The sequence below is a fragment of the Stenotrophomonas maltophilia group sp. Smal17 genome (genome assembly GCF_030237045.1).
GTDB lineage: Bacteria > Pseudomonadota > Gammaproteobacteria > Xanthomonadales > Xanthomonadaceae > Stenotrophomonas > Stenotrophomonas forensis.
The window spans coordinates 24947-229636 of record NZ_JASJSU010000001.1 but is presented as its reverse complement, the minus strand read 5'-3'; the positions used below and the strand labels follow the sequence as shown (position 1 = coordinate 229636).

Here is a 204690-nt window from a genome sequence, read left to right as displayed (position 1 = left end):
GGGGGTGCCGACGGTTGGTCGCCACGCCTTACTCCGCCACCACGCGTGCGCGCAGCGAATTGGTCAGCGCCTCGGTGATCACCACGTCCACGAACTGGCCGATCAACCGCGCCGGCGCCGGGAAGTTCACCGAACGCATGTTCTCGGTCTTGCCGGTCAGCTCGTTCGGGTTCTTGCGCGAGGGGCCTTCCACCAGCACGGTCTGCACGGTGCCAACCATTTTCTCGGAGATGCCGGCGGCGTGCGCATTGATCCGCTCCTGCAGGCGCGACAGGCGCGCGTGCTTCTCCGCATCGCTGATCGTGTCCTCCAGGTCCGCGGCCGGCGTTCCCGGTCGGCGCGAATAGATGAAGGAGAAGCTGTGATCGAAGCCGATGTCCTCGATCAGCTTCATGGTCTTCTCGAAATCGGCATCGGTCTCGCCGGGGAAGCCGACGATGAAGTCCGAACTGATCGAGATGTCCGGGCGCACCGCGCGCAGCTTGCGGATCTTCGACTTGAATTCCAGCGCGGTGTAGCCGCGCTTCATCGCTGACAGCACGCGGTCACTGCCGGCCTGCACCGGCAGGTGCAGGAAGTTGGCCAGCTGCGGCACGTCGCGGAACGCGTCGATCAGCGAATCGTTGAACTCCAGCGGGTGCGAAGTGGTGAAGCGGATGCGGCCGACGCCGTCGATCTCGGCGATGGTGCGGATCAGCAGGCCGAGGTCGGCAAATTCGCCATCGCCATACGGCCCGCGGTACGCGTTGACGTTCTGCCCGAGCAGGTTGATCTCGCGCACGCCCTGCGCGGCCAGCTGGGCCACTTCCACCACCACATCCTCGAACGGACGGCTGACCTCGGTGCCGCGGGTGTAGGGCACCACGCAGAACGAGCAGTACTTGGAGCAACCTTCCATGATCGACACGAAGGCCGAGGCGCCCTCGGCGCGCGGCTCGGGCAGGCGGTCGAACTTCTCGATCTCGGGGAAGCTGATGTCCACCTGCGGGCGCTTCTGCTCGCGGCGGGCACGGATCAGTTCCGGCAGGCGGTGCAGGGTCTGCGGGCCGAACACCAGGTCCACGAACGGCGCGCGCTTGATGATCGCCTCGCCTTCCTGCGAGGCGACGCAGCCGCCCACGCCGATGATCACTTCACGGCCCTTGTTCTTCAGGCCCTTCCACACGCCCAGCTGGCTGAACACCTTCTCCTGCGCCTTCTCGCGGATGGAGCAGGTGTTGACCAGGATGACGTCGGCGTCATCGGGGCTGTCGGTCAGTTCCAGGCCATCGCTGGCGGCAAGCACGTCGGCCATCTTGGCCGAGTCGTACTCGTTCATCTGGCAACCGTGGGTCTTGATGTACAGCTTGCCTTTCACCTGGTCGGGCTTGCGCGGACCGGCGGGCAGGGCAACGAGCGGGGTACCGCCGGGGGCGGGCGGAAAGACGTCTGGCGTCCCGGTCATGGCGCTTAATCCATTCGGGTGGCGGGAAAGCCGGCAATTCTACCCGCATCCCGGCCCTCCCGCCGTCCGCCGGTGGCTGGTCGGCCCCGGCGGGGGCGCGACGCGATTACGCCGCCGCCAGCTCCGCGTCGATCTGCCGCGAGCGGTCGAACGCCGTCATCGCGCTGATCCGTTCGATGTAGGCGGCCGTTGCCGGTGCCGGCTGCACCAGGCCGAAGGCACTGGTCCAGGCCAGCGCATTGCCCCACAGCACGTCGGCGGCGCTCATCGTCTCGCCCAGCAGGTACGGTCCCTGCGCCAGCTGGGCCTCGATCACCTGCAGCACGGTCTCGGCGTCGTTGTACGGCGACATCAGGCGCGGCGGCGGCTCGCGGTGCATCGCCTTGTCGATCATCGCCGGCTCGAAGCAGGCACCGTAGAAGGCCATCCAGCGCAGGTAGGGCCCGCGCAGGGCGTCACCGATCGGCGGTGCCAGCCCCGCTTCCGGGTACAGGTCGGCCAGGTACAGGTAGATCGCCACCTGTTCGGTCACCAGCGCACCGTTGTGGACGATGGCCGGCACCTTGCCCATCGGGTTGATGGCCAGGTAGGCCGGGGCCAGGTTGGCGCCGGCCTTCAGGTCCAGCACCTGCATGCGGTAGTCGGCACCCAGCGCTTCGAGCAGGGCCACGGCGCCGCTCGAGCGTGAACGGGCGGCGTGGTACAGGGTGATCTGGCGTGAGGTCATGGCATTGCTCCTTGCGGTGGGTGGTGAACTGGAGGCCATCCTGGGGCACTATTGCGGACGACTTCTGTCCTCGATCCTTCATGCGCCATACCGCCCATCGATTGCTGCGCCTGATCGCCCTGTTGCAGGCCCGCCGCCAGTGGTCGGGGGCCGAGCTGGCCGAACGCATGGGCGTGGACCGGCGCAGCATCCGCCGCGACATCGAGCGCCTGCGCGAACTGGGCTACCCGGTGCAGGCCTCGGCCGGAGTCGGCGGCGGCTACCAGCTGGGGGCCGGTGCGCCGGTACTGCCGATGCTGCTGGACGAAGAGGAAGCAACCACCCTGGCCATCGCCCTGCGCGCGGCCTCGGCCACTGTCGCCGGCATCGACGACACCGCACGCGGCCTGTTGTCCAAGCTGGATCCGCTGGTGCCAACCCGTCGTCGCCAGCAGGCCGGCGAGGTGCATGCCGCCACCGCCACGCTGTCGGACCTGCCCGCCACCGATGCACGCCTGCTCGGACGGCTGGCCCAGCACTGCCGGCAGGCGTCGCGATTGGCCTTCGAGTACCGCAGTGCGCAGGACGCGGTCACCCAGCGTGAGGTCGAAGCCCAGCATCTGGTCAACTATGGCCGCCGCTGGTACCTGCTGGCCTGGGATCTGGGCCGCCAGGACTGGCGAACCCTGCGCGTGGACCGGATGGGCGCGGTGCGCGAATGCACCGAGCCGGGCCTGCATCGGCGCACCCCGGCGCCGCCGGATGTGATGGTGCGGCAGGCCGTCAGCCAGGCGCCGTTCGCGCTGCAGGCCATCCTGCGCCTGGCCGGCAGCCATTCCGAGCTGGAAGGCCGGATTCCGCCGTGGTGCGGGGTACTGGAGGCCGATGGCACCGACCATTGCCTGCTGCGGATGGGGGCCGAGAGCCGCGGCATGATGCTGGCGCAGATCCTCAGCCTGGACCGCGTGCCCGTGGCGCTGTGGACCACGCCCCCGGAGCTGCGCGACGAACTGGCGCAGCGCCTGGCGGGCCTGGGCCAGCTGCTGGCTGTGCCGTCGGTCACAGCCTGAGCCACGTCGCTTGGCAAGCCCCGGCGAAGCTGGGACACTCGCCGCCATGAAGGGGATACTGGGGACAACGGCGATCATCATCGCTGCGCTGACCGCTGCGCCGGCCAGCGCCGGAACCCTGTACAAGTGCCAGGGCGCCGACGGCGTCACCAGTTATGTGAGCAAGCGCGTGGCCGGCGCCGTCTGCAGCAGCATCAGCTACAGCCGCGATACCCGACCGGCGCCGCGCCCTGTGGTGGCCGCGCCGAAACCCGCGCCAGCCACCACCGTGGCCAGCATCGAGCGCAATCCGGTTGCCGTCGCGGCCAGTGCTGCGACGCCCGCAGTGGCTGCACCCGCACCCGCACCTGCACCCGCTTCCGTGGCCACGGCCGCAACCGCCTCGCGCGGTGGGCGGATGGTCAGCGGCCAGGTCTATTCCTTCATGAAGGATGGCGTGCGCCACTACACCAGTGCGCGGCCGACCCAGGTGGCCAACCTGGGCCCGGTGCGGACCATCCGCTACAGCTTCATGGAGCGCTGCTACGCCTGCGGGGTCAATCCGCGCGTGGACTTCGGCACGGTGCGCCTGAACACCACGGCGTTCCAGAGCGAGATCACCTCGGCCGCGCGCGAGTTCGGTGTTGAGGAGGCCGTAGTGCGCGCGATCATCCACGCCGAATCCGCCTACAACCCGACCGCGCTCAGCCGTGCCGGTGCGCAGGGCCTGATGCAGCTGATGCCACCGACTGCCGCCCGCTTCGGCGTCAGTGATTCCTACGACGCCGGGCAGAACATCCGCGGCGGCGTGCAGTATCTGGCATGGTTGCTGAAACGCTTCAATGGCAACCTGACCCTCGCGGCAGCCGGCTACAACGCGGGCGAGGGCGCGGTCGACCGCCACGGCGGCGTGCCACCCTACAGTGAAACCCAGTACTACGTGCGCCGGGTCGGGCAGCTGGCCGACCGCTACCGCAGTGCCTTGAGCCACCAGTAGGTGCCGACCGTGGGTCGGCACGCTCTAAATGGTAGGTGCCGACTGTCAGTCGGCACGCCTTCAAAAGATTGTTGCAGTGCGTTGTGTGGCGCGCGACGGTTCCGCTACACTCGTCCAAGATTCAATGCGGCTCTGGCCCCCACCGGATCCGCTGGCAGCCTTAAAGCTACCTAATCAATATCGGAGTGCCGGATGGCCAACGATGGGGTACACGATCCAGTCAACACCGGACGTCGGCGTTTTCTTTCTGCCACCACAGCCGTGGTGGGCGCCGTCGGCGTCGGATTCACCGCAGTTCCTTTCATCAAGTCCTGGAACCCCAGTGCCCGCGCCAAGCTTGCCGGCGCACCGGTGGTGGCCGACATCAGCGCCCTGCAGGAAGGCCAACGCCTGATCGTGGAATGGCGCGGCCAGCCGATCTGGATCGTCAAGCGGTCCAAGGCGATCCTCGATGCGCTGCACGGACTGGATGGCCGCCTCAAGGACCCCGAGTCCGGCGAGAAGGACCAGCAGCCGGACTACGTGCTGAAGCAGAATCCCGAGCTGCGCTCGATCAAGCCGGACATCTCCGTGCTGGTCGGCCTGTGCACGCACCTGGGCTGCTCGCCTGAAATGGTCGCCGAGATCCGGCCCGAGCCCTACGACCCGCAGTGGAAGGGCGGGTACTTCTGCCCCTGCCACAAGTCGCGCTTCGACATGTCCGGCCGCGTCTTCAAGGACGTGCCGGCGCCCATCAACCTGAAGGTGCCCGCGCACCACTACCAGGACGACAACACCATCATCATCGGTGTCGATCCGCAGGGGGCTGCCTGATGGCCAATATCCTCAGCCGTACCGCCAGCGGCGTCGCCGACTGGGTCAATGCCCGCGCGCCGGGCCTGATGCCGGTGTACCGCAAGCATGTCAGCGAGTACTACGCGCCGAAGAACTTCAACATCTGGTACTACTTCGGTTCGCTGGCGCTGCTGGTGCTGGTCAACCAGATCGTCACCGGCATCTTCCTGACGATGCACTACAAGACCAACGCCGCCGAGGCGTTCGGTTCCATCGAATACATCATGCGTGACGTGGAGTGGGGCTGGCTGATCCGCTACATGCACTCCACCGGGGCCTCGCTGTTCTTCATCGTGGTCTACCTGCACATGTTCCGCGGCCTGCTGTACGGCAGCTACCAGAAGCCGCGCGAGCTGGTGTGGATCCTCGGCATGCTGATCTACCTGGTGCTGATGGCCGAAGCCTTCATGGGCTACGTGCTGCCGTGGGGCCAGATGTCGTTCTGGGGCGCCAAGGTGATCATCTCGCTGTTCGGCGCGATACCGGTGATCGGCAACGGCCTGACCGAATGGATCATGGGCGACTACCTGCCCAGCGACGCCACGCTCAACCGCTTCTTCGCGCTGCACGTCATCGCACTGCCGCTGGTGCTGCTGCTGCTGGTGGTGCTGCACCTGGGCGCGCTGCACGAAGTGGGCTCGAACAACCCGGATGGCGTGGAGATCAAGAAGGGCCCGAAGGGCAACCGCTGGTCGCCGAATGCCCCGGCCGATGGCATTCCGTTCCACCCGTATTACACGCTCAAGGATGGCGTTGGCGCCGGCTTCCTGCTGATCATCGCGGCCTTCATCATCTTCTTCGCGCCCGGTTTCGGCGGCCTGTTCCTGGAGCACGACAACTTCACCGAGGCCAACCGCCTGGTCACCCCGGAACACATCAAGCCGGTCTGGTACTACACGCCGTACTACGCGATGTTGCGCGTGGTGCCGAACAAGCTGGGCGGCGTGCTGGTGATGTTCTCTGCCATCGCGATCCTGTTCCTGGTGCCGTGGCTGGACAAGGCGCGGGTGAAGTCGGTGCGCTACCGCGGCTGGATCTCGAAGGTGATGCTGGGCGTGCTGGCGGTGTGCTTCGTGTGGCTGGGCGTGATCGGTTCCGGCCCCGGCACCGACGTGCACGAGACCTACATCGGGCGGGTGCTGACCTTCCTGTACTTCGCGTTCTTCATCACCATGCCGCTATGGACAAGGTTGGACAAGACCAAGCCGGTACCGGAGAGGGTGACCACGCATGACTGAGCGCTGGATGGTCCGGCTGGCCCTGGCGGCCACCCTGATGCTGGGCAGTTTCCTGGCCTCCGCCGCCGAGGGCGGCACCAAGCTGCTGCAGGCCGGCAACGACCTCGGTGACCGCGCATCGCTGCAGCGCGGCGCGCAGCTGTACATGAACTACTGCTCCGGCTGCCACGCGCTGAAGTACCTGCGCTATTCGCGGATGGCGCAGGACCTGGGCCTGACCGAGGAAGAGGTGATGAACAACCTCAACTTCACCGGCTCGGCGATCGGCGACCCGATTCCGGTGGCGATGCCCAAGGAGAATGCAGAGAAATGGTTCGGCAAGATGCCGCCGGACCTCAGCCTGATCTCGCGTGTGCGGGGCAGTGACTGGGTCTACACCTACCTCAAGTCGTTCTACCTGGACAGCAGCCGGCCACTGGGCTGGAACAACGCGCTGTTTGCCAACGCGTCCATGCCCAACCCGCTGTGGGAGATGCAGGGCCTGCAGCATGCCGTGCACGGCAAGCCCGAGGCGCCGGGCATGGACCCGCCGGTGACCGGGCTCAAGATTGAAACACCGGGTTCGGTCGATGCCGGCCAGTACGACCAGGCCGTGCGGGACATCACCAACTTCCTCGAATACGCCGGCGAGCCGGCCGCGCTGAAGCGGCAGCAGCTGGGCGTGTGGGTGATCCTGTTCCTGGCCCTGCTGACCTTCCTGTTGTACCTGCTGAAGAAGGAATACTGGAAGGACGTTCACTGATTCTGCGGCCGGCCATCGCACGGGCCTATTGGCTTTTGTGATGGTCGGTTGCACACTCGGGGAGGAGTCGACCGCTGGCACGGTGCTGGCGGCGCCGATGCGGCAGGCGGTCTCCTGTCGTAGGAGAGCCTTTGATGGCGGCGAGCGTACGCATGCGCAATACACTGACGCTGTTTTCCTCGAACGACGATGTGCTGTGCCACCGTGTACGCCTGGTCCTGGCGGCCAAGGGGGTCACCTTCGACTTCGTTCCGGTCGATCCGCAGAACCCGCCTGAAGACCTGATCGACCTCAATCCGTACCACTCGGTGCCAACCCTGGTCGAGCGCGAACTGGTGCTGTATGCCGCGTCGGTGGTCAGCGAATACCTGGACGAGCGCTACCCGCATCCGCCGCTGATGCCGGTCGATCCGCTCTCGCGCGCGCGCATCCGCCTGGCCATGCTGCGCATCGAGCACGACTGGGTGCCGCAGGTGCAGGCCATCCAGCTGGGCAACAAGACCCAGGCCGAGGCCGGGCGCAAGCGCCTGAAGGAACTGCTGACCGCGTCGCTGCCGCTGTTCAAGGCCAGCAAGTTCTTCCTCAATCCGGAAATGAGCCTGGCCGACTGCGCGATGGCACCGATCATCTGGCGCCTGCAGTCACTGGACGTGCCGCTGCCCAAGGACGGCAAGGCGATCGAGGACTACGGCAACCGCATCTTCCGCCACCCGGGTTTCGTCCGCAGCCTGACCGAGCAGGAAAAGAAGCTGCGCGATCTGCCGGTCTGATCCGGCCATGCCTTACCCGTCTGCACGCCGATCGGTGTGCAGGCGATCCGCCCCGGCGGGGCGCCGGGCGCGTACACTTCACGCATGACCGAAGACTTCTTCCACATGACCAGCCACCGCCCGTACCTGCTGCGGGCGCTGGTGGAATGGATCAACGACAACCAGCTGACCCCGCACATCCTGGTCGACGCCGGCGTCCCCGGCGTGCAGGTCCCGCCTTCGGCGGTCAAGGATGGCCGGGTGGTGCTCAACATCGCCGAACGTGCCGTCGTGCGGTTGATGATCGACAACGAGATGGTGAGCTTCTCGGCGCGCTTCTCCGGCACCAGCTATCCGGTGCAGGTGCCTATCAGCGCCGTGCTGGCCGTCTACGCCCGCGAGACCGGGCAGGGCATGGCGCTGCCGGACGACATCCCGGGCAACGAGACCGCGCTGACCAGCGATGAACTGCTGCATGACGAAGGTACGCCGCCGGACGATACGCCGCCTGCCAGCCCGCCGCCCAAGGGTCGCCCGAACCTGCGCGTGGTCAAGTAACGATTCCGACGCCGCCCCGATGGGCGGCGTTTTTCATTTGCCGGTTCAGAGGTGGGTGCCGACCGTTGGTCGGCACGCCTTTAAACCTTACACATCCTCGGCATCGTCCACATCCGGCCGGATCTGGCTGATCCGTGCCGCGCCGGGCCCGGTAAACGAGATCAGCTGGTCGCCGCGCAGCACCATGCGGCCCACGTGGCGATCGATGCCGTCATAGGAATACTCGAACTTGAAGGTGCGCTCGAATCCGAGCCGGCCATCCTCGCCGCGCGACAGGCGCAGGCCGGTGGCGTGCACTGCCTGGTCCAGCCATTGCACATCGGCGGCGCGGCAGGCATTGCGGCCCAGCTCGACCGCGCGCTCGGCGGCCGAACGGGCGGCGTTCCAGAAGAAATAGATGATTCCGCCGGCAATCAGCAACAGCAGCAGGGTGGGCATGGCGTCAGCGGTCAGAGGTCGATCCGGCAAAGATGGCGGCGAACACGCGCTGGATCAAGCGCTGCAGTCACCGCCGCGGCTGCGGCTCGCTGGACACTGGCTGCGCGGGCACGATGGCCGGTTGCGGCGCCGGCGCGGTCTGCATCGGCGTCGCAGTGGGCGAGGGCATCACCAGGGGTGATGTGGCGGTCAGCTGCAGCAGTGCTGCCCAGTCCTGGCGGTTGAAGCTGCATTCGTCTTCGCGGCCCGGTGTGCAGCTGGGGTCGATGCCGGTGCTGCTGCGTTCGCGTGCCGGCGGCAGCTGGATCAGCCCGGTGCGGTCCAGCGGCAGCAGCCGCATTGCCACGGTATTCATCACATTGCCCCCCACCAGGTACAGGGTCTGGTCGCCGCCGAGGTTGGCCGCCACCACCACTTCGCAATGTGATTTCCAGTGGCCGACCGAACCATTGCCGAGCGCCTGTACCAGCCCGCTGTAGCTCAGCGTGGTGCTGCGGTCGCGCAGGAAGCACAGCAGATCGCCCGGCGCGGGCTTTGCGGTCGCGGGATCAACCAGCCGATAGGGCACACCGGAAGGGCCGCCCTGGTAGGCAGCACGGATGTAGTCGATGTGGCGCGGCGAGGTGTTGAAGCCGGGCACGCCGGCACGCACCATCACCCAGGAAATGAAGGCGGCCGACCACGGGTTGTCGACCAGGAACGCGCGGCAGTCGCTGTCGGTGTAGCGCGTGCCCAGCGGCGCCAGGCAGCTGCTGGCGCCGGCGATGCTGCCCATTGCGTTGAGCGTGCCGCTGTCACGCCAATAGCCGGCCACGCGCTGCCAGGCGATCAGGCCGTTGTCGGCAAGATGCTCGCTCTCGGCCTCGGTGACGCTGAGGCTTGCAGCGCGACCATCGCGATCGATGAAGGGCCGGAACCACAGCCGGTGTTCGTTGCAGGCGGTGTTGCGGATGGCCACTGCCAACGGGCTCAGGCCGTAGCGGGGCGGTACGTCACAGGCCTCCGCAGCCGCTGCGGAAAAGGGGGCGGTCGCGAGCAGAAGGCAGGCAGGCAAGAGCATCCGGCGCATGCGCGGCTCCTGTGGGGGATGGCCGCAGCGTCGCAGTGCCGTCGTGAACGCAGGGTGTGAGAACGGGAGTGCCGGCCGCTGGCCGGCACCATGCGACCGTCACCTCAAGCCGGCGGCGGGCCCAGCTTCAACGACAGATCGATGGCCTGCACGTGCTTGGTCAGGCCGCCGATGGAAATGCAGTCCACGCCATCCTCGGCGATCGAGCGCAGGCCACCCAGGCCGACGCTGCCGGAGACTTCCAGCGGGATACGGCCGGCGGTGATGCGCACGGCCTCGCGGCGCAGGTCGGGGCTGAAGTCATCCAGCAGGATGCGTTCGCATCCGGCCTCCAGGGCCTGGCGCAGCTGCGCCAGATCCTCCACCTCGACCACCAGTGGCAGCGCGGGCCACTGCCGGCGTGCGCCTGCCACGGCGGCGGCCAGCGAACCGGCGGCGCGGATGTGGTTTTCCTTCAGCATCACCGTGTCGTACAGGCCGAAGCGGTGGTTGTCGCCGCCGCCGCAGCGCACGGCGTACTTCTGCGCCAGGCGCAGGCCGGGCAGGGTCTTGCGGGTGTCGAGGATGCGCGTGCCGGTACCGGCCACGGCGGCCACATAGCGGGCAGTGGTGGTGGCGGTGCCGGACAGCGTCTGCAGGAAATTCAGCGAGGTGCGTTCGGCGCTGACCAGGCTGCGGCTGCGCCCGTACAGCAGGGCCAGCACGGTGCCTGCGGTGACCGCGTCGCCTTCGGAAACCTGCCATTCGATGCGCACGTCCGGGTCGAGCGCACGGTGGGTGGCGTCGAACCAGGGGCGGCCGGCAATCACCCCATCCTGCTTGCACAGCAGGTAGGCGCTGTCGGCCTGGTCGGGCAGCAGGGCGGCGGTGACGTCACCACTGCCCAGGTCCTCGGCCAGCGCACGCGCGACATCGGCGGCGACAACGGCCGCATCCGGCGTCGGCAGCGTGCTCATGCGGCCGGGAAGTCGGCGATCTGGGCGGTCGGGATGGCTTCCTCGGCCAGCAGCACCGGAATGCCGTCGTCGACGCGGAACACCTGCTTGCGGTCGCGGGTGACCAGCGCTTCGCGCAGCGGCTGCGCCAGCGGGTTGCCATCGGCCTTGTTCACCGCGCCGGCGGAAATGGCCTTGTTGAGGGCTTCCAGGCCCTTGCCATCCAGCAGGGACAGGGGCTGGCGGGTGTCCGGCGACACCAGCAGGTCGAGCAGCTTGCGATCCATGGTTCTTCGTCTTGCGTGGAAGACGGCTAGAATACGTCTTTAAGGCAGGTGACGGCCAATGACCCCCAACCCGATCGCGCCGCTTGTCGGCATCGTCATGGGTTCCCGTTCCGACTGGGAAACCATGCAGCACGCCGCCCAGAAGCTTGAAGCCCTGGGTGTTCCGTTCGAAGTGAAGGTGGTGTCCGCGCATCGGACGCCGGATGTGTTGTTCAGTTATGCCGAGCAGGCGGGCCCGCGTGGCCTGCGCGCGATCATCGCCGGTGCCGGCGGGGCCGCGCACCTGCCGGGCATGATCGCCGCCAAGACCGCCGTGCCGGTGCTGGGCGTGCCGGTGCAGTCCAAGGCCCTCAACGGCATGGATTCGCTGCTGTCGATCGTGCAGATGCCGGCCGGCATTCCGGTCGCCACCTTCGCCATCGGTAATGCCGGCGCCTCCAACGCTGCGCTGTTCGCTGCAGCAATGCTGGCCAGCGACCAGCCGGCGATCGGCCAGGCGCTCGACGCCTTCCGTGCGCGCCAGACCGAAGACGTGATGGCCCACGACGACCCGCGCCAATGAGCCTGACCGTCGGCATCCTGGGCGGCGGCCAGCTCGCCCGCATGATGGTCCTGGCCGGTGCGCCGCTGGGACTGCGCTTCGAACTGTACGATCCGGCGGCCGACGCCTGCAGTGGCCCGCTGGCGCCCCTGACGGTCGGCGCCTTCGATGACCGCCAGGCGCTGGCGGACTTCGCGGCGAAGGTGGATGTGGTCACCTTCGATTTCGAGAACGTACCCGCCGACAGCGCGCAGTTCCTGGCCGACCGCGTGCCGGTCTACCCGCCGCCGGCCGCGCTGGCCGTGGCCCAGGACCGGCTGAGCGAAAAGACCCTGTTCCAGCAGCTGGGCATCCCGCTGCCGGCCTTCGCCGACATCCGCAGCCGCGACGAGCTGGCTGAGAAGGCGGCCGCGTTCGGCCTGCCGTGCATTCTCAAGACCCGCCGCCTCGGCTATGACGGAAAGGGCCAGTTCCGCCTGCGCAGCGAGGCCGACATCGACGCCGCTTGGGATGCGCTGGGTGCGCAGGTCGAGCGCACGGGCCTGATCCTGGAGGGCTTCGTGGCCTTCCAGCGCGAGGTCAGCGTGGTCGCCGTGCGTGGCCGCGATGGCAGCTTCGAGGCGTGGCCGGTTACCGGCAACTGGCATGTCGACGGCGTGTTGTCGGCCAGCGTGGCGCCGGCCGTGCTGTCCGACGCCGAGCGGCAGGCTGCGATCGGCTATGCCCGTCGCGTTGCCGAGCACCTGCAGTACGTGGGCGTGTTCGCGCTGGAGCTGTTCTGCCGCGATGGCGAACTGCTGGCCAACGAGATGGCGCCGCGCGTGCACAACTCCGGGCACTGGACCATCGAAGGCAGCGAGACCTCGCAGTTCGAGAACCATCTGCGCGCCGTGCTTGGCCTGCCGCTGGGCAGCACCCGCATGCTCGGCCATGCCTGCATGCTGAACTGGCTGGGCGCGATGCCCGATCCTGCGCCGGTGCTGGCCCAGGCCAGCGGCCATTGGCACGACTACGGCAAGGAGCCACGCGAGGGCCGCAAGGTCGGTCATGCCACGCTGCGCGATGATGATGCTGCGGCACTGGCCGATGCGCTGGACCAGGTTGGGCTGGAGCTGGGCCGCCCGTCCCAGGTGGCGCCGGCCGCGCACGCCCTGCGCAATCGCTGAGCAGGAGGAATGCCGGCCAGCGGCCGGCATTCCCCGGTATTCCTGCAACGATGTGGCGCGCCGGTGCAGGCATCGGCGCAACGTTCCCGGTGGTAGCGTGGGGCTCCTTTCCCAGGAGTCACGACCATGCTTGACTGGAATGCCTACCGCAAGGAACTGAAGGGCCGCATCGGCGAGATCGGCAAGCTCTCGCCGGATACAGTGAAGGGGTATGCCACCCTGTCCAACGCCGGCGCGCAGACCAACCACCTTGATGCGAAGACCCGTGAGCTGATTGCGCTGGCGGTGGCGGTCACGACCCGCTGCGATGGCTGCATCACCGTGCACGTGGATGCCGCGTTGAAGCACGGCGCCAACCGCGAGGAGATTGCCGAAGCGTTGGGCGTGGCCGTGTCGCTCAATGCCGGCGCCGCGCTGGTCTATTCGGCGCGGGTGATGGACGCGGTGGCCGCACACGAGAGTGCGTGATGCCACGCTCTGCTTCCCGGTGGGTTGCCGGCCAGCGGCCGGCACTCCCCGCGGTCGAGCAGCCGGCTCAGCGCAGCTGGCTCTCGGCGAATTCCCAGTTGACCATCTGCCAGAACGCATCCAGGTAACGCCCACGGTCGTTCTGGTAGTCGGTGTAGTACGCGTGCTCCCAGACGTCGCAGCACAGCAGCGGGGTGCTGTCGCCGGTCAGCGGGGTGCCGGCATTGCGGGTGGCCTGGATGCCCAGCTGCCCGCCCGGGTGCTGCACCAGCCACACCCAGCCCGAGCCGAACAGGCCCAGCGCGGTGCGGTTGAATTCCTCGCGCAGGCGCTGCGCGTCGCCGAACTGGCGCTTGACCAGTTCGCCGAGCCGGCCCTGCGGCTCGCCGCCACCGCGAGGGCGCAGGCACTGCCAGTAGAAGCCGTGGTTCCAGGCCTGGGCGGCGGCATCGAACAGTTTGCCCTGGGCGTGGCGGACGATCTCTTCCAGTGACGCTTCTTCCCACTCGGTGCCCAGGATGCCGGCGTTGACCGCATCGACATAGGCGCGGTGGTGGCGGCCGTGGTGCAGTTCCAGGGTCTGTGCGGACAGGTGTGGCTGCAGGGAGCCGGAAAGGTAGGGCAGGGCGGGCAATTCGACGGGCATGGACAGGTTCGTGGCCAGAGGGGCGGCGGCAGCCGGTTCCATCCGCTTACAATGGCGGCTACCGTGGGCAGTCTAGCCGACCACCGCGGTCGGTTTGTCCGACGAAGCAAGGAGTGTGGTTGTGGCGGTGATGCAGCAAATCCAGGCCGAGGTCGATCGTTACCCGCTCGTGCTGTTCATGAAGGGCACCCCGCAGTACCCGATGTGCGGCTTCTCCAGCCGCGCCGTACAGGCATTGATGGCGGCCGGCGCCGTCGCCCTGCGCACCGTCAACGTGCTGGAAGAGCCCGAGATCCGCGCCAACCTTCCACGCTTCTCCAATCTGCCGACCTTCCCGCAGCTGTTCATCAATGGTGAGCTGATCGGCGGCTGCGACATCGTCCTGGAGCTGTTCGAGTCCGGCGAGCTCAAGCGCATCGTCGAAGAGGCGACCCAGGGATGAGTGCCTGGCCATCGACGTCACCGACCGACGGGGCGCTCGATGGCCGCCCGTTACAGGATCGCGTGGTGCTGGTTGCCGGTGCGGGCGGTGGCCTGGGCAGTGCCGCGGCGGTGGCTGCTGCAGCCGCCGGCGCCACGGTGGTGCTGCTGGGACGCAAGCCGCGCCGGCTGGATCGGGTCTACGCCCAGGTCCAGGCCGTCGGCGCGGAACCGCTGCTGTACCCGTTGGACCTTGAAGGGGCGGGCCCCGACGACTATGCCGAGCTGGCCCAGGCGCTCCAGCGCGAGCTGGGGCGGCTGGACGGGCTGCTGGTCTGCGCCGCGCATTTCCCCGGCCTGACCCCGTTCGAGCTGGCCGATCCGGCCAGTTTCGCCCGCGCGGTGCACGTCACCCTGACCGCCCCGGCGTGGTTGGCCCAGGCCTGCCTGCCGCTGCTGCGGCAACGTGAGGATGCCGCTCTGGTGTTCGCCGTCGACGCTCCGGAGCGGGTCGGGCAAGCCTACTGGGGCGGCTATGGTGTGGCCCAGCATGGCCTGCGTGGCCTGATCACCAGCCTGCACGACGAACTCGGCCGCAGCCCGGTTCGGGTCAGTGGCCTGTACCCGGGGCCGCTGCGTACGGCGCTGCGTGCCCGGGCCTACTCGGTTGACCAGGATCCGGCCGCGCAGGGCCCGGAAGCCGCGGCTGCCGCGGCGGTAACCCTGTTGTCCCGCGCCGGCCATGCCTGGCGGGGGCGGATTCTCGATGCCAGCGGAGCGTTTCCCGGCGAGTGAGTCCCGGGGAAAGACGGAGTGAAGAACCCGTCACGATTGCGTTGCGATCTGGTGCCGTTTGTCGCACAACCGTCACATTGATGGCGTAGCGTGTTAATCTAGTGTTAACCGTTATGGCTGCCTTCAGCCAAGCGGTAGGGAACCCCAGATAACTCTCCGACCAGCCACCCGCAGGGCTGTTTGGATGCGCTTTTTTTCCGCCATCGCCAACTCGCATCGAGGCTACCGAAAAATGACCCACCCACTCCGGATGTCCAAGCTTACCCTTGGTCTCGTGGCTGCACTCGCCGCCGCTCCCGCCTTCGCCCAGAGCACCTCCGCCGGTGTCGGCGGCCAGGTGATGTCCGCCGCAGGCCAGCCTGTCGCCGGTGCTGAAGTCACCATCACCCACACCGAGTCGGGCACCGTTTCGCGTGCCACCACCGATGCGTCGGGTCGATACAATGCGCGCGGCCTGCGCGTGGGTGGTCCGTACACCATCACCATCACCAAGCCGGGTGCTGGCACCAAGACCGAAGAAGGTGTCTACCTGAACCTGAACCAGGTCAACACCGTCAACGCCAACCTGGGCGGTGACCTGGCTGCCACCAACCTGGACGCGGTCAATGTTGTTGCCGCTGCCGTGGGCAGCGATCTGTTCAGCGCCTACAAGATGGGCACCGGCACCAACGTCAACCGCGAGACGCTGGAGTCGCTGCCGTCGGTGAACCGCAACATCCAGGACTACATCCGCCTGGATCCGCGCATCTCGCAGGTCAGCAAGGCTGACGGCGCGATCTCGGTCGGTGGCCAGAACACCCGTTACAACGCCATCCGCATCGACGGCATCGGCGCCGGCGACCCGTTCGGCCTGGAATCCAACAACCTGCCGACCGAGCGTCAGCCGGTGTCGATGGATGCGATCCAGGAAATCAACATCGATATCGCCAACTATGACACCACCATCGCCGGCGGTACCGGTGCGGTGATCAATGCGGTGACCAAGTCGGGTACCAACAACTTCGGCGGCACCGTGTACTACGCGTACCGCGACAAGGACATGGTCCGCAAGGAGCTGGACGGCGTCCGCTTCAACGGCTTCGATGACGAGAAGACCTACGGCATGACCTTCGGCGGCCCGATCGTCAAGGACAAGCTGTTCTTCTTCGCCAACTACGAGAAGATGGAGCGCTCGGCTCCGGGCGTCAGCCTGACCGATTCGCCGTACGGCAAGGGCACCATCACCGATGCCGACATCGCCCGTGCGCAGCAGATCGCCACCGGCTACGGCTTCGACGCAGGCTCGCTCAATCCCCCGGCCAACAAGACCGAGGTGGAAGAGTACGCGCTGAAGATCGACTGGAACATCAACGAGAACCACCGCGCCGCGGTGCGTTACAACAAGCTCGAGCAGAACGTCGTCCGCTTCCCGCAGATCAGCAACAGCGCGATCTCGCTGAGCACCTTCTGGTACCAGCAGCCGAAGACCTACGAATCCTGGATGGGCGAACTGTTCAGCGACTGGTCCGAGAACTTCTCGACCGAGTTCAAGATCTCGCACAAGGAATACACCTCGGTCCGTACCACCCCGTCCAGCCTGCCGCAGATCCAGGTCCGTGGTTTCGGTGCCAGCGGCAATGACTCGCTGTACTTCGGTACCGAGCAGAACTCGCATGTCAATGCGGTCGAGAGCAAGGAGCTGAGCGCCTTCGGTGCCGCCAACTGGTACATCGGCGACCACACCGTCAAGTTCGGTTTCGACTACTCCAAGAACGACCTGATGAACTACTACGGCCGCAACGTCAACGGCGCGTACGTGTTCAACAACCTGGCTGATTTCGCAGCGGGCCGCGTCAACCAGTACGTGGTGCGTGCCCCGCGCGCGGGTGGCAGCTACGACGACATCCCGGCCAATTACACCCTGAAGAACACCGGTCTGTTCATCCAGGACAGCTGGGCGGTCAACAGCAACCTGACCGTGCAGGGCGGCGTCCGCGTCGACATGCCGGACTTCAGCAACCAGCGCCTGTACAACCCGCGCATCATGGAGCTGTACGGCTACGACAACACCAAGCTGCCCGACAAGAAGCTGGTGCAGCCGCGCTTCGGCTTCAACTACACCTTCGACAGCGATCGTCCGACCCAGCTGCGTGGCGGCGTGGGCCTGTTCGGTGGCGCGGCCCCGAACGTGTGGCTGGCAGGTGCCTACCAGAACACCGGCCTGAACTACACCGAGTACACCGTTCGTAACCAGACCGGCATTTTCACCCCGAACACCAATCCGCCGTACATCCCGGCTGCAGGTGCCGGTGCTCGCCAGAACGTCGACATCGCCGCGCCGGACCTGAAACTGCCGTCGGTGTGGAAGTCGAACCTTGCCTTCGACCACGAACTGCCGTGGTACGGCATCGTCGCGTCGGCTGAGTTCCTGTACACCAAGGTCAAGAGCGGCATCTACTTCGAGCGCCTGGACCTGTACAAGAACGCTGGTGGCCCGTCGTACACCCGTATCGGCCAGGACGGTCGTGAGCTGTACTGGAACCCGCAGGGCTACGTGCCGTGCGCCGGCACCAACTGCTCGATCCGCGAAGGCGCGACCGCCGTCGGCGGTGGCACCGTGGGTGGCAAGGCCAACCGTCCGGATGACATCGGCGACGTGCTGCTGATGCGCAACACCGACAAGGGCAGCAGCCGCCAGTTCACCGTCGGCCTGAACAAGCCGCTGACCGAGAACTGGGGCTGGTCGCTGGCCTACACCTACACCGCCGCGAAGGAAGTCAGCCCGCTGACCAGCTCGCAGAACACCTCCAACTGGGGCAGCACCCTGATCGGCACCGCCAACGAGAACGTGGCCTATGATTCGCGCTACGCGATCAAGGACCGCGTGACCGGTTCGATCAACTGGAAGAAGGCGTTCTTCGGCAACTACAACACCACCGTGGGCCTGTTCTACGAAGGTCGTTCGGGTCGTCCGTTCAGCTACATCTACTACAACGACATGAACGGCGACGCCGCTGCCACCACCGGCGCCGGCTACTTCAACGACCTGTTCTACGTGCCGAACGGCCCGGGCGACGTCAAGTTCACCGGCGGCGCGACGATGGAGAAGGCCTTCTTCGACTGGCTGGCCGCCAACCCGCAGCTGGCGAAGTACCAGGGCCAGATCGCCCCGGCCAACGCCTTCCGCACCAAGTGGGTCAACAGCTTCGACCTGCACATCGCCCAGGAATTCCCGGGCTTCGTGAAGGAGCACAAGGGTGAGCTGGCGCTGGACATCATGAATGTCGGCAACCTGCTCAACAAGAAGTGGGGCCGCATCGAAGATTACGGCTTCAACTCGACCGCCCGCGTGGCCAGCTACGCAGGTATCGATCCGGCCACCGGCAAGTACATCTACAACTTCACCGGCAGCACCGATACCCCGACCATCCAGGAAAACAACAACGACAAGGGCAATACCGGCGTGTCGCGTTGGTCGATGCAGCTGACCCTGAAGTACAAGTTCTGATCCTTCAGAGCCTGATGATGTAAATGGAAACGGCCGGGGAAACCCGGCCGTTTTCCGTTCAGGCGAAAGTCCTTGCGGGCGGCTCTGCATGGGCGTAGCATCCGGAAATGTGCGCGGCGCCAATGCCGCCGAAGCGGTCCCAGGCAGGTGATCACGGGCAGCACATATCCAACGGTCGGGTTTCCCGGCCGTTTTGCTTTTTAAGGGGGCGGCAGTACAGTCGGAAACCTTGAAGGAAGCGAAAAATTGGATATGACCACGAACGAAAAAGCAGCCCGCGCGCTGCCGGTGCAGGACGCACGGATCTACCCGCGCGGTGGGCTGGATGTGCTGTCGCGGGCCGAAGTGGCGCGCCTGCGCGATGCCTCCGCCGGCGGCATGCACGAGCTGCTGCGCCGCTGCGCGCTGGCCGTGCTGACCAGCGGCAGTGCCTCTGACGATCCGCGTGCGGCGCGCGATCTGTATCCCGATTTCGACATCCAGGTGGCGCAGCAGGATCGCGGCGTGCGCATCGACCTGGTCAACGCGCCGGCGATGGCCTTCGTCGATGGCGAGATCATCCGCGGCGTTGCCGAACTGCTGTTCGCGGTGGTGCGTGACCTGGCCTACATGGCCATCGAGATGGGCCCGGCCTATGCGGCCGAGCTGGAGTCGTCCGAAGGCATCACCAATGCGGTGTTCGGCCTGCTGCGCAACGCCCGCATCCTCAACCCGGGTGATCCGAACCTGGTGGTGTGCTGGGGCGGCCACTCGATCTCGCGCGACGAATACCTGTACACCAAACAGGTGGGCTACGAGTTGGGCCTGCGCGGCCTGGACATCTGCACCGGCTGCGGCCCGGGCGCGATGAAGGGCCCGATGAAGGGCGCCACCATCGCCCACGCCAAGCAGCGCCGTACCGTGACGCGTTACATCGGCCTGACCGAGCCGGGCATCATCGCCGCCGAGTCGCCGAACCCGATCGTCAACCACCTGGTGATCATGCCGGACATCGAGAAGCGCCTGGAGGCCTTCGTCCGCATCGGCCACGGCATCATCGTGTTCGCCGGTGGCGTCGGTACCGCCGAGGAGATCCTGTACCTGCTCGGCATCCTGCTGCGCGAGGAAAACAAGGACCTGCCGTTCCCGCTGATCCTGACCGGCCCGACCGTGGCCGCGCCGTACTTCGAGCAGATCGACCGCTTCATCCGCCTGACCCTGGGCGATGAAGCCGCCGAGCGCTACGAGATCATCATCGGTGACCCGGTGGCGGTGGCGAAGAAGATGGCCAACGGCATCAAGCGCGTGCGCGAACACCGCCTGGCGCAGAAGGACTCGTTCTTCTTCAACTGGTCGATCGAGATTCCGTGGGAATACCAGCAGCCGTTCGTGCCGACCCACGAGGCGATGGCCGCGCTGGACCTGCACCACGGGCGTGCGCCACACGCGCTGGCGGCCGACCTGCGCCGGGCGTTCTCCGGCATCGTGGCCGGCAACGTGAAGGAAGACGGCATGCGCCGCATCGAGCAGTTCGGGCCGTTCCAGATCCACGGCGACACCGACATGATGCAGGCCCTGGACGCGCTGCTGCGCGCCTTCGTCGAACAGCGCCGGATGAAGATCTCCGGCGAATACCAGCCCTGCTACCAGGTGCTGGCCTGAGCCTGCGCCGGCGCGATGGGGCTCGCGCCGGGCCGGACAGGAGAGGGCGGGTCGTCAAGCCTTTGACGCCCGTCGTCCCGGATTGACCGTTCATCCTGCCGCCGCTTGCCGGTGGCAGGGCGATGGCCCATCGTGGCCATCAACACGCTGGGGAGCGTCCAATGTCTTTGCGCCGGGAAAGCGGCTTCACGTTGATCGAGCTGATGGTCACCATCGCCGTGGTGGCGATCCTGGCCGCGATCGCGTTTCCGAGCTTCCAGGGCACCCTGCGTTCCAGCCGGGTGACCTCGGGCAACAATGAAATCCTGGGCCTGCTCAGCCTGGCCCGCAGCGAGGCGATCCGCAGCAACCGCGGCGGCGGCGTGTGCGGCAGCAGCGATGGCGCCAGCTGCGACGGCAGCTGGTCTGGCGGCATGCTGGCCTTCGCCGATACCAACGGTGATGGCGAGATGTCGTCGGGCGAGACCGTCCTGCGCTTCGTCAATGGAAGCCCGAAGCTGACGGTCAGCGGGCCGTCGGAGGTGATCGCCTTCGATGGCCGTGGGCGCCGCAGGGCCAGCGCCGATCAGCAGATCCTGCTGGAGCCGGATGTCTGCAGCAAGGACGCGCTGCACAAGCGCACATTGACGGTGAACGCCTCCGGGCAGATCCGCAGCACCAAGGAAGCCTGCCCATGAAATCCCGTTCCGTCCGCGCGCGGCAGGCAGGGGGCTTCACCCTGCTGGAAGTGCTGATCGCCATCATCGTGCTGGCATTCGGCCTGCTGGGTTTCGCGCTGCTGCAGACCATGAACGTCCGCTTCGTGCAGAGCGCCAACTACCGTACCCAGGCCACCAATCTTGCCTATGACCTGACCGAGCAGATGCGCAGCAACCGCTATCAGGCGGCGTGGTATACCACCGCGTCGTTTGCCGCAGGCAGCAAGACCGCCGAGAAGGCGTGCAGTGCCGATACCGGCGACGTCGCCATTTCCGCCAAGGTCGCGCGCTGGCAGTGCCAGGTGGTGAAGGCGCTGGGTGATGACGCCGGCGCGGAAGTCACCTACAACGGCGGCAACGTGAGGGTGGCCGTCAGCTGGGGCGACCAGCGCTGGGATCCGGACGATCCGGACAAGGCCACCACCTTCGCCCTGGATACGGAGCTGTGAGCATGGCCATGAACCGTCGTGCCGCCATGACCGGCCTGTCGCTGGTTGAACTGATGGTCGCGCTGGTGATCAGCCTCGTGCTGATGCTGGGCGTGGTCCAGGTGTTCATCGCCTCGCAGACGGCCTCCCGCCTGTCCGAGGGCGCCTCCCGCGTGCAGGAGAACGCGCGTTTCGCGCTGGATTTCCTGGAGCGCGACATCCGCATGGCCGGACACATGGGCTGCGTCAACGACCAGGCCCATGTGGTGAAGAACCAGGGCGACCCGGTGTCACACCTGGGGGCAACCTCGGGCGACGGCAGTCCGCTGGATTTCAGCGTGTCCATCCAGGGCTTCGATGCGCCCGAGACGACGCCGGGCGGGAGCCTGACGCTGGGCGCGGACTGGTCGGCTCCGACCGGCCTGCCTACCGCGATCGAAGGGCTCATCCCGGCACCCGCCGGCGGCAGCGACGTGCTCGTCCTGCGCTTCTTCGCGCCGGAAGGCGTGCCGGTCACGGCCATTTCCACGGACGGCGGCAACGCGCTGCTGGACATGGACAGCACCCGCGTCGCCCGCCTGACTGGCGGTGGCGTGGGTGATCCGACCCTGTTCGGCATCGCCGACTGCGGCCACGCGGATGTGTTCGCGGGCACGTTGAGCGCCGCACGGGTCACCGCCGCCTCGCTCGACCTGTCGCGCTATGCCGCGCAGCCCACCGGGCAGACGATGCTGTATCGCGCCGAGTCGATGGTCTATTACGTGGGCATCAATCCGGAGACGAAGCAGCCGGGCCTGCGCCGCGCGCGTGCCGACAGTGATGGCGCCTACTCGATCAACGAAGAACTGGTGGAAGGCATCGAAAGCCTGCAGTTGATGTACGGCCTGGACAACACCGCCAACATCAGCCTGGACACGCCGCCGGCCGGCAACATCACGCAGTTCGCTGCGGCCGATGACGTCAGCACTGATGCCGATGCCGCGGGTGCCGCGCAATGGCTGCGCGTGGGGCAGGTGCAGGTGGGGCTGCTGGCACGCAGTCCGTCGCCGTCGTCCTCGACCCGCTCGGCCAATGCGCTGTCCGTGCTCGGCGTGGGCTTTGCCAACGGCGACAAGTCCGATGGTCATTACCGCTCCAGCTATGAAGTGTCGATTGCGCTGCGCAATCGCCTGTTCGGAAACTGACCATGACTCCTTTCCCGCGCTCCTTCCGGCCTGTCGTCGCTCCCGCCCAGCAGCGGGGTGCGGTGCTGTATGTGGCCCTGGTGATGCTCATCCTGCTGGCGCTGCTCGGAATTGCCGGCATGCAGGTGGCCGGCATGCAGGAAAAGATGGCGGCCAACTACCGGGCGGCCAACCGCGCTTTCCAGAATTCGGAAGGCGTGGTGCGGGCGGCCGAGCGTTCGGTGGAACAGATCACCAATCGCGAAAGCGTGAGCGAGGGCAGCCTGCTGCAGGCAGGGGATGTATCGCGTGTCTGCGATGACGGTTTCGATCCGGCCAGCTGGGCGGAGGACCGGCGCGACGAGACGTCGCCGGCCGTCAACGTGCGGCAGATCGACAGCTGCGTGGTCGGCGAATCGTCGCTGGACATGGGCCGACCGCTGGATGACACCACACCGATCTACCAGATCACCGGGTTCGCTACCGACGATGCCGATGCGAGCTCGTCGTCGGTGGTGATCGACACCGTATTCAAACTCTGAGGACGCAGGCCATGGCTTCGCGCAAATTCCGCTTCATGGCCGCAGGCGGCGCCGCACTGGCGCTGGGGGGAGGCTATTTCATCTACAGCCTGATGGCCGCCCAGGCCCAGGGCACGTTGGCGCAGGCGCCGCTGAACATCCAGGTGCAGACGCCGCCAGCGTTCCTGATGGCGCTGGACGATTCCGGTTCGATGCTGTGGGAAACGCTGAACAATACGCGCGACGGTGCTTATCGCTGGGATGGCAGCAGCTTCTACAACAAGGGAACAGCCAACGGATTCGATGGTTCGGGGCAGCGTTACCTGTATGTGTTTCCGAGTTATGGGCGGGATAGCAATGTGGCTATCCCGCCGTTGGATAACTTTGGATTCGCGCGTTCGCCAGATGTCAATTCATCCTATTACGATCCCCGTGAGAGCTACCCGGGCTGGAAGACGGGACTGTCTGCGCCGGCAACCTCCAATTACCTGGAGATCAAAGCGGCCAGTGCACCTCTCGATCCCCGGCCGGCCGGCGCGCCCGCCAAGATCGGTGGTGCGCTGAATCTGACGGCGGACTCGCTGTTGACCAGCATGCAGACTGGCGGCAGGGATTCGGGAAGCTGGCGATTCCGCTTCCGTTCCGGGATGAAACTGCCGGTAGGCACCCGTATCGAGCGCGGTCGGTGCAGCTTGAGCGGTGGAGCTGTGCAGGGGGAGGGAACGTTTGACAGAGTCACCCGTGAGACTTCCATCAACAGCTCAAGCTGCGACGCTGCTGTGGCTTTCTACCCGGCGACGTTCTTCCTTGAGAATCCCGCTACGCTTCCTGCGGATTACGGCTATACCGCCACACCGGTAGCTATTGCCAGTTCGCCGGGTGGCCGGCCGGGGACGCTGTACAAGTACGAGATCAAGCTTGCGAACTTCGGCAATAACCAAGCGAAGTACGACAATGCCATGCAGAGCTTCGCAAACTGGTTCAGCCTGTACCGGACTCGCCGCGAGGCGTTGATCGGCGCGGCCACCAATGCGCTGTATGACACCACCAATCTGCGAGTGGGCTGGTTCCGCATCAATGGTCGACGTCCAGTGACCATGTTCGACATGACGACCGAGTCGCAAAGGGCGAAGCTGCTCAGCGAAATCACCAGTGAAATGCGGGCCGACGACAGTACGCCCAATCGTTCTGCCGCCGACTACCTGGGCAAGCAGTTCCAGCGCACGGATGAAGGGGCTCCCGTGCTTCTGGCCTGCCAGAAGAATGCGGGCATGCTGTTCACCGATGGTTACATCAATGAAGATGGAAACACGACATTGATGAAGGACCTGGTGGCGCCCTACTACAAGGGCCCTCTGGTTCCTTCGCTTGATAACGGCTCGGTGCCAGTTCCTGCAGAGTGCAAGGGTTCCAGTCCGGACGCTTCACTGGACTGCAACAAGCAGCTGCACATGAATTTCTACGGCGTGACGCTGGGTACGCAGGGCAAGGAGTTCGGCGTCAAGTATCTGCCGGACCCGGAGCGGCCTTGGGTCCTGAGTCCCGACCCCTACGTGACAAAACCCAATTTCCCGACCACAACGCAGAACCTCAAGCCGGAGGCAGTCGACGAGCTGTGGAACGCGGTGTATGACAGCCACGGCGAAATGGTCAATGCCACGCGTCCAGGCGATATCACTGCTGCCATGCGCCGTATCATCAGCAACGTCGCCCAGGGCGCAACGCCGTCCGGTTCACGTTCGTTGACCGGTGCGCGCATTGGCGTGGGCTCGCTGTCGGTGGAGCCATTCTACGAGGCAACCAACAACGGCACGGACTGGTATGGAAAGCTGCATGCCTTCAAGCTGAAGGTTGATGCGACCACCCGCGCGATCGTTTCTGAAGAAGCGTGGGAAGCGGCCGCGCAGATGCCGGCGGCCGCATCGCGCCGCATTCGCTTCTGGCGCGATGGTGCGCTGGTGGACTTCTCCGGTGGCAATGTCAGTCTGGCCAATCTGTGCGACAAGTCGGGTGTGATGTCTCCGGGCATCCTGATCTGCAGCGCTTCGGAACTGGAAGGGCTGGCTACGGACTCGACAACGGCAGTGGCATACCTGCGCGGAGATGTCAGCCATGAGAAGCGCAACGGCGGCAAGCTGCGCGACCGCAGTACGGTGCTGGGCGACATCATCACCTCCACCCCGGCCCTGAGCTCGCCGCTGGATGACTACGGTTTCCGCCGCCTGCCAGGCTCGATGGGCACCAGTTATGCCGACTACATGGTCACCAAGCGCAATGACCACAGGTATATGGTCTATGCCGCTGCCAACGACGGCATGCTGCACGCCTTCGATGGCGGCATGGGGGCCGACGGGGAGATGGACGGTGAAGGTGGCAAGGAGCTGTTTGCGTACATTCCATCCACGTCGCTGGGCCACATGGGCAACCTGCTGCTGCCCAACGACCCCACCAACCAGAACGTCCAGCGCTTCCAGCATCGCTACTACGTCGATGGCCCGGTAACGGTCAGCGATACCTATGGCAGCAACGGCTGGACGACCTCGCTGGTAGGCACGGCCGGAGCTGGCGGGCGCAGTGTGTTCGCGCTGGATGTGTCCGATCCTGCCCAGTTCGGCGGTGCCGGCTCCCTGCTGTGGGAGATCAGCGACCTCAACGCCGCACTGGATGAAGAGGTGCGCGCCAACATCGGCCACGTGCTGGGCAAGCCGGTGATCGTGCCGATGAAGAACGCCGACGGTTCTGTGGGCTTCCGCGCGATATTTGGCAACGGCTATGAAAGCAGGAGTGGCAAGGCCGTGTTGTTCGTTGTCGACATGCTGGCCAGCAGCACGCCGACCATCCGCATGATCGAGGCGGTCGAGTCGGGTCAGAACCTGCCTGCCGGCAACAATGGCCTGGGCAATATCGTCGTGGTCGATCGCTGGGGTGGGACGAGCCAGAACGACCGGGTGCGCGACGGCCTGGCCGATACCGTCTACGCTGCTGACAAGCGGGGTGCGATCTGGAAATTCGACCTGCGCGACGATGCAGCACCGACGGCGCCGCTGTTCACCACCGATACCCACGTCGATCGCAGCGACCAGCGGACCTACCGCCAGCCGATTACCGGTGGCATGACGGTGACCACGGGGGCCTCCGGTGGTGTGATGCTGATCTTCGGCACCGGCAGCTTCTCCTACTACGGCGATGAGAACGACGCGGCGGTGCAGGCGCTGTATGGCATCAACGACACCGAAGTCGGGCAGCCCGGAACGACGCTGACCTCAGCCAACCTGCGTCCGTTCACGGCACAGTTCGACAATGGCATGCGCACCCTTTCGCCAGGGACTGTTCCGGCGCAGAGCCGTGGCTGGACTGTGACGCTGTCAGGCAAGGAGCGTGCGGTGGGTAATCCGCGCATTGTTTCGGGTGTGGTGTTCATGCCGACCTACATTCCATCAGAGTCCCAGGGCTGTTCGGTGGATGGTGCGAACTGGGTGTTCGGCCTGCAGGCCAGCAGTGGCGAGGCGGCGATGTCACAGGTGCGCTTTGGTGCTCCTGATGGCGCGTCGCCCGGCGCAGGCACGGCTGGCGTGCCCTTGAGTACGGGCGGCAACGCGCCGGTGCGGGATGTCACCACTTCGGTGGTGCCACGGCTGGCGCCGCCGGACCCGGGCAAGCCTGGAAGTCCGCCGCCGAAACCCCCGGGCGATGCCTGCATGATGCAGATTTCGGTGGCTGGCGCGGAGCCGATGTACCTGCCGTACCCCTGCGGTCGCCAGTCGTGGAGGCAGATCCAGTGATCGACGTTCCTTCTTTCCAGGCACCAGGAGCCACCGCAATGCGTACACTGTGGATGGCGGGCCGCGTGGCCCGCGGTTTCAGCCTGATCGAACTGATGATCGTGGTGGCGGTCGTGGCGATCCTTGCTGCGATCGCCTATCCGAACTACAGCGCGCATGTTCTCAAGTCGCGGCGCGCGCAGGCCAAGGCCGATCTGGTGGAGTACGCGCAGCTGGCCGAGCGCTACCACACCATCAACAACACCTATGTGGGCTTCACCTTCCCCGGCGGAGCTGAGTCCATCAACTCGCCACGCGAGGGCGGCACCGCGGCCTACACCCTGTCCATGGAGACCGGGCAGTCGACGTTCACGTTCACGGCAGCAGCGGCCAATGCGCAGACCAAGGACAAATGTGGCGACCTGACGCTCAATCAGGCCAACGTGAAGACGTCGCAGGCAACACTGTCCGACTGCTGGTGACGCGAGCGGGAAGCTGCCTGCAGGGCTGCGTGAAAGAGTGTTGCACTCTCGGTTCGAGGTGATTACAATGCGCCTCCCCGCCCGAATAGCTCAGCCGGTTAGAGCACTTGACTGTTAATCAGGGGGTCGTTGGTTCGAGTCCAACTTCGGGCGCCAAGCATTACGCATCAAAGGCTTGCGGTTATCCGCAGGCCTTTTTTGTTGTCAGCAGGGCGGGCCGTCCTGGCTGCGGGTCGAGCGGATTCTGCCGCTGTTGCTGACGATGACGCGGGCATGCTCCCGGTCGTCCGCGCAGATGCGCAGCGTCAGGTTCGCTCCGGGACTGCGGCCATCCGGCTGGAAGTAGATCTGTGGCCGGCCGCTGCTGCTGGCGGCGCTGATCCTGACGCTGGACAGGCCGGACTGGTGCAGCAGGATGGAGTCGACGGAGGAGGGGGGCTGTCGTCGCCCGTCGGTCCTGTACACGATCCAGCCCTGGCTCCAATCGTCGCCGCAGTGGTGCCCATCGGGGCTTGCGCACAGGCCGATCAGCGCACTGCGCATGATGGCCTGGTAGCGCGCGGTGGCCAGGCCGGACTGCAGGCCGAGGCGGGTGGATTCCGCACGTTGATGCAGCATCAGTTCCTGCAGGGCGGGCCAGCCGGCTGCCAGCAGGACGGCAAGGACCGCCACCACCACCAGTAGTTCGAGCAGATGCATGCCGTGCTGTGTGTCGGGGCTGGAAGCAGGAGGGAGGCGCATGCATCCAGCCTCGCTGCCTCGCAGGGACTGCACCATCAGGTAGCGCCGCGCTCGGCTGCCCGGAAACCCCTCAGCCGGCCGTCACTGCTGGCCCCGTATACTCACCTTTCCCGGGAACTGGCAACACCATGAGCGACCGTTTTGAACTCGTCTCGCCGTACTCGCCGGCGGGCGACCAGCCCGATGCCATCGCGAAGCTGACCAGCAACTTCGAAGCGGGCATCGCCAAGCAGACCCTGCTGGGCGTCACCGGCTCGGGCAAGACCTACACCATCGCCAACGTCATCCAGAACGTGCAGAAGCCGACGCTGATCATGGCGCCGAACAAGACGCTGGCGGCGCAGCTGTATGGCGAGTTCAAGGCGTTCTTCCCGCACAACGCGGTGGAGTACTTCGTCAGCTACTACGATTACTACCAGCCGGAAGCCTATGTGCCGTCGTCGGACACCTTCATCGAGAAGGACAGTTCGATCAACGAGCACATCGAGCAGATGCGCCTGGCCGCGACCAAGACCCTGCTGTCGCGCCCAGATGCGATCGTGGTGGCGACCGTATCGGCGATCTATGGCCTGGGTGCCCCCGAGGATTACCTGTCGCTGCGCCTGATCCTGTCCAAGGGCGAGCGCATCGACCAGCGCGACCTGATCAATCACCTGACCCAGCTGCAGTACACGCGCAACGAGTACGAACTGCAGCGCGGTACGTTCCGCGTGCGCGGCGAAGTGATCGATGTGTTCCCGGCCGAGTCGGACAGCGAGGCACTGCGCCTGGAGCTGTTCGATGGTGAGGTCGAGAAAATCACGTTGTTCGACCCGCTCACCGGCGAGACGCTGCGCAACATGCAGCGCTTCACCGTGTACCCGAAGACCCACTACGCGACCACCCGCGAGCGTGTGCTGGCGGCGGTGGACACCATCAAGGTCGAGTTGAAGGAGCGGCTGGAGCAGCTGTACGCGGAGAACAAGCTGGTCGAGGCGCAGCGCCTGGCCCAGCGCACCCAGTTCGACATCGAAATGATGGCCGAGGTCGGCTTCTGCAACGGCATCGAGAACTACTCGCGCCACCTCACCGGCAAGAATGCCGGCGAGCCGCCGCCGACCCTGTTCGACTACCTGCCGCCCGACGCGCTGCTGGTGATCGACGAATCGCACGTGACCATTCCGCAGATCGGCGCGATGTTCAAGGGCGATCGCTCGCGCAAGGAGACCCTGGTCGAATTCGGCTTCCGCCTGCCATCGGCGCTGGACAATCGTCCGCTGCGCTTCGAGGAGTGGGAGGAGCGCTGCCCACGTGCGATCTACGTGTCGGCTACGCCCGGCCCCTATGAATATCGTGAAGCGGGAGACGAGATCACCGAACTGGTGGTGCGCCCGACCGGCCTGATCGATCCGGTGGTGGAAATCCGTCCGGTCGGTACCCAGGTCGATGACCTGATGAGCGAGGCCAACGAGCGCATCAAGGCCGGCGACCGCGTGCTGGTCACCACGCTGACCAAGCGCATGGCGGAGAACCTCACCGAATACCTCACCGAGCATGGCATCCGCGTGCGCTACCTGCATTCGGACGTGGACACGGTCGAGCGCGTGGAGATCATCCGCGACCTGCGCCTGGGCAAGTTCGACGTGCTGGTCGGCATCAACCTGCTGCGCGAAGGCCTGGATATGCCCGAGGTGTCGCTGGTGGCGATCCTGGATGCCGACAAGGAGGGCTTCCTGCGCTCGACGGGTTCGTTGATCCAGACCATCGGCCGCGCGGCGCGCAATGTGCGCGGCAAGGCGATCCTCTATGCCGACAAGGTCACCCGGTCGATGCAGGCGGCAATCGACGAGACCGACCGCCGCCGCGCCAAGCAGGTCGAGTACAACGAGGAACACGGCATCGTGCCGCGCTCGGTGGCACGGCCGATCGTCGACGTGCTGGAAGGCGCCCGGTCCGATGCAGCGGAGAAAGAAGCCAAGAAGGGCAAGGGCAAGAGCCGGGCAGGCGTGGCAGAGGAAGGGGCCGACTACCGGTCGCTCAGCCCGGCCCAGCTGGCCACCCGGCTCAAGGCGCTGGAGCAGCAGATGTACCAGCATGCCAAGGACCTGGAGTTCGAGGATGCGGCACGCGTGCGCGACCAGATCCGGCAGCTGAAGGAAGCCAGCCTGGGCTGAACACGGCAGGCAGCCGCATCTTCACAAAAGTGTTGCGCTTCACGGCTGGCATCCGTAATATACGCGGCCTGCACCGACGCAATCGCGGAAATGCAGAAGCAAAACGGGCGGTTAGCTCAGCGGTAGAGCACTACCTTGACATGGTAGGGGTCACAGGTTCGAACCCTGTACCGCCCACCACGAAGTCCCTGCAAAGGGGCTGTCGTGAACTGCAAAGCCCGGCCCTGGCGCCGGGTTTTTACGTAGCAAGGCCAGCTTTCGGGCGGCAAGAACAAGATGGGCGGTTAGCTCAGCGGTAGAGCACTACCTTGACATGGTAGGGGTCACAGGTTCGAACCCTGTACCGCCCACCACCTGGCTCCTGGTATGACCGGTGCAGCGGTGGATCACGATGAAAGCCGGCCTTGGGCCGGCTTTTTTCGTTTGTGCTGGCAGCCTCGCCGCGCATCAGCGCTGCGCGACCCATTCGTCGATGCTGATCATGCGCTGCAGCTTCCAGTGGCCCTCGACGCGTTCCCAGACCTGCGCGTAGCGCGCCGGCCTGGACCGTTGCTGCTGGCCGTCTGCGGCCAGAGGCTGGTAGCCAACACGCAGTACGCGGTCCTGGCGCAGCCGGTACAGCTGCAGGGTGGCCGGATCCCGTGCCGCCGGAGCGCCCGCGTGCCCGGCATCGGCCTGCAGGATCTGGCGGCGCAGGGAGACATCCCCGGCATCGGCATCGCGGCCGAACAAGCCAGCGCACAACAGCAGCAGGGCAAGCATCGGCATGGCACGGTGCTCCGGAGAAGGGAGTCCAGCGTGGCACTGCCTCCTGTGCGGTGAAACCGGTATGCGACGAAAGCCGGTAAAGCGTGCGTCAAGCGGGTCCGTGGAGGATGAATCCGGGGTGGGGTGGCCAGTACCCCGTGGCCCTGCCACCGCCGCGGAGCCGGAACAGCGTCGCGGCGGTGACAGCGGGTCAGAGAGCCCGGGCTTCGGAACGGATGGGATTACAACGGATCACAGCACAGCACCTGGCCGGGCTTGCCGGAATTGCCGAACGGACAGCTCGGGTGCGGTTCGCAGCCCGGCGCGTAGCCGGCCTTGGGCGCGACGGCGAAGGCCTGGGCGGCGCCGAAGGCCATGGCCGCGACAACGACGATACCGGCGACGGACGAAAGGACTTTCTTTCCGATCATGTGTATCTCCTTGGTTGGCGTTGTGGTGTTGCAGTTGCCGAAGGCACGTGAGTGCCAGTGGTGGCGCGTGATGTAGTGATGAGGGGCTGGCGCGTGCCAGGTCAGGGCAGGGCGAGGTCCGGCGCCAACGACGTCATGGCGGCATGTACGACCTGCTCATCAAGCTGGCCGACATGCTTGTAGGCCACGCTGCCGTCGTTACCCAGCACGATCAGCATCGGCGTGACCGTTGCGCGATAGCGCTTCGATGCATCGCCTCCGCTGTCGATGGCGATCGGGAAGCGCAGATCGTGCCTGCCGGCGTAGCCGGCCAGTTCATCGTAGGGAGGAAGGCCCACGCCGATCAGTTCACTGGCGCCCCGTGCAGCGGCAATCTTCCGCACATGCGGCATCGAGGCCAGGCAGTAGCGGCAGGCCGTGGAGAAGAAATAGAGGATCTGCGGGCTGGCGCGTGGGCCACCAATCTGCACGCGGGCCTGCTGCGTGGTCGTCAGTGCAAGCGGGGCGGCGAGGCTGCCAAGTGCCAGGCCGTGCGCTTCAAGCCGCATCTCCTGCAGCTGCGAGGCCATCTGTTGGTTGATCTGCCGCAGTTGGCGGTTCTGCCATCCCAGCGCGACGATCAGCGCAGACAGCAACAGGGCCACAACAGGGAACAGGACGCGCTTGATCATCGATCATCCTTGAACGCAGCGTTGGGCCGAACATACCGGAACTGGCGCACAGGTTGTTAAGCCGATGTTCGCCACGTGCGCACGGGTGCCGCGCCTGTACTAGAGTGGCACCCGCGCAGGCATGCGCGCCTGCCTTCCCCTCATTACCAGAAGGATTTCCCGATGAGCGATCATGTCCCGGTGTCCCGGCCCAATCCAGTGCTTGAACTGCTGTTCGGCGGCAACATGCTGGAGGGCACGTTCAAGGCGGTGGTCTGGGTGGCCCTGCTGGCTGCAGTCCTGGCCTGGACGACCTTCCGCTGAGTCCTTGCGCGGCGCTGCAGCACCGGTTGCAGGCGCCGTTGCTACCCTGAGCTCAGGCGTTGAAGGCCTGGCGCAGGCTGCGCAGGGTCGCCTGGCGCTGTTCCTTCGCGATGGCCTCACCCATCTCCAGCTCCTGCAGGCGCAGCCCGACCAGGGTCATCGACAGCGCGTAGCCGCGCGCTGCATCGGCTACGCGCGAGAGTCCCAGGGCGCGCCGCGCCAACGCGTTGACGTGTTCCAGGTCGGGCATCAGGCCCAGATAGGCGCGCTCGGCGCTTTCCAGATCGGGAGCACGCAGGATCGCGTGCGCTTCAGCAGCAGGGGAGACGGAGGCCATGGGGGGTCCTTGTCCGTAGCAGGCGCTCGATCAGAACGAGCGCATCAGGGAAACGAAGGCCGACGTCTGTGTACCACGTCGTGCCATCGGGCTATCCTTCACCGCATCGCCGAACCACTGGTTGGCGACCACGCCTGTTGCACGCCACTTGGTGCCCAGCGGCGTGCTGACCGCGATCTCCAGGCTCGGCGATGTCGTGCTGCCCGGGCGGTAGGCTGCCAGGCCCGAGCGCAGTGCTTCCTCGTCGCTGATGCCGTAGTAGTAGTCCAGCAGGCGTGCGCTGGAGTGCACCACGCCCACCCGTGGCACCCAGGTGAAGCGGCCGGCCTGGATCGGATAGCTGTAATGCAGGCGCGATTCGAAGCCACCGCCATGCCCGGTGATCTCACGCATCACACCGGCCTCGACAATGCCCCAGTCGGCGCTGTATTCACCGTTGATTCCTGCCATGGCCGACATCTGCCGGCTGTGCAGGCGGCGCAGCTGCGGATCATTCACGTCGTCGGTCTTGAAGCGCAGCGTGTAGGGCGTGAGTGCCGCCGACAGCCGCAGGCCCTGGCCTTTGTACAGGTACATGCCCAGCGAGCCGGGGCTGGCGAAGAAGCGCTGGCCCTGCCAGGAAATCGCCGGTACGACCAGCGGCTTGACGTCGTAGTGCGCATACGCGCCGGACGTCGCACCTGCGGTGATGCCGGCCTGCACGCCGGGGCTGCGGTCGGCGGCATGCGTGATCAACGGCAGGCCGATGGCAGCGGAGAACAGCAGGGGGCGCAGCAGGGTCGGGGACAGCGACGGCATCGATCAGCCACTTTGCGGGGGATGGCTGTGCATGGTGCGGGCCCAACATTGTCAGAACATTGCGCCTGGGCAATCGGCATGCAATGACGCCCAAAGCAGGCGCCAGGCACTATGATCGGCACCGTTTCCGACAGCCGAGTCCCTGATGCGCATCCTTCTGGTCGAAGACGATCCTGATCTGTCCCGTGCCCTGCAATCGGGCCTGGAGCGGCAGGGCGTGGTGGCCGACGTGGTCGGCAGCCTGGCCGAGGCGGCCATCGCGCTGCGCGAACCGGTGCACCAGCTGATGTTGCTGGACCGCCAGCTTCCCGATGGCGACGGCACGGGTTTTGTCGCTACCGCGCGTGCACTGCGCCCGAACCTGGCGGTGATCATGCTGACGGCCAAGGGCACGTTGTCGGACAAGGTCGAAGGGCTGGACGTCGGTGCCGATGATTACCTGGTCAAGCCGGTGGCGATCGAGGAACTGATGGCGCGCATCCGCGCGGTGTCGCGGCGGCCTTCTGCGATGGTGACACCGAGCCTGCGGCTGGGACGGCTTGAGTTCGACTTCGAATCGCTGCAGGCACAGGTGGAAGGCCAGCCGTTGGCGCTGCCGCGCCGGCAGGTGCTGGTGCTGCAGGCGCTGGCGATGCGGCAGGGGCGCACGGTCACCCGCAGTGCGCTGGAAGCGGCGGTATACGGCTTTGACGATGAGATCCAGTCCAATGCGCTCGATGCGCACATTTCCAAGCTGCGCAAGGCGCTTCAGCAGGCCGGGGCGGGCGTGGAGATCCACGTGATCCGGGGCGTCGGCTACCTGCTGGCGGAGGCCTGAGATGGCGCGTCCGATCCGTTCCATCACGCTCGGCCTGGCCTGGCGCCTGTTCCTCGCGCAGGCATTCACCGTGCTGTTCGCGGTGGTCGCGCTGATCCTGACCTGGGGTGACAAGGACTCCTGGGGCATGGACATGTTCATGGCCGAGGCGGTGGCCAAGGCCGTGCACAGTGAGGGCGGCCGGTTGGTGCTGGATGAAGCGCGCTGGCGCAGGCTGGACGCGGATGCGGGAGGCAATCTCTGGTTCGCGGCGGTCGATGACAAGGGCATCTGGCTGGAACGCGGCACGATTCCGGCCATCCACGCGCCGTTGCTGGCGCGGTTGCCGGCGCTGGGTGCCACCGAACTCGGTTCGCTGGTGCCGCCCTACCTGGATGTGGCAAGGGTGATGATCCGCAACGAGGATGGCCGACGCATCACGGTGATGGTGGGGGGCGCACCGAAGGGCGGGCTGCTGGATGGCGCACTGATGGTGTTGCGCCTGATTGGCTTGTGGTTCTTCCTGCCGCTGATCGTGGTCACGCTGCTGGTGATGCCGACGGTGATCCACCGCGCGATGCGCGGTGTGCGGCGTTCCGCGCAGCAGGCCAAGGAGCTGGATATCGGCCAGCCGGGCGCGCGGCTGGATGCGCAGCTGGTGTCGACCGAGGTTGCGCCGCTGGTGGAAGCGTTCAACGATGCGATCGACAAGGTGCAGCAGGGCTACGCGGCGCGCGACAAGTTCCTCGCCGATGCCGCACACGAGCTGCGCGTGCCGATCGCGGTGGTGCAGGCGCGCCTGTCACAGCTGCCGCAGGGCGAACTCAAGTCGCAGCTGCTCACCGACGTCGCCCGCCTCGGCAACGTGGCCGAGCATCTGCTCGACCTGCAGCGGCTCGACCGCAATGTCGGTGCGCTGCAACGGCTGGACCTGGCGCTGCTGGTGCGCGAAGCCGCTGCCGAGCTGGCGCCGCTGGTGGTAGGGGCGGGCTATGGCTTCGAGGTGGATGCGCCGGACGCGCCGGTGTGGATCCACGGCGACAGCCTGGCGCTGGGGCGGGTGATCGCCAACCTGGTGCACAACGCCATCGTCCACGGTGGCGGGCGCGGCACCATCTGCGTGCGCCTGGATGAGCGCGGCCTGCTGGAAGTCAGCGACCAGGGCGCCGGCATTCCGGTCAATGATCGCGAGGCGATCTTCGAGCCGTTCCACCGGCTGCGCGCGGCCGGCAGTGGTAGTGGGCTGGGCCTGCATCTGGTGAAGGAGATCGTGCAGCACCACGGCGGCTCGGTCAGTGTCGGCGAAGCGGCCGGCGGCGGCGCCAGCTTCCGGGTCAATTTCCATCGCGGCACCGTTCGGCGCTGACAGCCGCGCGGGGCGTTGCCCGATAGGCAAGCCGTCGTGACCGATTGCAGGCTGCACGGATGGTTCCCGAACGATCCGCTCCACCCCTGTTCGGTGGGGGCAGTGCCACAGGGCTGGTGCTGGGCGCGCTGGCCTGCATGCAGCTGCCGGTGCTGCTGCCGCTGTGGCTGTGCGCGCCGTTGGCGGTCGCCGCTGGCGCCTGCTGGCTGGCGCGCTGGCGTGGCCGGGGCTGGGCGATGGCCGTGTTCGGGCTGGCATGGGCGACGCTGCACGGGCATTGGGCGCTGCACCGCCAGATGCCTCCCGCTGCACCGGCGCAGGATGTGCGGGTGCAGGGACGCGTGGTCGAGCTTCCACACAGCGGGCCCGGTTACACGCGTTTCGTACTGCGTGTGGACGAGGCCGGGGCGCTGCCGTCGCTGCGTGGTACGCGCCTGCAGGTGACCTGGAGCGATCCGTGGCGCGGGCCTGCAAGCGCTGGCAGCGGGGGCGGGCGCCATGCGGTTCGCGCCGGGGCGCACTGGGACCTGTCACTGCGCCTGCGGGCGCCGCGTTCACGGATCAATCCGGGCGGCTTCGATGCCGAGCGGCATGCCTTGCAGCGGGGCATTTCCGGCAATGGCACGGTCCGTGATCCGGCAAGCGCACGTGAGCGGCTGCCCGCACGGGGCCTGCAGGCCTGGCGTGAACGCAGCAGCGCCGCGATTGCCACGCAGGTGGCGCATCCGGCTGCACGGTTCGTGCAGGCGCTGGCACTGGGCGACACCCGTGGCGTGTCCGATGCCGATTGGGAGCACCTGCGCGCGCTGGGCCTGACCCATCTGGTCGCCATTTCCGGATTCCACGTGGGCGTGGTGGCTGGATTCGGTGCGCTGTTGTGCCGCGTGTCGTGGTGGTTGTGGCCAGCGCTGGGGCGGGTCCGGCCACGGCCGCAGGCCGCCGCGTGGGGCGCCGCACTGGCTGCGGCCGCCTATGCCGTTGCGGCCGGTGGCGCGCTGCCGACCGTGCGCGCGGCGCTGATGATCGGCCTGGTTGCGCTGGCCCGGGCCGGACGCCGCCCGGTTGCCGCAGGGCAGGGGCTGGCGCTGGCTGCGATGGTGATGGTGCTGCCGGCGCCGATGTCGGTCCTGTCAGCAGGGTTCTGGTTGAGCTTTGGCGGGGTGCTGTGGCTGTTGTGGTGCCTGCCGCGCACCGCGCCGGAGGGCGTTGGCGGTGGCCTGCGCGGTTTCCTGGCGGCGCAGGGAGTGGCGAGCGTGGGCCTGCTGCCCCTGTGCGTGGCCTTGTTCGGTGGCACCGCGCGGTTGGGGCCGCTGGTCAATCTGCCGATCATCCCGTGGTGGACGTTGCTGGTGGTGCCGATGTCGCTGTTGGGGACCGCTCTTCACGCCCTGCACGACGGCGCCGGAGGATGGGCATGGCGTGCCGCCGCCGGGTTGTTCGAGGTCAGCTGGCAGGCCCTGCAGCCGCTGGCGCTGCACCCGCGGGCGATGTGGTGGCTGGCCGAGGCGCCGGGCTGGGCGGTGCCGGCGGCGTTGCTGGGGGTGTTCTGGTGGCTGCTGCCGCGCGGGGCCGGCGGTGGCCTGGTGGCGCTGTTGCTGTGCCTGCCACTGCTGTGGCCGGCGCGCGGGGCACCCGCGCAGGGTGAGCTGGAACTGCTGGTGCACGATGTCGGCCAGGGCACGGCGGTGCTGGTGCGCACGGCGCGGCACGCGCTCTGGTATGACGTCGGGCCGCCGACCGGCGCCGACGGCAATGAACGGATCCTGATCCCGGCCCTGCGCGCGCTGGGCCAGGGGCCGCCCGAGCAGGTGATGCTCAGCCATGACCATCTGGACCACATCGGCAGCCTGCCCAGCCTGCGGCGTCAGCTGCCCGGGCTGCATGCGCTGGCACCGCCCGGCAGCGCGATTGCCGGGGCCAGGCCCTGCCGGCAGGGAATGCGCTGGCAGTGGGACGGTGTCGACTTCCAGGTATTGCACCCGGCGCCGGGCAGCCGGCAGGGCGGCAACGAAGACAGCTGCGTGCTGCGCATCGCCAGCCGCCACGGCGTTGTTCTGCTGCCCGGTGACATCGGCCGTTCGGCGGAGCGGGCGCTGCTGCAGGCTTGGCCGACCGCGTTGAAGGCCGACGTGGTGCTGGTGCCGCACCATGGCAGCGGCGGCAGCTCCAGCTCGGGATGGGTGGCGGCGGTGGCACCGCGGCTGGCGCTGGTTTCGGCCGGGCACCAGAACCGCTTCGGACACCCGCGCCGGGAAGTGGTCCAGCGCTGGCAGGCGCAGGGGGCCGAGGTGCTGGCGACCGCCGACGCCGGGGCGATCCGCGTATGGCTTGGTGCGCAAGGGCTGCAGCTGCGTGAACAGCGTGTCCACGCATCCCGTTGGTGGGATGCCGCTGGGCGGGCGCGGTCGGCTGCTATCCTATCGTCGATTGAACAAGCGGCCGTTGGGCCGGAGGGTTGAAACGTGTGGGAACTGGTCAAGGCCGGTGGCTGGCCGATGGTGCCGCTGCTGCTGTTGGGCGTACTGGCTTTGGCGATCATCCTGGAGCGTTTCTGGTCCCTGCGGCGGACGGAAGTGCTGCCGCCCGGCCTCGGCCAGGAAGTGCGCAACTGGGCCGCGCGCGGCAAGCTTGATCCGGCCCATCTGCAGACCCTGCGTGCCAACTCGCCGCTGGGCGCGCTGCTGGCCGCCGCGCTGGAAGCGCGCAATCGCCCGCGTGACCAGATCCGCGAGCGCATCGAGGACACCGGCCGCCACCTGGTGCACCGCATGGAACGTTTCCTCAACGCACTGGGCACCATCGCCTCGGCGGGCCCGTTGCTGGGCCTGCTCGGCACGGTGATCGGCATGATCCAGATGTTCCTGGGCATCCTCGACCACGGCGTGGGTGACGTGAACCAGCTGGCCGGTGGCATCGGCAAGGCCCTGGTCTGCACCGCCACCGGCATGATCGTGGCGATCCCGGCGCTGATGTTCCATCGCTACTTCAAGGGCCGCATCCACGGCTACGTGGTGGAGATGGAGCAGGAAGCCAGCGCATTGCTGGATACGCTCGACGGTCGCCCCGGAGTGATGAACCCGGCCGCGGCGGTGCGTTCGTCCAACGCTGCCACGGCGAAGGCCTGATCGATGCGTATCGGCAACGACCGGTCCCAGGATGAGCCGCATATCGACCTGGTGCCACTGATCGACGTCATCCTGGTGCTGATCATCTTCTTTGTGGTCACCACCACGTTCGATGCGCGTTCGACGCTGCAGGTGCAGCTGCCGACCGCCAGCCAGCAGCAGACCAACGAGCCGCCGCGCTCGCTCAGCGTGCTGATCAACGCCGAGGGCCGCTATTTCATCAATGACCAGGAAGTGCTGCGCAGCGACGTCGAGTCGGTCAAGCAGACCATTGCCGCCGTGGCGGGCAGTGATCGCGAGCAGACCGTGCTGCTGCGCGCCGATGCACGCACTCCCTACCAGGCCGTGGTGACCGCGCAGGATGCGCTGGGCCAGCTCGGCTTCCGCCGTATTGCCATTGCAACAGCACCCGAGGTGCGTCCATGAGTTCCAAACACGCGCCGGTGTGGCCGATCTACAAGCGTCTGCTGGGATATACCCGTGCCTACTGGGTCCTGATGGTCGCCGCTGTCATCGCCATGGCGGTGGAGTCGGTGGCCGGGTACTTCTTCACCAAGCTGATGGAGCCGCTGGTCAACCGCGGCTTCGTCAATCCCGAGCCAAGGATGGCGGTGATCCTGCCGTTGACCATCCTCGGCCTGTTCCTGATGCGCAGTGCCGCCACCTGGGTCAGCGACTACGCACTGGCCAAGACCGGCCGCAGCGTGGTGCGCGACCTGCGTGAGCAGGTACTGGCCAAGTACCTGCACCTGCCGTCCTCGCACTTCGATACCGAATCGACCCCGGTGATGGTCAGCCGCCTGAATTTCGACACCGAGCAGGTCACCCAGGCCAGCGCCGATGCGCTCAAGACCGTGGTCGCCGATACCCTGACCATCATCGCGATGCTGGCGGTGATGCTGCAGATGAGCGTCAAGGTCACCGTGGCGATGCTGGTGGTGGTGCCGATGATCGGCGTGATCGTGTCCTACGTCGGCAAGCGCTACCGGCGTATCAGCCGCGGCATCCAGGACGGCATGGGCACGATGGCGCAGACCGCCGAGCAGTCGCTGGCCGCGCAGCAGGAAGTGAAGGTGCACGGCACCCAGCAGCATGAGATGTCGCGTTACTCGCGCCTGGCCAACCGCATGCTGGCACTGAACATGAAGGTGGAAATCACCCGTGCCGGCGCGTCCAGCGTGGTCCAGTTCCTGGCCGCGCTGGCGCTGGCGGTGATCGTCTGGGTGTCGACCCGCGAAGCGCTCGCCGGCCGTCTGAACGCCGGCCAGTTCATGGGCCTGATGATCTCGATGACCGCGATCATTCCCTCGCTGCGCCGCCTGACCAGCGTGCAGTCCTCGATCTCGCGTGGCGTGTCCGCTGCCGAGCGCCTGTTCGGCATCCTCGACATGCCGGTCGAGCGCGACGAAGGCCGCAACACGGTGCAGCGCGTGCAGGGTGAACTGGCCTTCGAGCACGTCATGCTGCGCTACCGCGCCGACAGTGGCATCGCGCTGGATGACATCAGCTTCGTTGCCAAGCCGGGCACGGTGACCGCCATCGTTGGCCGATCCGGCAGCGGCAAGACCAGCCTGATCCGGCTGGTACCGCGCTTCTACGAACCCAGTGGTGGGCGCATCACCCTCGACGGCGTGGCCCTGGACGACTATCCGCTGGCCGATCTGCGCCGCCAGGTGGCGATGGTCGGGCAGAAGGTCATGCTGTTCGACGACACCATCGGCGCCAACATCGCCTATGGCATGGACGCGACCGATGATCAGATCCGCGCGGCCGCCGAAGCGGCCAATGCGTGGGAATTCATCGCACGCATGCCGCAGCAGCTGCAGACCCCGGTCGGCGAGAACGGCGCGCTGCTGTCCGGCGGCCAGCGCCAGCGCCTGGCGATCGCGCGCGCGATCCTGCGTGATGCCCCGATCCTGATCCTCGATGAAGCCACCGCCGCGCTCGACAACGAATCCGAGCGGCTGGTACAGGATGCACTGCAGCGCCTGATGCCCGAGCGCACCACGCTGGTGATCGCACACCGCCTGTCAACCATCGAGCATGCCGACCAGGTGCTGGTGATGGACCACGGTCGCATCGTTGAACGCGGCACCCACAAGGAGCTGCTGAGCATGGGTGGCCTGTACCAGCATCTGCACAGCATGCAGTTCCGCGAAAGGCAGGACTGATGGCTGGCAAGGGTACCCAGACCCCGCCGTACTGGTACGACGGCAGCCCGGTTCCCTGGGCGATGCGCCTGCTGGCGCCGCTGTACGCCGGTGTCACCGCGCTGCGCCGGCGTGCCTATCGGCGCGGCTGGCGCAAGCACTACACGTTGCCGGTGCCGGTCATCGTGGTCGGCAACATCACCGCAGGCGGCACCGGCAAGACGCCGTTGACCATCGCCCTGGTCGAGCGCCTTCGTGCCGCCGGCTGGAAGCCGGGCGTGGCCAGCCGCGGCTATGGCCGCGAGGATGCGGACAAGCCACTGTGGGTACAGGCCGACACGCCGACCGCCAAGGGCGGCGACGAGCCGGTGCTGATCGCGTGGAAGACCGGCGTGCCGGTGCGCGTGGATCGTGATCGCGTTGCCGCTGGCAAGGCGCTGATCGAGGCCGGCTGCAATGTGATCGTCTGCGACGATGGCCTGCAGCACTACCGGCTGGCACGCGACATCGAAATTGAAGTGGTCGATGCCCAGCGCCGCTACGGCAATGGCCGGATGATTCCGGCCGGACCGCTGCGTGAGCCGGTCAGCCGCGCTACCGAGTGCGACTTCCGGGTGGTCAACCTCGGCCAGGCCGATGAGGATGCCGCAGCCCAGGCCTGTGGATTCGGCCAGTGGCCGATGGCCCTGCACATCGACAGTGCGCAGCCGCTGGCCGGTGGCCGTGCGCGCCCGCTGTCGTATTTCAAGGGCCAGCGTGTGCACGCGGTGGCCGGCATCGCCCATCCGCAGCGCTTCTTCGACATGCTGCGCGCGCGTGGCATCGGCGTGGTGCCGCATGCCTTTGCCGACCATCAGGCGTATCAGCCGCAGGACCTGTCCTTCGGCAGCCAGCTGCCGGTGCTGATGACCGAGAAGGACGCGGTGAAGTGCCGTCAGTTCGGCAACGACTGGCACTACGCCGTCCCGCTGCGTGCCGAGCTGCCTGCTGCGTTCTGGGTGGCGCTGACCGATCGCCTGGACAAGCTGAGACCGAACTGAGTGGCGCGGCGGCGCTTGCATTCACCTGCCGCCGGCCGCATTCCTGTTGCAACGAGCCTGCCGAGTACCGCCCGCATGACCGAATTCGTCGTCGCCATCCCGGCCCGCTATGCCGCATCGAGGCTGCCGGGCAAGCCGCTGCGCCTGCTGGGCGGTGAGCCGCTGGTCCTGCACGTGGCGCGCCGCGCGCTGCAGGCGGGTGCTGGCGAGGTCTGGGTCGCCACCGACGACCAGCGCATCGCCGACACGCTGTCCGGGCTGGCCGAAGTGAAGGTGGCGATGACCGCAACATCGCACGCGTCCGGCACCGACCGTCTGGCCGAGTGCGCGCGCATTGCCGGCTGGGCCGATGACACCGTGGTGGTGAACCTGCAGGGCGATGAACCCTTCGCGCCTGCGGCTGGTATCCGCGCAGTGGCCGACGCGCTGGTCGGCGGCAATGCGCCGATGTCGACCCTGGCCACCACCGTCGAGGACGCGCACACCCTGTTCGACCCGAACGTGGTCAAGCTGGTGCGCAACGTGCGCAACGAGGCGATGTACTTCAGCCGTGCGCCGATCGCCTGGCACCGTGATGGCTTCGCGCGCAGTCGCAACACGCTGCCGGACGGCCATGCCTGGCTGCGCCATATCGGCATCTATGGCTATCGCGCCGGCTTCCTGCAGCAGTTCGCGGCGATGCCGCCGGGCCAGCTGGAGCAGGTCGAATCGCTGGAACAGCTGCGGGTGCTGGAGGCCGGCTATGCGATCAGCGTGGCGATCTCGCCGGAACCGTTCCCGCCGGGCATCGATACTCCCGAGGACCTCGAGCGCGCCGAAGCGCTGCTGCAGGCGATGGGCGCGCGATGAAACTGCTGGTCGTCTGCCTCGGCAACATCTGCCGTTCGCCGATGGCCGAAGGTGCGCTGCGCGCACGCCTGGAGGCCTCGCCGCTGGCCGGGCGGGTGCAGGTCGATTCGGCGGGTACCGGTGACTGGCACGTCGGTGAGCCACCGGACCGGCGCGCGATCGCCTGCGCGGCCGGGCACGGCGTGGACATTGGTGGCCTGCGTGCACGCCAGCTGCGGGCCGTGGATTTCGACCGCTTCGACTGGATCCTGTGCGCTGACGAAGCCAATCTGCGCGATGCCGGTCGCCTGGCTGCACCCGCCCAGCGCGAGCAGCTGGCGTTGTACCTGCCGTGGTCGGGCGGAGAAGGGCGGGTGGCGATCCCGGATCCCTACACCGGTGGCAACGATCACTTCGAGCAGGTCTGGACGCTGGTCGACACTGCTGCGGAACGTGTCGTGGCACGACTGTTGCATGACGCCGACTCCGGCATAATCGGGCCATGAACGTCCAGCCCGTCCCGGACCTGCCCGAGTTCGCCACCTGGCTCAATGCCACCCCCTGCACCCTGACCGAGCTGCGCGGTCGGCCGGTGGCGCTGTTGTTCGTCAACGCCGCCTCCGCCTGGAGCGCGCAGCGGCTGGCCGAGTTCGGCCAGTGGCTGTCACGCCACCCGGGCAAGCTGCAGCCGCTGGTGCTGCAGGTGCCGCGCTTTGATTTCGAGCGCGACCCGGGGGCTGCATTGAAGCTGCTGCGCCGGCAGGGCCTGACGATGCCGGTGCTGCTGGATGCCGACTGGGATGGCTGGCGTCGCTTTGGCATCAACGCCTGGCCAACGATGGTGCTGCTGGACGCGCAGGGCCGCGAGCAGCAACGGCTGGTCGGGCAGGGCGCGCCCGGTGAGCTTGAGCGTGCCTTGAACGCGCTGTGCCAGGGCGCCCCTTCGGCGCCGCCGCGGGGAGGCAGCGAACTGCATCCGGAGCCGCGCCAGGCCTTGCGTTTTCCGTTGGGGCTGGCCGTCAGCACCGAGCGCCTGTACATCGCCGACAGCGGCCATCACCGCATCCTCGAATGCAGCCATGGTGGCCGCATCCTGCGCCAGTTCGGGCTGGGTACCGCCGATTTCATGGATGGCAACCTTGCCGAGGCGGCGTTCCATCGACCGCAGGCGCTGGTCCTGGAACGCGACGCGCTGTACGTGGCTGATACCGGCAACCATGCGGTGCGACGCATCAACCTGCTCACCGGCATCGTCGACACGCTGTGCGGCAACGGCCGCCCCGGCGCGCCGGTGGAGGGCCCGGTTGCGCAGGCGCGGCAGGTATCGCTGGACCATCCGGTCGGCCTGGCCATCGCCGACAACCAGCTGCATATCGCCATGGCCGGCGACAACCGCATCTGGAGCTATCACCTGGGCCAGCGCAGCCTGCAGTGGCGCGCCGGCAGTGGTGCCATCGACGAGCGCGACGGCAGTGGCCACCTGGCCGCCTTCGCCCAGCCCAGCGCGCTGGCGGTGGTGCAGCAGGTGCTGTACGTGGCCGACGCGCTGGGGTCCTCGATCCGTGCGCTGCAGTTGCGCGGCGACCTGGTGCAGACGCTGGTCGGGCAGGGGCCCTGGCGCTTCGGCAATGAGGATGGCCCGCGCGCGCAGGCCCGCCTGCAGTTCCCGCAGGCGATTGCCTTGAGTCCGGACGCTCCGCTGCTGTGGATCGCCGACTCCGGCAATGGCCGTCTGCGCACGCTTCGCCTGGGCGGCGGCGAACTCACCGCCCAGCCGCTGCCGCGTCGCCTGCAGGGCCCGGCCGGGCTGGCGGTGGGCGCCGGCGCGGTGTGGATCGCCGAGACCGATGCCCACGCCGTGCTGCGCCTGGACCCTGAAAGTGGCGTGCTCAGCGAAGTACCGATCAGCGAATGACCGACGTTCCCGCCCCGGCCTTTGATGGCAAGGCCTTCGCGGCCCATCTCAGCACCGCACCCGGCGTGTACCGCATGTACGCGGCCGACGACACCTTGCTGTACGTGGGCAAGGCGCGTGCACTGCGCAACCGCGTCGGCAGCTATTTCAATGGCAGCCCGAAGAACGCGCGGATCATGTCGATGATCTCGCAGATCGCGCGCATGGACGTCACTGTCACGCGCTCGGAAGCCGAGGCGCTCCTGCTGGAAAACCAGCTGATCAAGTCGTTGTCGCCGCGCTACAACGTTTCCTTGCGCGACGACAAGACCTACCCGCATGTGCTGCTGACCCGCGAGGACTGGCCGCGCATCGCGCTGCATCGCGGCCCGCGTGCCATTCCCGGCCGCTATTTCGGGCCGTACCCGGGTGTCACTGCGGTACGCGAGACGCTCAACCTGATGCACAAGCTGTTCAAGCTGCGCAGCTGCGAAGACAGCGTGTTCCGCAATCGTTCGCGACCGTGCCTGCAGTACCAGATCGGTCGCTGCAGCGCACCCTGCGTGGAGTTGGTGGCGCCCAGCGAATATGCCGAGTCGGTGCGTCGTGCCGCGCTGTTCCTGGAAGGCAAGAGCGATGAGTTGACCCGCGAGCTGGGCGAGCAGATGCAGGTGGCCAGCGAGGCGTTGGAATTCGAACAGGCCGCACGCCTGCGCGACCTGATTTCCTCACTGCGCAGCATGCAGACCCGTCAGTACGTGGATGGCCGCGCCGCCGACCTGGACGTGCTGGCGGTGGCCATGCAGGGCTCGCAGGCCTGTGTGCTGCTGCTGGCGTTCCGTGATGGGCGCAACCTGGGCACCCGTCCGTTCTTCCCGCGCACCAATGGCGAGGAAAGCCCCGAGGAAGTGCTGGCCGCGTTCGTCTCGCAGTACTACATCGAATTCGAGCCGCCGCGCGAGATCCTGCTGGATCGCGAGATTCCCGATGCCGACCTGCTGGTCGCCGCGCTGTCGGCCTCGGCCGAACGCAAGGTGCAGCTGAAGTGGAACGTGCGTGGCGAGCGTGCCGGCTACGTCGAACTTGCCAGCCGCAACGCGCAGCTGACCCTGGCCACCGAACTCAACAGCCGCAACGCGCAGCACGCGCGCAGCGACGCGCTGCGCGACATGCTGGGCCTGGCCGAGCCGGTCAAGCGGGTCGAGTGCTTCGACATCAGTCATACCCTCGGCGAAGCCACCGTGGCCTCCTGCGTGGTGTTCGATGCTGCTGGCCCGGTGCGCGCGCAGTACCGCCGCTTCAACATCAGCGGTATCGAGCCGGGCGATGACTACGCCGCCATGCGCCAGGCCATCGACCGCCGCTTCCGCCGTGCCGTGGAAGAGCAGGGCGTGCTGCCGGACGTACTGCTGATCGACGGTGGCGCCGGCCAGTTGGCTCAGGCCCAGGCCGCGCTGGCCGACCTCGGCGTGGAAGGGGTGCTGCTGGTAGGCGTGGCCAAGGGCGTGGAACGCCGCGCCGGCCACGAAGCGCTGGTGATGCCAGATGGGCGCGAACTGCGGCCGGGTGCGGCCAATCCGGCGCTGCAGTTCATCCAGCAGGTGCGCGACGAGGCGCACCGCTTCGCCATCACCGGCCACCGCGGCCGCCGGCAGAAGGCGCGGATGACCAGCAAGCTGGAGGACATCCCCGGCATCGGGCCGCGCCGCCGTGCCAGCCTGCTCAAGCATTTCGGTGGCCTTGTCGGCCTGAAAGCCGCCGGCGAAGCGGAAATCGCCAAGGTGGAAGGCATCAATGACGCCCTCGCGGCGCGTATCTACGCTAACCTGCACGGGTTGGCCACGCCTGATGCGGCCGAGTAGAGAGAGAAGCACGCACGCCATGAAGTTGACCCTCCCCACCTGGCTGACGTTGTTGCGGATCGTGATGATCCCGGTGCTGGTGCTGGTGTTCTACCTGCCCTACACCTGGACCAACTTCGCTTCGGCGGCGATCTTCGGCCTGGCCGCGATCACCGACTGGCTCGATGGCTGGATTGCCCGCCGCTACCAGCTGGAATCGGCGTTCGGCGCGTTCCTCGACCCGGTCGCGGACAAGCTGATGGTGGCGGTGGCGCTGTTCCTGATCGTGCAGGGCCACCCGACGCCGTGGATGGCGTTCTGGGCGGCGGTGATCGTCGGCCGTGAGATCGCGGTGTCGGCGCTGCGCGAGTGGATGGCGGAGCTGGGCCAGCGTGCCAAGGTGCGCGTGGCGATGATCGGCAAGGTCAAGACCACCGCGCAGATGGTCGCGCTGCTGTGCCTGCTCTATTCGGTGGCACCGAACGTGCCAGTGGAAGACATCTGGATGGGCTGGCCGGTGTTCCACATCGGCGACTGGACCCTGGCGATTGCGGCGGTGCTGACGCTGTGGTCGGGCCTGCAGTACCTGCACGCCGCCTGGCCAAGCCTGCGCGAAGACGAACGCGCCGCACGCGAACGTTCGCGCCAGAAGAAGCTGGGCAACGGTTGATCGGGCGCGACATCCACGCATGGCGTGGATCTACTGGAAATGCTGCATCCACGCCAGGCGTGGATACGCACTGCCACGTGCCTCGCATACGCCAAAAAAACCGCTTGACGCCATTCCTGGAACAGGTAGAATTTCGCCTCCCAAGCGGGAATAGCTCAGTTGGTAGAGCGCAACCTTGCCAAGGTTGAGGTCGCGAGTTCGAGTCTCGTTTCCCGCTCCAGATTCAAGAAAAACGCTCCCGCAAGGGGGCGTTTTTCGTTTGCGTGCGCGCCACTGCGATCAATCATCGTCCTGTGCCGACGTGCGTGCGCGCATGCCGGTGATGCGCGCTTCTTCGCGTGCAATCTGGCGGTCGGCAAACCAGTCCTGCACATCGCCTGCAAAGCTCGCCGGGCGTCCCTTGCTCTGCACGCCCTCGGCAATCGACGCCAGGCTGGAACGCGCCAGTTCTTCGCGCATGGCCTTCTGCGCATTGATCATCACCGCGTGGATGCCGCACACGCCGCGGTTGGCCCAGCGCGGTGGGTTGCCATCGAACAGCGCGCAGCGCCCGCGGATCTCCTGGCAGTCGAACAGCGCCTTCTGTCCCTCAACGGCGTCGACCACATCCAGCACGCTGATGTCCTCGGGCGCACGCGCCAACTGGTAGCCGCCGCGGATGCCGCCGGTGGACTCGACGATGCCGGCTTTCTCCAGCTTCGGAAAGATCTTCGCCATGAAGGCTGCCGGCACGCCCTGCAGTTCGGCCAGGTCGCGGCTGCTGGGCCGCTGTTCCAGCGGCGGGACCAGCCAGAGCAGGCAGTGCAGGGCGTACTCGACGCCCGTTCCAATGTGGGCCATGGGACCGGTCCAGAAAAATGTAACGCGGACTATAGGGGCCTGAGTTACTGGCCGCAAGCGAGTGGTGCCCCATGCAGGGCATTGATTTCATTGGCGTTGTGGCTGGGGGAACGCGCACGGCAGGGGCGTGCTGGCCTGAACGGTCCGCCATCGACTGCTTGCGCCACATAACGCGGACTCATATGATCCGCGTTATGTGGCGTGCCGGCGCACCACATCACTCACGCCCCTGCCATCCACGCGCATGGGTGCCTGAATCTCATTTCCCAGAAGGACTTACCTCCGTGTCCAAACGCATTGTTGTCATCGGCGCCGGCTTTGCCGGCATGTGGAGCGCGCTGGCCGCCGCCCGTCTTCTCGATCAGGCCGCGCGCCATGATGTGCAGATCGTGCTGGTAGCGCCGTCCCCTGAGCTGCATGTGCGCCCACGCCTGTACGAAAAGGGGCCGGAGCGCATGAAGGCCCCGCTGCAGCCCATCTTCGATGCCGTCGGCGTGCACTACCTTGCCGGCCGCGTCGAGCACATCGATGTTGCCAACCAGCAGGTGCAGGTGGTGGGCCATGGTGCGGATGCCGCATCGCAGACGCTGCACTACGATCGCCTGGTGCTGGCCGCCGGCAGCCGCCTGAACTGCCCGCCGATTCCGGGCCTGCAGCAGCACGCCTTCAATGTCGATCAGATCGCCGACGCGGCGCGATTGCAGGTGCACCTGGAGCATCTTGCCGATCGCCCCGAAAACGCAGGACGCAACACGGTGGTGATCGCGGGTGCCGGCTTCACCGGTATCGAAACCGCAGCCGAAATGCCGGACCGCCTGCGCGACGTGCTCGGTGCCGATGCCGCAGTGAACGTCATCATGGTCGAGCGTGCCGAGGCCTTGGGTCCGGACCTCGGCGAAGGCCCACGGCCGGTCATCACCCAGGCCCTGACCGAGCTGGGCGTGTCGTGGCGGCTGGGTTCGGGCGTGGCCCACGTGGATGCCGAAGGCGTGACCCTCGAGAACGGTGAACGCATCGACGCCGCGACCGTCATCTGGACGGCCGGTGCACGTGCCAGCACCTTGGCCGCACAGATCCCCGGCCAGCACGACGCCGTGGGTCGCCTGCACGTCGATCGCACCCTCAAGGCGACGGGTGTCGACGCGGTATTCGCCACTGGCGACTGCGCGCACGCCGCCACGGACGACGATGGCAACGTAGCGATGATGTCCTGCCAGCACGCGATGAACCTGGGGCGCTCGGCCGGCCACAATGCGGCCGCCGACCTGATCGGGGAGGCGATGATTCCCTACGCGCAGCCCAAGTACGTGACCTGCCTGGACCTGGGGCCGTGGGGCGCCGTCTACACCGAGGGCTGGGACCGCCAGGTGGTGCTTTTCGGTGCGGAGGCCAAGGCGCTGAAGACCCGCATCAACACCGAATGGATCTATCCGCCCAGTGGTGAGCGTGCGGAGATCCTGGCGTTGGCCGACCCGCTTCGCATCGTGGTTGCCTGACAGCGCCAGGACGTTCAGCAAGCACCGCTCCCTGAAGGGAGTGGTGCTCCTCATGGCGCAGCACGTGCAAAGCACCGCTTCATCCCCACTTCACCGTCACCCCATCGCCCCGCCATGCTCTGGCTTGAAGCTGCATCCCTGATTTCCAGCAGGCCTTGCAGCAATGCCCCACATTCCCTCCGCTTACGACCAGGACGTGGTCATCGTCGGCGCCAGTTTTGCCGGTGCCGCCTGTGCGCTGGCTGCTGCCCAGTACGGCCTGCGCGTGTGCGTGCTGGAACGCAAGGCCGATCCCGGCGAGCGCCTGCACACCACCGGCATCGTGGTGAAGGAAGCGATGGAACAGACGTGGCTGGGGCGTATGCCGGAGCACCTGCTGCAACGCGTCGCGGATGTGCGCCTGTACGCGCCCAACCTGCGCAACGTGCTGCTGACTGCACCCGGCTACTACTTCCTCACCACCGATACGCCGAACCTGATGCGCTGGCTGGCCAGCGAACTGCGTGCGAACGGCGTGGACCTGCACCTGCAACAGTCCTTCACCGGTGCCCGCCGCAGTGGCGAAGGTTGGGATGTGGAAGGAGTGGGGCGCTGCGTCTATCTGGTCGGTGCCGATGGCGCGCGTTCGCGCGTGGCCCAGCGCACCGGCCTCGGTCGGGTGCGTGACAACCTTTACGGCGTCGAACGCGAGTTCGCTGGCCTGCAATTGCCGCAGGGCGATGCATTGCATTGCTTCGTCAGCAAGCGCTTCGCACCGGGCTATATCGGCTGGGTCGCACAGAATCCGACGGGCCTGCAGGTGGGCCTGGCACTGCGCCATGACCCGGCACAGGTGCGGCCGCCGGATATCGATGGCTTCCTTGAGCACGTGCGCGATGTGGTCGGCATTCCGCCCGCCGCGCGGCCTTCGGCCACCCGCGCCGGGTTGGTGCCGTGCGGCCGGCCGGACGGCCCGATCACCGGCCCTGGCGTGATCCTGACCGGCGACGCCGCGGGCATCGTCTCGCCGCTCTCGGCCGGCGGTATCCACTCCTCGTGGCGGCATGGCTGGGCCGTGGGCGATGCCATAGGCCGGCATCTGCGCGGCACCGGCCCACAGCCGGAGCATGTGGCGCGGCAGGTGGCGCCGGCGTTCCATGGCAAGCGCCTGCTGCGCTGGGCGATGGATCATCTGCAGGCCGATTGGCCCCTCAACGTACTGCTGCATACGGCAGCCACGCGGCGCGTCGCCGAGCAGATCTACTTCCACCGTCGCGGTCTTCGCACGTGAAGGGAGCAGGCCGGGGCGCCCAAGCCAGGCCGCTTACGCCAGGTGAAAATTCCTGTTGACGCCGTGCAGCAATATCGACACAATAGCGCTCCTTCGACGCAGGTCGAACGAAATCTGCGGGAATAGCTCAGTTGGTAGAGCGCAACCTTGCCAAGGTTGAGGTCGCGAGTTCGAGTCTCGTTTCCCGCTCCAATTTATGATCTACAGACTTCCACTGACGTCTGTAAGTCATTGAAAAGAGGAGCTTCGGCTCCTTTTTTCATTCCAGCGAAAGCCACGGAAGTCCACTGACAGCCACCATTTTTGAGGCCAAAAACAAGGCCAAAGAATGCGGGTCGTGCCGGTTCCGGGTTGTTGCTGGGGTTGGATCGGGATGACAAGCAGCATCGGGCCTAAGTCCAAGACTTAGGAGCTTGATGATGACACTCTCTGATCTGACCGTGCGGCAAGCCAAGGCCGCCGAGAAAACCTACAGCATCCCCGACACCGATGGCCTCGGCCTGGTGGTCGCCCGCACCGGCGGCAAGTCGTGGCATTTGCGCTATTACTGGCTCGGCAAGCAAAAGCGCATCTCCCTGGGGAACTACCCCGAGATCGGTTTGCGCGAAGCGCGCACCTTGCGCGACGAAGCCCGGGCGCTTCTGGCAAAGGGCGTCAACCCCCATACCGATCGGAAACAGAAGCGACACGCGGTCAAGCTTGCGGCCGACTACACCTTCAAGGCCGTCTTCGATGCGTGGGTCGAGCATCGCCGCAAGGAAATCAAGGAGGGCAGGAACAGCACGCTGTCGCAAATCCTGCGGATCTTCAACAAGGACGTGCTGCCTAGCCTCAAGCAGATGTCGATCTACGACATTCGCCGGCCCCAACTCCTGGGCGTCCTGGCGAGGATCGAGGAGCGCAAGGCGTTCACCACTGCCGAGAAGGTCCGCACCTGGCTGGGGCAGTTGTTCCGCTATGCCCTCGTCATCGTGGAGGGGCTGGAAGCCAATCCGGCCTCCGACCTGGACGTGGTGGCCGAGCCCAAGCCCCCGGTGAACCACAACCCCTACCTGCATCTTCCGGAGCTTCCCGAGTTCCTGCACAAGCTCAGGCTCTACAACCCTCGTGGTTGGCAGACCCAACTCGGCATCCGGCTGCTGTTCCTGACCGGCGTGCGTACCGGCGAGCTGCGGCTGGCGACCCCGGACCAGTTCGATCTCGACCGTGGCCTGTGGATCATCCCGCCGCAGATCGTCAAGCAACTCCAAGACGAGATGCGCAAGGCCGGCAAGCGCCCGCAGGACGTTCCGCCCTACATCGTGCCGTTGTCCGTGCAGGCCATCGAGATCGTGCGCTACCTGTTGGGTGTGATGAGGCCGGCCCAGGTCCATCTGCTCACGCACCGCAGCGAACTCAAGAAGCGCATCAGCGAGAACACCCTCAACGCGGCCTTGAAACGAATGGGCTACGAGGATCAACTGACCGGTCACGGCATCCGCGGAACCATCTCGACGGCGCTCAACGAGATCGGCTATCCCAAGATTTGGGTGGACGCGCAGCTTTCGCACTCGGACCCGAACAAGGTGAGTTCGGCCTACAACCACGCCAAGTATGTTGAGCCGCGCCGCCGGATGATGCAGGACTGGGCGGATCGTCTCGATCTGCTCGAACAGGGCCAAGTGGAAGCGGCCAGCGCGCACCTCACGATCCATATCGAGGGCGTGCCGGCCATGGCAGAGGAGGACAAGCCCAACACCATCGTCGCTGCTGCTTCTGCGGCATCCGTTCCGCCTGTGGTGGCCGAACCCATCGTCGTGACGCCAAACGACGGGGGAATCACATTCCAGCGACTGTCGCAGGTACCACCGCCCCCGACGCATGCGCCAGAGCCGGAGGTGTCTGTCATCCAGCGCGAGCGCGAGGAAATGCTGGTCATCTACGAATCGCCGAGCAGTCTGCCGGTCCCGCTGTTCGGCAAGTTGGCCGGGAAGTCCAAGGACCAGATCAACCGCGAGCTGAAGGCGGGCAAGCTGCTGTCCATCAGCTTGGGCAACCGCGGGCAACGCGTGCCCGACTGGCAGCTGGTACCCCTCAAGCACAAGCTGGCACAGGTGCTCATGAACCAGTGCCCGCATGCGGATCCGTGGGACCTGTACCGGATGCTGACCCGCCCACATCCGGACCTGGGTGATCGCGCAGCCATCGACATCGTGACACCAGGAAATTTGGGCATGGTCGTGCGGGTCATCGCGGGCACCCAGCAGCAGCCAAACAGGCCCGGACCTGACTCGTCTGTGCAAGGTATTCCAGAGGAGACTCGCCAGCGCATTCAACGGTTGCTAAATGATGCGGCAATGCTCGAAAGTGCCTGACGCTGTTGGCGCGCATCCAGAACTGACCCACTTTCGGCGGTGATGCGCGGGTAAAACTGACCCACCTGAAGCCCACATCCTGAGCATCTTTTGCTCGGGGGATTTCAGGAGTGATCACCATGGTCATGTTGGCCAAGATCCGGCGGATGCATTTCCGCGATGGCCTGCCGCTGCGCGAGATCGCCAAGCGCACGGGCCTATCCCGCAATACCATCCGGCGATGGCTGCGCAGCGGCCAGTCCGAGCCGGTCTATCCCAGGCGAGCCTCGCCCTCCCGGCTCGATCCCTACCGGTCCCAGTTGGAGACGTGGCTGCGTGCCGACAGCCATCGTCCCCGGCGGGAACAACGCACCGCCAAGGTGCTGTTCTCGCAGTTGCAGGCGATCGGCTATCCGGGCACCTACACCCGGGTGACGGCCTTCATCCGCCAGTGGAAGGCGGCCGGCGGCGCCAGCCGCCGCCCGGCCTTCGTGCCGTTGCACTTTCCTCCGGGTGAAGCCTTCCAGTTCGACTGGAGCCGCGAGTACGCCTTCGTCGGCAGCCACGCCAAGATGCCGCTGGATCTCGCCCACGTGAAGCTGGCCTGCAGCCGCGCCTTCTGGTTGGTGGCCTATCCCACCCAGAGCCACGAGATGCTGTTCGATGCTCATACCCAGGCGTTTACCGCCTTCGGTGGCGTGCCGCGCCGCGGCATCTACGACAACATGAAGACGGCGGTGGACGGGATCGGCCAGCACCGGGAACGGCGGGTCAACGCCCGCTTCCACGCCATGACCAGCCACTACCTGTTCGCCGCGGAGTTCTGCAACCGCGCCGCGGGTTGGGAGAAGGGGCGGGTCGAGAAGAACGTGCAGGACCGGCGCCGACAGATCTGGATCGAGGCCGGGGCCCGCCACTGGCCAGATCTGGACACCCTCAACGCCTGGCTCGCCAGCGAGTGCCGCGCCGCTTGGCCGATGCAGGCGCATCCGGATGCCTCCGACATCACCGTGGCCGAAGCTCTGGAGGACGAACAGCCCCACCTGATGCCGATGCCCGCGCCCTTCGACGGCTACATCGAGCGGCCGGTGCGGGTCAGTTCGACCGCGCTGGTCAGCTTCCAGCGCAACCGCTACAGCGTGCCGTGCGAACACGCCCACGCCGTCGCCAGCCTGCGCGTGTATCCCTTCGAACTGGCCGTGGTGGTCGGCGAGGCCGAGGTCGCCCGCCACCGGCGCAGCTTCGAGCGTGATCGGGTCCACTACGACTGGCAGCACTACATCGCCCTGGTCCAGCGCAAGCCGGGGGCACTGCGTGACGGCGCGCCGTTCCTGTCCATGCCCGATCCGCTGCGCAAGCTGCAGCAGGTGTTGCTGCGCCAGCCTCACGGCGACCGCGCCATGGCCCAGGTGCTGGCCGCCGTACCCGTGCACGGGCTCGAAGCGGTACTGGTGGCGGTGGAACTGGCACTCGAGTCCGGCCTGGTGCGCGCCGACCACGTGCTCAACGTGCTGGGGCGATTGCAGCATCCGGACCGCACGATCGAGACGGTCGCCTCGCGAGTGACGCTGCGTCATCCGCCGGTGTCCGATCCGGCCCGCTACGACGCCCTGCGGGAGGCAGATCATGTCGACGCCTGAGCTGCCGCTGCGCATGCAGCAGCTCAAGCTGCACGGCATGGCCAGCCAGTGGCCCGAACTGCTGGCCAAGATGCGCCTGCACACCATGGAGCCCGAACACTGGATGGCCGAACTGCTGCAGGCCGAGTCCGCCGAACGGCAGGTTCGTGCCCAGGCCAACCAGATGAAGGCCGCACGTTTCCCCGTCCATCGTGACCTGCTCGGGTTCGACTTCGCGGCCAGTCCCGTTGATCGCGCACTGGTCGAACGACTCCACCAGGGTGACTTCATCCACACCCCCGAGAACGTCGTCCTTGTCGGTGGACCGGGCACCGGCAAGACCCACCTGGCCACCGCCATCGGCATCCAGGCCGTGCGCCAGCATCGCCTGCGCGTGCGCTTCTTCTCCACCATCGAACTGGTCAATGCGCTGGAGAAGGAACAGGCCCAGGGCAAGGCCGGGCAGATCGCCCTGCGCCTGACCTATGCCGACCTGGTCATCCTCGATGAACTGGGCTACCTGCCGTTCACCCCCTCAGGCGGCGCGCTGCTGTTCCACCTGATCAGCAAGCTCTACGAGCGCACCAGCCTCGCCATCACCACCAACTTGGCCTTCTCCGAATGGGGTCAGGTGTTCGGCGACGCCAAGATGACCACCGCGCTGCTGGATCGCATCACCCACCACTGCCACATCCTGGAGACCGGCAACGACTCCTGGCGGCTGCGCAACAGCACCGCCGCCAACAAGACCAAAGCCAGAATCAGGGCAAAGGAGGCCACCACCCAGACCACCAACTGATACCCTCAGCCCCGTACACCGGGTGGGTCAAAGTTCAACGCGCAGCCTGGGTCAGTTTTAAGTGCGCGCCAACAGACGTTGGCAGCGGGGGAGCCGCTGAGGTGGCCGGCGCGCCATTGGGCGACGCCCCATCCAACGGCAATACCGGCAGCAACCAGCGTCAAGCCGGCAAGGATGTTTCTCGAAGAGGTATTCATGGCGAGGGTCTCCACTCAGTCCGCGATCAGGCTGTTCAGTCGGGCGACGAGGCTGTCGCGCTGCGCTCCAAGGTCGATCAGACGCATGCGCGTCTCCAGCACCTGGGCGCGTGCACTGAGCACAGCGCTCAGGTCCCCCTTGGCGGATCGGTAGTTGCTCAATGCAAGCGCCGCTCGGTTCCGTACCAGTTGCAAGCCGGCGGTCTGCAGGCGGTCGATCTGGCTGTTCAACGCTTGGAGTTCGGCGGCGCTGTCGTCCAGCTCCTGCAAATGCCGCCGCGCCACGTCTTCGCGTTCGGCGTCCAGACGTTCCAACTCGTGCCGTTTTGCCTCGATCATGGGCACTTGGCGTCGATCCTTCTGCCAAGGCAGATCGAATGTCACCTGAAATGACACCATGTCGCCCCATCGGCGATCACGCCGGCTATAGGCTATCTCCCAGGCCCAATCGCCGCGGGTCTCTGATTGGGCTTCGCGGGACTCGGCCCGGGCCATGCTTTGCATCGCCGGATAGAGTTCAAGCTCCGCGTGATTCGCCAGTTCTGTGCGCAGTTGCGCGACGGGGCGAGTGAGCGGGCCTGGATCGCCTTGCAGTGCTTCGTCGGCCCTGGAGCCCACCCAGCGCCGCAACGCGGCCCTGGCCTTGGCCCGGTCCCGCTGTAGATCGTCACGGCGGTCCGTGAGTGTCAGCGCCTCCTGTTCCGCGACCAACAGATCGCCAGCCTGGGCGGTGCCGCCGGCGACGCGAGCGGGGAGACTGTCTTGCAGGCGCTGGTTCTCCGCGAGCAGTTCCGTCAGCAGTATCTCCCGTTGCTCCACCGCCTGCGCGGCGATCCACGCCAGGCTGAGTTCCTGGCGGATCTGCAATCGCTGCAAAACCAGCGCCGCGCGTTCTCGATCCACACGCGCCTGCGCGCTGGCGACCTGGGCGTCGCGCTTGGCCCTGTTGGGCACTTCCTGCATGAGCGCCAAGCGCTGCATCGTCATGGATTCGCGCGTCATGCTCCAGCGATCCATGCCGCTGATGGGGTAGTTTTCGATGCCGAGCGAGAGCTTGGGGTCGGGCAGCGAGCCTGCTGCCTTCTGCACGGATTCGGCGACGTTAACCTGCAACTGCTGCGCGCTTATGCGTGGGCTCTGCTGCTCCGCGATAAGGCGTGCCTCAGCAAAATCGAGGGCGTAGGCTACAGGCGAGACAAGCGCACTGCCCGCCAACGCGATGCTGATAGCTTTCAGACGATGCACTCGCATCGAGGCCGGCGTTGTGCCTCGGCCGTACGCCGACGGGCGCCCCTCGGGGGCGCCAAAAAAGGGAGTAAACATGGTTGTCCTCGGAATTGGTATTCACGAAATCACGTGGTCTGCCGCATCGGTGCGCGGCGAGCACGGACACATAAATCAATTCCGCAGGACTTGGAACGTGAGGTAGATCGGCGGAAAGCCCGCGCGGGGATTGGGAGGAATGTAGGTAACGTGCCGCCTGAGAACGTGTTCAAAGTCTCGCCCTCTTGATGTGAGAAGCTCGCTGGGTGAGAAAAGGCTACCCCAGCGACATCAAGCGCGAGCAGTTCGAGGTGATCCGGCCATTGCTGGAGAGTGCGCGCAGAAAGACTGCCCCACGCAAAGTGGAGCTGTACGAGGTGTTCTGCGCCGTGCTGTACCTGCTGCGCACGGGCTGTCAGTGGCGGGCACTGCCCAGCGACTTTCCCAAATGGCGCACCGTGCACTCGTACTTTGCCATCTGGAGCGAGCCACGCGAGGGTGGCAGCCTGCTGGAGCAGGCATTAAAAAAATCAGGTTGGCGCGGCCCGCGAGAAACTGGGGCGCAACGCCTGCAGCACGCTCTTGATCGTGGACGCGCAGAGCGTGAAGAACACGGACACGGCGGGCTTGAAGGGCTATGACGCAGGCAAGAAGGTCTCGGGCATCAAGCGCCACATCGCGGTGGACACCCAGGGATTGCCGCATGCGATAGCGGTGACCACGGCCGAGGTGACGGACCGCAAAGGCGCACTGCAGGCGCTACAGCGCTGCAAGCCCCGGTTGAGCCGGCTACAAAGCCTGCTGTGCGATGCAGGCTACATCGGTCGGCCGTTCGCGCAAGGCGTGCAGCAGATTCTGGGAGGGCATGTGACGGTGCAGATCGCCAAGAGAAGCGAGCTTCACACTTTCAAAGTGATGCCCAAGCGCTGGGTCGTGGAACGCAGCTTTGCCTGGCTGGACAAGAACAGGAGGCTGTGGAAGAACTGCGAGCGATGGCTCAACACCAGCCTGCAGTTCGTCCACTTGGCATTCTTGGTGCTCTTGCTCAAAAGACTTTGAACACGCTCTGAGGGCTACCCGGTCGAGAACCAACCCGGGCAGCGAGTTGGCGAGCCACATCACGTGCGCCGCGAGAAACTGAATGTCCAGCCCCTGCCATGAAAGCGCCGACTCCCGATCGCCACTGCAATGAGCGTGGCACAACTGTGGCGCTTCGCTGTCCATGGAATCAGGCATGCCGGTGCAATCCGACATTGGCAACTTGTCAGCCTGCTGCATCGAGATCGTGGCACGCATTTGCGTGGTTTCCACAGATGCCCTCGGGTCTGGCTTGGGACAGACGTACATCGCCATCGCAACCTGCGAGAAAAGCAAGGTTACGACTAGGCCGCTGGTAATCCAGCGGCTCCATCTTGCGAGAAGGCGCCTTAAGCCGATCATGCGGACATACTATTGGAAGTTGTAGGGAGTTGAATTGATCAAGGTCAGTTTCCAGGATGAATTGATGCGTCTGGACGGCGCCTTGGCCCGAACCGGCACCCGCTGCAAATCCACCGGCAAGGGCGGGCACCGCACGTGGTTGTCATGCTTTACGCGCCTCGGCAACTCGCAAGGCTCTAAGCTCAAATCGATCAGCTACAAGATTCGTCTGTCCCGAGAGTCGCTGCAGGTGCGTAATGACCTCGTAGGGGCCATCGGCTATTGGGCGCGTGCAGATTCCGCACTGGCTAGCGGTTTCGATGCGTGATCGCGAGGAAATCCCTACGCCATATCCAGCTGCGACCCAGAGCAATAACATCTCAAAAGAACTGACATGCTGGACATTCGGCCTTTCCGTTGATGACATGGAGGACAGGTACTGGTCCAGCGAAGGAGAATATTCGGCCTTCCATCGAAACACGGAGTGCTCCTTAAGTTCGTCTATTCTGATTGACTGCTGCCGGAGCAGTGGGTATCGCAGCGGCGTGGCAAGAGCTGTCGCCTCGAACCAAATAGAAAGACTCTTCAGCGAAGAATCGCTCACCTGCTTCAGAGAAAGGCCGACGTCGAAGCGCCGTTTGTAGAGGCCCGTAATGAGATCGCTCGCCGTAACCTCATTAAATTCCATAGAAACTTCGGGCTCCTCCGCGCGCTGCAGGGCAAGCAATGCAGCTAGGTACGAAGAGGCCACACCAGGCGCTATGGCGAGCCTGAGCTGTGGGCGTGGGCTGGTGGCGTCGTGCATGAGAGGCCCCAAGAAGCGATAAGACAAGGATGGAAAGTCTTCATGATAGCTAGTTTGAGTTAAACTTAACGTGGTTAAATTGTTTGGACTGTTCGACGCTTCCAAGGATGGAGAAGCGAACTGTCCGACGAGGCCGTCCCCCAGGAACTACCACTTTCGACGCCGAGCCAGCGTTGGCATTCGGAGCGGCCGTTCGTGTCGCCCGCCTGACGCAAGGTGTTGCTCAGGAAGAACTGGCTGCGAAAGCAGGGATCGAGCGATCGCACATGGGCAAAATAGAGCGTGGGGAGCACATGCCCACTCTCGCTCTGATCTTAAGAATCGCCGCCGGACTCAAGCTCAGTGCTGCGGAACTCGTCAGCGCAGCCGAACGCAATCTTCGTGCCGCGGCGCACGATTCAGATAGGCATTGACGCTTTAGTCATCCGGAGGTCCTCGCAGACGTTCGATGAAGCGATCCAGCGAAACCGATGAGTTGCTGCTTTCTGGCCGAAGCAGATAGGTTGTGATTACCGCCGTGTCCTGCGCCAGAGGGCGAATCACCACGTCCGGCCTCTGGCTGATGGGAATCTTGGTCGCCGTCATGAAACCAATCCCATAGCCTGCGCCGACGAGCGTTAGCATCATGTCCAGCGACGACACTTCTTCGACAACGTTGAGTCTGTGTTCCAGAACCTGTAGCAGCCGATTTAGTTCTCGGCAGTAGCCTTCGCAGGCCAGTTTGTCGCACAGAACCAGTGGGTGACCCTGAAGTTCGTTCAGCGGAACTTGCTTGTGCGCAAGAAGCGAGTGCCGCGCTGGCACGGCGATCACAATCGGGTCTCGCCAGATCGGTTCAGCCACGATGCCTTCGCCAACATCCGCCGCGTGTGCAAATCCGATCGTGAAGTCGCCAGACCGTAGGCCCCGTATCTGCTCGGTCAGCGGTACCTCGGAGAGACGTATCTCGACCTCGGGCTCTTCCGCGCGGCAACGAGCTAGGAACGCCGATAGTCGTGGGTCCATCGCACCATCGGAAATTGCAATGCGCAGGCTGCCCCTCAGGCCCGCGGCAATGGCTCTGGCATTTTCACGCGCTTGCTCCAGGACAGTGAAGAGTCGGCGGGTGTCCTGCAAGAATGCCGCCCCCGCCACGGTCAGCCGTGTGCCCCTGCGGTCGCGGTCAAACAGCGTGACCCCAAGCTCATCTTCCAATTCCTTGATCGCGCGAGACAAGGGGGGTTGCTCTATATGCAGCCTCTCGGCCGCCCGCGTGAAATGCAACTCCTCTGCCAAGACGACAAAGCATCGTAGATGACGCAACTCCATAAATCGGGCTCCTCGCAAGTTCTCATTCGCGCCAGATGTCCCGTGGACGAATCACGGTGGACGGGGAGGCTGGATCCATTTCAGGGAAGTTGATGCGCTTGACATCGCAAAAACTGGCACCTTGAGCGCTCGTGGTTGCTCGTGACGCGTCCCAAGCGCGCGCGCCCAATCGGGGCGCGCGTCTCTGTCACACTGTGCAGAAGCTTTGAAAAGCACCGCACACCCGCGGCGTCATCCGCCGTGCTCTTTTTGTAGCAGCGACCCGAGGCGAGCGACTTCATTGCTGGTGATCGCGATGTTGCGCCCATCCTTCGTCGACACCGAAGCTCCGACATTGAGATAGACGGCGCGCCCGAAGCGGCTTTCCTGTGCCATCTTTCCGTCCTTGAAGATGTACAGCGTTCCCCCGTCAGCCAAGGGAACCATTTCCTTGGCTGCTTGGGCTGCTGCATGACCGGCGAAGGCTGGCACGGAGAGAGCGCTCAACAGGGCGGCAATGACAATTTGCGATTTCATGATCGACTCCTTTGTAAAAACGACGACAACTTGCGCCGCGTCGTTAAATGTAGAAGCAGGCGGTCTACAGAGCGCTTACCCGTGCATTACATTCAATTCATGTGCTGTCATCTGCCGCCCATGAAGGACTAGGTTCCAGTGGGAGACAAGATGCCAAGCCATGCAACGCTCGCCAGAACCAAAACGGCCAAGGTCGCCTCCGTGAACAGACTCTGTCTAAGCTTGATGACTGCCTGTGCGCGATTGCCTGCCTTCAAAGCAGCCTCCAGGCTCGGGCTCAACCGATACCGATTGGCAGCAGCCAACGCCAGCATGCCTGCGAAAAGCAAGAGCTTTACCATCAGCAGCCGGCCATACAGCGTCGAGATGAGCGGATCAAACGATGGTCCGGCGATCAACAGGTAATTGAGAATTCCACTCACGACGAGTGCAGCCACGATCGCTGTACCTATGCGAGCAAAGCCATTCGACGTCCGACTGAGGACCGCTACCGGGTCTTGCGCGACATCCTGCTTGTGGGATGCCAGCATCAAGAACGCCACCAATGCGCCCACCCAAGCGCCCGCTGCCCAGAGGTGCGTGATATCCGACGCAAGATGGATGTAGCCGCGAACGCCGTCGTCCATCGCGCCGTGGCCTGCCCACGCAAGGGTCGCCAGCGCCACGCCGGTGGAGAGCGCCATCACTGCAAATCGCAAGGTAGCGTTCAATTTCAACATTGCGACGAGCACACACACCAACAGCGCGAGGATGCGAATGCACCAGGCGATGCCCATGTGCGTGCCCGTAATGAGCATGTCGAAGACGTGCGTTGACAGCTCCGCGTAGCTCTGGGCACCGGACATGGCCTTGGCCATGACCGTCATGCCCCACATCGACAGGGCAATGCCGATGGCAGCGGATGCGCCAATGAGGACGCGATAGCGGCGCGAGATCGTCGAGGATCGCTCGTCGTTGCCCAAAGCATAGAGACCGAACATGGCGACGCCAAACGCCGCCGCCAGGTCCAGATACAGCGCCAGGCGCAGGACGATGGTCAACCAATCCCCGGCCATGGGCTTACTTCACCTTGAAGGTGACGTTACCCGTGATCGGATGCGTGTCCGAGGAGACGGCACGCCATTCGACGCGATAGTCACCGGGCTGGAGCGCCTGTGCCGGCGTGATGACCATGGTCTTGCCGTCGCCGGCAGCCGCGACGCTGGCGTTGATCTTCATCGGGCCATGGCTCGCCATTCCCGGCATGCCAGTCATGACAAGGCTCGCGGCGGAGAACTGCGGCACCAGCGTCTCGGAGAACTTCAGTTCGATGGTGGCTGGCGCAGAAACCTGCGACTTGTCGGCCGGCGTTGAAGACACCAGCGAAGGATGCGCGAATGCGGCGGTGGCGAACAGACCAGCAGCGATCGGCGCGACGAGCTTGGCGATGAAATGTGAACGGGTCATAGAAGTTTCTACCTGGATGTGTGAGGTGTGGTTTAAGAACGAAATGCCGAGATAAGGCTTGCACCTTTGCAACGGCGTGGAACGAAAGAAACGGTTTGCTGGGCGATAGCAGGCTCCTGTAGTTTCAGAAAGAAAATCCGGTCACAGTCGGCTCGCTCTCAGGCGCAAGGCGTTGCCAACGACCGACGCCGAACTCAGGCTCATCGCCAATGCTGCGATCAGCGGCGACAGCAGCCAGCCCGTGAGGGGATAGAGAACCCCGGCGGCGATGGGGATGCCCAGCGCGTTGTAGAGGAAGGCGAACATGAGGTTCTGCTTCATGTTGCGCACGGTACTCACCGAGAGCGTGCGAGCGACAGCGATGCCACGCAGGTCACCCTTGACCAGCGTGACCTGGGCGCTGTTCATCGCCACGTCGGTTCCCGTTCCCATGGCGATGCCCACGTCTGCCTTCGCCAAGGCCGGCGCGTCGTTGATGCCGTCTCCGGCCATGGCGACGATGCGTCCTTCTTTCTGCAGTCGCTCGATCAACATGAGCTTGTCCGCCGGCTTGACCTCACCATGCACCTCGTCGATGCCTAGGCGTGCACCGACGGCTTTGGCGGTGGTCTGCCCGTCCCCGGTGGCCATGATGACCCGCAGGCCCGCAGCCTTCAACGCGGCCAGGGCCTCGGGGGTGCTGCCCTTGACCGGATCGGACACGGCGAGCAAGCCCGCGAGCTGCCCGTCCACCGCCAGGTACATGACGCTGGCCCCTTCGCCGCGCAGAGCTTCGGCCTGGGGTACGAGCGGTTCCACCGATACGCCAGACTGTTCCATCAGCACTGTGTTGCCCAACGCCAGTTGCCGGTGCTCAACCTTTCCGCGCACGCCGATGCCGGTTCCCGATTCAAAGCTCTGAGGCTTCACGAGTTGGAGGCCCTGGGCACGCGCGGCCTGCACGATGGCGTCGGCCAGGGGGTGTTCACTGCCCTGGTCCAGGCTGGCCGCAAGACGCAGCACCTCATCGTTCGTAAAGCCGGGGGCTGCGACGACCTGATCGAAAGCAGGTCGGCCTTCGGTCAGGGTTCCTGTCTTGTCGATGACGAGGGTATCGACCTTGCGAAGATTCTCGATCGCCGCGGCATCGCGGAACAGCACGCCCTGCGTGGCGCCACGGCCCGTTGCGACCATGATCGACATCGGCGTGGCCAGACCCAGCGCGCACGGGCAGGCGATGATCAGGACGGCCACCGCATTGATCAGTCCATAGACCCAGGTGGGCTGTGGCCCGAAGAATCCCCATACAAGGAGCGTCGTTACCGCAATGGCGACGACGGCCATCACGAAGTAGCCGGCAACGACATCGGCCATGCGTTGCATCGGTGCCTTGGAACGCTGCGCCTGGGCGACCATCTGGACGATCTGCGATAGAACGGTGTCCGAGCCGATCCGCTCCGAACGCATGACCAGCGCGCCGCTGGTGTTGAGTGTGGCCCCGATGACCTTGTCGCCCACGCGCTTGCTGACGGGCAGCGGTTCGCCGGTCAGCATGGATTCGTCAATCGAGCTGCTGCCCTCGTGCACGATGCCATCCACCGGCACCTTCTCGCCGGGTCGGATGCGCAGCAGGTCGCCGACGTGCACATGGCTGAGTGGCACGTCTTCCTCGCTGCCGTCCGCATTGATGCGCCGCGCCGTCTTGGGTGCCAGCCCCAGCAGCGACTTGATGGCTGCCGAAGTCTGGGAGCGGGCCTTGAGTTCCAGCACCTGGCCGAGCAGTGTCAGCGAGATGATGACGGCGGCGGCCTCGAAATACACGCCGACCCGTCCCATGGACATGAAGGAAGCTGGAAACACTTCCGGCGCAACGGTTGCCACAACGCTGTAGATGAATGCCGCACCCGTTCCCAGGCCGATCAGTGTCCACATGTTCGGGCTGCGGTTGACCACGGACAGCCAGCCGCGGGAGAAGAAGGGCCAGCCGGCCCACAGCACGATCGGCAACGACAGCACCAACTCGACCCAGCTCTGTGTAGCCATGTCCATCAGGTGCAGCCGCTCGCCCAGCATCGCCAGCGCCAAGACCACGAGCGTCAGCGGCAAGGTCCACCAGAAGCGACGCGAGAAGTCACGCAACTCCGGGTTGTCGTCATCGAGGTCGGGCAGCAGAGGCTCCAGCGTCATCCCGCACTTGGGGCAGGTTCCCGGATGATCCTGGCGGATCTCCGGGTGCATCGGGCAGGTGTAGATGGTTCCGGGCGCGGTTGGCGATGCCGCCGGGGCCGGTGAAACTGCGGTGCTGGCATGGTGATGCGGTGCATGGCCGCTGCCTGTGCCTATGCCCGCGTCACCGCTGGCATATCGCGCCGGATCGGCGTCGAATTTGGCCTTGCATCCGGTGCTGCAAAACAAGTACGTGTTCCCCAAGTGCGTGGAACGGTGCTCCGACGCCGCCGTGACCGCCATGCCACACACCGGATCTCGCGTCGCGGCATCGGGCTGCGTGTGGCTTGAGGACCCGCCCGCGTCGTCACTTCCAGCATGGCTGGCGTGATGGTGGTGCGTATGCGGGCCGGACGTTGTGGCACCCGCCGCCATGCCTGCGTGCTCATGTCCTGAAGACTTGCTGGGTGAATTCATAGTGACAAGTGCCCTCCGCCGTTAACCTTTGGTGTCTGGTGATCGCAGCAGGCCGCAGGCGCGCAAGGAGACAAGCGCGGCGTCGCGTGCTCGCACGGTGCGAGTGCCTCGACTCATTGCTTCTGCTCCTTGGAGGCTGCGGCACCTTCCTTACCCTGACGCGCGGCATGATCGTGTCCGCCGTGGCCGTGACCACGGTGCATGAACAGGTGCATCAGCGGACAAGCCGCCAGCAGCAGGAAGGGGAGATAGCCGGCAACATGTGCCGTATGCTCCTTGAGCAGGAAATACGCGGCGACAGCGGCGATGATGAGGAACGCCACGCCGTAGCGCGATCGCCAGAACCGGGGGCGATCGCTGGGGGTCTGTGTGTGCTGATGCTGCATGGCATATCTCCACGGAGAAGGGTTGATGGATGGTCAGCGATGCGACTGATAGACCGTGCTGCTACCGTTTTTCCCAATCAGCAGCACGTCGTAGGCGTCCTTGCGTCCACCATAGGCCGGACCATCCATGCCGGGCGAACCGACCGGCATGCCGGGCGCCGCGAGGCCGATGGCCTGCGGGGCTTCGCGCAGCAAGCGTTGAATGTCCGAGGCAGGCACATGACCCTCGATGGCATAGCCGCCGATCTGCGCCGTGTGGCAAGAACCGTACTTCTGCGGGATGCCCAGCCGCGTGCGCGCTGCGGTGTTCCCGGTGTCGAGAACCTGCACATCGAAGCCTGCGCCTTGCAGGTGTGAGACCCAGTCCTTGCAGCATCCGCAGCTCGGGTCCTTCCAGACCTTGGCAATCGGTCGGCTCTGCGCCAGGCTCGGTCCTGCGAGTGCCATCACCAACAAGCCAGCGATCAATGCCTGGCGTCTCGGCACTTTGCCCTGGCTTCTGTCGTAGTGCATGTTCATGGATCGCCTCTCATCAGATGATCAAACCCGCTAGGTTCTAGAACCAGAATCGCACGCCAGCCACCCAGCGCGTCTGCTGCGCACGGCCGCCTTCGGCACGCACATAGTCCGCGGTGCGTCCGAAGCTGCCCGCCCGTTCCACGCCGATATAGGGGGCGAACTGGCGACTGAATTCATAGCGCAGGCGCAAGCCAGCAGACGCTTCGGCCAGGCCCTTGCCGATACCGCGTTCCGGGTCGTCCTTGCCATAAAACTGCAACTCGGCGCGAGGCTCCAGAATCAGTCGCTGGGTCAGCAGCAGCTCGTAGCTGCCTTCGACACGCAGCGCCGTACGTCCACCACTTCCCACGTAGCCCGTCGCCTCCAGCTCGAACCAGTAGGGGGCGAGGCCCTGGATGCCGAAAGCCAACCATTGACGGCTCGGGCCTTCCCCGTTATCCACCCGAACGCCGAGCTGGGTGTCCCAGTACGGTGCGACGGCGTGCCCCCAGAGAAGCTCGGTACGCGATTCTTCGAGCTTTCCTTTGGCGATATCGCCTTCGGCCTTCACGACGGCCTTGTTGTAGGTCGTCCCATACCACGCCTGGAGGTCGTAGGCCGTGGAGTCGTCTCCTTTGCGCGTGAAGCGGCGTTCCAGAGTTTCGCCGCGCAACGAAAAGAACCTGTGTTCGTCGGCCAGCATCAGCCGCGGCACACCGGGTACGGCGTAGTCGCCCGATCCCAATGTCAGGCCATTGGAGTAGCCATGCGGATCGCGGGCGTCAGGAGGCGCCGACCCGCCCTGCATCTGCATGTTGCCGTGATCCATGGCCGGGGCCGCGGTCGAGCCGCTCGCCGACGTCGCGTGACCCGCGTGCGGGTCGGCGGCAGGAGCCACGGTCTGAGTGGATGGCGCGGCCGTTTGAGCGTCGGCCTGGCCGTGCGCTGCATGGTCGTTCTGTGCTTGTGCCTGGGCGGCGACGCTTACCAGGGCCAGAAGCGTCGTGGCCAGTGCGCGAGTGGGGAGTGCTTTGGACATTCTTGGTCTTCCTTGTGCGCTGGGTTCAAGACACCACGACTTCGCGGAACATGCCGGCATCCATGTGGAACATCAGGTGGCAGTGCCACGCCCAGCGGCCGAGCGCGTCGGCTGTCACCAGGAAGCTGATGCGTTGTGCCGGCTGCACCGGCAGGGTGTGGCGGCGCGCAAGGAAGCGACCGTCGGGGCTTTCCAGCTCGCTCCACATGCCGTGCAGGTGCATGGGATGGGTCATCATGGTGTCGTTGTGCAGAATGACCCGCAGCCGCTCGCCGTGTTTGAAGTGCACCGGCGTGGACTTTCCGAACTCCAGCCCGTCCAGGGACCATGCGTAGCGTTCCATGTTGCCCGTGAGGTGCAGTTCGACCTCCCGGCCGGGGCCTCTCTTGTCCAGCGGCCCCGACGGGGTATGCAGATCCGCGAGGGTCAACACGCGCCGACCGTTGTTGCGCAGTCCGATGCCGGGGTCATCGAGGTTGGTGCGCGCCATGTCAACGCGCATGTCCGTGCTGGCACCATACTCGGTGCGAGCGTGGCGAGCAGTAGTGCTGGGCACGGCCAGTCCCCCCGCCGCCGCGGCGTGTTGGCTGTGATCCATCGCCATGCCACCGTGGTTCATGGCGCCGTGATTCATGCCTGCCATCGCCCCATGATCCATCCCGGACATCGAACCCGAGCCCATCCCGGTCATCCCGGTCATGCCCGTCATGCCCGTCATCCCGGTCATCTCCATGGCCTGGCCGGACCCGCCATGGTCCATGCCCCCCATCATGCCGCCCATCATGTCGTTCATGGTCAGCCATTCGACCGGATCGAGGGCAGGCACGGGAGCTTGAAGACCTTCACGCACGGCCAGCGTGGCACGCGCGTAGCCTGTCCGGTCCATCGCCTGGGCGAAGATCGTGTAAGCGTCATCCCGTGGCTGGACGATCACGTCGACGGTTTCGCCAGGACCGAATCGGAACTCATCGACGGTCACCGGCTCCACGTCAACACCATCGACGTGCACCACCGTGAGTTTCAGTCCTGGAATGCGTACGTCGTAGAAGGTGTTGCCCGCACCGTTGACCATGCGCAGCCGCACGCGCTCACCCGGTCGGAACAGCGCCGTCCAATTGCCGGCGGGGGTGACGCCGTTGGCCAGATAGGTCAGCGTGGCGGCAGACAGATCTGCGAGATCCGTCGGATTCATCCGCATCTCGTTCCACATCTTGCGCTTGTCGATCGCAGCGGCCGTGCCTTCGCGCGAGGCGTCCCGGAAGAAGTCGAAGACGGTAGGTTGGTTGTAGTTGTAATAGTCGCTTTGGGACTTGAGCTTGGTGAACACCCGCATCGGGTCTTCGTCGGTCCAATCCGAGAACAGCAGCACGTGGTCACGGTCGGCGTGGATGGTCTCGGCGCCAGCGGGGTCGATGATGATCGCCCCGTACATGCCCGTGAGTTCCTGGAAGCCGGAGTGCGAGTGGTACCAGTAGGAGCCGCTCTGCTGAACCTTGAAGCGGTACGTGAAGGTCTCGCCGGGAGCGATGCCATTGAAGCTGATGCCCGGCACGCCATCCATCTGATACGGCAGGATGATCCCGTGCCAGTGAATGGATGTGGCTTCACGCAGCTTGTTGGTTACACGGATTGTGACGGTGTCACCCTCGCGCCAACGCAATGTCGGTGCCGGCAGCGAGCCGTTGATGGTCGTAGCCACGCCTGGCTTGCCCGTGAAGTTCACGGGCGATTCGGCGATCACCAAGTCGAACTCGGTGCCCTTCAGCACAGGGGCGGCACCGCGCGTCGCGGAGCCTTGCTGGGCAAATGCCTTGAACGCCGGCGTGGACAGCCCAGCGAGAACGCCGCCGGCGGCTAACCCTTGGACGAAACGCCGACGAGAAAGGCCCTGTGTGGGCACGATAAAAAAGGGTGAACGAGGCGGCATGGCCTGAAATCCTCCATAGATGACTCGGAAGTCGTTCTAAACGCCACCGCATCCTGAGCGGCACAGTTCGACGCAATGCAGGTCATGCTATGGGTTGGGCACTTTCCATCGAATGACCCCTGAATTACATTCATGTAATGTTCGTGTCATGTTCGTGGAAGCTGGCAACCAGTAAATTGCTGATTGAAAGTGGATGAATGCGTACATCGTGAGCGGCTATTTTTCCGCGCCGTAGCGATTTCATGGGACATGCGATGAAACTGCTGGTCGTTGAAGACGAGAACAAGACGGCGGATTACGTCCGCCAAGGTCTCATGGAGGCGGGATTCGTCGTGGATCTGGCGCGCAACGGATTGGACGGACACCACCTGGCCATGGGCGAGACATACGATCTGGTGGTCTTGGATGTCATGCTGCCGGATGTCGATGGCTGGCGCATCGTGCGTGCCCTTCGAGATGCCGGTAAACAGGTCCCTGTGCTCTTTCTGACGGCGCGTGGCGGTGTAGACGACCGTGTCAAGGGATTGGAACTGGGAGCGGACGACTACCTCGTCAAGCCATTCGCGTTCTCTGAGTTGCTGGCGCGGGTGCGGACGCTGCTGCGACGCGGAAGCGCTCCGAGCCAGCCTGATCGCATCCAGGTTGCCGATTTGGTGCTGGACTTGGCGCGCCGGCGCGCAACGCGCGCTGGCCAACGCATCAATCTCACCAGCAAGGAGTTCGCGTTGCTTGAGCTCCTGGCCCGTCGCCAGGGGGAGGTCCTTCCACGGTCTCTGATCGCGTCGCAGGTATGGGACATGAATTTCGACAGCGACAGCAACGTCATCGATGTAGCCATCCGCCGTCTACGCGCGAAGATAGACGATGCGTTCAATCCGAAGCTCATCCACACCGTGCGTGGAATGGGATACACGCTCGATGCGCCCGATGATGCCCCTGCGCCATAAGCCGCGGCAAAGCCGTCCAGCGTCGCTTGCATTGAGGGTCACGGCCCTCGTTGGTATCGCCACGACCTTGGTGTTTCTTGTGTTCAATTGGGTCATTCTCCGGTCGTTGGAGCACCACTTTGCTCAACAGGATGCCCACGAACTGGAGGCAGTGACAACCGCTTTGGCTCAGCCCTTGCACCAGCTTGCAAGTGACATCGCAAGCGACGAACTGAAGCAACACTTGGCCAACGCAGTCGCAGGACATCATGGGATGACGTACGGCGTCTACGATGGGGCTGGCAATAGCATCTATGCCACGCCCGGTCCTGACCTGTCTAAACTTGCCAGTAGCAAAAAGTTGGTCAACCGCATCACCGCTGACGATTTGATCGTGTGGCAGGAGGATCAGAGGTCATATCGAGGTGTGGTGCTGCAACTGCCTGCTGACGATTCAGCGGCGCCCGGCTACCGCATCGTCGCTGCCATGGACATCGGCTTTCATCTCGACTTCCTGGCGGAGTTCAAGCGCATGCTCTGGTGGGCAACCGGCTTGGTCATGTGCCTGGCGCTCGGTGTGGCTTGGCTGGCGGTGCAGTGGGGCCACCTGCCGATTCGCAAGGTCAATGAAGAGATTCGGGCGATTCGCTCTTCAAAGCTGGATGTGAGGCTGGATCCTCGGGATGTGCCGATCGAACTGGCGGAACTGGTATTCGCCTTCAACGATATGTTGGCGAGAATCGAGGAAGGCTTCACCCGGCTATCACACTTTTCCGCAGACATCGCGCACGAGTTGCGCACGCCCGTCACCAACCTGGTCACGCAGACTCACGTGGCGCTTGGCCAGCCGCGCAGCAACGAGGAATACAGAGAAATCCTCTATTCAAATTTGGAAGAGTTTGATCGGATGGGACGCATGATTGGTGACATGCTGTTTCTTGCCCAAACGGAAAATGATCCCCGCAACTTGCGTCTGTCTACCATTGATCTGTCCGAATTGGTGCGGAGTCTGTTCGACTATTTCGAGGCGCTGGCAGAAGATAGCGGCATTACGCTTGGTGTTAAAGGGGCGATCGGCAGCATAGCGGCGGATCGGGAAATGCTCACCCGGGCGCTGAACAATCTTCTCTCGAATGCAATTCGACACACGCCTCGCGGCAAGAGCATCACGGTCTTGCTTTCGCAGGACGAGCAGTGGACAACGATCAGTGTGGTCAATCCCGGTGAGAGAATTCCTGAGCGCGATCTACCAAAGCTCTTCAACCGCTTCTACCGAGTTGATCCGGCACGGCAACGAAATACGGCGGGCGCCGGTCTTGGCCTTGCCATCGTGAAATCGATTGCGGAGGCACATGGTGGCTCCGTTGCCGTGACCTCCAGTGAGCTTGTCACCAGGTTTGACTTGGTATTGCCCCATCTGCGGCAGTAGTCCGAGGGCGCTGCGGTCCGTCCAGCCAACTGGCGTATCTCTTTGCCTGATTCTGGGATCTACCCGGCCGGCCACGTTGCTACGCGAGCGGGACATTTTTTCTCCGTGACTGCCACGTGCCCAGTCCTAGCGGCAGGCGCCGACATCATGCGCTTGTGTATCCCATCGCTACGTCCACACCGCGCGCGGGGGCCTTTGCTCGGTCGTGATCCGGTCACCGATCGTCGATAGCCTCAGCGGTCAGTGCCGAACGTCTGCCTGCTCGGCGCCTCGATCGCGCGCAGACCTGGCTGTGTGCGCTGAGCCCCTGAGGTGAGTTGGAAGTTGGTCTGCTGGTTCGTTGCGCGGGTATATGTACCCGTAGCTGGGTACAGAGAGTCTTATTGATCAAGATCAAGGTACTGCTATCAGGCGCCGGCTGCATATGAACGCAGCCAACCGCCAAAACTACCTATGCAGGTGTCCACTAAAACTTGACCACTGCACCCCGCCCGAAGGCTTCTCCGACTCGCCCGCTGACGCGGGCCAGGTCAACCCCACAACGACAGGCGAGAACGCCCCGCCATGCCTTGCAGCGCCGGTCTTGAGGCGTGGCGTGGAAGCTCCATAGCGATGCCGGGCGGGTTGTCCCTGAACCGCGTTGAGGACGGCACGCACCTGCACAACCTGCCGCAGCAAGCGCCAGCGTGTTCGCCAGCGTCCCGTCCATCGCGGCGGGGCGCTGGCCGGGCCGATCCGGCGCAGCCGGTTCGGCGGCATCGAGGGGCGCCAAGCATCGCGCGGCGGGGATAGCCCGCAGGGCTTTCCCCTGGAGGCAAGCGAAGCGCGCAGCGCCGCAGGCGCGAAGGCGTGAGCAACTGTCTTGAAAGTCAAGCCTCGCAAGCGCGCAGGCTCCATTCAATTGAAGCGTTTTGCCAATGATTCAATAAATGTTGTATTATCGAATCATGAACGAGACCCAAGCCATTTCCGCCCTCGGCGCCCTGGCCCATACCCAGCGGCTGCGCGTGTTCCGCGCCCTGGTGGTCGCCGGCCCCGAAGGGCTGACACCCAGCGTCCTCGCCGACCAGCTCGACGTGGCCCGCAACTCCCTGTCCTTCCACCTGAAAGAACTGGCCCATGCCGGCCTGGTCACCATCGAGCAGCAGGGCCGCAACCTGATCTACCGCGCCGACTTCACCCAGATGAATGGGCTGCTCGGCTATCTGACCGAGCACTGCTGCCAGGGCGGCGCGTGCGAGGTCACCGAATCCTCCTCTGCCTGTACTTCCTGCTGAAAGGATCACCCCCATGAAGCGCTTTCACGTCCACCTGCACGTCGATGACCTGAACCGCAGCATCGGCTTCTATTCCCAACTGTTCGCCGCGCAGCCCGCGCGCGTCGAAGGCGACTACGCCAAATGGATGCTCGAAGACCCGCCGGTCAACTTCGCCATCTCCACACGTGGCAACAAGCCGGGCATCGACCACCTGGGTATCCAGACCGACGATGCCGAGGAATTGGCGGTGCTGAAGGCCCGCGCCGAGGCGGCCGACATGACGCTGCTGGACGAGGGCACCACGACCTGCTGCTACGCGCGCAGCGAGAAGCACTGGATCACCGATCCGCAGGGCGTGGCCTGGGAGCACTTCCACACGCTGGGCAACATTCCGGTCTTTAACGAAGCGGCGCCTGCAGCGACTTCCGCCGCAGCGTGCTGTACCCCGGTGCGCGGCAAGCCGGTGGGCGTTGCGGTGAAGCCGGCTTCCTCCTGCTGCTGATGTGAGATACCCATGACCACCGACAAGACCTACAACGCCCTGTTCATCTGCACGGGTAACTCGGCCCGCTCCATCCTGGCCGAAGGCATCCTCAATGAATTGGGCCAGGGGCGCTTTCGCGCCTACTCGGCGGGCAGCCACCCCAAGGGCGAAGTCCACCCACTGGCGCTCGCCACGCTGGAGCGGCTGCACATGCCGACCGCCGGCTACCGCAGCAAGAACTGGGACGAGTTCGCGGCGCCCGGTGCGCCGGAGCTGGATTTCATCTTCACGGTCTGCGACAACGCCGCCGGCGAGGTCTGCCCCGTGTGGCCGGGGCGCCCGATGTCGGCGCATTGGGGTGTGCCTGATCCTGCAGCCGTTGAAGGCACCGACGAGCAGAAGCGCAAGGCGTTCACGGATGCGGCGCTGACGCTGCGCCGACGCATCGAATTGTTCCTGTCGCTGCCGATTCAGCGCCTGGATGCCATGTCGCTGCAGCACGAGCTGCGCAGCATTGGTACGAAGTGAGGTTGGCGCGATGAGTGTTGGAACCCAAACGGCCGGCCGCGTGCCGGCCGCCCCCACCATGAGCGTCTTCGAGCGCTACCTGAGCGTGTGGGTGCTGCTGTGCATCGTCGCCGGTATCGCGCTCGGCCAGTTCGCGCCGGGCGTGTTCCAGGCCATCGGCCGCACGGAAGTGGCTCAGGTCAACCTGCCCGTGGGCCTGCTGATCTGGGTGATGATCATTCCCATGCTGCTCAAGGTGGACTTCGGCGCTCTCGGCCAGGTCAAGCAGCACTGGCGCGGCATCGGCGTGACGCTGTTCATCAACTGGGCCGTCAAACCATTCTCGATGGCGTTGCTGGCGTGGATCTTCATCCGCCAGGTCTTCGCGCAGTGGCTCCCCGCCGACCAGCTCGACAGCTATGTCGCGGGCCTGATCTTGCTGGCCGCCGCACCTTGCACAGCCATGGTGTTCGTCTGGAGCCGGCTGACCGGGGGCGATCCTGTGTTCACGCTGTCGCAGGTCGCGCTGAACGACACCATCATGGTGTTCGCCTTCGCGCCCATCGTCGGCCTGCTGCTGGGCCTATCGTCCATCACGGTGCCGTGGGCCACGCTGCTGGTATCGGTCGGCCTGTACATCGTGATTCCCGTCATCCTGGCCCAGTTCTGGCGCCGCGCCCTGCTGAGCAAGGGCCAAGCCGCCTTCGACCGGGCGCTGGAGCGCATCGGGCCGCTGTCCATCGCGGCGCTGCTGCTCACGCTGGTGCTGCTGTTCGCCTTCCAGGGCGAGGCCATCATCCGCCAGCCACTGGTCATCGCCATGCTGGCCGTTCCGATCCTGATCCAGGTGTTCTTCAACTCCGGCCTGGCCTACTGGCTCAACCGCAAGGCGGGCGAGCAGCACAGCATCGCTTGTCCTTCGGCGCTGATCGGCGCCAGCAACTTCTTCGAGCTTGCCGTAGCCGCCGCCATCAGCCTGTTCGGCTTCCAGTCCGGCGCCGCGCTGGCCACCGTGGTCGGCGTGCTGATCGAGGTGCCAGTCATGCTACTGGTCGTTCGGATCGTCAACCAAAGCAAGGGCTGGTATGAGTGCGGCCCGAACCCTGCCCGCGGATAACCAAGACACGACTCATGAGCAACATCACCATTTACCACAACCCCACCTGCGGCACGTCGCGCAACGTGCTGGCTCTGATCCGCAACAGCGGCGAAGAGCCGAACGTTATCGAATACCTGAAGACACCGCCTGACCGCGAAACGCTGCAACGCCTGATCACGGACATGGGCGCGCCAATGCGCGCCGTGCTGCGTGAGAAGGGTACGCCCTATGCGGAATTGGGCCTCGATGACCCGAAGTGGGGTGACGAGCAGTTGATTGGCTTCATGCTCCAGCACCCCATCCTCATCAACCGGCCCATCGTGGTGACCCCGCTGGGCACGCGCCTGTGCCGGCCCTCAGAGGCCGTGCTGGACATCCTGCCGCAGCCGCAGCGCGGCGCGTTCCGCAAGGAAGACGGCGAAGCCGTGGTGGATGCGGAGGGTCGCAGGGTCTGAGACCTCCCGCACAAGCGGCAGGCAATCTGAAGTGAGGCTGGTATTATCGAATTTCGTTATCGATATTCGATATGAAAGAGAAACCTACTCCACGTGCCATGGAGCACCACGACCTGCTGTCGGGGCTGATCCGCCTGCATGTGCTGCACCACGCAGCCGAGCAGGAGATCTACGGGCAATGGATGATCGACGAGCTGGCCCACCACGGCTACCGCCTCTCCCCCGGAACGCTGTACCCGATGCTGCACAAGATGGAGCGCGACGGCTACCTCGTCTCCCGCCAGGAGCGTGAAGGGCGCACCGTGCGCAAGCTCTACACGATCACGCCCAAGGGCAAGGAAGGCTTGGCGCTGGCCAAGGACCGCATCCGGGAGTTCACCGGGGAGGCGATGCACAAATGACAGATTCCACCAACACCTTGCAGCATGAGGCCGCTGCCGCGCGCGGCTCACCCGTCGAAGTCTTCGGCGCCTTCCTCAAGCTGGGGCTGACCTCCTTCGGCGGGCCGATCGCGCATCTGGGCTATTTCCGCTCGGAGTTCGTCGAGCGTCGCCGCTGGCTGGATGACCGCAGCTACTCCGATCTGGTCGCCCTGTGCCAGTTCCTGCCGGGGCCGGCCAGCAGCCAGGTCGGTATGGCGCTGGGGTTGGGCCGCGCGGGCTGGCTGGGGCTGCTGGCGGCCTGGGCCGGATTCACCTTGCCATCGGCGATTGCGCTGATCCTGTTCGCCTTTGGCATCGCCGAGTACCAGGGGCTGGCCCAGTCCGGCTGGGTGCACGGGCTCAAGGTCGTCGCCGTGGCCATCGTGGCGCAAGCGGTCTGGGGGATGGCCAAGTCGTTGTGCCCGGACCGGCCGCGCGCCGCGCTGGCCATTCTGGCGGCGCTGCTGACCATGGTCCTGCCCTCGGCCGCGGGACAGCTTGCCGCCATCGCGGTGGCAGGGCTGCTGGGCTGGTGGACATTGAAGATCGCGCAACCCGGCGGCGGCCACGCCCACAGCTACCCCGTCTCGCGCAAGCTGGGCATCGTGGCGCTGCTGCTGTTTGCCGCACCGCTCGTCGGGCTGCCCCTGTGGGCGGCAGCCACGGACTCGTCCACGATAGCCCTGCTGGAAGGGGTGTACCGCTCCGGTGCACTGGTCTTCGGCGGTGGACACGTTGTGCTGCCGCTGCTGCAGGCCTCGGTGGTGCCCAGCGGCGTCGTGAGCAATGCCGACTTCCTGGCCGGCTACGGTGCGGCGCAGGCCGTGCCGGGGCCGCTGTTCACTTTCTCGGCCTACCTCGGCGCGGTCGCCCACGGACCGCTGCATGGCTGGATCGGCGGGCTGGCACTCCTGGGCACGATCTTCCTCCCCGCTTTTTTCATGCTGGTCGGTGCACTGCCGTTCTGGGAAGGGCTGCGCCACCGCGCGGGCATCCAGACGGCCATGGCCGGCATCAACGCCGGCGTGGTCGGTATTCTGGTGTCCGCCCTCTATGACCCGGTATGGACGAGTGCCATCCACAGCAAGGCGGATTTTGGGCTGGCGCTGCTCTCGTTCGGACTGCTGACGGTGGGGCGCGTGCCGCCGGCGCTCGTGGTGCTGTTAGCCGGGCTGGTGGGCTGGGTCATGGCGATGGGCGTCTGAATCTCATGTGGCACACCCTGACCATCCAGCTCCGACACGAAACCGCCGACGACATTGCCGCCATCGAAGCGGTCACGACCGCCGCCTTCGCTGATGCACCACACACCAGCCACACCGAGCAATTCATCGTGCGCGCCTTGCGTGCCGCCAACGAACTGACGCTTTCCATCGTGGCCGAAGAACATGGGCGCGTCGTCGGTCACGTCGCGCTGTCGCCAGTAACGATCACCCATGAGCACAGGCGAAAGACCGAGGGCTGGTATGGGTTGGGGCCGATCTCCGTCCTGCCGCCAAGGCAGGGGCGAGGCATCGGTTCGCGCCTGATGGAACAGGCGCTGTCTGAACTGCGGGCTATGCAGGCCGCAGGCTGCGTGCTGCTGGGAGATCCAACGTACTACACGCGCTTTGGCTTCCAGGCCCATGCGGGCTTGCAACTGCCGGGCGTGCCGCCCGGCTATTTCATGGCGCTGGCCCTGCATGGGACAGTGCCGGAAGGCATCGCGCACTACAGCGATGCCTTCAACGCCGCCGCCTGAGCCAGCGCGAAGGCGGCGGCGTTTTAATTCGGCTATTGGCCTTGAACACCGGGCGCGGCCACTGTCGCACCCGGATTTCGCGTCCACCGCGCCCAGGGCGGAACGGCCTGGGCGCGGTGCTGATCGCGGTTATTCCTTCGTCTCGATGCGCCACCACACAAAGCGAAGCGCCCCGGTCGAGGCCGGGGCGCTTGCCTTCGGCGCGGGTCAAGCGGCCAGTGCCTCGGCGGGTTCATCCGCCATTGCCTCGGTATCCTCCGGGGCGTCCTGCTCCGGGCCTTCTTCCTGCGCGGCCTCCTGCGGGCCTTCGGCCTTGAAGATGGCGGGCATCCAGCCGGTGCCATCGGCCAGCCGCTCGGCCTCGCTGGCAATGTCGGCCTTCTTGAGCTTCGTCAGCCGGGTGACGAATTCCGGTGCAAACGCGCCCACGGCATCCAGAATCACGGCCTTGGAAACGTGCTTGAAGTAGCCTTCTGCGGTCGGCTTCCACCATGCGGCCATGTCGAGGCCCACGGCCTGCGCCAGTTCTGCGCCGGGCTGGTGCGGCGTGGCACGGGGCGTCACCACGTCCACCGTGGAAGCCACGCACACGGCCAGCAGCCGCACCAGTTCGTCTTGCGACTTCGCCAGCAGCGCGGCGAACAGTTCGGCGCTGTCCTCCGGCAAGGCTTCCCCGGCTACCTGTTGCAGTTCGCGCAGCGCCACAGCGGCGGGCGACTCCGGCCAGTCCGGGGCCATGCCTTCCAGCCGGTCTTGCACTTTCAGGCTCACGCCCAGCGGCAGGTCGTGGCCGTGGTAGCTGTCCTGCAAAACCTTCTGCACCATGCCATGCACCAGCGCGGCCAGCGCGACGTGCGGATGCCGGGCCACTTCGATTTGCAGCGCCGCCGTGCGGTGGGCGCTCAACCGCTGCGCCAGCTGGTCGGACAGGCTCGCGGCCTTGGGCGGGTCGTCGGCGTCCTCGTGCTCCTCGTTGGCGGCTTCGCCTTCGGTGCTGCCGAAGCCGCGCCGCAGCTTTTCCAGCGTGCGCAGCGCCTTGGCCTCGGCTTCGCGCAGCAGGCCGCGATGAATAACAGCCTCGCCGTTGCGGTCGATGGTGACGATGGCACCGGCCACCTCGCGCACTTCGGGGGCGTAGCCTTGCAAGGCATTCTCCGCGTCTTGCAGTTCTCCGACCACCTGATCGCGCCGCTGTTCCAGCTTCTCGGCCTTGGCCTCGTCCTCGGCGTCGCAGGCTTCTTCCAGTTCGGCGTCGATCTTTTCGAGGCGGGTTTCCAGCGAGGCGATGCGGCGGGCCTCGCGGGTGGTCGGCTCGCGGCGGTGGCGCGGGGCGTTCTGGAACGCCTGCCGTTCCTCGTAGGCCAGATGCGGCACGGCCTCCACCCATGCCCAGCCCTCGGCGCGCACGTCCTCGGCCAGCGTTGCCAGCTTGTCGCGCACGAGCGTTTCCAGCACTGCGGTATCGGTGAGGTAGGTTCCGGCATCGCCTTCCGCGAACAGGTCGCGGCGGATGCCGCCGCCTGCCTGCCGGTAGGCGTCCAGCCCGACGAAGCGCACCAGCGCGTGCGCGGCGTCGATTTCGCGCTCGGTCAGGCGCTCGCGCAGCTTGGACGGGCTGCGCTGCCATTCCGGCGCACCATAGAACGTGGCTTCCTGCGCGGCGTGGTCGTCGGCGAAGGGACACAGCAAGACCGCCCCCTCACGCCACCCACGCACGCCGGTTTTCGGCAAGCGGAGCGCGCAGGCACGGATCAGCGAGCCGGGCCGGAGGCGCCAGCGATGGAAGCCCGACAGGGGCGAGACTCGCGCAGCGAGGCTCAATGCGCAGCACGACAGCGCGACGGCGGCACGCCGGGACGCCCGACTGCTTGGGACAGGACTACTCGTTGTCGGTCTTGCGCGGCTCGATGTGCAACTGTCCTTGACGTGCAGCCGGGCGTAGTTGCGAAGGTACAGCGTGTCGTACTGCTTATCGGGCGATGTCAGGTGCACCACCATCAGGAAGGCGGGGGACTGCTTTTGGACGGTGATGCCCTGGCGCACCACATCGCGGGCAGCCGGGCCTGAGCCTGGGCGACGCGGTTTTGTACCCGCACCGTCGCGTCATCGGCGTTGATGCCAGAACGGAAGGTGACCGTGGTCACCAGCACGCCGTCGGAGCCGGCGACAGACTTGATGTACATCATGCCTTCGACGCCGTTGATCTGCTCCTCCAGGGGTGTCGCCACGGTCTCGGCAATCACCTTGGGGTTGGCGCCCGGATACACGGCGCGCACCACGACCTTGGGATATTCGCTGATCGGCAGCGCCGGGATCGCGAGCAGGCCCGAGACGAAGATGACGATCGACAGCACAGCCGCGAAGATCGGCCTGTCCATGAAGAACTTGGAGAGGTCCATGGGCTAATACCTTGAAAGGAGTCCAGGGGGAAGCGCGCCGCGCCGCTCGTTGTGTGATACGTCCGATCGGTGGCGCGCTCCGGCGTGGTGCTTCATTTGGTGGCGGACGCGGGCGCCGCAGCAGCCACCATGGGCACCGCCGTGGCCTGCACAGGCATGCCCGGCAAGAACACCTTCTGCGCGCCGTTGACGATCACGCGGTCGCCCGCCGCCAGCCCCCCTCGCACGATGCGCAGCCAATGGGAACTGCCACCCAGTTTCACATCACGTCGCTGCGCCAGTCCATCCTTGTCTACGATGTAGACGTAGTTACGGTCGTGGTCGGTCAGCACCGCCTTGTCGTCGATCAACACGGCCGAGAATTCGCCGCTGCCGACCAGTCGCACGCGGGTATAGAGGCCCGGCGTGAAAACGCGATCCTTGTTGTCCAGCACCGCGCGCACGGCGATCGTGCCGCTGCCCCGGTCCACCTGGTTGTCGAGGAAGTCCACCGTGCCGGTGTGAGAGAAGTCCGCCTTGTCCGCCAGGGCGATCTGGACCGGCAGCTGGCCGCCTCGCTCGCTGGGGCGCTCTCCCTTGCGCGCCATGCGCGAGTAGCGCAGGAACGCCTTCTCATCGGCCTCAAAGTAGGTATAGACCCTGTCCTGGAACACGATGGTGGTTAGCACACTGGCTGCATCGCTGGCGGCCACCAGGTTGCCTGCGGTAAAGCGGGCACGGCTGGCGCGCCCGTTGATGGGCGAGCGCACTTGGGTCCTCTCCAGGTTCAACTGCGCCGTCTCCACCGCAGCCTGCGCGGCCTGCACCTCAGCCTGCGCGGACTCGTCAGCGGCGCGGCGCTGCTCCCAGGCCTCGGTGGAGACAGCCTGCTGCTCGACCAGCACCTTGGCACGTTGCGCCTCGCTTCTGCTGCGGCCGGCTTCGCTGCGCGCCCGGGTCAATTGCGCCTGGGCCCGGGCCAGTTCCGCGCGGTAGCTTCGGGCATCGATCATGAAGAGCACATCGCCCTTCTTGACCTCGTCTCCTTCGCGATAGGCGACCCGCTCGACGTAGCCAGACACCCGTGGGCGCAGCTCGACGCTCTCGATGGCTTCGATGCGTCCGTTGTATTCGTCCCATTACGTGATGGGCTTGATCTCGACCTGCGCGACGCTGACTTGCGGCGGCGGTGGATGGCCTCCGGCGCCAGCTCCGGCGTTCTCTTTACAACCTGCGAGCGCCATCGCGCTGAGGGAGATCAGTATCCAAAGCAGGCGCACGCCGCGAGGGTCGGAGCTGGAAGTCGTCATCTGAACAGGTTCCGTGGTCAGGTCGTAAAGCGAATGAAGCGAGCGCGATCGCGCTGCACGCTGTCCCCTGACGCTGCTTTCTTGGCAGCGCAAGACCATGAGCGACAGATGCGGCAGAGATCGAATCCCGTTGGTTGTCGGCTTCTCGTCTCGTCGCAGAACGCGCGCGCAAACCGACCTCGGCGGCATTACAAAGCCTCAAAACTTGAGGTCAAGCGATATCGACGTTCTGATTCGCGCCGTTGCGGATTGGTCCGCCGCGTCGCATTTTTGGACGGCTCTTGAGCCGCCGGTTACGCGAGAAGTGACAAGTAAGGATTGTTCGGTGGTGGCTCTGCGAACAGGAGCCGAACATCGTGCAATAGATAGCCATACAGGCGGCGGGACTTCCTGGGGCCTGTGACATCGCACGTCCAGATGTTCAGGCCCCTGGGCTTTTTGCGATGCAGTTGCAGGCGCTCGAAGCGCTTTTGTACCCATTGCCAATCCTGCTGGTTCTCCTGCTTGGCGAGAGTCCCGACCTGGGGGTGTTCTTGTGCGTAGCGTTGGAATACCCCGGGGCTGACCAGGTAGGCCGTGTCGCCCACCGTATGCACGAGCGCCTTCGCGTCGTTGATGACCAGCCGGCGGGTAGCGATACCTTGTTTCAGCCACGCCATGAAGTGCTCGCCCGATGGCTGCGCCGACGAGGACGTGGGCACCGGCGCTGATGACGGCACGGGCACCATCGAGGTTGGCGGTGGCGTTTGAGGGCCAGCGGCGGGTGCGTCGCCCGAGACGGCTTCCGCATCCTGTTGGGGAACAAGCAAATCGCCGATTCCTACCATCGCCAGCAGGTCCTCCATGACATCGGGTGCGGCTTGTGCGGCAGGCAAGTGAACCGGAGTCGCGGCGTCGACGCCCTCCCATGGAAGGGACTCTTGATCGTCGGTGGCTGGCTTTGCCGTCATTGCCGGCGAGGGCACCAAGGCATCGGCATTGTTGGGTGCCGGTGTCCCGTCGATTGCCACTGCCCCTGCGAAGGGCGCTGGCCGCTCTCCAGACTCCCAAATCAGCGCGGGAGCGAGACGCAGCAGGGTGAATGAGTGGGACCAGCCAGTCGTGCTGGTCACGGTCGCGCGCCAGACCGCCTTGCCGTCCGGCGTCGGTTGCAACATGCCGTGATCCTGCAGCACGTTGAAGACGGCGGTGTTGCTCGCGGGGATGCCGTCGACGCCTAGTGACAGCAGGTGCGCACGCAGCTTGTCCGAGACCGTCTTGCTTACCAGCCACAAGGCATCCTCGGTGATCCAGCCATCGGAGGCTTCCGGCTGGTTCAGCTTCAACTGTTCCTTGAGCAGGTAGCGCAGCCCGTCGAGCAACTTGCGCTGCAGCGCATGCTTGTGTGCAGCCATGGCGCGGGCCGGATCGCCGCCCAGTTCCTGGGCCACCGAAGCCCGGTCGGCCTGCACGACAAGTTCGCCCAGCACGCCGGCGCGCTCGTACTGGCCGGCCAGGACGTAGAGCAGCGGTCCCCACAGGTCGGGATAGCCACTGAGCCAGTCCAGGGCATCACGGTCGAGCAGTTGACGGTAGAGTAAACCTGTCGCGGCGCTGTGGAGCCGATATTCCCGATCGTCGCGGTAGCGGAAGCGGTATGGCTGGTGCAGCGGGCCGTGCCAGGGGTGCCACAGCGAGCCGTCGGACAGTTCGACGTGCAGATCGACGGCGATCTTGCCGATGTCGTGCAGCAGCGCGGCATAAGCGACTGCGGCAGTCCAGGCTTCAGACTGCGCCGCCTGGTCTTCGGGACTGCCGCCAATGGGCAGCAGATGGGACTGCCGCAGCTTGAGCGCATAGGCGACGATCTCCAACCCGTGATCCAGCATGCCGCCGGGGTAAGCGTGGTGATGGCTTTCCGATGCGGGGAATTGTTGGACCAACTCGGCGTAGTGCTCCAGCGGCGTGCGGTATAGGGTGGCGAACTGCCGCCGCGACAGCGACGTGCGCTGCCAGATGTGTTCCAGCAGCTTCTGCCGGCGCGGTGTTGCCAGCAGCGATGCGGCCGATTCGGGCCGCAGCAACCCTTTCGGGAGGTCGGTGGCGGGCGCTGGCGACGGGGCAGCGACCGGGGGCCGTTTTCGCTGGAACAGGGAGAGCATGCGGGTGTCCTCTGGGGGGCCGGCCGGGAGGCCTTTTCGCCTTTTCGAGGTAGGGCCTTTCCCCTTGCACCCCATTCCCTTGCCGTTTCGGCCCTTTGGCCTTTAACCGTTTCGGTATAGCCGGGCCTGGGTTGCGTCTCCAGCGTCAATGTGGAACCCGCACGAATGGATTGGACGGAGACCTGGCGCTGGCCCCTGCCTATGCTGCGGGGACGCTACCCCCGGCAGGTAGGCTCTCGCTCAGGCGACTAAGTTGACAAATGCGACAAGGGCAACTAGAGTGAATCCTGTCTCAAACCTGCTTGGGAGATGACCATGCCCACCGCCATTGAATTCATTGCCGATCGTCTGCCGCGCGTCACCGTGGAGGACGTGCGCCGTTTCGCGGATACCGTTGAAATCCGGGATGCGCCGGCTTTCGCGGCCGAGTTGCAGGCGTTCATTCACGAGCGCGTGGAGGCGGTAAAACTGCCAGCCAACCTCGAAGGCGAAACGGTGGAGCAGGCCCTGGCGCGCAAGGCGGCCGCGCTGCGCACCGAAACGCGCTGGACCCCGACTGAAACCGACGTCCAGCGAGGCCGCGCCGTGTTGCTGGAATCCTTCAACCAGCCGCACAACCTGCCGATCCCCGAGTACGCCAAGCTGGCGGACAAGTCGCGCCAGCAGATCTACAAGGACATCCTCGCGCGCCGGCTGCTGGCGCTGAATGTGGGGCCGCGCGGCCAGAAGCTGCCCGACTGGCAGCTCGACCCGCTGAAGCAGCAGTTGACCCAAACCGTGCTTCAAGAGGTCGAGGGCATCGACCACTGGACGATCTACCGCGCACTATCCGAACCGCTCGAAGGCTTGGGCGGACGCTCGCCGGTGGATGCGGTGACGCATGGCACAATCGATGACGTGGCCGAAGCGGTGTTCAACGTGCTGGGCGTCCAGGTGCATTGAGGCAAGACCGCCATGAGCCGCGAACTGCCCTTGTTCTTGATCGATGCGGGTGAACTGCTCCAGCATGTGAGCCGCGTCGTCTATCGGGGCAGCCCGCTGTACTATGGCCGCAGCGGCACCAATCGCTACGACGACCCGGCGCGGACCTACGGCGTGCTCTACCTGGGCCGCGACCTGTCCACGGCGCTGATGGAGTCGGTGTTTCACAAGCACCAGTGGCTGGCGGACGAGAAGCGCTCGATTGCGCTGAAGGAAGTCGAGAGCCGGCTCGTGCGGGCCGTGGGGGTCCTGGACGACGTGCGCTTGGCCGATCTCACGGCCGAGGGTGTCATGGCGGGTTACTTCGGCCTGAACCTGGAACAGTTGGCCAGCCGCGACTACACGCACACGCAGCAGGTGTCCGCCCAGGTGCATGCGATGCTCGGCGATGATGGCCAGCCGCTGTTCGACGGGGTGCTCTATCCGTCGCGCAACAACTATCCCGCCAAGAGCATCGCCCTGTTCGAGCGTGCGGCAGCAAGAGTCGGCGTTGTCGATGACATCGACCTGGTGGACCATGTGGACTGGCCGCGCTTCGTTGCCACGTATCGCGTCGGCGTGGAGCCTGATCCCGGGCCGGTGGAACCGGATGACGAAGCGTCCTGAAGCGGCAAGAGAGCACATTGAAGCCCCAAACAGAATGAAATGGACCAAACTGGAATAGGCATCCCTCTGTAGCAGGAGACGACCATGAACACCACGACCCGCATCAGCACCGCAGAACGCCTCGGCCGCACCTTTGGCCGCGGATGGCGCGCCTACGCGCGCGGCGAACGTCGGGCGTCGAACTGGTTGGTGTCCAAGGGGGTGCCGGCGGCCGTTGCCACCGCGCTCGTGTGGGTGGTCAAGCTGTCTGTGGTGGGATTGCTGCTCTACGTTGCTTTTTGGTTCGCACTCGTGTTGTTGGGCGTCGTGGCGGCGGCGTGGGCTGCTGCTGCCAATACCTCTGACGAGGACGAGTGGCCTTTCACCGATCTCACAGAACTGCGCAAGACACCGGGCTACGATCCCAATCTGTACAACGATACGTCGCACGAGTTGTACACCGACGACTGACGGACTCCGGGCTACTTCAGCTTGCCTCCCGTGAGTGCCCCAGCCCCCTTGCCCCCGGCTTGGCCGGCGCTCTTGCTGCCGTCCGACAACCCCTGAATGGCATGTCCCGCCCGAATTCCAACCCAGGTCAGGCTTGCCAGCCAGAATCCTGGCAGCACCAGGAACATCGTGCCCGCGACGAACATCAAGAGCATGTCGCCGAACGCATTGTTCAGCCCCACCAGCGGGTCGAAGTTCGTGTGTGGCCGGTTCCAGCCAAAGCCCCAGCCATAGAGCGCATCGAGGATAGTGCTGTCGATCCAGCGAGCGAGCTGGAACCAGAAATCCACGAAGAACAGCGCGAATTGCACGACGCTGACCGTGACGACCGTCTTCAGGTCATAGGTGCCCACGACCAGCACGAGCGGGATGCAGATGACCAGCGCCATCTTGAGCAAGGCGAGGACCATGGGTAGAGACTGTCTCACGACGTCCATGGCGGGAAACGCGGCAATCGCGCCGACGGCCATCCCAACGTCTCCCGTGGCCCGTGTCACGATGTTCGGCAAGGTCTTGTCGATCTGGCCTCCGTAGTCCGTATAGACGCTGCCCTGGTTCAACTTCTGCTGCCGCGGTGACGCGATGGCTCGGATCACCGAGTCGTCCACCTCGGCCCGGCTCAGGAACCCGGCCCAGCCCGCCAGGCGACTCAACAGGCTCGGGTCCACCTGACCCAGCAGGCGTGCCCGCAGGCCGTTACTTCCATCGCTCCACCACTGGCGGCAGGTCGGGTAGCCGCCACCGCTGGCCACCTGCGCAAGCCCTGCGTCGCGGGTGCTGTCATAGGGCCAGTCCTCGCGTGGGGTGCTGGAACGGTATGTGTCGTAGTAGCCGTTCGTGTCGGTGAAGAACCGCGATCCGATCCAGGTCACGTCGTGCATCTGCTGCTCATCGAGCTGAGGGCGCTGCATGAACAATTTGGCCCGTGCAGGCCCATAGCAATCCCGCGAGAAATCCGCTACTTCCTGAGCCAGCACCGGGTCATCGATGCGCGTAGCGTCGATCTCCATGCGCATCTGCCGCAGGTCCGTGCCGCACGGGATCGCTGCCACCGAAGCGCCCGTGACGGCGCGCGAGAGCGCGTGCATGAACGCCCACCACACCGGCACCTTCGCCGACTGGTTGTTGATGGTGCTGAAGGACTGCGACCAGCCGGTATCCCCGGGCTGCGCCACGCTGACCTGGCACTGGGCCGAGCGCGAGCTGTCGTACTGGATGGTGTTCAGGTCCACGTCGATGAACGGAATGCCGGCGAACATCACCACCACGATGGCGACGAAGACCCGGTTCTCGATGCGGGCGGCGCTCAGCACGCCTTTGTTGCCCTCGTCGGCGCCTTCCGCACGGGCCTTCAACCACTCCTGCACGATGATGGCGACGAAAGGCAGCGCGAATACCCCGCTGGATACGAGGACCGCCCAGATGCCGTTGTTGACGATCCAGGACACGAGGGTTAGGTAGTACTCCAGGTAGTCGGTCGTGAAAAGCGTCATGGCCTCGATCCCCTCAAGCGGCCTGCATCAACAGGCTGGCTTCCAGCGCCACGATGGCAACAATGCCGGCGACCTCAGCGCGAATCAGCCGGCGTCGGGCCAGCGTGCTGTCCTCGCGCGCCAGCAGCCGCCGCCGCATCCAGACCCAGCCGCAGGCCGTCGCCCCGTACAGGAACAACCGCCACACGAAGAAGTAGCCCGATGCGGCCGCGAGCCACCGCTCCCAGCCGGCCACGCTGCCAACGAGATAGATGCCGGCGATGTTGGCGCCCACCGCAGCGGCGACGATCACGGCCGCCCACAGCAGTGCTTTCGCCGCACGCCGGCTGATGAGCCAGCGCAAGGGGCGCCAGGCCATGCGCTCCGCGCTCATGGCCGGCCTCCCGGATTGCCCTTCTGCAACTGGTCGAGGCGGTCGGGCACCGGATCGCCCTCATAGATGCCGCGCGAGCCTGCCGCGCGCGTGCCATGGCGCTGGATGATGGCCATCGGCGAGTTGTTCGCCAGCTCGCGCCGCAGTTCAAGTTCGGTCTTGAGGTTGCGGATCTCCCGGTCGAGCGTGTCGCTCTCGTGGTTCACGGCCTCGACTGCCAACTCGTTGGCTGCCACGTTGGGCTCTTTCTTGCCGGTGAGCAGCGTGCGCTGGAGCAGCAGTGCCTTCTCCAGCACCGACGAAAGCGCCACCTCGGACGCGAGGCGCCGCGCCAGCAGGTCCTGGTCCGGCTCGTCGCGCAGCGCCTCGATGACGCCGCGCGTGATCGGCAGCGACGTGCTGCCGGCCTCGCGCAAGTTCTCGAAGGTGGTGTTGCGCACGCCGGAAACCAGTTCCTGCAAGACTTCCAGCTTGGCTTCGTACTCCTCCTGGATCAGCGGCGTCAGCCCGACGCCGGGCACCGTCTCGGTCTTGGTGCAGGAATCGCACGTGCGCTGCACCTGTTCCCCGAGGACCCGGGTGGCCCATTCGGTCGCCTGCTGCGGCGACGTCCAGGTCTGGCAGGACAGGCTCGCGCAACTGGTGGACGCGATGGAGGATGTGTCCGTCACGCCGCGCCCGTTGACCAGGTTGTAGCCCGCGCGGGTGACGTCGCCGACCACGCGGATGGCGGACTGGCCTGCGCCACCGGCATTGCTGCCGCCCACCCAGGGAAGGCCGTCGTTGCCGCGGCGCGTCTCGGCCTGCTCGACGGCCGACACGGCATCGTTGCTGCCAACCGCGTCACGCAAGGCCATGCCTTCGGCCATCTGGCTCCAGCCAAGCTGGCCACCCGCAGTCTCGGCCATCTTCTCCGCCATGGCGCGGCACGTCAGCTTGGAGCGGTCGAAGTCCAGCCGCGCCTGCAGCACGCCGTTGGTCAGCAGGTTGTACAGGCCCGGATCGGCGCGCTGAATGATCAGCGCCGGCAGCGATGCAACCGCGCTGGTCGCGCTCTGGATCACGTTGCTCATGATCTGCTGAAAGCCGTTCGTGATGCCGTTGAGCTGATTGCGCAGCGTGGTCTGGATGCTCATGTCGCCGCAGATCAGGTTGCTGTTCCACCCCACGCCGACCCCGATGGAGCGCATGCCGGCCGCGCGGCCCATGGACACCGCACTGCCACCGCCGATCGAGTACATGACGTCATCGCCGAGGACGGGGCCGCTGTTCTGGTATCCGACCTGCGCCCACGCCAGGCCGCAGACCAGAGCGAGCGGGCCGGCCAGCGCCTTCGGGCGCAGCAGGCGGCACGCCTTGGCGGAAAGGTTCATCGATTCAGGACGCTTCATCGTGGCACCTCAGAGGAAATCGACGCTGCCCAGGAACACCTGCCCGCGGCGTTCGCAGCACGCATAGGGACGCCACAGCGCCCAGGCGTAGTCGCCTTGTTGGGCCTGGGTCAGCGTGCCGCTGTGCGGGAACACCACGCAGGTGTTGGACAGGCGCGGCGTCAGCTCCTGCCACTTGCCCGTAGAGGCATCACCCTCCATCAGCGCGCCGGCCGGCCAGTAGCCGTCGCGGGCGTTGGCAAGCAGCGGCTGGTACACGTGGATCTGCCCGCGGCGCGTGACGACATCACCGGCGCGCTGGGCCACGACGGCCCCGGATTTGTAGTCATCGGTCTGATGCAGGAAGCCGCCGCGCGGATAGACATTGCCCCAGAGGTTCATCGTGGTGCGCGCACCGACCTCGCGCATGCCCGGAATCAACGCCTCCGGGTAGGCCATTTCAGGCACGTTGTAGCGCCAAGCCAGCGTGTCCAGGGTGCTGAGTAGATACGGCATGAAGGCCGTGCCCGCGCCTTGGCAGAAATAGCCCGACGACGATGCGAACTGGTTGAATACCTCGCCGCCAGGATGGCCGATGACATCGCTGTTCTTGATTTTGGCGAGGTTGTTTTCGTGGTCTTCGTTCGTGGTCCCATCCCCACCTGCCTGTGCGGATGGGTTGGGCGTGCTCATCGCCTGCACCTCGACCCAGGGGTTCTCTCCGGTGTTGCTGTAGCTGGAGACGACCGCATCGGGCACGTAGTGCCGGACCTTGGTGGATGTGCGCACCGTGCAGCCCGTCCAGGTGCAGTAGAGCCAGTAGCAGATGCCCACCACCCGGTACTCCAGGCAGTCCGGCGACATGACGGAGGACACGATGGTGGCGGTGTTCAAGGCGTAGCTGCCCGTGGCGCTGATCAGCAGCAGCGAGGCCACGGCGACGCGCAGGCGGCGCAGCAGGTCGAATGGGCGATGGGTCACGGCTGCGTCCTCCGGTGTTGCTCGATGCGCGCGACGGCCCGGGCCACGTCCGGCTCGCCATAGACCACAAAGCGTTGATCCACCACGACGGCCGGGATGGTCGTGACACCCAAACTCCATGCGTCGGTGACGCCCTGGTAGGCGGTGCCGATGCGGCGCTGAAGATCGGTGCCGCCTTGCTTCAGGCGTTGCCGGACGATGGCTGCTGCCCGCTCAGGGTCGGCTGGAAGATTCGCGGAAAGCTCGGCCTCGATCCGGGGCGTTTCGCCCAACTCGATCAGTCGCTCGCCGCCCATGGTCTTGACCGGGTGGCGGCTGTCGGTGACGACCACCACGTCGGCGGCGAAGGTGGCCGGGCTGAACACCGCCAGAGACGTCGGCAGCGCCACGGCCAGGCCAAGGGTTCGCCAGCCTGGTGCGAACCGGGTAAAAGCTGCTGGCATGTCATGTGCCCCGGAAGTTGATCAGGGCCATAGTCAAACGCCGAACCCCAGGCGGCCCCAACAAACAATGCGCATCGCGGCCACCCCGCATACCTGCTTGCGTCGCCGCAAAGAAAAAAGCGGAGGCCGAAGCCTCCGCGCTGATCAACGAAGCAGTGCAACCCTTACAGCAGGCCGGACTCCGCAAAGGAGAACGGGGCACCCTGGCCGACGATGATGTGGTCCAGTACCCGCACATCGATGAGCGCCAGCGCGGCCTGCAGTTGCTGGGTCAGCATGCGATCCGCGCTCGACGGCTCGGAAATGCCCGAGGGGTGCTGGTGCGCGAAGACCACCGCGGCGGCCTTCAACTCCAGCACACGCTGCACGACGACACGCGGATAGACCGAAGTCGAGTTGATCGTGCCCCTGAACAACGGCTCGTAGGCCAGCACCTGGTGCATGCTGTCCAGGAACACCGCGGCGAATATCTCATTGGGCTCGGCGACCAGCTTCACGCGCAGGTAGTCGCGCACGGCCGTGGGGTCGAGGAGTTTCGCACCCGCTTTGAAAACCCGCTTCTCCAGCAGTGCAATGGCTTGCTGGATGATCCAGTCCTCGTGTTGGGCAGCGATGGCGGAAAGCGACTCCAGGCAGGAGTCATTGACGACGAAAGACATGGCGAACCTCCAGACGGTGAGATCGGAGGGCGCGCGCCCTGGGAGGGCAAGCCCTCCTGGGGAACGAACAAGGTGCATCCATCACCGCGGCAGCGGTGATCGTTCGCGGCCAGGATGCGAGGCGAACGGGTTTCGGTCAGCGCAGTGGACTGCGCCGTAGCCTTGAAGACCGGGGCTACCTGGGCATGTCGCCGACGACGTCGGCAGGCATTTCCGATGTAGTAGGTGTGGCGGCGGGATCGCCGGCCGCGAGCATGTCCATGGCCGACAGCAAGGCATCGCCCTCGATCGGACCCTGCAGTAGGATCGCCTTGCCGGTTTCGCGATCGTGCAGCCGCAGCGACGGCGTGGCGGTCACGCCGCTGCTCGTGGCTTCCGCCGTCTGGGTGCGGATCGGCGCCTCGGGCCGTTCGCTCGCCAGACACTGCTCGATGGCTGGCGTAAGGTCGGGGTACCGCAGGTCCTCGGGCAAGCCCTGGCCGTCGCTGCGCGTGTGGGCATAGACCCACTCGACAGCCTGCCAGAAGGCGGCATGGCCGCCAGATTCGCCGGCGCACTCCGCCAGGCTCGCTTCGGCAGACGCGGCCGGCTCATGCGCGGCCAACGGGAGGTGGTGCCATTGCAAGGCCACGTCCGCGTTGCCGGCCACCCAACGCTTGAGCACTGGGAAATAGGATCGGCAGAACGGGCATTCGAGGTCCGCGTAGAGCGTCAGCGTGAAACGCCCTTCCGGATTTCCCATCTGCCACGGAGGCCCGGCCACCTGCGTCACGCTGACCGGCGTTGAAGTCTGGGGAGTGGACTTGCCAGAATAGCGGGACACGAGCCAGATCAGCAGCAGCGCTACCAGCACGGCGGCCAACACCCAGGGCCAGCTGAGCCTCCAGCGCCGACGGCGGAACGCCTGTACCTGCATCGGAATGGATGGGCGTTTCTGTTCCATGGCGTTCTCCGGTGTACGGCAGATTCAGGGCAGGTCCAGGGTCGGCGACTCGATGCCACGTGCCCGGTCGATCTTCTCAGCCACCTTGAAGGCGGCATCCAGCTCGCTGACGCCGTGCTGCTGCATGAGCTGGTAGCGTTCTGCCTTCTCCTCGGGCTCGGTTTGCGCGAGCGCGAGGTAGAGACTTGGCGGCACGGCGCGGAACAGCACTTCCATGCTCTTGGAGAGGATGACGCCCTCGGTGAACTTGCCCGCTTCCTTGCGTGCGGAGAGCATCAGCGCCTTCTGCGCCGGCGAGAGTTCGCGGAACCTGGCGATCTTCTCCACTTCGTCCGGCGGCATCGACAGGCACACCCACCACTCGATCATGTTGAGCATGGGCTCTGCGGCGCGCGGCAGATCGTCGATGTTTTGCGTCGCCAGCCAGAACCAGGCGCCCAACTTGCGCCACATTTTTGTAATTTTCACGACATAGGGCGCGAGCAGCGGGTTCTTGGTGATGATGTGACCTTCGTCGGTCACGTTGACGATCGGCCGGCCCAGGTACTGGTCGCGCTCGGCGATGTTGTTCACCGTGCTGATCAGGCTGATGTAGGCGATGGAGAGCTGCGCGTTGTAGCCCTCGCGGGCATAGGTCGCCAGATCGACCAGCGTGATGTCGGCCTCGGGCCACGGCGTGCCGTCACGGTCGAACATCTCGCCGTCCGTGCCTTGGCAGAACATGTCCATCGCGTCCGCCATCTCCAGCAGCCGCACGCGCCGCATCTCGGGCAGCGTCGGGTCCTGGCCACGGGCGCGCAGCGCGTTGCGCACGTCGCGCGTGAGCACGGTGCGCTTTTCGGCCACGCAATGTTCGGCGGCGTCGAGGATGCACTGGCGGATCAGCGAGCGGTCGGCCCGCGTCATCCGCGCTTCTTCCTTGTCTTCGCCGCCCGTGATCATCAGCCGCGCTGTGATCTCCAGTTCGCCCAGCACGTCGCGCTGCTCGTCCGCTTCCATGGCCGAGGCATCGGGGGGCAGGTCTTCGTCCAGCGCGTCGGCATCGAGCGTCTGTACGTCGCTGGGCGTTTCGATCAGCCGGCGTGCGTCGGCGAACGGCGCCAGGCTGATGCCCGATCCGGGGGCCAGCTTGACCCGGTTCACGGTCAGGCCCAGGCGCCTGGCGAAGTCGCTGAACAGGCCGAAGCTGTTGCCGGCTTCCACGATGAAAAGCCGCGGCCGGTAGATGGCCGTCACCTGGTTCAGCAGGTTGTTGAGCGTGGCGGACTTCCCCGAGCCGGTGGGGCCAAATAGAAACAGATGGGCATTCATCTGCCGATCCAACCTGTTCAAGGGGTCGAACGTAATCGGGCCGCCGCCGCGATTGAACATCGTGATGCCGGGATGCCCCGTGCCCTGGGCGCGGCCCCATACTGGCGACAGGTTCGCCGCGTGCTGGGCGAACATCAGTTGCGTGTACCACCGGCGCCGGTCCTTGCCGGGGTTGTAGCAGCACGGCAGCCAGCGCAGGTAGCTGTTGAGCGGCGCCACCTCGTCGTCCTCGCGCACCGGCTGCAGGCCGGCGTTGAGCATCACGTTCGCGAGGTCCAGGCCGCGCCGATCCAGTTCCGCCTCGTCGCGCCCGCGTAGGTAGAACGCCAGAGTGCCCCGGTAGAGCTTGTGCGCGCTGCCGATCAGGGAGCGGGCTTCATGCACGTCCTTGAGCGTCTGCTCCGACGCCAGCGTCTCGCCCACAGCTTTCTTCGCCAGATGGTTGAGGTCCGATTCGAGGACGTCCTGCGGCGTGGCCACCATGGTGAGACACATCAAGGTGTCCTCGGGCATCTGGTCGAACAGCGTGTTGATCGCGTCCCCCTTGCGGGTCTCGCCGGTCAGGTGCCCGGTGCCGGGCGGCATGCGCAGCCGGTCGGTGATCAGCACGCGGTGCGGCATGCCGTCGAAGTACCAGGCCCCTTGCGCCACGTCCGAGCGCGGCTGCCCAAAGAACAGCCGCTGGCTGAAATCCCGCCCGCTCGCCAGCTCGATCTCGCCGGCCTCGCTTTCCTCGGTACTGTCCGGATAGCGCGCCAACGCGTAGAAGCGCTCCCGGTCCTCCACCCCAGGCCCGAGCAGCGTGGGGCGCGGGTTGAACCACCGCAGCAGCCAGTCGTGGACGTCGGCCGCGACCATGCGCCGGGCCTGGATGCCGGCGTTCGCCAGGCCGCCGCACAGGCGGTCGCAGACGATGCCCAGCATCTGCTCGGGTGTCTGGCCGCGGCGGTTTGCCTGTCCCTGTCCGCTCGCGCGGCGGTACACCACCATGCGCACGCGCCGCGTCTGGCCGCGCCAGCGCAGCCGCGTGACCACCGTGTCCTCGAACAGGCCGCCGGGCTTGGCCACAGCGCGCAGGTGGTGGCCGAAGAAGCGCAGGTAGAACTCGGTGAACGCCGAGCCGCGCGCACGTGGCTGCACGTAATCGCGCAAGGTCTGCATGTACTGGTCGAAGCTCGGTTCGTCCTGGGCATAGAGCTGGAGCACCCACGGGTTCTCGTCCAGTTCATCGAAGCTGTCCTGAAGCGCGTTTTCCAGGGCGTCGCGGGCATGCGCGAGCCAGCCGGGTTCCCGGCCTTCGGTGCCCAGCGGCACCAGCTCGTAGAAGGCGGCCACCGATTGGCCGTCCTCCAGGAGCATCGATTTCGACTCGGGCAAGAACTCCACCCAGGGCAGCAGTTCCACGAAGGACGGTGCGACGTCGTACAGCGCCTGCTCGTCGGCCACGGTCGCCGGCTTGCGGCCCTGGACCGCGGCGCCGGGTTCGGGGATGCCGGCTTGCTGCAAGGCCTCGACGTGGCGCTGCCAGCCGTCCGGCTGCTCGTCGGCGGCGGTGTCTTCGGCGCTGACGGCAGCCAGCTTCGGCCATGGAAGTTTCCACCGCATCAGTAGTCCTCCGTCCTCTCGGCAGGCATCGCGTACTGCACGCGCTGGTACAAGGGGAAAACCGTCGTGTAGCCCGGCACGGGAACGGGGTCGGTGCCGGCCAGGTGCGGGTACACGTACATCACGAGATCGGGATTGGGCAGACGCTGGAACTGGCGGTGAACCTCATTGCGCGCGGTGCGCGTGTAGCGCATCTGCTCGACAGGTGCGGCCTGCACGTCGGCGTCGGTCAGGGGCCGACGCAGGCTCTGGCGCGCATCGAGCAACTGGCGGCCGGCGTTCCGTCCGGCTGCGCCACCGCCGTCGCCGGCCTCCTGCTGCCAGATGTCCATCATCGTGCGGTCACCGTGGGTCAACAGCTTTTCCTTGCTGGTGGCGCAGCCGGCGAGCACCGCGACGGCGAGGGCCAGTGCTAGGCCACGGGCCAGGTTAGTCAAGTTCAAGGGCATGGCTTTCTCCTGCGCGGTGATCGACCTTGCGGCCTTCGGGATCGAAGTCGATGGCGAGCGGCTTTTCGAGGTGGACGGCAACCTTGGCGCCGGGTTGGACATAGACGGCGGCGAAGGCTTGGCCGTAGAGCTTGTTGACCCAGGCCGACATGTCCCGGACACCGCCCGCGAGAATCTGGCCGACCGCTTCTTGGCCGGTGATGCCCACGGTGCCGATGGAGCCGTCCGAGCCGACATAGGACATGCGGCCGCTGCCACTCTCGATGAGCGAGGCCACACCGGCACCGGCCGCGGTGATTAGGGCCTGCGAGCCGAGGTATTGCTGGGCGTTGCTGCGCCGCTCGCCGCTGACGCAAGGAATGCCGTGGGGATCGCTGATCCAGCCCAAGCCGTCGCGCTGTTGGTTGTTCTGCTGGTTGCCCTCGCGGTCTTCGGGGATCGTGCGAATCGTGCCGTCGTTGAAGACGAACGTGATGCTGCGCACCTGACCTCGCACGCACGAGAGCGTCCAGTCGCCCGAGGCGGTGCCGCTGAACACGGCGCCGGCCACGTCGGGAATGTCGATGCCATTGGCGGTCAGGTTGTCCGGCCCGACCAGAACTTTGAACGGATAGGGATCGTTGACCGTGCCGTCGATCGGCACGCGGCCGATCAGGGCCGTCATCGCCACCGATCCCATTAGCGTCGAGTTGGTCGGCACGGTATAGACCGGCTTGGCATTCTTGACCCCGGCGGCGCGGGCGCCCGCGTTGGCCACGGTTTCAGCGGTGGTTTCGAGCGTGCTCTGCGCCGGGCCGAAGCTCGTGGGGAAGCTCATGCCGCCGCTCGCGCCACGCCCCCCGTTGCGCCCCTCGGCGGGCTTTGCGTCGTCCGGCTCGACCCACCGCACGCCGCCCTCCATGCCGGCCTCGTCGCCGCCCTGCAGCCCCAGGCCCACGGGCAGGTCCGCATGGCCGCCGCCGCGCCCGCCGATGCTGTCCAGGCGCCGCTGCAGGTCGGCGAGCAGCCCTTCGGTCTGCTGGCGCGCGCTGGCCGCCTGCTCTTGGTCGCGGCGCAGGTTGGACCGCTCGGATTCGAGCGCCGAGTTGATGCGCTGGTCGATGGAGTTCTCGCGCTGGCGCAGCCGCTGGTTCTCTTCACGCTGCGACTTGTTGTCCGAGAGCGCGGTCTGAAGCTCGGTGCGCAACTGCTTCACTTGGGCAACGAGCGTCGCCACGGTGTCGCGCGGGGTGTCGCCTTCGATGCCCAGCGCCTTCATTTCCTCGGGCGTGAGCTGGGCGCCGTTGTCCGCCGCGGGTGGCGCCGTGCCGCCTCCACCCGAGAACAGCCGGATACCGGCGAACAGCACCAGGATGGCGACAGGGATCATCAGCCACTTGAGCAGGCCGTTACTGCGCATGGCGGGCCTCCTTGGCGTTCTCGTCGCCGTCCGGCTGCGGCAGATGCACGGCAGGGTCGAAGCGGTGAATCGCCGGCAGCAGCGACTGCGCGAGGCCGCGGCCGCGCGTGACCAGGTACAGCACGGTCGTGTCCTCGGTCGTGCCGCGCGGGCCCAGCGCCTCGTGCTGGAAGGTGGCGGTGAGGAAATCGCCTTGCAGCACGCGCGGGTCGAGCGCGACCCAGTCGGCGCCGGTGTTGGTGAGGCGCACGGCAGTCACCCATTGGTCTTCCAGGCGCCACGACGCGAGCACGGCCGCGCGCACCGGCAGCGTTGGCATCAGTGTGTCCAGGTCGAGGTCGCGGGGAAGGTTGACCCGCATGACGCCCGGAAGCGGCTCGACGGTGCGCAGCGGTGCGTAGAGGTTCTGCGCGGCGAAGCGCGTCAGCACGACAGGGACCGGAGTTTCGCGCCGCGCGGTCCGCGCACCTGCCTGGCCCTGGGCGCGTGCCGGGGCCTCGGCACTGTCGGCCTGCTCGCCATAGCGTCCCGGTGCGCTGTCACCCTCGACGATGCGCACCGGCTCCAGCTCGGCTTCCCCGTCCTTGGGCGGTTCGGCTGCGATGTCCAGCAGGATCAGCGCGCCCGTGTCGGCGTCCTGCAGTTGCAACCGCGTGGGCTCGATCGGCTCGCTGGCACGCAGGTACACCGCGCCGCCCGCACTCTGCACGCGCAGGCGTTTGCCCACGCCTGCGGGCACGCCCACGCGCACGTTCCGGTCGATGAATACGATGCGTTCCTGACCGACCTTCAGCGGCACTGCCAGTGGCATGCGTTCCCAACGCAGGATCTCCACCGCCTGGGCGACGGGTGCCGCGGCCACGGCCAGTAGCCCCAGCAGCGCGAGTACAGGATGCTTCATGGGGTGTTTCCTCCTTGAGGCGCTTGCGGATTCAGGTCACTCGGCGCCGGGCGCGCCGGCTCCGGTGCACTGATGCGCTGGGGCGCGCCTTCGTAGCAGTCCAGCGCCAGGCCGAACGGGTTGCGGGCGGGATCGACGTCCACCCGCGTGACCTTGATCGGATAGCGCACCAGGGCGCGTTTGACCTGCTCGGCGCCGTAGTACTCGTCCGCCGTGATGTCCAGCGTCACCACCCAGTCGCGATCGGATACGGTGCGCACGCGCGCCGTGGGGTCGTCGCCATAGCCGCGGCCGGGAATCTCGTAGATGCCGCGCACGCGCTGACGCAGCTCGCCCGTGGAGCGGCGGTAGTCATAGTCCGCCCGCAGGAAGGCCTGGCAGGACGGGGTGAGGTACGGCGAGAGCGTATGGAGGTTGCGCGAGTAGTCTTCTTCGCCATTGGTCGGCCAGCGGTTCAGCGTCTGGAACACGTAGAACGTGAACGCATAGACCGATTCGGGCGGCACTTCCCACCACTTGCGGGTACTGCCAGAGCGCAGGTCGGGCGGGACGTGGATGGTCAGGTCGCGCGGCGCGCTCCACCAGCCGCCGCCCATGACCAGGGCGACAATGACCAGCGCGCCCGCGCCCAGGCGCAAGGTCTTGATGTGCGCCTGCAGGTGGGCGATCTCGTTCTTGAAGCGGCTCATCGCATGCTCCTGCGGGTGGACCAGAAGCCCGAGCGCGAGATCAGCACGTGGCCGCCCACCCAGCCGGCCATCAGCGGATGGCGCGTTGCGATGCGCCACTGCAACTGTCGATACAGCCAGGTGTCGGGGCGCCCACGCTTGAGGCGGCGCAGGATGCCGCCGCCGATGAACACGCCCAAGGCCACGCCCAGGACAACGAACGTCGGTGCGATGGCGATCGTGCGGAACACCCACGAAAGCGGCGCGCCGACAAGCAGGCCGGCCGCGCCGGACAGGCCGCAGCAGATCCACAGCTCGTCGGCGGTGAGGCCGCGCACGACCACGGGATGGCGGTTGAGCCGGTGCGGAAGGAACGTGACCGTCCCGTCCGCACGGACGTGCTGCTGCTCGGACATACCGGCCTCGCTTACAGGATGCCGGTGGCTTCGGTGAGCAGCCAGATGCCGATCACGAGCAGCACGGCGCCGATGGCGACCGTGAGGCCGAATTGGCCCCACGTCTTGCGGCCGGTGTGGATCTCCGCGTAGGTGCCGTAGGCGTGGTAGCAGACGCCGATGAACATCGACGCCACCACCAGCAGGGCCACGAGCATGATGATGTCGTAGCCGTAGTTGCGGATGGTCTCCATGATGCCGTTGCCGGTGCCGCGCGTCGGGTTCTCCAACTGCGGCAGACCTTGCGCGAACGACAGTGCGGGCAGCGCGGCGGCGCCCAGGGCCACGGCGGCGCGCTGGGCAAAACGGGAAGTGAGGTTGCGGTTGTGCATGGTCGGGCCTTTCATGTCAGGACAGGAGGAAGAAACTCAGGACGAGGTACATCGCGACGAAGCGGATGCAGACGCCGAGGAACTGGCGCTGGTTGAGGCGGCTCTCGGACCACCCCACATAGGCCGTTCGGATGGCCCAGACGCCCCACACGAGCAGGACCGCGAACACGACGCCGACCAGGACGGTCGCCATCGCGGAAGGCGCGATACCGCTGTTGGCTTGAAATGCCGAGACCTGGGCGCCGTTCATTGCTCGCCCTCCGCAGTCGTCTTCGGCGATGGCGAAGCGGCCCGCTCGGTGCGGTAGTCGCCGGCCAGTTCGGAGGGGTCGCGCGGCTGAGCGCGTGATGGCGTCAGGTGGAACTGGATGCCGGCGCGCACGCGCGCCAGGTCAGCCAGCAGCCGTGGGTAATCGAAGTGGTAGCGCTCGCCCGGCTGGATGGGGGCATGCGCGGCGCTGTCCGCGACGGTGCGTTCCAGCGCGTCGAGCTGGCGCAGCGCGGCGACCAACTCCTGGCGCTGCGCCGGGGACTCGGCCAATGCCATCGGGGACTGGCCCAGCACGAGGGCCGTCACGAAAAAAGTGGGCACGCCGCGATGCGCGGCGCGCAGCCAGATCGAAGCCACCATCGCGCCATTCCTGTGTGATCAGCAATGGGTTGATCGTGGAGATCAGGGCTGTTTCAGGCCGCAAACAATAGGAACTGGCGGACGACCGGATTGGGCATGCTGCGAGCGAACCTACAAAAGCACGGGTCGCGCTTCGATTATTGCGTTTTTCGAGTATTTCGAATATGATCGGCTCTGCAACCGTTTTCGCTTAGGAGCTACCCATGACCACCGCCACTGCCCAATCCAAGATGACCCTTCCCGCCGCGGGAGAGGTGAAGGCAGCCGTCCAGGGTCAACGTGCCTTGGCGGCTTACCTCGCAACCCAGTTCGAGACGCAGCACATCCAGATCTTTGATGACCACAAACAGGCTCATCAGGTGGAACTGCCTACCTCGGCTTTACGCCTGCTGGTCGACATCCTGGCCGAGTTGGCCGATGGCAATGCAGTAAAGGTGGTGCCCGTCCATGCAGAGCTGACGACCCAAGAGGCGGCGGACTTGCTCAACGTGTCCCGTCCCCATTTCGTCAAGCTGCTCGAAGATGGGGTGTTGGCATTTCATCGCACCGGCAAGCACCGCAGGGTGAGGTTCGCCGATCTGATGCAGTACAAGGAAGCGCGCGAGCGCGCCAGTGAGCAGGCGATGGCCGAACTCGCTCAGCAGTCGCAAGAGTTGGGAATGGGATACGAATGAGGCATTCCCCATTCACCGCCGTCTACGACGCGTGCGTTCTATATCCCGCGCCACTGCGGGATTTCCTGATGTGGCTCGGCCTGTCTGGCCGCTTCCGGGCGCGGTGGAGCCAAGCCATTCATGAGGAGTGGAAACGCAACCTGTTGATCAACCGCCCCGATCTCACCCGGGTTCAGGTCGACAGGACGTCGGATCTCATGGACCGGGCAATTCCGGACGGCTTGGTGGAGGGCTACGAAGCGCTCGTGGCAGGCCTGACATTGCCCGATCCGGACGACCGGCACGTCCTGGCTGCGGCGATTCGCTGCGGTGCGAGCGTGATTGTGACGTTCAACGAACGGGATTTCCCGAACGATCTGCTGGCTCCGTACGGCATCGAATCGCAGCACCCCGATGAGTTTGTGGACAACCTACTGGATCTGGACGCGGCCGCCGTGGTGTCGGCTGCGCAGCGCCAGCGTGCCCAACTCAAGCATCCGCCGATCGAGGTGGACCGCTATCTCGAAATCCTGCTGCGCCAGGGCCTTGTGCAAACGACCAAGGTGCTGGCGACCTATCGCACCATTCTCTGACCCGCCGAGAGCCACGGATGACCAAGAATCCTTCATCAGACGCCACTTTGCCGAAAGGCATCCATCGAAGCTGGAAGCTGCCGGACACGTCGCTGGGCGCCCTGTGGGATTCCATCGTCATGGACGAAGCTCTCAAGAAGCAGTTGCTGTCACAGGCGATCGTCAACTTCACGGTGCGCCCCAAGGTGGAGCGCACGGTACTCCCCCTGCACGGCGTGATCTTGTTGGTCGGCCCGCCGGGGACTGGGAAGACCTCCTTGGCACGGGGCTTGGCGCATCGTGTGGCCGAATCTTTTTCTTCTGCGAAGTTTCGATTGCTGGAAGTAGAGCCTCACACGCTGACGAGCTCTGCAATGGGAAAGACTCAACGCGCCGTGGCAGACCTGTTCTCGCAATCGATCGCAGAATCCGCAGCGGCGGGCCCGACGATCGTCCTTCTGGACGAGGTCGAAACGCTTGCGGCTGATCGAGCCAAGCTCAGCCTGGAAGCCAACCCGGTTGATGTGCACCGGGCCACCGACGCGGTGTTGGTGCAGTTGGACATGTTGGCCGAACGCAACCCGCATCTGCTGTTCGTGGCCACCAGCAACTTCCCACAGGCCGTCGACAGTGCCTTCCTATCTCGTTGCGACATGGTGATGGAGGTGCCACTGCCCGGCAAGGATGCCTGCAAGCAGATCCTGGTGGACTGCCTGAATGGCCTGGCAAAGACATTTCCGGGGATTGGCAAGCTTTCCTCGGCTCACCAGTTCGACGCGTGCGCTGGCGAGTGCGTCGGATTGGATGGTCGGGCCATTCGCAAGGTCGTAGCCAACGCCCTCGCGGCCGACCCGCAAGTGGCTATCGATCCGAACAAGCTTTCCGTAGAGCACCTGCGCAGTGCGATACGACAGGCAACGCAAATGCGCCTTCAAGGAGGGAAGCAAAAATGACCACCGTTGTCAGCCGGACGTTTCGCAGCTCGCCGCACCGCGATGCGTTGCAGACGTGGGATGCCATTGTCGAACTGCTCACTCAGGGCAAGGACGGCACGGCTCGCTCTGAACTCAGGGCCGTGGCGGGCGTGGCCGCCAGCTTGATCGCCGACCAGGCACCCAAGAGCGCGCCCATCGTTGCGACATGCGATGGACCACGGACCAGGATCTACTGCCTCTTCGACGAAGACGCGATCGATGGTGATGATGCCAACGAAGAAGTCTTGGGGTTCGAGCCGTTGAAGGGAGACTGGGGAGTCTCGCTGCCGTGTCCGAAGGAGCAGCTCGGCTGGGTGCAAACCGCGCTCAAAAAGCACAGTTCTCGCATCATTGCACGGGACTTGAGCCAAGGAATTGCCACGCAGGCGCAGGCCGATGCTGGACAAGCGCTGTCGCTCGACCTCGGAGGTTTCCTCAAGTCATGAGCACCGTCGCCACCTACTCGTACACGCACTCGGTTACCTATGTGACCGACAACATCCTCAAGAGCTTGAAAGACATCATCCTGCTCAGTGGGCTGGACCCCGAGCACTTCGCGGATCGCTGGGAGAGCAATACCCGAGCCATCAAGACGTGGCTCGGGACCGGTGATCTGCGCAAGGTGATTCTGGAGATCTACAACCCGGCAACCGACAAACTCGTGACCCGATGGGATATCGACATCGTGTATGGGTGGTCCGATGGCGACGGCAGCTTCTGGACAGATACCGAGCAGTTGAAGTACGCGATCAAGAAAGCTGGGCTGCTGCCATCGCAGGCCAAGTACAAGTTAATGCTCGATACAAAGCCAGGGCGGCCTGATGTGGAGGGGTGGAGCAAAGGAAGTTATCGCTCGACGGATGGAATGGTCAAGCAGAGCCTAGGCTCGACTGTCGAACACAGCGGCCTGGCGGGTCAGGCCGGATATTGGAGGCAACGCTGATGCTGTCGATCGATGAAGCTTTTCGCAAGTTCAAGTCGCGTCTGGAACTCAACGAACGCGAACAGAAGAATGCCTCGCAACGCCAGAACGAAGTGCGGGACTACCTGCAGACCAAGTTCGGCATTGCGCGCAGCTTCCTGACCGGGTCCTATGCTCGATACACGAAGACGAAGCCGCTCAAGGATATCGACATCTTCTTCGTGCTGAAGGACTCGGAGAAGCATTACCACGGCAAGGCCGCATCGGTAGTGCTGGATGATTTCCACTCTGCATTGGTGGAGAAATACGGTTCGGCGGCCGTGCGCAAACAGGCGCGCTCGATCAACGTGGATTTCGGTGTTCACATCGACGCGGAGGACAACACGGACTACCGGGTGGTCAGCGTGGATGCGGTGCCCGCATTCGACACCGGCGACCAGTATGAGATCCCCGATACGGCGTCCGGAAAGTGGATCAAGACGGACCCGGAGATCCATAAGGACAAGGCGACCGCAGCGCACCAAGCCTATGGCAATGAGTGGAAAGGTCTCGTGCGCATGGTGAAGTACTGGAACAACAATCCCAAGCACGGCGATCAGAAGCCGGTGAAGCCCTCGTTCCTGATCGAGGTAATGGCCCTTGAGTGTCTTTACGGCGGCTGGGGAGGATCGTTCGATCGCGAGATCCAGTCGTTCTTTGCCACGCTTGCCGATCGTGTTCATGACGAGTGGCCGGATCCCGCCGGACTTGGCCCGGCGATCAGCAACGATATGGATGCCGCGCGCAAGCAGCGCGCGCAGCAGCTGCTGTTCCAGGCGAGCCAGGACGCAAGCATCGCCATCGACCACGCGCGTCGTGGTCGCAATATCGAAGCGCTTCGCGCCTGGCGCGCACTGTTTGGCCCCAAGTTCCCACTGTCCTGATTCCATCGGCTTCCATACACGTCCCATCGAGGTACAGCATGTCCCAGTGGTCGCTTTCCCAGCTCCTGTCGTCCCTGCATGAAGACATCCAGCAGCGCTTGTCCGTAGTACGCAAGACCTTCGGTCACCCGGGTACGAAGGGGGATGCGAGCGAGAACGTCTGGATCGACATGCTGGATACCTATCTGCCCAAACGGTACCAGGCGGCGAAGGCGCATGTGGTGGACAGCCTGGGGAACTTCAGCCAGCAGATCGATGTGGTGGTGTTTGATCGGCAATATTCGCCTTTTATCTTCACCTACGAGAACGAGACGATCATTCCAGCCGAAAGCGTGTACGCCGTGTTCGAGGCCAAGCAGACGGCTGACGCGGGGCTTGTGGCCTATGCCCAGGAGAAGGTCGCCAGTGTGCGCAGGCTGCACCGCACGAGCCTGCCGATCCCGCACGCTGGCGGGACCTACCCAGCGAAGCCGTTGATTCCGATTCTGGGTGGCTTGCTCACCTTCGAGAGCGAATGGAGTCCTGCATTGGGCCCATCCATGGACAAGGCGCTGAACGCAAACCTCACCGAGGGGCGTCTGGACATCGGATGCGTTGCCGCCCACGGGCACTTTTTCTATGACCAAGCCAGCGGCGCGTACAGCTACACCAACGAAAACAAGCCGGCGACCGCGTTTCTTTTCAAGCTGATCGCGCAGCTTCAGTTCAGTGGAACGGTCCCCATGATCGATGTGGAGGCTTACGGTCAGTGGTTGACCAAGTGAGGGGTCGCTGTGGCAAGCATACGTTCGGAGTACCACCGGTTCCTGGCGCACTTGACGCAGCGGCACGTGCACGACGACGTGCGCCGGCTGGCGCACCTGGTGCTCGATCACCTGCAGCCACTGGCCGAGGTCGGTGCTGCACGCCGGGGGCGCTCCACGCGCTTGGCGCCGCTGGCCATCGCGCATCTGGCGCAGATGCCTGTCGCCTACGACGGGGACGCGCGCGGCCCCGAAAACGGGCCGGCGCTCGGGCGACTGCACCAGCTCGAAGTCGGGCCGTTTCGAGGATTCATGCGGCAGGAGACGTTCGACCTCAGCCATGACATCACCTTGGTCTACGGTGCCAACGGCACCGGCAAGAGCAGCTTCTGCGAAGCCTTGGAAGTGGCGATGCTCGGTTCGATCAGCGAAGCGCAGGCCAAGCGGGTCGACCAGCGGACGTACTGCAACAACGCTCGCCTGCGCCGCCACATCGCGCCAGTCCTGTCGTCTACGGCGGCGGGCGAGGCGCAGGCCGTCCAGCCCGACGAAGCTGAGTATCGCTTCTGCTTCATCGAGAAGAACCGCCTCGACGATTTCGCCCGAATCGCCGCGCGGACCCCGAGCGATCAGCGCCAGCTCATCGCCACCCTGTTCGGCGTGGACCAGTTCAGCGAGTTCGTGCGCGGCTTCAACCCCTCGCTCGATCAGGACCTGATGCTTGCCGGCGTGCAGGCGGCGCAGCTGGCGCAGCGTCGCCTGCAGTTGGCGAACTCCGAACAGACCATCGCCGCCTACCCGCAGAAGATCGCAGCGGTCGAGGGCCTGGAACAAGCTTTGGCGCAGCGCATGTCACCTGGCGCGACCTATCAAACCTGCGTGGACTGGCTGCTGGGTACGCCGCAGCAGCAAGGACGGCTACCGTATGTCCAGGCTCAGCTGGACGCCAACCCGCCTGCCATTCACGAGGTGACCCAGGCCCGCCTGCAAGCGTTGCTGGCAGAGGCCTACCGCGTCCAGGGACTGTGGCAAGCGTCTTCCGCGCAACTCGCGGCCCGCGCCGGCGAGGTGTCGTACGCGAAGCTCTACGAGGCCGTGCAAGCGTTGGCGGACGGGGCGACCGCGTGTCCGGCATGTGGAACCGAACTGGCCGCCGTGGCGCAGGACCCGTTCGCCAGGGCGCGAATGGGCCTGGAGCAGCTCGCGCAACTGGCCGTCCTGCAGCAGCAGGAGGCCGGGCATCGGACACAGTTGAGCGAGGCGGTCCGAGCGCTGTGTGACGAAATGCGCCGCGTGGTGGCGGCGGCTGGGGTCGCTTGTCCTGCCGAATCGCAGGCCGCGGGCCTGCCACTGCTGCCTCCCACGTCGGCGGGCAATTGGCTCGGCGGCGGGGTGAATGGGGACCAGCGCGCCTGGCAAGCCCTCTTACGGATCGCACAGATCATCGAAGGCTTCGACGCGCAGGCGCGCGACGTGAATGCCCAGCGCGGCGCGATGGCCCAGGAGCGGGACCGCCTGCAACAGCATCAGCTGGAGATCGAACGGCTGCGGACCATGCGCACGACTGCGGATCAGGAGCTGGCGGCCGCCCGCCAAACCGTGGCCCAATTCGACGACGCGAACCGCGGCCTGATCCAGGCGGCCACGGACGAAATGCCGGTGGTGGTGCACCATCAGCGGGTCAAGGCCGCCTACGACGGCTTCCTGCCCGAGATTCAGGCATACCTGACCGCTCTGCCGGGGGTTCTGCTACAGGGGCTGGGAGACCAAGCCCGCCATCTCTACAACGCATTCAACCGGGCCGATCCGCCCGGCGATCTGCTGCACGCGCTGTGGTTGCCCGTGGCCGAGAACGGCAAGATCGAGGTGGAGTTCGCCGGCGAGCCGGGCGCGCGCTACGACGCGTTGATCGTCTTCAGCGAAGGGCACATCAAATGCCTGGGCCTGGCGATTCTGCTTGCCAAGAACCTCGCGCAGGGCTGCCCCGTGGTCATATTCGATGACGTCGTCAACGCGATCGACGACGACCATCGCGATGGCATCTGGCGTACCTTCTTCGAGGACGGTTTGCTCCACGGCAAGCAGGTTATCCTCACCTCGCACGCAGAGGAGTTCCTGCACCGCATCCAGCAGGAGTTGGGCGTGCGCCGCGCCGCGGCCATTAAGCGCTACAAGTTTCTCCCGCATCAGGGAGAGCACGAACTGCGGGTCGACAGCGACCCGCCAGCGAAGAACTATGTTCTTCTGGCCCAGCAGGCGTTGGCGGCTGACGAGAAACGCGAGGCACTGCGTCAGGCCCGGCCGGCGCTGGAGAGTCTGACGGACCGCCTGTGGACGTGGCTGGGTCGGCGGGCGGACGGCCGGATCGACATCAAGCTGAGCGGGCCCCGCGCGCCTTGGGAGCTGAACAATAAATGCACCAAGTTGCGGTCGGCCGTCGAGCGTATCGCGGCGCAACATGCGGGTGCGCCGGATGCCGTAGGGGCGTTGGTCCGGCTGCTCAATGTCAGCGGTACGAGTATTGAATGGGGTTACCTCAATAGCGGTGTGCACGACGCTCAGCGCGATCATGAGTTTGATCGGGCGACGGTAAGAACGGTCGTCGAGGCGGTTACGGCGTTGGATGCTGCTCTTGATACCCTGCAGAACCGATGAACGGCACACGGCTTTGCAGAGCCGTGCCGCCCGTGTCACCTCATAAGTACTTCTTGAAGCTGCCTGCGGTCAGGCTGACTGCCATCCCCAGCAACGCCGCGCTGGGCAGCAGGATGACCAGAGGATGCACCGATATGGGCAGAGCGAGATAGGTGACCCAAGGCAGCACGGCCAACGGCATCAGGCTGGCCTTCGCGCGGTGGTAGATGAAGCCGGATTCGCGGCCCGCGCCGAACCGGCGCACATCCCGTCGCACCAGGCCGTCAATCAGGCCGACGAATGCCGCCGTGAGGATCAGCGGCAGCGTGAGCACCAGGACCAGCAGGCGCACCAGGAAGGTGAGCGTCGTGAAGGCCGCAGCGATCAGGTAGCTTTCGGCCCAGACATAGACTTGGCTGATGTAGTAGCGGAAGTTGCGGCTCTGCCCGTGGCTGGGCGCGCGGACGCGCTCGGCGGTCTGGCTCATGCGCTCCAGCAACCCCGAGCGCACGAACACCCACTCGTACCCGGTATCCACCAACTCGTGCGCCGTGCGCCCGGGCTCCTGTACCACCACGCTGCGCGTGAAGTGGTTGGACAGGTGCCCGAGTTCGTACCGCAGCATCTGCTGGGAGTGGCGCCAGCCCTGGTCCTTCCAGAACAGGTGCATGCCGGCGCACTCCACCACGATCGAGAACAGCAGCGAGCCAATGAGCACCCCGAGCAGCCGGAACGGTAAGGTGATGGTGCCGACGATCAAGCCTTGGCGATGGTTCTGCTCCCGCTGCGCGGTCGAGGCGGCATCCTTCATGGCACGGCCTCGTTGCCCGCGCCATCGTCGGCGCCGGTGGCCACCGCGCCGGGCTCGGCCGCAGCGGCATCGTCCAGCAGGTCGTCGGGCAAGGCCGCATCCTGCAAGGCCGACGAGCTGGTGAACTCCCACCACTGCGTGGCCTCGCTGTAGCTCTGGCGCATGTACCCGGCCAGTTGCTGCAGGTCCGCCGGCATCACTTCATCCGGGTCCGGCGCCGGCAGCGGCATACGCACCTTCCAGAGCTGGCCGCCCTGCAGCAGCGCGAAGCACTGGCCCTTGGGCAGGCCGACGACGTGTGACGGCTCGATCATCGGCACGCTGGCCATGCTGATGCGGTCCTGGGTGTTCGACGTGAAATCCGTCGCGCCGCGGATGTCTGAGCTGTCCGTCGCGCCCGAGACGATGGTGGTTGTATAGACCTCGACCTTCGGCAACTGCCTCGTCAGCAGTTCCGCGGTGGCCGTCTCGCGCACGCGCAACATGAATAAATTGTTGAAATTCCCGATCACTTGGCCGGCCTTCGCGCGATTTCCGATGCGGGCCTCGATGTCCGAGAGCGTCTGCGTGTACGCCGTGACTTGCAGGCCGGCACCGCCGCCCTTGTTGATGAGCGGGATGAATTCATCGCCCATCAGTTCATTGAATTCGTCCGCGTGCACGTTGATCGGCACGCGAGCGCCAGCCACTGCGCCGGGCAGGCCATCGTCGATTCCGTGCTTGTAGATGTGTCCGGCCACCGAAACCAGGTCAGAGAACATCGAATTGCCGACCGCTGCGGCGACCTCGGCGTCAGACAACGCATCCAGACCCACATAGACGATGGCCCGCTTTCGGATGACCTGCATCCAGTCGAAGATCGGGCGCGGGTCGGCCAGGTCGGAGTAGTTCGGCGCCAGGAGCTGGGCGATCTTGCCGCTCGTGAGCTTTTCCAGCAGCGGCAGCAGCGATGCAACGATCTTGTCGAAGTAGGTCTTGTCGTAGCGCACCGCCGAGCGCAGGCCATCGAGCACAGGGTCGTAGTTGCGCGCCTGGGAGAGGTATTGCTCCAGCGCCACCACACGCTTCTCGCGCCCGATCATGTTCCTTGGGATGTTCTTCTCGTTGAGCTTGGCCTCGATCTGGACGATCACCTCCCAGGCCTTGGGCTCCGTCTTGGCAAAGTAGTGCTGGGCGTACTCAATGAACAGCGCGTCGATGTTGATGACGTGGCGCTGGATCAGCATGTAGTCCGGGCGCTGCCCCAGTTCCACCAGGGCGCGGGCGATGATGTTCACGAAGCGCCATGCGAACTCGCGGAACGCCGCGCTGTTGCCTTCGCCGGAGAGCTGCCCCGCGATGCGTGTCGCCACTTCCGAGATCCGACCGAAGCGGCCCACGGCGTTGTAGCGGGCGCTGATTTCCGGCCAGCCCAAGTGGAAGATGTAGAACTCGCCTTCGCGGCCAGCGCGCTGGGCTTCGACGTACATCCGTTTCAAGAGATCGGCATCCCCCTTGGGGTCGATGACGATGACGACCTCATGCTCGCCGGCAGCATTCCTGCGGCGGATGTCCTGCGTGACGAACAACTCGGCCAGGCGCGTCTTGCCCACCCGCGTGGTGCCCAGCACCAGCGAGTGCCCGACGCGCTCGCCCAGCGGCAGGCTGACGTCCACTTCGTCGGGCTCGATGCCGTGCAGCCTTGGCAGGCCGCCGACAGGCGGCAACGGGCGCACGGGGTTGAAAGGCGCGTCCCAGCCGGTGAGCTTCGGCAGGCGCGAGAGCGGCAATGGCGCGAACTCCAGCCGTTCCTCCAGGCGCCTGGTCAGCCGGTAGGCCGGCGTCGGCTCGACGTAGCGGCGGAACTCGGGCCGGTACGTCTGCATCAGCCGATGCGTGTGCTTCTGCTCCCAGAGAAAGCCGCGCCCCACGAATAGGCGCTGCTGGCTGACCGGCACGTCCTTGCTGGTCATCACGTAACGCGGCAGACGGCGGATGTTGCGCCGGTAGCGCAGGATGATGCGGGCATCGCGGTAGCGGATCGCGCCGTAGGCGCCGAACGCCAAGGCGCTGCCGATGCCCATGGCCGGGCTCAGCGCGAGCGACCATGGGGCCACCAGGCACAGAAACGCGGCGCCTGCACACGCCGCGACGGTGTATAGCTCCACCGCTGGGCGTAGCAGAACCTCGACCGGCTGTTTGCCCGACATGGCTTCATTGCTCGATGCCGGTGGCCGTGATCAGCGCCGGGTAGTGCCGCAGGCCCAGGCGATCGGCCAGGTCGTCGCCGGCCACGGGCGCGAGCGGCACGCCCGGCACCAGGGCGCGCAGCCGCGCCAGGCCCTGCGCGGTCTCGACGTTGACGACCAGGCCGACCGCGCCACGTTCGCGCAAAGCGGCGGCGCGGCGCTGCAACCAGGCCCGGGAAGCCTCGTCGTCGCCGATGACCACGAACGGCCGCAGGCCGGGCGCTTCGATCACCCGTCGCGCGACGGTGCCGGGCGTGAGCTTGGCGCTGCGCACCGGCAGCATCGCGGCTTCGTCCGCCCGTGTGGCAGGAACCTGGGGCGTCGGGATGGACGGCCGCGCCGGTGCGTTGGCGCGCGGCTGGAGATTCAGGGCTTCGTAGTACGGCAATGCCGACGTGCCGCCACGGTCCTCGACAACGATCAGTGGCTCGCCGGCACGCGAGGCCAGCGGCAGGCCTGACAGCAGCATGAGTAGGCCCGTGAACGCGAGATGGGCGGGATGGGGTTTCGTCATGGTGAGGTCTCCTGGCGCGCCGCGAGGACCGCGGCGGCTGGTCGCGTGCCCTGCACGCGGGCAAGGTGGCGCGACACGCTGCGCCGATAGCGGGCGGCGGGCTCGCCGCCTGCGGGGCGGTGGTAGCGGCCGATCGCCAGCAGCCAGTCCTCGCCGGGGGTGTGCTGCTCCTTCAGGATCTCGGCGGCAACGGCCAGGTTGCGATACGGATCCAGCAGGTCGCACGCGCCGGTAAAGCGGTGCTTGTGGTAGCCGAGGTTGATCTGGCCCAGGCCCGCATCAATGCGCGTGTGCGGCGTGGCGCGCATCGCCTGCTGCAGGCCAGCGCAGGCGTCGGCGCGCGTGGCGAAGCGGCGCGACTGGCCGGCGACGTTGAGGGACCACGGCCACGGCACCAGGCGCCCGTTGCGCCGGATGCCGCTCTCCTGCAAGGCCACGGCGTAGAGCACGGTCGAGGGGATGCCTGCGCGCTGGGCGGCAAGCTGGTAAGCCGGTGGCGGAACCTCCTGGGCCAGGGCGGCAACGGCATACAGGCCGGCAGTGAGCACCAGTGCGCGCAGGGGCATGGCTACGGCTGGCGCTGCCATTGGCCGTTCACTTCGCGCACGGCGGCGGGCAGATCGCCGGGCAGGCCCAGTGACAGCCAGCGGCCGCCGTCGTGGTTGAGCGTGATGCTGCCGGCGCGCACGCGCGCCGGGTCGATCTGCGCGCGCTTGGCCCAGTCGCGGATGCGCGCGTCATCCTGGCGGCTGCCCACCATGTACAGGTCGAACTCCGCGCCCGAGGATTGCAGGCGCTGCACGAGCTGTCCGCAGGCTGCGCAGCCGTCCTTGACGAACACCGCCATGCGGCCGCTGCCGCGCAAGGGACTGCTGGATGGGCCGGCGCCCGGCTTGTCGTCGGGCAGGTTCACGCGCTGCATCCCCGGATTCAGGCGCTGCCAGGCCTCGTCGTAGGCGCGCTGGTAGGCGAGCAGCTTCTCGACGCGGCGCGCTTCCACCTGCACCTGCAGTTCCGCATAGCGGCGCCGTTCTTCGTCCGTGCGAGCTTCGATGCCCAGGGCGGACAGCGGGTCCAGGTTGGGCGAGTAGATACCCAGCGGCCCATCCATCAGCTCGCGGTAGCGTGCCCATTCTTGTGGCTGCAAGCCCCATTCGGTTGCCACCCGGTCGTCCAGCACGCGGGCGGCCAGCGGGCGCTCCTGGCTCTGTGCGTTGCGCGCCGAGGTCGTTGCGGGCTGCTGCGCCCAGGCGGGCCATTGCGACGACGCCACCAGGACCGCGAAAAGGAGGATCGACGGCTTCATGGGGTGCTCCGGTCAGGGAATCGCCACGCGGCGGGTCTGGTTGCCGGCCTGGAACACTGCGGTGTTGCCCTCGATCGCCTGCAGGCGCCACGGGCCGACCGCATCCCCGGGCAGCAGCACCTGAAGTTGGGCGGGCGTGAAGTCCCCGATGCTCGGCGCGACGGACACGCTGCGCTGGCCGGCGCGCAGTTCGGCGCCGACGACGCGGAATGGCAGCGGCGGCAGCTCGGTCTTGGAGGCGGCGGACGTGCGCGATGCGCGCCGCTGGGCGGGTGCGGTGGCACGCGCGGCGGCTTGGCGCGCCTTGATCTGCTCGACCTCCGCGCGCAGCGCCTGGAGGTCGTCGGCCGCTGCGTAGCCACTGAGAGATTTCTCGACCTGGGCCGCGCGTGCTTCCAGAATCTGGCGGGTGTCTTTGAGGTCAGCGTCCGTCGCGACGGCCGGGCGCTGCTGGATGGCCTCGATCGTCTCGGCCAAGCCAGTTGCCTGCGCTTCCAGGCGTTGCAGGCGGGAATCCAGCCGCTCCTGGTCGGCCTGGTCGCTGAGGGCCTGGTAGCCCAGGGCCGCCAAGACGCTGAGGAAGATCAACCAGAGCCACATCAGGCTCTGCACCACCACGGCGGCGGTCGATCGCTGGGCAGGTTGCGGGGCGTTCATGGCTGGCCTCCCGAAACCATGGGTGCCAGCGGGAACGTCTGCACCGCCTCGGTGGCGGGTGGCTCGGATGGGGACTCGGCGACCGCGCGATCGCCGGGCCGCTCGAAGCAGATTTGCCGTGCGCGGTCATCCGCGTGCAGTTCCCAGGCCGGGCCAGCCAGCGTGAGCAGCGCATCGCGCAAGGTCATGGGGCCGAGGTGCAGGTGTACCGCCGGCAACGGCAGCGCGTACAGCTCGATCACGGCATGCGCGGTCTGGCACAGGCCATAGCCGCTGCGTTTGAGCACGTGCCGAAGCCCATCCCCGACCGTGGCGCGGGCATCCTCGGGCATGGACACGTCGATGGTCTGCAACAACAGGTCGCGCTGCGCCGCCATGGGTGCCAGTTCGACCAGTGTGTAGCGGGCGTAGCGCACGACCGGGATGTACTCGGAAGCCTCGGGTTCAGGCGCGGCCAAGACTTCCGCGATGGTGTCGGGCGCGACCGGCGCAGTCGTCGTCGCGCAGCCACCGGCCAGCACCGACCACAGCAGGCCGAGAAATCCCGCCAGAAGGCGGCGTTCGGGATAGTGAAACCACGGTGGAGAGGGGCACATAGCTCGGCGTCCTGAAACATCCAGCCCTCACCATCGCCGCTCAGGCCGCGAGCGGCAGCAAACAATGCGAACCAGGCAGCGTCCGATTTACCGGGAGCGGCAAAAAAAACGGCCCCGAAGGGCCGTAAGTGGAACGTGTCATGCGGCGACAAGCTGCCGGGCCAGTGCGACCTCGACGGAATCACCGTCCTGGTTCAGGACATCGAGCCCGGATTCGGGCACGTCGCCCGAGGTGGACTGCGAGACCATGATCTTCTTGGCCATCAGCTCCAGGCAGGTCATCTGCGAGGAACCGGCGTAGCCGAGGTAGATCACACGCACGGGCTGCTTCTGCCCGATGCGCCAGGAGCGGCGTGCCGCCTGCTGGAGCGAGTACACGTTGTAGCCCGACTGCATGAACACGATCGTCGGGAACTCCAACAGGTCCAGCCCCGTCTTGACCAACTCGGGGTTGGTGATGAGCACGTCGATGCCACGGTCCAGTTGCTCGGCGATCCAGTCTTCGCGGCGGCTGGCATCCACGCTCGCGCGCAGCACCGCCACCTTGAAGCCTTCCTGCTCCAGCAACACCTTCAGGCGCGACGTGGTGTCGCGCGTGCCGGTATAGACCGTGTAGGCCAGGACCTTGCGGCCCTGCGCCTTCTCCTCTTTGCAGATGTCGATCAGCTCACGCTCCTTGGGGCTGATCTCGAACTCGTTGAACTGAGCCGGGACAAACGCCAAGGTGTTGCGCGTGCGCGGATGCACCACGGTCTCCGACCGGAAGCAGCAATCCGGCCAGGCCAGCAGCACGTTGAGGACCACACCCAGCAAGGTCGTATCGCGTCGCGCCAGAGCCTGTTTCAGCTCGGCGGTCAGCCGACCCGCCAGATCGCGGTAGGCCGCGGCTTGCGCCGTGTCCATCGCGACTTCACGGAACTCCTCGTCATACGGCGGCAGGACGTTGCCGCCGATGTCCTTGAGCTTGAGGAAGATCGTGAATGGCAGGATGCAGCGCAAGACGCCCTTGGGGCCGAAGCCCGGGGCCTTGACCGTGCGCACCGATACCTTGGTGCCCTTGGCCGTCTTGTGCGCCGTGCCGGTGCTCTCGGAGTAGATGTCCTTCAACACCCCGTGATCGCGCATGAACGCCATCGCAGCCGAGGTCATGCTGCCGCTCGTGGTCGGGCGGTAGCCGTCTTCGATCATCCGCCCCGGAAGGGCTCGGAACAGCAGGTGAAAAAGATCATCACCGTAGCCGCCCATCAGCGTGCCAGTCAGCAGCAAGGTCTTGCGAGCCTTCGCGGGGTTCAGCCGAGATACGTGTAAAAATGCCCCATAGAATCCGATTTCCTTTGTGGAATCATGTGGTTGCCGGATTAAAAACGCTTCGCGTGGTCTTTACCCACGATCACGCCCTTTCCCGGCGAATGCCGTGTCGGCAACAGCCTGTTCGGGTTTCAGCTGCGCCAGTAGCTGCTCCAGTGTTTCCAGACGCACACCGGCGCGCAAGGCGTCAGCTTCGGCTTGCTCGCGACGTTCCCGTTCTTTGGTCGCTTCGGCACGAGCGCTGGTCAGTTCGACCCGCGCAGCCTCTAAGGCCTGTACGTCTTCGGCCCACCGTCCCTTCAGCGCCTGATGCTCTGCGGCCGTCAGCCGCAAGGCATCCAATTCCTTCTGCTGGACCTCGATGCCGCGGCGGGCATCGGCCAGTTCTCGCTCCAAGCGCCCGTGGCGCTCCAGCCACTGGCCGTTGTCGCGGTTGAGCTGCAGGAGTTCGTGGTTCTTGGCGGTCAGCGCCTCGTTGGCCTGGCGCAGCGCCACCTGCAGCTCTTGCACCTGGTGCTCGTGGCGGCGCTGTTCCTGCTCGCGTTGTTCTTTGACTGAGGTCCGGTAGTGCTCCAGCCCCTCGCGGGCGTGGGTGTGCTTCTCTTCCAGCGACTGCACGTGGGCCTCGTGCTCGGCAAGGCGGGCGGTCAGTCCGGTGATGCGCTCGCCGAGCTGGGCGACTTCGGTAATCCGCTCGGCCAACGCCTGCCGGTCCGAAGCATGGGCGCTCCGCGCGTCGTGCAAGGCCGTTTCGGTCCGCTGCAACTGGTCGCGCAGCGCGGTCGCTTCCTGCCGGGCCCGTTCCAACGCGTCGCTGCGCTCCTGCAACTGCGCCGCCAAGCGCTGCTGAGCTTCGGTGATCACCGCCTCGGCTTCTTCGTGCAGCCGCGCCGCGAGCCGACCGACCAGATCCTGCAGGGCATCGCTGATCGCCACCTTGGCGCCGAGTCCCTGGCCCTCTTCTTCGTCCAGTTCCTTGAGGTAGCGGTGGATGGTGGTCTTGGAGCCGGTGTTACCCAGTGCCACCCGCACCGCGTCGACCGACGGGTGCTTGCCTTGCGCCCGCAGGGTGTCGCGGGCCTTCTGTACCTCGCTCTTGTACAACCCGCCGCGGGCCATGGCCGCCTCCCAGACTATTTCGTAACGTATTACATACCACGTAATTACGTACCGTTCAAACCGGAGAATGGCCGAAAAGAGAGCCACAAATTAAAGCGGGATAATAGTGGTTTATCCCGCCTCAGGCTCCGCCCGACGCGTCAGACAGACGTCACGCAGTACGAAACCACCCAATCCCCGGGAACTTCCGGAATGCGCCGCGCTTCCAAGCAGCAGTCCGCAGCGTTATGCTCACTTGGCAATGCTCTCTTCCTTGGCCCCTGTCACGCGTAACCAGCGCTCGTTTGCTCGGGTTGTTGCCGCGTTGCATTGCGAGGGTCACCGATGAAGCTGCGTGCATTCCGGACCCGTTCGCTCCGCCTGCGCTTTGCCTGGCTGGCATTGCTGGCGCTGTTGTTCCAGCAGGTCGCGCTGGCCGCTTATGCGTGCCCCGTCAGCGAAACGCCCCCGGCGCCTCAGATGGTCATGGCTGGCTGCGAAGGCATGGAGATGCCCGATCCGCAGGCGCCGGCGCTGTGCGATCAGCACTGCCAGCGCGACCACGTCACCAGCCCGGACGCAAAGGCGCCACAAGTGCCTCCGCTGGCCCTGCCACCGTTGCACTTCGCTTTGAGCTCGGCCTTGCTGCCGCCGGTGGAAGCCCAGTACTACGAAGACGTGCCCACCTGCCGGTCCGACCCACCGCCGGCGCAGCGCTTCTGTAGCCTGCAGATCTAGACCCCGACCGCGACCCGTTCTCGCGCTGCCGATGCCGGCGGCGCGCTCGTCGTTGCGTGTTCGGAGGTCTCATGTCTCTTTTCTTTCCATTGCGCCGCTGGTGCGGCAACCGTCGTCGGCCTACCGCGTGGTGGCTCGCCCTCGGCTTGGTTCTTGTTCCCGGTTGGTCCGCGGCGACCGATCTGTCCTTTGACGATGCACTGCGCATCGCGGCCGAGCGCGCCCCGATGCTTCAGGCGCGCCAGTCGCAAGTGACGGCGGGTCGCGAAGAAGCGGCCCGCGCAGCCGCCTTGCCCGATCCCCAGCTGAAACTGGGCCTTGCCAATTGGCCAGTCACCGGCGCGGACGCGTTCGACTTCCGCACCGACGACATGACCATGAAGCAGGTCGGCGTGATGCAGGAATTCCCAGCCCGTGCCAAGCGCCAGGCGCGTCAGGCGGTGGCCGACCGCACCGTCGAACAGGCGCAGGCGCTGTCGGTAGCCGAACGACTCGCCGTGCGTCAGGCCGTGGCGCAAGCCTGGATCGCCCTGTGGGCGGCACAACGGGAAGTCGCGGCGTTGCAAGCGCTGCGGGAGCCGGCCGACGTCGCCGTCCGCGCCGTCAAGGCACGGCTCGCCGGCGGCACCGGTTCGGCTGTCGATGCGATGGCGACGCGAAATGCCGCGCTTGAACTGGAGAACCGCATCGACGCCGCCGAGGCGTCGCTGGAAGCCGCGCGTGCCGGCTTGGCGCGCTGGCTGGGCGAAGACCCGGCAGCGCTGCGCATCGAGGGCGCACCACCGGAACTGACGGGACTGCCGGTCGCCCCGGCCGCGCTGCTGGCCTCGATCGATCGGCAGGGGCCGCTGCTGCCGTGGCACTCGCGCGAAGCGATGGCCGAGGCCGAAGTGTCCGCCGCCATCGCCGAGAAGCGGCCGGACTGGAGCCTCGGCGTGACCTACGGGCAGCGCGAGCGCACGCCCGAAGGCGTGCCACGCAGCGACATGCTGATGGTCGAGTTCGCGATCGACCTGCCGCTGTTCACGCGTGATCGGCAGGATCGCGGCGTGGCCGCGCGGCGGGCCGAGTTGGACGCGGTGGCCGCCGAGCGCGAGGACGCCCGTCGTGCGCAGGCCGAACGCGTGCGCAAGGCCCTGGCTGAATGGGAAGGACTCAAGCGGCAAGTCGCCCGCAAGGAAACCGAATCCCTCCCGCTGGCCCATGACCGCGCGCAGACGGCGCTGGCCGCCTATGCCGCCGGCGCCGGCCTGCAACCGTGGCTGGAAGCGCGCCGCGACGAAATCGAACTGCACCTCGAACACGCCCGCCATCTGGGCGACCTCGGCCGCGCCTGGGCAGCGCTGGCCTACCTGCTGCCCGAAGAGGAACCCTCACCATGACCTACACGATGAACCGAGTGGCGATGATCGCCGCTGCGGCCGCGCTATTGGTGGTCGGTTTGGCCGGCGGCTACTGGTGGGCCCGACGTGGCAGCGGCCACGACATGGCGATGGCCGATGCGCCGGCGGCCGAAGCTGGCGAGCGCGAGGTCCTGTACTGGTACGACCCGATGGTGCCGGACCAGCACTTCGACAAGCCGGGCAAGTCGCCCTTCATGGACATGCAACTGGTGCCCAAGTACGCCGACGAAGTCGCCGGTGGTGGCATCAGCATCGACCCGGGCCTGCGGCAGAGCGTGGGCATCCGCACCGAGGCGGTCGAGGTCGGCCGGCTGACGGCCACCGTGCGCGTGCCGGGCACGCTGGCCTGGGATCTGCGTCGGGAGGCCGTGGTCAGCGCGGTGACCGAAGGCCTGGTGAGCCGGGTGCGGGTCAAGGCGCCGTACACGAAGGTCGCGCGGGGTCAGCCGCTGGCGGCGCTGTTGGCACCGGGCTGGAGCAGTGCCTTGGCCGAAGCGCAGGCGCTGCGGCAGGCGCAATCGACAGCGGCGCGGGAACTGCGATCGGCCGCGCAGCAACGGCTGCGCGTGCTCGGCGTTCCCAGCGGCCTGGGCCGCGATGGCAGCGTGACCTTGAGCGCGCCGCACGATGGTGTCGTCACCGAAGTGCTGGCCCGCGACGGCCAGGCGGTAATGCCGGGCACACCCCTGTTCCGCGTCAACGGCACGGCCACGTTGTGGTTGGAGGCGGCGATTCCTCAGGCCGACGTGGCGCGGTTGCGACCGGGCACACCGGTTGAGGCGGTCGTCAGCGCGGTGCCGGGGCAGACCTTCAGCGGCGAAGTCGAGACGCTATTGCCGCAAGTCGATATGGCCAGCCGCACGCAGCAGGCCCGCATCGTGCTGCGCAATCCCGACGGCGTATTGGCGCCGGGCATGTTTGCCGAGGTGACGGTGCAGCCCGAAGGGGGCGCACCGGTGCCGTTGGTGCCGACCGAGGCGCTGATCGCCACCGGCACGGACAGCCGCGTGATCGTGCAGGAGGCGGACGGCGGGTTCCGTCCGGTACGCGTGCGCACCGGGCGCAGTGCCGGCGGCCGCACCGAGATCCTCGCCGGACTCACGGGCGGCGAGCGCGTGATCGTATCCGGCCAGTTCCTGATCGACTCCGAGGCCAGCCTGTCGGGGTTGCTCGGACGTCTCGAAACGGCCAAGACGTCCAGGGCCGCGGGCCAAGCGGTTCTGCATGAAGCCGAGGCCACCGTCGAGGCCATCGCGGACGGAAAGATCACCCTCGAGCACGACCCGTTCCCGACATTGAACATGCAGGGCATGACGATGGCGTTTCCGCTGGCGAATCCGGACGTGGCCAAGGGCCTCAAGGCTGGCGACCGCGTACGCGTTTTCGTCCGCTCCGACGCCAAGGGACTGACGGTGGAACGGCTTGAGCCGATCGAAGAACGCGCGGGAGAGCAGCCATGATCGCCCGGCTGATCCGCGCTTCCATCGCCAACCGTGCCCTGGTGCTGATGGCGGCCATGCTGCTCGCGGCCGCCGGCCTGTGGTCGATGTTGCACACGCCGCTGGATGCGCTGCCGGATTTGTCCGACACCCAGGTCATCATCCGTACCGAATGGCCCGGCCAGACGCCGCGCATCGTCGAGGACCAGGTCACCTATCCGCTGACCACGACGATGCTGTCGGTGCCCGGCGTCACCGCCGTGCGCGGCTTCTCGTTCTTCGGCGATTCCTTCGTCTACGTCCTGTTCGACGACGACACCGACCTGTACTGGGCGCGCTCGCGCGTGCTGGAGTATCTGAGTCAGGTGCGCGACCGCTTGCCCGCGGACGTCAGTCCTGCCCTCGGGCCCGACGCTACCGGCCTGGGCTGGATCTACGAGTACGCGCTGGTCGACCGCACCGGCCAGCACGATCTCGGACAATTGCGCGCCTTGCAGGACTGGTTCCTGCGCTACGAGTTGAAGACCGTGCCCGACGTGGCCGAAGTCGCCAGCGTCGGCGGCATGGTGCGCGCCTGGCAGATCGTGCCCGATCCGCAGGCGTTGGCGGCCCGCGGCATCACCGTGGCACAGGTGATCGATGCGGTCGACGCCGCCAACGGTGCCACCGGCGGTTCGGTGATCGAACAGGGCGAAGCCGAGTTGATGGTGCGCAGCGAGGGCTATCTGCGCAGCCGCGAAGAGTTCGAGCGCGTACCGATCAGTAGCACCGCCACCGGTGTGCCGGTCCTGCTCGGCGAGGTCGCGACGGTCACCCGCGGTCCCACCTTCCGGCGCGGCATCGCCGAACTCGACGGCGAAGGGGAAGTGGCCGGTGGCGTGATTGTGTTGCGCACCGGTAAGGACGCGTTGAGCGCGATCGAGAACGTCAAGGCGCGGCTGAAGCAGTTGCAGATCAGCTTGCCGAAAGGGGTGGAGATCGTGCCGGTCTACGACCGTTCCGAGCTGATCCATCAGGCGGTGCGCAACCTCACTCACAAGCTGGGCGAGGAGTTCCTGGTGGTGGCGCTGGTGTGCGCGCTGTTTCTCTGGCACCTGCGCTCGGCACTGGTGGCAGTGGTCACGCTGCCGCTGGGTGTGCTCGCGGCCTTCATCGTGATGCGCTATCAGGGCATCACCGCCAACCTGCTGTCGCTGGGCGGCATCGCCATCGCCATCGGCGCGATGGTAGACGCCGCGGTGGTGATGATCGAGAACGCACACAAGCACCTGGAACACTGGCGCGAAATCCACGGGCGCGACCCGGAGGGCGAGGAACGCTGGGAACTGATGGCCGTCTCGGCCAGCGAAGTCGGTCCGGCGCTGTTCGCCAGCCTGCTGGTGATCACCCTGTCGTTCGTGCCGGTGTTCGCACTGCAGGCCCAGGAGGGCCGGCTGTTCTCGCCGCTGGCCTATACCAAGACCTACGCGATGGCGGCCGCCGCCGGTTTGTCGGTGACGCTGATCCCGGTGCTGATGGGTTACCTGATCCGCGGCCGCATCCGCCCCGAGCAGACGAACCCGATCAATCGCGTGCTGATCGCCGGCTACCGGCCGGTGCTGGATTGGGTCTTGCGGCATCCGCGGCTGACCTTGGGTTTGAGTGGGGTGTTGCTGCTGCTCACCGCCATTCCCTATGCACGGATCGGTAGCGAGTTCATGCCGCCGCTCGATGAGGGCACGCTGCTGTATATGCCCACGGCGCTACCCGGCCTGTCGGCGGGCAAATCCGGGCAGCTGCTGCAATTGAGCGATCGCATGATCAAGACCGTGCCCGAGGTCGCGCACGTGTTCGGCAAGGCCGGCCGCGCCGATACGGCCACCGACCCGGCGCCGATCGAGATGTTCGAAACCACGGTGACGTTCAAGCCGCGCGACCAATGGCGGCCCGGCATGACGCCGGAGAAGCTGCGTCAGGAGCTGGATGCCGCGGTGAAGATCCCCGGCCTGACGAACCTGTGGGTGCCGCCGATCCGCAACCGCATCGACATGCTCGCCACCGGCATCAAGAGCCCGATCGGCATCAAGGTGTCGGGGCCGGATACCCGGGTCATCGAGCAGATCAGCAACAAACTCGAACGCTTGGCGAAAACGGTGCCCGGCGTGAGTTCCGCGTTGGCCGAGCGCGTGACCGGCGGTCGCTACGTCGATGTCCGCATCCGTCCGGACGTCGCGGCCCGCTATGGCTTGAGCCAGGCCCACCTGCAGCAGCTCATCGCCACGGTGGTCGGTGGCGATCCCATCGGCGAAACCATCGAGGGGCGCGAACGCTATCCCATTGTGGTGCGCTACCCGCGCGGGCAACGCGATTCGCTGGCGGCGCTGGCGCAGTTGCCGCTGGTCGCTCCGGGGGGCGTGCAACTCACGTTGGGGCAAGTGGCCGACCTGACGCTGACGCCTGGTCCGCCGATGCTCAAGAGCGAGGCCGGGCGCCTGGTTGGTTACATTTTCGTCGACGTTGCCAGCCGGGATCTCGGTTCGGTGGTGAAGGACCTGCAGCAGCGCACGGCAAAGGACATCCAGCTGCCGCCGGGTTACGGCATCGCCTGGTCGGGCCAGTACGAATACCTGGCGCGGGCACTGGCCCGCTTGCAGTGGGTGGTGCCGGCTGCACTGGCAATCATCTTCCTGCTCATCTACCTGGTGTTCCGACGTTTCAGCGAGGCAGCGATCATTCTGCTGAGCGTGCCGCTGGCGCTGGTCGGCGGGCTGTGGCTGATCTGGATGCTGGGCCATGCCATCTCGATCGCGACCTTGATCGGCTTCATCGCACTGGCCGGCGTGGCGGCCGAATTCGGCGTGATCATGCTGCTGTACCTGCGCCACGCTTGGGAGCAGCGCCTCGCTGCCGGCGAACCGGAAACTCTCGCGACGCTGGAGTCGGCGATCCGCGAAGGCGCGGTGCTGCGCGTGCGGCCGAAGGCGATGACGGTTGCGGTGATCCTCGCCGGCCTGCTGCCCTTGTTCATCGGTGGGGGTGCCGGCTCGGAAGTCATGCAGCGCATCGCCGCACCGATGATCGGGGGGATGGTGACCGCGCCCCTGTTGTCGATGCTGGTCATTCCGGCCGCGTACCGCCTGCTGCGTGGTCGCACCTTGTCCCGAACTTCGTCCGCCGCGCCGCCGGCGGGCGCCGCGACGTGAGTGGCGCGTTGGGTCCACTCACTCCTTGCGTTGGAGATTCGTCATGAACCGTTCTCTCGTCATCGCTCTTCTCACCATCGTCGGCGGGTTGCTGAGCGCCTGCACCTCATTGAATCCGGCGTACCGGCTCGGCACGGTCTCGACCGTGTCGGGCAGTGATCTTCAGGTGTGCTCCGGCCCGAAAGACACCCCGCCCAGCGCCGGACAGGCCGTGCAACTGGTGCGGCGCGAGCAGTTCGGTAATCCGAAGTTTGCGCCCACCTTCCGCGAGCGCCGTGTCGGTAAGGCGGAAATCGGTACGTCGGTCTCCGGACGCTGCGTCGAGGCTCGTTTGGTGCAAGGCAAGGCACGCCGATACGACCAGGTATTCCCTGCGCTGGGAGATGCCACGCCCAAGTGAAATCGCTTCTTCGTTTCGTGGCAGCCGAATGTGCCGCCACTGCGTGTTGTTCAAATCCCGCTCAACCAACCAAAGGAGATCCACATGAAACTTCAAGCCGTTCTGTTTTTCACCGTCCTGCTGGCCGCCTGTTCGCAACAGCCCGGCAACGCGGAAGATCAACCCATGCCCGAGGCAACGCAGCAGCCGATGCCGAATGAAGCGCCGTCATCCGCCGACACATCGGCCACCGCAACCACAAGCGCCGCCGACATGCAGATGACCGAAGCCGAGCACAAGCAAATGGCCGGTGATGCCCAGGCGGCGACCATGGCCCTGGCGATGGGGACCGTCGAGTCAGTGGATGCCGCCGCCGGCAAGATCACCATCGCCCACGGTCCGGTCGAGGCATTGACGTGGCCGGCGATGACCATGGCGTTCAAGGCATCGCCGGAGCAACTGGCGTCGGCGAAGCCCGGTCAGAAAGTGGAATTCGAATTCGAGTCCAAAGGCGCGGATAACACCATCACCCGCATCACGCCGATGAAATAGGCCATTGCATCATTCCGAGAGGCGGCGCGTGGCTGCCTCTCGGTCCTCGCTTCGGAGGAGACTCGCATGAACTTCAAACATGTGGTTGCCATCGTCAGGCCCGATGTACTGACTGCGCCGGAAGGTGCGCTCCGGGATCTGGGAATACGCGGGATGACCGTGATCAAGGTCCGCGGCATGGGCGAGCACGACGGCGTCGATTTTCTATCGCGCGATCATCTGTCCGATTACCTCAAGATGGAGTTCTACGTGGAGGTGCCGAAGGCGGACGCGCTGATTCGGACCATCATGGAAGTCGCGCGCTCCGACCTGCCGGGTGCGGGCATCGTGGCGGACAAGCCGGTCGAGTGGTTTTCCCGCGTCCCGAAAGGCGACGACACGTTGCCCGATGTGTTGGCTAGCCGCGGCCGTACGGGAGGGCTTCACGCAGCCTCGTACGGCATGGGTCCGTAATGGCAACCACATTGGCTGCCAGGATATGGAGCACCGATTATGAGCAACGAGCAGCGAGAGGTCGTGGTTGTCACTGGCAGCAGTGGCTTCATCGGTACGGCGGTGGTCAAGAAGCTCGCGCAGCGGTATCGGGTCGTGGGCTTCGACCGCGGTGTTTCCACACATCCTCCGGCGGCCGCCGAATGCATCTGCGTCGACGTGACTTCCGATTCCAGCGTGGCCGCCGGCATGGAACGCCTGCGAACGGCGTACGGTGACCGCATTGCCTCGGTGATCCACCTTGCCGCTTATTTCGATCTCTCCGGCGAACCCAGTCCGCTGTACGAGGCGGTGACCGTCCGGGGCACTGAGCGACTGCTGCGCGCATTTGGGGACTTCGAACTAGAGCAGTTCGTATTCGTCAGCACGATGCTGGTGCATACGCCTACCACGCCGGGCGCGCCGATCAATGAAGATGCACCGTTGGATCCCAGGTTCCCGTACCGGGCGTCGAAGATCCGCACCGAACAGCTGTTGCGGGAGCAGCACGGCGATATTCCGATCGTGCTCGTTCGGCCAGCCGGTGCATACGACGATCACGGCCATTCGGCATTTCTCGCTCAGCAGATTGCCCGGATCTACGAGCGCCAGCTGTCGAGCCATTTCTACCCCGGCGACGTTGCTACCGGCCAGCCGTTTCTGCATCTGGACGACCTGGTCGACGCGCTCGTGCGCATCGTCGAGCGGCGCGCGCAGTTGCCGCCGGAGCTGCCACTGCTGCTTGCCGAGCAGGATGCTCCGAGCTTCGATCGACTGCAGCACGAACTCGGATGCCTGATCCACGGTGAAGCGTGGACGACGCATGAGGTACCCAGGACGCTGGCGCAGACCGGGGTCTGGATCGAAACGCAGGTGCTGCGCGAAGAACCGTTCATCCGGCCCTGGATGGTCGAGATTTCCGATGACCACTACGAAGTCGACACTTCGCGCGCATTGGATCTGCTCGAATGGGCGCCGCGGCACCGCTTGCTCGAGGCGTTACCGACCATCGTGGCCGAACTCAAGCGCGATCCGGTCGGCTGGTACCGCGCCAACAAGCTCAATTCCTCCAAAGTAGCTGCACGTGGTGTGGAGGCGCAGGCCGCTGCATCCACGCATGAGCCAGGCGAATACGCCGACGGTCACGATACGGTCTCCGATAAACCCATGGAGGGCCGATGTGGACAGGAAATGGCAGGCAAAACTGCCGAAGGCAAATGCGGAAACGCGATGACCGCGACGGGCAAGGTCGCCGAAGGCCGGTGCGGAGAGGCGATGTCGACGAAGACCGGCGACGAAGGCATGAGCGGGCATATGGCCGGCATGCGCAAGCTGCACTTCAACCTGCTCTGGGTCCATTACCTCAACCTGCTGCTGGGTGCGTGGCTGATGACCAGCCCGGTCATCCTCGGCGGTGACACTGTCTTCAGCGATGCCATATGGCGCGTGACGCAGGAACGCGGCCTGTCGGATCGGCACTGCGCAGCCAGTGGCTGGCCCGCAGCGACCTGTTCAGCGGCGCGCTGATCATGTTGTTCTCGATGATGTCGCTCACGCCGCGGCTGGCTTGGGCGCAGTGGGCCAATGCTGCGGTCGGTGCGTGGCTGCTGTTCGCCCCGCTGGTGATGTGGGCGCCGAGTGAAGCGGTCTATGCCAACGACACGATGGTGGGTGCGCTGGTGATCACATTCTCCATCCTGGTGCCGATGATGCCGGGCATGAGCATGGCGGGAATGATGGATTCCTCCGACATGCCCCCCGGCTGGACCTATTCGCCGTCCACGTACCTGCAGCGCCTGCCGATCATCGCGTTGGGTGCAGTGGGATTCCTGATTTCGCGACATCTGGCGGCCTACCAGCTCGGTCATATCGAAGGCGCCTGGGAACCGTTCTTCGCCGGCATGCATGGCCTGAACGGTACCGAGACGATCATTACCTCGGACGTATCCAAGGCCTGGCCGATCGCCGACGCTGGCCTTGGCGCGGTCGCGTATCTGTTCGAGATCCTGATGGGCGCCATGGGTGGCCGGCAACGCTGGCGCACCATGCCCTGGATGGTGACCATGTTCGGCATCCTCGTGGTGCCTCTGGGCATCGTCAGCATCTACTTCATCATCATCCAGCCGATCGTCATCGGCACATGGTGCACGCTGTGCCTGCTTGCCGGCATCGCGATGCTGATCATGATCCCGTACAGCCTCGACGAACTCATCGCGATGGGCCAGTTTCTGGCGCAGAGCGTGCGCCGCGGCGAACCGTTCTGGCGCACGTTCTTCCAGGGCGGCGCCCAGCCTTACGACGGCCGCGATGCGCACCCCGATTTCGATGCGCCTCTCGTGCAAGCGGCGCGCTCCGCGATTCGCGGCATCACGCTGCCTTGGACGCTGCTCGTGAGCACAACATTAGGGGCATGGCTGATGGTCACGCGGCTGACATTCGACGCAGAGCCGCCCATGGCCGACAGCGACCACCTGGTCGGCGCGCTGATCGTGACCACCGCCGTGATCGCGATGGCCGAAGTGGCACGCCCGGTACGTTTCGTGAACATCGGGTTTGGCGCATGGCTGCTCGTAGCGCCATGGATGCTCGGCGGAGCGTCGATGCCCGCCACATGGAACGGCGTGCTGGTGGGACTCGCCATCATCGCATTGAGCCTGCCGCGGGGTACGCGCAGCAAAGAGCATTACGGCAACTGGGACCGTTTTGTGGTGTAGAGCGAAACGACATACGCCTTGAAGCGGGTCGTGCCCAGTGACGCTTAAATCTAATACGGAATAATGTTGAACTATCCTGGCCCGAGGTGATCGGGAGGGCAGCGCCAGGCCGGAACCGGTACGTATCCATCCATCTGTCTGATATTGGCTGCCGGAGCCAAAGACCATAAAAAAATCCTCGAGTTCGCTTTCTTGAAGTCGGCGATACCCGGCAGGCCGCTCGGCGGTATCGTCACATCGACGGTATGGCCACTCTGCTAATGATCGCATTCCGCTCTGGGGGCCTTGTAAAGTCGCTGATTGCGAGTAAATCGACTTGGAGATTGACCATGATCGACCGCAAGAAAGAGATTGCCAAATTCTTCTGTGGGTTTGAGACCTTTCATACGCTCTTCCATGCCTATTTGTGGCTCTCTGGCACCACATTCGCAGCTTTCGGGATCACTACCACTCCAGCTTGGAATGCCGCGGGCACGATCCTCAACAGCGCAATTGCCGTCATCCTCGGCGTCTACGGATGGAAGCAACGGAAGTTGGCATGAAGAGCGGCAGTCGTGGAACGCTGAAGGTGGGCGGCGGGCAACAAGGAGACAATGTGCAAGATCGCTCGCGCGAAATGGCGTGCTCTCCGCTCGCCCACTGCAACTACGCGAACAACTGCCGAGTGATCAAAAAGAGGGCCCATGCATAGCCCAACAAAGTCGGAAGCACCGTCAGCACAAATCCGAAGCCTCGGCCCGGCGCGCCCCTTTGGTATCCGAGGAAAAACGTCACTCGTCCTATGCCAAAAAGCACCGCAGCACTGACGAGGAGCGAAAGCGCTGGCCCCGCGAGCAGCGTGATCAGCGCCAGGTAGGCGCCGCTGGCGAGCACGGCCTGTTCCAGGCTGTTCTGAAGGAACGCGATCCGAATCGCCACGCGCGGACTGGGTGGGCCATAGGCCGAGCCCCGAATATCCTGGGCCGACCGCCGCCGGCCGCGGGAGACCGCCCCGACGCCCATCGCCACCCAGATCAGTAGAAACACCTGCAGGCGAGCCCAGAACACGAACCGATCGGTCAGCGCTTCGGGAAAGTCGAAGTATCTCGGCAGCAGCAAATAGCCCGCAAACAGTCCGACAACACAGGCAACCACGCCCAACCCTGCAACCTTGAATAAGCCTCGACGCTGGTGGGCCAGATCCACGAGTGGGTCCGCATCGGGTATGTTGGGTTTCGATCCTGCATGCATGGGATGCCTCCCAGTCGTTAAGTTCTATGCTCGCAGTCGCGCCGAGCCTGTTACCACGTTGCAGTGGTTAGACGTGTAGCGCCCAGTTGTCCACGGCCATGGCCGCCTCTTTGAGCGCCTCGGGCAAGGTGGGATGGGCATGGCAGCTGCGGGCGATGTCCTCTGCCGATCCGTGGAACTCCATGGCGACCACCGCTTCGTGGATGAGCGACCCGGCCTCCGGGCCGATGATGTGCACGCCCAACACGCGATCGGTCGTCGCATCGGCGAGGATCTTCACGAAACCATCAGTCTGGGCTTTGGCGCGGGCACGACTGTTGGCACTGAATGGGAAACGGCCAACCTTGTAGCTCACCCCGGCAGCCTTCAGGGCTTCTTCGGTCTGGCCCACGGAGGCGACTTCGGGCGCCGTGTAGACGACCGCCGGAATGGCGCCGTAGTTGACGTGTCCCGGCAGTCCGGCCAATTGCTCGGCCAAGGCGACACCTTCCTCGGTGGCTTTGTGCGCCAGCATGGGACCGCCGATCACATCGCCAATGGCGTAAATGCCGTCCACATTCGTGCGCCAGTGCTCGTCCACTTGGATATAACCCTTCCGATCCCGTGTGATACCGATGGCGTCCAGTCCCAACCCGTCGGTAAAGGGCCGGCGTCCGATCGATACCAGCACATAGTCGGCGCGAATCTCCTCGCTCGGGCCGCCCTGGGCCGGTTCTACCGTTAATACGATTTCATCGTCCTCGCTTCGCGCGCCCGTCACCTTCTGCGAAAGCCGGAATACGAAGCCCTGTTCCTCCAGCACCTTGTGCAGGGCTTGAGAAAGCTCGATGTCCATTCCCGAAGTGACGCGATCGAGATACTCGATTACGGTGACGTTTGCCCCCAAGCGCCTCCAGACCGATCCCAGCTCCAGGCCGACATAACCTGCGCCGATCACCACGAGATGCTTGGGCACTTCCGGCAAGGCCAATGCGCCGGTGGAAGAGACGATGCGTGCTTCGTCGATCGGTACGCCGGACAAGGTCGCGCTGTCGGAGCCGGTGGCGATGACGATGGAAGTGGCAGTCAGCGTCTGTGTAGCGCCGTTACTGTCGATCAGGGTGACCTGTCCAGGCGCGGGTATCGATCCGGTGCCGACCAGCCGCGCGATCTTGTGCTTGCGCATGAGAAAGTCGATGCCATTGCCCAGCCCCGACACGACGTTGTCCTTATGCGTCATCAGCTGTAGCAGATTCAGCCGCAGGCCCTCGAACTCGACGCCGTGTTCGGCGAACTCCGTGCGGGCGGCGATGAAGCGTTCGGAGGATTCGAGCAGCGCCTTCGACGGAATGCAGCCGACGTTGAGGCAGGTACCGCCCAGCCGTTGGCGGCTCTCGATGCACGCGACGCGCAGCCCCAGCTGGGCGGCACGAATGGCGGCGGGATAGCCGCCCGGGCCGCCGCCGATAATGACGACATCGTAGTGCTCGCTCATGTTCAGCTCCGAGTGGTGTTGCCTGAAGTACGACCCGACCCCAACACGCCGTGCAGCGCGATCGCGATGGCTCCGACCATGATGGCCGAATCGCTGAGGTTGAACGCCGGCCAGTAGTAATCGCGCCAGTGCCATTGGATGAAGTCCACCACGTGGCCGCGCAGCGATCGGTCGATGACATTGCTCAGCGCGCCGCCGATGACCAACGCGTAGGGCAACGCAACCTTGTAGGCGGAGCGTGGCGTCTGGTATAGCCAGTAGGCCAGGAGCCCGCTGATACCCAACGCCAGGATGCTAAACACAACCTGCTGCCAGCCGCCGGCATCGCTGAGGAAGCTGAAAGCCGCGCCGGTGTTGTAGCTGCGGTACCAGTTCCACACGCCCTCGATCACCGGAACTGCGGTGTACTCGGGCAGCGCGGTGACCACCCAGTGCTTGCTGGCCTGGTCCAGTGCAATCACCAGCAAGGAGACCGTCAACCAAATGAGACCGTTAGGGATTGGAGCCGCGTTCTTGCGATTAGTGTTCATGGGGGCCCTCGTCGACGGCTGGACGCTTGTTCCATGCGGCGCCCACCAGCGCCGGCAACTGCCGGAAGTTGCGCGTCAGCAGAAGCACCGCGAGCCCGAGGTAGATCCACGCCATTGTGGTCAGCACGGCGATCTCTCGTGCCGGTGTGGCCTGGTAGAAGAACGCAAGCCCCAGCTGGGTCAGGAACAGGACCGCCAGCGCGATGGCGCCCCACACACTCAGGCGCAGCTGCAGCAACAGCGCAAGGGCGAACAGCGACTGGGTCGCGGTGAGGAAGAATTCCTCATGCTGGCGGGCATCTAGCGGCAAGCTCGTCAGTTCTCCAGCGCCGATGCTCATCGCAATGGGCAGCATGCCGACCAGCAAGGTCCATTGGTTGATCTTGTCGCTGATCATCGTAGTCAGCCCAGCGCGGGCGCGGCCGTCGAGCACGAACAGGACCGCGATCGTCACCGCCGGCGCTTCACTGGCGAGCGGCGCCAGCCATTGGATCAGCAGGAACTCGTCAATGCCCAGGCGGCGACCGGAGGCCACCAGCGACTCGGCGAACGGCTCGGCGGATAGCAGGATCACGGTGGCGGCAAGCACGCTCATGGCGCCCATCACCGTCCAGCGACGCACCGGTGAGAAGGTGGCGATCACCGCTCCAGGGCCGGGTTCCTCGTCTTCTTCCTCCTCTTCGTTCTCTGCCCGCGACACCCGCCACAAATAGGTACCGAACAACGCGCCGAGCACGAGGAAATCGAAGATGCTGATGCGGTCCTTGAGCACGATCACGAACGCATACGCGCTTGCCAACGCCAGGAAAGCGATCTCGACCGTGTTCTCCGGCTGCAGCGCGATGCCGCGCTTGCGCGAACGCCACCAGTGCAACCCGACCAGCAGTGGCCAGGCCAAGCCGATCAACAAGCGGTTGGCGCCAGTCATGTTGGCCGCGGCATAGGCGACGTAGCCCGACGCGGGATCCTGACCAGCGCGGTAGGCGTAGTAGAAATCCACGGCGTACTCGGGCAGCACGGTGATCAAGGCGACGACAGCGAGCACGAAGCCGGTGGCGATGTACTTCTCCGCCGCCTCCGCGCCCCACGACAACAGGAAACCCGCCGCCAGGATTGCCAGGCCGAACAGCGCTGCATCCGCCAGCACTCCGGCGCTGCGATCGGTCAGGCGTAGGACCAAGGCCGGCAGCACTGCCAGTACCGCCACAGCCACGGGGATGACAAGTTCGCGAATGGCGTTGTGCTGTCGGGTCATCGCTGACGGCTCCTTGATAGATGAAGGCAGTGAAGGTGTGCGTGGCCGCGCCCTTAGGTGATTGAAGGCCCGACAACGCGGTCGGCATGGGAAGGATGGACGAACGCAACAATCAGCTTCATAACATACTCCTGAAGCGAGTACCGTTACGGGGCGCCATCAATCACAAACGCCTGTTCGACCGAACTCACGTAAACCGCACCTGCGTCTGTGCGGCCGGTGCGTCCGACGCGGCGAAAGATTTCGACCGCGCGCTCCACGTCGCCGTCCTCGCAGAACAGTTCCATCTGCACTTCGTTGATCACCTGATCGCCAAACTCGACCGAATACTGCTGCTCGCGCGCACTGAGTGCGCTCAGCAGGCCCTTGACGTCGAACAGGGAAAGCCGCCGGAACCCGGCGGCCTCCAACTCATGGATCAGATCGGCGACCCGGTTGCGATGTACGAAAGCCTTGATCTGTTTCATCACGCGTTCTCCTGGGAGTTGCGCTCGGCCGCCTTGCGGTCGGAGCGGTTTTCGAGCCATTCGTACAACACGGGCAACAGCACCAGCGTCAGCAGCGTCGAACTGATCAGGCCGCCGACGACCACCGTGGCCAGTGGTCGTTGGGTCTCGGCGCCGACACCACGCGACAGCAACATGGGCACTAGGCCAAGGATCGCGACGCTTGCGGTCATCAGCACCGGTCGCAAGCGCAGAGCAGTGCCTTGCACCACAGCGTCGCGTACAGACAAACCTTTCTCACGCAGTTCGTTGAGAAAGCTAACCAGCACGATGCCGTTGAGCATGGCCACACCGAATACCGCGATGAACCCGATGGCCGAAGGCACCGACAGGTACTGACCGGTCACAGCCAGCGCAATCAGCCCGCCGATCGTCGCGAAGGGCACATTGGCGATGATCAAGGTTGCGTACTTGACCGAGTTGAACGCGGTGTACAGCAGCACGAAGATGAAGAAGATCGTGATCGGCACGATCAACGCCAGTTTCGCCAAGGCGCGTTGCTGGTTCTCGAATGCGCCACCCCATTCGATCCAGTAACCGGCCGGAAGCTTGACCTGCTGTTTGATCGCGGCTTCCGCATCCCGAACGAAGCCGTCGACATCGCGGCCGCGTACGTCCATCTGGATCACCGCATAGCGCTGCAGCTGTTCACGACGGACGAAGGAATAGCCCTCGGCCACGCTGACCTCCGCGACACGCGATAACGGCACGATTGCGCCCGAGGCAGTGCGCAGCGGAATCTGCCGGATCGCTTCGACGGACGTGCGCGCGGCATCGTCCAGGCGCACCGAGATGTCGAAACGCTTGACGCCATCCAGCAGCACGCTGACCGGCTCGCCGCCCAGGCCGTTGCGGACGATGGTCAACACCTCCTCGGCGTTCATTCCGTACAGCGCCAGCTCGTCGCGGTTGATCTGGATGCGTACCTGCGGCTTGCCCAGGTTGGCTTCCAGTGACAGGTCCGCGACCCCCGGCACCTTGTCCAGCACGCGTTTGAGCTGTCCGCTGAGCTTGTCGAGTTGAGCCAAGTCCTCGCCGTAGAGTTTCAGCGCCAGCGTGGCGCGCACGCCCGAAATCAGTTCCTCCACGCGCATCTGGATCGGCTGGGTGTAGCCGGGAACGACGTTGGGAACGACCTTTTCCAATGTCTCCTGCATGGCGACTTCCAATTGCTTGATGTCGCGGCCGCTGGTCCACTCGTCCTGTGGCTTGAGCGCGGTATAGATCTCCATGTAGTTGACGTCGGCGGTGTCGCCCTTCTCGGCGCGGCCAATCATGGCCAGCGTGGTCTCGACCTCGGGGAACTTCTTGAAGGCCGCGGCGATGGTGTTGCTGGTGCGGATCGACTCGTTGAGCGATGTCGACGGAATGCCGGTCACACGCCACATGATCGAGCCTTCCTGCAACTGCGGCATGAATTCCTTGCCCAGGAACGGGAACAGCGCCAGGCTCGCGACCAGCGCGACGACGGCACTGAGCACGACCATCTTCTTCTTCGCCAGCGCCTTGTCCAGCAGCGGCCGGTAGACACGCTTGATCCGTGCCACCAGCCAGGTATCGCGTTCTTCCTTGGGCTTGAGGATCAGCGAAGCCAGCACCGGAATCAGCGTGAGGCTCAGGATCAGCGAACCGGCCATCGCGAAGGCGATGTTGAAGGCCATCGGCTTGAACATCTTGCCTTCGAGACCTTCCAGCGCGAACAGCGGCAGGAACACGACGATGATGATGATGATCGCGAAGGTGATCGGGTTGGCCACTTCCTTGGCCGCCGCCAGCACGGCCGAGGTCCTGTCGACCTTCTCGCCGTGTTCCAGGCGTTCGGCCATGATCCGGAAGGCGTTCTCGACCATCACCACCGCGCCGTCGACCATCATGCCGATGCCGATGGCCAGGCCGGCCAGCGACATCAGGTTGGCCGACAGCCCCACCTGACCCATGCCGATGAAGGCGATTAGCATCGCCAGCGGCAGCGTTACGATCACCACCAACGCCGAGCGGACCTCGCCCAGGAACAGGAACAGGATCACCGCCACCAGCAGCGAGCCTTCGATCAACGCCCGCACCGCGGTTTCAACCGCCTTGTTGACCAGATCGGTGCGTTCGTAGATCGGCTTGAGCACCATGCCCTTGGGCAGCGCGGCGCGAGCGGTGTCGATCTTGGCTTTCACCGCTTCGACCACGTCCTTGGCGTTCTCGCCGATGCGGGCCAACGCCTGACCCATCACCACTTCCTGGCCGTCGCGGGTGACCGCGCCAAAGCGCGGCCCCGGCGCTTCCAGCACGGTCGCCACGTCACGCAGGTACACGGGCACGCCGTCCTCGGACTTGAGCACGATCGCGCCTATGTCGGCCGTCGATTTGAGCAGCCCCAGACCGCGTACCAGGAACTGCTCGCGCCCCACGTCTACAACGTTGCCGCCGACCTGGCCGTTGTTGGCCGGTAGCGCGTTAATCACGTCGGCGAAGCCCAGGCCCCGGGCATACAGCCGCTGTGGATCGATCTGCACCTGGTACTGGCGCTCGCCGCCGCCCCAGGAACTGACGTCGTCTACACCGGCTGCCGTGCGCAGGATCAGCCGCACCGTCCACTCCTGCCAGGTGCGCAGGTCCATGTCGCTGATCTGGTCCTTGCCGACACCGGGCGCACGCTCGACGGTGTACCAGTACACCTGCCCGAGTCCCGAGGTGTTCGGCCCCATGCTAGGCTTGCCATAGCCTTCGGGCAGGCGGTCACCGATCTCCTGCAACCGCTCGTTGACCAACTGGCGGGCGAAGTAGATGTCCATGTCGTCCTTGAAGTACACGGACACGTAGGACAAGCCGAACAGGCTGACCGAGCGGATTTCCTGCACCTTGGGCAGGCCGGCGAGCGCGGATTCCACCGGAGTGGTCAGCAATTGTTCGACGTCTTCCGCCGCCAGTCCGGGCGATTCGGTATAGACATTGACCTGCACCGGCGTGACGTCGGGGAAGGCGTCGATCGGTACGTTGCGTACCGCGTTGATGCCGAGGAAGGCCACCACCGCGAACACGATCAGCACCAGGAACTTGTAACGCAGGGAGAGTTCGACCAGGCGATTCAGCATGACAGGTCACTCCGCAGCGCATGAGGGACCCGGTTCATTCTTCTTCTCCGAGCTGCGACTTGAGCATCTGCGACTTGATCGCGTATGCACCTTGCACAGCCACCACGTCGCCCGCTTTGAGGCCTTCGCGGATCACGGTACGGTCGCCGATCACTTCGCCGGTACGCACCGGCACCGGTTCGAGTGCGCCCTCAGCATTGCGGCGGAAGACCACGGTATCGCCCTGGAATTGCACGAGGGCGTCATTGGGCACCGACAGTGTGGTGGTGCTGACACGACCGGAAGCCGACTCGAAGAACACGTCGACGAAATCCCCGCCGTGCAGACGATCGCCTTGGTTCGGCACTTCGATGCGTACCACTGCAGTGCGGGTGGTATCGGAGGTCCGGTGTGCGGAACGCTGCACGGTGCCGGTCAAGCGCTCGCCCGCGAACACGACAGTCGCCTGCGAACCCGGTGCCACGCGGGACATCGTGCCGGAGGGCAGTTTGGCGTCGACCCATACCCTCGACTCGTCCACTAGACGGAACAGGGGCTTGCCCGGCTCGATGCGCTCGCCGACGACAAACTCGTCTTCGGTGATGCGGCCGGCATGGGGTGCGGCCAGCGTGAACTGGCCGTTGACGCCCCCGCTGGCGGTGCCCGGCAGGCCATAGGCCTGCGCCTTGGCCCTTGCCCGGTCGACTGCGATCTTGGCTTCGTTGATGCGGCGGCCGGAAACGGCTTCGCGACCGAGTGCAGAAACCCGGCGCCACTCCTGCTCCGCGATCCGCAGTTCGGCTTGGGCGTCCGACACCTCGACGCTGGCCAGTGTCACCAGCGGCGCGCCCGTGCGGACCTCGTCCCCGAGCCTGGCGTGCCGGCGCACGACCAGAGCCTCGACCCTAGGCGTGATCAGCGTGGTGCCGTAGGCATCGTCGACCACTTCGCCAGGGGCCCGCAGTTCTTCGCTGAGCGCGGTCGCCTGCACGGCCTGAAGCTGGATGCCCGCGGCCTTGAGGGCTGCGGCGTCCATCTTCACTGGGGTTCCGACTTCACCTGCTTCGCCGGCTTCACCCGCCGCGGTCGCGCCTTCGGCATCGCCATGCTCGGCCGATTCGGTGGCAGGTGCTTGGGCGGCTTTGCCGTCAGGCGATTTGGAGCAGCCCGCCAAGGCCAGCAATAGGGTCACGGTGAGCAGTGACGTCAGTCGAAACGGAACCATTGAATTCTCTCTCATGGGGCGCCCTCCAGCCCGGCCCAGCGTTCTAGCTGGCCGGTGGCGGCGAGGTAATCGGCGTAGGACCGCCACAGCCGGGCTTCGAGTTCAGCGCCAGCGAGTTGGGTGTCCAGGGTTTGTTTGAGTTGCTGCAAGTAGTCGGCAGTCGACAGTTCGCCTTCGCGCCACAACCGCTCCAGCAATGTGGTGCGGCGCTCGACGTCGGTGCCGCGGCTGGCCTGCCAGCGCGTCCAGGTCGATTGCGTCGCCGCGTAGCTGTCGATGGCCCGCTGTCGATCGGCTTCCAGTTCGATGCGCACGCGGTCGCGGTCCGCGGCCGCGACATCGGCGTCGGCCTGCGCCGCCACCACTTCGGCGCGATAAGAGTTGCGTACGAACAGCGGCACGCTGATCGACACGCCGACGACGTTGTCGCTGGGGCCGCCGATATCGAGTCGTTTCCGTCCGCCGTAAGCGCCCAACGTGGGATCGGCGATCCGGTTGCGACGGGCGACCGTGACTTCGCGCTCGGCCGCGACTGCAGCGGCCTGGGCGACCTGCCAGTCCGGCAGTTGCTCGACTTCCCCGGCGGTGCCGGTCGGTGGCGGCAACGTTCCGGTGGGCAACGTCAGATCGGCCAGCAATTCCGGCGATCCGCCCAGGGCACGGAAACGCGCCTGCGCCTCGGCCTGCTCGGCGATCAGCTGCGATTGCTCGGCTTGCGCTTCATCCCGCGCCAGCAAAGCGAGATCGCGTTCCAGACCCGAGATGTCCTCGGCGGCGAACTGCTTCTGCGCCAGGTCACCGAACCGCGTCATCAGCGCCAAACGCCGTTCTCCGGTGCGCACGCGCTCGTTCGCCGTCTGCAGTTCGGTCCATCCGGCGAACCATTGTTTGGCGAAATCGCGTCGATGCAACCGCGCTTCGGCGGTCGCATGGTCCACACGGGCGGATGCCGCCTCCCGACGCACGCGCCGTTTGCCGCTGAGATCGAGGGTGAGATTGAGCCCCGCCTTGGTGGTGCGTTCGGGACCTTCGTCGTCGGAGGCCAGTTCGACTTCCGGGTTGTACAGCGGCTGTGCCGCTGCATCGAGGCGGGCGCGAGCGGCCGCCAACTGGGCTTCCGTGGCGCGGTAAGTGGGGTGGCGCTGCCATGCGGCCTGTAAGGCATCGCGTACGGCGGCAGGCGCCAGCGTGGACGGCATCTCGGCCGCGATGACCGGCAACGATAGCGTCAAGGCCAGCGCAATGACGGCAGCCAACCGCACGGCAGAATGTCGTCGCGGCAAACGAACAAAGTGCATGAAGGAATCCTCTGAGTCGACATCATTCCTGGGCGCTATGCGCCAGGTGCAACAACACTGCGACTTAGACGATCGGTGGTCTCAACTCTGGCCGTGGCGAAGCGCGCGGTGGTATGCCCGGCGTACGCACGGCGACAGCTCGTTGCGGTAATCCGCTGAACATGACACCCGTATCCGGTGCGGGCATGGCGGCAATGTGGCAGCTGCAGTGCTGGCAGGCGCCGACGCTGACCCGTTTGGCTTGATCGGGGGCAGTGCTTTTATCGCCCGCGGGCGCATGTATCCCAGCCGCTTGGCCTTTACCCACACCGCCGCCGAAGTCCAACTCGGCGAAGTCGGACTGAGTGCAAGCGGCCACCGCACCGATCTTCAAAGCGAAGACCAGCAGTACCAGCACCGCTAGACGCGTCGAGGCGCGCAGGCGAGCGAGCACGGTGCGGAGTGCGGCCGGACGCGTCCTCATTGGCGCAGCAACCGCAACCCGTTGAACACCACCAGCAAGCTGGCGCCCATGTCGGCAAACACCGCCATCCACATGGTGGCCTGCCCCGTAAAAGTGAGCACCAGGAAGATCGCCTTGATGCCCAACGCCAGCACGATGTTCTGCATCAACACGCTTGCCGTGGCGCGAGAGAGGCGCACGAAGGTGGGGATCTTGCGCAGGTCATCGTCCATCAGGGCCACGTCGGCCGTCTCGATAGCGGTATCGGTGCCGGCAGCGCCCATCGCGAACCCGATGTCCGCCTGTGCTAGCGCCGGCGCATCGTTGATGCCGTCGCCCACCATGCCTACCGTCCCGGCCCGGGCCAATTGCTCGACCTCGCGTTGCTTGTCTTCCGGCAGCAGATTGCCTTGGGCACGATCGATACCGACTTGCGCGGCAATGGCTTGCGCGGTGTGCGGATTGTCGCCGGTTAGCATCAGCGTCTTGACGCCCAGGGCATGCAGCTCGGCGATCGCGTGGCGACTGCTGTCCTTGACGGTGTCGGCCACGGCGAACAGCGCATGCACGCGACTGTCTCCAATCAGCATCACCACGGTCTTGCCCTCGGCCTCCAGCATCGAGAGGCGGCGCTCCAGCTCCGGCGAGCTGACGCCCAGTTCTTCCACTAAGCGGTGATTGCCCAGGTGGTAGGTCACATCACCGAGACGGCCGCGGACACCACGGCCGGGCAGCGCGGCGAAGTCGCTGACCGCTTGCAGCACTACGCCGTCGGCCTGCGCGGCCAACGCGACCGCCTTCGATACCGGATGGTCGGAGCGCGCAGCCAGACTGGCCGCCCATTCCCGCGCGGCGGTCGGCGCCGCTTCGTTCCAGGTCAGGAAATCCGTCTGCACCGGCTTGCCGTGGGTGAGCGTGCCGGTCTTGTCGAGGGCGAGCCATTGCAGCTTGCGCCCGCCTTCGAGGTAGACCCCGCCCTTGATGAGGATGCCGTGGCGAGCAGCGGCGGCGAGACCGCTGACGATGCTCACCGGGGTCGAGATGACCAGTGCACAAGGACAGGCGATCACCAGGAGCACCAGGGCCTTGTAGACCCAATCGAGCCACGGCCCGCCGATCACCAGTGGCGGCACGATGGCCACGGCGAGCGCGACCGCGAATACGGCCGGGGTGTACCAGCGGGCGAACTGATCGACAAAGCGTTGCGTCGGTGCGCGACTGCCTTGTGCGGCCTCCACCGCATGAATGATGCGCGCCAGTGTGGAGTTGCTCGCGGTGGCGGTAACGTGGAACTCGAACGAACCGGATTCGTTGATGGTGCCGGCAAAGACAGGGTCGCCCGGCGCCTTTTCCACGGGCAGGCTCTCACCGGTGATCGGCGCTTGGTTGACGGTGGAACGTCCCTCCAGCACTTCGCCATCGAGCGCAAGCCGTTCGCCCGGTTTGACGCGCACCCGGCTGCCGATCATGACGTGCTTGGCCTCCATCTCCTGCCACGTGCCATCGGCTTGCTGCACCGTGGCCCGTTCCGGCGCGAGATCCAACAGCCCGCGGATGGCGTTGCGAGCACGATCCAGGGACTTGGCCTCGATCACTTCGGCCAGCGCAAACAACACCATCACCATCGCCGCTTCGGGCCAGTGCCCGATGAGCATGGCGCCGGTGACCGCAATCGACATCAACGCATTCATGTTGAGGTTGAGGTTGCGCAGCGCGATCCAGCCCTTCCTGTAGGTCGGCAGGCCGCCCGTCAGGATCGCCACCAAGGCCAAGGCAATGACGGACCAGTGATTGCCGTTGTTGAGCCAATAGATCGCTTCGGCGGCGATCGCAGCAACCGCGGAAATCGCCAACGGCCACCATTTCGTTGGGGTCGCCGCCGCCGGCGCCACGGCACCGGCTCCCTCCACGACGTGTGCTTCAAAATCGAGCGTCCTCAGCGCCGCCAGCACCTGGGGCAAGGCATCGGGCGTATGGCGGACCTGCAAGGTGCGTTGCACCAGATTGAAAACGAGATTCGACACCCCCGACACCGTCCCGAGCTTGGCCCGGATCAAGGCTTCCTCGGTCGGGCAATCCATCTTGGCGATGGCCAGCGTCGTTGACTGGTCCGTCGGCGTCCCTTGAACGGGCACCGCACGCATGCCGATCGCCGCCAAGGCCTGTTCCACGGGCGTCAGCGACGGCAAGGCGTGGTGCACCGTCAGCAATCGCTGCACCAGATTGAAGTCCAGGCGCTCGACGCCCGGCACGCCCGCCAGCTTGTTGCGGATCAAGGCCTCCTCGGTCGGACAGTCCATGTTCTCGATGCGGTAAACCGTCGCGGCGGGCGTGTGAAGGTGCGCCTCGGGGGCTGCCGCTGCGGCCGCCGAACAACCACAGGTTTTGGAGTCTGCTTGGCTCATGGGGGATTAGGCCTTGGTGGTCCGCACCGGGGCGGGCGAGCGCATGTTGAAGAGGAAGCCGATCATGGCGACGACGGCCACGGTCAACTGGGCCAGCAGCGATTGCCAGGAGGGATAGATGCCCAGCCATTCGATACGCGGGGCCGCCACCAGGGCCTGCGCGATCCAGCCCGCCTCCTGCAGGGCCGCGACGCCCTTGCCGACCAGGACCACAGCCAACACGGCGATCAGGATCGAACTCGCCGAGAAGAACTGGCCGATCGGCAGGCGCTTGCTCATGCGCAGCATCCAATAGGCCACCCCGGCCAGGACCACGGCACCGGCCAGCAAGCCGCCCAGGATCGCGCCGGACGCCTGTTCGCTCCACATGGCGATGAAGAACAGGATCGTCTCGAACACTTCGCGGTAGACCGCGATGAAGGCGAGCGAGAACAGGAAAATCGCCGAGCGCCGCGTCAACGCCGCCGACATCTTCGCGTGCAGGTACTGCTGCCAGCGCCCGGCCAGGCTCTTCTGGTGCATCCAGATCCCCACGCTCAACAGGACCACCGCGGCAAACAGCGCAGACACGCCTTCGGTGACCTCGCGATTGGCGCCGCTGATGTCGACCAGATGCGTGGCGACGGCCCAAGTCAGCACGCCAGCCAGCAAGGCGCCGACCCAACCGGCATGGACGTAGGGCAGCACTTCGCGCCGTTCGGCCTTGCGCAGGAACGCAATCATGCCCACGACGATCAGCAGCGCTTCCAGTCCCTCCCGCAGCAGGATGGTGAAGCTGCCCAGGAAGGCCGTGGTCGTATCGGTGTGGGACGTTTGCAGTACCGCTTCGGCGCGATCGAACAAGCCGGTGATCTCCGCCGCCGTAGCGGTCACCTCGGCGGCCGGCGCACGGCGCCCCAGCGCATCGCGGAATCGGGCCATGCTCGCTTCGATCCGGCGCATCAGCGCACGATCGCGGCCGGCCAAGGTCGGCTCCACTGGCTCCACGCCATCCAGGTAAGACGACAACGCCAGGGTCTTGGCTTGCACTGCATCGCCGGCCGCATACGCCCGCAGGCTGCCCGCCAGGCGTTGCCGCGCGAGTGCGAACGGGCCAGCCCCGACAGCGGCATGCGGCACCACTTCAGCCGGGCGAGCGCGCAAATACGCAGTGATCGCCTTGGCCTGTGCCGCCGCCAACGTCTGGCCCAACTCTGCCTCGCTCGAACCGGACAAGGCGGCCAATGTCGGGAGCGCCTGATGCAGTTTCGGATCCTCTCGCCACAGGATTTCGCCGCGGTTGCGCGCCGCGTCGTCGTAGGCAAATCCCCCAACATAGAAGGCCAGTGCCCAGCGATCGGCTTCGGACAGATGGGCAAAGCTGGTCATGGCCGTGCCGTTCAAACCCTGCGAGATCACCTGATACAGCGCCAGGGGACTGCGCTGCGCCGCGCGTTCTGCGTCAGTGAACGCAATTGGCCGTGGCGTGAGGCTGGCGGCTACAGGGCCATCTCCGCGGCCCTGGGCCCCGTGACATCCGGCGCACTGCTGGGCGTAAAGCGGGGCCGCGCTGGCCACGTCCGGCGGGGTCGTCGGCGCCGCCTCGATGCGATAAACCGTCAGCAATTCGGCGGCCAGTGCATGCGCAGCTTTCGCAATGACTTCCGGTTCGGCGCGGGCGGCGACCGCCGCCTGCAGCCGCTCGGCCGAGCTCACCAGCGCAGCTTGCTGCGGCGTCGCCGGGAGGCCGGCCACTTTCGTGCGCACCGTGGCCGCGAACTCCTGCATCTCACTGTATTCACCCGGTTCGACCACTTGGCCGCCGCGCACGGCCCCGCCGTAATCCACGGCGATGTAATCGAGCAGCTGCCAGGCCTGCCGGGCTTCGGCCTGTGGGTCGGCCGCCCCGGCCGCGCCAGCACTGAGCGCCATAATCAGGAGGGCGAGCGCGCAGTGACGCAGGACTTTCATCAAAAAAAAGGGCATTGCATGCGACCAGATAAGAGCCCATGGCGGCCGAGTAGCCAGGGCGTGGAATTTCGGAGACCTCTAGTTTAGAGTCTGTACCTACTACAGAGTCAAGTAATGCGAATGAAAATCAGTGACGCTGCCGCCGCCAGCGGCTGCCACCTCGAAACGATCCGCTATTACGAACGCGTCGGCCTGCTGCCCAGGCCCGGACGGACGCGCAGCGGCTACCGACAATACACCACGGCCGACGTGGAGCGCCTGCGCTTCGTCACGCGCGGTCGCGACTTGGGGTTCAGCCTGGAGGAGATCCGCGGTCTGCTGCAGCTGGCCGAGGATCCGGCGCTGTCCTGCACCGAGGTCGACCGGTTGGCGCGCGAGCACCTGGACGACATCCAGACCCGGATTCGGGATTTGCAGCGGATGGCCAGCGAACTGGAGCGCACCATCGGCAGTTGTCGCGTCGGCCAGCGCGGGCAATGCACGATCCTCGAAACGCTGCGGCGATCCCCCGACCATTCCTCCCCCTGACGCCGATGACCACGCCACTTCGACTCGCGCTGGCGCAGTTCGATTTTCCCGTCGGCGATCTGATCGGGAATGCCGAGCGGATCACGGCATATATCGCCGAGGCCCGCGATATCCACGGCGCCGATCTGGTGGTGTTTCCGGAGCTCACGCTGAGTGGTTATCCGCCCGAGGACTTGCTACTGCGTCCCAGCTTCCTCGCCGGGTGCGAGGCGGCCGTGAGGCACATCGCGGCGGCGGCCCGCGGCATCGTAGCGGTAGTCGGCTGGCCGGAAGCGGCCGGCGCCGTGGTCTATAACGCGGTCAGCGTCTTGCGCGATGGTGCTATCGCGACCACCTACCGCAAGCGCGACTTGCCCAACTACGCGGTCTTCGACGAGCGGCGTTACTTCGCCGTCGATCCCGACGGTGGCGCCTGCGTGTTCGAGGTAAAGGGCGTTCCCATCGGGCTGCTGATTTGCCAGGACCTGTGGGGCCTGGAACCACTCATTGAAACCGCGGCCGCCGGTGCGCACCTGGTGCTGGTGCCCAATGCATCGCCCTTCGAGCGCGACAAGCACGCCGAACGCGACGCCTTGCTCGCCGAGCGCACGCGCGATGCCGCCGTCGCGATTGCCTACGTGAATGTGGTTGGGGGGCAGGACGGCATCGTCTTCGATGGCGCCTCGCTGCTGGCCAACGCAGACGGCCGCGTGCATCCGGTGGCCATCGCGTTCGAGCCGCATTGGCTGATCGCGGACTACGACGTCGAAAATCGCACGCTGCTACCGGTGTCGTGGCCGATCGAAGGCGACGAAAGCCGCGATGGCCTCGCGTGGCGGGCCGTGGTCTTGGGCACACGCGATTACTGCCGCAAGAATGGCTTTGACCGCGCTTGGGTCGGCCTGTCGGGTGGCCTAGACTCGGCGGTCGTGCTCGCGATGGCGGTGGATGCGCTTGGCGCAGACCGCGTCACAGCCGTGCGTCTGCCTTCGCGCTACACCGCCGCGGTGTCGAATGACCTGGCCCAGGAGCAGTGCCGCGTCCTGGACGTACGCTTGGTGACGCTGCCGATCGAGGAGCCTTTCCAAGGGTACCTGGATGCCTTGGCGCCGCTGTTTGCGCAGGCGCCAGCGGATGCGACCGAGGAGAATCTGCAATCGCGCATTCGCGGTGCGCTATTGATGGCTTTGGCCAACAAGTTCGGCGGCCTGCTGCTGACCACCGGCAACAAGAGCGAATACGCGGTCGGTTACACCACGATCTATGGGGATATGTGCGGTGGCTATGCGCCGATCAAGGACCTGTACAAGACAGAAGTCTCCGCGCTCGCCCGCTGGCGCAACGCCGTGGCGGGCGCTCCAGTGGTCCCATGGGGGGTGATCGATCGTCCACCTTCGGCGGAGTTGCGCGCGGACCAGACCGACCAGGACACGTTGCCGCCGTACGACGTGCTCGACGCCATCTTGTTCCGCTCTATCGATCAGGAGCAGTCGCGAGAGGAGATTGTCGCGGCAGGATTCACCCCCGAAACGGTCGACCACGTGCTTCGTCTGGTGCGCATCGGCGAATGGAAGCGGCATCAGGCGGCGCCAGGACCGAAGGTCTCGCGCCGCGCCTTTGGTCGGGAGCGGCGATATCCCATTACCGACGCGTGGGCCGACACGGCGGAATAGTCAGAAGAAGGCACGGCATGAGCGATATCGACCGTTACCTGCAAGCCGCCACCCGCGACAACACGCGGCGCAGCTATGCCTCGGCATTGCGGCACTTCGAGGTCGCCTGGGATGGGCACCTGCCGGCCACGGCCGACAGCGTGGCCCGTTACCTGGCCGAACACGCCGGACGGCTGGCCGTGAATACCCTGAAACTGCGCCTGGCTGCCCTGGCGCACTGGCATGCCGCACACGGATTTGCGGATCCGACCCGGGCGCCGCTCGTGCGCCAGGTGCTCAAGGGCATCCAAACCCTGCACCCTCAGGAGGAGAAGCAGGCCACACCGTTGCAGCTGACCCAGCTGGCGCAGGTCGTGGACTGGCTCGACGGGGCGATCATCGCCGCCCAGGCGCGGAACGCACACGCCGCGGATCTGCGTTATCGACGCGATCGGGCGCTGATCTTGCTCGGCTTCTGGCGGGGATTTCGCGGTGACGAACTGATCCGGCTGCGGATTGAACACCTGCGCCTGGTCCCTGGGGAAGGCATGGTCTGCTTCCTGCCGCACAGCAAAGGCGACCGCCAAGCCCAAGGCAAGACCTACAAAGTACCGGCCCTGTCGCGTCTGTGCCCGGTAGCGGCGACACGGGACTGGCTCGAGGCCGCACAGCTGACTTCCGGCCCGCTGTTTCGGAGCGTCGGTCGCTGGAGCCGGATTGCCGACGCCCCCTTTCATCCGAACAGCTTGATCCGATTGCTCCGGCAGGTGTTCCTGCATGCCGGATTGGCCAACGTCGAGGGCTACAGCAGCCATTCCCTGCGCCGAGGCTTCGCCGGCTGGGCCAATGCGAACGGCTGGGATGTGAAGGCATTGATGGAGTACGTCGGCTGGCGTGACGTGCACTCGGCCATGCGCTACCTCGATGGCGGCGACCCGTTTGCGCGCCAGCGCATCGAGGCGAGCCTGCCACCGCCGGCGTTACCCGCACCCTGACCGAATGAGGCTTCAATGGCGTCGATCGAACGGACCGCGTATCCCCAGTTCAAGCGCAATCCCGTCGTCCGGGAACTGGTCGCCGCCTATACGCCGACCGACGCCGAATTGGCCTTCATCACCGACAATGCTCGCCAACCGGGCCATCGATTGGCGTTGGCACTGCTGCTGAAATCCTTCCAGCGACTGGGCTACTTCCCCGCAATCGATGAAGTGCCCGCTGCGGTCGTCCGGCACCTCCGCAACGCGCTGCGGTACCGGGTCCAGACCAAGCCCGCCGACATCGCGCCGAACAAGCGCTACCGCTATTTCCAGCGCATCCGGGATTATCTTCAGGTTCGGGCTTACGCCGACGGCGGCCTCGACGTGGCCGCCCGCGCCATCCATGAAGCCGCCGCAGTCATGGACAATCCGGCCGACCTGATCAACGTGGCGATCGAACAGCTTGTCCGCGATCGCATCGAACTGCCTGCGTTTTCCGCGCTGGATCGCCTGGGGCGCCGGATTCGCACCTTGGTCAATGGCCGTTACTTCGCCCTCATCGACGCGCGGTTGACGTCGGAGGAGAAGCAACGGCTGGACGATCTGCTGGTCGTCACCGACGCTCGCATCAAGAGCCCGCTGCAGGCCATCAAGCGGTTGCCAAAACGCTCCTCGCTGCAGCACTTCCAGGAACTAATCGACCATATCGCGGCGTTGGACGAACTGGTCAGCAGCGAACTGCATCTGGCGGACGTACCGGAACTCAAGCGCAAGCACTTCGCGGCCGAAGCCCGGGTGCTGGACGCTGCCGAGTTGCGCGACTTCGGCCCGGCCAAGCGACACGCGCTACTGCTGTGCCTGATCCATCGCGCCCGGGTGCAAACCCGCGATGACCTGGCGGAGATGTTCATCAAACGCATGGGCAACCTCCATAACCGCGGCAAAGAGGAACTGGAGCGACTACGTGCGCGCTATCGCGAGAAGACCGAGGCCATCGTCGCCACGATGTCGGATGTGATCCAGGTGCTCGACCGTCACCCGGGCGACACCGATGCGGGGCGGGAAATTCGCCGGTTGGTCAGCACACGCGGGGGCGTTCAGACCCTGCAGGCCGATTGCGACGCGATCGCCGCACCCAGCGGCGACAACCATCTACCACTGCTCTGGCCGTTCTATAAAAGCCACCGCGCCACCATCCTGCGCATGGTGCGCATGCTGGACCTGGAATCCACCACCGAAGACCGTTCCTTGATCAACGCGATCGAACTGATCCTGTCGCAGGAGCGCGCCCGCGGCGACTGGCTCGACGAACCGGTCGATCTGGCGTTCACGACCCAGCTTTGGCGGAAGACCATCACCCATCGCACCGAGCAGGGCGAGGAGCGCATTCGCCGCCGTCTGTTCGAGGTATGCGTGTTCTCGTCGCTGGCGAACGAGCTCAAATCCGGTGACGTGGCCGTGCGTGGTTCGGAAACCTACGCCGATTACCGCGAACAGCTGCTGCCCTGGGAGCAATGCGAACCGCTGCTGGACGACTACTGCCGCCAGGTGGGCTTGCCGACCTCTGCGGTGGGATTCGTCAATGCCTTGCAGTCCAAACTGATACAAGTCGCGGACCTGACCGATCAGGGTTACCTGGAGAACGGCCAGGTGATCATCGGCGACGACGGGTTGCCGGTACTCAAGCGCCACAAGGCCAAGGACATGAGCAGCGGTGCCCGCGCTTTGGAAACCGCGATTCTTGCTCGCCTGCGCGAACGCAGCGTCATCGAGATCCTGTGCGACGTGGCCCACTGGACCCGCTGGCCACGGCATTTCGGACCGCTGTCCGGATCCGACACCAAGATCGACCAGCCCACCGAACGCTACGTGCTGACGGCATTCACCTACGGCTGCAACCTCGGCCCGGCCCAGGCCGCCCGGCACCTCCGTGGCGCCGCTTCCGCGCACATGCTGTCGTTCGTCAATCGTCGTCACGTGGATGCGAACAAGCTGGCAGCGGCCTGCCGCGACGTCATCAACAGTTACGCCGGCCTGCAGCTTCCCAAATTCTGGGGCGATGGCAAGCGTGCCGCAGCCGACGGTACCAAGTACGACCTGTACGACCAGAATCTGTTGGCGTCGTACCACATCCGCTATGGCGGCTACGGTGGCATTGCCTATCATCACGTCTCGGACACCTATGTGGCGCTCTTCAGTCACTTCATTCCGTGCGGCGTCTGGGAAGCGGTGTACATCATCGACGGACTGCTGAAGAACACTTCCGACATCCAGCCCGACACCGTTCACGCCGATACCCAAGGTCAGTCGCTGCCGGTCTTCGGGCTATCGCACCTGTTGGGCATCCAGCTGATGCCGCGCATCCGCAACTGGCGCGATTATCGGTTCTTCCGTCCGGACGAGGACAGCCGCTACGAGCACATCGATGCGCTGTTCCGGGAGGACATGGACTGGGACCTGATCGAGACCCACTGGAAGGATCTGATGCAGGTGGTGCTGTCGATCAAGTCCGGCAAGATCGCCGCCTCGACGCTGCTGCGAAAACTGGGTAACTACAGCCGCAAGAATCGCCTGTACCAAGCCTTCCGGGCGCTTGGCGCCGCAGTGCGCACGTTGTTCCTGCTGCAATACATTTCTGACCGCGAACTGCGTGAGCAGATCACGGCCTCCACCAACAAGGTCGAAGCCTATAACGGGTTCTCCAAGTATTTCTTCTTCGGTGGAGAGGGCGTCATTGCCGATAACGATCCCCTCGAACAAGAGAAGGCGGTCAAGTACAACGACCTAGTCGCCAACGCCGTCATCTTTCATAACGTGGTCGAACAGACCCGCATCATCAAGACGCTGATGCGAGCAGGTTGGAAGATCACCCCGGAGGACGTGGCTGCACTCAGCCCCTACGTGACCAGCCACGTGAAGCGCTTCGGCGATTACCTGATCGACGTGGACGCTCTTCCGGAACCGTACGAAATCGAATTGGCCTTGGCCGCGTAGCGTGGGTCAACTTGTACTGCCGCAGCAGGGGCTGTGTTGCTGGATGGGCGGGCACGGCACCGTGCCGTAGGAACAGAACACACAGCAATCGCCTTCCTTGGGGCGCAGCAGAGTATGGCAAGCCGTGCACTCGTAGAAGAATTGACACGCCGTGGTGGGCATGGTCTCGGTCGCCTGGTGCCCGCATGCCGGGCATGCCAGCGTGCTTTGCAACTTCACCTCAGCCACCGTTCGCGTCCGCCTTGGCGGTGGCCGGAAAGCCAGCATCGGTGATGGCCTTCGCGATGGCGGCCGCGTCGGTGCGCTCGGCATCGAAGGTCACGGTCACGGTGGCGCCCTGAGTGTCGACACGGCGCGCCGTCACGCCCGGCACGTTGTCCAACGCCTTTTCGATCGTGATGCTGCACGCCGGGCAGGTCATGTTTTTCACTTGTAGGACAACTTGCTTTGGGGTAGCCGCCCAAGCCAGGCCCATCCATGCCGTGAATACCAAACCGAGAAGGATCTTGCGCATGGAGACTCCTACAGGAACCAGCCGATGTAATAAGGGAAGAGCAGCAGCATCGCGATCAATCCTGTGGCAATCCATAACCAGCGCCGACGGCGTCGCAATTGCATCGGATCGACGCAGGCTCCGTCGTTCCGGCAACGTGACGCCGGGCGATACAGCGTCCAGAACGCCCAGCCCAGGCACGCCAGCGTGGCAACGCTGAACCAGGGACGCCACGCATCCAAGGCGGTGAGGTTGGCGATCCAGGCCCCGCTGACACCCATCAGGACCAGCACCAAGGGCACGACACAACACACGGACGCGCCAATAGCCGCGACCGCGGCGCCCAAGAGGGCAGGTAAGGAGGACTGTGCGGGACGTTGGGCCATACCCGCATGTTAATCTCCGTACCTGAGTACGGAGTCAAGCCGATGGCCACCCACGTAATGACGATCAGTCGGCTGGCCGCGGCCGCTGGTGTGCATATCGAAACGGTCCGTTATTACCAGCGGCGAGGCCTGCTGCCGGAGCCTGAGCGCCCAATGGGCAGCGTGCGCCGGTACGGCCCCAACGAAGTCGGCCGGCTTCAGTTCATCCGTCGAGCACAGACGATGGGATTCAGTCTCGACGAGATAGCGGGGCTGCTGGAGGTCAAAGGCCAGCGCGCCTGCGAGCAGACGCGGCAGCTGACCGAACAGAAATTGGCCGAGGTGCGCCGACGCCTTGACGAGCTAAGACAATTGGAAGTCGACCTTGAGCATTTGGTGGAGGAGTGTCGCCACGTGGTGACAGGCGCGCCATGCCCGACGCTCGATCTGTTGGCGCAACCAGTCGAGAAGAAAAATATCGGCTAACTCATTACCCTGAAAGAATTATTTGAGTTTTGTGGGGCATTTTTACACGTATCTCGGCTGAACCCCTTCGCCGCCAGCACGCCCATGGCCTGGCCCTGGGCACTGCCCCCGTTCTTGTACTCATGCGCTTCATCAGCGATGAGCAGGTCGAACGTACCTTGCGGCAAGTACCTCTTGATGAACTCCGAGGGTTGATAACCGCCCTCGCCAAAGCCGAACTCCATGTTGGCCATCGCACGTTCCATGCGCGTGGCTTGACGGTCGGAAAACACCAGCTCGCCGTTGCCATCCATGAGGTTGATGAACTCGTGGATGTTGTCGCCCAGCATCGAGGCCAGGAAGCCGTCACCGAACTTCTGCATCAGCTTCTGCGCAGTGACTTCCCCGATGGTCGGGATGCGCTTCAGGGCTTTGAGGACGGCCGAGGACTGGTCGCTGCCGGACAGGCTGCGCGGGCGGATCAGCGTCCACAGGGGCGCAGCGCAATGGCTGCACTTCCTGCGGTACTCCTCGGCTTCGAGCGCGACCGGGTTGACCGGCTCGCCGTCGAGGTCGGTGATGACCGTGCCGCAGTCCGGGCAGGCCGCCACGTCGCCGTGGCGGGTGCGCCGCTGGGTGAAGACGGGCTTCCAGTGGAAACCCATCCGCATCCTGACGCGCCCCAGGACGAAGAACTCCTGGCCCGTGGGCTGCACGCCCAACTGCTCACGCAGCTTGAGGAGCTTGACGAGCGTATCCGGCCCATTGAGCACCCATACCTTGGCGCCGGCCACCGTCTCCTGGATCTCCCGCCGCCACTTGTAAACCAAGTGCGGTGGCGACAGGACCAGAGTGCGGCGGTAGCCTTCGGCGTTGAGCACGGCGGCCGCGGCGATGCCAACGGTCGTCTTACCACAGCCCATCTCGCCATTGACGATCGCGGCGCGTTCGCCACGGTCGATCAGCAGCTCGGCGGCGGCGTGGACGACTTCGGCCTGGGCCGGGAACAGCTTGCGTTTGAGGCTGGCGACGATGAGCTGCCGGTGCGCCTGCGGTTGGCCGGTATAGACAGGCGGGTTGGCGCTGTTGAGGGCGTCGAGCAGTTCGTCGCCGAACTCGCCGACGAAATCCTGAAGGCTCAGGGTCAGAGGGGATGATTCCGCGTCGAGCAGTTCGCCCTGTACGGGCGCGGCGTCAGCGGCAGTGGTTTCGAGATCGAAGGACATTGTGATGCTCCAATGAAAAATGGGGCATGCACCACCCCCAGCGGGGCAATGGCATGCCCCGTGGTGGGAAGGAAATCGGCGCGCGGCCGAAGGTGGTTGAAGATGCTGGCCTGAGTGGCCTGCGGGTGAACCGTGCTCAGTCTTCGGACGGCAGCACGATGGCAGTGACGCTGCGCCCCGCATCGGTGATGATGCGAATGGCGAGTCCCGGGTGGATCACATAGTGCGATTCCAGCGACGCGCCCGATTGAAGTGCAACGCCGTTGGCGTGCCATTGGCAGACGTTGACGTCACCCCAGTCGCCACGGGTGTGGCGCCTGAAGTACGGAATCGGGTCCAGGCGACCCGCGCGGACAAGGCGATCAATGCCTCGGCTGAAGATGAGCGCCCCGATGGGGAACGCCAGCCTCTGGCAGTAGGTTTCGATGCGATGCGATGCCATGGGCTCCTCCTTGAAAGGCTATTGAGCCACGACACCCCTGGCGGAGTGAAGTGGCTCCGTCAAGTGGATGGGATGACGAGGCGGCGCCTTCAGATCAGGTCGCGCTCTTCGGGAAGCTGGACCACCGTGGTCTGGTGGTCTTCGCTGGTCTTCACGAGCAACACCAGTTCCGGCGTGATCCGGTACTGGGAGATCATCAGGTTGTCCTGTTGGATTGCGACGTCGTTGGCTTGGCGGGTGGCCTCATCGATCTCGCCCCAGTCCCCGCGCACATGGCGCTGGACATAGGCCAAGGGGTCGATCAGGCCTCGCCGAGCCAGCCAATGCACCTTCTCGCTCAACTTCAACGTACTCGGTGCGAACAAGGGTTGCTTGCGCGGCGCAGGCCGCTTGAACGGATTGGGGAACATGGTGTTTCTCCTTCGATGTGGTACAGCAGGACGGCAGCGCGTCCGGTGGATCAGCGAATGGTCAGCACCTCGCCCCTTGTCGGGGAGCCAGGCGTCATGTCCCACGCGCGGATAACGGGCACAAACTTGTCGGTGAGGATGCGTGTCTCGGCGATGGAGCCGTCTTCGCGTTCGGTGAATTCCCGCTGGAGCGTCTTGTCCTTGTGGGTGTCACCTTTGACGACGAGCACGCGCCCCGTCTGGGAGCGCACGACGCCGGAGATCGCGCCCGCGGCCAGAGCCAGGGCGAGATGCCAGTGGGACAAGGCCCGCGCCGGTGGACGCAGCGACTGCTGCGCGGTCCCCAAGTGCGTGTCCAGCGACGGCCAAAGGCCTTGCAGCCGGCCAACCTCGTCGGCGAACTGTTCGGGCTCCATCGTCACGCGGAAGAAATGCTCCGGCTCGGCCGGACTGGCGGGGACGATGTACGGCAGGAACGGCCATTCGCTCGGCAGTTCCTCGGCTTCGACTTCGCCAAGCCCAACCTGCAGCAGCAGATTGCGCACGGCCTTGACGCCATCGGGTGCCAGCTCCCGCTGACGGACCCGGCGGCCGAAGATCACCACCTGCTTGAACTGCGTTTCCACCGCTCGGTAGATACGCAGATCGGTGTAGTGGCGCGTCAACCAGCCGACCAGCTCCGCGTCGAGCACGTAGCCGGGGACGATGAAGACCAGCACGCCGCTGTATTGCAACAGCGACAGCGAACGCTGATAGAACAGCTTTTCGAGGCGGGCACGGCCCTGGCCCTGATAGCCGATGTTGCCGTTGACGTCCTTGGACAGGTCGCCATACGGTGGATTCAGCCACAGTAGTCCGAAGGACTGCTTGGAGATCATCGTGTCCATCAGGTCCGCGTGCAGGCAGTGATCGACCAGGCCGCGGGCATGGCGCGCCCGCTCGGCGTCGAATTCGACGGCGAACGCCTTGGCCTGTTCGCGCCCGAGGGCATGAGAGGCTTCGGCGATTGCCACGCCTTCACCGGCGCAGGGATCGAGGATGCACATCGGCCCGTCGCTGGGCATCAGTGCGTTGAGGGCTCTTTCGAGCGTGGGTTCGTCGGTCGGGTAGTACCCATTTTTGGCGAAATTGCGGGCGAGCCGCGGGAACATGAGAGCCATGGAAGTCTCCTGGTTGGCGGGGATGAATGACGGAAGCACGCCAAGGCGTGCCTCCGAGGGTGGGTCAAGCCGCCACCGCTTCCGGCGTCCAAATCTTGGCCGGATAGGGATAGGCGGTGAGCGCGTCACTGCGGATCAGGGAGCCCAGCGCCAAGCTCAGCGCCGGCACGTCGATGGCGAGCCGATGGCCTTCCAGCGGCCCGAGGGCGGACGGAAGGCGGGCCAGCATCTCGCGGCTTTGCAGCAGTTCCAGCACGGTCTCGCGCCAGTGGTCGAGCAGCGGCAACGGGCAGGTGTCCCGCACCAGCATCCACAGGCGGTCAAGCCGGTGGGCGCTGTCACGTGGCAGCAGTGCCAATGCGCTGGCGTTGGCCTTGTCGGGCTTGACGCAGCGCCGGTCGAACAGCCACACGTTGGACAGCGAACCGAACAGCGTTCGCCGGTAGGCGCGCGTGATGCGCTTTTCCAGGCGATCGACGTTGCCGATGAATACCGGGACGCTGCCGCCCTGGTCGGTGATGACGTGGAACTGGTCCAGTCCCTGCTCGTCGCGCCCGAGGGTCAGGCGTGCAAGGAACTGCTGGACGGCGGTGTCGCGCGCCCAGATGGACAGGAAGATCAGGTTGCCCTGGTCATCGCCGACGCAAGCGTCGGCCATAACGTCCGGGCATTCGTCGATGTGGAACAGCGTGGTGGATGAAGTGTGTGCGTGCATGGTGGTGTCCTCGATGAAATGAGGGGCAGCACCGCCCGCAGGGGCAGCGAATGCCCCGTTAGGGATGAAGGAATGCGGATAAGGTGTTCGATCCGCTTGGGCGTTCAGAACGTCTGTTCGGTGAACGAGCCGTCGGCCTGATGCTTGACTACACGGTTGCCAACGTTGCCCTCGCAGTCCTGTTGGACTTCGGTGAACATGCTTTCGGGCACGTCGATGTGGAAATGGCGCAGGACCACTCGGTAGTAGTCCAGGTAGTGGTTGAACGGGTCGCTCTCGTGCAGGTTGCTGTACAAGAAGTCGTCGCTCTCGACCTTCGCGGTATCGTCGATCAGCTCGGCCGGCTTTTCGATGAATAGGAAGAAGTAATTTGCCGGCCGGTCCCAGCCCAGTACGACGGTGATGGGAAAGCCCTTGTGAACGGTGTCGAAGTAGTGCCGACTCATGGTGATGTCCTCGGTGAATCGGAAACAGCACCGCCCCTGAGGCAGGTGCTGCCCCAAGGGGTGGAGAAAAGCCGCGCAAGCGGCGATGACGTGTGCCGGACCTCAGTAGTCCGAATCGCAACCGGACGGGCAATAACCCAGTTCGATTCCGTGCGAGCAGTAGCCGTTTTCGGCGTTCCAGTCCTGGGTTTCCTGCCTTTCGGCCGGTGTGGCGTAGCCCCATTCCTGTGCGATCTGCAGCGCCTGTGCGCGTTGCTCTTCCGGCAATCGACTGGCTTGCGCGTCGATCTCCGAACTGAAAAGCGTGACCCAGTGGTCCCAGGACAGGCCACAACCACGCTGGGCGTGCTCGGCGGCTGTCTTGCAAACAGCTCGCCACGCGGGTTCACCCAGCGAAGAACGGGGTGTATCGCAATCGATGGTGGACATGATGGAGACCTCCAGAAGAAAGCCGGGGGCCTCCCCGCATAGGGAAAGAGCCCCGGCGGGTGGATGAAGAACACCGCGCATGCGGTGTCTGCGATCACGCAGGTTGCAGTTCGGCCTGGCGGCTCCACTCCTGCGTTTTGAAGTCCAGCGCGTAGCCCAGATCGCCCAGGCGGGCGATCTGCGCGCGCAGGGCGCGGCGGTCGATGGTCGAATCCAATTTCACGGAATCGCCCAGCGGCCAGAGCAAGCCGAACAAAGCAACGTCGCCCTCTTCGGTGCTGCCAGGGGCAGCCGCCGCAGCGGGCGTCGGTGCATCCACACCGAAGGGCGTGGTATCGACCAGCGGGTCCGCCGAGGCCTGCACGGGTGCGGGCTTGGCGGGTCTGGAGGCCTTGGCGGGCTTGGCCGGCGTTTCCGCAGGCTGCGTCCCCAGCTCTTCATCGAGTGGATCGACTTCCTGGGTGGCGAAGCTGCGGGCCTCATCACGACTCAGTTTGTCGATGCCGTTGAGCGTCATGCCGTCGAGGTTTGCGCGCACTTCAAACCGCGCGCCGCCCGCGACCGGATAGGACTTCGCGAAGATGTAGCGAATGACGAAATCCCCGTCGTACTTTCCTTCGGGGTACTGCTCCAACTCCGCGTCTTTAACCGCGAACTCGCCGATGGGGGTAGAAAGGCGCCCAACCGTGAACGGGCCGTTCTTGCCCCGGATGGTCCGCAACGTGAGCTGGCCCGGGACGACGATGGGTAGGGCTGATCTCGTAGGTGCCGATGTGGCTGCCATGATGGTTCTCCTTGGACGAATAGGAAAAAGGCAAGGCCCCGTGAGGGGCCGTGCCGGATCAGAACGAAGCAGCCAATGCCGGCTCCTGCTCCTCGACTGCACATTCGGGCTCGCGCTCGGCGGGCTCGGCAGATTGGTAGGAAACGGCGTCGGCGGCAGTGTCGATGGCGTTGGCGGCTTCGGACGCGGGTGCGTCCTCCGCTGGCGCTGCCTCGGCATGCGCCTGGCTCGTCGGATAGACCTGGGTGCCGTCGATCTTGATCAGACCGATGTGGACCAGCGTCGATTCCAGGCTTGCGGCCGGTTCCCCAGCGTGCTCGCCCTTGGTGCGGATGTACGGATCGATCTTCATGTCGTTCAGACGAAAGGCGATCAGCACCTTGCGATCCCCTTCGATGGCCTGCACGCATCGGCGAACCAGATGCTCGGCTTCAGGGGTGGCGACGATCGTGTCGAAGTACCGATATTCCGGTTCATCGACAGGTCCGGCCAGCGCGGCGATGGAGCACGACAGGAACGGGTCACCATCCTTGGGGGTGACGTCCTTCGGACGGTTGAGGTAGCCGATGCCACGGGTGATCAACTCGTGCTGCTCGATCGAAGCCAGTTCGGCCCGCTCGATCAGCTCGGCCTTGAGCAGTCGCGCCTTGAGGGATGCGGCGGCCTGGCCTTTCTGTTCGCCCTTGTCGCGGATGTAGGCATCGCCCCAGAGGTCGCCGAGGCGAAAGCGCACCAGCGGTCGCTGCTTGGAATCGTCAACGCCGATGTAGCGCTGAACGAGCTTCTTGGCCTCGGCACCCGAGACCTTGACGTCGAAGTAGCGGTAGCTCGGGTCCCTGGCGGGGCCGACCAGCGCGGCGATGGTGCAGGCCAGGAAGGGCTGCGCACGGCGGCCGCCCCTGACGGGCACCTCACGGACACGCTGGAGGTAGCCGATGCCCGAGGTGTGGAGGTCGAAATACGATTTCTCGTTGGAAGTGGTGTTCATGGTGAATCTCCATAGGGAAAAGCGGAGACACACCGAGCCCACGCATGCGGGGAAAGGTGCGTAACCCCGCGGTGGGTTGATAAGGCGAAAGCATCCGCCACCAGGGACTGGTGGCCGCTCGCGGATGGATGCGGTGCGAGCTGGCTCGGTCACGCAGTGGAAACTGCGCCGCAACCTCGAAGACCGATGGTTGCCTGGCATGTCGCTGACAGCGTCAGCAGGCATGGGGTCAGCATGGCCGGGCCTCGCGCGCGCGACAGCAATCAATTGGCATCCGCGCGTTTCCCTTTGTCCACGCAGCCCGGCTCAGCGCAAAAGAAAGCCCCCGGTGTGGGGGGCTGCGAGAGTCGAGTGGCGGTTGCCGCGCTATGCGGGAGGCACCACCTCCAGCGACAGATGTGTGGCGGTGGCCGACAGCATCAGGTCGTCTTCGGTGTGCAGGATGCGCGTGAATACGCCGTCCTTCGGGTCGAAGTACTCCCCGAAGTCGTCGCCGCCCAGTTCGGCGCGCGCCAGTTCCCACCAGTCGTCGAACGGGTCGGTATCCGGGTTGCAGCCGACGGCATAGGCCAGCAGCTTCACACGCCCATCCGGGCGGCGCTCTCCCTGCTCGGCGAGGAAGTACACGCCCTGGTCCTTGACCAGGATGACGCGGCATTGGCTGGCGATGGCCTCGGTCAGCACGGGGCGCAGGTCGGAGCCTTTGAATCGCAGTGACATGGTTGAAATCTCCTATGTGGAATAGAGAAAAGGCCCTCCATCCGCATGGATGGAGGGCCTGTGGGCACATGGCCCATGGGCGAAACTTCGTGGCGGGACCCACGGGTCAGCCGTAGAACCGGCAGGATTCAGTTTCCGGCGTCATGCCGGCACCGCCTGGCGCTGCCGGGTAGCCTTGGCGTCGATCACGCTCACATCGATCAGGCGCCAACGTCCGTCGTCGATGAGTCGCTCCAGCACTTCGCCGAGCATGTCGAAATACACCTCGTCATGCCGATCGACCAATTCGCCGTCGCGATGCAGCTCCACCACGTAGGTGTCGCCGCCTCGGTCGTACAGCACCGTCACCCGGCCCTCGAACTTCGCGGTCGAGACCGTGAAGCTGATCGCCGGAGGCGTCTCGATGATCTTGGACGGCGTCGGATCGACCCAGGTGAAATCCCGGGCACCCGCATCGACCAGCATGTGGGTGATGCGCCGGAAGCCATCGGGCGCCGGCATTTCCTCCAACTGCTGGATGAGCTGACCCAGCTCCATGCACTGCGGCTCGGGAATGGGCAGCTTGGCCGGCGCGGAGCCGAGGATGTGCGTCTTGACGGTGTAGGGAATGCCGTCGGACGTCATCTCGGTGCGCTCTTCCGGCGTGTCCGCCCGCAGCCCATCGAAACGGCGCCGTGCGTAGGGTTGGACATGCACCTTGGCGCCTTCGTCGGGGACGGTGGTCACCAGCTTGGAATCGAGCACAGCGAACTCGCTCGGCTTGAGCTTGACGACGATGGCATCGTCGGTGATGGCGACTACCTTCCCGTCGAAGGGCTGGGGGTCGACGGCGAAGCCCAATGTCGAAGATTGCGGCTGATCGTCGAACACGCGGTACTTGAACGACCGCACGTTGCGGGGCACGTGGCCTGCGACTAGCGAAGGCATCATGGATTTGATGAGGGAACGGTCCATGGGAATCTCCTTGAGGAAGAAACAAGGGATTCCCCGCCCGCAAGGGAGAGGTCCCTTGTGGGTGGTGTGGATGGACGCGGTACGTCCGTGGAAAACATCGACCAGCACGGCTTCCCGTGCTTGCAGCCTTGAAGGTCTTGGCTGCCTGGGCATGTGTCGGCAACGCCGACGAACATGGGGCAAGAATGGCCCGGGAGTAAGCGGCCCGCTTGCAGGAAACGGCACCCCATCGCACCCGCTTTCCAGCGCTGCGGGCGAGAAAAAGCCCCTCGAAAGGGGCTTGGGGGTCAGGCTTCGTACACGAAGTAGTGTTCTCGCTGACGCGGGAAGAACACGTGCTTCCACGTGTCGCCGCTTGTGTTGCCACCGTCGAATACGACCATTTCGTAGTCGTCAATGTCGGTGTCCACCAGATCGGCGCTGTCGATATGGCGCATGTGCAGCGTACCGCTCATGCGCTCGAACACCAGGATCTGGCCGATGGCGTCGTCCTGGCTCATGGCGTTGACGCAGGCTCCAAGCTGATTCTCGAAGTCGGGCGTGGGCAAGATGAGATCGGGGAACATGAGATTGCTCCTATGGAATTGAACCAGCCCGGCTCCTGGTGGGAGGCGGGCTGGCATATGGGGGATAAAGGGGAAGGCTTGCGCGTCGCGTGTCTGCTAGGTCTCGGCCAGTGGCAAGCCCAGTAGCGCGGGTGCGTCGGCATCGAGGATGAGGATGCGCACATCTGCCTGGCCGGCCAGTTCAAGGATGTTCGCCAGGTCGTCAGGCATGCCCTTGTCGCGGTGCTCCTGTCGAAGCTGCTCAGCACTGATGCCCTCGGCATATTCCAGGTTCTTGTCTGTCCAGGGCGTGGAGATCAGCTTGACGCCAATCGCCGGGCTGTACGGAACCCGAAAGGCGATGAACAGAAAAGCCTCCGGCGTGGCGAGGTCTGCCAGGTTGGCGAGGTACTGGCCGGTTTCCTGGCAGATGTGCGCGCTGCTGACTTCCCAGCACCGGCTGTAATAGCCGGTCTCGAAACTCAACCGCTGCACCACGTCTCGCGCGGCTTCGGCCGAATAGGTATCACCGACATGGACCGGGCGGCCGTCGAGGTCGTCGCCATGGATGGCATAGACCACGGCGCCCACCACGCCTTCGCCGTTGATGCCTTCAACAGCATCACATTCAGCAATCAGCTCGTCGCTGATGGCGTCAGTGCCGCTTTTGATCAACGCGAAGTCGCTGGTGACGATGCAAGGCGATGAGATCAGGTCGTTGTCGGAAAGATGCGCTTGGCTCGTGTGGATGGATCGCCAGACATGCGGGCTTCCGTCCCCGTAGCAGATGCACAGCGTTCGGACGACTCTCAGATTCCAGTAGCCGCGTACAAAGGGATTGGGATTCTGGGTCATGGAATTTCTCCAGATTGAATAATGGAGCCAATTCCCGCCACCGGGAATTGAACCCCGGTGGGTTGAAAGTGGAAAAAGCGTCAGGCGGCACTGATCGAGGGCTTTGGGCCAATCGGCGCAGGCTGACGGAAGAAAAATCGAGGGACATGGCCGCGTGGACGCATGTCCCTCATGGGCAGTGAACAAAAAGACGGTGGTATGCCGCAGACCGGCTCACCAACCGCTGTAGTTCACCAACAGATCGGCGATGACCTTGCGGCGTTGCAGATCGAGACCATCGAAGTCCGACAGTCCTTGGAAGTGGCAGCGCTTGAGCATGGCACCGCCCTCGCGCGCGTTGTAGAAGCTGAACATGGCGGACAGGAACATGCGTTCCCCGCTGCTCAGGACGCCGAGTGCGTCGTTGGCACGCAGCATGTCGGGACGCAGATCCCACTTGCTCTTTGCCTGGTTCAGGCCTTCGCGCGTGCCGTCGCCAAACCATTGCGGGCCTGCGATCTCGACGCCGCGCTTCCAGACCTCGAAGAAGGCTTGGGGCGCGGCGGCGAAATGCTGCTCTTCCCGCATGATCTGATCGACGACTTCCTGGGGCAAAAGCTGGTTCATGACGTGGTTCCTCCAGTTGGATCAGGGTGTGGCGAGCTGGGACCCGCCGCCTCTTTCGAGGGCACGTTGAGCCGCGGCATAGCTGCGGAAGTACTGGCAGGATTCCCGCGAAACGGGACCTTCTGTATCGCGCGTGCCGATGTAGTGGCCGGCGGCGCTATGCAGGATTTCGAGCGGCAGGAACTTGCCGCAATGGATCAAGGCCAACTGGCCGAAAGAGGCTTGCTGGGACATGGACGGGCTCCTTGGAAAAAGCGGGGCCTCGTCCCTCACGGGATGGCAGCTCCCGCACGCGGTTGAGAAAAAAGCATCGGCGTCACGGGTGACGCGCGTCCGCAGACTCGATGCGATGGCGGACTGGCGGGTAGCGCGGAAAGAATCCGCGGCAGCCTGGAAACTCTGGCTGCTGGCATGGTGCTGACGAATCAGCGACACATGCGGGCAGCTTCATGCGCGAGGCGAGCCGCGTCAGCCGGAAATCGGCATTTGCAACAGCCCCGATTGGCGAACGCGGAAAAAAGAAAGCCCCGCAATAAGTGCGGGGCTGTCAGGAGGATGAGGCGAAACTGGGTCAGCGAGGCCTGTCGCCCAGTACATGCTGCTTCCACAGGGCGAATGCCTCGTCCGGTCCCAGCTCTGCGAGGATGACGATGGGCTGGCCCCGACGGGCACGCAGCGATGCGAAATACGCTGGCCGGTCGGCGATGGCGTTGAGCTTGATGCCCTTTAGGAACAGCAACTGGCGGGGGCGAACTTTGGTGGTAACGCAGGCATGATTGCGCTTGTTTGGGGCAAAAGGGCCAGCGAAGCGGGCGGACACGGCCAGAAAACCGCGACGAACTACTTGTACTTGCCAGGCGAGGCGAACGGGTGACATCAGCATATCGCTATGCGGTAAAGAAGACCGTCCTAAAGCTTGCAGGATCCCGGCATAGCTTCATCATCACCTCTCCGTGACGGCTCATTGGAACGAAAAAGGCCAGCATCGCCGTGATGGACTTTCATAATTGCCAGGTCAACTGGCTTGCGTGCTGTTTATTCACAGCAAGGCATTGCGACGTCGTTGCAGCAATCGCCGCCATCGCAACAGGGCGTTGCAGCAAAAGCGGCGGTGGGCGCTAGCATGAGGGCCAAGCCGCGGCCGCTCATGCTGGGGGCCGTTCTCTTCAGATTGGTGTCCTGCACCGTGTGCATTGCGAATTTCCGGATCGTCCCAATGTCACTGGGACTCCTTTGTGGCGGCCGGGTTCTCCACGCTCATGAACGACTGGGCCACCAGCGCGATCGCCCCGCCCACGATGGCCATGTCAGCGATGTTGAAGGCGGGCCAGTGCCAGCCGTGCAGGTGAAAGTCGATGTAGTCGATAACGTGCCCGCGCGTGGCGCGGTCGAACGCGTTGCCCAATGCGCCGCCCAGAATGAGGCTGTACGAAAGGCCTTCCGTTTTGCGCAGCGGCCGGGAGAGCAGCCATGCGAGCCATGCCGATATTGCGAACGCGATCGCCAGAAAAAACCACCGCTGCCAGCCGCCCGCGCCAGCAAGGAAGCTGAACGCCGCGCCGGGATTGAGAGCGTGAACTAGGTTGAAGAATGACGCCACCTCGTGCGACCAACCCAAGGGAGTTGTCGCGTCAATGTAGCTCTTAGCTGCCTGATCGCCGGCGAATATAACGATCGCGAGTGAGTACCACTGCGTCTTGCGAAGAGATGGTTCATCCATTGTTCATGCCGCCTTGAACTTCAGGAGGCGCAGCCCATTGACGACAACCAAAAGACTTGCCCCCATGTCAGCGAACACAGCCATCCACATGGTGGCATGCCCTGTGAACGTCAACGCAAGGAACACCGCCTTGATGCCAAGGGCCAGAACGATGTTCTGCGTGAGGATCGCCGCAGTGCTACGCGACAGCCGGATGAAGGCGGGGATCTTGCGCAGGTCGTCGTCCATCAGGGCGACGTCGGCTGTTTCGATCGCGGTGTCGGTGCCGGCCGCGCCCATGGCGAAGCCGATGTCGGCACGGGCGAGCGCGGGCGAATCGTTGATGCCGTCGCCCACCATGCCCACCTGGCCCTCGCCGCCGACCAGGCTTTCGATGGTCTTGAGCTTGTCTTCGGGCAGTTGGTCACCACGGGCTTCAGAGATTCCGACCTGGGCAGCGATGGCCGCGGCCGTGTGCTGGTTGTCCCCCGTCAGCATCAGCGTGCGCACACCCAGCGCCTGCAGGTCGGCCACCGCCTCACGGCTGGTTTCCTTCACGGTGTCGGCCACTGCAAAAATGCCGAGCACGGTCGCATCGTCCATCAGCAGGATCGCTGTCTTGCCTTGGCGCTCCAGGGTCTCCAGCCGAGCCTGGAGCGTCGCTTCGCTCAGGCCCAGCTCCTGGGCGAGCCTGTGGTTGCCCATGTGCAACATGCGCCCGGCGACGCGGCCGCGCACGCCGCGGCCAGGCAGCGCCGCGAAGTCGTCGACCTCGTGCAGCGCGATGCCGTCACGGTTCGCCTTGCGGGCGATGGCCTGAGACACAGGATGGTCCGAGCGTGCCGCGAGGCTTGCGGCCCAGGCGGCAACTTCCTGCGCCTCGCCGATCAGCGGCACGAAGTCGGTCTGCTCGGGCTTGCCATGTGTGAGTGTGCCGGTCTTGTCCAGGGCCAACGCCTTGAGCTTGCGCCCGCCCTCCAGGTAGACGCCACCCTTGATCAGGATGCCGCGTCGGGCGGCAGCGGCCAAGCCGCTGACGATGGTGACCGGCGTGGAGATGACCAGAGCGCAGGGGCAGGCGATCACCAGCAGTACCAGGGCCTTGTAGACCCAGTCAAACCATGCGCCGCCGAAGGCGAGCGGCGGCACGACGGCAACCAGCACGGACACCGCGAACACCGCCGGCGTGTAGACGCGGGCGAACTGGTCGACGAAGCGCTGCGTGGGCGCACGGCTGCCCTGCGCGGACTCCACGGCATGGATGATGCGCGCGAGCGTCGAGTCGCTGGCGCCTGCGGTCACCTTGTATTCGAAAGAGCCGGTCTCATTGATGGTTCCGGCGAAGACCTGGTCACCTTCGGCCTTCTCGACGGGCAGGCTCTCGCCGGTGATGGGCGCCTGGTTGATGGCCGATCGACCCGAGGTGATCAGGCCGTCCAGTGCGATGCGCTCGCCAGGACGCACGCGGACCACCGCGCCCTTTGCGACCTCCTTGGCCGGCAGCTCTGTCCATGAGCCATCGGCCTGCCGCACGGTCGCGGTCTCGGGCGCCAAGTCCATCAGCCCCCGAATGGCGTTGCGGGCGCGGTCCAGCGACTTCGCCTCGATCACTTCCGCCAACGCGAACAGGAACATGACCATGGCGGCCTCCGGCCAGTGGCCGATCGCCATGCCGCCGGTGACCGCGATGGCCATCAGGGCGTTCATGTTCAGGTTGAGGTTCTTCAGCGCGATCCAGCCCTTCTTGTAGGTGCTGAGGCCGCCGGTGAAGATCGAAACCAGTGCCAGCACGATCACGGCCCAATGATTGCCGTCGTTGACCCAGTACACGCCTTCGGCGGCCACCGCCGCAACGCCCGAAACCGCCATCGGCCACCAATTGGTCTTGTGCGCGGCCACCGGGGCATCGCGCGGCTCATCAGTCCTCTGGACCTCGGCTTCCATGCCCAGCGATTCGATGGCTTCGACTGCCGGCTTGATCGCGTCGGGTGTGTGCCGAACCGTGAGCGTGCGCTGCATCAGGTTGAAATCCATTCCCTGCACGCCCGGCATGCCTTGCAGCTTGCCGCGGATCAGACTTTCCTCGGTCGGACAGTCCATCTTCGCGATGCGAAGTACCGTGGTGGCTGTCTGCATGTCCTGCCGCGCAGCCTGCATTCCAATGGAAGCAAGCGCCTTCTCGATCGGCGCTGAGGTCGCCAGCGTGTGCTGGACTCCCAGCACACGCTGCATCAGATTGAAGTCGAGCGCGGTCACACCCGGCAGCTTGCCCAGCCGGTCGCGGATCAGCGCTTCTTCCGTCGGGCAATCCATGTTCTCGATCCGGTACGTCACCCGCTCGCCGATCGGCGGCGCGGAAACGGCAGCGGTTGGTTGCTGCTGCAGGGCCGAGGATGGGATCACAGCCGCGGCTTCGATCGGCCCCGTGTGGCCGAAGGTCTGCTCCTTGGCGCGCATGCCGATCGAGGCCAGGACCTGCTCCATCTGCGCGCGTGCCTGAGCGAGGTGTTTCACCGACAGGGTGCGCTCAGCGAGGTCGAAGTCGAGGTCCTGAATTCCCTCGACTGCCCCGAGGTGCGAGCGGATGAGTTTCTCCTCGCTCGGGCAGTCCATGTTCTCGATGCGGTAGGTGGTCGACACGGCGGCGTCTCGGACAGCCTGAGCCTTCATGCCCACCGAATTCAGCGCTTGCTCCAAGGCATCGGCCGAGACTTCGCGGTGCGAAATGGTCAACAAACGCTGCGGAAGATCGAACAGGAGCCGCTCGACACCGGGCATGCCCTCCAGCGTTCGCCGCACCAGTGCTTCCTCATTGCGGCAATCCATGTTGCTCACGTGGAAAACGGTGGTTTCAGTGCTGGCCTGCTCACTGGCGCACGCCGTCTGTTGGCCATTGCCGCCGGAGCAGGCGCATGGGCTGGAAGGTTCTTTGTTCATAGATCGCTCTTCATTGACAAGGTTTTCCCCGGATGCCATCATTAGAAAACCTCTAGTAGATATAGAGTCAAGTTTTTTATAGGAAGCAACCATGATGCGGATCGGTGAACTGGGCAAGAAGGCAGATTGCTTGGTGCAGACCGTGCGCTTTTACGAGTCAGAAGGCTTGCTGCCCGAGCCTGCACGTAGCGAGGGCAACTTCAGGCTCTATGACGAAGTCCATTTGCAGCGCTTGCTGTTCATCCGCCGCTGCCGGGCGAAGGACATGACGCTGGATGAGATCCGTCAACTGCTGAACTTACGGGATCGGCCAGAGTTGGGCTGCGGCGAGGTGAACGCGCTGGTCGACGCTCATATCGCGCAAGTGCGGACCAAGATGAAGGAATTGCGCGCCTTGGAGCGCGAGTTAATGGATCTGCGACGCTCCTGCGATAGCGCCCGAACCTCGCGCGAGTGCGGCATTCTCAACAGCTTGGCCGAGCCCGCCTGAAGCTCGAGCGTGTCATCGGTGCTGGAAGTGATCGGGTCCAGTTCTGAGAGCCACGTGCCGCGCTCCATCATGCGAAAGCGCGCGGTTCTGACGTTTTGAGACGGCGTGCGACCGAGGGCGTGGCCCACAGGAGCCAGCGCGAGCCGGACGACCTGCGCGCCGCAATCTCCGCCACCTTACGGGTTCTCCAGGCCAGACCGAGCATCGCGGCGTGGCTGCGCAGGTGCAGGTGCAGGCCAAGGTAGCAGTGCGCCACGACGCGGCCCGACTCATGGGCACGCCACGCAACTCGCGATCGCTTCGCAAGAAGCCGCAAGGCCCGACTCGCGCAAGAATGCGACGTGGGCAAGATCGTATAGCCAGCAGCGCAAGCGTTTGCCGCTGCTGGCCGGCTCCGGAAGGGATAGACAAGCTGCGGGCCGTAGTCCATTGGAAAGTCCATCTTTCTTGAGTGTCACTCTTTGGCGCCCAGCGTGTGCTTTTGCGACCGGAAAGCGCTGAACAAGTGGCCCCCGGGCATCCAGAAATCGCCGTAGTTGACTTGGGCGTCTTCGTGCTCACGCTTGTGATGCCAGCGATGGGCTTCAGCCACCCCGATCAACAATCCCAACGGCCCGACCCGGTATCCCAGATTGGAGTGCTGGAAGGCCAGATGCACGACCAAGAAGCCGAGCCATGCGCCGACGGCCAACCACAGCTTGGAACGCCGCTACTGGCTCAACGGGGAGTGGAAAGGCCGCCCGCCCTCTAGCAAGGCGGCACAAGCGAGCGCGACGATCACTGTGAGTAGCTCCGTCGGAAAAGACGGCCGGCCGGTCGCGAGCTCGCCGAAGAGCACAACCGCAGTGGCGCCACGGATCAGTGGATAGCAGCCATACCGGATGACAGTCGCAATGAAGGGGGCGCATTGGTGCTCATCTGTTCTGTCCTAAAGCTCTGACTGGATTGGAAAACCTTCTAGCTACGGTAGAGTCAAGGGCGTCCGGGAAGACCCTGTGGCAAGTTCGTTGCATCTGCGCCTTGACTCTCCAGCCGCTACAGGCTTCAGCATCCATCGATTTGGAAGGAACAATGCATGGCTGAAAACCACAGAAATCACGAAAACGACGAGTTGGGCCGCCTAGATGCGAGCGATGCGAAGGACCGAAAGATTCTTCTGACTGTGTTGCTGATCAACCTGACGCAGTCCGCCGCCGGCATTGCCCTTGGCATCTGGGCTGGCTCTACGGCGCTGATGGGCGCCGGGTTGGACAACCTCGCCGATGCGTCGGTCTATGCGGTTAGCCTGTATGCCGTCGGTCGTGCGGCAACGGTCAAGGTGGGCGCGGCCCGCTTGTCGGGTTTCTTGCTAATCGGCCTGGCCGCGCTGCTGCTGTTGGAAGTCCTACGCCGCTTCGCTGGAGGGGAAGAGCCTGTCGGCCCAGCCATGATGGCCATGGCCGCGCTGAACGCGGCTTTGAACCTAGTGTGCCTCAGACTACTGCGCCGCCATCGCGGGGAAGATGTGAACTTCAAGGCGTCAGCGATCTTTACCAGCAACGACTCCATCGTCAATGGTGCGATTGTGCTGTCCGGGGTGCTGGTGATGGGGTTCGGGTCGAACATCCCGGATCTGGTGCTGGGCGTCATCGTGGCCGCAATCGCAGCGAATGGGGGGCGGGAAATCCTGCGCGAAGCATCGGAAACAGCTCGCCGTAAGGCGGGCACATAAGGCATGTTTTCGCCCAGTTCATCCCGAGGTTTACCTCTGCAAAAGAGGTAGTCCAGCCTTTGGGCTACGGCCTCGGCTGCAGCCGAGCGTACCATTGGCGATGGCCGCGCGATAGGCGGGCATGCCGTTCTCGACCTCCGTCTGCCGTACAGCAGCGGTGCGCAAGGTTGAGGGTGCATGTCGTCTCTCCTGTTCGTGTGGCCCAGGCCAATGGCCGGGCCGGGACGTTGATGGGCAGGAGAATGGCGCCGAAGGCCCAACGGCCTTCGGCTCGGGAGAAAAGAGGAACCACCCGTGGGCTGATTGGCAGGCCCGGTCGTCGCTAGAACCGTCTGCTCATCAAGCAATCACACCCGGCCCATGTCGTGGCTGGGGCCGGCATCGTCTGGCGCACATCCGCGCACAAAGGGAGCCCGTTTTTGCACCGGCGGGCACCGGCACCGATTACCGCTGACCACGAAGGGTCTCCCGGTGGCTCGTGCAGCCTGGCAAGCCACCGGGAGACCCTTCGCAGAGGGCGGAAGAAACGCAGATCAACAGAACGCGCGTGGTGCGGCTCGCAGAGAAGCTACCTTCAGGTCCCGCGGCCGGGGACGGCTGGGCGGGACGCGCACACGGATCAAGAAGGCGTTGCGCGCTGGGCGTCCCGCAGGGCATGCGGCGGAGTGCGGGACAGGGGCCACGCCGCCGAAGGCGGGCACGGCTCACGGGGAACGGGGGCGGTCAGGAGCCTTTGCGGCCGCTACGGCGCGGGCGCGAGGCGCCGCGCTTGGAGCTGCCGGATTCGACTGGCAGCGTGCCTTTGCAGTCCGGGTAGCGGCTGCACGACCAGAACGGGCCGCTCTTGCCGCTGCGCTGGCGCGTGGGTGCGCCGCACTGCGGGCATGCCGGCCCTTGGGGAACCTTGATGGACAGGGAGGCGCTGCCGTACTGCGCAATCAACTGCGAAATCCACGCGGCCTGCTTGCCGATGAACACGTCCAGGGTGAGCTGTCCGGCCTCGATCATGTCGAGCGCCTGTTCCCAGACGGCGGTGGTGCCAGGGTCGGCAATCGCCGCAGGCACGGCATCGATCAAAGTGAAAGCCGCATCCGAGGCGCGGATGGCGCGCCCCTTCTTCACGAGGTAGCCGCGAGCGATCAGGCCGCCGATGATGTTGGCCCGCGTCGCTTCGGTGCCGATGCCAACCGTATCCTTGAGCTTCTGCTTCAGGCGGGGATCGGACACCAGCTTGGCGACGCCTTTCATGGACTTGACCAACTCGCCTTGCGTGTACGGTTTGGGCGGCAGCGTCTTGAGTGCCTTGAGATCGACGTCGGCCACCTGGCATGCCAGGCCCTCATACAGTTTCGGCAGCGCGGGCAGCACCTGGGCGCGGACCGCAGTATCGCCCTCGCCATCACCGTCTTCGGCCTGCGGCTCGGCGAGCACCTGGCGCCAACCCGGGATGACAACCTGCTTGCCCGTGGCCGCCAGGTTCTGCCCCCCGCACGAAAACTTGGCCACAGTGCGGTCGAACTCGTGGTGAGGGAGGAACTGCGCCAGGTAATGCGACCGGATGAGCCTGTACACGGCCAGTTCCTTCTCGCTCATGGCGGAGAGCTTCGCCGGTTCGAGCGTCGGGATGATGCCGTGGTGCGCCGTGACCTTGCCATCGTTCCAGGCGCGCGAGCGCTGCGAGCGGTCGAGCTGGCCCATGATCGAGCGCAGCGAGGGATCGGTCTTGAGCAGGCTGTCGAGAACGGTGGGCACTTCGGCAAACATGCTCTCGGGCAGGTAGCCGGAGTCCGAGCGGGGGTACGTCGTGGCCTTGTGCGTCTCGTACAGGGCTTGGGCAATCTCCAAGGTTTCCTGCACGTCCAGCCCAAGCTGCTTGGAACACACTTCCTGCAAGGTGCCCAGGTCGAACGGCAGCGGCGGGCCTTCGCGGACACGCTCAGTCTCCACCGACACGACGTGGGCACTGCCCGCAGCGCGGATCTGCTGCATGGTCTGCTGTGCGACCGGCTGCCGCAGGCAGCGGCCTGCGTCGTCGGTGCACGCATCGGGTGGAACCCATTGCGCGGCGAAAGTCGAACCGCCTGCGAACAGGGACACGGCGATGGCCCAGTATGGTACGGACACGAAGCGCGCGATCTCGCGGTCGCGGTCCACAACGAGCTTGAGCGTCGGGGTCTGTACGCGGCCGACCGACAGCACGCCGTCGTAACCCGCCTGTCGCCCCAGCACCGTGAACAGCCGGCTCAGGTTCATGCCCACGAGCCAATCCGCACGGGAGCGCGCCAGCGCCGAGTGGTACATCGAAAGCGTCTCGGCCGAAGGCCGCAGCTTGCCCAGTGCCGCCCGAATGGACGCATCGTTGAGCGCCGACAGCCACAGGCGTTCGATGGGGCCGCGGTAGCCGCAAAGCTCCACGATCTCGCGGGCGATCAATTCGCCCTCGCGGTCGGCATCGGTGGCGATAACCAGGTGAGTCGCCTTCGCCAAGAGCGCCTTGACGACCTTGAATTGCGTGGCGGTCTTCGGTTTGACCTCGACCCGCCAGTGCTGGGGAATGATGGGCAACTGCTCAACGGACCATCGTTTGAGCTGCTCGTCGTAGGCCTCGGGCGGCGCCGCCTCCACGAGATGGCCGATGCACCAGGTGACCGTGACGCCGGAACCGTTGAGGCAGCCTTCACCGCGCTGCGTGGCGCCGAGAATCCGGCCAATGTCTTTGCCCTGGGAGGGCTTCTCGCACAAGAACAGCCGCATATCCGTCCATCCCGATTCCTGTTGTTCATGGAGTTGCTGGGATCGAGGATGCCGAGCGCAGCCCCTGGCAGCAGCAAACAAGCCGCATGCGGCAGCGACCGCTTTCACGCCGATGAAATGGCGAGTGCGGGGAAGGTGCGTGGCCGGAAGTGTGCGGGCCGAGAGCCGCGATTTCCGGGAGCGCGCGTGGAACTCGGTGGACGTTGGTGGAGCTATCCCCTGGGGATAATTCGCAGCGCATGGAGGGCGGCGAAGCACTGCGGCAGCCGCCCTCCATGCCCGATCACTTCCTGCGCTTGGTCTCTTTCGGCGCCGTCGATTCCTGGGTGGCCTGGGGCTTCGGCTCTGCCTCCTGTGGCTTCGGGCTGAGGGCCACAGACTCGATGCGGTACGGCAGGATGCCGACACTGCGCGCGTTGACCTGCCAAGTCTCACGCGGCTGATCTTCGTTGTCCGTCCAGGGGTCGCGCTCCATGCGGCCGACGACCAGCACCCGCATGCCCTTCTGGTAGAGCTGCTGCCAGCGGTCGGCGTCGTGGTGCCAGAGTTCCACCGGCGCCCAGAAGCCGCCGCGGTCCTCGAACTCGCCGCCCTTGGTGGGGACGGGGTTGTCGAAGTACACGTTCAGCCGGAGCAACCGGCGAGGATCGTCGTTGCCATTGGGGAATTCGCGGTACTCGGGAGGCGATCCGATGTTGCCCTCGCCGATGAATTGTGTGCTCATGTTGGAATCTCCGTGGTGGTTGAAATACCCGTGCCTCGTTGGGCTCGGGCGCGTGCTCGGATGGCAGGCGCAATCACCGATCGCGCACTGCGGCAGGAACGGACGCGAGCCGGCGCAGGTAGGTGTTGTCCGCCTGCGCGGCCTTGCTGGCGCATTCCTGTGCTTGCCTGCCCAGGGTGTGCAGCAGGCTGATCTGCATGTTCAGCATGACGCGCTGCAGTTCGATCTCGTGCAGGTCGTGCAGCAGGTTGACCGGCGTGCTGGGGCTCGCCATCAGCTCCTGCCACAACGCCACGCCCATGGCCGATCGATCGTGCTTGCGCCAGCGAAGAAAGGTCGTGCCTGCGCCAGTGGTCTGCTGGGCCAGCTCGACGGGAAGCAGGTGGAAGGGATGCCCGCACGCCTGTGGCAGCACCTGTCGCTGCGCCAGGGCAATCAACTCGTCGCGCATGGCGAAGCACTGGCTGGCCCAGGCCTCGAAGTCCCCTTTACCTTTAAAAGGCTTTAAAAGGCCTTTTAGAGAGGCCGCGTGTTCCAGCCGCATGAAGGCTGGCTGTTCCAGACGACGGAAGTAGCGCGGTTCGCGGTTCGGGTCGCTCATGCCGGTTCGTCCTCGCCGGCGGCTGTGGACTTGGCCTCGGCCGAATCGGCGGCAGCGCCTTCGTCGGTGGGAGATGCGGCTGCGGCAGCGCTATCACCACGCTGTTGCAGACCACGGCGCACGACGGGCGGCGCAAACTTCGAGCGGCGCATGCCTTCGAGCACGTCCTGCGGCAGTTCGCCGAACTTCTCCAATGCTGCCCGAGCTGCGGCGTTCTTGGCCGCGAAGTCGTCGCGGGTGCAGCCCGAGTAGCGGTATTGCTGGGCCAGGCTGAACAGGCTGCGCAGCGCGTGGGCACCTTCGTTGAGCCAGCGCTCCAACGTCGAGCGATCGATCAGCGCGGTGTGGTGGGCGAGGATCAGCTTGCGCGCGATGTCGTCGTAGTCGGCCAGGAGATAGACGGCGGCAAAGCCCAACTGCGCATTGACGAACAGCGGAAGCTTGACGGGCTGCACGTTGAGGTTCTCGCCCAGGGTCAACGCGGCGGGCACGCCGGCCAGGGCCTGGTCCACCTGGTCGCGCAGCGTCTGCAGCGTGGTCCTGGTCTGGTCGAGCTTGTCTTCGATGCGAAGCATCCACCAGTCGCTGTATGGGTCGTCCTGCTCCGAGCCGCGCTTCATCTTGTTCATGACGGCGATGTAGCCGTTCAGGCCGACGATGCCCGGTCGCCCCTCGGCGGCGGCGCGGCCATGCCAGATGCGCGAGGCGTGGTGGGTGTGCAGCGTCAGCGACATCGCGCTGCGCAGGGAGCCGAGGTTGAGTTGCAATGGTTCGTTGCTGGTTGCCATGGTGATCGCTCGCTGGTGGACAGGGAGCCGCCAGCATCCGCATGCAGCGGAAGGCAGTCAGTCAACAAACCGAAATGAGCCGACCCCCGGTTCTGTGCGCGCTGGCGGCGCAGCGCGCAACGGTCCCCTGGGGACCGCTCCGCAGATGGGCACTCACATCGGCGTTCCCGTCCTCGGTTGTTGACGGTATGCGTGCTGCACCGCACGTCGCGCTGCCGTTCGACACGATCCTTCGCCGCGCAGCCGTCCCCAGGGGACCGTTCCGTTGAGCGCCATGGAGGTCTGCTTCATGGTCTTGCATGCGCTCTACTCAGGTTTTGCGCAGCATGTCGCGCCGTCGCCCGGCGCTTCACCGCACAGCCGTCCCCAGGGGACCGTTTCTGCCGACCGCCATGGAGATCTACTTCACGGCTTTGACAAGCCCTGTGCTCAGGATTTGCGCAGCAGATCGCGCAGGCGCTCGATGTGCTGCCGGGCCACCTCGGGCGGCACGACGTTGCGCGGCGGCTCGGTTGGTGGCGCTCGCGCCGCCGATGGTGTTGGCGGTGCCGGGCCGGTCTGCTTGGCCCAGGCATTGAACTCGCCGCGCATGGCGCGCTGGATGATGCCGAACAGATAACCGGCGGGGTTGCGGATGCCATGCTTGCCGCACCGTGCGGCCCATTCGTCCAGCACGGCCTGCCGCAGGGCAGCGTCCACCTGCTGCAACGCCATCTTGGCTCCGGCCTGCTGTTCCGCCTTCAGTTCCGCGAAGCGCTTGGGCCATTGCAGGTCGCCCAGCGCACGCGCCTGCGCGGTAGTACGTACTTCATCAATACGACTACTACGTACTGTACGGTCCTGCTTCGAATTCCGAAGAGCGCCGTCTGGCGCGGGTTTCGGCCCTGCTTCGGATTCCGAAGATGGGCGATCGCCATTCCGAAGAAGGCTCGCGGGCCCTTCTTCGGAATCGTGGACCGCATCCTCCTGTGGATAACTTTCGGAGGCGGTGATGCCCTGGTCGGCCAGGCGCTCGGCGAGCACTTGCAGCCGCGACGGCAAGGTGCGTCCGGACAGCATCGGGTCGTCCGCGATCTCCTGGAGGGTGTTGAGTCCCACCACCTGGACGGCCTTGGCCGAATGCCCCAGCGACTGGCTGACCAGGGCCAGGTAGTCGGCGTCGAGTTGCATCGCCTCGAACGGCGTCAGCGGTTCGTCGTGCAGGACGTAGAGGTTGCCGAGGATGCGACCGGTCTTGGGGTCGCGCCGTCGTCGCACGAGGCTCAGCCAGCGCGTCAGGCGCAGCAGCGTCAGCGCCCGCGCCACGGTCTCATGGGAGGCCTGGCCTGCGCAGGGCATCGACGCCAGCCAGGGGCGCAACTGCTCATAGGTGGGAAATGCCGTGACGCCATCGTCGTTGAGCATCAATCGGAACACCTGCCAGGCGTTGCGCTCCAGCGGTGTCAGGCGGCGGTCGAGGAACAGCCGCCGCGGCACGCTCCCGTGCCGATTGCCACTGAACAGGAAGGCGTCGCCGGACGTAGGAGGCGTGGGCGTTGGAGCAGGCAGGGACGCGGGAGCGCCAGAGCTGGACTTGGGCGCGAGGTCCTTCAGCGCAGCGTCGAACAGGTCGGCGAGTGCGATGGGGCCAGGGCGCTGGGCTCGTGGGGCGGTGTCGTCCACGGCCATGGCCTAGCCCAATCCCTGATCGACCCAGTTCCTGATCGCGGCCCAGACCACCGAGAGCGGCAGCGACATGCCCTCGGCCAGGTCCATGGCCGCATCGAGAATCGAGGTCTCGTCCTCCAGATCGACGTTCCTGCTGCTGGTCACGGCTTTCCATTGCCGCCACAGTTCGGTGTCCTGGGTCTCGTCCAGGACGGGGTGGCGCCCCTTGCGCTTGGGCAGGCCGAGGATCTCCCGCCGCAGGGCGACTTCCTGATGGGTCAGGCCATAGAAGCGGCTGACCATCTCCGTGCTGGCCCCCAGCCGCAGCATGCGATCGACCGTGGCGATTTCCTTCTCCACGTCCTGTGCCTGGTTGAGCAGGCGCTGCAGCACTTCGCGGTTGACCGTGACCGAGCACCACGAGACGCTGGCGTTGGCCAGCACGCTGATCAGCGCGGGGTGCTTGAGCGCATCCAGCTCGGCCTCGCCGAAGCCCATGGCCTTGCAGCGGCGCAGTTGGCCGTTGCGAAGGTCATACAGCGCCTGGGCAATCACGGCCTGGTTGAGCGGATGCGATGTGGACATGCGGCCTCCCTCGCTCACGTCCCGGGCGCCGTGGTGCCGGCTTCCAGGTCCAGCAGACGCCGGGCGAGGCGCAGCAGCCGAAAGAGCTTGACCAACGCCGTGTCGCTCAAGCGCCTTGCGCCGCTGCCATGGCCTTGGCTCTGGCCGTGCAACAGGGTCGGCAGGTCGGCGGCGAGCTGCGCGCCGTCCAGGCCCGCTTCGGCGACGGGCTGACCCGTCAGGGAAGTGAGCAGCGTCAGCACCGCGCGGCCGAGCGGCGACGGGGCTTGGCCGCGGGCGCGGCACGCAAACCCGATGCCATCGGCGCGATCCTCGATGCACTCGTCCAGGCCTGCCTCCCCGGCGATCTCGCGCGCGAACTGCGCGATGTGGATGCGCAGCCGATCGGGCGTGTCCAGGCCGGCGTCGATGTACCAGACGTCGGAGATCGGATAGAGTCCGCCGGCTTGCACCGGGATGGACTGCAGCACGCTCGCCGAGAAGTCGGGCGGCAGCGCATCGCCCAACTGGTCGGCGACCATGCGCTGGATCGATTGGAGCCGTTCTGTCGTCGGTGCTGGCGAGACGATGTGCTCGCGAAGCAGATCGCCCGGTGCGGCCGGCTGGCTTCCCGTGGCCGCTTCGCCAACCGCCGTGTCGTCGTGGCGCAAGGTGGGCTCGGACGCCGGAGGGCTGGCGGGTGGAGGACCGGCCGCCGCTGCAGGCGTGGCGATGGACGATGCTGCGCCCGGCGGAGTCGGCGTGCCGGCGGTGGGCGAAGGCAACGCCGGCTGCGCCGCAGGTGGCGTCGGGTCACTGACCAGCGCCCGGTGGCGGCTTTCCGATTCGGTCAGGTCCAGCGCCAGCACGTCGTAGCCGATGCCCAGCAGCTCGGACATCTGGCCGATCAGCTCGTCTTGCACGCGCTGCGGCGCGAACTCGTCGCCCTGCGTGTCGAACTGCGCCAGCACCTCCTGAAAGAAACTGTCGAAGTCCAGCGGCAGCGAACGGTCCTTGGCGTAGTGCTCCCAGGTGCGTTTGCAGGCCGTGCGCATGACCGACAGCCGCTCGACCTGGTGGCGCCCCAGGCCGCCATAGAGCACAGTGGGAATGGCGGGCAGCAGGTAGCGCACCGCGTCGGCCATGCGGGTGATGTGCGACCGCTGGACGGGGAAGCCATCGGCCGCCAGGCGGCGGGCCAGTTCCGACTGGCTCAGGGCGGCGCCGCTCTCCTGCTCGTAGAACTCCCGTGCTTTCTCGACGCCGAGCGCGCGCTCGATGAACGTGAGGCCGCCGCGCAGTTCGTTCTCGGCAAGATGCCCGGTCAGCGCGACGATTTCACCGCGCTCCGGCCATGGTCGGAACAGGCACGATATGCGGAAGAAGCGTTCTTCCTTGGTCTCCGACCAGAGTTCGCGCAGGATCGCCAGTCGCGTGTTGCCGCCGTTGCGGATGATGTAGTGGTCCTCGCCGGGCCTGCGCGTGATGGCCGGCGCCGCGTCCAGGCCGCGCTCGCGGATGGATGCCTTGATTTCCTCGTAAGCCGGGTTGCGCTTCATGCGCGGGTCATGGTCGTAGGGCCGCAACTGGTCCAGCGTCACGACCATGGGCGTGTCCGCGATCGGGTCGCTCAAGGCCGTAGCCGCTGGGCCGCTGCGCTCGAAGCCGGCCGCGAGCAGCTTGCCTGCCATGTCCTGCGAGGTCATGTCAGCCATGGCCGCACCCCTCGCAGTCCCCACGACCGCCGGCCGGCGCCATGCGGGCCTCTCGCTCGGCGCGGCGGATCTGCGCACGGGCGTTCAATTCGGCCCGGTGGTCACTCGCTGTCGAACTCGTGTAGATCGCCGCGCAGCCGGCCTTGGTGAACTTGAGGTGCCCGCCCGGCGTGCGCTTGACGTGCCAGCCCTCACCGACCGCGAACTCGATCAGGGCGCGCAGCCGCTTGTGGCCGCGGGCCAGCTCATGTGCGTTCGCCATGGGGCCTCCCAGGATCAAGAGGTCGCTGCGGGCGGCCGGATACTTGAGCCAGTCGGTCCTGCCATTGCGGGAACAACTCGCTGGCGAGCGCGCGCATCGTGTCGAGCGCGGCAGGGGCGACTCTGCCGGGCGGCTGGCGGTGCTCGACCCGATGCACCGGCAGGCCGCGCGTTGCGGCACGTGGATACGCTTCTATGGCCGGCACGTCGGTGGCGAGCACGCGGATGCCGGCGCTGTCCTGGAACAGGTCGCGCAAGGCCTGCTGGATCAGCCGTGCGTTGGCGGACACCGGGTGGACGCGGTTGATGAGCAAGTGCAGCGGCGGCGGTTCGATGCCCAGGTGCCGGTACGGCGCAATGTCTTCGAGCAACTGCATGGTGCCGCGCCGCAGCTCGCGTGCCGCGAGGATCTCCGGCGTGACGGGCGACAGCGCGAGATCGGAGGCGAGCACCGCCATCTCCAGCAGCACGGAACGCGCGCCCTGGGTGTCGATCAGCACCAGGTCGTAGAGGGGAGCAAGTGCTGGCAGCAGATGCCGCAACCGCAGGCGGCCATCCGGCGCATGCAGCAACAACGTGTTCAGCTCGCCCCGGTGGTCGTCGGACAGCACCAGGTCCAGGCCCGCGATGATCGTGCGGGACACGAGCTGGCCAAGGTCGCGCTCGTTGAAGGCCAACAGCTCATAGATGCCGCCCGGCGCGCGCTGGGTCAGTTCGTAGTAGGAGGACAAGGTGGGCTGCACGTCGAGATCGAGCAGCAGCACGCGCAGGCCCGCGTCCGCGGCGAGCCCGCCCAGGTTGGCGGCCGTCGTGGTCTTGCCGACGCCGCCCTTCGTTGAAATGATGGACACGACCTGCATGGCGCTCTCCGGCTGGGAATGGGAAGTCCGCGGGAGAGCGGGTCAGGTCCGGTGGTTGAGGCGCTCGGCGATCCACTGGTCGATTTCGATCGAATCCCAGCCGACAGCGCGCACGCCCAGGCGCAGCGCCTGAGGGAACTGGCGCTTCTTCATCAGGTTGTAGATGTGGGCGCGTTTGAAGCCGGACTTCGCTTCGACTTCATCGAGCCGCAGGATGCGGCGCTCGTTCGGCGGGAGTACAGGGGTCTGCGACATGGCGGTCACTCCTGAACGCTCGGTGGCGTTTGTTGGCGTGACCTCTATTCAATAGACCTGGCTGCGGAAAGACATTGCAAATGCAATCTCCGCGATTGCACATACAAGCTGGATAACCTCATGCGCTTGCGCTACGAACGTACCTCTTAGCGTTGGCGAACTTTCCGTTTAAGGTGCGCTCAGTGATGCCCATGGTGCCGCCGTAGTGGGCGACCAATGCAGAGACAAGGGCCTCCTGCGTTTTGAAGCTGGAATAGGGCACGCCTGAAGGCGACTGGCTCAGCATCAGCGTCAACATCCCTCCAATGATGTTGAGATAGGTCGTTTCCGCCCGTTCGCTGATCTCGCATTGCTTGGATGCCAACAGCACCGAGGATTGCTTGAGTAGCGTGTCGTGCTGCTCCTGCAGTTCTCGCATCTCACGTCGGGCTTGTTCAAGCGCGGCCTGAAGGGCCAGCCGCTCCACGAGGATCGCCTGTCCTGTTTCCATGGTGATGAAAGGATGCGCCATGCGTTCGCCACGGCTGAACAGAAATCCTGGCCGGTGCTCGGGATAGTGGGTGCGCATCCAGCGTTTTAGATCGACATGGCGAACAGTCAGATCCAGAGAATTGAGCAGGTTCGGATCATTGAGCGTGATCCCGTTCTTGCCGTAGGGCAGCTCTCCGTTGAGGATGCCGTCATAGATACGTTCCGAGTGCAGCCGGCACTCATTCCATCGAGGGCAGTTCAGCGACCGAGGCAGGACACGCGGTGACGCGATCGTGGCCAGGATCATCGGGAGATACCGCAGCAACCCAGCCCATCGGATGGCCGCCTCGATGGGACGATAGAACACCTTTGATGTTGAAATGTCCTTGTGCATGTCTTCGTCTCCTTTCGGGTGCGCTACATCACCGGCTCCTTTCTTGCCCAAGGGCTGTTGTGTCGTTATGGCCTGCGACGGACGCTTGAGGCGATGCCCTAAGCGAAGGCGGAGGAGGCCATTGGCGTCCGCCGCAGGTGGCCTTGTCTTGCTTGATATGCAAGAATCGATCAGTTGCCGGCCCATCGAGCGATGAGGACGCAAGCTCGATATTGGCGCTCACGGTACCAGCGTCATAGGTGGCGCAAAGCCCATCAAGACCGATTTGGTATGGTCTGATATCCAGACGGTTCAAGACCAGCGAGTTGAAGCGTTCGACGCCCCTACGTCCAGTTGGGGACTGGAAATCAGCGGTTAGTGATGCATCGCTCCACATGCTGATATATCGACAAAGTATCTGCCGCAGTACCAGTGACCCTGCCAGGTTGCCCCAGCACATAGGAGACGGAGATGGCTGAACATTCCCATGAACATCAACATCACACATCCGGTCAGATGGGTAAGCACGGCCGACCATACGCCAAGTTCTGGGTGAACATGGTGTTGGGCCTCGTCGTCATGTACTTCGTAATGTTCAGCATGATCGACGGCGCCAGGGACTTCAGAAACAATCTCAACATGCTCTACATGGCGGTCACTATGTGGGCGCCAATGGGCATCTTCATGCTAGCGACAATGCCCGGCATGTTTCCAAACCGGCGGCTCAATCTCGTGCTGTACGGCTTGTTTGCCGTTCTCACACTCGGTTCTTTTGCCGCTACCCGTGCTCAAACCGGAATCGGCGATCGACAGTTCATCGCGTCTATGGTCCCGCACCATTCGGGAGCGATCCTCATGTGCCGCGAGGCGCAGCTCTCAGATCCGGAACTCGTCAACCTATGCCAAGCGATTTCCGATGGCCAGCGCGCGGAGATCGAGCAGATGAACCGGATTGCTGCACGCCTTCGTTGAGGCTGGCTGCCACTACACTGGCGCCGCGTTGCGCTCCGGCGAAGTTAGCCGCAGCGATGTAAAGATGAGTACTTGCGGTGTTCCGATGCCGGCGGTTGTGTCCTACAGCCGTCCAGGTGCCAGGTAGTCCACGCGACACCACCCCGCGCTGCCTGCGGAGCGAGCGCAAGTCATGATCGTCGCAAGTTGGAGTTCGATAGCGAACCCGCTCAGCAGCTGGACGCATCAGGCGTAACGACGGGTGGATGGATCATCCTTGGACGCTGGTGGAAGTGGTTGGATGAACTTTGTTGCCGAGGGCGAAAAACAAGGCTATAATTGAGTTCTTCGCTGATCACCACAGTGGAGAAAGTGATTGGGAAACAGAGACTTAGCGCTCTAGTGCATGACTCGTTTCCCGCTCCAGATTCAGTAGAAACGCTCCCGCAAGGGGGCGTTTTTTCGTTTGTCGCGATGCTGGCTGCTGCAGTCGCCACAGCCGCGCCACGGCATCTTCATGGAAGGCGTGGTATCAGTGCGCCTGTGGGGAGATTCCGACATCAGTGTCGCAATCGGAATGGCGGGTCGCATCGGTCGTGGGGACGGCCGGACGCGTGAGCCGCGGGATGGGCTCCGGCAAGGCTCAATGGCTTGGAATCTGCACCAGCGTTCTGCGCGTCGCGCGCGCTGAAAGGCTGGCGAAAGGCCAGCATCAGCGTTGCCTGAACCGCACGCGTGTTGTGACGTTTTTCGGACCAATTCTCCATGTTCGCTCCACAATCGCACGGTAGCCTTCATGCTCCTTCTACACGTTGGCGGGCTGGTGGTCAGGCGTATCACTCCAGTGGCAGTGCCCAGGACCGGGCGCGGATCTTCCCTGCAGGCGGTGCTGCGCCCCGGCGCACTGCTGGCCAGCCTGGCCCTGGCAGGTTGCATGTCGGTGCCGGTGCCGGACCTGCCCGGCCGCACGCCCAGCGCCTGGACCCAGCTGCCACAGGGGCAGGGCGTGGCGGTGGACGCCAGGCAATGGTGGAAGGTGCTGGCCGACCCGGCGCTGGATGGCCTGGTGGACCAGGCCATTGCCGGCAACCTCGACCTGCAGCAGGCCACGCTGCGCCTGCAGGCGGTGCGGATCGTCGCCGGCACGTCGGACTCACGCTTCCTGCCGGAGATCTCGGCCAGCGCCAAGCAGGTGCAGGACGCCGCCGCCGTCGATACCTATTTCCATGCGGGCATTGAAGCGATCTGGGACCTGGGCCTGTTCGGTGCCGCCGAGAGTGCGCAGTTGAGCGCGCAGGCTTCGGCCGGCAATGCCGAGGCGCTGCGCAGTGCTGCGCAGGTTGCGGTGATCGCCGACGTGGTGCGCAGCTACCTGGATCTGACCGTGGCGCAGGCCCAGCAGGACCTGCTGGCCCGGCAGCAGGCGGTGGATGATCGCGGCGAGCAGTTGGCGCTGGTTCGCCAGCGCCTGCGCCTGGATGAGCCGGGCGAACTTGATCGGCTGCGGGCTCGCCAGGCAGCCACCCGCGCGGCCACGGCGCAGGCCAGCGAGAATGCGGACAATGCCGCCCGTGCATTGGCCCTGCTGCTGGGCCGCGATGGCCCGGACCCGGCCTGGCGTGCGTATCGCACGCCGCCGAAGCTGGGCGCATTCTCGCTGCAGCAGGTGCCGGCCGACCTGCTGCGTCACCGTCCGCAGATCCTGCTGGCCGAATCGGAAGTGATGCAGGCTGCGGCAAGCAAGGGTTCCGCGCGTGCCGCGATGTATCCGCGGGTCAGCCTCGGCGGTTCGATCCTGTACGCCTACAACCTCACCCAGAACGCCCGCTCCAATTCCGATTCCAGTCCCTCCATCGGCCCGTACATCGATATTCCGCTGTGGGATTGGGGCCAGCGCCGCGCGCGGTTCCATGCCGATGAGAAACAGCTGGATGCCGCGCTGCTCGGCTACCGCAAGGCGGTGCTGGAAGGGGTGAGCGAAGTGGAAGGCGCACTGGGCAGCCTGGCACGCCAGGACAGCAGCATCCAGTCGCTGCGTGCGGCCAATGATGCCGCCGGCCAGCAGGTCAAGCGCCAGGCGCGGCAGGTGCAGTTGGGCCTGTCCAGCGAATTCGATGGCCTCGACACCCAGCGCGCTGCGTTGTCTTCGCAGGCCGATCTGATCGGTGCACAGGGCGCGCGCGTGCTGGCATTCGCCTCCCTGTATCGCGCACTTGGCGGCGCGCCGCTGCCCGTCGAGGGCGAGGGCGAACCGCAATGATCGCGCTGGCGAGGAAAACCCTGGCCTATGAGTGGCGCCGGTTCCTGCCGGTGGTGCTGGCGATGTGCTTCGCCGGCGTGCTGCTGATCGTGCAGGCGGCGCTGGTGCTGGGCATCTTCGGTACCGCCGCGATCTATGTGAAGGCATCCTCCGCCGACATATGGGCCGGTTTCCCGGGCACCCAGAGCGTCAACTACGGCCATGCAATCAGCGCGGATGTGGAAAGCCACCTGCGCATGGACCCGGATGTCACCCGCGTCGAACCCTACGAATGGGTCGATGGCGAATGGCGCTCCAGCGCGCAGGGTACCGGTAACGTGTCGGTCTACCTGTCCGGTATCTCCACCCAGGATGACGCGATGATGTTCGCGCGCATCTTGCCGGCCGACCTGCGCGCGCAGCTGCGCGAGCCGGGCGCGGTGATCGTCGACAGTGCCGATCTGGATACGCTGGGCGTGGACCTGCAGGACAACCGTGCCTGGATCAACGGCAAGGCGGTGCGCGTGGTTGCCGCACAGCCGGGGCTGCGCGGCCTTGGCGGCGTCAACGTGCTGGCGTCGCTGGATACCGCGCGTGCCATTGCCGGTACCGACCCGCATGAAGGCAGTACCTATTTCGTGGCGGGCCTGCGTTCGCCGGAGCTGGCCGACCGCGTGCGCGATCGTCTGGCCGCGTCGATGGGCCAGGCCACGCCGGTCGAGTTCTGGACGGCGCCCGAGTTTGCCAGCCGCTCGCAGCAGTACTGGCTGTTCGATACCGGCGCCGGCATCGCGGTGTTGTTCATGGCGGTCATCGTCTGCTTCGTCGGCGCGGTGATCACCAACCAGTCGTTTGCTTCGGTGGTGGCCGGCTCGGTGCGCGAATACGCCACGCTCAATGCGCTTGGCGCCGGCCGCTACGCGCTGGCGCGGGTCGTGTTCGAGCAGGCGCTGCTGATCGGTGGGGTCGGCATGTTGCTGGCGGCGGCGTTCAGCACCGTCGTGCTGTTGATCGCGCAGACCCAGCGCGTGCCGGTGCAGCTGACGCCGATGGTCATCATCGGCTGCGTGGCGCTGGTCGCGGTGATGGCCATGCTGTCCAGCATCATGGCGGTCCGCAGCGTGGTCCGCTCCGATCCATCGTTGCTGCTGCGTTGAGGGCCGGCCGATGACTTCCACACCCGCCGTCGCCCCGACCCTGCAGGCAGACGCACTGGAAAAGGGCTTCATGTCCGGCGATGTGCAGGTACCGGTGCTGCGCGGTCTGTCGCTGGACATCTACCCCGGCGAGCTGACCCTGGTGTCGGGCCCGTCCGGCTGCGGCAAGAGCACGCTGTTGTCGCTGCTGTCCGGCCTGTCTTCACCCGATGGTGGCCGCGTGCATGCGCTGGGCCAGGATGTGGGTCACATGAGCCGCAGCGAGGTGGAGCGTTTCCGCCTGCACCATGTCGGCTTTGTGTTCCAGGGCTTCAACCTGTTCCCGGCGCTGACCGCGCTTGAGCAGGTGCAGCTGCCGCTGGGCTACCGTGGCATGAGCAATCGCGAAAGCGAGCCGCTGGCGCGCAGGGCGCTGGAAGAAGTCGGCTTGAGCCATCGCAGCCATATGCGCCCGGCGCAGCTGTCCGGCGGCGAGAAGCAGCGCGTTGCCGTCGCCCGCGCCTTCGCCAAATCACCGACGCTGATCTTCGCCGATGAACCCACCAGCGCGCTGGACGCCGAGAACGGCCAGCGCGTGATCGACATTCTGCATCGCTACGCACGTGCGCATGGCGCCACCGTGCTGTGCGTGAGCCACGATCCGCGCTTGATCCGGCATGCCGATCGGGTGATCGCCATGGAAGACGGCATGGTCCGTGATGACCGCCGCCAGAACGAAACTGTAGAGTCCGCCCCATGACCAAGACGTCGCACCTGCTTCCCCTCAGCCTGGCCCTGTCCGCGGCATTGCTGCTTGGCGCCTGTTCCAAAGACGCGCCCGCCCAGGCACCTGCAGGTAAGGCAAGCACGGCCACCGCCGGCAAGGTCGCGGTGGCACGCGGCATCATCGACGTCGAGGGTGGCCTGATCGCGTTGGCGCCGCCGGTGGATGGCTCGATCACCGCCGCACCGGTGAAGGAGGGCGCCACGGTGAAGAAGGGACAGTTGCTGCTGTCGCTGGATGGTGCCCTGCTGCAGCAGGAGGTGGCGATGGCCACCGCCGATCTCGCCCTGGCCAATGACCGTCTGAAGGGCAGCCAGGCGCAGCTGCGCGAACTGGAGCGCAACGCCACCCGCCTGTCCACCGGCGCCAGCGAAGGCGTGTCGTCCAACCAGCAGGCCGACGCGGCCAAGCAGCAGCTGGCCGGCGTGCGTGCCGACGTCGACGTGGCCGGCGCGCAGGTCGACATGGCCCAGCACAAGCTGGAACACGCCAGACTGAAACTGCAGCAGATGTCGCTGAGCGCGCCCGAAGCCGGCACCGTGGTCGGACAGGTGCCGGGGCTGGGCGCCTTCGTGCAGGCTGGCAAGCCCGCGATCTCGCTGCTGCCGGCGCGCCCGCTGCAGGTGCGTGCAGAACTGAGCGCCGCCTATGCCGACGCGGTGCAGGTGGGCATGAAGGCCACCGTAGTGCCGGACAGTGATGGTGCCGAGAACACCAGCACGCTGCCGTCCGCACGCGTGGTGCGCATCAGCCCCGTGTTCGCGCAGGCACGCCTGCCCGAAGACGCAGGGCGCGGCGTGGCCAAGGTGGTGGAGTGCGTGCTGGAGTTCGACGGCGCGGCCAAGGCGCGCTTCGGCCAGCATGTGCGGGTGGAGTTCCGGAAGTAACCCTAGCGTTGCAGCGGGGCCGGGCCGTCTCCCGCGCGGTGCCTGAGCGCCCGCCAGGCACTCACTGCTGATACCCCGCACAGTGCCAGCAGCAGCCCCACGTCCAGCAGCAGCAACCACAGCAGATGCATGCCGTGCACGGGTGGCTGGTGCATGGCCGACAGCATCCACGGTACCGACCACGCCAGCAGCAGGGCGAAGGCGATCAGCAGGCGCAGCCACAGCCGCTTCAGTTTCCAGGGCCGCACGATGAGTGCGGTCACCACCAGCTCCACCGTTCCGAGCAGCGCGAACACGATGACGCTGCTGGTGGGGTAGCGCGGCTCGACGCCTTCGAGGCGATGCAGCAGCCAGTAGTCAGGGGTGAAGCCGGCATTGACCAGCGCGGCGATCAGCGCCAGCCAGGTGAGCGAGACCAGCAGCCAGAACAGGCGGACGTAGCGTCTAGGCATCGGCGATGTCCGTGGTGGGGCGTGAGGTTCCGAGCGACGAATAACGTAGGCTCACCGCGATGGCGCCCAGCGCCAGCAGGCCGGGCCCGATGGTGAAGTACAACAGGCGCAGCGGGTGGTTGTGCATCAGCGTCCAGGTCGCGAACGCCAGCGGGATCGCCAGTACCAGCAGCTTCGCGAACAGTGGCCGCAGGGCTGCGATCAATGGCTGGGCGGCAAGGAACATCCAGAACAGGTGGAACTGGGCGATGCCCAGGCCGATGTCGCGATGGGAGGTGAATCCGAAATGGTCGCGATAGGTGTTCATCCCCAGCGGAATCAGCGCCCAGTACAGCAGCGCCACCAGCAGGTGCAGCAGCAGGGCGATCAACAGGGGCTTGCCGCGAAGGAACATGGCCGAAGGCAACTGGGCGGGGCAGCGTACCCCAGCGCGGACGCCCGTGACCGCATCGTGTGAAGACTGTTGACGACGTGAAGGAATTTGGACACAATAGCGCTCCTTCGACGCAGGTCGAAGAATCTGCGGGAATAGCTCAGTTGGTAGAGCGCAACCTTGCCAAGGTTGAGGTCGCGAGTTCGAGTCTCGTTTCCCGCTCCAGATTCTACAGGGCCCCGGTAGGGGCCTTGTTTTTCTGCCGCCACGGCAAGGCGGGGCACGTTGGGCCACAAGGCTTTGCGCGCAGTCAGAAAAGTGAAATCGCTGGTGTGTGTCCCGGATTTCCGGTACCATGTCGGCTTACGCGGGAATAGCTCAGTTGGTAGAGCGCAACCTTGCCAAGGTTGAGGTCGCGAGTTCGAGTCTCGTTTCCCGCTCCATGTTCCGACAGGCCCCATCTTGGGGTTTTGTCTTGTCAGGGGCTTCGTTCCTGGCGCGCAGTACGTTGGCCTCATGGCAGAGTGGCTATGCACCGGATTGCAAATCCGTTTACAGCGGTTCGATTCCGCTTGAGGCCTCCAATTGAAAAGCCCTGACTCCGGTCAGGGCTTTTTTATTTCTGCGTAGCGCACCTGCGGCGTGGCCCTGCCAAACTTCATGTACGTCGCTGGGACTGGACTGCTAGGCTGACCACTGCGCATGAACGCCTGCAGGAACCAGGGATGTTGATCCGGCCACTGCAACACGACGACGCGGACACGCTGTGGGCGGCCCGCCTGCAGGCGCTGCGTGAATCACCCGCTGCGTTCCTTTCCACGCTGGCCGAGGCCAGCGGTGAGACCGCACAGGTGATGCGGACTCAACTCGATGACGCCCATACCCGTTACTTCGGCGCCTTTGACCAGGCACAGCTGGTTGGCTTCCTGCGCTATGTGCGGCCCGTACGTTTGTCACGGCGGCACACGGCGGAAATTCACAGCGTCCACGTGAGCGCAGGGCATCGTGGGCACGGAATCGCCCGGCAGCTGTTCCTTGGGGCATTTGCCGCCGCACGCGCGGAGGACATCGAGTCGCTCACCCTCACGGTGCTGGCAGACAACGCTGCCGCGCGCGGACTGTACGCGTCGCTGGGATTCATCGAATCCGGCACCGAGCCGCGAGCGGTGAAGCGCGATGGCCGCTACGTGGACATGGTGTCGTACTGGATTGCACTGGCCTGACGGCCGAGGGGGCCTGCGAAATGCCAGGACAGCCCGGCGGCACGTGCAGGCATCCCCGATCCGCCGTATCGTGCGTTGGTGATCCATTGCGAACCAGGGAGAGGTGAGGGATGAAGGGAATTCTGCTTGCGGTAGCCCTGATGGCGGGTAGCGCGCCGCTGGCGTCGGCCCAGGTCTACAAATGCAAGGGCGCATCCGGGGAAACGGTGTACAGCCAGAATCCGTGCGCGGCCGGTGCTGAGCCGATGAAGCTGCGGTCCACCCGTCCCTCGACCGAATCTGCGGGGGAGGCGTCGAACCGCGCCGCCGTGTACCAGAACACCGCGCTGGCGGACGCCGGTATCGCCGAGCGCAACTGCGTGCAGGGCGAGCGCTCCCGCATCTACGGCCCGTTGGAGTCACGCAGCCAACAGGTGGGCCGCCAGATCGCTGAACTGAACCGGCAACTGGCTACGGCCGGCACCAACCTCGCTGGTGCCACCCAGGATTCAGGCATTCGTGCACAGATCGCCAGCCTGCAGCAGTCGATGAGTGCGGAGCGGGTTGCCGCGGACACCCAGATGTCGAACGCACGCGAGCAGTGCGCTGCGACCCGCCGCGAACGGGAGCGCTCGGTGCGCGACACGTTCAGCAACACGCCCGCGACCACGCGCTGATCCGCCCGCTACGCCGGAGCCCGCTCCGGCGTCTGCGCCCGGAAGTTGCGCGCGACGGGTTCGCCGACGCCCAGGTAGTGGCGGAACAGATAGATCAACGGTTTCCAGCGCGCCACGTCAATGTGCTGCGTGCCGGCCTGGATGATGTCCTCATGGGCATGCACGCAACGGATCCGCCCCTCGGCAATCACGAAGCCCTGCCCATCGTCATCGCTTGGGGGCTGCATTGCCATCATCGCGACTTCCACCTGCAGCGGGCATTCGGCAATGGTCGCAGGTGCCACCTGAGCGGACGGCACGGCGCTGAATCCGCCCAGCGCGAACTTGTCGCGGATATGCACATAGCCCATCGCCTGCTTGGCATCGGGCACCGGGTCGCGCCCGGTCGCGCGTGCGATGGCTTCCACCTGCGCGGCCTGGGTGTGGCACGGGAAGTTCAACACGCACTCGTTGCGCAACTGCAGGTTGCGATAGCCCTGGCCCTGCGTGCCGAGCCCCAGCACGACCCGGTTGCCCAGTGCCCAGAACGAAGAGAGCGGGCTGATGTTGCTGCTGCCGTCTGGATTGAGCGTGGTCATCAGCAGTACCGGCGTGCCCGGGTACAGGACCGAAGGGGTGATGCGCCGGCGCGGGATCGAAGGATTCGTCACTGCGGTTCTCGGAAGAGCGGGGCGATGACTGTGCGCCGAGGTGGGCCGGCAATGCTTCGGCCTGCATCGAACTGTCAGCCGGGCCTTGCATGCCACAATGCCGGCATGGTCCACACCTCCGGTTCCCTTGTCAGTGTCGGCGCCCTGGTCGGTGACCAGGCGCGCGCCGCGATGCTGCTGCAGCTGATGGATGGCCGCGCCTACACCGCGATGGAACTGGCACGTGTGGCCGGGGTGACGCCGCAGACGGCGAGCACGCATCTGCGTCGCCTGATCGAAGGCGATCTGCTGGTCGCCATCCCGCAGGGCCGCCATCGCTACCATCGGCTGGCGTCCACCGAGGTCGCGGACATGCTGGAAGGTATCCTGCGGGTTGCCGACCGCACGCCATCCTGCACCGCTGCTGCGTCGCGCAGCATGCCGGCGTTGCGCAAGGCACGCTCGTGCTACCGGCACCTGGCCGGTGTACATGCCGTGGCCATTACCGAACGCCTGCTGCAGGCCGGGCACCTGCTTGCGTTCGAGGACCATTGGGGGGTGAGTGCAGAGGGCGCCGTATTCCTGGCGCAACTCGGCCAGCCGCTGGCCGAGGTGTTGCAGCGCCCCGCGACCGGCAAGCCCGCACGCTATTGCCGGGGCTGCCTGGATTGCACGGAGCGGCGCCCGCATCTGGCCGGCCTGGTCGGTGAGGCGATGCTGGACAGCTTCGTGAAGAATGACTGGCTGCGGCGCGTTGAAGGTCGGCGCGAACTTCGGCTGACACCGACGGGGCGCGAGGCGCTGTGGAAGCGGTTCGGCCTGGCAACCTGAGCTGTACCAGCCAGTCTCATCCGACCGCGACATGGGGAGGCGCTATGGTCAGGTTCCAAGTCTTAGGGAGCTGCAATGGCGAGCAAGGACATGATGGACCGCAATACGCCGCCGGAATGCCGGCGATGAGCAAATCCGCTGCGGATGTACGCTGGCTGACGTTCCGGCTGATGAACGGCCAGTCGATCGGGCCCGACCGGTTGAAGGATGGGTGGGTGATCGCTTCGGAGACCCGGCACTGCGGGGTGCGTCGCGAGGCCATCGAAGGTGCGGGCGTGGTCTACGCGCTGTACGCACCGGCCAATCTGGCCTCGCCGCGCCGCGCGGAAATGCGCATGCGCGAGTTCCTGATGAGTTCGGGTTACACCTTCACCATGGGTACGCTGGGCGGCTGACGCCGCCCATTGCATTTACGGGCGCACCGTCAGCGCCTGGCCGAGTGTTCCGATCGGGCCGCGTGCATCATGCAGCACGGTGCTGGTCAGGCCGATGCCCTGGCGGCCGAACGACACCGACGTGTCGAAGCCCAGCCACTCGCCTTCGGGCACGCCGAACAGGTGAGCGGTGAGATCCAGGTTCGGGAAGGCCACCTCCTTCGGATCGGCACGTACCGCCATGCCGTTGGACAGGTCGAACAGCGTCGCGGCGCGGGCCAATGGGCTGACCGTCTCGCTATCCAGCAGCGGCTGCGTTGCGCGCGCCCAGTAGGTTGCGCGGCCGGGCCCCTGATCGTGGCGACGGATCTCGATGCTCTGGATGAAGCCACCGGGCCAGACCGTGCCCGGGTCCCATGCCGGCATCGACTCCGGTGGAGTTATGCCTGGAATCGGCGTGCCGGCGATGGCCTCGGTGTCATTCGGGCGCATCAACCAGGCGCGCGCGCGCAGAGCCGGGCGATCGTCATGCCGCAGCGTGGCCTCGACCAGTTCGATGGTGCGGCCGCTTCGCAGCACCTGTACGTCGGCCTCCATCGCTTCGATCGGAATGGTGCCGAGGATGTCGTAGGACAGGCGCGCGATCAGGAAGCCATGGCCCCGCGCCGCGGCATCACGCTCCAGGTGGTGGGCGAGCAGGCCGATCGCCGGCGCGATGTGCTGCTCGCGGATGTTCCAGGCGCCGCCGGTATGTTCGGTCGGCAGGTAGCGGGTTTCGCTCAGTCGTTTGAAGAAGGCCATCGGGTGCGTTGCTTCAGCAGGGAAGGGCGGCGGCAGGAACTCCACCGGTCTCTGCATCGTAAGCGTTCGGCACCGCAGCGGGCGGAGCCGGCCCCCGCAGGAGCCGGCCGGATGCCGGTCAGGGAGAAGGGCAATCCATTTCACGGCACAGGCGGTACTCGGCGTCGCATTGTTCGGAAGTCTTGCCCAACGGTCCATGTGTCGCCCGCAGGCACTGCTCGTATTTCAGCGTGCAGAAGTCGCAAGAGTCAGCGGCGAAGGCCAGGCCGGTCACGGCCATGCCAAGGAACATCACGGTCTTCAAGGTCGTCTTGATCATCACGTCAGTCCTTTGTCTGCCCATCAATGGGCGGGGCTACCATAGCAGTCCTTCCAGCGCGGCCTTGACGCACCGCGACACGCATTGTTTTCACCGCTGTGCAGCCTTCAACGCCTCGACCACCTCGGCTTCAGAGAAGCCGCAATGCCCTTCGCCCGCCGCAGGCAACACCCGTGGCAAGGGCCGTGCGCCGGCGCGCGCGGCCAGCTGCGGATACACCGCCTGCATGCGCGGCACGATGGTGGGATCGTTGTGGTTGAACTGGATCACCAGCGGTCGCTTCAAGGCGCCGCTCAGTGCCAGCGTCGCGCGGACATCGGCCTGCGCGGCAGGCACGGCGTCGACACGCTGCACACCGGCATTGAACGCCGTATCGTCACCGAAGCCGCGGTAGACCACGCCCCTGTTGCCCACCGGCATGCCGCCACTGCGCGTGGCCAGTTCGTGCAGGACCAGTGCGTGCAGGCTGATCGTACCGGCCAGCGCATCCGTAGAGACCTGCAACTGCCTGGCCAGCACGGCGGCATGTTCCGGGTTCCGCTGCAGCGCATTGGCAATGCCTTGATACAGGGTTGCCTGTGGCAGCACGGCCGCTTCCGCCGAGGCGAGCCCAGCAGCTGGCAGGCCTTCTGCTTCGGGGAAGAAGTAATCGAACGCGACCAGTGTGGTCAGCAGGTCGGCGGCGATCTGCTCACCACTGAGGTTGGCGCCGCACAGCGAGGCGCCCCCGGCGTAGTGCTGCGGATATCGCTCGAGGCTGGCGATGGCCACCGCGCCGCCCATCGAGAACCCGAGCAGCCAGGTGTGGCGCACGCGCTTGAGTTCGTCCAGCGCGTGCTGGCGCAGGCGCTCCATGTCGGTGATCGCATTGGCCACTGCCCAGCCCTGGCTGGAATACGCGCTCTGCGCGACGGCGTAACCGGCGGCCAGCAGTGTTGCGGTGCTGTCGTTGGCGGCCATCGGGGTGGTGCGCGGCACGCCCACCGGCTCATAGCCATGCGCCAGCATCACCAGGTCGCCGTTCCAGCTGGCCGGCACGTCCAGGCGCCACGGCGCTCCCTGCAGTTCGCCACTGAGCGCGCGTGGTGCAGTCGCTGGTGCGGCCAGCAACGATGTCGACGGCAGCAGCAGGCCGAGAGCGAAGGCGCAACGAAGCAAGCAACGCATCGTGGTTGTTCCATCCGGGAATGGCGCCGAGCATAGATGCCCCGGGAATGTTGCGCGCGCTGCATTGCCGCAGGGAAGTGCCGGTCGGTCGCGCGGTCGTCACGGCCATGCAGCCTTCGCGGCACTTCCAGGTAGGGCCGCCGGCCGGTTCGCCCAATGACGTGGTGAATCCGATACGATCCGTCGTATTGAAGCAGTGCCGCTTGATCTGGAGTCCCGTCATGGTTGATCGTCTCGCCATCCTGCTCGAACGCTTCGCGGTCACCGCCTCGGTGTTCCATGCCGGCGCGTTGTGCGGCATCAATACCCTGGAAGGCGAGGATGAGGCCGGCCAGCTGCACCTGGTGCGGCGGGGACCGCTGCAGGTCAGCCATGGCCAGCAGACGGTGCAGGTCGAGGCCCCCAGCCTGTTGCTGTACCCCCGGCCGATGCCCCACCGGTTCATTACCGACCCGCAGCTTGGCGCCGACATGGCCTGCGCCAACCTGCATTTCGAAGGCGGCCGGCTCAATCCAATCAGCGCTGCGCTGCCCGATTTCATCTGCCTGCCGCTGGCCGACCTGTACGGCGGCCATGCCGCGCTGGAGCTGCTGTTCGAAGAGGCCTTCGAGCAGCGCTGCGGGCGGGCGGCAATGGTCAACCGCCTGTTCGAGGTAGTGATGATCCAGGTACTGCGCCAGCTGATGGAAGGCGGCGAGATGCGCGGTGGCCTGTTCGCCGGGCTCGGTCATCCACGCCTGCGCTTGGCGCTGGTGGCGATGCACGCAGCGCCCGCACAGGCGTGGACGCTGGAAGACCTGGCCGATGTGGCGGGCATGTCGCGCAGCGTGTTTGCGGCCAGTTTCCGCGAGGCGATGGGTACGACGCCGGGCCACTACCTGCAGGGCTGGCGGGTGGGGTTGGCCCAGCAGGCACTGCGCCAGGGCCGTCCCTTGAAGCGGATTGCCGATGACGTCGGTTACGGCAGCGAGGCCGCCCTGTCGCGCGCGTTCAAGGCACACACCGGGCAGTCGCCACGGGAATGGCGTGTGCAGGCGCGCGCCAGCGCGGCCTGATCGTCAGCCCAGCACCAGCCGGGCCAGCTTCATGCCGCCGAACAGGCCGGCCAGGCCCAGTGCCACCGAACCCCCGGCATACAATGCTGCCAGCCCATGCTGGCCGCGCTGCAGCAGCAGGCCGATCTCCAGCGCATAGGTCGAGAACGTGGTGTAGCCGCCGAGAATGCCGGTGGCCAGCAGCAGCCGCAGCTGCGGCGAGGCGCCATTGCGCAGGGCGAAGGCCTCGACCACCACGCCCATCAGCAGCGCGCCGCTGATGTTGATCAGGAAGGTCGACCAGGGCCACGGGCTGCCGACCGCGACGCGTGCGCCGATCAGGTTGCAGGCATGGCGCAGGCAGGCACCGAGGCCGCCTCCGATGAAGACCAGGAAGTAATTGTTCAATGCTTGCATCGCGTGCCTCGAGTGCGGGTTCGCAGGTCCGATGGCGAACGCCGAGGGCAGGCACGGCCTGCCGTCGACGAACACCGGGTTCGTCTTGGCAGGAGCCATCAGCCCTTCCAGGCGGTTATCGGGGAGCTCCATCCCCATCGCGGGCCATGCTACCAGCGGCAGTGCGTTTACGTCATCGAGGTCGTCAGTACGCGGGCGACCTTGCTGCGGCTGAAGCCATCCATCAGCAGCTCGAACGCGAGCAGGTCCAGCGCGGCATGGCGGCGGTGGTCGATCTCCAGCCCGTTCTCGGCCACCAGGTGGCTGACCAGCTCGTAGGCGTCCTGCCAGACATCCAGATGGGCCTGGCTGGGGATGTAGGCATTGCCGGGTTCGCCTACGCCGCGCCCGGTCACCCCGTACAGCAGTTCGCGCGCGTCCAGCTTGGCCGCATCGGCGATGCGGAACAGCTGTGCGGCCTTCACATGAGAGGCGCTCACATGGTCATTGAGCCAGTTGCTGATGGTTGCCGTTGTGGATTTGGCGGCGCGGGCCAGATCGGCCGGGCGAGGGTGCCCGGCTTTCTTCATGGCGGCGGCGAGTCGTTGGCCGAGAGTATTCATCTATGCAAGCCAGCTTAACGCGTGGAATGCCAAGAATCCTTGCCGCGAGAATAAGTCTGGTTAACAGAAGAACCGACCGTGACCGAATTCTGGAGCAAACGGCAGGTGCGTTCCCGGCTGGGACTGAGGACCGATGCCGAACTGGCCCGCTTCTTTGGCATAAGCCGATCCGCAGTGTCGCAATGGCCTAAGGACCTTCCGATTCCTGCCCTGCGGCAGTACATCCTGCGTCAGCGCTACCCGCATCTGTTCCCTGCAACCGACGCGCCAGGCAGCGAATCCATCTGATCTGCGCCGTCTTTTGTCGCATCTAGCACGCTAAGCACCATTTGCTAAGTAGACTTAGCAAAATGGGCAAATTCAATGGATCGAAAGAACTCAATCAGTGTCGTCAATAGGAGTTCGGCGTCTGCCGGCCGGAGGGCACGTCGGGTTCAACCCATCCGGCACCACCGGGGCAGCGTATGTAGTTTTGTGAACGATTAATAATTTCGATCACGAAAGTCGGTGCATGTAATTGACCTGTCGTGAAATCTATGACTAATTGGCATCAACCGGACGTGAAGCCCGGGAGTCTTTCAGTAGCACGCAAGTGAGTCGGTAGACCGTCAACAATGCAGAACAAGTCCAACGGAGGTCGTATGGAATACGGCATGCATGGCTTGGCTGAACGGGTACGCCGCGAACTGGAAGCCAGCTATCACAAACACGGATGCGGTCCGGCGTTCTGGGATACCTACCAGCAGGTGCTGGATCGCCTGGTCCCGCAGGGGACCGAACGCACCGAAGTCACCAACGAAATGGCGCTGATCATCGAGCAGCTGGGCATTGTCCGCCGTGCACAGCTGGTCCCGCCGCACGCCGACGGGCCGCGCTGATTCAGAGCAGGCGCCAGCCGCCGCAGGCAAGCAGCGCCAGCAGCAGAGACAGCAGGGCCAGGGTTCGCGGTCGCCACCAGCGCCGCGGCTGGCCGGTCATCACCTGCGGACTGCAGTAGCGCAGCAGCCCCCGGCCGAAACCGGCCCGGTGCTGGTGCTGTGCGCAGGCTTCCAGGCAGGCGCCGCAGGCCAGGCAATCGGCTTGCGGCCCCTGGCGGATGTCCAGCTGCATCGGGCAGGCGCTGACACACGCGGCGCAGTCGGTGCAGTCACCCAGGCGGTCTGCGCTGAACGTTGGCATCGGTCCTGCCAGCAGCGGATGCGCGGCACGGAACACGTAGTCCTGCGCGGTGGTCGGGTCGAGCAGGCCACGGCCGCGACCGAGCACACCACCCAGGCCGGATGGGCGCGGTCCGCGCGGCTCGCCGCGGCGCGCGTCATACAGGACGCGCGGTGTATGGGGATCGGTCAGCAGTGGCTGCAGGCGTGCGAACGGGCACAGCGAACGGCAGACCTGCTCGCGCAGGAAGCCGGCATTGCCCCAGGTGGCAGCGGCGTAGAACAGTACCCAGAACGTTTCCCAGCCACTCCAGGCGGCGTGCGGCGCGGCGGCCACCAGCCCGGCGATCGGGCTGAACAGGCCGACAAAGGTGATTCCGGTCCACAGCGACAGCAGGCCCCATGCAAGCTGCGTGGCCGGCCGCGCCAGTGCCGCTGGCAGTGCCCGGGATACGGTGCGGCCGATCCAGTCGAAGGCACGTCGCCACAATGTCTGCGGACAGGCATGGCCGCACCAGATGCGTCCGGCCAGATGAGTGAGCAGTGCAAGGCTCACCGCCAGCACTGCCAAGAGGCCAATCAGCACTCCCACATCACCCGGCCACAGCGTCCAGCCGAACAGGTCGAAGCGCCGGGCATTGATGTCCAGCAGCACGGCCTGATGACCGTCCCAGCGCAACCAGGGCAGCGCATAGAACAGTGCCAGCAGGCCTGCGCTGAGGATGCCGCGCCAGTGCCGCGGGCGCGGCGTCGTGGGGCAGGGCGTACTCATCCCAGTGGCAGCTCGTCGTCGTCGTCGCTCGGCATCGGCCGTTGCAGGTACCAGGTAACCGCGCTGGACAGCGCCGTCACCGTCCAGAACATGAAAAAGCCTGCGGTATAGCCCAGCTCGCGGCTGATGGTGGTTCCCGGGAAGCTGATGGCCTGCAGGCGCAACGGATCGACGAAGGCGAAGAACACCATGCTGGCCACGCCAGCGGCGATGAAGCTGGGCCAGAGGATGGCGCCCCAATGCTGGATCAGCTGCTGGCGGCGGCTGAGGGAGGGTCTGTTCATGCTGTCCCGGATCGATAAGTGGGCGGCGCGTATACTCCGCCTGGTCCGGCGCAGCATCCGCAGGGCATGCTTCCTGCAAGCGTGCCAGCCTAGGGGCAGCGAACTGCGCCGACATTGATCTGGATCAACGGCGGTGCCGGCCGGCTGCGGCACACTGCCGGCACGCTTTGGGTACCCGATGAACGCTACGCCTCCGCCTGTCCTCCCCGTTGCCTCGCCCGAGTTGTGTACCGAGCAGGACGTGACCCGCCTGGTCCACGACTTCTATGCGCGCGTGCGCGAAGAAGAGCGGTTGGGGCCGGTGTTCGAAGCGCATGTTCACGACTGGCCGGAGCACCTGGCGCAGCTGGTCGACTTCTGGTCGGCGATGCTGCGCGCTACCCGCCGCTTCAAGGGCTCGCCGATGTCCAAGCACATGGCCATCGAGCTGGACAAGGATCTGTTCGACCGCTGGCTGGTGCTGTTCCGCATCACCACCGCCGAATGCAACAACCCGCCGATGCAGGCGCTGGCCAACGACGTGGCCGCACGCATCGGTGACACCTTCTGGAAGCGCTACCAGATGCTGCGCTGGCCGCAGGTCGGCCTGCCGGTGCTGGGCATCCCTGCCAAGGATTGATCTGGGTCAAGGCGGTCACGGCCGCCCGGCGCGATGCTGGCGCCATGGACACGTTCTCTCCCGCTGCCGGCGGCCTGGCCTGGACCTTCGACCCCGACCTGTTGCGCCGCCACGATCGGCCCGGGCCGCGCTACACCTCGTACCCGACCGCGCCGCATTTCCACGACGGCTTCGACGCGCCGGCACTGCGTCAGGCGATCGCCGACAGCAACCAGCTGGCCCGCGCGCTGTCGCTGTATGTGCACGTGCCGTTCTGCTCCAGCCCGTGCTTCTACTGCGGCTGCAACCGGGTGATCACCCGCGATCGCGGCCGTGGCCACAGCTACGTCTCGCGCGTGCTGGCCGAGGCCGACCTGCTGGCGCCGCAGTTCGAGGATGGCCGCGAGGTCATCCAGCTGCACCTGGGCGGGGGCACGCCGAACTTCCTCGATGCCGAGGCGATGACCACCCTGGTGGAAGGCCTGCGCCGCCGCTTCGATTTCAGCGATTCGCCACAGCGTGATTTCTCGATCGAACTGGACCCGCGCTTCATCGATTCCCACGACGTCGCCATGCTGGCGCGGCTGGGTTTCAACCGCGCCAGCCTGGGTGTGCAGGACTTTGATCCGCACGTACAGGAGTCGATCAACCGCATACAGGGCGTGCAGCAGACGCTGGATATCCTGCAGGCCTGCCGCGACAGCGGCATGCGCTCGGTCAACGTTGACCTGATCTATGGCCTTCCCGGGCAGAGCCTGGAGGGGTTCGGCCGTACCCTTGAGCGGGTGCTGGCCCTGCGCCCGGATCGCCTGGCGGTGTATGGCTACGCACATCTGCCGCACCTGTTCCGCGCACAGAAGCAGATCGACGAACGCCGCTTGCCCTCGCCGGAAGACAAGCTGGCGCTGCTGGGCCTGGCGGTCGAGAAGCTCTCCGCGGCTGGCTACCAGTACATCGGCATGGATCACTTCGCGTTGCCGGAAGAGGATCTGTCACGCGCGCAGCGCGCAGGCCAGCTGCATCGCAATTTCATGGGGTACACCACCCACGCCGATACCGATCTGCTCGGCCTGGGCGTGAGTGCGATCAGCCACATTGGTGCCACCTACAGCCAGAATCCGCGTGACCTGCCGTCGTGGGAGGACGCGGTGGACCAGGGCCAGCTGCCGGTCTGGCGCGGCGTGGCATTGAGCGCCGACGACCAGCTGCGCGCGGAACTGATCCAGCAGCTGATGTGCCAGGGCGAGGTGGATGGCGCTGTGCTGGGCCAGCGCCACGGCGTGGATTTCGAGCGGTACTTCGCCGAAGACCTGCGGTCGGTGCAGCGGCTGCAGGAGGACGGCCTGGCGGAGTACCGCGAGGGCGTGGTGCGTGCCAGCGAGCCGGGACGGCCGCTGCTGCGGCTGCTGGCGATGTGCTTCGATCCGTACCTGCGCGCGGCGCATGAGCAGCCGCGCTACTCGCGTGCGATCTGAAAACTCAGCGCTTCTTGCCGAAGCCGCGCTCCGGATGCCTGGCCGCCATGCCGCCGCTGGCGGTGGTACGCCAGTTGCCGCTCAGGTCCTGCACGCTGGTCGAGTACGAACCATCGCTGTACTCGGTGCGCCACCTGCCACTCAGGTCGCGTGTGCTGGTCGAGCGGGCACCGTTGCTGTACTGGGTGATGATCCTGCCACTCAGATCGGTGGTGGTGTCGGAGTAGCTGCCATCGCTGTAGGTGGTGCGCTTGCGTCCGCTGAGATCGGTCGTGGTGACCGAGCGGCTGCCGTTGCTGTGCTCGGCGATCACGCGTTTGGACAGGTCACGGGTGATGCGGGTGGACGAACCATCGCTGTGGCGGATGTCCATGCTGCCATCGCGATTGCGACGGGTATCGGAGTGCGACTGAGCCAACGCCGGAAGACTGGCGGTGCAGAGCAGGGCAAGCATCAGGGCAGAAAGCTTCATGTGCGGGTTCCTTGTGCAATGCCCCGAAGGGCGGACGCCATCCTGCGCTGCGATGTTGGTGCCCGGAGCCGGAATCGAACCGGCATGGGGTTGCCCCCGGCGGATTTTAAGTCCGATGCGTCTACCAGTTTCGCCATCCGGGCCTGCAACGCGGCGCCGATTGTAGCCCACCCGCAGGGCTGCGACCCGATTGTGCAGGGTGGGTGGCGTGCTTAACTGTCGTTCCTATTCATGTCATAGTTCCAGCCATCGTTCCCAGGGGGGGAGCCATCTGATGTCGCTACACGCGATTGCCTATGCCAGTGAGGCCCGTGCCGATCTGCAGACAACCGATCTTGATCGCCTGTTGGCCGATGCCACGGCATTCAATCGCGTAGCGGGTGTCACCGGTGTCCTGATGTTCGATGGCACGCGTTTCCTGCAGTACCTGGAAGGCCCCGAAGATGGCATCGATTCGGTGTTCCAGCGCATCGTCAATGCCCGCAGCCATGGACAGGTGAAGATGTTGTGCCGCGCGCCGGTGCTGCAGCGGGCGTTTCCGCGATGGTCGATGGGTACCCGCAGGATCGAGGCAGACCTGCTGGCACAGATCGTCGAGGCGGCTTGGCCGGGCTTCCTGCTTGGCAGCGGTGGCTTCGAACGCCTGCTGCATGCCTGGACCGGCGCAGACGGCGAGCTCGAGCCGGCGGCGGTCGCGCTGGGTTCCTGAGCCAGTCTGGGCGACGCCTGTCCGATTTCAGTCGTATCACCTCCGGTTCAACAGTGGAAGCCGCTCATGAAGCAGGGGTGCCGGCGATGGCCCAGGCCCGTCTAAAGGCGATCGCCTGCAAACCCGGCAGACGGGCAGCGCGGTAGACTCGGGGGCAGTTGCAACCGAGGAAAGCCATGCACCGGTATATCGTCTACCTGCTCGCCATCCTGATGTTCCCTATATGCCTGTGGCTGGCCACGATCTGGCCGGCCTGGTACTGGGGCGTCGGCCTGACCGCCGCGATGGTGGCGCTGGGGACCTGGGATCTGCTGCAGAAGCGCAGCACGCTGCGCCGCAACTATCCGGTGATGGCGCATTTCCGCTACGGCCTGGAATCGATCGGCCCGGAGATCCGCCAGTACTTCGTGCAGAGCGACCTGGAAGACGTGCCGTTCTCGCGGCAGCAGCGTGCATTGATCTACCAGCGCGCCAAGAACGAGATGGACACGGTGCCGTTCGGTACCCTGCGCAGCACCTATGCGGTGGACTACGAGTGGATCAACCATTCGCTGGCGCCCACGTCCATTGCCAAGCATGATTTTCGCGTGCTGATCGGCGCCAACTGCGCCAAGCCCTATTCGGCCAGCGTGTTCAACATTTCGGCGATGAGCTTCGGCTCGCTGTCGGCCAATGCAATCCGTGCGCTGAACGAAGGCGCGCGCCGCGGTGGCTTCTACCACGACACCGGCGAAGGCTCGATCTCGCCCTACCACCGCGAGATGGGCGGCGATCTGGTCTGGGAAATCGGCTCGGGCTATTTCGGTTGCCGTGATGAGAAGGGTGCCTTCAGCGAAGAGCGCTTCGTCGCCAACGCCACCCACGACCAGGTCAGGATGATCGAGATCAAGCTGTCACAGGGCGCCAAGCCGGGCCACGGTGGCGTGCTGCCGGCACCGAAGGTGACTGCTGAGATCTCGGTGACGCGAGGCGTGCCGATGGGCGTGGACTGTGTATCGCCGTCGCGTCACTCGGCGTTCTCGACGCCTGTCGAACTGCTGCAGTTCGTCGCGCGCCTGCGCGGGTTGTCCGGTGGCAAGCCGGTGGGTTTCAAGCTGGCCATCGGCCACCCCTGGGAATGGTTTGGTATCGCCAAGGCGATGCAGGAAACCGGTCTGCTTCCCGACTTCATCGTGGTCGACGGTGCCGAGGGCGGCACCGGTGCGGCACCGGCCGAGTTCGTCGACCACGTCGGCGTGCCGATGCACGAAGCGCTGCTGCTGGTGCACAACACGCTGGTTGGCCTGGATCTGCGTGAGCGCATCCGCATCGGCGCGGCCGGCAAGATCACCAGTGCATTCGACATCGCGCGCACCATCGCACTGGGCGCCGACTGGTGCAATGCCGGGCGTGGCTTCATGTTCGCGCTGGGTTGCATCCAGTCGTTGAGCTGCCACACCGACAAGTGCCCGACCGGTATTGCCACCCAGAACCCGGCGCGCTGGAAGCATCTGGACGCACCAGACAAGGCCACGCGCGTGCACAGCTACCACGAGCACACACTGCATGCCTTGAAGGAACTGCTGTGCGCGGCCGGCCTGAACGATCCGGCCGAACTGGGGCCTGAGCACATCCTGCGTCGCGTTTCGCCGGTCGAGATCCGTTCGCTTGCCTCCTTGTACCGCTACCTGGAACCGGGCGAGCTGCTGCACAAGGTGCCCGACCACGCGGTGTTCCATGCGTTCTGGGCCGATGCGCGCAGCGACTCGTTCCAGCCGCCGCCGAAGATCCAGGCACTGCGCGCCAGCAAGTCGCGGTAGCTGCCGTTGTAGAGTCGAGCCATGCTCGACTGCGTGTCTGGAACGAAGAACAGTCGAGCAAGCTCGACTCTACAAGGAGATGTCATGCAGTTCAGAACAGGCACGGCCGACGATGTAGCCACGCTGTGGGCGCTGCGTACGCGGTGCGTGCGCGAGACCTGCAGCAGCCATTACCCGCCGGAGGTGATCGCGCCCTGGTCGGCCTCGCCACCGCCGTCGCAGTACGCGCGGCTGCTGGGGCAGGGCGGTTGCGTGGTGGCCGAGGATGCGCAGGGCGCCCTGCTCGGCTTCGGCGTGTTCGATACCGATGCCAATGAAATCGATGCGTTGTTCGTTGATCCGGACCGGGGTGGCAAGGGGATCGGCCAGGCCCTGATGCAGCGCCTGCTGGCGATGGCCGACCGTGAGCGCGACGTGGTGTTGTCGGCCTCGCTCAATGCCGTGCCGTTCTATCAACGGCAGGGCTTCATTGCCGAGCGCGAGGAAGCCTACCCGCATCCCAGCGGCGTGGCGCTGGCCTCGGTGAGCATGCGCCGGCCATGGTGAGCGCCCGGCAATTGTAGAGTCGAGCCATGCTCGACTGCTTTATCGCCTGAATCAAATGCAGTCGAGCATGGCTCGGCTCTACAGTTCGGGCGTCACCGCCCGGCCAACCATCCGATCACGCCTTCCGCCGCACGCAGGCCGCTGGCGTAGCAGGCAGTAAGAAGGTAGCCGCCGGTCGGGGCCTCCCAATCGAGCATCTCGCCGGCACAGAACACGCCGGGCAACGCCCGCAGCATCAGGCCATCATCGAGCGCATCCAGGCGCACACCGCCGGCCGTGCTGATCACTTCGGCCATCGGTCGTGGCCGCAGCAGGCGCAACGGCAGCCGCTTGAGCGTGGAGGCCACGGCAGGCAGATCATTGCCGGCCTCCTTGCCGAGGATCTCGAACACCAGCGCCGCCTTCACCGCATCCAGGCCGGCCTGCCGGCGCAGGTGCTCGCCGAAGCTGCGGCCCTTGCGCGGGCGCGACAGGTCGGCCAGCAGGCGTGCCTCGTCGCGGCCCGGCACCAGATCCAGCCACAGCATGGCGTGGCCATCGCGGTTGATGGTCTCGCGCAGGTCAGCCGCCAGCGCGTAGATCAGGCTGCCTTCGATACCGTACTCGCTGGCCACGCATTCGCCCTGCAGCGACTGCGGCTGGCCGGCCAGGTCGATCCAGTGCGCGACCACCGGCTTCAACGGTGCGCCGGCATTGCGCTGGGCGAAGAACGGCGTCCAATCCACGTCGAAACCGCAATTGGCCGACTGCAGGGGCGCAATGTCCACGCCACGCGCCTGCAGAGGCGCGACCCAGGCGCCGTCACTGCCCAGCTGCGGCCAGCTGCCGCCGCCCATCGCCAGCACCGTGGCATCGGCGTGGACATCGATCTCGCCTGCTTCGGTGGCGAAGCGCAGCGCGCCGTCGTCGTTCCAGCCGATCCAGCGATGGTTGGCATGCAGGCGTACGCCCTGTTCCTTCAGCCGGCGCACCCAGCCGCGCAGCAGTGGCGCGGCCTTGCGGTCGACCGGGAACACGCGGCCGGAGCTGCCCACGTAGGTCTCCACACCGAAACCGGCGGCCCAGTCACGCAGCGCCTGCGCGTCGAAGCCGTCCAGCCACTGGCCGACGGCAGCCGCCTGCTCGCGGTAACGGCTGTCGAACAGCGGCCGCGGATCGGAATGGGTGAGGTTGAGCCCGCCCTTGCCGGCAATCAGGAACTTGCGGCCGGGCGAACCCTTGGCCTCGTACAGGTCGACGTCCAGCCCGGCCGCACGCAGGCGCTCGGCGGCGAACAGGCCGGCCGGGCCACCGCCGATCACGGCGACCCGACACTGCGCTGCGGTATTACGGTTTGACATCGAGCAGCTCGACGTCGAACACCAGCGACGAGCCGGCCGGAATCGGACCGACCCGGCGGTCGCCGTAGCCGTAGTCCGGGGGGATCATCAACGTGCGCTTGCCGCCGACCTTCATGCCGGCCACGCCTTCATCCCAGCCGCGGATGACCTGGCCGGCGCCGAGTGCGAAAGTGAACGGTTCGCCACGGCTGACCGAGCTGTCGAAGGTCTTGCCGTGCTTGGTCTCGGTGCGGTTGTCGTAGATCCAGCCGGTGTAGTGCACGGTGACCTTGCTGCCGGCGACAGCCTCGGCACCGGTGCCGGGCACGCTGTCGATGCGCTCGAAGGTGGTCAGGGTGCCGCCCGGCGGCGGGCCGGAGGGCCCGGTCGAGCAGCCAGCGGCGGCGAGGGACAGCAGCAGGGGAAGCAGCAGGCGGCGCATCGGGCGTCTCCGGAAGGGCGCAGGGCGAGGGCGGCAAGGGTAGCGCATCGGTGCCGGGTATCATGGGGGCATGGCAAAACTTCTGCTCAATCTGCGCAACGTCGGCGACGACGAATATGCCGATGTCTGCACGCTGCTGGATCAGCATGGCATCGCCTGGTATCGCACCGAACCCAGCCCCTGGGGTATCTCCAACGGCGGTCTGTGGCTGCGCGAGGATGCCGATCATCCGCGTGCGAAGGCGCTGATGGCCGAGTATCAGGCCGCGCGCGGCGAGCGCGTGCGTGCAGAGCGCGAGCAGGCGCTGCGCGACGGCACGGCGGAGACCTTCGGCAGCCTGTTGCGGCGGCGCCCGGTGTTCGTGGTGCTGGTGCTGCTGGGGATGGCGGGCGCGGCGGCGCTGGTGCTGCTGCCGTTCATGCTGTTGCGGGGGTAAAGGGGGCTTCCGGCCGGGTTGCACCCGGCACCCGCAGAAGCAACGGCAACGGCAAAAGCTGGATTCCGTGGGATGGCGCGGCGGTGTGGGCAGGCGGGGGACGGCAAAAACTGCTCCTGCGTGCCTCGTAGAGCGCCATCCATGGCGCTCTGCGCCCCCGCCTGCCCACACCGCCCCGCCCCTGACAGGTTCATGAGCTTTGTAGATCCACGCGGTGCGTGGATGAACGGGCAAGTCTGCTCCTGGGATGGTCTGGCGCTAAAATGGCGGGATGATCGCCAATACCGCCGCCTACCATTTCGCCGTCATCGACGCTCCCCAGGTCCTGTGCGACCAGCTGCTGGCGCGGGCCGAGGCGGCTGGGCTGCGGGGCACGATCCTGGTGGCGGGCGAGGGGCTGAACCTGTTCCTGGCCGGTGCGCCGAAGTCGGTCGAGGGCTTCTACGCGGCGCTGCACGCCGATGCGCGTTTTGCCGATATGCGGGTCAAGACCAGCCTCAGCGAGCACCAGCCATTTGCGCGGCTGAAGGCCAAGGTGAAGGACGAGATCATCAGCTTCCGCCGCGATGACGGCCAGCCGCTGGAGTACCCGCGCGCTCCGGCGGTCGATCCGGCCACGGTGCAGCGCTGGCTGCGGCAGGGCCACGATGACGTCGGCAAGCCGGTGGTGATGCTCGACACCCGCAACCTGCAGGAAGTGGAGTACGGCACCTTCAAGGATGCGCTGGTGCTGCCCATCCACAAGTTCACCGACCTGCCCGAGGCGCTGGCGCCGCACCGCGAGGCGTTGAAGGGCAGCACCGTGGTCAGCTTCTGCACCGGCGGTATCCGCTGCGAGAAGGCCGCACTGTGGATGGTCAACGACGGCATGGACAACGTGCTGCAGCTCGACGGCGGCATCCTCGGCTATTTCGAGGACGTCGGTGGCGAGGGCTACGAAGGCCGCTGTTTCGTGTTCGACGAGCGCGTGGCGCTGGATGCCGAGCTTAAGCCGATGGTCGACCAGCCACTGCCCGAGCCGCGCCCCAGCGCGTTCTGACTACACATTGGTAGAGCCGGCCGCTGGCCGGCTGCAAGGGCTGTCTGTCTGCCGGCCAGCGGCCGGCACTACCCGACACGCGTGGCGCCCCGGGCCATGTCCGGCGGGCTCTGAACCCATTCCGCAGGAATCAGCATCCCGCCACCGTCACTGGCCGCCGCGCCTGGCCGACCCCATGCATGGGAAATCCTGTGACGGAAAACCGCTGATGATCCCGTTGTCGATTCTCGACCTGGCCCCGGTCTGCGAGGGCAGTGACACCACCGCCGCCTTCGCCAACATGCTGGAACTGGCCCAGCACGCCGATGCGCTGGGCTACCGCCGCTACTGGCTGGCCGAACACCACAACATGCCCGGCATCGCCAGCGCGGCCACGGCCGTGCTGATCGGCCACGTCGCCGGTGGCACCAAGCGCATCCGCGTCGGTGCCGGCGGCATCATGCTGCCCAATCACGCGCCGCTGCAGGTGGCCGAACAGTTCGGCACGCTGGCCTCGCTGTATCCCGACCGCATCGACCTAGGCCTGGGTCGGGCGCCCGGCACCGACCAGCCCACCGCACGCGCCCTGCGCCGCTACTTCGACAGTGCCGACCAGTTCCCGCAGGACGTGCGCGAGCTGCTGCACTACTTCGAGCCGGTGCAACCCGGCCAGGCCGTGCAGGCGGTTCCCGGCGGCGGCCTGCGCGTACCGACCTGGATCCTGGGTTCGAGCCTGTTCGGTGCGCGCATGGCCGCTTCGATGGGCCTGCCGTACGCGTTCGCCTCGCATTTCGCCCCGGACGTGATGGACGAAGCGCTGGCGGTCTATCGCCGCGAGTTCCGCCCCTCGGCCACGCTGAAGCAGCCGCACGCGATGCTGGCGCTGAACGTCGTTGCCAGCGACAGCGAAGCCGAGTCGCGCCGCCTGTTCACCAGCCAGCAGCAGAGTTTCGTCAACCTGCGGCGCGGTCGCCCGGGCAAGATCCCGGCACCGATCGATGACATCGAATCCTTCTGGGAACCGCATGAAAAGCTCGGCGTGGAGCGGGCATTGGCCTGCACCGTGCTGGGTGATCCGCAGCAGGTGGCCGACGGCATCGCAGCGTTTGTCGAGCGCCACAAGCCCGACGAACTGATGCTCACCGCCAACCTGTATGACCACCGCGCACGCCTGCGTTCGTTCGAACTGGCCATGCACGCCTGGCACGCTCGCCACGCGGGCTGAACACTTGCGTCACGGGCTGTTGCAGCCACACCGCGTCTGATGGGGGCTCATCCCAATGGAGCCCCCCCATGGCCGACACCCGCGCCGAACACATCGCCCAGCTGGCCGAACTGATCAAGGACGTGGAGGTGGCGATGTTCACCACCACCGGGGTGGATGGCCGCCTCTACAGCCGGCCGCTGGCCACCCAGCAGGTCGCGTTCGGTGGTGACCTGTGGTTCGTCATCACCGCCGACAGCCCGAAGGTGGCCGAGATCGCGCTCGATCCGCGGGTGAACGTGGCCTATGCCTCGCCCTCGAAGAACACGTATGTGTCGGTGTCCGGTCGCGCTCGCGTGGTGGATGATCGCGCGAAGATCGAGGAACTGTGGTCGCCTGCGATGAAGCTGTTCTTCCCTGGCGGCAAGGAGGATCCCAACCTGCGCCTGATCCATGTGCGGGCCGATTCGGCCGAGTACTGGGATGGCCCGGGTACGCTGCTGGGCAAGGCGCTGACGTTCGTGCTGTCGGCGGTGCAGGACGAACCGGCGGCGTTGGCCGACAACGGGTTCATCGACCTGCGCTGATGACCGATGTCCGGTACTGGTAGTGCCGGCCGCTGGCCCGC

At 65.5% G+C, this 204690-nt stretch carries 205 protein-coding genes, 9 tRNA genes, 6 pseudogenes and 1 riboswitch; of the genes and pseudogenes, 108 read left to right on the top strand and 112 right to left on the bottom strand.

What is annotated here, in order from left to right:
• Positions 1–28: 28 nt before the first annotated feature.
• Entirely contained in the window at positions 29–1444 is a 1416-nt protein-coding gene (gene miaB, locus QRO93_RS01240; protein WP_180879809.1) for a tRNA (N6-isopentenyl adenosine(37)-C2)-methylthiotransferase MiaB, read from the bottom strand.
• 106 nt (positions 1445–1550) lie between these two features.
• The gene (locus QRO93_RS01235; RefSeq protein WP_008264796.1) at positions 1551–2171 is read right to left on the bottom strand and encodes a glutathione S-transferase family protein; all 621 of its coding nucleotides are present in this window, start codon (positions 2169–2171) and stop codon (positions 1551–1553) included.
• Between the two features lie 80 nt (positions 2172–2251).
• Here QRO93_RS01235 and QRO93_RS01230 point away from each other — a divergent pair, with 80 nt between their 5' ends.
• The 7 genes from QRO93_RS01230 to QRO93_RS01200 all read left to right on the top strand — a co-directional run bounded on the left by QRO93_RS01230 (position 2252) and on the right by QRO93_RS01200 (position 8317).
• The gene (locus QRO93_RS01230; RefSeq protein WP_053449281.1) at positions 2252–3220 is read left to right on the top strand and encodes a YafY family protein; all 969 of its coding nucleotides are present in this window, start codon (positions 2252–2254) and stop codon (positions 3218–3220) included.
• Positions 3221–3266: 46 nt separating this feature from the next.
• The gene (locus tag QRO93_RS01225) at positions 3267–4196 is read left to right on the top strand and encodes a lytic transglycosylase domain-containing protein (protein WP_285303906.1); all 930 of its coding nucleotides are present in this window, start codon (positions 3267–3269) and stop codon (positions 4194–4196) included.
• Positions 4197–4388: 192 nt separating this feature from the next.
• On the top strand, positions 4389–5009 hold the full coding sequence (petA, locus tag QRO93_RS01220) for a ubiquinol-cytochrome c reductase iron-sulfur subunit (RefSeq protein WP_004151998.1): 621 nt from the start codon (positions 4389–4391) through the stop codon (positions 5007–5009).
• Positions 5009–6268, top strand: a complete 1260-nt coding sequence (locus QRO93_RS01215) for a cytochrome bc complex cytochrome b subunit (protein WP_006429450.1) — start codon at positions 5009–5011, stop codon at positions 6266–6268. The genes petA and QRO93_RS01215 overlap by 1 nt, the downstream gene beginning before the upstream one ends.
• Positions 6261–7010 carry a cytochrome c1 gene (locus QRO93_RS01210; RefSeq protein ID WP_053449283.1) on the top strand — a complete coding sequence of 250 codons (750 nt, stop codon included), beginning with the start codon at positions 6261–6263 and terminating at the stop codon, positions 7008–7010. The genes QRO93_RS01215 and QRO93_RS01210 overlap by 8 nt, the downstream gene beginning before the upstream one ends.
• A gap of 134 nt (positions 7011–7144) precedes the next feature.
• Positions 7145–7780, top strand: coding sequence for a glutathione S-transferase N-terminal domain-containing protein (locus QRO93_RS01205; protein WP_005415948.1), 636 nt, complete (start codon positions 7145–7147; stop codon positions 7778–7780).
• 84 nt (positions 7781–7864) lie between these two features.
• A complete protein-coding gene (locus tag QRO93_RS01200) occupies positions 7865–8317 on the top strand; it encodes a ClpXP protease specificity-enhancing factor (protein ID WP_180879812.1) in 453 nt (150 codons plus the stop codon).
• An 87-nt stretch (positions 8318–8404) separates the two neighbouring features.
• Here QRO93_RS01200 and QRO93_RS01195 read toward each other — a convergent pair whose 3' ends face one another.
• The 4 genes from QRO93_RS01195 to QRO93_RS01180 all read right to left on the bottom strand — a co-directional run bounded on the left by QRO93_RS01195 (position 8405) and on the right by QRO93_RS01180 (position 11046).
• A complete protein-coding gene (locus QRO93_RS01195; RefSeq protein WP_049436544.1) occupies positions 8405–8755 on the bottom strand; it encodes a DUF3301 domain-containing protein in 351 nt (116 codons plus the stop codon).
• A 67-nt stretch (positions 8756–8822) separates the two neighbouring features.
• On the bottom strand, positions 8823–9824 hold the full coding sequence (locus QRO93_RS01190; protein WP_164085846.1) for a DUF2272 domain-containing protein: 1002 nt from the start codon (positions 9822–9824) through the stop codon (positions 8823–8825).
• A gap of 104 nt (positions 9825–9928) precedes the next feature.
• Complete coding sequence (nadC, locus tag QRO93_RS01185) at positions 9929–10780, bottom strand: carboxylating nicotinate-nucleotide diphosphorylase (RefSeq protein WP_164085847.1); 852 nt, start codon at positions 10778–10780, stop codon at positions 9929–9931.
• Positions 10777–11046: a Trm112 family protein gene (locus QRO93_RS01180; RefSeq protein WP_005408847.1), complete on the bottom strand. Its 270-nt coding sequence runs from the start codon at positions 11044–11046 to the stop codon at positions 10777–10779. Before QRO93_RS01180 ends, nadC begins: the two co-directional genes overlap by 4 nt.
• A gap of 58 nt (positions 11047–11104) precedes the next feature.
• Here QRO93_RS01180 and purE point away from each other — a divergent pair, with 58 nt between their 5' ends.
• The 3 genes from purE (at position 11105) to QRO93_RS01165 (ending at position 13221) form a co-directional block, all read left to right on the top strand.
• Positions 11105–11608 (top strand): 5-(carboxyamino)imidazole ribonucleotide mutase, encoded by a 504-nt coding sequence (purE, locus tag QRO93_RS01175; RefSeq protein WP_005412808.1) that lies wholly within the window; start codon positions 11105–11107, stop codon positions 11606–11608.
• On the top strand, positions 11605–12753 hold the full coding sequence (locus QRO93_RS01170; protein WP_053449286.1) for a 5-(carboxyamino)imidazole ribonucleotide synthase: 1149 nt from the start codon (positions 11605–11607) through the stop codon (positions 12751–12753). Before purE ends, QRO93_RS01170 begins: the two co-directional genes overlap by 4 nt.
• Before the next feature lie 126 nt (positions 12754–12879).
• Positions 12880–13221 carry a carboxymuconolactone decarboxylase family protein gene (locus QRO93_RS01165; protein WP_006429504.1) on the top strand — a complete coding sequence of 114 codons (342 nt, stop codon included), beginning with the start codon at positions 12880–12882 and terminating at the stop codon, positions 13219–13221.
• Positions 13222–13288: 67 nt separating this feature from the next.
• Here the strand turns inward: QRO93_RS01165 and QRO93_RS01160 are convergent, their stop codons facing one another.
• Entirely contained in the window at positions 13289–13867 is a 579-nt protein-coding gene (locus QRO93_RS01160) for a superoxide dismutase (RefSeq protein ID WP_053451274.1), read from the bottom strand.
• Positions 13868–13988: 121 nt separating this feature from the next.
• Between QRO93_RS01160 and grxD the strand changes: the two genes are divergently transcribed.
• From grxD to QRO93_RS01105, 11 genes are all read left to right on the top strand, one after another.
• Positions 13989–14309, top strand: coding sequence for a Grx4 family monothiol glutaredoxin (gene grxD, locus QRO93_RS01155; protein ID WP_053449287.1), 321 nt, complete (start codon positions 13989–13991; stop codon positions 14307–14309).
• Positions 14306–15082, top strand: a complete 777-nt coding sequence (locus tag QRO93_RS01150) for an SDR family NAD(P)-dependent oxidoreductase (protein ID WP_053511398.1) — start codon at positions 14306–14308, stop codon at positions 15080–15082. The genes grxD and QRO93_RS01150 overlap by 4 nt, the downstream gene beginning before the upstream one ends.
• 232 nt (positions 15083–15314) lie before the next feature.
• Positions 15315–18569 (top strand): TonB-dependent receptor, encoded by a 3255-nt coding sequence (locus QRO93_RS01145; RefSeq protein ID WP_053449289.1) that lies wholly within the window; start codon positions 15315–15317, stop codon positions 18567–18569.
• Between the two features lie 252 nt (positions 18570–18821).
• Positions 18822–20210: a nucleotide 5'-monophosphate nucleosidase PpnN gene (gene ppnN / locus QRO93_RS01140; RefSeq protein ID WP_006429576.1), complete on the top strand. Its 1389-nt coding sequence runs from the start codon at positions 18822–18824 to the stop codon at positions 20208–20210.
• A 161-nt stretch (positions 20211–20371) separates the two neighbouring features.
• Positions 20372–20887, top strand: coding sequence for a GspH/FimT family pseudopilin (locus QRO93_RS01135; protein ID WP_053449290.1), 516 nt, complete (start codon positions 20372–20374; stop codon positions 20885–20887).
• Positions 20884–21357 carry a type IV pilus modification protein PilV gene (pilV, locus tag QRO93_RS01130; protein WP_053449291.1) on the top strand — a complete coding sequence of 158 codons (474 nt, stop codon included), beginning with the start codon at positions 20884–20886 and terminating at the stop codon, positions 21355–21357. The genes QRO93_RS01135 and pilV overlap by 4 nt, the downstream gene beginning before the upstream one ends.
• A 2-nt stretch (positions 21358–21359) precedes the next feature.
• Positions 21360–22520 (top strand): PilW family protein, encoded by a 1161-nt coding sequence (locus tag QRO93_RS01125; RefSeq protein ID WP_180879814.1) that lies wholly within the window; start codon positions 21360–21362, stop codon positions 22518–22520.
• A 2-nt stretch (positions 22521–22522) separates the two neighbouring features.
• The gene (locus QRO93_RS01120; protein ID WP_049456559.1) at positions 22523–23041 is read left to right on the top strand and encodes a PilX N-terminal domain-containing pilus assembly protein; all 519 of its coding nucleotides are present in this window, start codon (positions 22523–22525) and stop codon (positions 23039–23041) included.
• Between the two features lie 11 nt (positions 23042–23052).
• A complete protein-coding gene (locus QRO93_RS01115) occupies positions 23053–26802 on the top strand; it encodes a pilus assembly protein (protein ID WP_180879816.1) in 3750 nt (1249 codons plus the stop codon).
• Positions 26803–26840: 38 nt separating this feature from the next.
• Positions 26841–27263 (top strand): type IV pilin protein, encoded by a 423-nt coding sequence (locus QRO93_RS01110; RefSeq protein ID WP_275943023.1) that lies wholly within the window; start codon positions 26841–26843, stop codon positions 27261–27263.
• A 79-nt stretch (positions 27264–27342) separates the two neighbouring features.
• Positions 27343–27419: transfer RNA gene (locus QRO93_RS01105), tRNA-Asn, on the top strand.
• Positions 27420–27467: 48 nt separating this feature from the next.
• On the opposite strand, the gene QRO93_RS01100 is transcribed toward QRO93_RS01105, so the two are convergent.
• Positions 27468–28004, bottom strand: coding sequence for a GspH/FimT family protein (locus QRO93_RS01100; protein WP_258010996.1), 537 nt, complete (start codon positions 28002–28004; stop codon positions 27468–27470).
• Positions 28005–28132: 128 nt separating this feature from the next.
• Between QRO93_RS01100 and uvrB the strand changes: the two genes are divergently transcribed.
• The 3 genes from uvrB to QRO93_RS01085 all read left to right on the top strand — a co-directional run bounded on the left by uvrB (position 28133) and on the right by QRO93_RS01085 (position 30510).
• The gene (gene uvrB, locus QRO93_RS01095; RefSeq protein ID WP_164085853.1) at positions 28133–30157 is read left to right on the top strand and encodes an excinuclease ABC subunit UvrB; all 2025 of its coding nucleotides are present in this window, start codon (positions 28133–28135) and stop codon (positions 30155–30157) included.
• Positions 30158–30262: 105 nt separating this feature from the next.
• Positions 30263–30337 (top strand) — tRNA-Val (locus QRO93_RS01090).
• Positions 30338–30435: 98 nt separating this feature from the next.
• Positions 30436–30510, top strand: a tRNA-Val gene (locus QRO93_RS01085).
• A 94-nt stretch (positions 30511–30604) separates the two neighbouring features.
• Here the strand turns inward: QRO93_RS01085 and QRO93_RS01080 are convergent.
• The 3 genes from QRO93_RS01080 to QRO93_RS01070 all read right to left on the bottom strand — a co-directional run bounded on the left by QRO93_RS01080 (position 30605) and on the right by QRO93_RS01070 (position 32006).
• Complete coding sequence (locus tag QRO93_RS01080) at positions 30605–30925, bottom strand: hypothetical protein (RefSeq protein WP_053511567.1); 321 nt, start codon at positions 30923–30925, stop codon at positions 30605–30607.
• Positions 30926–31146: 221 nt separating this feature from the next.
• A complete protein-coding gene (locus QRO93_RS01075; protein WP_164085854.1) occupies positions 31147–31335 on the bottom strand; it encodes a hypothetical protein in 189 nt (62 codons plus the stop codon).
• Between the two features lie 101 nt (positions 31336–31436).
• On the bottom strand, positions 31437–32006 hold the full coding sequence (locus QRO93_RS01070; RefSeq protein WP_180879818.1) for a peroxiredoxin: 570 nt from the start codon (positions 32004–32006) through the stop codon (positions 31437–31439).
• Between the two features lie 162 nt (positions 32007–32168).
• Here QRO93_RS01070 and QRO93_RS01065 point away from each other — a divergent pair, with 162 nt between their 5' ends.
• The gene (locus tag QRO93_RS01065; protein WP_008268513.1) at positions 32169–32309 is read left to right on the top strand and encodes a hypothetical protein; all 141 of its coding nucleotides are present in this window, start codon (positions 32169–32171) and stop codon (positions 32307–32309) included.
• A 52-nt stretch (positions 32310–32361) separates the two neighbouring features.
• Here the strand turns inward: QRO93_RS01065 and QRO93_RS01060 are convergent, their stop codons facing one another.
• The gene (locus QRO93_RS01060) at positions 32362–32646 is read right to left on the bottom strand and encodes a hypothetical protein (protein ID WP_006429908.1); all 285 of its coding nucleotides are present in this window, start codon (positions 32644–32646) and stop codon (positions 32362–32364) included.
• A gap of 30 nt (positions 32647–32676) precedes the next feature.
• Positions 32677–33444, bottom strand: coding sequence for a MipA/OmpV family protein (locus QRO93_RS01055; protein ID WP_180879820.1), 768 nt, complete (start codon positions 33442–33444; stop codon positions 32677–32679).
• 145 nt (positions 33445–33589) lie between these two features.
• Between QRO93_RS01055 and QRO93_RS01050 the strand changes: the two genes are divergently transcribed.
• The 13 genes from QRO93_RS01050 to QRO93_RS00990 all read left to right on the top strand — a co-directional run bounded on the left by QRO93_RS01050 (position 33590) and on the right by QRO93_RS00990 (position 47374).
• A complete protein-coding gene (locus QRO93_RS01050) occupies positions 33590–34261 on the top strand; it encodes a response regulator transcription factor (protein ID WP_053449299.1) in 672 nt (223 codons plus the stop codon).
• Between the two features lies 1 nt (position 34262).
• Positions 34263–35606, top strand: coding sequence for a HAMP domain-containing sensor histidine kinase (locus tag QRO93_RS01045; protein ID WP_180879822.1), 1344 nt, complete (start codon positions 34263–34265; stop codon positions 35604–35606).
• A 59-nt stretch (positions 35607–35665) separates the two neighbouring features.
• Entirely contained in the window at positions 35666–38065 is a 2400-nt protein-coding gene (locus QRO93_RS01040; protein ID WP_285303905.1) for a DNA internalization-related competence protein ComEC/Rec2, read from the top strand.
• A 3-nt stretch (positions 38066–38068) separates the two neighbouring features.
• Positions 38069–38731, top strand: coding sequence for a MotA/TolQ/ExbB proton channel family protein (locus tag QRO93_RS01035; RefSeq protein ID WP_006429918.1), 663 nt, complete (start codon positions 38069–38071; stop codon positions 38729–38731).
• A gap of 3 nt (positions 38732–38734) precedes the next feature.
• Positions 38735–39157: a biopolymer transporter ExbD gene (locus QRO93_RS01030; protein WP_004152323.1), complete on the top strand. Its 423-nt coding sequence runs from the start codon at positions 38735–38737 to the stop codon at positions 39155–39157.
• On the top strand, positions 39154–40902 hold the full coding sequence (gene msbA / locus QRO93_RS01025) for a lipid A export permease/ATP-binding protein MsbA (protein ID WP_053449302.1): 1749 nt from the start codon (positions 39154–39156) through the stop codon (positions 40900–40902). The genes QRO93_RS01030 and msbA overlap by 4 nt, the downstream gene beginning before the upstream one ends.
• Positions 40902–41921, top strand: a complete 1020-nt coding sequence (gene lpxK / locus QRO93_RS01020; protein ID WP_053449303.1) for a tetraacyldisaccharide 4'-kinase — start codon at positions 40902–40904, stop codon at positions 41919–41921. Before msbA ends, lpxK begins: the two co-directional genes overlap by 1 nt.
• Positions 41922–41996: 75 nt before the next feature.
• Positions 41997–42770 carry a 3-deoxy-manno-octulosonate cytidylyltransferase gene (gene kdsB, locus QRO93_RS01015; protein ID WP_180879826.1) on the top strand — a complete coding sequence of 258 codons (774 nt, stop codon included), beginning with the start codon at positions 41997–41999 and terminating at the stop codon, positions 42768–42770.
• A complete protein-coding gene (locus QRO93_RS01010; protein WP_180879828.1) occupies positions 42767–43255 on the top strand; it encodes a low molecular weight protein-tyrosine-phosphatase in 489 nt (162 codons plus the stop codon). Before kdsB ends, QRO93_RS01010 begins: the two co-directional genes overlap by 4 nt.
• A complete protein-coding gene (locus tag QRO93_RS01005; protein WP_180879830.1) occupies positions 43252–44664 on the top strand; it encodes a hypothetical protein in 1413 nt (470 codons plus the stop codon). Before QRO93_RS01010 ends, QRO93_RS01005 begins: the two co-directional genes overlap by 4 nt.
• Entirely contained in the window at positions 44661–46505 is a 1845-nt protein-coding gene (uvrC, locus tag QRO93_RS01000) for an excinuclease ABC subunit UvrC (protein WP_053449307.1), read from the top strand. The genes QRO93_RS01005 and uvrC overlap by 4 nt, the downstream gene beginning before the upstream one ends.
• A gap of 19 nt (positions 46506–46524) precedes the next feature.
• Positions 46525–47154 (top strand): CDP-diacylglycerol--glycerol-3-phosphate 3-phosphatidyltransferase, encoded by a 630-nt coding sequence (gene pgsA, locus QRO93_RS00995; protein ID WP_053449308.1) that lies wholly within the window; start codon positions 46525–46527, stop codon positions 47152–47154.
• A gap of 144 nt (positions 47155–47298) precedes the next feature.
• Positions 47299–47374 (top strand) — tRNA-Gly (locus QRO93_RS00990).
• A gap of 59 nt (positions 47375–47433) precedes the next feature.
• Here the strand turns inward: QRO93_RS00990 and QRO93_RS00985 are convergent.
• Positions 47434–47994, bottom strand: coding sequence for an Rrf2 family transcriptional regulator (locus tag QRO93_RS00985; RefSeq protein ID WP_180879831.1), 561 nt, complete (start codon positions 47992–47994; stop codon positions 47434–47436).
• Between the two features lie 284 nt (positions 47995–48278).
• On the opposite strand from QRO93_RS00985, the gene QRO93_RS00980 reads away from it, so the two are divergent.
• The 6 genes from QRO93_RS00980 (at position 48279) to istB (ending at position 55511) form a co-directional block, all read left to right on the top strand.
• A complete protein-coding gene (locus QRO93_RS00980; RefSeq protein ID WP_053512157.1) occupies positions 48279–49490 on the top strand; it encodes an NAD(P)/FAD-dependent oxidoreductase in 1212 nt (403 codons plus the stop codon).
• 163 nt (positions 49491–49653) lie between these two features.
• Positions 49654–50760 (top strand): NAD(P)/FAD-dependent oxidoreductase, encoded by a 1107-nt coding sequence (locus tag QRO93_RS00975; protein WP_180879835.1) that lies wholly within the window; start codon positions 49654–49656, stop codon positions 50758–50760.
• Positions 50761–50876: 116 nt separating this feature from the next.
• A tRNA-Gly gene (locus QRO93_RS00970) sits at positions 50877–50952 on the top strand.
• Between the two features lie 227 nt (positions 50953–51179).
• A complete protein-coding gene (locus tag QRO93_RS00965) occupies positions 51180–53114 on the top strand; it encodes an integrase arm-type DNA-binding domain-containing protein (protein ID WP_003097548.1) in 1935 nt (644 codons plus the stop codon).
• A 119-nt stretch (positions 53115–53233) separates the two neighbouring features.
• Complete coding sequence (gene istA, locus QRO93_RS00960) at positions 53234–54733, top strand: IS21-like element ISPa36 family transposase (protein WP_003097546.1); 1500 nt, start codon at positions 53234–53236, stop codon at positions 54731–54733.
• Complete coding sequence (gene istB, locus QRO93_RS00955) at positions 54720–55511, top strand: IS21-like element ISPa36 family helper ATPase IstB (protein WP_180881086.1); 792 nt, start codon at positions 54720–54722, stop codon at positions 55509–55511. Before istA ends, istB begins: the two co-directional genes overlap by 14 nt.
• 212 nt (positions 55512–55723) lie before the next feature.
• On the opposite strand, the gene QRO93_RS00950 is transcribed toward istB, so the two are convergent.
• A complete protein-coding gene (locus QRO93_RS00950) occupies positions 55724–57031 on the bottom strand; it encodes a TolC family protein (protein WP_003097539.1) in 1308 nt (435 codons plus the stop codon).
• Between the two features lie 206 nt (positions 57032–57237).
• Here QRO93_RS00950 and QRO93_RS00945 point away from each other — a divergent pair.
• Positions 57238–58030 (top strand): IS5-like element ISStma16 family transposase gene (locus QRO93_RS00945; protein WP_086009121.1). Its coding sequence is split into 2 segments (ribosomal slippage): positions 57238–57497 and positions 57496–58030, totalling 795 coding nucleotides; the frame shifts between segments, so codons are not numbered across the junction.
• Between the two features lie 523 nt (positions 58031–58553).
• Here the strand turns inward: QRO93_RS00945 and QRO93_RS00940 are convergent.
• Positions 58554–59195 carry a LysR substrate-binding domain-containing protein gene (locus QRO93_RS00940; protein ID WP_023657317.1) on the bottom strand — a complete coding sequence of 214 codons (642 nt, stop codon included), beginning with the start codon at positions 59193–59195 and terminating at the stop codon, positions 58554–58556.
• Positions 59196–59302: 107 nt separating this feature from the next.
• On the opposite strand from QRO93_RS00940, the gene QRO93_RS00935 reads away from it, so the two are divergent.
• Positions 59303–59608: a helix-turn-helix domain-containing protein gene (locus tag QRO93_RS00935; RefSeq protein WP_003097526.1), complete on the top strand. Its 306-nt coding sequence runs from the start codon at positions 59303–59305 to the stop codon at positions 59606–59608.
• A 4-nt stretch (positions 59609–59612) separates the two neighbouring features.
• On the opposite strand, the gene QRO93_RS00930 is transcribed toward QRO93_RS00935, so the two are convergent.
• The 9 genes from QRO93_RS00930 to QRO93_RS00890 form a co-directional block, all read right to left on the bottom strand.
• Positions 59613–60503, bottom strand: a complete 891-nt coding sequence (locus QRO93_RS00930) for a LysR family transcriptional regulator (RefSeq protein WP_003097524.1) — start codon at positions 60501–60503, stop codon at positions 59613–59615.
• A 231-nt stretch (positions 60504–60734) separates the two neighbouring features.
• Positions 60735–61019 carry a CopK family periplasmic copper-binding protein gene (locus QRO93_RS00925; RefSeq protein WP_003090336.1) on the bottom strand — a complete coding sequence of 95 codons (285 nt, stop codon included), beginning with the start codon at positions 61017–61019 and terminating at the stop codon, positions 60735–60737.
• A 128-nt stretch (positions 61020–61147) separates the two neighbouring features.
• Positions 61148–62074 (bottom strand): copper homeostasis membrane protein CopD, encoded by a 927-nt coding sequence (gene copD / locus QRO93_RS00920; protein WP_003097522.1) that lies wholly within the window; start codon positions 62072–62074, stop codon positions 61148–61150.
• 4 nt (positions 62075–62078) lie between these two features.
• Positions 62079–62465 (bottom strand): copper homeostasis periplasmic binding protein CopC, encoded by a 387-nt coding sequence (gene copC / locus QRO93_RS00915; RefSeq protein ID WP_003090319.1) that lies wholly within the window; start codon positions 62463–62465, stop codon positions 62079–62081.
• Positions 62466–62606: 141 nt separating this feature from the next.
• On the bottom strand, positions 62607–64913 hold the full coding sequence (locus QRO93_RS00910) for a heavy metal translocating P-type ATPase (RefSeq protein ID WP_228777907.1): 2307 nt from the start codon (positions 64911–64913) through the stop codon (positions 62607–62609).
• Between the two features lie 287 nt (positions 64914–65200).
• A complete protein-coding gene (locus tag QRO93_RS00905) occupies positions 65201–65473 on the bottom strand; it encodes a DUF2933 domain-containing protein (protein ID WP_003097518.1) in 273 nt (90 codons plus the stop codon).
• A 33-nt stretch (positions 65474–65506) separates the two neighbouring features.
• Entirely contained in the window at positions 65507–65992 is a 486-nt protein-coding gene (locus QRO93_RS00900) for a DUF411 domain-containing protein (protein ID WP_003090303.1), read from the bottom strand.
• 37 nt (positions 65993–66029) lie between these two features.
• The gene (locus tag QRO93_RS00895; RefSeq protein ID WP_005408883.1) at positions 66030–67010 is read right to left on the bottom strand and encodes a copper resistance protein B; all 981 of its coding nucleotides are present in this window, start codon (positions 67008–67010) and stop codon (positions 66030–66032) included.
• 25 nt (positions 67011–67035) lie between these two features.
• Positions 67036–68937 carry a copper resistance system multicopper oxidase gene (locus QRO93_RS00890; protein WP_003097515.1) on the bottom strand — a complete coding sequence of 634 codons (1902 nt, stop codon included), beginning with the start codon at positions 68935–68937 and terminating at the stop codon, positions 67036–67038.
• 254 nt (positions 68938–69191) lie between these two features.
• On the opposite strand from QRO93_RS00890, the gene QRO93_RS00885 reads away from it, so the two are divergent.
• From QRO93_RS00885 to QRO93_RS00840, 10 genes are all read left to right on the top strand, one after another.
• On the top strand, positions 69192–69884 hold the full coding sequence (locus QRO93_RS00885) for a heavy metal response regulator transcription factor (RefSeq protein WP_003097513.1): 693 nt from the start codon (positions 69192–69194) through the stop codon (positions 69882–69884).
• Positions 69856–71292 (top strand): Cu(+)/Ag(+) sensor histidine kinase, encoded by a 1437-nt coding sequence (locus QRO93_RS00880; RefSeq protein WP_003097498.1) that lies wholly within the window; start codon positions 69856–69858, stop codon positions 71290–71292. Before QRO93_RS00885 ends, QRO93_RS00880 begins: the two co-directional genes overlap by 29 nt.
• Before the next feature lie 947 nt (positions 71293–72239).
• Positions 72240–72569, top strand: a complete 330-nt coding sequence (locus QRO93_RS00875; protein ID WP_003116799.1) for a helix-turn-helix transcriptional regulator — start codon at positions 72240–72242, stop codon at positions 72567–72569.
• A gap of 13 nt (positions 72570–72582) precedes the next feature.
• Positions 72583–73053: an ArsI/CadI family heavy metal resistance metalloenzyme gene (locus QRO93_RS00870; RefSeq protein ID WP_003107243.1), complete on the top strand. Its 471-nt coding sequence runs from the start codon at positions 72583–72585 to the stop codon at positions 73051–73053.
• Positions 73054–73065: 12 nt separating this feature from the next.
• A complete protein-coding gene (locus QRO93_RS00865; RefSeq protein WP_003107241.1) occupies positions 73066–73563 on the top strand; it encodes an arsenate reductase ArsC in 498 nt (165 codons plus the stop codon).
• Between the two features lie 10 nt (positions 73564–73573).
• Positions 73574–74659, top strand: a complete 1086-nt coding sequence (arsB, locus tag QRO93_RS00860) for an ACR3 family arsenite efflux transporter (RefSeq protein ID WP_003109696.1) — start codon at positions 73574–73576, stop codon at positions 74657–74659.
• Between the two features lie 14 nt (positions 74660–74673).
• Positions 74674–75096, top strand: a complete 423-nt coding sequence (gene arsC / locus QRO93_RS00855) for an arsenate reductase (glutaredoxin) (protein WP_003107236.1) — start codon at positions 74674–74676, stop codon at positions 75094–75096.
• A 98-nt stretch (positions 75097–75194) separates the two neighbouring features.
• Positions 75195–75497: a PadR family transcriptional regulator gene (locus QRO93_RS00850; RefSeq protein WP_003107234.1), complete on the top strand. Its 303-nt coding sequence runs from the start codon at positions 75195–75197 to the stop codon at positions 75495–75497.
• The gene (gene chrA, locus QRO93_RS00845; RefSeq protein ID WP_003107233.1) at positions 75494–76723 is read left to right on the top strand and encodes a chromate efflux transporter; all 1230 of its coding nucleotides are present in this window, start codon (positions 75494–75496) and stop codon (positions 76721–76723) included. Before QRO93_RS00850 ends, chrA begins: the two co-directional genes overlap by 4 nt.
• Before the next feature lie 5 nt (positions 76724–76728).
• Complete coding sequence (locus tag QRO93_RS00840) at positions 76729–77259, top strand: GNAT family N-acetyltransferase (RefSeq protein ID WP_003107230.1); 531 nt, start codon at positions 76729–76731, stop codon at positions 77257–77259.
• Positions 77260–77466: 207 nt separating this feature from the next.
• Here the strand turns inward: QRO93_RS00840 and QRO93_RS00835 are convergent.
• The 4 genes and pseudogenes from QRO93_RS00835 to mobH form a co-directional block, all read right to left on the bottom strand.
• Positions 77467–78933 (bottom strand): annotated as a pseudogene (locus QRO93_RS00835) (chromosome partitioning protein ParB); the annotation flags it as partial.
• 243 nt (positions 78934–79176) lie between these two features.
• Positions 79177–79658: pseudogene (locus tag QRO93_RS00830) on the bottom strand (efflux RND transporter permease subunit); the annotation flags it as partial.
• A gap of 92 nt (positions 79659–79750) precedes the next feature.
• Positions 79751–80947, bottom strand: a pseudogene (locus QRO93_RS00825) (efflux RND transporter periplasmic adaptor subunit).
• 293 nt (positions 80948–81240) lie between these two features.
• On the bottom strand, positions 81241–83088 hold the full coding sequence (gene mobH / locus QRO93_RS00820; protein ID WP_003109768.1) for a MobH family relaxase: 1848 nt from the start codon (positions 83086–83088) through the stop codon (positions 81241–81243).
• 315 nt (positions 83089–83403) lie between these two features.
• Between mobH and QRO93_RS00815 the strand changes: the two genes are divergently transcribed.
• The 3 genes from QRO93_RS00815 to QRO93_RS00805 all read left to right on the top strand — a co-directional run bounded on the left by QRO93_RS00815 (position 83404) and on the right by QRO93_RS00805 (position 85125).
• Entirely contained in the window at positions 83404–84030 is a 627-nt protein-coding gene (locus tag QRO93_RS00815; protein WP_285303904.1) for an integrase, read from the top strand.
• A gap of 12 nt (positions 84031–84042) precedes the next feature.
• Positions 84043–84675, top strand: a complete 633-nt coding sequence (locus QRO93_RS00810) for an RES family NAD+ phosphorylase (protein ID WP_003090219.1) — start codon at positions 84043–84045, stop codon at positions 84673–84675.
• 84 nt (positions 84676–84759) lie between these two features.
• Positions 84760–85125 carry a DUF3742 family protein gene (locus tag QRO93_RS00805; RefSeq protein ID WP_003090216.1) on the top strand — a complete coding sequence of 122 codons (366 nt, stop codon included), beginning with the start codon at positions 84760–84762 and terminating at the stop codon, positions 85123–85125.
• An 11-nt stretch (positions 85126–85136) separates the two neighbouring features.
• Here the strand turns inward: QRO93_RS00805 and QRO93_RS00800 are convergent, their stop codons facing one another.
• From QRO93_RS00800 to QRO93_RS00725, 16 genes are all read right to left on the bottom strand, one after another.
• Positions 85137–86657, bottom strand: a complete 1521-nt coding sequence (locus QRO93_RS00800; RefSeq protein ID WP_003090214.1) for a conjugal transfer protein TraG N-terminal domain-containing protein — start codon at positions 86655–86657, stop codon at positions 85137–85139.
• 13 nt (positions 86658–86670) lie between these two features.
• Positions 86671–87030 (bottom strand): hypothetical protein, encoded by a 360-nt coding sequence (locus QRO93_RS00795; protein WP_003090212.1) that lies wholly within the window; start codon positions 87028–87030, stop codon positions 86671–86673.
• Positions 87027–88421 carry an integrating conjugative element protein gene (locus QRO93_RS00790; protein WP_003109770.1) on the bottom strand — a complete coding sequence of 465 codons (1395 nt, stop codon included), beginning with the start codon at positions 88419–88421 and terminating at the stop codon, positions 87027–87029. The genes QRO93_RS00795 and QRO93_RS00790 overlap by 4 nt, the downstream gene beginning before the upstream one ends.
• Positions 88422–88430: 9 nt before the next feature.
• Positions 88431–89381, bottom strand: a complete 951-nt coding sequence (locus QRO93_RS00785) for a TIGR03756 family integrating conjugative element protein (protein ID WP_180878746.1) — start codon at positions 89379–89381, stop codon at positions 88431–88433.
• Positions 89378–89824, bottom strand: a complete 447-nt coding sequence (locus tag QRO93_RS00780; RefSeq protein ID WP_003109772.1) for a TIGR03757 family integrating conjugative element protein — start codon at positions 89822–89824, stop codon at positions 89378–89380. The genes QRO93_RS00785 and QRO93_RS00780 overlap by 4 nt, the downstream gene beginning before the upstream one ends.
• Before the next feature lie 164 nt (positions 89825–89988).
• Positions 89989–90483 (bottom strand): JAB domain-containing protein, encoded by a 495-nt coding sequence (locus QRO93_RS00775; RefSeq protein WP_003090203.1) that lies wholly within the window; start codon positions 90481–90483, stop codon positions 89989–89991.
• A 175-nt stretch (positions 90484–90658) separates the two neighbouring features.
• A complete protein-coding gene (locus QRO93_RS00770) occupies positions 90659–91426 on the bottom strand; it encodes a thioredoxin domain-containing protein (protein WP_003090202.1) in 768 nt (255 codons plus the stop codon).
• Between the two features lie 24 nt (positions 91427–91450).
• Positions 91451–94342, bottom strand: a complete 2892-nt coding sequence (locus QRO93_RS00765; protein WP_003105079.1) for a conjugative transfer ATPase — start codon at positions 94340–94342, stop codon at positions 91451–91453.
• Complete coding sequence (locus QRO93_RS00760) at positions 94342–94791, bottom strand: TIGR03751 family conjugal transfer lipoprotein (protein WP_285303903.1); 450 nt, start codon at positions 94789–94791, stop codon at positions 94342–94344. Before QRO93_RS00760 ends, QRO93_RS00765 begins: the two co-directional genes overlap by 1 nt.
• Positions 94772–96190: a TIGR03752 family integrating conjugative element protein gene (locus tag QRO93_RS00755; protein ID WP_003109776.1), complete on the bottom strand. Its 1419-nt coding sequence runs from the start codon at positions 96188–96190 to the stop codon at positions 94772–94774. The genes QRO93_RS00760 and QRO93_RS00755 overlap by 20 nt, the downstream gene beginning before the upstream one ends.
• Positions 96180–97091, bottom strand: a complete 912-nt coding sequence (locus QRO93_RS00750) for a TIGR03749 family integrating conjugative element protein (RefSeq protein ID WP_003105643.1) — start codon at positions 97089–97091, stop codon at positions 96180–96182. The genes QRO93_RS00755 and QRO93_RS00750 overlap by 11 nt, the downstream gene beginning before the upstream one ends.
• Positions 97088–97780: a PFL_4703 family integrating conjugative element protein gene (locus tag QRO93_RS00745; RefSeq protein WP_003105641.1), complete on the bottom strand. Its 693-nt coding sequence runs from the start codon at positions 97778–97780 to the stop codon at positions 97088–97090. The genes QRO93_RS00750 and QRO93_RS00745 overlap by 4 nt, the downstream gene beginning before the upstream one ends.
• A complete protein-coding gene (locus QRO93_RS00740; RefSeq protein ID WP_003105639.1) occupies positions 97777–98175 on the bottom strand; it encodes a TIGR03750 family conjugal transfer protein in 399 nt (132 codons plus the stop codon). Before QRO93_RS00740 ends, QRO93_RS00745 begins: the two co-directional genes overlap by 4 nt.
• 11 nt (positions 98176–98186) lie before the next feature.
• On the bottom strand, positions 98187–98546 hold the full coding sequence (locus tag QRO93_RS00735) for a TIGR03745 family integrating conjugative element membrane protein (protein ID WP_003090173.1): 360 nt from the start codon (positions 98544–98546) through the stop codon (positions 98187–98189).
• A gap of 16 nt (positions 98547–98562) precedes the next feature.
• Complete coding sequence (locus QRO93_RS00730) at positions 98563–98796, bottom strand: TIGR03758 family integrating conjugative element protein (protein ID WP_003050225.1); 234 nt, start codon at positions 98794–98796, stop codon at positions 98563–98565.
• On the bottom strand, positions 98793–99176 hold the full coding sequence (locus QRO93_RS00725) for an RAQPRD family integrative conjugative element protein (protein ID WP_003120001.1): 384 nt from the start codon (positions 99174–99176) through the stop codon (positions 98793–98795). Before QRO93_RS00725 ends, QRO93_RS00730 begins: the two co-directional genes overlap by 4 nt.
• A 203-nt stretch (positions 99177–99379) precedes the next feature.
• Here QRO93_RS00725 and QRO93_RS00720 point away from each other — a divergent pair, with 203 nt between their 5' ends.
• From QRO93_RS00720 to QRO93_RS00685, 8 genes are read left to right on the top strand one after another with little or no spacing between them, the layout of a single operon-like run.
• Positions 99380–99850: a helix-turn-helix domain-containing protein gene (locus QRO93_RS00720; RefSeq protein ID WP_003050245.1), complete on the top strand. Its 471-nt coding sequence runs from the start codon at positions 99380–99382 to the stop codon at positions 99848–99850.
• Positions 99847–100422: a PIN domain-containing protein gene (locus QRO93_RS00715; RefSeq protein WP_003109777.1), complete on the top strand. Its 576-nt coding sequence runs from the start codon at positions 99847–99849 to the stop codon at positions 100420–100422. Before QRO93_RS00720 ends, QRO93_RS00715 begins: the two co-directional genes overlap by 4 nt.
• Positions 100423–100439: 17 nt before the next feature.
• Positions 100440–101354: an AAA family ATPase gene (locus tag QRO93_RS00710; protein ID WP_003105629.1), complete on the top strand. Its 915-nt coding sequence runs from the start codon at positions 100440–100442 to the stop codon at positions 101352–101354.
• Positions 101351–101821 carry a type III CBASS phage resistance system CD-NTase-associated protein Cap8 gene (gene cap8 / locus QRO93_RS00705; protein WP_003105626.1) on the top strand — a complete coding sequence of 157 codons (471 nt, stop codon included), beginning with the start codon at positions 101351–101353 and terminating at the stop codon, positions 101819–101821. The genes QRO93_RS00710 and cap8 overlap by 4 nt, the downstream gene beginning before the upstream one ends.
• Positions 101818–102318 carry a type III CBASS phage resistance system CD-NTase-associated protein Cap7 gene (gene cap7, locus QRO93_RS00700; RefSeq protein ID WP_003090159.1) on the top strand — a complete coding sequence of 167 codons (501 nt, stop codon included), beginning with the start codon at positions 101818–101820 and terminating at the stop codon, positions 102316–102318. Before cap8 ends, cap7 begins: the two co-directional genes overlap by 4 nt.
• Positions 102318–103220, top strand: a complete 903-nt coding sequence (locus tag QRO93_RS00695) for a CBASS oligonucleotide cyclase (protein WP_003105624.1) — start codon at positions 102318–102320, stop codon at positions 103218–103220. Before cap7 ends, QRO93_RS00695 begins: the two co-directional genes overlap by 1 nt.
• Positions 103221–103258: 38 nt before the next feature.
• Entirely contained in the window at positions 103259–103984 is a 726-nt protein-coding gene (nucC, locus tag QRO93_RS00690; protein ID WP_003050273.1) for a CBASS effector endonuclease NucC, read from the top strand.
• A 9-nt stretch (positions 103985–103993) separates the two neighbouring features.
• Positions 103994–106618 carry an AAA family ATPase gene (locus QRO93_RS00685; RefSeq protein WP_003116812.1) on the top strand — a complete coding sequence of 875 codons (2625 nt, stop codon included), beginning with the start codon at positions 103994–103996 and terminating at the stop codon, positions 106616–106618.
• Positions 106619–106658: 40 nt separating this feature from the next.
• Here the strand turns inward: QRO93_RS00685 and QRO93_RS00680 are convergent, their stop codons facing one another.
• The 9 genes and pseudogenes from QRO93_RS00680 to QRO93_RS00640 form a co-directional block, all read right to left on the bottom strand.
• The gene (locus QRO93_RS00680) at positions 106659–107408 is read right to left on the bottom strand and encodes a TIGR03747 family integrating conjugative element membrane protein (protein ID WP_003109778.1); all 750 of its coding nucleotides are present in this window, start codon (positions 107406–107408) and stop codon (positions 106659–106661) included.
• On the bottom strand, positions 107405–109597 hold the full coding sequence (gene traD, locus QRO93_RS00675) for a type IV conjugative transfer system coupling protein TraD (protein ID WP_003116813.1): 2193 nt from the start codon (positions 109595–109597) through the stop codon (positions 107405–107407). The genes QRO93_RS00680 and traD overlap by 4 nt, the downstream gene beginning before the upstream one ends.
• 4 nt (positions 109598–109601) lie before the next feature.
• Complete coding sequence (locus tag QRO93_RS00670) at positions 109602–110150, bottom strand: integrating conjugative element protein (RefSeq protein WP_003109779.1); 549 nt, start codon at positions 110148–110150, stop codon at positions 109602–109604.
• The gene (locus QRO93_RS00665; protein WP_003109780.1) at positions 110147–110737 is read right to left on the bottom strand and encodes a transglycosylase SLT domain-containing protein; all 591 of its coding nucleotides are present in this window, start codon (positions 110735–110737) and stop codon (positions 110147–110149) included. The genes QRO93_RS00670 and QRO93_RS00665 overlap by 4 nt, the downstream gene beginning before the upstream one ends.
• Positions 110719–111456 carry a TIGR03759 family integrating conjugative element protein gene (locus tag QRO93_RS00660; RefSeq protein WP_003098886.1) on the bottom strand — a complete coding sequence of 246 codons (738 nt, stop codon included), beginning with the start codon at positions 111454–111456 and terminating at the stop codon, positions 110719–110721. The genes QRO93_RS00665 and QRO93_RS00660 overlap by 19 nt, the downstream gene beginning before the upstream one ends.
• Positions 111457–111468: 12 nt before the next feature.
• Positions 111469–112113, bottom strand: coding sequence for a hypothetical protein (locus QRO93_RS00655; RefSeq protein ID WP_003098888.1), 645 nt, complete (start codon positions 112111–112113; stop codon positions 111469–111471).
• Positions 112110–112709 carry a PilL N-terminal domain-containing protein gene (locus tag QRO93_RS00650; RefSeq protein WP_003098890.1) on the bottom strand — a complete coding sequence of 200 codons (600 nt, stop codon included), beginning with the start codon at positions 112707–112709 and terminating at the stop codon, positions 112110–112112. The genes QRO93_RS00655 and QRO93_RS00650 overlap by 4 nt, the downstream gene beginning before the upstream one ends.
• 138 nt (positions 112710–112847) lie before the next feature.
• Positions 112848–113993: pseudogene (locus tag QRO93_RS00645) on the bottom strand (helicase-related protein); the annotation flags it as partial.
• Between the two features lie 96 nt (positions 113994–114089).
• Positions 114090–115136, bottom strand: coding sequence for a DNA-binding protein (locus QRO93_RS00640; protein ID WP_107431706.1), 1047 nt, complete (start codon positions 115134–115136; stop codon positions 114090–114092).
• A gap of 324 nt (positions 115137–115460) precedes the next feature.
• Here QRO93_RS00640 and QRO93_RS00635 point away from each other — a divergent pair, with 324 nt between their 5' ends.
• From QRO93_RS00635 to QRO93_RS00590, 10 genes are all read left to right on the top strand, one after another.
• Complete coding sequence (locus QRO93_RS00635) at positions 115461–115853, top strand: hypothetical protein (RefSeq protein ID WP_180878745.1); 393 nt, start codon at positions 115461–115463, stop codon at positions 115851–115853.
• A gap of 56 nt (positions 115854–115909) precedes the next feature.
• On the top strand, positions 115910–117235 hold the full coding sequence (locus QRO93_RS00630; protein WP_239496570.1) for a TolC family protein: 1326 nt from the start codon (positions 115910–115912) through the stop codon (positions 117233–117235).
• A complete protein-coding gene (locus QRO93_RS00625) occupies positions 117232–118716 on the top strand; it encodes an efflux RND transporter periplasmic adaptor subunit (protein WP_162622043.1) in 1485 nt (494 codons plus the stop codon). The genes QRO93_RS00630 and QRO93_RS00625 overlap by 4 nt, the downstream gene beginning before the upstream one ends.
• Positions 118713–121877, top strand: coding sequence for an efflux RND transporter permease subunit (locus QRO93_RS00620; protein ID WP_107379587.1), 3165 nt, complete (start codon positions 118713–118715; stop codon positions 121875–121877). The genes QRO93_RS00625 and QRO93_RS00620 overlap by 4 nt, the downstream gene beginning before the upstream one ends.
• A gap of 43 nt (positions 121878–121920) precedes the next feature.
• Positions 121921–122277 (top strand): hypothetical protein, encoded by a 357-nt coding sequence (locus QRO93_RS00615; RefSeq protein WP_046430565.1) that lies wholly within the window; start codon positions 121921–121923, stop codon positions 122275–122277.
• A gap of 84 nt (positions 122278–122361) precedes the next feature.
• The gene (locus QRO93_RS00610) at positions 122362–122808 is read left to right on the top strand and encodes a copper-binding protein (protein ID WP_234368019.1); all 447 of its coding nucleotides are present in this window, start codon (positions 122362–122364) and stop codon (positions 122806–122808) included.
• 66 nt (positions 122809–122874) lie between these two features.
• On the top strand, positions 122875–123261 hold the full coding sequence (locus QRO93_RS00605; protein ID WP_049420838.1) for a P-II family nitrogen regulator: 387 nt from the start codon (positions 122875–122877) through the stop codon (positions 123259–123261).
• Positions 123262–123300: 39 nt separating this feature from the next.
• Complete coding sequence (locus QRO93_RS00600; RefSeq protein WP_230548501.1) at positions 123301–124806, top strand: NAD-dependent epimerase/dehydratase family protein; 1506 nt, start codon at positions 123301–123303, stop codon at positions 124804–124806.
• Positions 124719–125993, top strand: coding sequence for a vitamin K epoxide reductase family protein (locus QRO93_RS00595; RefSeq protein WP_197596969.1), 1275 nt, complete (start codon positions 124719–124721; stop codon positions 125991–125993). The genes QRO93_RS00600 and QRO93_RS00595 overlap by 88 nt, the downstream gene beginning before the upstream one ends.
• Before the next feature lie 329 nt (positions 125994–126322).
• Positions 126323–126535 carry a hypothetical protein gene (locus tag QRO93_RS00590; protein ID WP_049420837.1) on the top strand — a complete coding sequence of 71 codons (213 nt, stop codon included), beginning with the start codon at positions 126323–126325 and terminating at the stop codon, positions 126533–126535.
• A 103-nt stretch (positions 126536–126638) separates the two neighbouring features.
• On the opposite strand, the gene QRO93_RS00585 is transcribed toward QRO93_RS00590, so the two are convergent.
• The 10 genes from QRO93_RS00585 to QRO93_RS00540 form a co-directional block, all read right to left on the bottom strand.
• Positions 126639–127178: an MAPEG family protein gene (locus QRO93_RS00585; protein ID WP_197596970.1), complete on the bottom strand. Its 540-nt coding sequence runs from the start codon at positions 127176–127178 to the stop codon at positions 126639–126641.
• Between the two features lie 112 nt (positions 127179–127290).
• Complete coding sequence (gene lpdA / locus QRO93_RS00580; RefSeq protein ID WP_046430574.1) at positions 127291–128697, bottom strand: dihydrolipoyl dehydrogenase; 1407 nt, start codon at positions 128695–128697, stop codon at positions 127291–127293.
• Positions 128698–128699: 2 nt separating this feature from the next.
• Positions 128700–129227: a signal peptidase II gene (lspA, locus tag QRO93_RS00575; RefSeq protein WP_046430576.1), complete on the bottom strand. Its 528-nt coding sequence runs from the start codon at positions 129225–129227 to the stop codon at positions 128700–128702.
• Positions 129217–130482, bottom strand: coding sequence for a sodium:proton exchanger (locus QRO93_RS00570; RefSeq protein ID WP_046430578.1), 1266 nt, complete (start codon positions 130480–130482; stop codon positions 129217–129219). The genes lspA (QRO93_RS00575) and QRO93_RS00570 overlap by 11 nt, the downstream gene beginning before the upstream one ends.
• A gap of 146 nt (positions 130483–130628) precedes the next feature.
• The gene (locus QRO93_RS00565) at positions 130629–130949 is read right to left on the bottom strand and encodes a P-II family nitrogen regulator (protein ID WP_180878744.1); all 321 of its coding nucleotides are present in this window, start codon (positions 130947–130949) and stop codon (positions 130629–130631) included.
• Positions 130949–134074 (bottom strand): efflux RND transporter permease subunit, encoded by a 3126-nt coding sequence (locus tag QRO93_RS00560; protein ID WP_046430581.1) that lies wholly within the window; start codon positions 134072–134074, stop codon positions 130949–130951. Before QRO93_RS00560 ends, QRO93_RS00565 begins: the two co-directional genes overlap by 1 nt.
• Positions 134075–134108: 34 nt before the next feature.
• The gene (locus QRO93_RS00555; RefSeq protein ID WP_080342744.1) at positions 134109–135293 is read right to left on the bottom strand and encodes an efflux RND transporter periplasmic adaptor subunit; all 1185 of its coding nucleotides are present in this window, start codon (positions 135291–135293) and stop codon (positions 134109–134111) included.
• The gene (locus QRO93_RS00550; RefSeq protein ID WP_080342745.1) at positions 135290–136576 is read right to left on the bottom strand and encodes a TolC family protein; all 1287 of its coding nucleotides are present in this window, start codon (positions 136574–136576) and stop codon (positions 135290–135292) included. The genes QRO93_RS00555 and QRO93_RS00550 overlap by 4 nt, the downstream gene beginning before the upstream one ends.
• 459 nt (positions 136577–137035) lie before the next feature.
• Positions 137036–139423, bottom strand: a complete 2388-nt coding sequence (locus QRO93_RS00545) for a heavy metal translocating P-type ATPase (RefSeq protein WP_046430586.1) — start codon at positions 139421–139423, stop codon at positions 137036–137038.
• A gap of 6 nt (positions 139424–139429) precedes the next feature.
• A complete protein-coding gene (locus QRO93_RS00540) occupies positions 139430–141373 on the bottom strand; it encodes a cytochrome c/FTR1 family iron permease (RefSeq protein ID WP_049420834.1) in 1944 nt (647 codons plus the stop codon).
• A 120-nt stretch (positions 141374–141493) separates the two neighbouring features.
• Between QRO93_RS00540 and QRO93_RS00535 the strand changes: the two genes are divergently transcribed.
• The 4 genes and pseudogenes from QRO93_RS00535 to QRO93_RS00520 all read left to right on the top strand — a co-directional run bounded on the left by QRO93_RS00535 (position 141494) and on the right by QRO93_RS00520 (position 147503).
• Complete coding sequence (locus QRO93_RS00535) at positions 141494–141901, top strand: helix-turn-helix domain-containing protein (protein WP_046430626.1); 408 nt, start codon at positions 141494–141496, stop codon at positions 141899–141901.
• A gap of 5 nt (positions 141902–141906) precedes the next feature.
• Positions 141907–143553: an NAD+ synthase gene (locus QRO93_RS00530; RefSeq protein WP_046430604.1), complete on the top strand. Its 1647-nt coding sequence runs from the start codon at positions 141907–141909 to the stop codon at positions 143551–143553.
• A gap of 17 nt (positions 143554–143570) precedes the next feature.
• Positions 143571–144524 (top strand): annotated as a pseudogene (locus tag QRO93_RS00525) (site-specific integrase); the annotation flags it as partial.
• A gap of 18 nt (positions 144525–144542) precedes the next feature.
• The gene (locus QRO93_RS00520) at positions 144543–147503 is read left to right on the top strand and encodes a Tn3 family transposase (protein WP_285303902.1); all 2961 of its coding nucleotides are present in this window, start codon (positions 144543–144545) and stop codon (positions 147501–147503) included.
• A gap of 6 nt (positions 147504–147509) precedes the next feature.
• Here the strand turns inward: QRO93_RS00520 and QRO93_RS00515 are convergent, their stop codons facing one another.
• The 3 genes from QRO93_RS00515 to QRO93_RS00505 are packed head-to-tail and all read right to left on the bottom strand — an operon-like array spanning position 147510 to position 148382.
• Positions 147510–147770 carry a GDCCVxC domain-containing (seleno)protein gene (locus QRO93_RS00515; RefSeq protein WP_088375505.1) on the bottom strand — a complete coding sequence of 87 codons (261 nt, stop codon included), beginning with the start codon at positions 147768–147770 and terminating at the stop codon, positions 147510–147512.
• Positions 147724–148017, bottom strand: coding sequence for a heavy-metal-associated domain-containing protein (locus QRO93_RS00510; protein WP_046430611.1), 294 nt, complete (start codon positions 148015–148017; stop codon positions 147724–147726). The genes QRO93_RS00515 and QRO93_RS00510 overlap by 47 nt, the downstream gene beginning before the upstream one ends.
• Before the next feature lie 8 nt (positions 148018–148025).
• Positions 148026–148382 carry a mercuric transporter MerT family protein gene (locus QRO93_RS00505; RefSeq protein ID WP_046430614.1) on the bottom strand — a complete coding sequence of 119 codons (357 nt, stop codon included), beginning with the start codon at positions 148380–148382 and terminating at the stop codon, positions 148026–148028.
• A 42-nt stretch (positions 148383–148424) separates the two neighbouring features.
• On the opposite strand from QRO93_RS00505, the gene QRO93_RS00500 reads away from it, so the two are divergent.
• Complete coding sequence (locus tag QRO93_RS00500) at positions 148425–148847, top strand: MerR family transcriptional regulator (protein WP_046430629.1); 423 nt, start codon at positions 148425–148427, stop codon at positions 148845–148847.
• Between the two features lie 65 nt (positions 148848–148912).
• Here the strand turns inward: QRO93_RS00500 and QRO93_RS00495 are convergent.
• The 18 genes and pseudogenes from QRO93_RS00495 to QRO93_RS00410 all read right to left on the bottom strand — a co-directional run.
• Positions 148913–150052, bottom strand: a pseudogene (locus QRO93_RS00495) (DEAD/DEAH box helicase family protein); the annotation flags it as partial.
• 136 nt (positions 150053–150188) lie between these two features.
• Complete coding sequence (locus tag QRO93_RS00490; RefSeq protein ID WP_003098895.1) at positions 150189–150494, bottom strand: hypothetical protein; 306 nt, start codon at positions 150492–150494, stop codon at positions 150189–150191.
• A gap of 89 nt (positions 150495–150583) precedes the next feature.
• Positions 150584–150904, bottom strand: coding sequence for a hypothetical protein (locus tag QRO93_RS00485; RefSeq protein WP_003098896.1), 321 nt, complete (start codon positions 150902–150904; stop codon positions 150584–150586).
• A gap of 50 nt (positions 150905–150954) precedes the next feature.
• The gene (locus QRO93_RS00480) at positions 150955–152088 is read right to left on the bottom strand and encodes a DUF6094 domain-containing protein (RefSeq protein ID WP_254916320.1); all 1134 of its coding nucleotides are present in this window, start codon (positions 152086–152088) and stop codon (positions 150955–150957) included.
• A gap of 40 nt (positions 152089–152128) precedes the next feature.
• Positions 152129–152779 (bottom strand): hypothetical protein, encoded by a 651-nt coding sequence (locus QRO93_RS00475; protein WP_008266552.1) that lies wholly within the window; start codon positions 152777–152779, stop codon positions 152129–152131.
• A gap of 104 nt (positions 152780–152883) precedes the next feature.
• A complete protein-coding gene (locus tag QRO93_RS00470) occupies positions 152884–153225 on the bottom strand; it encodes a hypothetical protein (protein WP_006226014.1) in 342 nt (113 codons plus the stop codon).
• Between the two features lie 102 nt (positions 153226–153327).
• Complete coding sequence (locus QRO93_RS00465) at positions 153328–153654, bottom strand: hypothetical protein (protein WP_006226013.1); 327 nt, start codon at positions 153652–153654, stop codon at positions 153328–153330.
• A 94-nt stretch (positions 153655–153748) separates the two neighbouring features.
• The gene (locus tag QRO93_RS00460) at positions 153749–154438 is read right to left on the bottom strand and encodes a DUF3275 family protein (RefSeq protein WP_006226012.1); all 690 of its coding nucleotides are present in this window, start codon (positions 154436–154438) and stop codon (positions 153749–153751) included.
• 58 nt (positions 154439–154496) lie between these two features.
• Positions 154497–155426, bottom strand: coding sequence for a DUF3577 domain-containing protein (locus QRO93_RS00455; RefSeq protein ID WP_006226011.1), 930 nt, complete (start codon positions 155424–155426; stop codon positions 154497–154499).
• Positions 155427–155792: 366 nt separating this feature from the next.
• Positions 155793–156146 carry a DUF3085 domain-containing protein gene (locus QRO93_RS00450; protein WP_006226010.1) on the bottom strand — a complete coding sequence of 118 codons (354 nt, stop codon included), beginning with the start codon at positions 156144–156146 and terminating at the stop codon, positions 155793–155795.
• Between the two features lie 141 nt (positions 156147–156287).
• A complete protein-coding gene (locus QRO93_RS00445; protein WP_006226009.1) occupies positions 156288–157100 on the bottom strand; it encodes a hypothetical protein in 813 nt (270 codons plus the stop codon).
• Between the two features lie 287 nt (positions 157101–157387).
• Positions 157388–157666, bottom strand: a complete 279-nt coding sequence (locus tag QRO93_RS00440) for a hypothetical protein (RefSeq protein ID WP_003108989.1) — start codon at positions 157664–157666, stop codon at positions 157388–157390.
• A 96-nt stretch (positions 157667–157762) separates the two neighbouring features.
• Positions 157763–158500, bottom strand: coding sequence for a hypothetical protein (locus tag QRO93_RS00435; RefSeq protein WP_003098947.1), 738 nt, complete (start codon positions 158498–158500; stop codon positions 157763–157765).
• 213 nt (positions 158501–158713) lie between these two features.
• A complete protein-coding gene (locus tag QRO93_RS00430; protein WP_003098949.1) occupies positions 158714–159106 on the bottom strand; it encodes a hypothetical protein in 393 nt (130 codons plus the stop codon).
• Positions 159107–159127: 21 nt separating this feature from the next.
• Entirely contained in the window at positions 159128–159340 is a 213-nt protein-coding gene (locus tag QRO93_RS00425; protein WP_073667573.1) for a hypothetical protein, read from the bottom strand.
• A gap of 337 nt (positions 159341–159677) precedes the next feature.
• Positions 159678–159989: a hypothetical protein gene (locus QRO93_RS21595; RefSeq protein WP_003108988.1), complete on the bottom strand. Its 312-nt coding sequence runs from the start codon at positions 159987–159989 to the stop codon at positions 159678–159680.
• A gap of 336 nt (positions 159990–160325) precedes the next feature.
• Entirely contained in the window at positions 160326–160826 is a 501-nt protein-coding gene (gene lspA / locus QRO93_RS00415) for a signal peptidase II (protein WP_003098955.1), read from the bottom strand.
• Between the two features lie 3 nt (positions 160827–160829).
• The gene (locus QRO93_RS00410; protein ID WP_003098961.1) at positions 160830–163742 is read right to left on the bottom strand and encodes a heavy metal translocating P-type ATPase; all 2913 of its coding nucleotides are present in this window, start codon (positions 163740–163742) and stop codon (positions 160830–160832) included.
• A 91-nt stretch (positions 163743–163833) separates the two neighbouring features.
• On the opposite strand from QRO93_RS00410, the gene cadR reads away from it, so the two are divergent.
• Positions 163834–164232 (top strand): Cd(II)/Pb(II)-responsive transcriptional regulator, encoded by a 399-nt coding sequence (cadR, locus tag QRO93_RS00405; RefSeq protein WP_003098965.1) that lies wholly within the window; start codon positions 163834–163836, stop codon positions 164230–164232.
• Positions 164233–164299: 67 nt separating this feature from the next.
• Here cadR and QRO93_RS21590 read toward each other — a convergent pair whose 3' ends face one another.
• Together QRO93_RS21590 and QRO93_RS00400 are read right to left on the bottom strand one after the other, a co-directional pair.
• A complete protein-coding gene (locus QRO93_RS21590) occupies positions 164300–164662 on the bottom strand; it encodes a DUF3703 domain-containing protein (protein ID WP_196588568.1) in 363 nt (120 codons plus the stop codon).
• A gap of 24 nt (positions 164663–164686) precedes the next feature.
• Positions 164687–164890: a hypothetical protein gene (locus QRO93_RS00400; RefSeq protein WP_023657334.1), complete on the bottom strand. Its 204-nt coding sequence runs from the start codon at positions 164888–164890 to the stop codon at positions 164687–164689.
• 417 nt (positions 164891–165307) lie between these two features.
• Here QRO93_RS00400 and QRO93_RS00395 point away from each other — a divergent pair, with 417 nt between their 5' ends.
• Positions 165308–165943 carry a cation transporter gene (locus QRO93_RS00395; RefSeq protein WP_003098972.1) on the top strand — a complete coding sequence of 212 codons (636 nt, stop codon included), beginning with the start codon at positions 165308–165310 and terminating at the stop codon, positions 165941–165943.
• Positions 165944–166666: 723 nt separating this feature from the next.
• Here the strand turns inward: QRO93_RS00395 and QRO93_RS00390 are convergent.
• The 11 genes from QRO93_RS00390 to QRO93_RS00340 all read right to left on the bottom strand — a co-directional run bounded on the left by QRO93_RS00390 (position 166667) and on the right by QRO93_RS00340 (position 176977).
• Positions 166667–168697: a DNA topoisomerase III gene (locus tag QRO93_RS00390; protein WP_003116834.1), complete on the bottom strand. Its 2031-nt coding sequence runs from the start codon at positions 168695–168697 to the stop codon at positions 166667–166669.
• Positions 168698–168980: 283 nt separating this feature from the next.
• The gene (locus QRO93_RS00385) at positions 168981–169421 is read right to left on the bottom strand and encodes a single-stranded DNA-binding protein (RefSeq protein ID WP_003098976.1); all 441 of its coding nucleotides are present in this window, start codon (positions 169419–169421) and stop codon (positions 168981–168983) included.
• A 73-nt stretch (positions 169422–169494) separates the two neighbouring features.
• The gene (locus QRO93_RS00380) at positions 169495–170022 is read right to left on the bottom strand and encodes a DUF3158 family protein (protein WP_003098978.1); all 528 of its coding nucleotides are present in this window, start codon (positions 170020–170022) and stop codon (positions 169495–169497) included.
• Positions 170019–170810 (bottom strand): PFL_4669 family integrating conjugative element protein, encoded by a 792-nt coding sequence (locus QRO93_RS00375; protein ID WP_003098981.1) that lies wholly within the window; start codon positions 170808–170810, stop codon positions 170019–170021. Before QRO93_RS00375 ends, QRO93_RS00380 begins: the two co-directional genes overlap by 4 nt.
• Before the next feature lie 429 nt (positions 170811–171239).
• Positions 171240–172478 carry an STY4528 family pathogenicity island replication protein gene (locus QRO93_RS00370; protein ID WP_008264646.1) on the bottom strand — a complete coding sequence of 413 codons (1239 nt, stop codon included), beginning with the start codon at positions 172476–172478 and terminating at the stop codon, positions 171240–171242.
• A 3-nt stretch (positions 172479–172481) separates the two neighbouring features.
• Positions 172482–173042, bottom strand: a complete 561-nt coding sequence (locus QRO93_RS00365) for a DUF2857 domain-containing protein (protein ID WP_003090097.1) — start codon at positions 173040–173042, stop codon at positions 172482–172484.
• A 14-nt stretch (positions 173043–173056) separates the two neighbouring features.
• Positions 173057–174736 (bottom strand): ParB family protein, encoded by a 1680-nt coding sequence (locus QRO93_RS00360; RefSeq protein ID WP_004350508.1) that lies wholly within the window; start codon positions 174734–174736, stop codon positions 173057–173059.
• Entirely contained in the window at positions 174729–174998 is a 270-nt protein-coding gene (locus tag QRO93_RS00355; RefSeq protein ID WP_003050422.1) for a hypothetical protein, read from the bottom strand. Before QRO93_RS00355 ends, QRO93_RS00360 begins: the two co-directional genes overlap by 8 nt.
• The gene (locus tag QRO93_RS00350) at positions 174982–175857 is read right to left on the bottom strand and encodes a ParA family protein (protein ID WP_003098988.1); all 876 of its coding nucleotides are present in this window, start codon (positions 175855–175857) and stop codon (positions 174982–174984) included. Before QRO93_RS00350 ends, QRO93_RS00355 begins: the two co-directional genes overlap by 17 nt.
• A 42-nt stretch (positions 175858–175899) precedes the next feature.
• On the bottom strand, positions 175900–176112 hold the full coding sequence (locus tag QRO93_RS00345) for an AlpA family transcriptional regulator (protein WP_003090093.1): 213 nt from the start codon (positions 176110–176112) through the stop codon (positions 175900–175902).
• A 118-nt stretch (positions 176113–176230) separates the two neighbouring features.
• Positions 176231–176977, bottom strand: a complete 747-nt coding sequence (locus QRO93_RS00340; protein WP_003098991.1) for a hypothetical protein — start codon at positions 176975–176977, stop codon at positions 176231–176233.
• A 450-nt stretch (positions 176978–177427) separates the two neighbouring features.
• Between QRO93_RS00340 and QRO93_RS00335 the strand changes: the two genes are divergently transcribed.
• From QRO93_RS00335 to QRO93_RS00315, 5 genes are all read left to right on the top strand, one after another.
• Positions 177428–177928 carry a DUF305 domain-containing protein gene (locus tag QRO93_RS00335; protein ID WP_003098996.1) on the top strand — a complete coding sequence of 167 codons (501 nt, stop codon included), beginning with the start codon at positions 177428–177430 and terminating at the stop codon, positions 177926–177928.
• Between the two features lie 775 nt (positions 177929–178703).
• Positions 178704–180167 carry an efflux transporter outer membrane subunit gene (locus tag QRO93_RS00330; RefSeq protein ID WP_053449312.1) on the top strand — a complete coding sequence of 488 codons (1464 nt, stop codon included), beginning with the start codon at positions 178704–178706 and terminating at the stop codon, positions 180165–180167.
• Positions 180164–181303 (top strand): ABC transporter permease, encoded by a 1140-nt coding sequence (locus QRO93_RS00325; protein ID WP_053512099.1) that lies wholly within the window; start codon positions 180164–180166, stop codon positions 181301–181303. Before QRO93_RS00330 ends, QRO93_RS00325 begins: the two co-directional genes overlap by 4 nt.
• Positions 181304–181313: 10 nt before the next feature.
• Entirely contained in the window at positions 181314–182042 is a 729-nt protein-coding gene (locus QRO93_RS00320; RefSeq protein WP_053449314.1) for an ABC transporter ATP-binding protein, read from the top strand.
• Positions 182039–182953, top strand: coding sequence for an HlyD family secretion protein (locus QRO93_RS00315; protein WP_180878743.1), 915 nt, complete (start codon positions 182039–182041; stop codon positions 182951–182953). The genes QRO93_RS00320 and QRO93_RS00315 overlap by 4 nt, the downstream gene beginning before the upstream one ends.
• Positions 182954–182955: 2 nt before the next feature.
• Here QRO93_RS00315 and QRO93_RS00310 read toward each other — a convergent pair whose 3' ends face one another.
• Positions 182956–183405 carry a hypothetical protein gene (locus QRO93_RS00310; protein WP_180878742.1) on the bottom strand — a complete coding sequence of 150 codons (450 nt, stop codon included), beginning with the start codon at positions 183403–183405 and terminating at the stop codon, positions 182956–182958.
• The gene (locus QRO93_RS00305) at positions 183398–183799 is read right to left on the bottom strand and encodes a hypothetical protein (protein WP_053512095.1); all 402 of its coding nucleotides are present in this window, start codon (positions 183797–183799) and stop codon (positions 183398–183400) included. The genes QRO93_RS00310 and QRO93_RS00305 overlap by 8 nt, the downstream gene beginning before the upstream one ends.
• A 128-nt stretch (positions 183800–183927) precedes the next feature.
• On the opposite strand from QRO93_RS00305, the gene QRO93_RS00300 reads away from it, so the two are divergent.
• The 5 genes from QRO93_RS00300 (at position 183928) to QRO93_RS00280 (ending at position 185657) form a co-directional block, all read left to right on the top strand.
• Positions 183928–184003 (top strand) — tRNA-Gly (locus tag QRO93_RS00300).
• Between the two features lie 142 nt (positions 184004–184145).
• Positions 184146–184221: transfer RNA gene (locus QRO93_RS00295), tRNA-Gly, on the top strand.
• Between the two features lie 67 nt (positions 184222–184288).
• Positions 184289–184362: transfer RNA gene (locus QRO93_RS00290), tRNA-Cys, on the top strand.
• Between the two features lie 141 nt (positions 184363–184503).
• The gene (locus QRO93_RS00285; RefSeq protein ID WP_053449319.1) at positions 184504–185001 is read left to right on the top strand and encodes a GNAT family N-acetyltransferase; all 498 of its coding nucleotides are present in this window, start codon (positions 184504–184506) and stop codon (positions 184999–185001) included.
• Between the two features lie 110 nt (positions 185002–185111).
• Positions 185112–185657, top strand: a complete 546-nt coding sequence (locus QRO93_RS00280; protein ID WP_053449320.1) for a DUF4124 domain-containing protein — start codon at positions 185112–185114, stop codon at positions 185655–185657.
• 8 nt (positions 185658–185665) lie between these two features.
• Here the strand turns inward: QRO93_RS00280 and QRO93_RS00275 are convergent, their stop codons facing one another.
• Positions 185666–186307, bottom strand: coding sequence for a flavin reductase family protein (locus tag QRO93_RS00275; RefSeq protein WP_180878741.1), 642 nt, complete (start codon positions 186305–186307; stop codon positions 185666–185668).
• Positions 186308–186412: 105 nt separating this feature from the next.
• Here QRO93_RS00275 and QRO93_RS00270 point away from each other — a divergent pair, with 105 nt between their 5' ends.
• Entirely contained in the window at positions 186413–187117 is a 705-nt protein-coding gene (locus QRO93_RS00270; protein ID WP_180878740.1) for a helix-turn-helix transcriptional regulator, read from the top strand.
• Between the two features lie 125 nt (positions 187118–187242).
• Positions 187243–187512, top strand: coding sequence for a hypothetical protein (locus QRO93_RS00265; RefSeq protein WP_180878739.1), 270 nt, complete (start codon positions 187243–187245; stop codon positions 187510–187512).
• 15 nt (positions 187513–187527) lie between these two features.
• On the opposite strand, the gene QRO93_RS00260 is transcribed toward QRO93_RS00265, so the two are convergent.
• The 3 genes from QRO93_RS00260 to QRO93_RS00250 all read right to left on the bottom strand — a co-directional run bounded on the left by QRO93_RS00260 (position 187528) and on the right by QRO93_RS00250 (position 189778).
• Entirely contained in the window at positions 187528–188292 is a 765-nt protein-coding gene (locus tag QRO93_RS00260; protein ID WP_164240761.1) for a thioesterase family protein, read from the bottom strand.
• Positions 188293–188410: 118 nt separating this feature from the next.
• On the bottom strand, positions 188411–188611 hold the full coding sequence (locus QRO93_RS00255; RefSeq protein ID WP_053451276.1) for a hypothetical protein: 201 nt from the start codon (positions 188609–188611) through the stop codon (positions 188411–188413).
• Positions 188612–188701: 90 nt separating this feature from the next.
• Complete coding sequence (locus tag QRO93_RS00250; protein ID WP_180878738.1) at positions 188702–189778, bottom strand: S9 family peptidase; 1077 nt, start codon at positions 189776–189778, stop codon at positions 188702–188704.
• Positions 189779–189999: 221 nt separating this feature from the next.
• Between QRO93_RS00250 and QRO93_RS00245 the strand changes: the two genes are divergently transcribed.
• On the top strand, positions 190000–190833 hold the full coding sequence (locus QRO93_RS00245; RefSeq protein WP_053449324.1) for an AraC family transcriptional regulator: 834 nt from the start codon (positions 190000–190002) through the stop codon (positions 190831–190833).
• Positions 190834–190836: 3 nt separating this feature from the next.
• Here the strand turns inward: QRO93_RS00245 and crcB are convergent, their stop codons facing one another.
• Together crcB and QRO93_RS00235 are read right to left on the bottom strand one after the other, a co-directional pair.
• On the bottom strand, positions 190837–191229 hold the full coding sequence (gene crcB / locus QRO93_RS00240) for a fluoride efflux transporter CrcB (RefSeq protein WP_006430497.1): 393 nt from the start codon (positions 191227–191229) through the stop codon (positions 190837–190839).
• An 82-nt stretch (positions 191230–191311) separates the two neighbouring features.
• Positions 191312–191374: riboswitch (Fluoride riboswitch) on the bottom strand.
• 22 nt (positions 191375–191396) lie between these two features.
• Entirely contained in the window at positions 191397–191798 is a 402-nt protein-coding gene (locus tag QRO93_RS00235) for an XRE family transcriptional regulator (RefSeq protein WP_040008084.1), read from the bottom strand.
• Positions 191799–191909: 111 nt separating this feature from the next.
• Here QRO93_RS00235 and QRO93_RS00230 point away from each other — a divergent pair, with 111 nt between their 5' ends.
• Positions 191910–192119, top strand: coding sequence for a hypothetical protein (locus tag QRO93_RS00230; RefSeq protein WP_180878737.1), 210 nt, complete (start codon positions 191910–191912; stop codon positions 192117–192119).
• 353 nt (positions 192120–192472) lie between these two features.
• Entirely contained in the window at positions 192473–192709 is a 237-nt protein-coding gene (locus QRO93_RS00225; protein WP_008267971.1) for a hypothetical protein, read from the top strand.
• A gap of 1 nt (position 192710) precedes the next feature.
• Here QRO93_RS00225 and QRO93_RS00220 read toward each other — a convergent pair whose 3' ends face one another.
• Positions 192711–193760: a 4Fe-4S dicluster domain-containing protein gene (locus QRO93_RS00220; RefSeq protein WP_164085873.1), complete on the bottom strand. Its 1050-nt coding sequence runs from the start codon at positions 193758–193760 to the stop codon at positions 192711–192713.
• Positions 193757–194044, bottom strand: a complete 288-nt coding sequence (locus QRO93_RS00215) for a hypothetical protein (protein WP_053449326.1) — start codon at positions 194042–194044, stop codon at positions 193757–193759. The genes QRO93_RS00220 and QRO93_RS00215 overlap by 4 nt, the downstream gene beginning before the upstream one ends.
• Before the next feature lie 178 nt (positions 194045–194222).
• On the opposite strand from QRO93_RS00215, the gene QRO93_RS00210 reads away from it, so the two are divergent.
• Both QRO93_RS00210 and hemN read left to right on the top strand, forming a co-directional pair.
• Positions 194223–194663, top strand: coding sequence for a group III truncated hemoglobin (locus QRO93_RS00210; protein WP_053451278.1), 441 nt, complete (start codon positions 194223–194225; stop codon positions 194661–194663).
• 44 nt (positions 194664–194707) lie between these two features.
• A complete protein-coding gene (gene hemN / locus QRO93_RS00205; RefSeq protein WP_180878736.1) occupies positions 194708–196117 on the top strand; it encodes an oxygen-independent coproporphyrinogen III oxidase in 1410 nt (469 codons plus the stop codon).
• Positions 196118–196121: 4 nt separating this feature from the next.
• Here hemN and QRO93_RS00200 read toward each other — a convergent pair whose 3' ends face one another.
• Entirely contained in the window at positions 196122–196589 is a 468-nt protein-coding gene (locus QRO93_RS00200; protein ID WP_008267471.1) for a hypothetical protein, read from the bottom strand.
• A gap of 56 nt (positions 196590–196645) precedes the next feature.
• A tRNA-Leu gene (locus QRO93_RS00195) sits at positions 196646–196732 on the bottom strand.
• Positions 196733–196863: 131 nt separating this feature from the next.
• Here QRO93_RS00195 and QRO93_RS00190 point away from each other — a divergent pair.
• The 3 genes from QRO93_RS00190 to QRO93_RS00180 all read left to right on the top strand — a co-directional run bounded on the left by QRO93_RS00190 (position 196864) and on the right by QRO93_RS00180 (position 199643).
• Entirely contained in the window at positions 196864–197298 is a 435-nt protein-coding gene (locus tag QRO93_RS00190) for a BLUF domain-containing protein (protein WP_180878735.1), read from the top strand.
• 176 nt (positions 197299–197474) lie between these two features.
• The gene (locus QRO93_RS00185; RefSeq protein ID WP_164085877.1) at positions 197475–199097 is read left to right on the top strand and encodes an FMN-binding glutamate synthase family protein; all 1623 of its coding nucleotides are present in this window, start codon (positions 197475–197477) and stop codon (positions 199095–199097) included.
• Positions 199098–199181: 84 nt separating this feature from the next.
• Positions 199182–199643: a GNAT family N-acetyltransferase gene (locus QRO93_RS00180; protein WP_053449330.1), complete on the top strand. Its 462-nt coding sequence runs from the start codon at positions 199182–199184 to the stop codon at positions 199641–199643.
• Positions 199644–199735: 92 nt separating this feature from the next.
• On the opposite strand, the gene QRO93_RS00175 is transcribed toward QRO93_RS00180, so the two are convergent.
• Together QRO93_RS00175 and QRO93_RS00170 are read right to left on the bottom strand one after the other, a co-directional pair.
• A complete protein-coding gene (locus QRO93_RS00175) occupies positions 199736–200983 on the bottom strand; it encodes a TIGR03862 family flavoprotein (protein WP_164085878.1) in 1248 nt (415 codons plus the stop codon).
• Positions 200970–201404: an FKBP-type peptidyl-prolyl cis-trans isomerase gene (locus tag QRO93_RS00170; protein WP_053449332.1), complete on the bottom strand. Its 435-nt coding sequence runs from the start codon at positions 201402–201404 to the stop codon at positions 200970–200972. Before QRO93_RS00170 ends, QRO93_RS00175 begins: the two co-directional genes overlap by 14 nt.
• A gap of 70 nt (positions 201405–201474) precedes the next feature.
• Between QRO93_RS00170 and QRO93_RS00165 the strand changes: the two genes are divergently transcribed.
• The 4 genes from QRO93_RS00165 to QRO93_RS00150 all read left to right on the top strand — a co-directional run bounded on the left by QRO93_RS00165 (position 201475) and on the right by QRO93_RS00150 (position 204649).
• The gene (locus QRO93_RS00165) at positions 201475–201840 is read left to right on the top strand and encodes a DUF6164 family protein (RefSeq protein WP_049456388.1); all 366 of its coding nucleotides are present in this window, start codon (positions 201475–201477) and stop codon (positions 201838–201840) included.
• A gap of 271 nt (positions 201841–202111) precedes the next feature.
• A complete protein-coding gene (locus QRO93_RS00160; protein WP_053449333.1) occupies positions 202112–202879 on the top strand; it encodes a sulfurtransferase in 768 nt (255 codons plus the stop codon).
• Between the two features lie 208 nt (positions 202880–203087).
• The gene (locus QRO93_RS00155; protein WP_180878734.1) at positions 203088–204083 is read left to right on the top strand and encodes an LLM class flavin-dependent oxidoreductase; all 996 of its coding nucleotides are present in this window, start codon (positions 203088–203090) and stop codon (positions 204081–204083) included.
• A 68-nt stretch (positions 204084–204151) separates the two neighbouring features.
• Positions 204152–204649: a pyridoxamine 5'-phosphate oxidase family protein gene (locus tag QRO93_RS00150; RefSeq protein WP_053449335.1), complete on the top strand. Its 498-nt coding sequence runs from the start codon at positions 204152–204154 to the stop codon at positions 204647–204649.
• The last annotated feature ends 41 nt before the right edge of the window (positions 204650–204690 follow it).

Excerpts from the sequence above, each read along its gene's own strand:
- miaB (WP_180879809.1), bottom strand. The coding sequence starts at position 1,444 with ATGACCGGGACGCCAGACGTCTTTCCGCCCGCCCCCGGCGGTACCCCG.
- QRO93_RS01235 (WP_008264796.1), bottom strand. The coding sequence starts at position 2,171 with ATGACCTCACGCCAGATCACCCTGTACCACGCCGCCCGTTCACGCTCG.
- QRO93_RS01230 (WP_053449281.1), top strand. The coding sequence starts at position 2,252 with ATGCGCCATACCGCCCATCGATTGCTGCGCCTGATCGCCCTGTTGCAG.
- QRO93_RS01225 (WP_285303906.1), top strand. The coding sequence starts at position 3,267 with ATGAAGGGGATACTGGGGACAACGGCGATCATCATCGCTGCGCTGACC.
- petA (WP_004151998.1), top strand. The coding sequence starts at position 4,389 with ATGGCCAACGATGGGGTACACGATCCAGTCAACACCGGACGTCGGCGT.
- QRO93_RS01215 (WP_006429450.1), top strand. The coding sequence starts at position 5,009 with ATGGCCAATATCCTCAGCCGTACCGCCAGCGGCGTCGCCGACTGGGTC.
- QRO93_RS01210 (WP_053449283.1), top strand. The coding sequence starts at position 6,261 with ATGACTGAGCGCTGGATGGTCCGGCTGGCCCTGGCGGCCACCCTGATG.
- QRO93_RS01205 (WP_005415948.1), top strand. The coding sequence starts at position 7,145 with ATGGCGGCGAGCGTACGCATGCGCAATACACTGACGCTGTTTTCCTCG.
- QRO93_RS01200 (WP_180879812.1), top strand. The coding sequence starts at position 7,865 with ATGACCGAAGACTTCTTCCACATGACCAGCCACCGCCCGTACCTGCTG.
- QRO93_RS01195 (WP_049436544.1), bottom strand. The coding sequence starts at position 8,755 with ATGCCCACCCTGCTGCTGTTGCTGATTGCCGGCGGAATCATCTATTTC.
- QRO93_RS01190 (WP_164085846.1), bottom strand. The coding sequence starts at position 9,824 with ATGCGCCGGATGCTCTTGCCTGCCTGCCTTCTGCTCGCGACCGCCCCC.
- nadC (WP_164085847.1), bottom strand. The coding sequence starts at position 10,780 with ATGAGCACGCTGCCGACGCCGGATGCGGCCGTTGTCGCCGCCGATGTC.
- QRO93_RS01180 (WP_005408847.1), bottom strand. The coding sequence starts at position 11,046 with ATGGATCGCAAGCTGCTCGACCTGCTGGTGTCGCCGGACACCCGCCAG.
- purE (WP_005412808.1), top strand. The coding sequence starts at position 11,105 with ATGACCCCCAACCCGATCGCGCCGCTTGTCGGCATCGTCATGGGTTCC.
- QRO93_RS01170 (WP_053449286.1), top strand. The coding sequence starts at position 11,605 with ATGAGCCTGACCGTCGGCATCCTGGGCGGCGGCCAGCTCGCCCGCATG.
- QRO93_RS01165 (WP_006429504.1), top strand. The coding sequence starts at position 12,880 with ATGCTTGACTGGAATGCCTACCGCAAGGAACTGAAGGGCCGCATCGGC.
- QRO93_RS01160 (WP_053451274.1), bottom strand. The coding sequence starts at position 13,867 with ATGCCCGTCGAATTGCCCGCCCTGCCCTACCTTTCCGGCTCCCTGCAG.
- QRO93_RS01150 (WP_053511398.1), top strand. The coding sequence starts at position 14,306 with ATGAGTGCCTGGCCATCGACGTCACCGACCGACGGGGCGCTCGATGGC.
- QRO93_RS01145 (WP_053449289.1), top strand. The coding sequence starts at position 15,315 with ATGACCCACCCACTCCGGATGTCCAAGCTTACCCTTGGTCTCGTGGCT.
- ppnN (WP_006429576.1), top strand. The coding sequence starts at position 18,822 with ATGACCACGAACGAAAAAGCAGCCCGCGCGCTGCCGGTGCAGGACGCA.
- QRO93_RS01135 (WP_053449290.1), top strand. The coding sequence starts at position 20,372 with ATGTCTTTGCGCCGGGAAAGCGGCTTCACGTTGATCGAGCTGATGGTC.
- pilV (WP_053449291.1), top strand. The coding sequence starts at position 20,884 with ATGAAATCCCGTTCCGTCCGCGCGCGGCAGGCAGGGGGCTTCACCCTG.
- QRO93_RS01125 (WP_180879814.1), top strand. The coding sequence starts at position 21,360 with ATGGCCATGAACCGTCGTGCCGCCATGACCGGCCTGTCGCTGGTTGAA.
- QRO93_RS01120 (WP_049456559.1), top strand. The coding sequence starts at position 22,523 with ATGACTCCTTTCCCGCGCTCCTTCCGGCCTGTCGTCGCTCCCGCCCAG.
- QRO93_RS01115 (WP_180879816.1), top strand. The coding sequence starts at position 23,053 with ATGGCTTCGCGCAAATTCCGCTTCATGGCCGCAGGCGGCGCCGCACTG.
- QRO93_RS01110 (WP_275943023.1), top strand. The coding sequence starts at position 26,841 with ATGCGTACACTGTGGATGGCGGGCCGCGTGGCCCGCGGTTTCAGCCTG.
- QRO93_RS01100 (WP_258010996.1), bottom strand. The coding sequence starts at position 28,004 with ATGCGCCTCCCTCCTGCTTCCAGCCCCGACACACAGCACGGCATGCAT.
- uvrB (WP_164085853.1), top strand. The coding sequence starts at position 28,133 with ATGAGCGACCGTTTTGAACTCGTCTCGCCGTACTCGCCGGCGGGCGAC.
- QRO93_RS01080 (WP_053511567.1), bottom strand. The coding sequence starts at position 30,925 with ATGCCGATGCTTGCCCTGCTGCTGTTGTGCGCTGGCTTGTTCGGCCGC.
- QRO93_RS01075 (WP_164085854.1), bottom strand. The coding sequence starts at position 31,335 with ATGATCGGAAAGAAAGTCCTTTCGTCCGTCGCCGGTATCGTCGTTGTC.
- QRO93_RS01070 (WP_180879818.1), bottom strand. The coding sequence starts at position 32,006 with ATGATCAAGCGCGTCCTGTTCCCTGTTGTGGCCCTGTTGCTGTCTGCG.
- QRO93_RS01065 (WP_008268513.1), top strand. The coding sequence starts at position 32,169 with ATGAGCGATCATGTCCCGGTGTCCCGGCCCAATCCAGTGCTTGAACTG.
- QRO93_RS01060 (WP_006429908.1), bottom strand. The coding sequence starts at position 32,646 with ATGGCCTCCGTCTCCCCTGCTGCTGAAGCGCACGCGATCCTGCGTGCT.
- QRO93_RS01055 (WP_180879820.1), bottom strand. The coding sequence starts at position 33,444 with ATGCCGTCGCTGTCCCCGACCCTGCTGCGCCCCCTGCTGTTCTCCGCT.
- QRO93_RS01050 (WP_053449299.1), top strand. The coding sequence starts at position 33,590 with ATGCGCATCCTTCTGGTCGAAGACGATCCTGATCTGTCCCGTGCCCTG.
- QRO93_RS01045 (WP_180879822.1), top strand. The coding sequence starts at position 34,263 with ATGGCGCGTCCGATCCGTTCCATCACGCTCGGCCTGGCCTGGCGCCTG.
- QRO93_RS01040 (WP_285303905.1), top strand. The coding sequence starts at position 35,666 with ATGGTTCCCGAACGATCCGCTCCACCCCTGTTCGGTGGGGGCAGTGCC.
- QRO93_RS01030 (WP_004152323.1), top strand. The coding sequence starts at position 38,735 with ATGCGTATCGGCAACGACCGGTCCCAGGATGAGCCGCATATCGACCTG.
- msbA (WP_053449302.1), top strand. The coding sequence starts at position 39,154 with ATGAGTTCCAAACACGCGCCGGTGTGGCCGATCTACAAGCGTCTGCTG.
- lpxK (WP_053449303.1), top strand. The coding sequence starts at position 40,902 with ATGGCTGGCAAGGGTACCCAGACCCCGCCGTACTGGTACGACGGCAGC.
- kdsB (WP_180879826.1), top strand. The coding sequence starts at position 41,997 with ATGACCGAATTCGTCGTCGCCATCCCGGCCCGCTATGCCGCATCGAGG.
- QRO93_RS01010 (WP_180879828.1), top strand. The coding sequence starts at position 42,767 with ATGAAACTGCTGGTCGTCTGCCTCGGCAACATCTGCCGTTCGCCGATG.
- QRO93_RS01005 (WP_180879830.1), top strand. The coding sequence starts at position 43,252 with ATGAACGTCCAGCCCGTCCCGGACCTGCCCGAGTTCGCCACCTGGCTC.
- uvrC (WP_053449307.1), top strand. The coding sequence starts at position 44,661 with ATGACCGACGTTCCCGCCCCGGCCTTTGATGGCAAGGCCTTCGCGGCC.
- pgsA (WP_053449308.1), top strand. The coding sequence starts at position 46,525 with ATGAAGTTGACCCTCCCCACCTGGCTGACGTTGTTGCGGATCGTGATG.
- QRO93_RS00985 (WP_180879831.1), bottom strand. The coding sequence starts at position 47,994 with ATGGCCCACATTGGAACGGGCGTCGAGTACGCCCTGCACTGCCTGCTC.
- QRO93_RS00975 (WP_180879835.1), top strand. The coding sequence starts at position 49,654 with ATGCCCCACATTCCCTCCGCTTACGACCAGGACGTGGTCATCGTCGGC.
- QRO93_RS00965 (WP_003097548.1), top strand. The coding sequence starts at position 51,180 with ATGACACTCTCTGATCTGACCGTGCGGCAAGCCAAGGCCGCCGAGAAA.
- istA (WP_003097546.1), top strand. The coding sequence starts at position 53,234 with ATGGTCATGTTGGCCAAGATCCGGCGGATGCATTTCCGCGATGGCCTG.
- istB (WP_180881086.1), top strand. The coding sequence starts at position 54,720 with ATGTCGACGCCTGAGCTGCCGCTGCGCATGCAGCAGCTCAAGCTGCAC.
- QRO93_RS00950 (WP_003097539.1), bottom strand. The coding sequence starts at position 57,031 with ATGTTTACTCCCTTTTTTGGCGCCCCCGAGGGGCGCCCGTCGGCGTAC.
- QRO93_RS00940 (WP_023657317.1), bottom strand. The coding sequence starts at position 59,195 with ATGCACGACGCCACCAGCCCACGCCCACAGCTCAGGCTCGCCATAGCG.
- QRO93_RS00935 (WP_003097526.1), top strand. The coding sequence starts at position 59,303 with ATGGAGAAGCGAACTGTCCGACGAGGCCGTCCCCCAGGAACTACCACT.
- QRO93_RS00930 (WP_003097524.1), bottom strand. The coding sequence starts at position 60,503 with ATGGAGTTGCGTCATCTACGATGCTTTGTCGTCTTGGCAGAGGAGTTG.
- QRO93_RS00925 (WP_003090336.1), bottom strand. The coding sequence starts at position 61,019 with ATGAAATCGCAAATTGTCATTGCCGCCCTGTTGAGCGCTCTCTCCGTG.
- copD (WP_003097522.1), bottom strand. The coding sequence starts at position 62,074 with ATGGCCGGGGATTGGTTGACCATCGTCCTGCGCCTGGCGCTGTATCTG.
- copC (WP_003090319.1), bottom strand. The coding sequence starts at position 62,465 with ATGACCCGTTCACATTTCATCGCCAAGCTCGTCGCGCCGATCGCTGCT.
- QRO93_RS00910 (WP_228777907.1), bottom strand. The coding sequence starts at position 64,913 with ATGGCGGTCACGGCGGCGTCGGAGCACCGTTCCACGCACTTGGGGAAC.
- QRO93_RS00905 (WP_003097518.1), bottom strand. The coding sequence starts at position 65,473 with ATGCAGCATCAGCACACACAGACCCCCAGCGATCGCCCCCGGTTCTGG.
- QRO93_RS00900 (WP_003090303.1), bottom strand. The coding sequence starts at position 65,992 with ATGAACATGCACTACGACAGAAGCCAGGGCAAAGTGCCGAGACGCCAG.
- QRO93_RS00895 (WP_005408883.1), bottom strand. The coding sequence starts at position 67,010 with ATGTCCAAAGCACTCCCCACTCGCGCACTGGCCACGACGCTTCTGGCC.
- QRO93_RS00890 (WP_003097515.1), bottom strand. The coding sequence starts at position 68,937 with ATGCCGCCTCGTTCACCCTTTTTTATCGTGCCCACACAGGGCCTTTCT.
- QRO93_RS00885 (WP_003097513.1), top strand. The coding sequence starts at position 69,192 with ATGAAACTGCTGGTCGTTGAAGACGAGAACAAGACGGCGGATTACGTC.
- QRO93_RS00880 (WP_003097498.1), top strand. The coding sequence starts at position 69,856 with ATGCGCCCGATGATGCCCCTGCGCCATAAGCCGCGGCAAAGCCGTCCA.
- QRO93_RS00875 (WP_003116799.1), top strand. The coding sequence starts at position 72,240 with ATGAACGAGACCCAAGCCATTTCCGCCCTCGGCGCCCTGGCCCATACC.
- QRO93_RS00870 (WP_003107243.1), top strand. The coding sequence starts at position 72,583 with ATGAAGCGCTTTCACGTCCACCTGCACGTCGATGACCTGAACCGCAGC.
- QRO93_RS00865 (WP_003107241.1), top strand. The coding sequence starts at position 73,066 with ATGACCACCGACAAGACCTACAACGCCCTGTTCATCTGCACGGGTAAC.
- arsB (WP_003109696.1), top strand. The coding sequence starts at position 73,574 with ATGAGTGTTGGAACCCAAACGGCCGGCCGCGTGCCGGCCGCCCCCACC.
- arsC (WP_003107236.1), top strand. The coding sequence starts at position 74,674 with ATGAGCAACATCACCATTTACCACAACCCCACCTGCGGCACGTCGCGC.
- QRO93_RS00850 (WP_003107234.1), top strand. The coding sequence starts at position 75,195 with ATGGAGCACCACGACCTGCTGTCGGGGCTGATCCGCCTGCATGTGCTG.
- chrA (WP_003107233.1), top strand. The coding sequence starts at position 75,494 with ATGACAGATTCCACCAACACCTTGCAGCATGAGGCCGCTGCCGCGCGC.
- QRO93_RS00840 (WP_003107230.1), top strand. The coding sequence starts at position 76,729 with ATGTGGCACACCCTGACCATCCAGCTCCGACACGAAACCGCCGACGAC.
- mobH (WP_003109768.1), bottom strand. The coding sequence starts at position 83,088 with ATGCTCTCCCTGTTCCAGCGAAAACGGCCCCCGGTCGCTGCCCCGTCG.
- QRO93_RS00815 (WP_285303904.1), top strand. The coding sequence starts at position 83,404 with ATGCCCACCGCCATTGAATTCATTGCCGATCGTCTGCCGCGCGTCACC.
- QRO93_RS00810 (WP_003090219.1), top strand. The coding sequence starts at position 84,043 with ATGAGCCGCGAACTGCCCTTGTTCTTGATCGATGCGGGTGAACTGCTC.
- QRO93_RS00805 (WP_003090216.1), top strand. The coding sequence starts at position 84,760 with ATGAACACCACGACCCGCATCAGCACCGCAGAACGCCTCGGCCGCACC.
- QRO93_RS00800 (WP_003090214.1), bottom strand. The coding sequence starts at position 86,657 with ATGACGCTTTTCACGACCGACTACCTGGAGTACTACCTAACCCTCGTG.
- QRO93_RS00795 (WP_003090212.1), bottom strand. The coding sequence starts at position 87,030 with ATGAGCGCGGAGCGCATGGCCTGGCGCCCCTTGCGCTGGCTCATCAGC.
- QRO93_RS00790 (WP_003109770.1), bottom strand. The coding sequence starts at position 88,421 with ATGAAGCGTCCTGAATCGATGAACCTTTCCGCCAAGGCGTGCCGCCTG.
- QRO93_RS00780 (WP_003109772.1), bottom strand. The coding sequence starts at position 89,824 with ATGCCAGCAGCTTTTACCCGGTTCGCACCAGGCTGGCGAACCCTTGGC.
- QRO93_RS00775 (WP_003090203.1), bottom strand. The coding sequence starts at position 90,483 with ATGTCTTTCGTCGTCAATGACTCCTGCCTGGAGTCGCTTTCCGCCATC.
- QRO93_RS00770 (WP_003090202.1), bottom strand. The coding sequence starts at position 91,426 with ATGGAACAGAAACGCCCATCCATTCCGATGCAGGTACAGGCGTTCCGC.
- QRO93_RS00765 (WP_003105079.1), bottom strand. The coding sequence starts at position 94,342 with ATGCGGTGGAAACTTCCATGGCCGAAGCTGGCTGCCGTCAGCGCCGAA.
- QRO93_RS00760 (WP_285303903.1), bottom strand. The coding sequence starts at position 94,791 with ATGCCCTTGAACTTGACTAACCTGGCCCGTGGCCTAGCACTGGCCCTC.
- QRO93_RS00755 (WP_003109776.1), bottom strand. The coding sequence starts at position 96,190 with ATGCGCAGTAACGGCCTGCTCAAGTGGCTGATGATCCCTGTCGCCATC.
- QRO93_RS00750 (WP_003105643.1), bottom strand. The coding sequence starts at position 97,091 with ATGAAGCATCCTGTACTCGCGCTGCTGGGGCTACTGGCCGTGGCCGCG.
- QRO93_RS00745 (WP_003105641.1), bottom strand. The coding sequence starts at position 97,780 with ATGAGCCGCTTCAAGAACGAGATCGCCCACCTGCAGGCGCACATCAAG.
- QRO93_RS00740 (WP_003105639.1), bottom strand. The coding sequence starts at position 98,175 with ATGTCCGAGCAGCAGCACGTCCGTGCGGACGGGACGGTCACGTTCCTT.
- QRO93_RS00735 (WP_003090173.1), bottom strand. The coding sequence starts at position 98,546 with ATGCACAACCGCAACCTCACTTCCCGTTTTGCCCAGCGCGCCGCCGTG.
- QRO93_RS00730 (WP_003050225.1), bottom strand. The coding sequence starts at position 98,796 with ATGAACGGCGCCCAGGTCTCGGCATTTCAAGCCAACAGCGGTATCGCG.
- QRO93_RS00725 (WP_003120001.1), bottom strand. The coding sequence starts at position 99,176 with ATGGTGGCTTCGATCTGGCTGCGCGCCGCGCATCGCGGCGTGCCCACT.
- QRO93_RS00720 (WP_003050245.1), top strand. The coding sequence starts at position 99,380 with ATGACCACCGCCACTGCCCAATCCAAGATGACCCTTCCCGCCGCGGGA.
- QRO93_RS00715 (WP_003109777.1), top strand. The coding sequence starts at position 99,847 with ATGAGGCATTCCCCATTCACCGCCGTCTACGACGCGTGCGTTCTATAT.
- QRO93_RS00710 (WP_003105629.1), top strand. The coding sequence starts at position 100,440 with ATGACCAAGAATCCTTCATCAGACGCCACTTTGCCGAAAGGCATCCAT.
- cap8 (WP_003105626.1), top strand. The coding sequence starts at position 101,351 with ATGACCACCGTTGTCAGCCGGACGTTTCGCAGCTCGCCGCACCGCGAT.
- cap7 (WP_003090159.1), top strand. The coding sequence starts at position 101,818 with ATGAGCACCGTCGCCACCTACTCGTACACGCACTCGGTTACCTATGTG.
- QRO93_RS00695 (WP_003105624.1), top strand. The coding sequence starts at position 102,318 with ATGCTGTCGATCGATGAAGCTTTTCGCAAGTTCAAGTCGCGTCTGGAA.
- nucC (WP_003050273.1), top strand. The coding sequence starts at position 103,259 with ATGTCCCAGTGGTCGCTTTCCCAGCTCCTGTCGTCCCTGCATGAAGAC.
- QRO93_RS00680 (WP_003109778.1), bottom strand. The coding sequence starts at position 107,408 with ATGAAGGATGCCGCCTCGACCGCGCAGCGGGAGCAGAACCATCGCCAA.
- traD (WP_003116813.1), bottom strand. The coding sequence starts at position 109,597 with ATGTCGGGCAAACAGCCGGTCGAGGTTCTGCTACGCCCAGCGGTGGAG.
- QRO93_RS00670 (WP_003109779.1), bottom strand. The coding sequence starts at position 110,150 with ATGACGAAACCCCATCCCGCCCATCTCGCGTTCACGGGCCTACTCATG.
- QRO93_RS00665 (WP_003109780.1), bottom strand. The coding sequence starts at position 110,737 with ATGGCAGCGCCAGCCGTAGCCATGCCCCTGCGCGCACTGGTGCTCACT.
- QRO93_RS00660 (WP_003098886.1), bottom strand. The coding sequence starts at position 111,456 with ATGAAGCCGTCGATCCTCCTTTTCGCGGTCCTGGTGGCGTCGTCGCAA.
- QRO93_RS00655 (WP_003098888.1), bottom strand. The coding sequence starts at position 112,113 with ATGAACGCCCCGCAACCTGCCCAGCGATCGACCGCCGCCGTGGTGGTG.
- QRO93_RS00650 (WP_003098890.1), bottom strand. The coding sequence starts at position 112,709 with ATGTGCCCCTCTCCACCGTGGTTTCACTATCCCGAACGCCGCCTTCTG.
- QRO93_RS00640 (WP_107431706.1), bottom strand. The coding sequence starts at position 115,136 with ATGGCCCGCGGCGGGTTGTACAAGAGCGAGGTACAGAAGGCCCGCGAC.
- QRO93_RS00635 (WP_180878745.1), top strand. The coding sequence starts at position 115,461 with ATGAAGCTGCGTGCATTCCGGACCCGTTCGCTCCGCCTGCGCTTTGCC.
- QRO93_RS00625 (WP_162622043.1), top strand. The coding sequence starts at position 117,232 with ATGACCTACACGATGAACCGAGTGGCGATGATCGCCGCTGCGGCCGCG.
- QRO93_RS00620 (WP_107379587.1), top strand. The coding sequence starts at position 118,713 with ATGATCGCCCGGCTGATCCGCGCTTCCATCGCCAACCGTGCCCTGGTG.
- QRO93_RS00615 (WP_046430565.1), top strand. The coding sequence starts at position 121,921 with ATGAACCGTTCTCTCGTCATCGCTCTTCTCACCATCGTCGGCGGGTTG.
- QRO93_RS00610 (WP_234368019.1), top strand. The coding sequence starts at position 122,362 with ATGAAACTTCAAGCCGTTCTGTTTTTCACCGTCCTGCTGGCCGCCTGT.
- QRO93_RS00605 (WP_049420838.1), top strand. The coding sequence starts at position 122,875 with ATGAACTTCAAACATGTGGTTGCCATCGTCAGGCCCGATGTACTGACT.
- QRO93_RS00600 (WP_230548501.1), top strand. The coding sequence starts at position 123,301 with ATGAGCAACGAGCAGCGAGAGGTCGTGGTTGTCACTGGCAGCAGTGGC.
- QRO93_RS00595 (WP_197596969.1), top strand. The coding sequence starts at position 124,719 with ATGGCGCGTGACGCAGGAACGCGGCCTGTCGGATCGGCACTGCGCAGC.
- QRO93_RS00590 (WP_049420837.1), top strand. The coding sequence starts at position 126,323 with ATGATCGACCGCAAGAAAGAGATTGCCAAATTCTTCTGTGGGTTTGAG.
- lpdA (WP_046430574.1), bottom strand. The coding sequence starts at position 128,697 with ATGAGCGAGCACTACGATGTCGTCATTATCGGCGGCGGCCCGGGCGGC.
- lspA (WP_046430576.1), bottom strand. The coding sequence starts at position 129,227 with ATGAACACTAATCGCAAGAACGCGGCTCCAATCCCTAACGGTCTCATT.
- QRO93_RS00570 (WP_046430578.1), bottom strand. The coding sequence starts at position 130,482 with ATGACCCGACAGCACAACGCCATTCGCGAACTTGTCATCCCCGTGGCT.
- QRO93_RS00565 (WP_180878744.1), bottom strand. The coding sequence starts at position 130,949 with ATGAAACAGATCAAGGCTTTCGTACATCGCAACCGGGTCGCCGATCTG.
- QRO93_RS00560 (WP_046430581.1), bottom strand. The coding sequence starts at position 134,074 with ATGCTGAATCGCCTGGTCGAACTCTCCCTGCGTTACAAGTTCCTGGTG.
- QRO93_RS00555 (WP_080342744.1), bottom strand. The coding sequence starts at position 135,293 with ATGAGAGAGAATTCAATGGTTCCGTTTCGACTGACGTCACTGCTCACC.
- QRO93_RS00550 (WP_080342745.1), bottom strand. The coding sequence starts at position 136,576 with ATGCACTTTGTTCGTTTGCCGCGACGACATTCTGCCGTGCGGTTGGCT.
- QRO93_RS00545 (WP_046430586.1), bottom strand. The coding sequence starts at position 139,423 with ATGAGCCAAGCAGACTCCAAAACCTGTGGTTGTTCGGCGGCCGCAGCG.
- QRO93_RS00540 (WP_049420834.1), bottom strand. The coding sequence starts at position 141,373 with ATGAAAGTCCTGCGTCACTGCGCGCTCGCCCTCCTGATTATGGCGCTC.
- QRO93_RS00535 (WP_046430626.1), top strand. The coding sequence starts at position 141,494 with ATGAAAATCAGTGACGCTGCCGCCGCCAGCGGCTGCCACCTCGAAACG.
- QRO93_RS00530 (WP_046430604.1), top strand. The coding sequence starts at position 141,907 with ATGACCACGCCACTTCGACTCGCGCTGGCGCAGTTCGATTTTCCCGTC.
- QRO93_RS00520 (WP_285303902.1), top strand. The coding sequence starts at position 144,543 with ATGGCGTCGATCGAACGGACCGCGTATCCCCAGTTCAAGCGCAATCCC.
- QRO93_RS00515 (WP_088375505.1), bottom strand. The coding sequence starts at position 147,770 with ATGCTGGCTTTCCGGCCACCGCCAAGGCGGACGCGAACGGTGGCTGAG.
- QRO93_RS00510 (WP_046430611.1), bottom strand. The coding sequence starts at position 148,017 with ATGCGCAAGATCCTTCTCGGTTTGGTATTCACGGCATGGATGGGCCTG.
- QRO93_RS00505 (WP_046430614.1), bottom strand. The coding sequence starts at position 148,382 with ATGGCCCAACGTCCCGCACAGTCCTCCTTACCTGCCCTCTTGGGCGCC.
- QRO93_RS00500 (WP_046430629.1), top strand. The coding sequence starts at position 148,425 with ATGGCCACCCACGTAATGACGATCAGTCGGCTGGCCGCGGCCGCTGGT.
- QRO93_RS00490 (WP_003098895.1), bottom strand. The coding sequence starts at position 150,494 with ATGGCATCGCATCGCATCGAAACCTACTGCCAGAGGCTGGCGTTCCCC.
- QRO93_RS00485 (WP_003098896.1), bottom strand. The coding sequence starts at position 150,904 with ATGTTCCCCAATCCGTTCAAGCGGCCTGCGCCGCGCAAGCAACCCTTG.
- QRO93_RS00475 (WP_008266552.1), bottom strand. The coding sequence starts at position 152,779 with ATGCACGCACACACTTCATCCACCACGCTGTTCCACATCGACGAATGC.
- QRO93_RS00470 (WP_006226014.1), bottom strand. The coding sequence starts at position 153,225 with ATGAGTCGGCACTACTTCGACACCGTTCACAAGGGCTTTCCCATCACC.
- QRO93_RS00465 (WP_006226013.1), bottom strand. The coding sequence starts at position 153,654 with ATGTCCACCATCGATTGCGATACACCCCGTTCTTCGCTGGGTGAACCC.
- QRO93_RS00460 (WP_006226012.1), bottom strand. The coding sequence starts at position 154,438 with ATGGCAGCCACATCGGCACCTACGAGATCAGCCCTACCCATCGTCGTC.
- QRO93_RS00455 (WP_006226011.1), bottom strand. The coding sequence starts at position 155,426 with ATGAACACCACTTCCAACGAGAAATCGTATTTCGACCTCCACACCTCG.
- QRO93_RS00450 (WP_006226010.1), bottom strand. The coding sequence starts at position 156,146 with ATGTCACTGCGATTCAAAGGCTCCGACCTGCGCCCCGTGCTGACCGAG.
- QRO93_RS00445 (WP_006226009.1), bottom strand. The coding sequence starts at position 157,100 with ATGGACCGTTCCCTCATCAAATCCATGATGCCTTCGCTAGTCGCAGGC.
- QRO93_RS00440 (WP_003108989.1), bottom strand. The coding sequence starts at position 157,666 with ATGTTCCCCGATCTCATCTTGCCCACGCCCGACTTCGAGAATCAGCTT.
- QRO93_RS00435 (WP_003098947.1), bottom strand. The coding sequence starts at position 158,500 with ATGACCCAGAATCCCAATCCCTTTGTACGCGGCTACTGGAATCTGAGA.
- QRO93_RS00430 (WP_003098949.1), bottom strand. The coding sequence starts at position 159,106 with ATGAACCAGCTTTTGCCCCAGGAAGTCGTCGATCAGATCATGCGGGAA.
- QRO93_RS00425 (WP_073667573.1), bottom strand. The coding sequence starts at position 159,340 with ATGTCCCAGCAAGCCTCTTTCGGCCAGTTGGCCTTGATCCATTGCGGC.
- QRO93_RS21595 (WP_003108988.1), bottom strand. The coding sequence starts at position 159,989 with ATGCTGATGTCACCCGTTCGCCTCGCCTGGCAAGTACAAGTAGTTCGT.
- lspA (WP_003098955.1), bottom strand. The coding sequence starts at position 160,826 with ATGGATGAACCATCTCTTCGCAAGACGCAGTGGTACTCACTCGCGATC.
- QRO93_RS00410 (WP_003098961.1), bottom strand. The coding sequence starts at position 163,742 with ATGAACAAAGAACCTTCCAGCCCATGCGCCTGCTCCGGCGGCAATGGC.
- cadR (WP_003098965.1), top strand. The coding sequence starts at position 163,834 with ATGATGCGGATCGGTGAACTGGGCAAGAAGGCAGATTGCTTGGTGCAG.
- QRO93_RS21590 (WP_196588568.1), bottom strand. The coding sequence starts at position 164,662 with ATGGACTACGGCCCGCAGCTTGTCTATCCCTTCCGGAGCCGGCCAGCA.
- QRO93_RS00395 (WP_003098972.1), top strand. The coding sequence starts at position 165,308 with ATGGCTGAAAACCACAGAAATCACGAAAACGACGAGTTGGGCCGCCTA.
- QRO93_RS00390 (WP_003116834.1), bottom strand. The coding sequence starts at position 168,697 with ATGCGGCTGTTCTTGTGCGAGAAGCCCTCCCAGGGCAAAGACATTGGC.
- QRO93_RS00385 (WP_003098976.1), bottom strand. The coding sequence starts at position 169,421 with ATGAGCACACAATTCATCGGCGAGGGCAACATCGGATCGCCTCCCGAG.
- QRO93_RS00380 (WP_003098978.1), bottom strand. The coding sequence starts at position 170,022 with ATGAGCGACCCGAACCGCGAACCGCGCTACTTCCGTCGTCTGGAACAG.
- QRO93_RS00375 (WP_003098981.1), bottom strand. The coding sequence starts at position 170,810 with ATGGCAACCAGCAACGAACCATTGCAACTCAACCTCGGCTCCCTGCGC.
- QRO93_RS00370 (WP_008264646.1), bottom strand. The coding sequence starts at position 172,478 with ATGGCCGTGGACGACACCGCCCCACGAGCCCAGCGCCCTGGCCCCATC.
- QRO93_RS00365 (WP_003090097.1), bottom strand. The coding sequence starts at position 173,042 with ATGTCCACATCGCATCCGCTCAACCAGGCCGTGATTGCCCAGGCGCTG.
- QRO93_RS00360 (WP_004350508.1), bottom strand. The coding sequence starts at position 174,736 with ATGGCTGACATGACCTCGCAGGACATGGCAGGCAAGCTGCTCGCGGCC.
- QRO93_RS00355 (WP_003050422.1), bottom strand. The coding sequence starts at position 174,998 with ATGGCGAACGCACATGAGCTGGCCCGCGGCCACAAGCGGCTGCGCGCC.
- QRO93_RS00350 (WP_003098988.1), bottom strand. The coding sequence starts at position 175,857 with ATGCAGGTCGTGTCCATCATTTCAACGAAGGGCGGCGTCGGCAAGACC.
- QRO93_RS00345 (WP_003090093.1), bottom strand. The coding sequence starts at position 176,112 with ATGTCGCAGACCCCTGTACTCCCGCCGAACGAGCGCCGCATCCTGCGG.
- QRO93_RS00340 (WP_003098991.1), bottom strand. The coding sequence starts at position 176,977 with ATGCACAAGGACATTTCAACATCAAAGGTGTTCTATCGTCCCATCGAG.
- QRO93_RS00335 (WP_003098996.1), top strand. The coding sequence starts at position 177,428 with ATGGCTGAACATTCCCATGAACATCAACATCACACATCCGGTCAGATG.
- QRO93_RS00330 (WP_053449312.1), top strand. The coding sequence starts at position 178,704 with ATGCTCCTTCTACACGTTGGCGGGCTGGTGGTCAGGCGTATCACTCCA.
- QRO93_RS00325 (WP_053512099.1), top strand. The coding sequence starts at position 180,164 with ATGATCGCGCTGGCGAGGAAAACCCTGGCCTATGAGTGGCGCCGGTTC.
- QRO93_RS00320 (WP_053449314.1), top strand. The coding sequence starts at position 181,314 with ATGACTTCCACACCCGCCGTCGCCCCGACCCTGCAGGCAGACGCACTG.
- QRO93_RS00315 (WP_180878743.1), top strand. The coding sequence starts at position 182,039 with ATGACCAAGACGTCGCACCTGCTTCCCCTCAGCCTGGCCCTGTCCGCG.
- QRO93_RS00310 (WP_180878742.1), bottom strand. The coding sequence starts at position 183,405 with ATGCCTAGACGCTACGTCCGCCTGTTCTGGCTGCTGGTCTCGCTCACC.
- QRO93_RS00305 (WP_053512095.1), bottom strand. The coding sequence starts at position 183,799 with ATGTTCCTTCGCGGCAAGCCCCTGTTGATCGCCCTGCTGCTGCACCTG.
- QRO93_RS00285 (WP_053449319.1), top strand. The coding sequence starts at position 184,504 with ATGTTGATCCGGCCACTGCAACACGACGACGCGGACACGCTGTGGGCG.
- QRO93_RS00280 (WP_053449320.1), top strand. The coding sequence starts at position 185,112 with ATGAAGGGAATTCTGCTTGCGGTAGCCCTGATGGCGGGTAGCGCGCCG.
- QRO93_RS00270 (WP_180878740.1), top strand. The coding sequence starts at position 186,413 with ATGGTCCACACCTCCGGTTCCCTTGTCAGTGTCGGCGCCCTGGTCGGT.
- QRO93_RS00265 (WP_180878739.1), top strand. The coding sequence starts at position 187,243 with ATGAGCAAATCCGCTGCGGATGTACGCTGGCTGACGTTCCGGCTGATG.
- QRO93_RS00260 (WP_164240761.1), bottom strand. The coding sequence starts at position 188,292 with ATGGCCTTCTTCAAACGACTGAGCGAAACCCGCTACCTGCCGACCGAA.
- QRO93_RS00255 (WP_053451276.1), bottom strand. The coding sequence starts at position 188,611 with ATGATCAAGACGACCTTGAAGACCGTGATGTTCCTTGGCATGGCCGTG.
- QRO93_RS00250 (WP_180878738.1), bottom strand. The coding sequence starts at position 189,778 with ATGCGTTGCTTGCTTCGTTGCGCCTTCGCTCTCGGCCTGCTGCTGCCG.
- QRO93_RS00245 (WP_053449324.1), top strand. The coding sequence starts at position 190,000 with ATGGTTGATCGTCTCGCCATCCTGCTCGAACGCTTCGCGGTCACCGCC.
- crcB (WP_006430497.1), bottom strand. The coding sequence starts at position 191,229 with ATGCAAGCATTGAACAATTACTTCCTGGTCTTCATCGGAGGCGGCCTC.
- QRO93_RS00235 (WP_040008084.1), bottom strand. The coding sequence starts at position 191,798 with ATGAAGAAAGCCGGGCACCCTCGCCCGGCCGATCTGGCCCGCGCCGCC.
- QRO93_RS00225 (WP_008267971.1), top strand. The coding sequence starts at position 192,473 with ATGGAATACGGCATGCATGGCTTGGCTGAACGGGTACGCCGCGAACTG.
- QRO93_RS00220 (WP_164085873.1), bottom strand. The coding sequence starts at position 193,760 with ATGAGTACGCCCTGCCCCACGACGCCGCGCCCGCGGCACTGGCGCGGC.
- QRO93_RS00215 (WP_053449326.1), bottom strand. The coding sequence starts at position 194,044 with ATGAACAGACCCTCCCTCAGCCGCCGCCAGCAGCTGATCCAGCATTGG.
- QRO93_RS00210 (WP_053451278.1), top strand. The coding sequence starts at position 194,223 with ATGAACGCTACGCCTCCGCCTGTCCTCCCCGTTGCCTCGCCCGAGTTG.
- hemN (WP_180878736.1), top strand. The coding sequence starts at position 194,708 with ATGGACACGTTCTCTCCCGCTGCCGGCGGCCTGGCCTGGACCTTCGAC.
- QRO93_RS00200 (WP_008267471.1), bottom strand. The coding sequence starts at position 196,589 with ATGAAGCTTTCTGCCCTGATGCTTGCCCTGCTCTGCACCGCCAGTCTT.
- QRO93_RS00190 (WP_180878735.1), top strand. The coding sequence starts at position 196,864 with ATGTCGCTACACGCGATTGCCTATGCCAGTGAGGCCCGTGCCGATCTG.
- QRO93_RS00185 (WP_164085877.1), top strand. The coding sequence starts at position 197,475 with ATGCACCGGTATATCGTCTACCTGCTCGCCATCCTGATGTTCCCTATA.
- QRO93_RS00180 (WP_053449330.1), top strand. The coding sequence starts at position 199,182 with ATGCAGTTCAGAACAGGCACGGCCGACGATGTAGCCACGCTGTGGGCG.
- QRO93_RS00175 (WP_164085878.1), bottom strand. The coding sequence starts at position 200,983 with ATGTCAAACCGTAATACCGCAGCGCAGTGTCGGGTCGCCGTGATCGGC.
- QRO93_RS00170 (WP_053449332.1), bottom strand. The coding sequence starts at position 201,404 with ATGCGCCGCCTGCTGCTTCCCCTGCTGCTGTCCCTCGCCGCCGCTGGC.
- QRO93_RS00165 (WP_049456388.1), top strand. The coding sequence starts at position 201,475 with ATGGCAAAACTTCTGCTCAATCTGCGCAACGTCGGCGACGACGAATAT.
- QRO93_RS00160 (WP_053449333.1), top strand. The coding sequence starts at position 202,112 with ATGATCGCCAATACCGCCGCCTACCATTTCGCCGTCATCGACGCTCCC.
- QRO93_RS00155 (WP_180878734.1), top strand. The coding sequence starts at position 203,088 with ATGATCCCGTTGTCGATTCTCGACCTGGCCCCGGTCTGCGAGGGCAGT.
- QRO93_RS00150 (WP_053449335.1), top strand. The coding sequence starts at position 204,152 with ATGGCCGACACCCGCGCCGAACACATCGCCCAGCTGGCCGAACTGATC.